The organism is Lachnoanaerobaculum gingivalis (genome assembly GCF_003862475.1).
GTDB lineage: Bacteria > Bacillota > Clostridia > Lachnospirales > Lachnospiraceae > Lachnoanaerobaculum > Lachnoanaerobaculum gingivalis.
Map to the genome: position 1 here is coordinate 576,714 of NZ_RRCO01000001.1, position 230,686 is coordinate 807,399.

The 230,686-nt window shown below is 35.0% G+C and carries 209 protein-coding genes, 2 tRNA genes and 9 pseudogenes (2 of these 220 only partly in view); 23 read left to right on the top strand and 197 right to left on the bottom strand.

The window, feature by feature from the left end; all coding sequences use genetic code 11:
* The 4 genes from EHV10_RS02640 to adhE form a co-directional block, all read right to left on the bottom strand.
* Positions 1-3,662: the 5' portion of a hemoblobin-interacting domain-containing protein gene (locus tag EHV10_RS02640; protein ID WP_128673289.1), read on the bottom strand. The gene continues 757 nt to the left of window position 1, outside the view; 3,662 of the gene's 4,419 nt are visible here — the first part of the coding sequence; it begins with the start codon at positions 3,660-3,662; its stop codon lies beyond the left edge, outside the window.
* A gap of 340 nt (positions 3,663-4,002) precedes the next feature.
* The gene (locus tag EHV10_RS02645; RefSeq protein WP_128673290.1) at positions 4,003-5,169 is read right to left on the bottom strand and encodes a cation diffusion facilitator family transporter; all 1,167 of its coding nucleotides are present in this window, start codon (positions 5,167-5,169) and stop codon (positions 4,003-4,005) included.
* 139 nt (positions 5,170-5,308) lie between these two features.
* Entirely contained in the window at positions 5,309-6,064 is a 756-nt protein-coding gene (locus EHV10_RS02650; RefSeq protein ID WP_128673584.1) for an aminoglycoside phosphotransferase family protein, read from the bottom strand.
* Positions 6,065-6,136: 72 nt separating this feature from the next.
* A complete protein-coding gene (gene adhE / locus EHV10_RS02655; protein WP_128673291.1) occupies positions 6,137-8,737 on the bottom strand; it encodes a bifunctional acetaldehyde-CoA/alcohol dehydrogenase in 2,601 nt (866 codons plus the stop codon).
* Between the two features lie 162 nt (positions 8,738-8,899).
* Here adhE and EHV10_RS02660 point away from each other — a divergent pair, with 162 nt between their 5' ends.
* A complete protein-coding gene (locus tag EHV10_RS02660) occupies positions 8,900-9,172 on the top strand; it encodes a type II toxin-antitoxin system Phd/YefM family antitoxin (RefSeq protein WP_128673292.1) in 273 nt (90 codons plus the stop codon).
* A gap of 269 nt (positions 9,173-9,441) precedes the next feature.
* Here EHV10_RS02660 and EHV10_RS02670 read toward each other — a convergent pair whose 3' ends face one another.
* The gene (locus tag EHV10_RS02670) at positions 9,442-9,960 is read right to left on the bottom strand and encodes a hypothetical protein (protein WP_009663826.1); all 519 of its coding nucleotides are present in this window, start codon (positions 9,958-9,960) and stop codon (positions 9,442-9,444) included.
* Positions 9,961-10,424: 464 nt separating this feature from the next.
* Between EHV10_RS02670 and EHV10_RS02675 the strand changes: the two genes are divergently transcribed.
* Positions 10,425-12,140 (top strand): IS1634 family transposase, encoded by a 1,716-nt coding sequence (locus EHV10_RS02675; protein WP_128673293.1) that lies wholly within the window; start codon positions 10,425-10,427, stop codon positions 12,138-12,140.
* A 167-nt stretch (positions 12,141-12,307) separates the two neighbouring features.
* Here the strand turns inward: EHV10_RS02675 and EHV10_RS02680 are convergent, their stop codons facing one another.
* The 4 genes from EHV10_RS02680 to tnpA (EHV10_RS15340) all read right to left on the bottom strand — a co-directional run bounded on the left by EHV10_RS02680 (position 12,308) and on the right by tnpA (EHV10_RS15340) (position 15,293).
* Positions 12,308-13,339, bottom strand: a complete 1,032-nt coding sequence (locus EHV10_RS02680) for a sugar kinase (protein ID WP_128673294.1) — start codon at positions 13,337-13,339, stop codon at positions 12,308-12,310.
* A gap of 24 nt (positions 13,340-13,363) precedes the next feature.
* Positions 13,364-14,014 carry a bifunctional 2-keto-4-hydroxyglutarate aldolase/2-keto-3-deoxy-6-phosphogluconate aldolase gene (locus EHV10_RS02685; RefSeq protein ID WP_128673295.1) on the bottom strand — a complete coding sequence of 217 codons (651 nt, stop codon included), beginning with the start codon at positions 14,012-14,014 and terminating at the stop codon, positions 13,364-13,366.
* A gap of 93 nt (positions 14,015-14,107) precedes the next feature.
* Positions 14,108-14,863 carry an IclR family transcriptional regulator gene (locus EHV10_RS02690; protein ID WP_128673296.1) on the bottom strand — a complete coding sequence of 252 codons (756 nt, stop codon included), beginning with the start codon at positions 14,861-14,863 and terminating at the stop codon, positions 14,108-14,110.
* A 79-nt stretch (positions 14,864-14,942) separates the two neighbouring features.
* Entirely contained in the window at positions 14,943-15,293 is a 351-nt protein-coding gene (tnpA, locus tag EHV10_RS15340) for an IS200/IS605 family transposase (RefSeq protein ID WP_128673585.1), read from the bottom strand.
* Here tnpA (EHV10_RS15340) and EHV10_RS02700 point away from each other — a divergent pair.
* Positions 15,292-16,116, top strand: a pseudogene (locus tag EHV10_RS02700) (RNA-guided endonuclease TnpB family protein); the annotation flags it as partial. The gene tnpA (EHV10_RS15340) and the pseudogene EHV10_RS02700 overlap by 2 nt on opposite strands.
* 149 nt (positions 16,117-16,265) lie before the next feature.
* Here the strand turns inward: EHV10_RS02700 and EHV10_RS02705 are convergent.
* Positions 16,266-17,744: a UxaA family hydrolase gene (locus tag EHV10_RS02705; protein WP_128673297.1), complete on the bottom strand. Its 1,479-nt coding sequence runs from the start codon at positions 17,742-17,744 to the stop codon at positions 16,266-16,268.
* A 185-nt stretch (positions 17,745-17,929) separates the two neighbouring features.
* On the opposite strand from EHV10_RS02705, the gene EHV10_RS02710 reads away from it, so the two are divergent.
* Positions 17,930-18,937: a LacI family DNA-binding transcriptional regulator gene (locus tag EHV10_RS02710; RefSeq protein WP_128673298.1), complete on the top strand. Its 1,008-nt coding sequence runs from the start codon at positions 17,930-17,932 to the stop codon at positions 18,935-18,937.
* A gap of 89 nt (positions 18,938-19,026) precedes the next feature.
* Positions 19,027-20,430: a glucuronate isomerase gene (gene uxaC, locus EHV10_RS02715; RefSeq protein WP_128673299.1), complete on the top strand. Its 1,404-nt coding sequence runs from the start codon at positions 19,027-19,029 to the stop codon at positions 20,428-20,430.
* A 156-nt stretch (positions 20,431-20,586) separates the two neighbouring features.
* Here the strand turns inward: uxaC and EHV10_RS02720 are convergent, their stop codons facing one another.
* The 35 genes and pseudogenes from EHV10_RS02720 to EHV10_RS02885 form a co-directional block, all read right to left on the bottom strand.
* On the bottom strand, positions 20,587-22,083 hold the full coding sequence (locus EHV10_RS02720) for a carboxylesterase family protein (RefSeq protein WP_128673300.1): 1,497 nt from the start codon (positions 22,081-22,083) through the stop codon (positions 20,587-20,589).
* Positions 22,084-22,683 (bottom strand): Type 1 glutamine amidotransferase-like domain-containing protein, encoded by a 600-nt coding sequence (locus EHV10_RS02725; RefSeq protein ID WP_128673301.1) that lies wholly within the window; start codon positions 22,681-22,683, stop codon positions 22,084-22,086.
* A gap of 152 nt (positions 22,684-22,835) precedes the next feature.
* Positions 22,836-22,909 (bottom strand) — tRNA-Met (locus EHV10_RS02730).
* 27 nt (positions 22,910-22,936) lie between these two features.
* Positions 22,937-23,009, bottom strand: a tRNA-Val gene (locus EHV10_RS02735).
* A 214-nt stretch (positions 23,010-23,223) separates the two neighbouring features.
* The gene (locus tag EHV10_RS02740; protein WP_128673302.1) at positions 23,224-24,960 is read right to left on the bottom strand and encodes an ABC transporter ATP-binding protein; all 1,737 of its coding nucleotides are present in this window, start codon (positions 24,958-24,960) and stop codon (positions 23,224-23,226) included.
* Between the two features lie 2 nt (positions 24,961-24,962).
* The gene (locus EHV10_RS02745) at positions 24,963-26,879 is read right to left on the bottom strand and encodes an ABC transporter ATP-binding protein (protein WP_128673303.1); all 1,917 of its coding nucleotides are present in this window, start codon (positions 26,877-26,879) and stop codon (positions 24,963-24,965) included.
* A gap of 384 nt (positions 26,880-27,263) precedes the next feature.
* On the bottom strand, positions 27,264-29,018 hold the full coding sequence (locus EHV10_RS02750) for an IS1182 family transposase (protein ID WP_128673304.1): 1,755 nt from the start codon (positions 29,016-29,018) through the stop codon (positions 27,264-27,266).
* A 193-nt stretch (positions 29,019-29,211) separates the two neighbouring features.
* Positions 29,212-29,628, bottom strand: a complete 417-nt coding sequence (locus tag EHV10_RS02755; RefSeq protein ID WP_128673305.1) for a hypothetical protein — start codon at positions 29,626-29,628, stop codon at positions 29,212-29,214.
* Positions 29,625-30,515, bottom strand: a complete 891-nt coding sequence (locus tag EHV10_RS02760) for a ParA family protein (protein WP_128673306.1) — start codon at positions 30,513-30,515, stop codon at positions 29,625-29,627. The genes EHV10_RS02755 and EHV10_RS02760 overlap by 4 nt, the downstream gene beginning before the upstream one ends.
* A 12-nt stretch (positions 30,516-30,527) precedes the next feature.
* The gene (locus EHV10_RS02765) at positions 30,528-31,547 is read right to left on the bottom strand and encodes a glycosyltransferase family 2 protein (RefSeq protein WP_128673307.1); all 1,020 of its coding nucleotides are present in this window, start codon (positions 31,545-31,547) and stop codon (positions 30,528-30,530) included.
* Entirely contained in the window at positions 31,547-32,335 is a 789-nt protein-coding gene (locus EHV10_RS02770) for a CPBP family intramembrane glutamic endopeptidase (protein WP_128673308.1), read from the bottom strand. Before EHV10_RS02770 ends, EHV10_RS02765 begins: the two co-directional genes overlap by 1 nt.
* 106 nt (positions 32,336-32,441) lie before the next feature.
* Positions 32,442-33,620 carry an ABC transporter permease gene (locus EHV10_RS02775; protein ID WP_007595870.1) on the bottom strand — a complete coding sequence of 393 codons (1,179 nt, stop codon included), beginning with the start codon at positions 33,618-33,620 and terminating at the stop codon, positions 32,442-32,444.
* Positions 33,604-34,308: an ABC transporter ATP-binding protein gene (locus EHV10_RS02780; protein ID WP_128673309.1), complete on the bottom strand. Its 705-nt coding sequence runs from the start codon at positions 34,306-34,308 to the stop codon at positions 33,604-33,606. Before EHV10_RS02780 ends, EHV10_RS02775 begins: the two co-directional genes overlap by 17 nt.
* Entirely contained in the window at positions 34,308-36,044 is a 1,737-nt protein-coding gene (locus EHV10_RS02785) for an efflux RND transporter periplasmic adaptor subunit (protein WP_128673310.1), read from the bottom strand. Before EHV10_RS02785 ends, EHV10_RS02780 begins: the two co-directional genes overlap by 1 nt.
* Positions 36,045-36,055: 11 nt before the next feature.
* Complete coding sequence (locus EHV10_RS02790) at positions 36,056-37,162, bottom strand: S-layer homology domain-containing protein (protein WP_128673311.1); 1,107 nt, start codon at positions 37,160-37,162, stop codon at positions 36,056-36,058.
* A gap of 303 nt (positions 37,163-37,465) precedes the next feature.
* Positions 37,466-39,001 (bottom strand): 2,3-bisphosphoglycerate-independent phosphoglycerate mutase, encoded by a 1,536-nt coding sequence (gene gpmI, locus EHV10_RS02795; protein ID WP_128673312.1) that lies wholly within the window; start codon positions 38,999-39,001, stop codon positions 37,466-37,468.
* A 229-nt stretch (positions 39,002-39,230) separates the two neighbouring features.
* Positions 39,231-40,061 carry a metal ABC transporter permease gene (locus tag EHV10_RS02800; RefSeq protein WP_128673313.1) on the bottom strand — a complete coding sequence of 277 codons (831 nt, stop codon included), beginning with the start codon at positions 40,059-40,061 and terminating at the stop codon, positions 39,231-39,233.
* Positions 40,058-40,729, bottom strand: coding sequence for a metal ABC transporter ATP-binding protein (locus EHV10_RS02805; RefSeq protein WP_128673314.1), 672 nt, complete (start codon positions 40,727-40,729; stop codon positions 40,058-40,060). The genes EHV10_RS02800 and EHV10_RS02805 overlap by 4 nt, the downstream gene beginning before the upstream one ends.
* 11 nt (positions 40,730-40,740) lie before the next feature.
* Positions 40,741-41,817, bottom strand: coding sequence for a metal ABC transporter substrate-binding protein (locus tag EHV10_RS02810; RefSeq protein ID WP_128673315.1), 1,077 nt, complete (start codon positions 41,815-41,817; stop codon positions 40,741-40,743).
* 9 nt (positions 41,818-41,826) lie between these two features.
* Positions 41,827-42,234 carry a Fur family transcriptional regulator gene (locus EHV10_RS02815; RefSeq protein ID WP_007595857.1) on the bottom strand — a complete coding sequence of 136 codons (408 nt, stop codon included), beginning with the start codon at positions 42,232-42,234 and terminating at the stop codon, positions 41,827-41,829.
* Between the two features lie 182 nt (positions 42,235-42,416).
* Complete coding sequence (locus EHV10_RS02820) at positions 42,417-43,631, bottom strand: iron-containing alcohol dehydrogenase (RefSeq protein WP_128673316.1); 1,215 nt, start codon at positions 43,629-43,631, stop codon at positions 42,417-42,419.
* Positions 43,632-43,763: 132 nt separating this feature from the next.
* Positions 43,764-44,561 carry a beta-carotene 15,15'-monooxygenase gene (locus EHV10_RS02825; RefSeq protein ID WP_128673317.1) on the bottom strand — a complete coding sequence of 266 codons (798 nt, stop codon included), beginning with the start codon at positions 44,559-44,561 and terminating at the stop codon, positions 43,764-43,766.
* The gene (locus tag EHV10_RS02830) at positions 44,548-45,027 is read right to left on the bottom strand and encodes a low molecular weight protein-tyrosine-phosphatase (RefSeq protein ID WP_128673318.1); all 480 of its coding nucleotides are present in this window, start codon (positions 45,025-45,027) and stop codon (positions 44,548-44,550) included. Before EHV10_RS02830 ends, EHV10_RS02825 begins: the two co-directional genes overlap by 14 nt.
* A gap of 161 nt (positions 45,028-45,188) precedes the next feature.
* Complete coding sequence (locus EHV10_RS02835) at positions 45,189-46,664, bottom strand: hypothetical protein (protein WP_128673319.1); 1,476 nt, start codon at positions 46,662-46,664, stop codon at positions 45,189-45,191.
* The gene (locus EHV10_RS02840; protein WP_128673320.1) at positions 46,658-47,668 is read right to left on the bottom strand and encodes a hypothetical protein; all 1,011 of its coding nucleotides are present in this window, start codon (positions 47,666-47,668) and stop codon (positions 46,658-46,660) included. The genes EHV10_RS02835 and EHV10_RS02840 overlap by 7 nt, the downstream gene beginning before the upstream one ends.
* Before the next feature lie 109 nt (positions 47,669-47,777).
* Positions 47,778-48,039: pseudogene (locus tag EHV10_RS02845) on the bottom strand (tyrosine-type recombinase/integrase); the annotation flags it as partial.
* Positions 48,002-48,421 carry an IS66 family transposase zinc-finger binding domain-containing protein gene (locus tag EHV10_RS02850; protein ID WP_128673321.1) on the bottom strand — a complete coding sequence of 140 codons (420 nt, stop codon included), beginning with the start codon at positions 48,419-48,421 and terminating at the stop codon, positions 48,002-48,004. The pseudogene EHV10_RS02845 and the gene EHV10_RS02850, both read right to left, overlap by 38 nt.
* 20 nt (positions 48,422-48,441) lie before the next feature.
* Positions 48,442-48,567, bottom strand: a complete 126-nt coding sequence (locus tag EHV10_RS15100; protein WP_279221788.1) for a hypothetical protein — start codon at positions 48,565-48,567, stop codon at positions 48,442-48,444.
* Positions 48,568-48,639: 72 nt separating this feature from the next.
* Positions 48,640-48,990, bottom strand: a complete 351-nt coding sequence (gene tnpB, locus EHV10_RS02855) for an IS66 family insertion sequence element accessory protein TnpB (RefSeq protein ID WP_128673322.1) — start codon at positions 48,988-48,990, stop codon at positions 48,640-48,642.
* Positions 48,983-49,285: an IS66 family insertion sequence element accessory protein TnpA gene (gene tnpA, locus EHV10_RS02860; protein ID WP_128673323.1), complete on the bottom strand. Its 303-nt coding sequence runs from the start codon at positions 49,283-49,285 to the stop codon at positions 48,983-48,985. Before tnpA (EHV10_RS02860) ends, tnpB begins: the two co-directional genes overlap by 8 nt.
* A 470-nt stretch (positions 49,286-49,755) precedes the next feature.
* The gene (gene drt2 / locus EHV10_RS02865) at positions 49,756-51,045 is read right to left on the bottom strand and encodes an antiviral reverse transcriptase Drt2 (protein ID WP_128673324.1); all 1,290 of its coding nucleotides are present in this window, start codon (positions 51,043-51,045) and stop codon (positions 49,756-49,758) included.
* A 619-nt stretch (positions 51,046-51,664) separates the two neighbouring features.
* The gene (locus EHV10_RS02870; RefSeq protein WP_128673325.1) at positions 51,665-51,937 is read right to left on the bottom strand and encodes a nucleotide pyrophosphohydrolase; all 273 of its coding nucleotides are present in this window, start codon (positions 51,935-51,937) and stop codon (positions 51,665-51,667) included.
* A gap of 198 nt (positions 51,938-52,135) precedes the next feature.
* A pseudogene (locus tag EHV10_RS02875) lies at positions 52,136-53,021 on the bottom strand (Fic family protein).
* Positions 53,022-53,119: 98 nt separating this feature from the next.
* On the bottom strand, positions 53,120-53,929 hold the full coding sequence (locus EHV10_RS02880) for a nucleotidyltransferase domain-containing protein (protein ID WP_128673326.1): 810 nt from the start codon (positions 53,927-53,929) through the stop codon (positions 53,120-53,122).
* Positions 53,919-54,941, bottom strand: a complete 1,023-nt coding sequence (locus EHV10_RS02885) for a nucleotidyltransferase domain-containing protein (protein ID WP_128673327.1) — start codon at positions 54,939-54,941, stop codon at positions 53,919-53,921. The genes EHV10_RS02880 and EHV10_RS02885 overlap by 11 nt, the downstream gene beginning before the upstream one ends.
* A gap of 368 nt (positions 54,942-55,309) precedes the next feature.
* Between EHV10_RS02885 and EHV10_RS02890 the strand changes: the two genes are divergently transcribed.
* Positions 55,310-57,172, top strand: coding sequence for an IS1634 family transposase (locus EHV10_RS02890; RefSeq protein ID WP_128673328.1), 1,863 nt, complete (start codon positions 55,310-55,312; stop codon positions 57,170-57,172).
* Between the two features lie 519 nt (positions 57,173-57,691).
* On the opposite strand, the gene EHV10_RS02895 is transcribed toward EHV10_RS02890, so the two are convergent.
* The 9 genes and pseudogenes from EHV10_RS02895 to EHV10_RS02935 form a co-directional block, all read right to left on the bottom strand.
* Positions 57,692-58,189: a hypothetical protein gene (locus EHV10_RS02895; RefSeq protein WP_128673329.1), complete on the bottom strand. Its 498-nt coding sequence runs from the start codon at positions 58,187-58,189 to the stop codon at positions 57,692-57,694.
* 488 nt (positions 58,190-58,677) lie between these two features.
* Positions 58,678-58,905, bottom strand: a pseudogene (locus EHV10_RS15345) (energy-coupling factor ABC transporter substrate-binding protein); the annotation flags it as partial.
* A 183-nt stretch (positions 58,906-59,088) separates the two neighbouring features.
* Complete coding sequence (locus tag EHV10_RS02905) at positions 59,089-59,598, bottom strand: hypothetical protein (protein WP_128673330.1); 510 nt, start codon at positions 59,596-59,598, stop codon at positions 59,089-59,091.
* A gap of 277 nt (positions 59,599-59,875) precedes the next feature.
* A complete protein-coding gene (locus EHV10_RS02910; protein ID WP_128673331.1) occupies positions 59,876-60,970 on the bottom strand; it encodes a glycerol dehydrogenase in 1,095 nt (364 codons plus the stop codon).
* 278 nt (positions 60,971-61,248) lie between these two features.
* Positions 61,249-62,097, bottom strand: coding sequence for a TIGR02452 family protein (locus tag EHV10_RS02915; RefSeq protein WP_128673332.1), 849 nt, complete (start codon positions 62,095-62,097; stop codon positions 61,249-61,251).
* 172 nt (positions 62,098-62,269) lie between these two features.
* Positions 62,270-62,494, bottom strand: a complete 225-nt coding sequence (locus tag EHV10_RS02920; protein WP_128673333.1) for a DUF6718 family protein — start codon at positions 62,492-62,494, stop codon at positions 62,270-62,272.
* A gap of 115 nt (positions 62,495-62,609) precedes the next feature.
* Entirely contained in the window at positions 62,610-63,254 is a 645-nt protein-coding gene (locus EHV10_RS02925; RefSeq protein ID WP_128673334.1) for a C39 family peptidase, read from the bottom strand.
* 98 nt (positions 63,255-63,352) lie between these two features.
* A complete protein-coding gene (locus EHV10_RS02930) occupies positions 63,353-64,393 on the bottom strand; it encodes a GNAT family N-acetyltransferase (protein WP_128673335.1) in 1,041 nt (346 codons plus the stop codon).
* Positions 64,394-64,397: 4 nt separating this feature from the next.
* Positions 64,398-65,333 (bottom strand): DUF2156 domain-containing protein, encoded by a 936-nt coding sequence (locus EHV10_RS02935; protein ID WP_128673336.1) that lies wholly within the window; start codon positions 65,331-65,333, stop codon positions 64,398-64,400.
* Positions 65,334-65,486: 153 nt separating this feature from the next.
* Between EHV10_RS02935 and EHV10_RS02940 the strand changes: the two genes are divergently transcribed.
* Positions 65,487-65,765, top strand: coding sequence for a chorismate mutase (locus EHV10_RS02940; protein WP_128673337.1), 279 nt, complete (start codon positions 65,487-65,489; stop codon positions 65,763-65,765).
* A gap of 42 nt (positions 65,766-65,807) precedes the next feature.
* Here EHV10_RS02940 and glpK read toward each other — a convergent pair whose 3' ends face one another.
* From glpK to EHV10_RS03055, 23 genes and pseudogenes are all read right to left on the bottom strand, one after another.
* Positions 65,808-67,304, bottom strand: a complete 1,497-nt coding sequence (gene glpK / locus EHV10_RS02945; RefSeq protein ID WP_128673338.1) for a glycerol kinase GlpK — start codon at positions 67,302-67,304, stop codon at positions 65,808-65,810.
* A 12-nt stretch (positions 67,305-67,316) separates the two neighbouring features.
* Positions 67,317-68,678 (bottom strand): hypothetical protein, encoded by a 1,362-nt coding sequence (locus EHV10_RS02950; RefSeq protein ID WP_128673339.1) that lies wholly within the window; start codon positions 68,676-68,678, stop codon positions 67,317-67,319.
* A 24-nt stretch (positions 68,679-68,702) separates the two neighbouring features.
* Entirely contained in the window at positions 68,703-69,161 is a 459-nt protein-coding gene (locus EHV10_RS02955) for a hypothetical protein (RefSeq protein WP_128673340.1), read from the bottom strand.
* Between the two features lie 174 nt (positions 69,162-69,335).
* A complete protein-coding gene (locus EHV10_RS02960; RefSeq protein ID WP_128673341.1) occupies positions 69,336-70,706 on the bottom strand; it encodes a hypothetical protein in 1,371 nt (456 codons plus the stop codon).
* A 60-nt stretch (positions 70,707-70,766) separates the two neighbouring features.
* Complete coding sequence (locus EHV10_RS02965) at positions 70,767-72,164, bottom strand: hypothetical protein (RefSeq protein WP_128673342.1); 1,398 nt, start codon at positions 72,162-72,164, stop codon at positions 70,767-70,769.
* A 24-nt stretch (positions 72,165-72,188) separates the two neighbouring features.
* Positions 72,189-72,647 carry a hypothetical protein gene (locus EHV10_RS02970; RefSeq protein ID WP_009220109.1) on the bottom strand — a complete coding sequence of 153 codons (459 nt, stop codon included), beginning with the start codon at positions 72,645-72,647 and terminating at the stop codon, positions 72,189-72,191.
* 67 nt (positions 72,648-72,714) lie between these two features.
* Positions 72,715-73,305, bottom strand: a complete 591-nt coding sequence (locus EHV10_RS02975; RefSeq protein WP_128673343.1) for a DUF5104 domain-containing protein — start codon at positions 73,303-73,305, stop codon at positions 72,715-72,717.
* A 23-nt stretch (positions 73,306-73,328) separates the two neighbouring features.
* Positions 73,329-73,904 (bottom strand): DUF5104 domain-containing protein, encoded by a 576-nt coding sequence (locus tag EHV10_RS02980; protein WP_128673344.1) that lies wholly within the window; start codon positions 73,902-73,904, stop codon positions 73,329-73,331.
* 292 nt (positions 73,905-74,196) lie between these two features.
* On the bottom strand, positions 74,197-74,778 hold the full coding sequence (locus EHV10_RS02985; protein WP_128673345.1) for a DUF5104 domain-containing protein: 582 nt from the start codon (positions 74,776-74,778) through the stop codon (positions 74,197-74,199).
* Positions 74,775-75,080, bottom strand: a complete 306-nt coding sequence (locus tag EHV10_RS02990; RefSeq protein WP_128673346.1) for a hypothetical protein — start codon at positions 75,078-75,080, stop codon at positions 74,775-74,777. The genes EHV10_RS02985 and EHV10_RS02990 overlap by 4 nt, the downstream gene beginning before the upstream one ends.
* A 17-nt stretch (positions 75,081-75,097) precedes the next feature.
* The gene (locus EHV10_RS02995; RefSeq protein ID WP_128673347.1) at positions 75,098-75,676 is read right to left on the bottom strand and encodes a DUF5104 domain-containing protein; all 579 of its coding nucleotides are present in this window, start codon (positions 75,674-75,676) and stop codon (positions 75,098-75,100) included.
* Positions 75,676-79,113, bottom strand: a pseudogene (locus tag EHV10_RS03000) (RHS repeat-associated core domain-containing protein); the annotation flags it as partial. The pseudogene EHV10_RS03000 and the gene EHV10_RS02995, both read right to left, overlap by 1 nt.
* 54 nt (positions 79,114-79,167) lie before the next feature.
* Complete coding sequence (locus EHV10_RS03005) at positions 79,168-79,914, bottom strand: hypothetical protein (protein WP_128673348.1); 747 nt, start codon at positions 79,912-79,914, stop codon at positions 79,168-79,170.
* Positions 79,915-80,009: 95 nt separating this feature from the next.
* Entirely contained in the window at positions 80,010-80,534 is a 525-nt protein-coding gene (locus EHV10_RS03010) for a putative periplasmic lipoprotein (RefSeq protein WP_128673349.1), read from the bottom strand.
* A gap of 93 nt (positions 80,535-80,627) precedes the next feature.
* A complete protein-coding gene (locus EHV10_RS03015; protein ID WP_128673350.1) occupies positions 80,628-82,097 on the bottom strand; it encodes a Y-family DNA polymerase in 1,470 nt (489 codons plus the stop codon).
* Between the two features lie 2 nt (positions 82,098-82,099).
* A complete protein-coding gene (locus tag EHV10_RS03020) occupies positions 82,100-82,642 on the bottom strand; it encodes a prolyl-tRNA synthetase associated domain-containing protein (RefSeq protein WP_128673351.1) in 543 nt (180 codons plus the stop codon).
* A gap of 15 nt (positions 82,643-82,657) precedes the next feature.
* A complete protein-coding gene (gene yaaA, locus EHV10_RS03025) occupies positions 82,658-83,401 on the bottom strand; it encodes a peroxide stress protein YaaA (protein WP_128673352.1) in 744 nt (247 codons plus the stop codon).
* Complete coding sequence (gene bcp / locus EHV10_RS03030; RefSeq protein WP_128673353.1) at positions 83,398-83,853, bottom strand: thioredoxin-dependent thiol peroxidase; 456 nt, start codon at positions 83,851-83,853, stop codon at positions 83,398-83,400. The genes yaaA and bcp overlap by 4 nt, the downstream gene beginning before the upstream one ends.
* A gap of 12 nt (positions 83,854-83,865) precedes the next feature.
* On the bottom strand, positions 83,866-85,332 hold the full coding sequence (xylB, locus tag EHV10_RS03035; RefSeq protein ID WP_128673354.1) for a xylulokinase: 1,467 nt from the start codon (positions 85,330-85,332) through the stop codon (positions 83,866-83,868).
* 110 nt (positions 85,333-85,442) lie between these two features.
* Positions 85,443-85,883, bottom strand: coding sequence for a threonine/serine exporter family protein (locus EHV10_RS03040; protein WP_128673355.1), 441 nt, complete (start codon positions 85,881-85,883; stop codon positions 85,443-85,445).
* Positions 85,884-85,890: 7 nt separating this feature from the next.
* Complete coding sequence (locus EHV10_RS03045; protein WP_128673356.1) at positions 85,891-86,664, bottom strand: threonine/serine exporter family protein; 774 nt, start codon at positions 86,662-86,664, stop codon at positions 85,891-85,893.
* A gap of 24 nt (positions 86,665-86,688) precedes the next feature.
* Positions 86,689-88,656 carry an excinuclease ABC subunit UvrB gene (gene uvrB / locus EHV10_RS03050; protein ID WP_128673357.1) on the bottom strand — a complete coding sequence of 656 codons (1,968 nt, stop codon included), beginning with the start codon at positions 88,654-88,656 and terminating at the stop codon, positions 86,689-86,691.
* Between the two features lie 140 nt (positions 88,657-88,796).
* Positions 88,797-89,717, bottom strand: a complete 921-nt coding sequence (locus EHV10_RS03055; protein WP_128673358.1) for a LysR family transcriptional regulator — start codon at positions 89,715-89,717, stop codon at positions 88,797-88,799.
* A gap of 206 nt (positions 89,718-89,923) precedes the next feature.
* Between EHV10_RS03055 and EHV10_RS03060 the strand changes: the two genes are divergently transcribed.
* The 3 genes from EHV10_RS03060 (at position 89,924) to EHV10_RS03070 (ending at position 93,905) form a co-directional block, all read left to right on the top strand.
* Positions 89,924-91,204, top strand: coding sequence for an L-cysteine desulfidase family protein (locus EHV10_RS03060; RefSeq protein WP_128673587.1), 1,281 nt, complete (start codon positions 89,924-89,926; stop codon positions 91,202-91,204).
* A 20-nt stretch (positions 91,205-91,224) separates the two neighbouring features.
* Positions 91,225-92,451 (top strand): dicarboxylate/amino acid:cation symporter, encoded by a 1,227-nt coding sequence (locus EHV10_RS03065; RefSeq protein ID WP_128673359.1) that lies wholly within the window; start codon positions 91,225-91,227, stop codon positions 92,449-92,451.
* Between the two features lie 221 nt (positions 92,452-92,672).
* The gene (locus tag EHV10_RS03070) at positions 92,673-93,905 is read left to right on the top strand and encodes a HEAT repeat domain-containing protein (RefSeq protein ID WP_128673360.1); all 1,233 of its coding nucleotides are present in this window, start codon (positions 92,673-92,675) and stop codon (positions 93,903-93,905) included.
* Positions 93,906-94,012: 107 nt separating this feature from the next.
* Here EHV10_RS03070 and EHV10_RS03075 read toward each other — a convergent pair whose 3' ends face one another.
* The 12 genes from EHV10_RS03075 to rpsF all read right to left on the bottom strand — a co-directional run bounded on the left by EHV10_RS03075 (position 94,013) and on the right by rpsF (position 102,849).
* Entirely contained in the window at positions 94,013-94,876 is an 864-nt protein-coding gene (locus tag EHV10_RS03075) for a DMT family transporter (RefSeq protein WP_128673361.1), read from the bottom strand.
* Positions 94,869-96,269 (bottom strand): MATE family efflux transporter, encoded by a 1,401-nt coding sequence (locus EHV10_RS03080; protein WP_128673362.1) that lies wholly within the window; start codon positions 96,267-96,269, stop codon positions 94,869-94,871. The genes EHV10_RS03075 and EHV10_RS03080 overlap by 8 nt, the downstream gene beginning before the upstream one ends.
* 19 nt (positions 96,270-96,288) lie before the next feature.
* Positions 96,289-97,014, bottom strand: coding sequence for a phosphatase (locus EHV10_RS03085; protein WP_128673363.1), 726 nt, complete (start codon positions 97,012-97,014; stop codon positions 96,289-96,291).
* 1 nt (position 97,015) lies between these two features.
* Positions 97,016-97,240: a hypothetical protein gene (locus tag EHV10_RS03090; RefSeq protein ID WP_128673364.1), complete on the bottom strand. Its 225-nt coding sequence runs from the start codon at positions 97,238-97,240 to the stop codon at positions 97,016-97,018.
* Between the two features lie 79 nt (positions 97,241-97,319).
* The gene (gene tsf / locus EHV10_RS03095) at positions 97,320-98,264 is read right to left on the bottom strand and encodes a translation elongation factor Ts (RefSeq protein ID WP_128673365.1); all 945 of its coding nucleotides are present in this window, start codon (positions 98,262-98,264) and stop codon (positions 97,320-97,322) included.
* Positions 98,265-98,353: 89 nt separating this feature from the next.
* Complete coding sequence (gene rpsB / locus EHV10_RS03100) at positions 98,354-99,130, bottom strand: 30S ribosomal protein S2 (protein WP_128673366.1); 777 nt, start codon at positions 99,128-99,130, stop codon at positions 98,354-98,356.
* 88 nt (positions 99,131-99,218) lie between these two features.
* Positions 99,219-99,848, bottom strand: coding sequence for a rhomboid family intramembrane serine protease (locus EHV10_RS03105; RefSeq protein WP_207667124.1), 630 nt, complete (start codon positions 99,846-99,848; stop codon positions 99,219-99,221).
* A complete protein-coding gene (locus EHV10_RS03110; protein ID WP_007595678.1) occupies positions 99,848-100,258 on the bottom strand; it encodes an HIT family protein in 411 nt (136 codons plus the stop codon). Before EHV10_RS03110 ends, EHV10_RS03105 begins: the two co-directional genes overlap by 1 nt.
* 12 nt (positions 100,259-100,270) lie before the next feature.
* The gene (locus EHV10_RS03115) at positions 100,271-101,617 is read right to left on the bottom strand and encodes an N-acetylmuramoyl-L-alanine amidase family protein (protein ID WP_128673367.1); all 1,347 of its coding nucleotides are present in this window, start codon (positions 101,615-101,617) and stop codon (positions 100,271-100,273) included.
* Between the two features lie 177 nt (positions 101,618-101,794).
* A complete protein-coding gene (rpsR, locus tag EHV10_RS03120; protein WP_128673368.1) occupies positions 101,795-102,064 on the bottom strand; it encodes a 30S ribosomal protein S18 in 270 nt (89 codons plus the stop codon).
* 27 nt (positions 102,065-102,091) lie between these two features.
* On the bottom strand, positions 102,092-102,538 hold the full coding sequence (locus EHV10_RS03125) for a single-stranded DNA-binding protein (protein ID WP_007595674.1): 447 nt from the start codon (positions 102,536-102,538) through the stop codon (positions 102,092-102,094).
* A gap of 23 nt (positions 102,539-102,561) precedes the next feature.
* Positions 102,562-102,849 (bottom strand): 30S ribosomal protein S6, encoded by a 288-nt coding sequence (gene rpsF, locus EHV10_RS03130; protein ID WP_007595672.1) that lies wholly within the window; start codon positions 102,847-102,849, stop codon positions 102,562-102,564.
* 250 nt (positions 102,850-103,099) lie between these two features.
* Here rpsF and EHV10_RS03135 point away from each other — a divergent pair, with 250 nt between their 5' ends.
* Positions 103,100-104,488, top strand: coding sequence for an ISNCY family transposase (locus EHV10_RS03135; RefSeq protein ID WP_128673369.1), 1,389 nt, complete (start codon positions 103,100-103,102; stop codon positions 104,486-104,488).
* A gap of 75 nt (positions 104,489-104,563) precedes the next feature.
* On the opposite strand, the gene EHV10_RS03140 is transcribed toward EHV10_RS03135, so the two are convergent.
* The 5 genes from EHV10_RS03140 to EHV10_RS03160 form a co-directional block, all read right to left on the bottom strand.
* Positions 104,564-105,358, bottom strand: coding sequence for a response regulator transcription factor (locus EHV10_RS03140; protein WP_128673370.1), 795 nt, complete (start codon positions 105,356-105,358; stop codon positions 104,564-104,566).
* A gap of 3 nt (positions 105,359-105,361) precedes the next feature.
* The gene (locus tag EHV10_RS03145; protein WP_128673371.1) at positions 105,362-107,065 is read right to left on the bottom strand and encodes a sensor histidine kinase; all 1,704 of its coding nucleotides are present in this window, start codon (positions 107,063-107,065) and stop codon (positions 105,362-105,364) included.
* Between the two features lie 34 nt (positions 107,066-107,099).
* Positions 107,100-108,755: an ABC transporter permease gene (locus EHV10_RS03150; protein WP_128673372.1), complete on the bottom strand. Its 1,656-nt coding sequence runs from the start codon at positions 108,753-108,755 to the stop codon at positions 107,100-107,102.
* On the bottom strand, positions 108,745-109,866 hold the full coding sequence (locus tag EHV10_RS03155) for an ABC transporter ATP-binding protein (protein WP_128673373.1): 1,122 nt from the start codon (positions 109,864-109,866) through the stop codon (positions 108,745-108,747). The genes EHV10_RS03150 and EHV10_RS03155 overlap by 11 nt, the downstream gene beginning before the upstream one ends.
* Positions 109,867-110,001: 135 nt before the next feature.
* Entirely contained in the window at positions 110,002-111,069 is a 1,068-nt protein-coding gene (locus tag EHV10_RS03160; RefSeq protein WP_128673374.1) for an ABC transporter substrate-binding protein, read from the bottom strand.
* 248 nt (positions 111,070-111,317) lie between these two features.
* Between EHV10_RS03160 and EHV10_RS03165 the strand changes: the two genes are divergently transcribed.
* Positions 111,318-111,848, top strand: a complete 531-nt coding sequence (locus tag EHV10_RS03165) for a hypothetical protein (RefSeq protein ID WP_128673375.1) — start codon at positions 111,318-111,320, stop codon at positions 111,846-111,848.
* 50 nt (positions 111,849-111,898) lie between these two features.
* Here the strand turns inward: EHV10_RS03165 and prfB are convergent.
* The 7 genes from prfB to EHV10_RS03200 all read right to left on the bottom strand — a co-directional run bounded on the left by prfB (position 111,899) and on the right by EHV10_RS03200 (position 122,398).
* Positions 111,899-113,033 (bottom strand): peptide chain release factor 2 gene (gene prfB / locus EHV10_RS03170; protein ID WP_128673376.1). Its coding sequence is split into 2 segments (ribosomal slippage): positions 111,899-112,957 and positions 112,959-113,033, totalling 1,134 coding nucleotides; the frame shifts between segments, so codons are not numbered across the junction.
* A 97-nt stretch (positions 113,034-113,130) separates the two neighbouring features.
* The gene (locus EHV10_RS03175) at positions 113,131-114,867 is read right to left on the bottom strand and encodes an ABC transporter ATP-binding protein (RefSeq protein ID WP_128673377.1); all 1,737 of its coding nucleotides are present in this window, start codon (positions 114,865-114,867) and stop codon (positions 113,131-113,133) included.
* A 9-nt stretch (positions 114,868-114,876) separates the two neighbouring features.
* The gene (locus tag EHV10_RS03180) at positions 114,877-116,613 is read right to left on the bottom strand and encodes an ABC transporter ATP-binding protein (protein WP_128673378.1); all 1,737 of its coding nucleotides are present in this window, start codon (positions 116,611-116,613) and stop codon (positions 114,877-114,879) included.
* A gap of 2 nt (positions 116,614-116,615) precedes the next feature.
* The gene (locus tag EHV10_RS03185) at positions 116,616-117,245 is read right to left on the bottom strand and encodes a TetR/AcrR family transcriptional regulator (protein ID WP_128673379.1); all 630 of its coding nucleotides are present in this window, start codon (positions 117,243-117,245) and stop codon (positions 116,616-116,618) included.
* 210 nt (positions 117,246-117,455) lie between these two features.
* Positions 117,456-119,267 (bottom strand): ATP-dependent zinc metalloprotease FtsH, encoded by a 1,812-nt coding sequence (ftsH, locus tag EHV10_RS03190; protein WP_128673380.1) that lies wholly within the window; start codon positions 119,265-119,267, stop codon positions 117,456-117,458.
* A 151-nt stretch (positions 119,268-119,418) separates the two neighbouring features.
* A complete protein-coding gene (locus EHV10_RS03195; RefSeq protein ID WP_128673589.1) occupies positions 119,419-121,701 on the bottom strand; it encodes a sensor histidine kinase in 2,283 nt (760 codons plus the stop codon).
* A 1-nt stretch (position 121,702) separates the two neighbouring features.
* The gene (locus EHV10_RS03200; protein ID WP_007595650.1) at positions 121,703-122,398 is read right to left on the bottom strand and encodes a response regulator transcription factor; all 696 of its coding nucleotides are present in this window, start codon (positions 122,396-122,398) and stop codon (positions 121,703-121,705) included.
* A gap of 171 nt (positions 122,399-122,569) precedes the next feature.
* On the opposite strand from EHV10_RS03200, the gene tadA reads away from it, so the two are divergent.
* The gene (gene tadA, locus EHV10_RS03205; RefSeq protein ID WP_128673381.1) at positions 122,570-123,037 is read left to right on the top strand and encodes a tRNA adenosine(34) deaminase TadA; all 468 of its coding nucleotides are present in this window, start codon (positions 122,570-122,572) and stop codon (positions 123,035-123,037) included.
* A 46-nt stretch (positions 123,038-123,083) separates the two neighbouring features.
* Here tadA and EHV10_RS03210 read toward each other — a convergent pair whose 3' ends face one another.
* Positions 123,084-123,599: a hypothetical protein gene (locus EHV10_RS03210; RefSeq protein WP_243116046.1), complete on the bottom strand. Its 516-nt coding sequence runs from the start codon at positions 123,597-123,599 to the stop codon at positions 123,084-123,086.
* A 302-nt stretch (positions 123,600-123,901) separates the two neighbouring features.
* On the opposite strand from EHV10_RS03210, the gene EHV10_RS03215 reads away from it, so the two are divergent.
* From EHV10_RS03215 to EHV10_RS03240, 6 genes are all read left to right on the top strand, one after another.
* Entirely contained in the window at positions 123,902-124,564 is a 663-nt protein-coding gene (locus EHV10_RS03215; RefSeq protein ID WP_128673382.1) for a helix-turn-helix transcriptional regulator, read from the top strand.
* Positions 124,565-124,603: 39 nt separating this feature from the next.
* Positions 124,604-125,797: a diaminopropionate ammonia-lyase gene (dpaL, locus tag EHV10_RS03220; protein WP_128673383.1), complete on the top strand. Its 1,194-nt coding sequence runs from the start codon at positions 124,604-124,606 to the stop codon at positions 125,795-125,797.
* Between the two features lie 31 nt (positions 125,798-125,828).
* The gene (locus EHV10_RS03225; protein WP_128673384.1) at positions 125,829-127,157 is read left to right on the top strand and encodes a YgeY family selenium metabolism-linked hydrolase; all 1,329 of its coding nucleotides are present in this window, start codon (positions 125,829-125,831) and stop codon (positions 127,155-127,157) included.
* Positions 127,158-127,277: 120 nt separating this feature from the next.
* Entirely contained in the window at positions 127,278-128,477 is a 1,200-nt protein-coding gene (gene ygeW, locus EHV10_RS03230) for a knotted carbamoyltransferase YgeW (protein WP_128673385.1), read from the top strand.
* A gap of 124 nt (positions 128,478-128,601) precedes the next feature.
* Entirely contained in the window at positions 128,602-129,543 is a 942-nt protein-coding gene (gene arcC, locus EHV10_RS03235; protein WP_007595641.1) for a carbamate kinase, read from the top strand.
* Between the two features lie 19 nt (positions 129,544-129,562).
* Positions 129,563-130,906 carry a uracil-xanthine permease family protein gene (locus EHV10_RS03240; protein ID WP_128673386.1) on the top strand — a complete coding sequence of 448 codons (1,344 nt, stop codon included), beginning with the start codon at positions 129,563-129,565 and terminating at the stop codon, positions 130,904-130,906.
* A 206-nt stretch (positions 130,907-131,112) separates the two neighbouring features.
* Here EHV10_RS03240 and EHV10_RS03245 read toward each other — a convergent pair whose 3' ends face one another.
* The 58 genes and pseudogenes from EHV10_RS03245 to EHV10_RS03530 form a co-directional block, all read right to left on the bottom strand.
* Positions 131,113-131,478: a hypothetical protein gene (locus EHV10_RS03245; protein ID WP_128673387.1), complete on the bottom strand. Its 366-nt coding sequence runs from the start codon at positions 131,476-131,478 to the stop codon at positions 131,113-131,115.
* A 79-nt stretch (positions 131,479-131,557) separates the two neighbouring features.
* Positions 131,558-132,565, bottom strand: coding sequence for a hypothetical protein (locus EHV10_RS03250; protein ID WP_128673388.1), 1,008 nt, complete (start codon positions 132,563-132,565; stop codon positions 131,558-131,560).
* Positions 132,566-132,633: 68 nt separating this feature from the next.
* Positions 132,634-133,002, bottom strand: coding sequence for a hypothetical protein (locus EHV10_RS03255; protein WP_128673389.1), 369 nt, complete (start codon positions 133,000-133,002; stop codon positions 132,634-132,636).
* A 63-nt stretch (positions 133,003-133,065) separates the two neighbouring features.
* Positions 133,066-134,082, bottom strand: coding sequence for a hypothetical protein (locus EHV10_RS03260; RefSeq protein ID WP_128673390.1), 1,017 nt, complete (start codon positions 134,080-134,082; stop codon positions 133,066-133,068).
* 140 nt (positions 134,083-134,222) lie between these two features.
* The gene (locus EHV10_RS03265) at positions 134,223-135,236 is read right to left on the bottom strand and encodes a hypothetical protein (RefSeq protein WP_128673391.1); all 1,014 of its coding nucleotides are present in this window, start codon (positions 135,234-135,236) and stop codon (positions 134,223-134,225) included.
* 213 nt (positions 135,237-135,449) lie between these two features.
* A complete protein-coding gene (locus EHV10_RS03270) occupies positions 135,450-135,929 on the bottom strand; it encodes a DUF5071 domain-containing protein (protein ID WP_128673392.1) in 480 nt (159 codons plus the stop codon).
* Complete coding sequence (locus EHV10_RS14850; protein WP_243116047.1) at positions 135,913-136,386, bottom strand: hypothetical protein; 474 nt, start codon at positions 136,384-136,386, stop codon at positions 135,913-135,915. Before EHV10_RS14850 ends, EHV10_RS03270 begins: the two co-directional genes overlap by 17 nt.
* Before the next feature lie 339 nt (positions 136,387-136,725).
* Positions 136,726-137,733 carry a hypothetical protein gene (locus EHV10_RS03285; RefSeq protein WP_128673393.1) on the bottom strand — a complete coding sequence of 336 codons (1,008 nt, stop codon included), beginning with the start codon at positions 137,731-137,733 and terminating at the stop codon, positions 136,726-136,728.
* A 10-nt stretch (positions 137,734-137,743) separates the two neighbouring features.
* A complete protein-coding gene (locus EHV10_RS03290) occupies positions 137,744-139,957 on the bottom strand; it encodes an RHS repeat-associated core domain-containing protein (RefSeq protein WP_243116048.1) in 2,214 nt (737 codons plus the stop codon).
* A gap of 65 nt (positions 139,958-140,022) precedes the next feature.
* Positions 140,023-140,805: a hypothetical protein gene (locus EHV10_RS03295; protein ID WP_128673394.1), complete on the bottom strand. Its 783-nt coding sequence runs from the start codon at positions 140,803-140,805 to the stop codon at positions 140,023-140,025.
* A 34-nt stretch (positions 140,806-140,839) separates the two neighbouring features.
* A complete protein-coding gene (locus EHV10_RS14855; protein WP_243116049.1) occupies positions 140,840-141,229 on the bottom strand; it encodes a hypothetical protein in 390 nt (129 codons plus the stop codon).
* Positions 141,230-141,776: 547 nt separating this feature from the next.
* Entirely contained in the window at positions 141,777-141,950 is a 174-nt protein-coding gene (locus tag EHV10_RS14865; protein WP_243116050.1) for a hypothetical protein, read from the bottom strand.
* A gap of 104 nt (positions 141,951-142,054) precedes the next feature.
* Positions 142,055-142,294 carry a hypothetical protein gene (locus EHV10_RS03310; protein WP_128673395.1) on the bottom strand — a complete coding sequence of 80 codons (240 nt, stop codon included), beginning with the start codon at positions 142,292-142,294 and terminating at the stop codon, positions 142,055-142,057.
* Positions 142,295-142,545: 251 nt separating this feature from the next.
* Positions 142,546-142,914, bottom strand: coding sequence for a hypothetical protein (locus EHV10_RS03315; protein ID WP_128673396.1), 369 nt, complete (start codon positions 142,912-142,914; stop codon positions 142,546-142,548).
* Between the two features lie 104 nt (positions 142,915-143,018).
* Positions 143,019-143,258 carry a hypothetical protein gene (locus tag EHV10_RS03320; RefSeq protein ID WP_128673395.1) on the bottom strand — a complete coding sequence of 80 codons (240 nt, stop codon included), beginning with the start codon at positions 143,256-143,258 and terminating at the stop codon, positions 143,019-143,021.
* Positions 143,259-143,509: 251 nt separating this feature from the next.
* Positions 143,510-143,878: a hypothetical protein gene (locus EHV10_RS03325; RefSeq protein WP_128673397.1), complete on the bottom strand. Its 369-nt coding sequence runs from the start codon at positions 143,876-143,878 to the stop codon at positions 143,510-143,512.
* A 9-nt stretch (positions 143,879-143,887) separates the two neighbouring features.
* Positions 143,888-149,035 carry a DUF6531 domain-containing protein gene (locus EHV10_RS03330; protein WP_243116051.1) on the bottom strand — a complete coding sequence of 1,716 codons (5,148 nt, stop codon included), beginning with the start codon at positions 149,033-149,035 and terminating at the stop codon, positions 143,888-143,890.
* A gap of 46 nt (positions 149,036-149,081) precedes the next feature.
* The gene (locus tag EHV10_RS03335) at positions 149,082-149,627 is read right to left on the bottom strand and encodes a hypothetical protein (protein WP_128673398.1); all 546 of its coding nucleotides are present in this window, start codon (positions 149,625-149,627) and stop codon (positions 149,082-149,084) included.
* Positions 149,620-150,207 carry a hypothetical protein gene (locus EHV10_RS03340; RefSeq protein WP_128673399.1) on the bottom strand — a complete coding sequence of 196 codons (588 nt, stop codon included), beginning with the start codon at positions 150,205-150,207 and terminating at the stop codon, positions 149,620-149,622. Before EHV10_RS03340 ends, EHV10_RS03335 begins: the two co-directional genes overlap by 8 nt.
* Positions 150,208-150,231: 24 nt before the next feature.
* Positions 150,232-150,951 (bottom strand): leucine-rich repeat domain-containing protein, encoded by a 720-nt coding sequence (locus EHV10_RS03345; RefSeq protein ID WP_128673400.1) that lies wholly within the window; start codon positions 150,949-150,951, stop codon positions 150,232-150,234.
* Between the two features lie 19 nt (positions 150,952-150,970).
* The gene (locus tag EHV10_RS03350) at positions 150,971-152,407 is read right to left on the bottom strand and encodes a DUF4280 domain-containing protein (RefSeq protein ID WP_128673401.1); all 1,437 of its coding nucleotides are present in this window, start codon (positions 152,405-152,407) and stop codon (positions 150,971-150,973) included.
* Positions 152,408-152,454: 47 nt separating this feature from the next.
* Positions 152,455-153,696, bottom strand: coding sequence for a hypothetical protein (locus tag EHV10_RS03355; protein WP_128673402.1), 1,242 nt, complete (start codon positions 153,694-153,696; stop codon positions 152,455-152,457).
* 37 nt (positions 153,697-153,733) lie between these two features.
* Positions 153,734-155,086 (bottom strand): hypothetical protein, encoded by a 1,353-nt coding sequence (locus EHV10_RS03360; protein ID WP_128673403.1) that lies wholly within the window; start codon positions 155,084-155,086, stop codon positions 153,734-153,736.
* Positions 155,083-155,559 carry a hypothetical protein gene (locus tag EHV10_RS03365; protein WP_128673404.1) on the bottom strand — a complete coding sequence of 159 codons (477 nt, stop codon included), beginning with the start codon at positions 155,557-155,559 and terminating at the stop codon, positions 155,083-155,085. The genes EHV10_RS03360 and EHV10_RS03365 overlap by 4 nt, the downstream gene beginning before the upstream one ends.
* Before the next feature lie 44 nt (positions 155,560-155,603).
* Complete coding sequence (locus EHV10_RS03370; RefSeq protein ID WP_128673405.1) at positions 155,604-156,569, bottom strand: FHA domain-containing protein; 966 nt, start codon at positions 156,567-156,569, stop codon at positions 155,604-155,606.
* A 19-nt stretch (positions 156,570-156,588) separates the two neighbouring features.
* Positions 156,589-157,365 carry a hypothetical protein gene (locus tag EHV10_RS03375; protein ID WP_128673406.1) on the bottom strand — a complete coding sequence of 259 codons (777 nt, stop codon included), beginning with the start codon at positions 157,363-157,365 and terminating at the stop codon, positions 156,589-156,591.
* An 18-nt stretch (positions 157,366-157,383) separates the two neighbouring features.
* Positions 157,384-159,984: an acetate and sugar kinases/Hsc70/actin family protein gene (locus tag EHV10_RS03380; protein WP_128673407.1), complete on the bottom strand. Its 2,601-nt coding sequence runs from the start codon at positions 159,982-159,984 to the stop codon at positions 157,384-157,386.
* Positions 159,985-160,023: 39 nt separating this feature from the next.
* Positions 160,024-160,716, bottom strand: coding sequence for a hypothetical protein (locus EHV10_RS03385; RefSeq protein ID WP_128673408.1), 693 nt, complete (start codon positions 160,714-160,716; stop codon positions 160,024-160,026).
* A 93-nt stretch (positions 160,717-160,809) separates the two neighbouring features.
* Positions 160,810-161,541 carry a leucine-rich repeat domain-containing protein gene (locus EHV10_RS03390; protein ID WP_128673409.1) on the bottom strand — a complete coding sequence of 244 codons (732 nt, stop codon included), beginning with the start codon at positions 161,539-161,541 and terminating at the stop codon, positions 160,810-160,812.
* Between the two features lie 95 nt (positions 161,542-161,636).
* A complete protein-coding gene (locus tag EHV10_RS03395) occupies positions 161,637-163,268 on the bottom strand; it encodes a leucine-rich repeat domain-containing protein (protein ID WP_128673410.1) in 1,632 nt (543 codons plus the stop codon).
* 16 nt (positions 163,269-163,284) lie between these two features.
* Positions 163,285-164,781, bottom strand: coding sequence for a DUF4280 domain-containing protein (locus tag EHV10_RS03400; protein ID WP_128673411.1), 1,497 nt, complete (start codon positions 164,779-164,781; stop codon positions 163,285-163,287).
* 26 nt (positions 164,782-164,807) lie between these two features.
* Positions 164,808-166,088, bottom strand: a complete 1,281-nt coding sequence (locus tag EHV10_RS03405; RefSeq protein WP_128673412.1) for a hypothetical protein — start codon at positions 166,086-166,088, stop codon at positions 164,808-164,810.
* 22 nt (positions 166,089-166,110) lie between these two features.
* Entirely contained in the window at positions 166,111-167,949 is a 1,839-nt protein-coding gene (locus tag EHV10_RS03410; RefSeq protein ID WP_128673413.1) for a PP2C family protein-serine/threonine phosphatase, read from the bottom strand.
* Positions 167,950-167,958: 9 nt separating this feature from the next.
* Complete coding sequence (locus EHV10_RS03415; RefSeq protein ID WP_128673414.1) at positions 167,959-168,774, bottom strand: protein phosphatase; 816 nt, start codon at positions 168,772-168,774, stop codon at positions 167,959-167,961.
* Positions 168,775-168,803: 29 nt separating this feature from the next.
* Complete coding sequence (locus EHV10_RS03420) at positions 168,804-169,295, bottom strand: FHA domain-containing protein (RefSeq protein WP_009220548.1); 492 nt, start codon at positions 169,293-169,295, stop codon at positions 168,804-168,806.
* A gap of 5 nt (positions 169,296-169,300) precedes the next feature.
* Complete coding sequence (locus tag EHV10_RS03425) at positions 169,301-169,828, bottom strand: FHA domain-containing protein (protein WP_128673415.1); 528 nt, start codon at positions 169,826-169,828, stop codon at positions 169,301-169,303.
* Between the two features lie 163 nt (positions 169,829-169,991).
* Positions 169,992-170,420 (bottom strand): hypothetical protein, encoded by a 429-nt coding sequence (locus EHV10_RS03430; protein ID WP_009220546.1) that lies wholly within the window; start codon positions 170,418-170,420, stop codon positions 169,992-169,994.
* A 19-nt stretch (positions 170,421-170,439) separates the two neighbouring features.
* The gene (locus EHV10_RS03435) at positions 170,440-170,865 is read right to left on the bottom strand and encodes a hypothetical protein (protein WP_007595584.1); all 426 of its coding nucleotides are present in this window, start codon (positions 170,863-170,865) and stop codon (positions 170,440-170,442) included.
* Between the two features lie 101 nt (positions 170,866-170,966).
* Positions 170,967-173,138 carry a transcriptional regulator gene (locus tag EHV10_RS03440; RefSeq protein ID WP_128673416.1) on the bottom strand — a complete coding sequence of 724 codons (2,172 nt, stop codon included), beginning with the start codon at positions 173,136-173,138 and terminating at the stop codon, positions 170,967-170,969.
* Positions 173,139-173,619: 481 nt separating this feature from the next.
* Positions 173,620-173,844 (bottom strand): annotated as a pseudogene (locus tag EHV10_RS03445) (hypothetical protein); the annotation flags it as partial.
* A gap of 112 nt (positions 173,845-173,956) precedes the next feature.
* Positions 173,957-174,628: a hypothetical protein gene (locus EHV10_RS03450; protein WP_128673417.1), complete on the bottom strand. Its 672-nt coding sequence runs from the start codon at positions 174,626-174,628 to the stop codon at positions 173,957-173,959.
* Positions 174,629-174,638: 10 nt separating this feature from the next.
* Positions 174,639-175,310 (bottom strand): hypothetical protein, encoded by a 672-nt coding sequence (locus EHV10_RS03455; RefSeq protein ID WP_128673418.1) that lies wholly within the window; start codon positions 175,308-175,310, stop codon positions 174,639-174,641.
* A gap of 5 nt (positions 175,311-175,315) precedes the next feature.
* Positions 175,316-175,984 (bottom strand): hypothetical protein, encoded by a 669-nt coding sequence (locus EHV10_RS03460; RefSeq protein WP_128673419.1) that lies wholly within the window; start codon positions 175,982-175,984, stop codon positions 175,316-175,318.
* Positions 175,985-175,996: 12 nt separating this feature from the next.
* Positions 175,997-176,206, bottom strand: coding sequence for a hypothetical protein (locus EHV10_RS03465; RefSeq protein WP_128673420.1), 210 nt, complete (start codon positions 176,204-176,206; stop codon positions 175,997-175,999).
* A 20-nt stretch (positions 176,207-176,226) separates the two neighbouring features.
* Complete coding sequence (locus EHV10_RS03470; RefSeq protein WP_128673421.1) at positions 176,227-177,762, bottom strand: hypothetical protein; 1,536 nt, start codon at positions 177,760-177,762, stop codon at positions 176,227-176,229.
* Positions 177,763-178,397: 635 nt separating this feature from the next.
* The gene (locus EHV10_RS14870; RefSeq protein WP_243116052.1) at positions 178,398-178,673 is read right to left on the bottom strand and encodes a hypothetical protein; all 276 of its coding nucleotides are present in this window, start codon (positions 178,671-178,673) and stop codon (positions 178,398-178,400) included.
* Between the two features lie 198 nt (positions 178,674-178,871).
* Entirely contained in the window at positions 178,872-179,393 is a 522-nt protein-coding gene (locus EHV10_RS03485; RefSeq protein WP_128673422.1) for a hypothetical protein, read from the bottom strand.
* 57 nt (positions 179,394-179,450) lie between these two features.
* Positions 179,451-179,632 (bottom strand): annotated as a pseudogene (locus EHV10_RS15355) (hypothetical protein); the annotation flags it as partial.
* A 42-nt stretch (positions 179,633-179,674) separates the two neighbouring features.
* Entirely contained in the window at positions 179,675-179,815 is a 141-nt protein-coding gene (locus EHV10_RS14880) for a hypothetical protein (RefSeq protein ID WP_243116053.1), read from the bottom strand.
* A 203-nt stretch (positions 179,816-180,018) separates the two neighbouring features.
* Positions 180,019-180,720 carry a hypothetical protein gene (locus EHV10_RS03495; RefSeq protein WP_128673423.1) on the bottom strand — a complete coding sequence of 234 codons (702 nt, stop codon included), beginning with the start codon at positions 180,718-180,720 and terminating at the stop codon, positions 180,019-180,021.
* A 24-nt stretch (positions 180,721-180,744) separates the two neighbouring features.
* Complete coding sequence (locus tag EHV10_RS03500) at positions 180,745-181,401, bottom strand: hypothetical protein (protein WP_128673424.1); 657 nt, start codon at positions 181,399-181,401, stop codon at positions 180,745-180,747.
* A gap of 24 nt (positions 181,402-181,425) precedes the next feature.
* The gene (locus tag EHV10_RS03505; RefSeq protein ID WP_128673425.1) at positions 181,426-182,082 is read right to left on the bottom strand and encodes a hypothetical protein; all 657 of its coding nucleotides are present in this window, start codon (positions 182,080-182,082) and stop codon (positions 181,426-181,428) included.
* Between the two features lie 24 nt (positions 182,083-182,106).
* Positions 182,107-182,259: a hypothetical protein gene (locus tag EHV10_RS14490; RefSeq protein WP_158609900.1), complete on the bottom strand. Its 153-nt coding sequence runs from the start codon at positions 182,257-182,259 to the stop codon at positions 182,107-182,109.
* A gap of 90 nt (positions 182,260-182,349) precedes the next feature.
* Entirely contained in the window at positions 182,350-183,033 is a 684-nt protein-coding gene (locus tag EHV10_RS03510; RefSeq protein ID WP_243116054.1) for a hypothetical protein, read from the bottom strand.
* Between the two features lie 496 nt (positions 183,034-183,529).
* Entirely contained in the window at positions 183,530-183,685 is a 156-nt protein-coding gene (locus EHV10_RS14885; protein WP_243116055.1) for a hypothetical protein, read from the bottom strand.
* Positions 183,686-183,781: 96 nt separating this feature from the next.
* On the bottom strand, positions 183,782-184,771 hold the full coding sequence (locus EHV10_RS03520; protein WP_128673426.1) for a YARHG domain-containing protein: 990 nt from the start codon (positions 184,769-184,771) through the stop codon (positions 183,782-183,784).
* 104 nt (positions 184,772-184,875) lie between these two features.
* Complete coding sequence (locus EHV10_RS03525; RefSeq protein ID WP_243116056.1) at positions 184,876-185,787, bottom strand: hypothetical protein; 912 nt, start codon at positions 185,785-185,787, stop codon at positions 184,876-184,878.
* Positions 185,788-186,174: 387 nt separating this feature from the next.
* Positions 186,175-187,440, bottom strand: coding sequence for a WG repeat-containing protein (locus tag EHV10_RS03530; RefSeq protein ID WP_243116057.1), 1,266 nt, complete (start codon positions 187,438-187,440; stop codon positions 186,175-186,177).
* 118 nt (positions 187,441-187,558) lie between these two features.
* On the opposite strand from EHV10_RS03530, the gene EHV10_RS03535 reads away from it, so the two are divergent.
* On the top strand, positions 187,559-187,858 hold the full coding sequence (locus EHV10_RS03535) for a transposase (RefSeq protein WP_128673427.1): 300 nt from the start codon (positions 187,559-187,561) through the stop codon (positions 187,856-187,858).
* 8 nt (positions 187,859-187,866) lie between these two features.
* Entirely contained in the window at positions 187,867-188,760 is an 894-nt protein-coding gene (locus tag EHV10_RS03540) for an IS3 family transposase (protein WP_128673428.1), read from the top strand.
* A 252-nt stretch (positions 188,761-189,012) separates the two neighbouring features.
* Here EHV10_RS03540 and EHV10_RS14495 read toward each other — a convergent pair whose 3' ends face one another.
* The 10 genes and pseudogenes from EHV10_RS14495 to EHV10_RS14890 form a co-directional block, all read right to left on the bottom strand.
* Positions 189,013-189,180, bottom strand: coding sequence for a hypothetical protein (locus EHV10_RS14495; protein ID WP_158609901.1), 168 nt, complete (start codon positions 189,178-189,180; stop codon positions 189,013-189,015).
* Positions 189,181-189,368: 188 nt separating this feature from the next.
* Positions 189,369-189,557, bottom strand: a pseudogene (locus EHV10_RS03545) (hypothetical protein); the annotation flags it as partial.
* Between the two features lie 51 nt (positions 189,558-189,608).
* Positions 189,609-191,021 carry a hypothetical protein gene (locus EHV10_RS03550; protein WP_243116059.1) on the bottom strand — a complete coding sequence of 471 codons (1,413 nt, stop codon included), beginning with the start codon at positions 191,019-191,021 and terminating at the stop codon, positions 189,609-189,611.
* Positions 191,022-191,111: 90 nt separating this feature from the next.
* Positions 191,112-192,506, bottom strand: coding sequence for a hypothetical protein (locus tag EHV10_RS03555; protein WP_128673430.1), 1,395 nt, complete (start codon positions 192,504-192,506; stop codon positions 191,112-191,114).
* Positions 192,507-192,510: 4 nt separating this feature from the next.
* Complete coding sequence (locus EHV10_RS03560) at positions 192,511-192,828, bottom strand: hypothetical protein (protein WP_128673431.1); 318 nt, start codon at positions 192,826-192,828, stop codon at positions 192,511-192,513.
* Positions 192,785-193,909 carry a hypothetical protein gene (locus EHV10_RS03565; RefSeq protein ID WP_128673432.1) on the bottom strand — a complete coding sequence of 375 codons (1,125 nt, stop codon included), beginning with the start codon at positions 193,907-193,909 and terminating at the stop codon, positions 192,785-192,787. Before EHV10_RS03565 ends, EHV10_RS03560 begins: the two co-directional genes overlap by 44 nt.
* Before the next feature lie 284 nt (positions 193,910-194,193).
* On the bottom strand, positions 194,194-195,612 hold the full coding sequence (locus EHV10_RS03570) for a hypothetical protein (protein WP_167456719.1): 1,419 nt from the start codon (positions 195,610-195,612) through the stop codon (positions 194,194-194,196).
* 89 nt (positions 195,613-195,701) lie between these two features.
* Positions 195,702-195,937 (bottom strand): annotated as a pseudogene (locus EHV10_RS15360) (hypothetical protein); the annotation flags it as partial.
* A 49-nt stretch (positions 195,938-195,986) separates the two neighbouring features.
* A complete protein-coding gene (locus EHV10_RS03580; protein ID WP_128673433.1) occupies positions 195,987-196,643 on the bottom strand; it encodes a hypothetical protein in 657 nt (218 codons plus the stop codon).
* A gap of 216 nt (positions 196,644-196,859) precedes the next feature.
* Positions 196,860-197,234, bottom strand: a complete 375-nt coding sequence (locus EHV10_RS14890) for a hypothetical protein (protein WP_243116060.1) — start codon at positions 197,232-197,234, stop codon at positions 196,860-196,862.
* Between the two features lie 590 nt (positions 197,235-197,824).
* On the opposite strand from EHV10_RS14890, the gene EHV10_RS03590 reads away from it, so the two are divergent.
* Positions 197,825-199,189, top strand: coding sequence for a TrpB-like pyridoxal phosphate-dependent enzyme (locus EHV10_RS03590; RefSeq protein ID WP_128673434.1), 1,365 nt, complete (start codon positions 197,825-197,827; stop codon positions 199,187-199,189).
* A gap of 50 nt (positions 199,190-199,239) precedes the next feature.
* On the opposite strand, the gene EHV10_RS03595 is transcribed toward EHV10_RS03590, so the two are convergent.
* The 6 genes from EHV10_RS03595 to EHV10_RS03620 all read right to left on the bottom strand — a co-directional run bounded on the left by EHV10_RS03595 (position 199,240) and on the right by EHV10_RS03620 (position 202,982).
* Entirely contained in the window at positions 199,240-200,190 is a 951-nt protein-coding gene (locus tag EHV10_RS03595; RefSeq protein WP_128673435.1) for an ROK family protein, read from the bottom strand.
* Positions 200,187-201,101: a dihydrodipicolinate synthase family protein gene (locus EHV10_RS03600; protein ID WP_128673436.1), complete on the bottom strand. Its 915-nt coding sequence runs from the start codon at positions 201,099-201,101 to the stop codon at positions 200,187-200,189. Before EHV10_RS03600 ends, EHV10_RS03595 begins: the two co-directional genes overlap by 4 nt.
* Positions 201,102-201,278: 177 nt before the next feature.
* Positions 201,279-201,629 carry an arsenate reductase family protein gene (locus tag EHV10_RS03605; protein WP_128673437.1) on the bottom strand — a complete coding sequence of 117 codons (351 nt, stop codon included), beginning with the start codon at positions 201,627-201,629 and terminating at the stop codon, positions 201,279-201,281.
* A gap of 133 nt (positions 201,630-201,762) precedes the next feature.
* Positions 201,763-202,140: a protein-export chaperone SecB gene (locus EHV10_RS03610; protein WP_128673438.1), complete on the bottom strand. Its 378-nt coding sequence runs from the start codon at positions 202,138-202,140 to the stop codon at positions 201,763-201,765.
* A gap of 10 nt (positions 202,141-202,150) precedes the next feature.
* Positions 202,151-202,405: a hypothetical protein gene (locus EHV10_RS03615; RefSeq protein WP_243116061.1), complete on the bottom strand. Its 255-nt coding sequence runs from the start codon at positions 202,403-202,405 to the stop codon at positions 202,151-202,153.
* 1 nt (position 202,406) lies between these two features.
* Entirely contained in the window at positions 202,407-202,982 is a 576-nt protein-coding gene (locus tag EHV10_RS03620) for a hypothetical protein (RefSeq protein WP_128673439.1), read from the bottom strand.
* Between the two features lie 278 nt (positions 202,983-203,260).
* Here EHV10_RS03620 and EHV10_RS03625 point away from each other — a divergent pair, with 278 nt between their 5' ends.
* Positions 203,261-205,123 (top strand): IS1634 family transposase, encoded by a 1,863-nt coding sequence (locus tag EHV10_RS03625; RefSeq protein ID WP_128673213.1) that lies wholly within the window; start codon positions 203,261-203,263, stop codon positions 205,121-205,123.
* Positions 205,124-205,288: 165 nt separating this feature from the next.
* Here the strand turns inward: EHV10_RS03625 and EHV10_RS03630 are convergent, their stop codons facing one another.
* From EHV10_RS03630 to EHV10_RS03730, 21 genes are all read right to left on the bottom strand, one after another.
* Complete coding sequence (locus EHV10_RS03630) at positions 205,289-207,670, bottom strand: glycoside hydrolase family 31 protein (protein WP_128673440.1); 2,382 nt, start codon at positions 207,668-207,670, stop codon at positions 205,289-205,291.
* 12 nt (positions 207,671-207,682) lie between these two features.
* Positions 207,683-208,327, bottom strand: coding sequence for a beta-phosphoglucomutase (gene pgmB, locus EHV10_RS03635; protein ID WP_128673441.1), 645 nt, complete (start codon positions 208,325-208,327; stop codon positions 207,683-207,685).
* Between the two features lie 19 nt (positions 208,328-208,346).
* Positions 208,347-210,635 carry a glycoside hydrolase family 65 protein gene (locus EHV10_RS03640; RefSeq protein WP_128673442.1) on the bottom strand — a complete coding sequence of 763 codons (2,289 nt, stop codon included), beginning with the start codon at positions 210,633-210,635 and terminating at the stop codon, positions 208,347-208,349.
* Positions 210,636-210,646: 11 nt separating this feature from the next.
* Positions 210,647-211,486, bottom strand: a complete 840-nt coding sequence (locus EHV10_RS03645; RefSeq protein ID WP_128673443.1) for a carbohydrate ABC transporter permease — start codon at positions 211,484-211,486, stop codon at positions 210,647-210,649.
* An 11-nt stretch (positions 211,487-211,497) separates the two neighbouring features.
* On the bottom strand, positions 211,498-212,397 hold the full coding sequence (locus EHV10_RS03650) for a carbohydrate ABC transporter permease (protein ID WP_128673444.1): 900 nt from the start codon (positions 212,395-212,397) through the stop codon (positions 211,498-211,500).
* Positions 212,398-212,465: 68 nt separating this feature from the next.
* Complete coding sequence (locus EHV10_RS03655; RefSeq protein WP_128673445.1) at positions 212,466-213,857, bottom strand: ABC transporter substrate-binding protein; 1,392 nt, start codon at positions 213,855-213,857, stop codon at positions 212,466-212,468.
* 23 nt (positions 213,858-213,880) lie between these two features.
* Complete coding sequence (locus EHV10_RS03660; RefSeq protein WP_128673446.1) at positions 213,881-214,882, bottom strand: LacI family DNA-binding transcriptional regulator; 1,002 nt, start codon at positions 214,880-214,882, stop codon at positions 213,881-213,883.
* 163 nt (positions 214,883-215,045) lie between these two features.
* Positions 215,046-215,732: a D-lyxose/D-mannose family sugar isomerase gene (locus EHV10_RS03665; protein WP_128673447.1), complete on the bottom strand. Its 687-nt coding sequence runs from the start codon at positions 215,730-215,732 to the stop codon at positions 215,046-215,048.
* A complete protein-coding gene (locus tag EHV10_RS03670) occupies positions 215,729-217,036 on the bottom strand; it encodes an ABC transporter substrate-binding protein (protein ID WP_128673448.1) in 1,308 nt (435 codons plus the stop codon). The genes EHV10_RS03665 and EHV10_RS03670 overlap by 4 nt, the downstream gene beginning before the upstream one ends.
* The gene (locus EHV10_RS03675) at positions 217,033-217,686 is read right to left on the bottom strand and encodes a response regulator transcription factor (protein WP_128673449.1); all 654 of its coding nucleotides are present in this window, start codon (positions 217,684-217,686) and stop codon (positions 217,033-217,035) included. The genes EHV10_RS03670 and EHV10_RS03675 overlap by 4 nt, the downstream gene beginning before the upstream one ends.
* Positions 217,679-219,010, bottom strand: a complete 1,332-nt coding sequence (locus tag EHV10_RS03680) for a sensor histidine kinase (RefSeq protein ID WP_128673450.1) — start codon at positions 219,008-219,010, stop codon at positions 217,679-217,681. Before EHV10_RS03680 ends, EHV10_RS03675 begins: the two co-directional genes overlap by 8 nt.
* Before the next feature lies 1 nt (position 219,011).
* A complete protein-coding gene (locus tag EHV10_RS03685) occupies positions 219,012-219,974 on the bottom strand; it encodes a sugar ABC transporter substrate-binding protein (RefSeq protein ID WP_128673451.1) in 963 nt (320 codons plus the stop codon).
* Positions 219,974-220,945, bottom strand: coding sequence for an ABC transporter permease (locus tag EHV10_RS03690; RefSeq protein ID WP_128673452.1), 972 nt, complete (start codon positions 220,943-220,945; stop codon positions 219,974-219,976). The genes EHV10_RS03685 and EHV10_RS03690 overlap by 1 nt, the downstream gene beginning before the upstream one ends.
* Before the next feature lie 12 nt (positions 220,946-220,957).
* Positions 220,958-222,442 carry a sugar ABC transporter ATP-binding protein gene (locus EHV10_RS03695; RefSeq protein ID WP_128673453.1) on the bottom strand — a complete coding sequence of 495 codons (1,485 nt, stop codon included), beginning with the start codon at positions 222,440-222,442 and terminating at the stop codon, positions 220,958-220,960.
* 93 nt (positions 222,443-222,535) lie between these two features.
* Positions 222,536-223,546 carry a sugar ABC transporter substrate-binding protein gene (locus EHV10_RS03700; protein WP_128673454.1) on the bottom strand — a complete coding sequence of 337 codons (1,011 nt, stop codon included), beginning with the start codon at positions 223,544-223,546 and terminating at the stop codon, positions 222,536-222,538.
* A 105-nt stretch (positions 223,547-223,651) separates the two neighbouring features.
* The gene (locus tag EHV10_RS03705; RefSeq protein ID WP_128673455.1) at positions 223,652-224,491 is read right to left on the bottom strand and encodes a class II fructose-bisphosphate aldolase; all 840 of its coding nucleotides are present in this window, start codon (positions 224,489-224,491) and stop codon (positions 223,652-223,654) included.
* 4 nt (positions 224,492-224,495) lie between these two features.
* Positions 224,496-225,611, bottom strand: coding sequence for a carbohydrate kinase family protein (locus EHV10_RS03710; RefSeq protein ID WP_128673456.1), 1,116 nt, complete (start codon positions 225,609-225,611; stop codon positions 224,496-224,498).
* Positions 225,612-225,703: 92 nt separating this feature from the next.
* Positions 225,704-226,600, bottom strand: a complete 897-nt coding sequence (locus tag EHV10_RS03715) for a magnesium transporter CorA family protein (RefSeq protein WP_128673457.1) — start codon at positions 226,598-226,600, stop codon at positions 225,704-225,706.
* 29 nt (positions 226,601-226,629) lie between these two features.
* Entirely contained in the window at positions 226,630-227,274 is a 645-nt protein-coding gene (locus EHV10_RS03720) for an IMPACT family protein (protein ID WP_128673458.1), read from the bottom strand.
* A gap of 253 nt (positions 227,275-227,527) precedes the next feature.
* Positions 227,528-228,871 (bottom strand): efflux RND transporter periplasmic adaptor subunit, encoded by a 1,344-nt coding sequence (locus EHV10_RS03725; RefSeq protein ID WP_128673459.1) that lies wholly within the window; start codon positions 228,869-228,871, stop codon positions 227,528-227,530.
* Positions 228,872-228,873: 2 nt separating this feature from the next.
* Positions 228,874-230,686, bottom strand: the 3' portion of a protein-coding gene (locus EHV10_RS03730; RefSeq protein WP_128673460.1) for an ABC transporter permease. The gene runs 533 nt beyond the window's last position; 1,813 of the gene's 2,346 nt are visible here — the last part of the coding sequence; the start codon falls outside the window, past its right edge — the gene reads right to left on this strand; its stop codon occupies positions 228,874-228,876.

The following is a 230,686-nucleotide window of genomic DNA, read 5'->3' on the forward strand; positions in this document are numbered from 1 at the left end:
GCTATAGTTCCGTCAGCATTCATTGTAAACGTAAGATCCTTATATCCCTCAGCCTTTACTACAAAATCGTACTTGGAAGAATTAAACTTACCGTTAGCACCCTTAACTGACAATTCACTTACCTTACGTCCACCGAAAGTAGCATTTGCATGTACTCTAAACTCAAGTTCTCTTCCCCATCCAAATCCCATTCTTCCGGCCTTTGTATATGCTTCTTCATTGACAGTTACTGATGTTATAGCATTAAGATACTTATCAAGCTCTTCACCTTCCATGCCTTCAAACTTTATTGTAAGTTGCTCATTAAAGACTGAATTTGTCTTTGCACCTGATTTTGCTCTAGGCGCCTGTGCATCCCCTGTTATCTCAGGAACTACCGGAGCAACAGTCTCCTCTTTTTGTGCTATATTTACCTTAATAGATTTTACAGGGTAATTTCTATCGCTTGACTGAAGGTAGATAGTATACTCACCTGCATTTTTAAACAACCCTCCGCGGAGTGTAACTTTTCCGTCCGCAACAGTATAAACTGAATTTGAAGTATAACCGCCTGCAGATGCGGATATTACATCTTTTAATGTACCGTCAGGACTTTGAACCATTACGCTGCCAAGCTTACTAAGGAAATCGCCCTTCTTGGCATCATCATCCTTAACAGCCTTTATAACTATTTCCGAATCCGTTTCATGCTTTTCACTTACATCACTAAGTTCCACTTCTTCCAAAGTATCTGTGATTGTAAGGTCAAGTTCTATCTTCTCAAAACCTATAGAATTAAGAGCAAGTTTATGTGTTCCTACAATAGGCGCAAGATATTTATTGAATGCACTCTTATAAAGTGTAATACTCTTATAGTCTGCACTTACTTCATATTGCTTTAGGTAATTGTCGCCTCTAAGAGGTGATGATCCGTCAAGTATAACAGACTCGAGATTTTTTAAGAAATCCGCATTGTCTGTAGTTATTGTAAAGCTGTCTGCATTTGCCTGTGTGAGACCTTCAAATGTAGGTGCCGCTTCTCCTACAAGATTACCGTAACGATAAATAGTACCAAGCTTACCGTTTTCAAGTACATTCTTTACATTTCCGACAATATTTCTTGTAGTTGCATTCTCAGACTTGATATAGTCCTCAAATGTAAGAACCTTTCCTTCAAGTTTTGCATCCTTATATGCATCCACAAAGTTGTTAAGAAGATATAATTTACTCTTATCTTCTCCAACAATCGCCTCAGGTGACTGCTCAAACCACCAGTTCATTACAGCATCGGATTGCTTAGTTCTAAGTCCGATTTCGTTCAAAATCATTGCATTAGTAAGCAGATCATAATCATACATAAGGTATGAATTTATCATCATGCTTCCGCTTGCTCCCGATGTAGCATCAGCCTTACCGCCTGTCTTACCTGTAGCACCTGATACCGAATCCGCCTTCTTTCCTGAACTTGAAGAAGATGAAGAACTTCCTCCACCTACAAGAACCTTTGTAATTGTTGAAGACTCTCTGTTTCCTGCATGATTTTTGCCTACTGTAGGGGCAGATATCGCATCCACAGTCTTAGACTCATCACTTACAGGTGTTGTTAACACAGATGAACCGTCACTCTTTAATACTTCAAACTTCTTTGTAAGAGTCTTATACCCCTTTGTGTATATTGTAGCTGTATAAACTCCGGCCACATCTGTATACACCTTACCTGAAGTACTGTCTGTTCCTGTAATCTGTACTATTTCTGAAATATTATGCCATCCTGAAATCTTCGGCAATTCAATAACAGTACCGTCAGGTTTTGTAAGTGTTACTCTGTACATTACCACACCTACATCATTTCCGAAGCTCTGATTGTTTTTCGGATCAACTATCTTAAATCTGATATTTTCTCCAATCTTCGGATTTGGTGTTGTGCTGTCACGCATTACCTTAAAGTTTGTACTGCTTACCAATGATATAGGAAGGCTTATTCTTTCATTGCCGTTTGAAGAACCTATACTTACATAGTAATCGCCTCTGCTTCTGGCATTGTTTTGAGGAAGCGGAATATTTATAACTCCCACCTTTGCATACTTTGTCTCTACAGACTTATTATATACAAGGTTTGAGTTTATAATATTGTGTTCTTCGCTAAGAAGCTTAATATTGTTAAGTCCTTCAAACCACTTCTCCTGCTCCTCATTTTCAAGCTGAAGCTTTATCTTTATGCTACCTGTTCCCACATTGTCTATCTCTGTTACAGGTATATAGTACTGTGAAGGAACCGCAGCTGCTGCCGAATCTACCTTCTTTGACTGTAATGTGAATGTAGTCTTTGAAGCATTCTTTCTTACTTTTCCGGCATTGTCATAGGTCTCAAGGAAATAGTCAAACTTTGTAATAGGACCGTTTGATAACACATACTTAGGTGCCTTTACATCAGTCTTTGTTATATTCTTTCTCTCTCCACCTGCAAGTGTGATGTCCTGAGTATCATTATCAGACTTTTTTACAATCTGTAATGCGGAAGGATTTGATACACTTGAAAGCCACTTAACAACATGTCCGTCATCATCTACTTTGGTCATGTTTGAAGTAACATCTACTCCGTCTACCAACACTTTATAATCATCAATAGTTCCATATTTGAATGCAACTACAACATACTCTCCGAAATCTGTATTTACATTTTTTGTATAATTTACATATGCAAATTTATCATTATTTGTTTCTTCAGTAGTTGCCGCTCCATTGTTTTCTGTATTACCTGCGTTATTTGAAGCCTCAGAGTTTGAGGTGTTTCCTGCATTGTTTGCAGCTTCACTACCTGTGTTGTTTCCTGTAGTTCCTGCGTTTTCATTATTTGAAGCCACATTATTGCCTGCGTTATTTTCTGTACCTGCCACATTATTACTTGCTGTATTATTTTCTACTGTATTGGCATTGTGCTCTACATCACCTAAAGAATATCCTCTATTTCCTGAATTTGTATCTGTACCTGCGTTTTGATTTTGTGATACGCTTGTTGAAGTGTTGTTATTTTCTGTGGTATTTCCACCTACAGATGCCGCATTTGAACCGTTTCCGCCTCTTGAACCGCCTCTACCGCTTCCGCCTCTTGAGCTTCCGCCGCCTGAGCCGCCTCTCGAACTGCCGCCTGAACTTCCTTTAGAGCTTGTTGTGCTCTTTTTTGCTGCTGACTGAACGCCATTATTTTCCGGCGCACCTGCTGTTGAAGAAAGTCCTTTACCCTGTGAGAATACAACTTTTCCGTCTTTTTCCCATTTACCGTCGGCATTGACCTTGTAACCGTCAGGAGTTGTAGTATTTACGAGAAGCTTACCCTGATCCGGTCCGCTTTGAGGATTGAAATAATAGCAATAACCGTCAATCCAATTCCATCCTGTAAGCATTATACCCTCGGCAGCTCCCTTGGCTGTATTAAGGAAATGCCAATGTCCGGCCGCATCCTTCTTCCAACCTGTCTGCATAATACCGCTGTCGGTATCAAGGTAATACCAGCCGCTTGGAGTCTGAGTCCAACCCAAAGCCTTGCTGCCGTTATCATTTATATAATTCCATCCGCTCTGTGTGCTCTTCCATGAACCCGCAAAAGCCGGTGTAACCTGTGTTGCAGCCATCAATATGCTTAATGCTCCAACACCTACATTTAAAAATAGCTTTCTTTTCATAAATCTCCTATTACATTTAGTTAGTGGCCACTAACTCATGAACCTAAATAAAGGGAATGTTGTACTACAAAAAAGCATCAAAATCAGAATGTAGTAATACGTTTTGACCAAATACTCTTGCAAAAACACTTCCCTTTGCATTTAAGTTCTATTATATTACACTCGTTAGCACTTGCTAACTCTTGTCAGTATACTAAAAGGTTTTATTTATTTCAAGCTGTTTTTATGTACTTTTTTTGTATTTCAAGTACTTTATTAGATACAATCTACAGAATAAAAAATTCACTTTTCAATTTAATGTATATTTATTGATCAGCTTTTGTATTAACTGATTGTTATCCTACTCTCCGGCAAATTCAGTATCTATATTTACATGTATTTTGTACTCCGGAAATTCCTCTTTCAAAATTCTGTTTACGTTTTCTATAACGGTTTCAGATTTGATATCAAAGTCTCTTGTTATATCACAATAAATAGTACTGTCTTTTTCATCTATAACTATTCCATGATAGTTAATGATATGTCTTTCATTTTCTTTATAGTTTTTGAGTATTGATTTTATCTTTTTATATTTTTCATCATTTACGTCTACAGAGTAAAATCCGAATACAAGAAATACATTATATTTCTCATAAATCTTTGTCTGGGCCTCATGCAAAATAGGATATATCTCTCCGATACTTCTGCTATCCTCTATTTCCACATTTATAGATCCTGTATAAAAATCGGGGCCATAGTCGTTTAGTATAAGGTCAAAGCAATTTATAACACCTTCGGTATTTCTTGCAATCTCCTTTATACCCCTTACCATATCACCGTCCACTCTTTCACCGAGTATTTTCTTTACGGTATCTGACAGTACTTCATATGCAGTCTTTAATATAAATGCCGAAATAATAACACCGGCAATACCGTCCACAGAAATTTTTGTAAACATATATATTAATGTAGATATCAGAGTTACCAAAGACACTATAGCATCATTTTTTGCATCAGCACCTGAGGCAATCAATGCACCGGAATTGTATTTTTTACCGCTGTTTTCAGTAAAAGTACCAAGAACAATTTTAGCAACAATTGTGGCAATAATTATTATTGCAGTAACAATACTCGTATTCATCTCTTCTCTATTGAAAATAGCCTTTAGCGAACCGATAAGAGATTGAAAACCTGTAATAAATACGATACCTCCAATCAGAAGACTTGTAAGATACTCCGTTCTTCCATGTCCGAAAGGGTGCTGCTTATCAGGTGCCTTACCTGCAAGCTTTGTACCTATTATAGTAATAAGTGATGATGAGGAGTCCGTGATATTATTTAAAGCATCACTTACAAGAGCAATTGAGCCTGAAAGTATTCCAAGTACCGCCTTTAACGCTCCCAACAACAGATTTGTTACTATACCTATTATGGATACACCTATAATTCTTTTTCTTCTTTCATTTGCATCCATTCTGAAATTGGATGAATTTATATCTTTGCTCATTTTTCTTAGATGTTTACACATCTTCTCCTTTCTTTATATGGATGTAGATTATACATTAAAAAAAGATTGTACGCAATTGTAAGTTGCATACAATCTCTTTTTATATTGAATTTGGAACATTCTGTTATTATAACAGAATGGGGTTTGCATTAATTTTTACCTAAACATAGTCTACAACATCAATGTATTGCATCAAGAGTTCCTTCTCCGCCTCTATATGCTTTGATAATCTCTGCGCAGCCACTATTGAAAGCCATCTTTGTACATACTGTTTTGCCGTATCCGACTTTTCACAGTATATATCCATGTACATATCTGCAAGTTCCTTATCTGTAAGAGCAAATAAGAGATAGGTATTTGCCGCATCTCCGGCAGCATTACCCTGAGTGGCATGAGACCAGTCAATTATTGAAACTTCACCGTTTTCTCCAACAAGCACATTACTTGGGTTGAAATCGCCATGGCATATTTTTGTATGCTTTTTCATGCCGTCAAGTCTTGTTAAAAGCTCATATCTGATGGTTGCATTAAGATCCTTTAACTCATTTATCTGTCTGCTGAACTTAAGATTCATTCTGTTAAGCAGCGGTGATGATTTTGAATGAATATCAAGCTGTATATCCACAAACATCTCCATATACTTTCTTGTATTTTCCTTGTCGGACTCCATAATCTCTTTTAATGTCTTACCGTTTTTCTTAAGCATTACTATTGCCCATCCGCCGTCCATTTCCTCTACGGCGAGCACCTTCGGAACATTAAGCCCTGTTTCTTCTATTCTTGCCTGATTCAGCGCCTCATTAAATACATCAGATTTCAGATGTTCACCACTGAATGCTTTAATAATGCAATCATCGGTTTCATATACTTTCTTATGCGGTCTCTCTAAAATAAGCTTTTTATTTGTCAAATCCATACTTTCTACAGATGTGTAATACATCCGTCTCCTTTCTAAAATTAAGTCTAATACAATACGCTCAAATTTATATTATCTACCGTAATAAGCGTCCATATACAGCTCTTTGATCTCACTTATAAGCGGATATCTCGGATTTGCCGGAGTACATTGATCATTAAATGCCTGCTCGCTCATCTCATCCAATGTGTCTAAGAAGTATTTTTCCTCTACACCATAAAGTGCTATAGTCTCTTTTACTCCGATGAACTTCTTTAATTCCTCTATTTTCTTTATGAAATTTTCAAATATCTCATCATCATTTTTTCCTGTTACACCACAGTATTTAGCAGCCTCTACATATCTGGCTTTTGCCTTAGGATACTCATACTGTGGGAATGTTCCCATCTTTGTAGGTACATCTACAGCATTATATCTCATTACTCTTGTAAGTATAATCGCATTTGCAAGACCATGTGCTATATGATGGAATGCACCAAGCTTATGTGCCATTGAGTGATTTACGCCAAGGAAGGCATTTGCAAAAGCCATACCTGCAAGGCATGAAGCATCCGCCATCTTCTCTCTTGCAATAGGATCCGCACTTCCGTTCTCATATGCTGAAGGAAGGTAATCAAACACAAGTTTCATTGCTCTTAGCGCAAGTCCGTCCGTATAATCTGTAGCCATTATGGATACATATGCTTCAAGAGCATGTGTAAGTACGTCAATTCCTGATGCGGCTGTAAGCCCCTTAGGCTGATCCATCATATTGTCGACATCCACTATTGCCATATTCGGAAGAATCTCATAGTCTGCTATAGGCCACTTTATTCCTGTATCCTTATCTGTAATGATAGCAAAAGGAGTAACCTCACTACCTGTACCTGATGATGTAGGTACCGCAACAAAGTATGCCTTCTCACCCATCTTAGGGAATTTATATACTCTCTTTCTGATATCCATAAAGTCCATTGCCATATCTTCAAAGTTAACTTCAGGATGCTCATACATAACCCACATTATCTTTGCGGCATCCATAGCCGAACCGCCGCCGAGTGCTATAATTACATCAGGCTCAAATGAAGCCATTGCCTTTACACCCTCTCTTGCACACTGAAGTGTAGGATCCGGTGTTACATCATAAAAGCAAGTATGTCTTATACCCATCTCATCAAGCTTCTTTGTAATAACATCTGTATATCCGTTCTTATAAAGGAATGTATCTGTTACTATAAACGCTCTCTTCTTATGCATTACATTTCCAAGCTCATCAAGCGCTACAGGCAGACAACCTCTCTTGAAGTATACCTTTTCAGGAGTTCTTAGCCACAACATGTTTTCTCTCCTTTGTGCTACAGTTTTTATATTAATAAGATGCTTCACGCCTACATTCTCTGAAACAGAGTTTCCGCCCCATGAACCGCAACCTAAAGTAAGTGAAGGTGCAAGCTTGAAGTTGTACAAATCACCTATACCGCCATGAGCAGCCGGAGTATTTACAAGTATTCTGCAAGTTTTCATTGCACTTTCATGTATAGTAAGTTTTTCCTTTTCATTTACATCTATATAAATAGCTGATGTATGTCCATAGCCACCGTCTGCAACAAGTCTTTCAGCCTTTGCTATAGCCTCATCAAATGTCTTTGCCTTGTACATTGCAAGTACAGGTGAAAGTTTTTCATGAGCAAATTCTTCGCTTATGTCAACAGACTCTACTTCACCGATAAGTATCTTTGTACTTTCCGGTACGCTTACACCTGCCATCTCCGCAATCTTAAATGCAGACTGTCCAACGATTTTTGCATTTAAAGAACCGCCTACAATAATTGTTTTTCTTACCTTATTAAGCTCGTCCTTCTTCAGAAAATAACATCCTCTGAATGCAAACTCTTTTTTTACTTCATTATATATACTCTCCATTACAGTTACAGACTGCTCTGAAGCACAAATCATTCCGTTATCAAAAGTCTTTGAGTGGATTATTGAGTTTACCGCCATCTTGATATCGGCTGTTTCATCAATAATTACCGGTGTATTTCCGGCACCTACACCTATTGCAGGCTTTCCCGATGAATACGCCGATTTAACCATTCCCGGACCACCTGTTGCAAGTATTATATCAGCCTCATGCATTACCTCATTGGTAAGTTCAAGTGAAGGTACATCTATCCAGCCTATTATTCCCTTTGGTGCACCTGCTTCCACCGCCTTTTCCAAAAGCATTTTTGCAGTATAGTTTGTACAATCCTTTGCTCTTGGGTGTGGGCTTATTATAATGGCATTTCTGGTTTTAAGTGCCAGAAGTATTTTAAATATAGCTGTAGATGTCGGATTGGTTGTTGGGATAACCGCAGCTATAACACCTATAGGCTCTGCAATTTTCTTTATTCCGAATATCTTATCCTCTTCAATCACTCCGCAAGTCTTAGTATCCTTATAAGCATTATAAATATACTCAGCCGCATAATGGTTCTTTATTACCTTATCCTCTAAAACTCCCATTCCGGTCTCTTCCACCGCCATCTTTGCAAGTGAGAATCTTGCTTTATTGGCTGCCATAGATACCTCATAGAATATTTTGTCTACCTGTTCCTGAGAGTAAGTTGCAAACTCTCTTTGAGCATCTCTCAGTTCTTTCATTCTGATGCTTAAGTTATCGATATTATCTACAATAAAATTCTTATCTGCCATATTTCCTCCGACATAATAAAATAAATATTTCGTTATTTTTTTAACATACTCGTATAATACAACATTGTTATTTTTTTGTCAATACTTTATTGTAAATTATTATTTTTTATTTATTGAGTTTCTAAAGAAATAATATTATGATTTCTTTAGAAAGGAGGTTTTATGCCGATAATTAAATCAAGCACAGACTTACGTAACAACTACAATGATATATCCACATTTTGTCATAACACAAATGAGCCTATATTTATTACCAAAAACGGTCGAGGTGACTTAGCCGTTATGAGCATTGACTTATATAATAAATTAACAAGTAAATATGAACTATACAAGCTTTTGGAACAAAGCGAAGATGACTTTTCAAAAGACTATACATTAAGTTTTGAGGAGTCCATGAAACGTCTTCGAGAGGGATTAAATAATGGAACAGTATAGACTTATTGTTTCAGAAAATTATCAACGTGATATAAAAAATATATTAGAAATAAAATGGTTGAAATACAATATGATGATTATTGAAAACCGTTAATGTCTTCTCATACTAAACTCAGTACACAATATATTCTTTTTATATCTACTCTTGCTAAAAAGAGCACTACACATTTGATATACAATCTTTATCTAACTTTATGCACAAAATATTATGTACCACAAATAAAAGTGGGCTAAAACAGCCCACAACAAAATCTAAAAACCTATAGCTTTTATTTATTTACAACAAGACTAAAGCACCTATTTATTAATTTCCCCCATGGTTCTTTTTTAAAATCCACCCCGTCCTCTTCTCTGTTTCCTAAATATACAACTACCCATTTTTCAGGTAATCTATAAGCATTAACACATCTATCTGAACGTGTGAAATCAAAAACTGTATGCCAAACCTCATCTGTACATGATGTAATATTATTTAACAATAGTATTCCCGACTCTCCATCTCTATCAATTTGTGGCAACAAATCACTATGTGAATATTTCAACTTTCTTTCGCCATCATCAAGCTTCTCTATTTTTAGTAGCATATTCATATCTGAATTATCAATTTGGTCAAGCTTTATCTCTTTAAATCCAATTCCCATATCTGTCGCCAAATCTTTTATTGCTTCTGCTTTTCCAATTCCAGGCTCTCCTAAAAACAATAAAGCAGAACCTTCATGACCTTCTTCAACGGACTCCTTTATTAAGGATATCATTCCTTCAATATTCACTGTACCCCAATTTTCCATATAATAGTTCTCCTTATAATATATTTATATTAAATACGCACAATATATATTAAATATTATGTATAAAATATTATAGTAATCATCATATATTACTACTATAGAATTCATACAATGCCAATATAACAAAAGTCTATAACCATAGAATACTATTTTTAAATCTTCAACCTTAATTATAAAATATATGTAACATTATTTTACTATATCAATAAAAATAGCATAGTCTGATTGTACTATGCTATTCATAATTTGTAAACACAAATCTTTATATAGGAAAATACATATTTTGTTTTTATCTCTGCACTCTACCCGGGTCTTTGACAGTTTGTTTACCTAAATAGGCATAAAAAAAGTCCTGTAACCCGCATATAGCCTACACTTCTCGCTTGAAATTTTTGTCAAAATGTTCGTTTTAATATATAGTATTTTCTAGTATTTTATGCTATAATAAGGTGTGGAGGTTATCTATGAAAGTTACTACATCAAAATCAAAAAATGCAGAGTCCTTCTATATTTCCAAAAGCTTTATAAATGACAAAGGGGTTAGCACCTCTGTAAATGTACGCAAACTTGGTACTCTCGCTGATTTATTAAAAGAGCATGGACCCACTAGAGATGACGTCATGAAATGGGCTCGTGCCGAGGCAAAACTTGAAACACAGAAGTACAAAGAAGATAAAATAGTAAATTTTTCTTTTAACTCAAGCAAACGACTACAGCCACAGCAACAAGTCTTCTATCGTGGAGGTTACCTGTTTTTGCAGTACTTTTATTATAAACTTGGCTTACATAAAGTTTGTAGAAAGATAAGGGATAAGTATAACTTCAAGTTTGATATCAACTCGATATTATCCGATTTGATTTACTCCAGAATACTCGAACCTTCCAGTAAACGCTCAAGTTACTCTTGTTCTATGGATTTTTTAGAGCCACCATCTTACCAATTACATGATGTATATCGCTCTTTAAATGTACTCGGTAAAGAATGTGACCTTATACAATCTGAAACTTATAGAAATAGTCATTTAGTCGGAAAACGCAATGATAAGCTTCTTTTTTATGATTGTACTAACTATTATTTTGAGATTGAGGATGAAGATGGCATTAAGAGATATGGCAAAAGCAAGGAACACAGACCAAACCCTATAATACAAATGGGTATGTTTATGGATGGTGACGGCATTCCACTTGCTTTTTCTCTATTTCCGGGAAATGCAAATGAACAAACCTCTATTAAACCACTTGAAGAAAAAATTTTAAAAGAGTTTGATTGTCAAAAGTTTATTTACTGTAGTGATGCCGGACTTGGTTCGGAAAAAATAAGAAAGTACAATCATATGGGTGAAAGAGCTTTTGTAGTTACTCAATCAATAAAAAAGCTTAATGCACAGGATAGGGAATGGGCTTTAGATACTAAAGGATTTAAACGTTTATCTGATGATAAAGTGGTAGATCTGGCTGAAATCTCAAAGGATGATGAGACTATATATTACAAAGATGCTCCCTATACACCGAAAGATTTATCTCAAAGACTTATAATCACATACTCACCAAAATATGCCAAATACCAAAAAGCTATTAGAGAGAAACAAGTTGAAAGAGCTAAGTTAATGCTTGAAAAAGGCAGTATCAAAAAAGAAAGAAGAAATCCTAATGATCCAGCCAGATTTCTTGGTAGTATTTCGGTAACTGATGATGGTGAAAAAGCAAATGTACATAACTTTCTTAATACAGAAAAAATAGATGAGGAGGCAAAGTATGATGGTATGTATGCCATCTCAACAGACCTACTTGACGATAATGTAAGTGAAATACTAAGTATAAGTGAAAAGCGTTGGCAAATAGAAGAATGCTTTAGAATTATGAAAACTGAGTTTGAAGCACGGCCGATATTTTTACAAAGAACTGATAGAATTACTTCTCACTTCTTAACCTGCTTTTTAGCCTTGATTATTTACAGATATCTTGAAAAATTTTTAGAACACAAGTATACATGCGAAGAGATTCTAAAGACCTTAAAAGATTTTAATTTTGCATATATAAAAGAGCAAGGTTTCATACCTCTATATAAACGAACAGAGCTCACAGATAAACTACATGAGATTTGTCATTTTAATACAGATTTTGAATTTATAACAAAAAGTCAAATGAGGACAATACAAAAACAAAGTAAAGGAAAATAAAATACTATTTTTTCAGTTTCAAAACGAAATAAAAATACCCTGAAAGCCGGTAAAACACTGGGTTTCAAGGGCACTTTAACTTTTAAAACTGTCAAAGACAGGATTGTACTATGCTATTCATAATTTGTAAACACAAATCTTTATATAGGAAAATACATATTTTGTTTTTATCTCTGCACTCTACCCGATCCATCTCCACCTGCAAGGCTCTCAACATCTTCTCTTGTTACAAGGTTGAAATCTCCCGGTATTGTGTGCTTAAGTGCTGATGCGGCTACCGCAAACTCAAGTGCGGACTTAAAGTCTTTCTTATCGCAAAGGCCACAGATAACACCTGCTGCAAATGAATCACCACCACCGACTCTGTCTATGATTGGAGTTACATGGTATTTCTTTGAGTGATAGAACTCTCTTGTGCTTCCGTCCATGATGCATGCTGACCAGTCATTGTTTGAAGCTGAGAAGCTCTCACGAAGTGAGCTGATAACATACTTAAACTTAAACTGATCGCACATCTGATTGAATATATCCACATATCCGTTAAGCTCAAGCTCTCCTGCCGTAACATCTGTATTGCCCGGCTTAAATCCGAGAACCTTCTCGGCATCCTCTTCATTACCAATACATACATCTACATACTGCATAAGATTTGTCATTATTTTCTTTGCCTTTTCTGATGACCAAAGTTTTTTTCTGAAGTTAAGGTCTACAGATACTGTTACTCCCGCTTTCTTGGCGGCCTTAAGAGCAGCCTCTGTAAGCTCTGCGGCAGAGTCTGAAACCGCAGGTGTAATACCGGTAAAATGGAACCAATCTGCATCTTTGAAGATCTCATCAAAGTCAAATTCATCAACCTTAGCTGTGGAAATGGAAGAATGAGCTCTGTCATATACTACATTTGAAGCTCTCATAGCTGAACCGGTCTCAAGGAAGTAGATACCTACTCTCTCTCCGCTTCTTGAGATATGTTTTGTTCCTACATTGTACTTGCGAAGAGTTGCAATAGCCGCATCACCTATAGGATTCTTTGGTAATGCACTTACAAAATCCGCTTCATGTCCATAGTTTGCAAGAGAAACGGCAACATTTGCCTCACCGCCGCCATAATTTATATCAAACTCATCAGCCTGTATAAACTTCTCATTGTTTGGAGTTGATAATCTGAGCATTATCTCTCCCATTGTAACTATCTTTGCCATATTTTCTCCATTCAAAATAAAATATTACTTTCTTGCCGCCGCTACCGCCTCAACAAATTCCTTTGCTTTTGCTGTTATAGCTGCGAAATCACCTGTAGCCGCACCCTTTGTAAGAGACGAACCTGTACCTACGGCACATGCTCCGGCCTTTAACCACTTATCTACATTGTCAACGTCCACACCACCGCTCGGCATGAAATCTCCCTGTGGAAGAGGTCCCTTAAATGAGCTGATTGCACCCGGTCCTACTACATTTCCCGGGAATACTTTTATGATATCGCATCCTGATTCAAGCGCTGTGATAGCCTCTGTAGGTGACATAACACCCGGAAGCATAGGAACTCTGTATCTGTTGCAAAGCTTGATTGTATCTACATTGAGTCCCGGACTTACAACATAGTTTGCACCTGCCAAAATTACCGCTCTTGCTGTCTCAGGATCAAGTACTGTACCTGCACCGATAACTACCTTTTCATTATTTCTGTACTTCTCTGACATAAACTGTATAAACTCTACAGGGTTTCCATCATCCATAGTCATAGTGATCTCAATAAAATTGATTCCTCCTGCAACAATAGCATCTATGACCTTCTCGCCCTGCTCTTTGTTCTTTGCACGAACAACGGCAACCAGACAATCTTCTTTCATTCTTGTAAGAACCTGTTCTTTTCTCATTTGAACCTCCATAAACAATATATAAATATTCGTATATACGAATAATAATTCATATTTGCGATATCTTGATTGTAATTAACTTTTTTATCATTGTCAAGGCATAAAACCTAAAGATTTTGATATTTCAAGTCCCCTTTTTTTTAATATCTCTCCAAGCGCAATATAATCCTCATCTTTTCTGTAAAGACTTGAAGCCGAGACAGCTCCTATGCACTCCCTCTTTTCATCAAATATAGGTACTCCGACACATTCCATATGCTCCTCAAGTTCTCTCTCATCCAGTGCAAATCCTCTTTTTTTTGAGAGCTTGATATTTTCTACAAGAGCATCCGCATCTGTAAGTGTAAATCTTGTTACAGGCTTGAAATCTATTTCCCCGGCTATACTTCTTATCTTGTCTTCACTCATAGTACTGAGTATGGCTTTTCCGAGAGAAGTATTGTATACCGGATTCTTAGTACCTATAGTCGCTGTGGTTATTATAGGGTTTTCCGGCTCACATTTTGATATGTATACTATTTTATTACCTTCCAGCACACCGAAAAAGCAGGTCTTTTGCAGTTCCTTTGAAAGCCCCTTCAGTGCAGGCGCTATGATTTCAGAAATATTTCTGTTATTGGTATAGCTCATACCGATTCTGTAAGCATTTATGCCTATCTTATAGCTTCTTTTAATACCGGTGTTTACTTCAAGCATTCCCATATGAACCAATGTAACCAGTATGTCATAACAACTGGTTCTTGGAATGGACAGCTTCTCACAAATCTCATCCATTTCAAGACCTTCTCCGGATTTAGCTATAAGTTGCATTATTTGTATACTTCTTTCAGTGGTTCGATTTATTTTCATAAATAAAATCCTTTCGGTTGTCATAGACGGAAACCCACTACCCTTGGGTGGTGGGAGGAGTCTTGTAATTTTTTAACCATTACCCTTGGCTTTCGATGTACTTTTGAATTGTAGATGACGATACTTCCCCAATACTACAAGCAAAATAACCATCAGACCAAAAGATGTGTTTCTTCAAATACTGTTTGGAAAGAAAACTGTTATATTTAACCCATAAACAATGAGTTGTTTCTTGCTTGATGGTTTTTACGATATCACAGATCTTATCGGTAGTGTCATAACTGACCGGAAAATGTATATGGTCTTTGTCAGTTTCCATAACAATTATTTCCCGATTATGAGATTTACAAATATCGAATATCTTTTGTTTTACATCGTCAGCAATGTTGCTTCCCGGTAGCTGTTTACGATATTTTGTCACTAATAGGATATGGGATTATTCTCTTACGAATCATTGCTTTTCCGTAAATACTTTAGATGGACGTGTAAAACTGCCATATTTTGATAAGGGTATGTCTAAATATTTTTACCATAGTATTTATAGTTTTGGTACAGCCAAACTTGTAAATAAGCACGGCAAGTATTTTTTACACATACCTGCAACTTATGAAGTGGAAGAATGTGAAGATGCTGAAATCTGCAACGTTGTTGGTATTGACAGAGGTATTAACTTTGTCATTGCAACCTACGACAGTAAACATAAATCAGGCTTTTTTAGTGGTAAAACCATTAAACAGAAACGTGCTCATTATTCTAAACTTCGCAAAGAATTACAGATGCGTAGGACTCCATCTGCCAGACGTAGAATAAAAGCGATTGGTTCACGAGAAAACCGTTGGATGCAGGATGTCAATCATCAGGTATCGAAGGCACTCGTGGCGTCTAATCCAAAGTATACTCTCTTCGTCTTAGAAGATTTAAGTGGAGTTCGTCCTGTTACTGAACGTGTACGAACAAAAGACCGTTATGTGTCTGTATCATGGTCGTTCTATGATTTAGAGCAAAAGCTAATTTACAAAACAAAACATAACCGGTCTCTCGTATTAAAAGTAGACCCTCGTTATACGAGTCAATGCTGCCCTGTTTGCGGACATATTGAAAAAGCCAATCGTAACAAGAAAATACATTTGTTTGCTTGTAAAAACTGTGGATATAAATCAAACGATGACCGCATTGGAGCTATGAATCTATACCGTATGGGAATCAACTATCTAACCGATAGCCAAGTACCTAGTATAGTTACAGCAGAGTAAATCTTTGTTGTAAAGGGTGTTGTCAACCACCCTACGATGTAACGCCACTTTAGATAGCAATATCTATTGGGGCCTAAAGGTCGGAGACGTAAGCCGTTACTACGACTGGGCAGTTACAAGCCCATTACCTTTAGGTGATGGGTAGTTGACTAAAGAGTTACTCCCTGTTTAAATATTGCAAAATCATGGAATCCCGCAATTTCAGACTTTACTTTCTTTCCGCTTGCCACATCCAGCACAAGTTTAAAAAGCTCGTTTGCAAGCTCTTCCTTTGTTTTATCCTCAACCATTCTTCCGGCATTAAAATCTATCCAATTCCCCTTGCTTTTTGCAAGTCTTGAGTTGGTAGCTATCTTTAATGTCGGAACCGGCGAGGCAAAAGGTGTTCCCCTTCCTGTGGTAAAGAGCACTATATGAGCTCCGCTCATTGCAAGTGCCGTAGCGGCTACCAGGTCGTTTCCCGGTGATGAAAGCAGATTAAGTCCTTTTGTTTTTACAGTATCTCCATAATCAAGTACATCTACCACTTTAGCACTTCCCGACTTCTGTGTACAGCCCAAAGACTTATCTTCCAGTGTGGATATACCGCCTGCCTTATTTCCCGGTGACGGATTCTCATAAATTGTCTGATTATGATTTTTAAAATACATTTTGAAATCATTGATAAGGGCTACCGTCTTTTCAAAAGTTTCCTTATCCTTACATCTTTCCATCAAAAGAGTTTCCGCTCCAAACATCTCGGGTACTTCAGTAAGTATTGTACTTCCTCCCTTTGAAATAAGGATATCTGAGAACTCTCCAACTATAGGATTTGCCGTTATTCCCGAAAGCCCGTCAGAGCCTCCGCATTTCATCCCGATTACAAGTTCGCTTGCATCTATTTTTTCTCTCTTTTCATCGACTATATTGTTTATAAGTTCTTCTATAAGAGAAAGTCCTGTTTCTATCTCATCCTCAACTTCCTGAGATACCAAAAATTTCACTCTGCTTTCATCTATATCACCAAGGTAGTCTTTAAGTAACGGAATATTTGAATTTTCACAACCAAGCCCCAGTACAAGTACACCTCCCGCATTGGGATGATTTATCATATCCGCAAGTATATTTCTGGTGTTTTCCTGATCATCACCCATCTGTGAGCAGCCATATGGATGTACAAAAGCTATTACATCTTCCACACTTCCCTTTATAAGAGACTTTGCTCTTCTCTCAATTGCCTGTGCCACATTGTTGACACAGCCTACAGTAGGAATAATCCATATTTCATTTCTTACTCCCACCTTTCCGTTTTTTCTCTTAAATCCAAGGAAGGTCTCATGGGCGGTTTCTTCTATTTCTTTAACCTTTGGAATATATTTATATTCAAGCAAATCACCAAGCGCTGTTTTTATATTATGAGTATGTATCCAGTCGCCTTTTCTTATATCCTCTTTTGCAATCCCTATCCTGTTTCCGTACTTTATAACATCCTCACCGGCTTTGATATCCTTAAGTGCCACCTTATGTCCGGCAGGGATTTCACTGTTTGTCTCTATACTGTCGCTTCCGATTGTAATTTTTTCTCCCTTTGGCAATGCATTCAATGCCACACATACATTATCTAAATCATTGATTTTGATATAATCCATTCCCTTTATCTCCTTGCCAAATACTCATATTGAGTTTATAATAAATGTAAGCGTTTACAATCGCATTATACATGGGATTTTTATCCGTTGTCAAGATAGATATGCTTTGTAAACATGAGATTTACATTTAACTTTTATACAGTGTATTTATATGCTGTATAATCCGGATACTAAAATGGTGAATTATGAATATATATGATATTGCAAACAGGGCAAATGTATCCATAGCTACAGTATCAAGAGTTATCAACGACAGCCCGAAGGTAAGCGAAAAGACCAGAAAAAAAGTTCATGATATTATGGAGGAGCTTGGCTATACTCCGAATGTATTTGCCAGAGGACTTGGGCTAAATACTATGAAAACTATAGGTATACTATGTTCGGATCCTTCCGATATCTATGTAGCAAGAGCTCTGTCCTATTTCGAGAAAATGCTCAGAGAAAATGGCTATGACTCGCTTTTATGCTGCAGCGGATATGATACAAAGAATCTCAAAAAATATTTAAATATACTTGTTTCAAAAAGTGTGGATGCCGTTATTATGATCGGTTCAAAATATATATCCGCTAAAGACAATAAAAATCTGATAAAAAATACAGCAAAATCTTTGCCTATATTTTTAATAAACGGATTTTTAGAGGGTGAGAATATATATTGTTCGTATTATGACGATTTTAATGCTACAAAAAAAAGTGTAAATATGCTATATAATACCGGCAACAGAAAGCTGCTCTTTCTTTACAACTCCACGTCACAATCCGCCAAAAGAAAGCTGGACGGGTTTATATCCGGATGTAAAGAGCTGAAAATCAAAAGTGAAAACTATGCGACTCTTTTATGTGAGGAAAATGAAATAGAAAGCATTAATCTCTCGCTTAAAAAGTTTACCAAAGAATTTTTTTTCCCGGACGGCATAATTGCCTCAGATGATTTTCTTGCGATGACAGCATTAAAATTTGCAAAACAAAATAAAATTTCGGTTCCTGATGAGCTTTCAATAATAGGATATGATAATTCGATCTTTTCAAAAATGTCATATCCCGAGCTTACCACTGTTGACTCAAGGCTTTTTGATTTGTGCAGTCGCAGTGTGAAGACTCTTTTGGAGGTATTTGACGGGCATTCTCCTGAAAATATCTACATACTTGAGCCGTCTATTATAGAAAGAGATACTTTTAAATCTAAGAATTGATACTCTCAAACTTAATATGTATATGACTACTGAAAATGTAGTTATTTATAAATTTTACTTTATACAGCCGTTTGGCTAAGGAGGTTAACATGAAAAATTTTATGGATCAGGATTTCTTACTTGATACACCAACAGCAAAGCATCTTTATCATGACTATGCTGAGAAGATGCCTATAGTTGACTATCACTGTCATATAAATCCACAGGAGATTTATGAAGATAAAAAATTTGATAATATCACTCAGGTATGGCTTGGAGGCGACCATTACAAATGGCGTCAGATCAGATCAAACGGTGTGGATGAAAAACTTATAACAGGCAGTGAATCATCGGACAGAGAAAAGTTTGATGCATGGGCCGCTACATTACCTAAGCTTATAGGTAATCCGCTTTATAATTGGTCACATCTTGAGCTTCAAAAGTATTTCGGCTTTGAAGGTCATCTAAACCCTGAAAGTGCGGATGAGGTTTGGAATCTCACAAAAGAAAAACTTGCTACAGATGAATTAAGTGTAAGAAATATTATCAGAAATTCAAATGTTAAAGTTATATGTACTACAGACGATCCTATAGATTCTCTTGAATGGCATATCAAACTTAAAGAAATCAAAGACCTTGGATTTAAAGTACTTCCGGCATGGAGACCTGATAAGGCTACAAATATTGAAAAGCCCGATTTTGCGGAATATATTGCAAAGCTCTCCGAGGTAAGCGGTGTATCTGTAAAAGACTTTGCATCTCTTAAGGAAGCATTGAAGAACAGATTGGAGTTTTTCCACGGCAACGGTTGCTCTGTATCAGATCATGGTGTTGACTTTGTATATTATGCTCCTGCAAGTGAGAATGAAGTTGATGCCATTTTAAAGAAAAAACTTGCAGGCGAGGATGTAAGCCTTACAGAGCAGTACAAGTTTAAAACCGCTCTCTTACTTGCACTCGGAAAAGAATATCACAGATTAAACTGGGTAATGCAGCTTCACTTCGGTTGCAAGAGAAACAATAATACAGCAATGTTTAATAAGCTCGGTCCCGATACAGGATTTGATGCTATAAGCGGATATGCTCCTGCAGATCAGCTTGCAGATTTTTTAAATGCTTTAAATATAACAGGTGAGCTTCCAAAAACAATACTCTATTCACTAAATCCTAATGATGATGCAGCCATCGGTACAATCATCGGATGCTTCCAGAATTCAAGCATTGCCGGAAAAGTTCAGCAGGGTTCTGCATGGTGGTTCAATGATCACTATGAGGGTATGAGAGCTCAGATGAAGTCTTTGGCCGCTCTCGGTTGCTTAGGAAACTTTAACGGTATGCTCACAGACTCACGTTCATTCCTTTCATATACAAGACATGAGTACTTCAGAAGAATACTTTGCCAGCTTATAGGAGAATGGGTTGAAAGCGGACAATATCCAAATGATGAAAAGGCATTAAAAGAGCTTGTTGAAAATATCTCCTACAATAATGCGGTAAAATATTTCGGATTTTAACTGTTAAGGATATAAAAAATTTTTATTTATTATAGCTTTTCCTTTTAAAATTTGAGTAATAAAAAAATAGTAAAATCTCTGATATATCCCGAACTTTTTGGTACATATCAGAGATTTACTTTTTCATTATATTGTATTGCTCTTATAATGTTTAAACTAGCTGCGGTTATTTATGTATTCTTTCCTTAATCTATCACCTATACCGCTGCTTTGAACCTGATGAATAAGTTTTGCATGTGGAAAAGGTATGGCTCTAATCTCTTTATCATACTCTATAATTTCTCCCTTTTCATTAAATAGCGGACGCCCGTCTATTTTGCCTGACCTTACAAATTCCAGCCAATCTTTTTGTATTAAAACAGTTGCTCTTTTGTTTTCATTAGTTATATATATATTCATTTTATCTATAGTTCCAAAGAAAAAAGCCAGTTCCGCACCACGGTATGAGCCACGAAGTCCGTTATATAAATTAGGTATATAGTTCATCCTGTATCCGTATACAGGCGATTTCTTTCCAATCGTTTCCATAAGAAATAATGCACTCGAATGAAATACAAGAAGTTCCATAATTTGAATCTGTAAATCTACAATGCCCTCCGCTTCCACTTTAAGTTCAGTTTCAAGATTTTTAGCAAACTCTCCATATCTTTTCATCAGATTTTCCTTTAAATCTTTCTTTTTCTTCGTTATCCCAAGAGCTTTATAGTACATCGGTAATTCTATCATAGAAAACTCATCTTTATTTGAGCCTATCAATACAGGCATACAAGGAAACTCGCCTTGTTCAAGCAATTTCATTGGATGTTCTGTAAAAAACTTTCCGTCAACAATGTCATTTTGCCCACCTTTCAGCTTTATCATTTCCTTAATTGAAAGTTTTTTCAAATCTTCAAGTCCGCTCAAATGATTTTTTGACAGCATATTTTTGTACGCATTTTTTGCATAATCAAGTTCTGACAGTATAGGAACATTACCGGCACACAAAATCAATTTATGAAATAATTTATTACTTACAGGATTCAGGTAATGGTAAAGAGCTGCAACAGCACCGCCACAATGTCCCATAAGTGTAATATTGGTATTATCTCCGCCAAATGAACCTATATTATCATAAATCCAACTTAAGGCTGTTTGCTGGTCAAGATATGCAAGAGAAGCCCTTGTTTCTTTACTGTCAAAAACAGGCATATATCCGAAATTCCCTACCCTATAGGTAATTGTAACTGCCACAACCTCTTTTTCACCGATATGTTCCATTGTGTATATGGGAACGGTTCCTGAACCTTCTCCTCCACCATGTAAAAAAACAATCACCGGTTTCTTGTTGTCAAAATCATCAGTTGCCCATATATTCACTACAAATGCACTTTCACTCTGAACATCTTTTATCGGTTGAAACTCAGGTCGTAACATATGATGTTTCATAAAAACATTTAAAAACAGAGGGTATTTTCTCTGTGGAAAGCATAATGTTTCTTCTCTGTTAACAACTTTTTCCGATGAATATTCATCTTTACCGATAATTTTTGCGTACTCCAATCTTTCCCCTCGTGCATAAGGTACGCTTGGTATAGCATATACCGCTCTACTATCTTCAGTCTTCCCCACTACCCTTGCATATACTTTCCCAATATCTGTCTGTAATATCTCCATTTATATCTCTACAATCCTCTTAGAGCCCTCCTCTATGATAACAGCCTGTGAATTATTGATAGGGCATATATCCAAGTTGTTAAATTGTTCTAAAATTTTTTCAGTTATTTTCTTAAAAGGAGCTGTAAGATAATGCGGTAAAACATAGAAATTTATTAAACTCAATCCTCCATCATCTGTAAGTGAATAATCACTCGGCTTTTCATCCATCATTTCAATATATTTTATATCCGGAGCACATACTATAGCTCCGGCAGATTCTCCAATAAATAATTTACCCTTATTCAACTCTTCTTTCAGCAGTTTATCCACTCCATTTTTCCTAAGCTGCTCTAAAAGGAAAAATGAATTTCCTCCTGTAAAATAAATTATATCAGCATCATTAAATTCCGCTTCTAAACTTGCATAATCCTCTTTTGAAATATCCATCTCTGTAAGTACCGCTCCAAGCTTTTTAAAAATCTTTCTTGCCGAACCTACATACCCCTTATATTCCTCATAAATAGAAGCTGTAGGTATAAATAATACCTTTTTCATCTCTATTTCTTCTTTTATCAAACTTCCAACGCTTGAAAAATGCGAACACAAAAATAATTTCATAGATTTACCTCATATTTTATTAATTTTCACTCAGATAAAGAGTATTTCACAAGGGCAAAACTCTTGTAAATTCTAATATTACCCTACTGACCATCTGCCTTATCTGTACTCTTTGATACAAAAAAAGTCTGACCACAGTCAGACTTTAAAAATAGCGACGGGGAGATTCGAACTCTCGACACTACGGGTATGAACCGTATGCTCTAGCCAACTGAGCTACATCGCCATATATGTTCATGCTTTGCATGAAAAATGGGACCTACAGGGCTCGAACCTGTGACCCTCTGCTTGTAAGGCAGATGCTCTCCCAGCTGAGCTAAGATCCCGTTGCGTTCAACGCTATGTAAGTATATAAAATAATGTCTTTATTGTCAAGTATTATTTAAAACTTTTCAAAGAAAATTTATAAGCCATGTTACAGTTCAGGTCATTTCTATACAGAACAATTTTTAAAGAATAATGCGACCTCAGTACTTTGGTTATTTAATCCCAAATATCAAAAAAGACCGAATCATACGAATACCGGTCTTCCTTAAAACTCTATAATTTCCAGTTTGCAGCCCTTTCTCTTGCCTTTATAAATGCAGAATAAATTCCCTCCTGATTTATCAAATCATCATGCTTACCCTCTTGAACCAGTCTACCGTCATCAATCACCAAAATCTGATCTGCTTTTCTTACGGTGGAAAGTCTATGTGCTATTGAAATCACCGTATGCCCTTTGGATAATTCCTCAATAGCCGCCAAAATCTCATATTCATTTTCAGGATCAACGGAGCTTGTGGCTTCATCTAAAAGAATAACAGGTGCATTTTTAAGTAATGCTCTGGCAATGGAAATTCTTTGTTTTTCTCCGCCTGAGAGAGAACTGCCTCCTTCACCTACCATTGTATTGTACCCTTTTGGAAGTTCCATAATAAAATCATGGCAATGAGCTCTTTTGGCGGCTTCCACTACTTCTTCATGACTTGCATGCGCTTTTGCAAATCGGATATTATTTTCTATAGTATCATGGAAAAGATATACCTGCTGGAAAACAAGTGAAAGATTTTTAAGTAAAGTTTCAACTTTGTAATCCCGTATATCCTTATTTCCCAGTTTTATTTTACCGCTTTCAACATCATAAAAACGAGATATCAAATTAATAATTGTAGTTTTTCCGGAGCCTGACGGCCCTACGATAGCTGTCTTTGAACCTTGCGCAATGGTAAATGAAAGATCCTTTAATACAGGATTTCTCTTATCATAACTAAAGCTTACTTTATCAAAGACAATATCTTGGTTTTCCACAACTTCCAAATTTCCGTCACTTATCTCAGGGATATCTAAGACATCATCTAAATACTTCATATTTGCAGGATTTTTAACCATCAAAATGGACGCATTTTCAAGTTGTTTTAATCCTCCAAAAATCATAAAACCGGCTGCTGAAACAGTGAGTGCCTGTGGTAATAAAATCTCACCCTTAGTATAAAGATAACAGGAAAACAGTGTAACAAGCAAACTTGAAAGATTGATAACCGTAGAAAAAATTCTGCTATAAATAACAAAAACAATCTCAAAATGCACTTGAGCAAGTCTGAGCTCCTCCGAAGAATTTTTTAATTTAGAATGAATTTCTTCCACAACTCCCTTATCTGCAAGAGGGAAGCTTCTAAGTACTGAAACTCCGCTGATACTGTCAATAAGGGCATCTCCCAATTTGGTAATAGCGGCGTGTTCACGCGCAATCTCTTTTTTTGCCTGATTTACCATCAGAAATACAAAAAGCCAAATAATAATCAAGCAAACTACTGTTAAGATTCCGATTTTAGTATTTACTCCAAACATTCCCATCAAAAGGAAAAATGATATTGAAATACCCGAAAAAGTAAAGTCTATGCTCATTGTAGAGTAATTTTCAAGGCTCTTCATAACATTGGTAAATGCCGACATAATTCTTGACAGGCTTTGTTCCGCAAAATATCCCATGGGAGCCTTTTTTAATTTTTCACCTACTGCAAGTCTGTAATCCTTAAAAATACCGAAGAAAACACCGTCGCTAAGCCCGCTTTTTGCCCAACCTGTCAGAAAATAGAAAAGAAAGGAAGCAAAAAGCACTACGAAAATCGCAAGAATATGCTTACCGGTAGTTTCATTCATCCATCCGAATGCAAGAAAGAGGGCAAAAAATCCGAATAACATTGAAGCATTTTGTAAAAAAACAAGCAATATTCCAACTTTTAGGCGGTCTTTATATTTTCCTGCCAGTTTAAATGATAATTTTATAAACTCCATATCTACTCCTCTCCCAAGTATTGTTTCCAAAGACTTGCATATAGCGGTTCTTTCATCAGCTCATCATGTTTGCCCTTAGCTTTAATTTTACCCTTATCAATCAGGATAATTTGATTTGCCTGTTTAATTGTATTTAATCTATGAGCAACTATCACAAGATTTTTCCCCTTTACGAGATTTGATATTGCTTCTTGAATAAGTGCTTCATTTTCTGGATCTGCGTAGGCAGTTGCCTCATCCAAAATAATTGTTGATGCCGGTTTTAGAATCGCTCTGGCAAGAGTTATCCTCTGCCTTTCACCTCCCGACATTGCACCTCCTGCCTCCCCCGCTTTAGTATTATACCCATCCGGCAGCTTACTTATAAACTCATGGCAATGTGCAGCTTTTGCCGCCGCAATAATTTCATCTTCAGTAGCGTCCGGTTTTCCGATACGAATATTATCCCTGATACTCACATCAAATAAGAAATTATCTTGTGAAACGAAAGAAATCTCTTCGGCAAGCTGCCTGAAAGAAATATTTTTTGTATCCACACCGCCTATAGAAATTCTACCTGATGACTGATCCCAAAAGCCTGCCAAAAGTTTTGCTATTGTGGATTTTCCACCACCTGAAGGTCCGACAATTGCAGTCACCTCTCCCGGTTTTGTTTTAAATGAAATATTATGTAATACCTCTGTTCCGTCATGATAAGAAAAACTTATATTATCAAATTCTATTCCCTTACTATTGTCTATAACAGCTTTATTTTTTTCATCAGGTCGTTTTTGTACAGGCATATCCAGCAATTCCTGTATGGATACCCATGTATTTGAAGCCATTTGGAAAAGTTCAAAACTCATTATTATTCCAAAAGCCTGTGGAAGAATGGCAATCGGCAAAATAAGCGCCAAAAGCAAAGTTTCAATACTTATTTGATTCCTGCCGTAAAGATAAAAAGCTAAAGGCATACTCGCTAACTGAGGAGTCATCATTGCCGCAGTCATCAACGCCTTACCGAACCAACTTTGCTTCCACCATTTCATTGTAGAGAAATGATAAAATTTTACCGCATCTGCAAATTTGCCATATGATGCCTTATCCTGTGCAAAAGCTTTAATTACCGGAATTCCATGCACATATTCCGCACTTCTGTCGGCAACATTTGCATAGCTTGATAACCACACAGCCATCCTGCTTCGATATTTGTACATCATCGTAATCATACCGATAAGAGCAATAGGTACAGGTACAAATATTGACAGTCCTATGCGCCAATCCAGGAAAAATAAAATAATCACACAAAGTATTGGATGCAACATTCTGCTTGGCAGCTCCGGCATAAGATGTGCCACCCAGTCTTCCATATCCGCAACCCTATCCATTATAATGACCTTAATTTTACCTACCGGATTATCCACCAGATACCCCATTGGAATTACCTTTAACTTCTCGAATAAAGTTTGCCTCAACTTTGCGAGTATATAAAATGATGTTTTATGTGAGATGGTTGTGCTAAATCCTGTGAAAATAAAGTAAAGAAACAATGAACCTATTGCCAAAAAAGCATATTTCATTAATATATCAAAGCCGACCACATTGCCGCCGGCATTTTTTATCAACCACCCGGCAGCAAAAGCACTGAAAAAATAAGTGGAAAAACTAAATAGCTCTCCTATACAGGCAAAAACAACGGAAAGTCGCATCCTCCCCTTATACTCGGGAGCTATACCCATAAGCGCTTTGTTTAGACCGCCCATGCTGATTTTAGGTTGTTTTTCACTTTTCTCAACATCACTTTCAATACGCTGCATTATTTCATCCGGAACATCAAGGTTTAAACTCTCCACCTCTTTTATCAGATCTTCATTTTGCTTTGTCTTCTTACTGTCTAAAGCAGAGTCAAGCACTTCATCATTATATCTTTTTTGTTTCATTAATTTATCCCTTCCGGTTAGTATATACTAACCCGCGGTTAAAACATTACATATACTCAATGCACAAAAGTTTCCAAAACTATTCGTATTTATTGTAACTCTATTTTTAGTTAGCGTCAACTAACTCTTTTGTTACTAGCTTTGTATTTCAAAATCAACCTTGCTTTATCAGGTTCGACTGAAAGAACTGTTTATTTAGTGCATGAAAAAAGGGGCTGTCGGGAAATACTGAATTTTAATCCCTACAGAACTAAATAGAAATATCCTGACAAATACAAGGCATTTTGGCTTTGTGACTTTGTCAGGATATTTTGTTTTTCTATTATACTGTCTATTTTTGGGCATAAAAACCCCTTGGCTGAAATTTTACTTTTGCATTTTTTACTATGCTGTTTTCTCCTGTGCTTTCCCTTCAAATTTCTTTAGTTTTGCGTAGAGAAAACGATGATATTTATTTATATTTCTTCCTATTGCAAAAAGCATAAATTCTTTATATACCTTATCTGAAGAACGATAGTTAAAGCGTCGGAAATCTTCATTTTCTTTAATATCTCCAAAATGACCTTCTGTTTGAATAGAGCGTGTCTGTCGTTTCAGAATACCTTTTTCACTCTGTATGTTAGCATGTGACTTCTCTCGAAGCTCTTCCCATACTTCATTGATCTTCATCACTTTGTTCTTATCAACATCTTTATCAGGATTATATTTGTATAAGCATTTAGACTTATGTTCACATCCACTACAGTCTGAACATCCATATACTTCATATGTTTGTGTATAACCATTCTGTTCTTTCTTTTCAGTGTTGATATGTCTCAGTTCACGACCGTCATGACAGATATAGACTTGTTCATCCTCAAATACCATTGTCTTCATGTTGTAGTATTTACCTATATCTTTACTGTATGCTCTTGTTTTTCTTTTCTCATGATCCTGCAGTTTTATATAACTGTCTATCTTATTTTCTTTTAGATATAAGAGATTTTTCTCACTACAATAACCGCTGTCTGCTGTCACTTCTTCAAGTACTTCTCCAAATGCTTCCTTATGCTTTTCAAGGACCGGAATTAATGTATTATAATCTGTACGATCATTACTTACATAACTATGTACAATAAAATAATTCTCTACTGCTATCTGTACATTGTATGCCGGCTTTAGCTGCCCATTCAGCATATGATCTTCCTTCATTCGCATAAAGGTTGCTTCCAAATCAGTTTTGGAATAGCTGTTTCTATCTTTCCCCATAATCTCAAAGCATTCTTTATAGTGCATTAATCGCTGTCCACAATGTTCAAGTTCTTCATAGAGTTGTTGAAGTTTTGGCTTTCTCTTGCCATTTCCGTTAACAAATGCAATACCTTCTCCGTCAGCAATTGTCATAAGATTTTTCTGGAGCTTAAGTATTTCAAGAGGAGAGCAGTTATCAATCTCTATAATACGGTTATTAGATAGCTTTTTATGTTTTGTAATCTTTCTTTTTCTGTTCTTTTCAATAATATCTCTAACTTTATCAATCCCATCAATCACAAACATTTGTGCATTTCCAAACTCGTACTTTTCACCAAATCCATTATCTTGTAAAAAAGAATTATAGTCTGAATAAAGCTTGTCTATAGAATCAAGCAGACCTGCAAGATGATAATTAATGCTTCCACGCCATACAAAAGTATAACGATTAGCATTAGCTTCTATTTTCGTTCCATCAATAAACAACTCTTTTAATGTTACAAATCCTTCTTTTTGTAATCGTCTCATAAACTGATAGTTTAAGTCATCCAGGATACCTGAAGTAAGTTTCTTACTTTTAAAATCATAAAAAGCATCTCTTTTAGGCTTCCTCCCTTGAGTAAGCCAGATAAAAGCAATATCTCTTTCACATAAATCCACAATACGATCAATAGAGCGTATTCCTCGCATATTTGCATAAGTAATAACTGCATACATCATGATCGGGTTGTACCCTGTTCTTCCCTTGTCCGAACAATTGGCTAACAGTCCGGAAAAATCTAAATCCTCCATAACTTTTTTTAGGGTATAGACTGGATCGTCATTGGGTAAACTCAATTCATATAAGCTAAAGTTGATTTTCTGTTGACCTATTTCAAAAAAGTCGTTATAATAATTAACTGTGAGCATAGTTACATTATAACATGTAACGGAGAAAGATGGTTGTCGTTAGCCATCTTTTTTTATGTAAAAATTTAGGGAGGAGTGACTCATCATGAGTTACTCCTCCCTCTTTTATGGCTGTCATTTCCCGACAGCCCCTTTTAAAACAATTATTTGAGGACATAATCATTTATGTTTAATAAACACTAAATCTAATATATTAATCATTTAATCCGAACGCACTTGCTCTGTCCATTTGATGAAAATACATTCTTATAGACTTTACTATATCATTCTTAGTTTGTCTTGAAGATATAGGATTCCTTCCATATATTGTCCTATACATATCCTTAAGCTCTGCCAGAGTATATTTCTTTTCAATTTCGGCATAATCTTCATCACTAAATAAAGCCTCTATGTCTTTGACCGTGTAAGTATTATTATTGTACTCTGTTGTTTTTTTTCTCTTTGATGCAAAGCATTTCTTAATATTCATTTTATTCACTTTTGATAATGCCTTTAATAAGGCATCCGGATCCTTGACTAATATTGATATATATCCCTTTTGAGGATTATCATTTTCATTCAAGTATGTTATTACCTTTTCCAAATCCTTTATTTGATCTGTATCTATCATGGAGCTACCTGCATTTTTTTAACTCTATTCAGCACATTCTTGGCTAAATCTTCAAAATCTTTTCTGACTTTTGATACTTCTCCCACTTCTGTAGATCTTGCAATATCTATAAAGTTATTAACTTCTGTCTCAAATATAGTTGTCTCTATATTTTCTCTTAATAATGCCTCCCTAAATTCTTTATCCGCAGAATCATAATTGACCTGCTTCCTTATCAAATTATAGAATATTCCAATCAATTCAGGTTCTTTACCAAAATAATGTTTGAACAATATACTGTCATCATTTGAATTACCACAATACTTTTTATAAGTTTCCTTAACTGTCTTTATATAATGTATTACACCATTTGTACTTATGCTATCAAGCACTGTAGGTATTAAATAATAATCAGACATTAAAAATGCCGATTGAGTTATAAGATTGCTTGATGGCGGGCAATCTATCAATATATAATCAAAGTCGTTCTTTAATGTATCTATATAGTCTTTAAGTATTGATAAATATTCAATTCTATCTTCCATATCAATAGCAAGAACATCCAAACCTATGCCTTTTCTATAGAAAAGACTTGTAGGTATAAAACTGTAGTTGTTAGCTTTCTTCACTACTGTATCAGTAAATTTTAAATTCAAACTTGGATACCTTTTAATTCTCTTTATTGATAAATCAAATATATAATTAAGTGTTTCACAATCCGGTATCCTATCCAAACTCTCTAAAGTGGAATGGCGTAAAACTTGAATTTCACTTAAAGAGCTTTGTGGATCTAAATCTATAGTTAGAACTCTTTCATCAAAATCTGCAAAATATTTTGCTAAGTTTAAAGTAGTTGTGGTTTTCCCCACCCCTCCCTTATAATTTCCAATAAAAATTATCTTGCACATATTATTTACCTCCTAATTAAACCCATACAGCTTATTTGCAATCTTATATCCCGCTACGGCAATACCTTTTCCCACTTTGCCCGGCAGATTCATAGTCTGACCGAGAACACCATATCGTATTCTCCTATAAAGTCTTGGATTGTGATCCTTCAGATAATCCCAAAGTTCTTTCTTCTTTTGCATATTCTCCTCACTCTTTGAGCGAATAGCAAGTATGGAAGATATTACCATCATTATCTCAAGATAGCTTATAAGATACTTTCTAAGCTTTTTATTTGCAACATCATAAGGATCGAATGAATCAAGCATGATTTTAGTAACTCTTATCTGCTGATCTATTCTTCCGATCATTATCTGCTCATTTACAGATTGATCCTCTCTTCCGATATAGTATCTGTAAAGATTTACATCCATATAATAAATATCCTTTACCGCCTTCAAAGGCTGATATACAAAGATATTATCCACATAGAATGTATGCTTAGGAAGGTCAAGTTTATTCTCTATAAGAAGCTCTCTTTTGTATATTACGGAGTGCATAAGAATATACTGCCCTGTATGGAAAGGCTTGATATCCTCCCATTCAAACTTCTTGTTTATAGGTAAGTTTCTCTTATAAGTCATTACCTTTTTCTTCTTTGCACCGTCCTTATCATAAACAAAGTTGCAAAGAAGCATATCAATATTTTCCTTATCTCTTATAAACTCTTTAAGCTTATTGAGTACTTCCAAAAATGACTTTTCATCCAAATAATCATCTGAATCCACCACTTTAAAAAACTCGCCTGTAGCGGCTCTAAGTCCAAACATCACGGCATCACCATGACCTCCGTTTTCCTTGTGGATTGCTTTGCAGATATTAGGATATTTTTTCTCATACTCATCCGCTATTTCAGCTGTATTGTCCTTAGATGAGCCGTCATTTACTATCAATATCTCTACATCTTCCTTACCTACCAGCAAAGAATCAATGCACTTTCTCATATATGCCGCCGAATTAAAGCATGGCACCGCTATACTCAAAACTTTCATTACTCAACCTTTCTGTTTATAAAATATATTGTACCTATTAAAGCAAATATTATACTGATTGCCACAGTTATCAACAAAATTCCTATATTTTCTTCATTCTCACCCAACTTGGCATAAATTGAAACAATTGTATTTCCACTCATATGTATGAATATAGGAATTAAAATACTCTTTGTTTTGTGATAGGCAAATCCGAGGAATATACCCAGAAGTGTAGCATATATACCCTGAACTATATTTCCATGGTAAATACCGAATAACAAAGATGATATAAGTAAACCTGCCACGAAATTATATTGATGCTTAATTCTGTTAAAAATCAAACCTCTGAATATTATTTCCTCAACTATCGGTATCAATATTCCGGCACATATTATTGTGACAATAAGCGGATTACTTGTAATCGTATCGCTGACTTCCACAAATGCCGTATCCTTACCTGCCATATTTGTCAATGCTATAACGATATTTAATGCAATTGAAACGCCTGCACCGCCTACAATGGCCATAACAAAATCCATTGCTTTAATTTGACCGCGCTTTTCAATTCTGCCGTTCTTAACATCAATATTGAAAAAGAGACTTAGAACTACAGAAGTAACCACTGCACATATCGCAGTAATAACAAGTGCATTTGCCTTTAAAACATCCATCATCGCATTAAAATCGCGAGCTCCCTCAAGGAAACCAAACAGTACTGCAAGAAACATTCCCAAAGAAGACTGAATGGCCGTATAAATAAGTATAGGATAAAAACTTATCCCAAATGTATAAAAAAATTTCTTCATTCTCTTAGTATATCCTATATCAATTAATAAGCCAATAAAAATTGTATTAAAATTAATTTATCACTAAAAAATGTCCGATATTACCGGACATTTTAAAACAAAAATTTTATTCACTTCTTAGTGCATCTATCGGATTTAGGCTTGCAGCTCTCATAGCCGGCATATATCCGAATATAAGTCCAATTGCTACAGATACGCTGAATGAAATTATAACTGCATTTAAATTGGCAGGTGATGAAATATTCATAAATCTGCCTATAGTAGGGCTGGCAATACAACCCAATACAATTCCCAGCGAACCTCCCAGTGTACTCGTAACCAAAGCCTCTATGACAAACTGTTGCAGTATAACACCTCTTCTGGCTCCAAGCGCTTTTCTGATACCTATTTCTCTCGTTCTCTCAGTAACGGATACCAACATGATATTCATAACTCCCACACCTGCAACAAGAAGTGAAATACCGGCAATAGCTCCTATAATAGTACTCATAAGTGCAAGCTGTGTATTAATTTCCCCAAGCATCTGACTCATAGATTGAACAAAATATGTTTCTTTTTGAGTATAGATAGTTTTTAGAAAATCCTTTAAAAGCTCCACCGCCTGATTGCTCACCTGAGTATTTACCGTAGCAAAAATATAATAATCAGGTACTGAAGTTCCGTTTAACTGTCCTGCTGTGGAATAAGGCATAAATGCAAAGTCATCACTTCCCCTTGCCGACAACTGTGTTTTATCCTGTCTTTGTACCACACCTACGACAGTAAATGCCGAACCGTTTATCTTTACAGTCTCTCCTATTGCCGCCTTTGGCGAACCGAAAAGCTTACTTGCCACATAGTAACCTATTACAACCACCTTTTGTCTGGATACCATATCCGCATAAGATAAAAATCTTCCTTTTTCCAATTTATAATTCTTTAGTTTACCATAGTACTCACTTACACCTGTAACTGTGGTGGTGGTGGTTTTTTCACTTCCCACCTTTATAGTTCCGCTAACGCTGACCTGTGGAGTCATTTCCGAAAATACATCCCTATGCTCATTGAAAAAATCATACATCTGATCGACGGATGCCTGTCTTGAAGGCATATTTACCAAATTCACAGTGATAGTATTTGCTCCCATATCCATAAAGGATTTAATCATATTATTCATATATCCCATCATTACACTGACAAGTATAACAACTGCCGATACACCGATAATAAGTCCCAGCATTGTAAGGAACGATCTCATTTTATTTGCAATAATACTTTTTATTGCCAGTTTAAACGATTGCAGCATACTCCTCACTACTTCCATCAAAATTTATTTTGCCATCAGCTATTCTGATAACTCTCTTCGCCTCCAGCGCAATTGCATTATCATGGGTAATCATAATAACGGTATTTCCCTCTTCATGGATTTTCTTAAAAAAATCCAAAACCTGACGGCTGGTCTTTGAATCCAGGGCACCTGTAGGCTCATCTGCCAAAATCAGTGAAGGATTTGCAGCCAGAGCTCTTGCAATACTCACTCTTTGCTGCTGTCCTCCTGAAAGCTGATTGGGCATCTGCTTTGCCTTTTCGGCAAGTCCCACCTTTTCAAGTGCCTCCATTGCCCTCTTTTCTCTTTCATGATTTGAAACATGCGCATATAAAAGCGGCAGTTCCACATTTTCCAAGAGATTCATTCTGGGCAAAAGATTGTATTGCTGAAAAACAAATCCTATCATCTTATTTCTGATATCGGCAAGTTGATTGTCACTAAGCTTTCCGACATCTTTTCCGCCCAAAAGATATTTACCTGATGTAGGCACGTCCAAAGCCCCTATAATATTCATAAGAGTGGATTTACCGGATCCCGACTTACCCACAATTGCAACAAACTCTCCCTTGTCTATATCAAGAGTTACACCGTCATTGGCACAAACAATCTCATCGCCCATTTTATATTCTTTTCGAATATCTGTCATTTGGATAAGTTTTTCCATTACTCTCCTCCGGCTCCTGCATCGGCACCGCCGGCATCGGCTCCGCCACCGTTCGCTCCTCCGGCTGTATCGGCTCCGCCTCCTTCTGCAGGTGCGCCTTCTCCGCCCATGCCGTCCATTCCGTTTGTTCCCGTATCCATACTTGCGCTATCGTCCACATAGACCTCATCACCTTCATTAAGTCCTGATGTGATCTGTACAAAATCCGCATTTATAACTCCGGTAGTTACTGTAACCTCTTTAAAACCTGCGGGGATAAGACCGTCTCCGCTTGAAGCCGCACCACTTGCATCTGCACTTGCACTCTGTGTTGCTGATGTATCTCTTACATAGACCTTATTTCCTCTCATAAGAGCACCTGAAGGTATTGTAAGTGCATCCTTTGCAGACTCAAGTGTAATATATCCGTCCACATTCATTCCCGGTAAAAGATTATAAGTCTCATCAAGTGTTATTGTAACAGGATAGGTTGATACACCGTTTTGGCTTGTACTCTCAAGGCTGATATTGGTAACCGTTCCCGAATATTCCTGATCCGGGAAAGCATCCGACTTTATTCTTACCTTCTGTCCGTTTTGAACCTTTGTAATATCCTTCTCATCCACACTCATTTTAAATGTATATGAGCTCATATCGTAAATAACAGCCATATTGGTAGCCTTGTTGTTTCCGCTTGAGCCCACCTTATCTCCAACCTTATAGTTCTTTGATATAACTTTTCCGGAAATAGGTGATTTAATAGTATACTCGTCATAGGTTTTCTTTGCAGTGTCAACACCCTTTTGTGCCGCATCCACATTTCCCTGTGCGGTATCTACAGCATCCTTATAAGTTTTTAAAAGTTTCTCTGCGGACTCTGCAGTCATCTTAAAAATAGGTGTTCCGACTTCTACATAATCACCTACATTCACCAATACACTTTCTATCTGTACACCTTCAGCCAGGTCTGCACTCATATCAACATTTGTTGTAGCCTCAAAAGTACCGTCTCCTGTAGAAGTAATATTTCCGACTGTAGCATTTGCAGTTGTCTTATCTGTAAGTCCTCCAGGATTACTTACTTCGAACGTAACATTACGAACAAGTCTTCCTCCGTCCATTGTCTGATCCATACTTGATATGGAAATTACTTTTCCCTCTATCTGCTCTCCTGTTTCCGTAAGAGTCAAAGTTCCTGTCATTCCCGCCTGAATATTCTGTGCCTCCATACTTAGGAAAGGAATACGAATATTCATCACAGTATCATTATATATGGTGGCAAGCTTTGTACCTCCGCTTATCTTATCTCCTGCCTGAATACTCAACTCCTTGATATAGCCCTTTCTTGTAGAGCGATACAGATTACCGGAAAAATCCGCCTTTGCTTTTGCAAGGTCTTTGTTGGCCGTAGCATATCCGGTATTTGCTTTACTAAGAGAATTATTTGAGGAATTTATATCAGATTCAAGACTTGACTTATCTATTTGATAGAGTACCTGGTCCTTATTAACCATATCACCTATCTCAAAGTCCGCCGAGATAATATCTCCAGATACAAGCGCAGTTATATTATAAGTGTCCTTAGGTGTTATAGTACCTGAAGAGGATATCTCTGAAGAGATATCCTGCTTTGATGCTATTGCTGTAGATACAAATGTACTCTTGTCAATATTTACAGCCTGCCTTGATTTCATAAAGAAAAATCCACCTACGCCAATGGCTATAATTGCAGGTATAATAATAAATTTTTTCTTCATTTTTCCCCTCACTAATCTGCTATATAATCAACTACCGTGTAGCTTACAGATCCATCTTCAGAATTATTTATATCTACGACTAAAGTAACATCATCATTAACCTTGATACTTCCGTAGATAGAGAATGCAAATTGCATATCGCTGTTTGCAATTTTGTATGTTTCTCCGTCTATAGTCACAGATGTAGGTGTAAGTGTAGATGTTGACTCATAGTATATACTCTCAACAGTACCATGTACCGCCTTCTTACCGTTTGTAGCATCCGTATTCTCATCATATGCCCAGATAGTCTTTGCAGCTGCCGAATAGTATATTACAAGACCTACATCTGATGATACCATCAGACTCTTGAATCTGTCCGCACCTACGCTGCTTCCGTCAACAAAGAGATTCGCATCCTTATAGTCAAAAGGAACCGCCTGTATCAATTGATTTACAGACTTTACCACCTTAGGTCCCTTAAGCGAATTGTCGGCAAGCTTTAAAGGATTTACCTCCTTATCGCTGTTTAACTCACCGCCGAATACGGTTGCAATATATGCTCCGCCGTCTTTCATATTTGTTTTTAACATATTATAAAAGAGATTTATACAATCTCTTACCTTAAGATTTGAAGTAGGTGTAAGTGATGTAAGGTTCTCATTTAACTCAAGGAAACCGTACTTTGCCATTCTCTTATTGTTTGCATCACCTGCAAAATCACTTGCCTGATATCCGAGTAAAGCAAGTACTCCTCTTACAGCATCATTCAATGTTACATTATCATTAGGCTTGAAGTTTCCGCCTAGATATCCTGTCATATATCCCTGCTCCACAGCCATCTTTATAGCGGAAGCGTTCTCATTATCTTTCGGAACATCATTAAATACCGACACATTGCTTGTCTTTGTAAGTACGGAACGATATGATGAAGCCTGTACAAGCATCTTTGCAAACTCACCTCTTGTGACAAATCTGTCTATATTTCCGCTTACAAAGGTTATACCCGTAAGACCTATTACTTTTTTTCTTAAATCAAAATTTGAACTTTGTGCAAAAGTAGTACCTGCACCAATACTCTGTGTAGCCAATACAGAAGCCAATCCCAATGCTCCCATTTTCATTAATTTACTTCTCATATAACCTCCGTTATCTGCATATTAACGTGCTTAGTATTATATCGCAATCACTCCCATATTCAATAATAATCACGAAATCTTTATATATTTTTTTGCTAATCTTTATCAAGCCCATTGTATCAGCTTAATAATACACATAATACGCTATTTGTTTTTCAAAGTCAATTAACGCTATATGAATTATCTTTGTATATTATTTACGGTTTATTTAATAATGTTGAGAATGATTAGACATCTTATCAGTATTTCTTAAAATTATAAAAAATGCCCAAGGCAAAAACCTTGAGCATTAATAAGACCTATTTACTTTTCAACCAATAAACTCTTTCCTGTCATTGCAGCCGGTTTTTGTAATCCCATAAGCTCAATCAGTGTAGGAACTATATCACAAAGTCTTCCGCCCTCTGCCAGAGTGTACTTAGGATCTGCATTTACCAGAATGAAAGGTACAGGATTTGTAGTATGAGCTGTATGTGGTTCACCTGTCTCTTCATCAACCAAAGTCTCACAGTTTCCGTGGTCCGCACAGATAAACATAACTCCGTTAACTTCCTTGATAGCCTCTACAGCCTTTCCTATACACTCATCAACTGTCTCTACAGCCTTTATAGCCGCATTTTCCACAGCTGTATGACCTACCATGTCAGGGTTTGCAAAGTTGATTATAATAACATCATACTTACCGCTCTTTATAGCGTCTACAAGCTTATCACATACCTCATATGCGCTCATCTGCGGCTTCAAATCATATGTAGCAACATCCTTTGGCGAGTTTACAAGAATTCTGTCTTCACCCTCATTAGGCTCTTCCTTGCCTCCGTTAAAGAAGAATGTGACATGAGCATATTTCTCAGTCTCGGCAATTCTTACCTGCTTCATACCGTGCTCCGCTATGAACTCTCCGAATGTATCCTTTATCTCTTCCTTCTCAAAAGCAACAAGCTTGTTACCTATGCTCTCATCATAATCTGTAAAGCATACAAATGTGGTATCAAGTCTCTTTCCTCTGTTAAAGCCGTCAAAATCGTCTACACAGAATACTCTTGTCATTTCTCTTGCTCTGTCAGGTCTGAAGTTAAAGAAGATAACCGAATCTTTATCCTTAATAGTCTTTGCACCGTCATTATCTACAGAGAAAGGTACCACAAACTCATCATTCTTACCTTCATCATATGACTCCTGTATTCCCTCTGTAGCACTCTTTTTTAAGTTTCCACCCTTAGTCATAATAGAATAAGCGGCTTCAACTCTGTCCCATCTGTTATCTCTATCCATTGCGTAGAAACGTCCCATTACGGAAGCTACCTTTCCTACACCGATTTTAGCCATCTCTTTTTCAAGCTCGGCTACAAATTCCTTTCCTGATGTAGGAGGTGTATCTCTACCGTCAAGGAAGGCATGAACATAAACTTCTTTTAATCCGTTTCTCTTTGCAAGCTCCAACAATCCGTAAATATGTGTATTATGGCTGTGAACACCACCGCTTGAAACAAGTCCCATTAAATGAAGTGCGCTGTTATTCTTCTTTGCATTGTCAACTGCGGCAAGAAGCGCCTTGTTCTCAAAGAAATCCCCATCCTCTATAGCCTTTGATATTCTTGTAAGCTCCTGATATATAATTCTTCCTGCACCCATATTCATATGGCCTACCTCAGAGTTGCCCATCTGACCGTCAGGAAGACCTACAAAAAGTCCGCTTGCCTGTCCTTCTACAAAAGGATACTCCTTCATAAGACTGCACAGATTGGGTGTATTTGCCTCAAACACCGCATTGTGATCATGTCCTTTTCTAAGTCCTAAACCGTCCATTATACATAATACTACAGGTCTTTTTTCCATATATACCTCGTTTTCTATCAAACAGTCTATAGCTGTTTGAATAAATGTTATTAGTCAGCAGCCCGGCACCATACCGAAACTGCGTATTATTTTCAAATTCGATTTGATTTTACATTAATTCCAAAACATAATCAAGACAAAAAAATAACAAAGCTTACTAAAAATAAAATCCGTGTCCTAATTCGGGTAACAAACTTTACCGTTACCTAAACTATAACACAGATTTTAATTAATGTCCCGTTTTACCTATCAGATAAAATATAAAAAATGCAACTATATCAATGCATACAATAGTTGCGCCCACAGGTGAACCGCCAAGTATTGAAATGAAAAGTCCTAAAGCGGTACAAACCACTGAAAATATCGCCGAAGATACGGTCACTGAGAGGAAACTCTTAAACACACACATGGATGCCAATGCAGGGAATACCACAAGTGCCGAAATAAGGAGTGACCCGACTAAATTCATAGCCAATACTACAATTATTGCAATGATTATAGCTATCAAGAGATTATATTTTTGTGTGTCTATACCTGTAGCACTTGCAAAATTCTCATCAAATGTTACTGCAAAAATTTTATTATAAAACAGTACAAATGCAGATATTACAAATATTGACAGTATAACACAAAGAATCACTTTTTCCTTTGTTAAAGTAAGTATTGAAGTGGATCCGAACAGGGTGGTACATACATCTCCGGCAAGATTTGATCCGCTTGAAAACACATTCATAACAAGATATCCGAAAGCCATCGCCCCGACAGACATCATCGTTATCGACGCATCTCCCTTTATCTTTCCGTTACTTCCGCCCTTTAAAAGCAGAATTGCGGCAATTATGGTCACAGGTAATACAAGCACCATATTGTCTGTAAGATTAAATACCGTAGATACCGCAACTGCACCGAATGCCACATGTGAAAGTCCGTCTCCAATAAATGAAAATCGTTTCAATACCAGAATAACACCAAGCAGTGAGGAGCACAGTGCTATAAGTATGCCTACTACTATTGCATACCTTACAAAAGGATAGCTTAAATATATATGTATGTCTTTCATGCCATCCCCCTGCTCTTTTTATATTCCGGAGTTGTACCGAAAAATATATGTTCTCCAATATATAAAACCTTGGTAGCATATTCAAGTGCCACTTTTATATCATGAGATATCATAATAATGGTCATATTGCTTTTATTCAGCTCATTGATAATATCATACATATTCCTACTCGCCTCAGGATCAAGACCTGTAACAGGCTCATCAAGTATCATAAGTCTTTGTCCCGCCATCAACGCTCTGGCTAAAAGCACCCTTTGTTGCTGACCGCCGGAGAGTTCACTGAAGCTTCTTGTCATAAGATCCAGAAGTCCCAGTTTTTCTATCTTCTCCTTTGCGGTCTGCTTTTCTTCTTTTTTATAAAATGGTCTGATTCCCACCTTAGACTGACATCCTGACAGCACAATTTCAAAAACCGATGCCGGAAAGTCTTTTAATAATTGTTGCTGCTGTGATAAATATCCTATCTCCGTAGGCAACAAATTTTCATTATATATAACCTCTCCTGAGATTGGTTTTATAAGTTTTAAAAGCGTCTTTATAAGTGTAGACTTTCCCACACCGTTTTCCCCAATTACACATAGATAATCTCCGTCCGAAACTTCAAAATCAAGATTATCCACTATGGCTTTTCCATCATATCCAAGTGACAATTTTTCACATTTTATCATAAAACTCCAGTCTATAATACCTCTTTAAGCACTTCCAAATTCTTCTTCATTATATCCAGATAGCTTGCATTATCACTGCTCTTTGTAGACTGCATAGAGTCAAGCACCAAAACCTTGGCATTTTTATCCTTGGTATTATCAACTATTGTTTTTGCCAAATCCCCTTTTGAACCGTCAATTATAAAAATATCCGACATATTAAGTTCATCCATCTTATTTGCCAAAAACTTTACAGTCTCAAAAGATGCTTCACTTCCCGCATCACAGCCCTTAAATGCTGCATAATACTTTATTCCGTATTCATTTACCAGATATCTGAACGGGAATCTGTCTCCGACTATTATAGTTTTGTTTTGAATGCTTGAAAGTGTATCCTTATACTCTTTATCAAGTTCATCAAGCTTAGCTAAATAGTCATTTGCGTTTTTCTCATATTCAGCCTTATTGTCAGGGTCAATTTCAGCCAACTTTGCTTCTATAGCACTTACTATAGTTTCAGCATTCTTAATTGAGAGCCATACATGCTCATCTATCTCTTCCTCTCCGTCTTCATGCTCACCTTCTTCATGTGCATGCTCGCCCTCTTCATTTGCATGTTCTTCGCCTTCATGGTCATGCTCTTCTTCATCCTGCATACCCTCTACAAGTTCCTCTGCTAATGCAGCTTCACCGATACTGTCTACCATATTGATATACTTCAAATTAGGATTCTCTTTTATAATATCCTCGGCCCAACCGTCAGAATCTCCGCCTACATAAACAAACAGATCACTGTCTGTGATTTTTGCAATATCTGCCGCAGATGCCTGATAGCTGTGTAAATCCACACCCTTATCTATAAGGAAGGAAATCTCTACATTCTTATTATCACCTACTATCTGTTTTACCCAGTCATAGGCAGGGAAAATGGTAGTAACAATGTTCAGCTTCTTAGTTTCCTCACTTTTACTTTCAGCTACACTGCTGCTCTCCGTAACACTGCTGCCGCTCTCAGCCTCACTGCTGCCGGTACTTTCCTTTTTTGCACAGCCCAAAACCATCATAATAGCCACAAGGATACTTAGTCCTATTCCAATATACTTCTTCATAGTCTCCCTCTATTCTCTACATTCATTACAAGTTCCATAAAAAACTGTTCTGGCATGATCTATAGAAAAGCCGTGTTCTTCTCTCAAGTGTTCGCCGATTAAAGATAATTCAGTACACTCCAAATGTATAAGCTTTCCGCATTTTTCGCATTTACAATGAAAACATACCGGATGAACGTCTTCACCCTCTACATATTCAAAGCAGGCACTGTCTCCTGTTTCCAACATATATTTATGTACTGTCCCATCGCTTACCATTCTGTCCAAATGTCTGTAAACAGTAGCTTTCCCGATATTCTTTCCCTGCTGTTTGAAAAAGAGAATAATATCATTCACGGTGACATGCTTATTCTCATTGTTTTTCAGGAAATCCTCTATTTCAAGCAATTGTCTTGTTTTGTACTGAGCTTTCTTCAAACCACACCTCCAATTTGATTACTGAGATTTAAACTCAATTTGAAACTCGATATCATATTACAACTTTTTATTTCATTTTTCAAGCAAATTTGATAACGAGTTTTAATTTTTTTATCAAAAAAACACATCAACAATCTAAAAATAAATCAGATGTTGATGTGTTCATTTATACTATAAAATTTTTAGAAATCTACTTCCGTATCATAGTAGCAACATTTTAAGAGCTTCTCCATCTCTTCAACACTTGGCTGTCTTGGGTTTGAACCTGTACATGCATCTCCAACGGCATTTACAGCTATATCATGAAGTCTTTCCAAGAAAACTTTCTCAGGTACAAATCCGTTCTCTGTAGGATATGAATCCGCACCGTAGTTCTTGATACAATGTGGAATATTTAAAGCATCATTTAAACCTCTAAGGTACTTGATAAGCTCTTTTATCTTCTCATCTTCGCTACTGCCCGGCAATCCAAGCACATCAGCTATCTTAGCATATCTCTTTGCAGCTTCCTTATCCTTAGCATTGAAAGCGATAACCTTTGGAAGGTACATAGCATTTGCCGCACCGTGAATAATGTGAGCACCCAAATCTCCAAATACGGCACCTGTCTTATGCGCCATAGAATGTACTATTCCAAGTAAAGCATTTGAGAATGCCATACCTGCAAGACATTGTGCATTGTGCATTGCATCTCTGGCCGTCTTATCTTCATTGTATGACTTTACAAGATACTTGTCGATCATTTCTATAGAGTGAAGTGCAAGCGGATCTGTAAAATCACAGTTGGCTGTTGATACATATGCCTCTATAGCATGTGTCATAGCATCCATACCTGTATGTGCAACTAGCTTCTTTGGCATTGTCTGTGCAAGTGCAGGATCTACAATTGCAACATCAGGTGTTATCTCAAAGTCGGCTATAGGATATTTGATACCCTTTTCATAGTCTGTTATAATTGAAAAAGCTGTTACTTCCGTAGCTGTTCCCGATGTGGAAGAAATAGCACAGAATTTTGCTTTTTTTCTAAGTGTAGGAATACCGAATACCTTACACATATCCTCAAAAGTACAATCAGGATACTCATACTTGATCCACATAGCCTTTGCCGCATCGATAGGTGAACCTCCACCGATAGCAACTATCCAGTCCGGTCCGAACTCAAGCATCTCCTTAGCACCACGCATTACGGTGTCTACAGAAGGATCAGACTCAATTCCCTCAAAAAGTCTTACTTCCATACCTGCTTCTTCCAAATAAGCAATGGTCTTGTCTAAGAATCCGAATCTTTTCATTGATCCACCGCCTACACAGACAAAAGCCTTCTTTCCTGTGAAACTCTTTAAAGCCTCAAGTGAATCTTTTCCATGATAAATGTCTCTTGGTAATGTAAATCTCATATACAGCCTCCATTTTTTGAGCATCAGTTCTTAACTATTAAGAACCTAAGTGTTACTAAAATTACATGCTTATATATTATAACTTAATATTACCATTGTCAATATTATAACGATATTTTTTTAACAATTTGTTCATTCTCTTCTGATAAAGCTGAAATTATTTACATCTATTGAGAAAACAAGCTTCACCAGCCATAAGAAAAATAAAAGTACTCCTATAGGTATAAGGCATGATGTTACAATAAGTACAGCAATAGCCTCTATAAATGAACTGAGAGTATTCTCAAACTTCTTTAAAAGATCATTCACATTCCCTGTAATATTATTTACTATCTTCTCAATGGCGTTACTGTTTTTGTTCTCCTCCTCGGCACTCTTTGTTACCGTATCCGTATTTTCCTTGGCATTATTAAGAGTCGTCTCTATCGAGGCGGCATAATTACTCTCAATCATTCGCGCAATATTTACACTCACGGGGATGGTAAATGATATAACCAGGCTGAATAAAAACAGCTTTGTGGCGATTTTTGCAAATATCTTCTCGTTTGAAGCGATAAAAACGATGAAAAGCACACATGCCACAGGAATAACATACTTAAATGCCACAAAGCCTGTTACGGTGAGCAAGAACTTCTCAAGGTAGATTGCGCAAAGCACAATCAGAAAATACTTGCTCATATCCGCAAGTTCCTGTGCAATAGGTGTTCCTACATCTCCCGGCAAGAGTGTAATAGCCGATGAAGATGCCACAGCTGCAGCCGCAAGCTCCATGACTTTACTTCTGCTCTTGTCAAGAGCATTTATCGTATCCGCATGAAAATCCACATTCCCCAGCTTATCGGCTATCAGAAAGAATGATACCACTCCTACCGCAATACAAAAGATTGCGGCAATTACCTTTATTATCAATACCTTTTTAATTGATGACATTTTTCTCCTCCAAATACTTCAAAAATCCATCTATACCTCTGTTTATATCCTCAAAGGCAACATCAAATCTGTCGGTGTACCATGGGTCCGATACCGAATCATCGCTTCCTGCAAAGCTTAAAAGTTTGAATATCTTATCTCCGTCACCGAACAAATTTTTCATATTTCTTATATTGGCATCGTCCATACCTATAAGATAGTCATATTCTTCATAGTCGGACTTTACCATCTGCCTTGCCTTCTTACCTGCACAGGATATTCCATGTTTCTGAAGTTCGTCTTTTGCAGACGGAAACATAGGATTTCCCACGCCGTTCCATATCTCTTCCGAGCTTGTTGCGGCTGAGGCTATCTCAAACATATCCTCCAACCCAAGCTTTTTCACTTTGTCTTTCATTATAAACTCTGCCATAGGCGAACGGCAGATATTGCCGTGGCAAACCATGAGAACACGAATTGGTGTCATAATATCCCTCCTGTTGCCAAGAAATGCCCTATTTTGCTGGGTTTCTTGGGTATTTCATGAAATGCTCTGAAAATGCGGATTGTGGCAAATCAGAGCAAGATTTAGCATGTTATTACTACCGCTTAGTATTAGAATTGGTAGTGAAACTGGATTGATTACTACTAAGAATTTTCATCCACTTTATCAACCACAATTACCTGATCAAGCAATTGGTCTTTCAATTCAATTTTGTTAACTTTTGAAAAAGAATAATCATATATAGATGCAATAATAATCTGGTTATCTTTAAAATCCCTCTTTAAAATATTCATTATTAAATTAATATTTTCTTGATCAACTTCTTTTCCACTTGGAGAATCAAGAATTATTGGCAATTTAACATTTAAGTGTTTCTCCAGTTCTAAGATATATGCCATTTTAAATGCAAATACTGTTTTGTGAAGAACTGCACCTGTCAACTCCTTTAAATTGGATGTGAATAAATATTTTTTCGTAATACTTTCTGAATCACCAATCCCTAACTCAGTAGCATACTTAACTATGGTATTATACAAAGAAAGTACCACATCATTATCACTTCTAGATATTTTAGCAATCTGTGCTCTTAGCTGCTTTAGTTCTTTTTCCAATTTATCTATTTCTTTTTTTATTGCTACCTGATTCATTGGTATAGCAACAATTTTCTTATCAAACGCTTCTACCAATGAATCAGATTTGAAAAAAGTGAGTTGTCCATTTTCTTTCTCTTGCTCCTTTACAATTTTATCAATTTTAGAAACAATTTCAGCCAATTCAGATGATAATATTTTTTTCTTTGCCACCAGTAATTCAATAGAATCATTTAGTCCAACAATATTATCCTTCGTCACAGTAATGCATTGACCATCTTCTGTTTTTACCAATAATTTCATTTCGGCAACAAACTCTTGAAATTTTTTATTGCCTGTAACACTCTGATTAATTCTACGAATTTCACGTTCTACGGCAGATTGCCTCATTCTCAATTGCTCAAGCTCAACATTATTTTTTTCTTGATAAGTTTCTTCTGTCAAACTGTTTCCACTCACACTATCCCTATACTGTGCGATGCTAAACATCTGCCTATATTTAGATAAATCCGAACTTATTTGTTTTTCTTTTACTATTAGCTCTGAACAATCTTTACCCGAAATTCCTCTTACCAGTTCATCAATATTAAAATGTATACTACCTATAACCACGCCTCGATTTAATAGCGTCCAGCCTTTTTCTTGATCGAAATAGAATGCCCCAAGTACATTATTAAGAATATCGATGTTGTCTGTTCCAAACAATCTTGAATGTAACAAACATATCTGTTCAGGTAGTATATATATTTCCTCTTCACCATCACAAATCATAGAAATTGTATAACTATTTTCTCTAGTCAGATACACAACATTTCCCGTCTCAAGAATAAGTTCTATCTTGGTAAAACATTTTTCAAATTTTATCTTTTTTGTGCTTGGCACAGAATACCCCAATGCATATAGTATCAATCTAACTAATGTTGTCTTCCCACGGCTATTTCTCTTACTAAATATCAAATTAACCCCATCCTCTAAGATTATATCTCTTTCAAACAGCCCATCTCTTATATATAGAGATTTAATTAGCACATATTCACCTCCTTCTTAATTCTATCAATCGTGAATCTTCTTTTTATGACATTAAATATTATAATTTTAATAATAGCTTCCCGAATTTCCTCATCAATACCATCAAAATCAAAATCAGCTATATAATCTGTCCACTTTAATTCTATAAATTGATTTAGTTTCTCATTTCCCCTTTTTGGACTTTCAAATCCACTATAATCACTGAGAATTTTTATAAAGAATTCGCATTGTTCACAATGAGAATTAATTATATCCGCATACCGATTTATAACTTCTTCATACACTCCTGAGTCAAACTGTTCTAAAAAAGAATCTTCACATTGCTCTATTTCTGTTATTTTAACAAGTATCGGCCAAATAATATCCTTCTTACTCAATTTTATGGACACATCTTTTTTTCCGCCATTATCAAAGACTTGCCAATGCCATGTTTCCAATAATTTTTGTCCTATTCCTGAGATATTTGTATTCAAACTTCCTGCAAAAGCGTTAATACTTTCCATAATCACTTTATATCGTTCAGCTTCATCATCCGTTTCAAATGGCAGAACCTGTATTTTAAATTTATCTGTATCAAGCTTTTTATCCATCTTTGATAAGTAGTCATCGACTATTTTTTTTGCAGAAGGTGGAAGTGTATCATATTTTCTGTGCGCATGTCCATAAAATGCACTTATCGACTTATCATCATTAAAGGGATTAGGCGAATTTGTAATCATAATTAGTTCTCTGGCATTCACCTTTTCTTCCCCCTCCGCTAATGATATAAGTGACTTTTGTATATTTTTACGTACATTTGCAAAGTCAGAACTCGCTTTTTCCACGGCCTTTGCCTGAGCCAATACCATTTCTCCAGAAGAGAGTTCTAATTCTATATCTTCACAATTCCCTTCCAAGCACAAAGTTTCTACTTCTTTTATATTTTCTAAAAAAAGAACTATTGCCGAATTAACTTGAAAATCAAATCCAAATACTACAGCATCTGCTCTTCGACTCCTTGCCATCTTACTCCTCCCTTCAATCTACTAGCTTTTATTATATCGCCAAACAATCTTTTTTTCCACAAAAATAACGCCCCAGTCCTTGCGACCAGAACGTCATTATATTCTATTATTAAATTGCCTTAAATATCCTCTGTGACACAGGCTTTTCCCTCTGCTTCTCAAGCTCAGCCTGCGTTTCTGAACTCTTCCATTCGTTTCAATTCTTCCTCTGCATCATCAAATCCGATATGCGTGTACGCATTCATCGTAACACTAATATCTGAATGCCCCATAAGATATTGCAGTATCTTTGGATTCATACCTGCTTTAGCTTGGTTGCTACAATAGGTGTGTCTACATACGCGTGGCGTAATATTCGGCATCTGCACTCTCTCCATTCTTGTCACAGTTTCTGCAACTATAAACATAAGTCACATGCTCTATAACCTTAATCTCAGCAGGGACTGCCACCAGTTCTTTTCTTATCTCTTTCTTCATAACTGTAAGTGGCCTGTGGCAGTTATCACATACCTGTTCACTTTCATCTAATTTATATTCAACTACCTCAACAGGAATGTCATTAAACTTACTTCCCTTTTTAGCTTTTCTTCTTTCATGCTCAGGTATAATACTTTCCTGTGGTGGCTCACTTTGAATTGGCTCTCTAAATGTCTCAGCCTCATTGAAGACATCAAAAAGAGAAAGTTGTCCATCAATAGCTTTTTCGCCTGATTTGCCAAATTTCTCTTTTGCTTTTAATTTCAGTTGCTCCATATACCAATTATTTAATTTATTTAACTTAGCAATCCGTTCACTCTTTCCTTTTTTATCTTTTCTAAAGCCTCAATCTCTTTGTCTTTATCCTGTAAGATAGCCTTAAGTCCGGCAATTTCTGCTTGCAATTCATCTATAGTTTTCATTTTACCGAACTTCCAAATCTCAAATATTTATGTAAAGATTATACTATAAAAACTATGATGAATCCACTAAAATCAACACTTTTTGAAGACTTCACTACGCTTGATTTTTTGTTTTGTTCCCAGTGCCATGATTATATTTTTCAAATCGTCTATTAATAAATCCATAGTGATTTCTGTATCACTTTGTGACGGCCAAACCACATGTCCTTTTTCAATTCTTTTAAAATGAATCCAAAATCCATTATCTTCCCATACAAGAAGCTTTACTCTATCCCTCGCATTGTTACAAAAAGCAAATATTACCTTATCTCTTGGATCAAGGTTGAAATTGCTATAAACAATTTCAGCTAATACGTTTATATTTTCCCTCATATCAGTAGCACCACAAGAAAGAATTACACGATAGTTGTCATAGTTAAACATTTATTTCATTCACCACCTTGATTACCTTTGCAAGTAGTTTAAGATCAGTATATCTATCCACTACGATGTTGACAGCACCTATCTCCATCTTTAGAGTCTTGCCGGCTTGTGTTGTCTTGATTTCAATAAATTTAACATCCTTAGAGTGCTTTGATTTCTTATCATGTTTACTCACCCATCTTGTGACTGTTGAAATAGGTAATCCATTCTTCCTAGCCCAGCTTGCGATACTTAATCCACTATTTTTAAACGCCTCAATAAATTGCTCTTTTTCTTCTTTAGAATATTTAGCCATAGGCACCTCCACATATTTAGTATAAGATTATTTTATAGTGGAAGTTTATTTATGGGGAGGCGTACTTGAATTGACGCTTACATTTCAATACAAAAAATATACACATCGACAGACCGCAACAAATATAAAAATCGTTGTAATCCGCTATACATAAGGGTTTACAACGATTTTTGTTTATATAAGTGTCAAAGATGGGATTATACCATAGATTGCGGACTCTTCGAAGTCCATTTTCTGTTTTTAAGCATTAAAAAGGGAGCATATCAGATGATTACTCATCTATTTTGCAACAGCCCCTTAATTTTTAATCGTACTAGCTATTAAGCGTTTACGATTTTTCGCCTAACCCATTTTAATCACTTTACAAAACACTGGATAGTTTCCTCTCAGAAAACCATCCAGTATTTATACTGTCACAGCAAAATTCGTATCTATGTAAATCAATATCACTCAATAATATTATAATAAAACTATTTTTTACTATTATTAAGTGCTCTTCGAATTTTAGGAATATGATTTTTCAAATCACGATATATTAATTCATCTTCACCAAAAGCATCTTCTGCATGCATAATATAAGTAAAAAAGTTACCCACCTTAGCGGTTGCTCCATGCACAGAATATTTTTTGTATAAGTTAGCCTTTCCTTCTAAATGAGGATTTTTTGATATTGATTTTGCTTTTCTGTACATTCTATAATAATATTTACCAATCGTTTTAGATCTAACCATAATGTTTTTACCATCAAATGTAAATCCCAGAAAATTTATTACCTTTTTACTATTATCTGCATCAGACAGCAATTTATCCCCTACATTTTCAATTATTTGTTCTTGAATTTCAAATATCTGTGTCTTATTAGGTTCTAACTGTAGTCTTGGCGTTTTCCTCAAAATATTTATTACTTGTTCCATTACAAATATTGTATTATCTTTTTTAGGAATGACCACGATAAAATCATCGCTATATCTCCTATATATCCCACCTAATGACGTAACGTATTCGTTAACATACTTATCTGCATCGATCATATATATATTAGCCAATACCGCACTAATTGGAGAACCTTGTGGAATTTGATAAGACTTTGTATTTTTTGAAATATGTTTTCTGTTTTTTCTATATTCTGTTTTATCTAAAGCAATCCTTCTCTTATTGAATTCTTTTAAATTTAAGCTTGTAATCTTAAGCAGATCTTCCAATTCCCAAGTGCTATATTTTGTAACATTTTTAAATACAGCATAATGATCCTCTGGTAAAGTGTCAAATCTCATTACCGTACACCATTGTCTCTTTAAATATTCATGATCTAAATTATCAAAAAAACCTGTAAAATCTCCTATCATTACATATGCATCACCAAGTTCTCGTATGTAATCAAAAGCTTCTCTTGCGATATGAATATTACTTTTTTGCAAATTTGTCCGATATGCAACAGAAACCGAATCTATACCTTCTTTATCTAAATATAGGTTATAGCTCTCATTTAAAATTGCACTATAAAACTGATAAATACACCTATCAATGTGCGCAGCATAACAGATCTCCCTTTCCTTTGATTTTTTCCCCTTCTGTTTATTATATTTATTTATTTTCATCACATAATGAATAAACGGATAGAATCCATGATGAGCAACTTTATCTGGATTCGTAACATATCCGGCCGCTTTGGATATATCCATCCTCAAATCAAAATGTGCATATCCTTTTTTACTCTTTTCAATAACCTTTGGATCAGAAATCCAGTCTTTGGCATTCATATTTTCTCCTAAATTTGCAATACCCATCAGCATGGAGGATAGCGTTCCTTAGCTGATGGGTATACACTTAATCTTAGTAATCTTTATGATTGACTAATGTCAATATTTGATTGCTAGCTATCCTGTTGATGCAATACTTAATTATGTTATAATCAAGCAGGAGGACAACATTATGTTCTTAACTATCTTATTATTAGTCCTGACCGAATTGGTCATCTGTACTAACAGACAGGCTCCGACCTTCTCTTATGAGTTGGTTACAGAACTGTTGACAACAATCTCCATCCCTTACAACTACTTGTAAGGCATTAACATAATACCACATTTTTTTGTTTTTTTCAATTTGTAAAAAACACCAGATAATCTCCCTTTCAGGAAACCATCCGGCATATATATCATCATATCATGACTCTTCTCCATCTACGTAACTCTACGTCATTGTGGTGTCAAATTAGTGTCAAAACCACACTCAACGAAGCCTGCAATCTTCTTCGTGAAAAAATAATAAACTATCCCCGTTTCAAAACAACAAGGCCATTTCTTTCAACTCACACCTTTGATACTAAGCAGACTACAGCTCCGTATATTTCGCTGCATTTCCTTTTGCTTTATCCACCGGCTACTTTGCTTCATTCTGTTTCATCTTCATGTTCACAATTTCATCAGCATCCAGTTCTAATTTATCTAGAAGATTTTGTGAATAAACAAGTATATCTGCCAGTTCTTCTTTTATATGCTGCAAATCATACTCTGTATCACTCCACTGAAAACACTCCAACAACTCTGCAGCCTCAATCACAATCGATTTTGCAAGATTTGCTTGACTATGAAATTGATTCCACTTCCGGTCTTCTGTAAATTTGCGGATACGCTCTATTGTTTTTTCCTTCACAAACTTTTATCCCTTTATCATTTTTGTTTTAAGGACTTCTTAAAATATTGCGCCAAGGCAACATCCGTGCAATAATTTTATATTTTCATATAATCTTGTTTCCAAACAATCATTTTCTGTATCAATCATAAATCCACTTTTTGTACCTGCATAAATAATCATGTATTCACCCCACACACCATATTGTTTTGTTCAATTTCAGTAGGCAATCCTAAAATAATACAAATATGCTTTATATTTATCTTGTGCTGTCAGACAGGTGTCGGTCAAATAACCTTTTTCGTTGTCCCATTCCTTCAATCCACGGTAATAGAACATTTTCAGATTGTCATCAATAATAAATGGAACAATATTGTATTTCAGACACTCCTTAAACATAATCAATCCTCCCACACTACCGTTACCGTCCTTGAACGGATAGATTCGCTCAAACTTCACATGGAAGTCCAGAATATCTTCAAATGTCTTTTCTTCCTTATCGTTATATTCCGTCAGCAGGATCTTCATTTTATCGGCAACTTCTTCCGGAATGGCTGTATCCATACCACCAACTTCATTCGGGAGTTTCTTATAATTGCCAACAGCAAACCAATCTTTTCTGGAATCGCTGGTGCCATTCTTCAAAACCAAGTGAAGTTCTTTGATGAACTTCTCGGTCAGAGACGCTTTTGCGTGATCAATAATCATATCAATGCAACGGAAGTGATTTGCTATTTCAATCACGTCATCCACATTCAGCACTTCTTTTTCTACACCGATGGTGTTGGTTTCAAAAATATACCTAGTTTGATTGTATGTCAAGCGGCTTCCTTCCATATAGTTAGAATTATAGGTCAAATCAATCTGTGTCTTATGATAACACCGAAGTATTTACTTGCCTTTTGCTCTTTCAGAATATCCAACAGAGTAATCGGTTCTTCTTTTCTTTTGTTGGTGCGCTCCGGTTTCTCTGCGTTTTCCGGAATGTTCCATGTCTTACCGGTAAGAAACGCACCGTTCACACGCCCTTGGCACAGTAGTTTCTGACACTACGCTCTGACATATTCCATTTTTTTGCTATTTTAGCAACTAAAAGGTATTTCATATGCCATCCTCTATCCAACATAAATTAAATCCAAAACATGCTAATCTACTGATTAGTATGTCACACTATCGGCAAAAACACTATCTATTTTATCTATTTCACTTTTTTTCAGCCGATACATCAAATACATCTATCACCCCTCTAAACTCCTCTTCCAACGCATACCAATCAGTATTCCTGTCATCCTCCATTGTTTCCACAATTGCCTTATAATAGTCCAACTTCTCTTCTATATAATTATTTATCACCTCAACCCTTGGGCCTTTTTGGGCTTCAGACATTCTTACCTTCTTTGCAAGCAAATCTTCTACTGCCGCCTTCATATCTTCCTCAAGAACAGCATTAACTAATTCATAAAAAAGTACCGGTGGCGGGCATTTCTTTTCATCAATCCATTTGCAGGCAAGAATAGGTCTAAGTACATAAAAATACTTTTTGTAATTTACCATATCAGCACATAGATAATCGTAGTAATTCTTTTTTGCCGTACCGTAGTAATGGTAAAGTGCCGATTTGCATGCAAAGTATTTGGATGCCGTTTTGTCGTAAAGCTCCTTCCATTCATCCGTAGTATAATACACAATAGGAGAATTGCTCCACTCAAATAATGTGGCATTGGACTTGTGAAAATGCTTCAATGCCTTTTTTATATCCCAACCGTTGATATCAAGCACCTCGTTTAATTCCCAATCGATAAAATCCTTATTCTCACGAAGGGATAAATAAAAGTCTTTATTTCTTACATAGATAAATCTTACATCATAGTCACTGTCAGGTGAAGCAAATCCCCATGCTCTGCTGCCGGATTCAATCGCATGTAACACTTTTATATTCTCTTTTTCTTCTATCTCTCTGAGCTTCATTCGAATCAATTCTTCTATATTTCCTTCAAAATTCTCATATCTCATCTCGAATCACCCTTTCATTTATTGTCATTACAAGTTCCTGAACTCTCTTAAAATCCGGCTCAGCCGGAAGATCTGTGTGCTCAGCCGCATAATGTAAACGTCTTTCATACTCTCTCATCATATCATAGAAGCTGTCCGAAAAAGTTCCCTCATCTGTTTGATATTTTCCAAAGCGGATATCCATCAGCAGATTATGTTCCTTTTCTCTGTATGTATTGATTTCTCCCTTTTCCAGTATATCAATGGCCATCATAAATAATCTGATAAGATGCATGGCGTGCTTATTCAGATGAAGATCATCTTTCTTTTTATTTCTCTTACCTATTTTATCATAGTCTTTTACAACATTTGACATTGTATTCCACATACTTGCATAATCTCTTAGCGGATAATGATTCAAATTCGCATTGATAAATATCTCTGTTTCAAGCTCAGGATTAATCGCCTTGTCAATAAAAATTTCCAGACTTCCGTTTTCAAAGCTCTTATAGCTTGAGTTAAAACTGTACATTGCATTCTTTACAGAATTAAAAATATGCTGCTCTTTTTCACTTTGCGGAAATGTGTCTCTGGCAAGTGCATTCTGTAATCTTCTTAGCTGTGCATCCGCATATCCTCCAAATGATTGAATAGCCCTTTTAGATAAAAACAATCTTTTATTATCCAGAAGCATCTGTCCTATATCATTAAGATAGAGATAATTATCCGGTGCAAGGCCAAGCAACTCTATTGTATTCGGATTGCAACTTAAAAGTAAATTCACCATTTTATTGAATGCATAGATAACGGTATCCGTATTATCATCCACATACTGTTCAAACTGCGTAAGTCCTATAAGATCGGACTTTTGGTTTAGAGTAATTCCTCTTATATCTATATCACTGCCTTCTATATTTGTCCCATATGCATAGCTTCCTGCCAGTCCAAGAAGTATCACATGCTTCCCAAGATGTTCATTAGTATTTATAAAATCATATTCCGGTTTATTTAAAATCGCTTTGTAGTCGGTCATAATACCTCCATTCCTTATCAAAAGCCATCAGAATCATTTAATTATAAAATCAGATTTTACATTGAAAGCTTATCTACTTTAAAAATTATCTATTTGACTTTAAAATTCTTTGTACATATTAACAGTTAAAAAAAAGAACCCGACGCATCAGATTCTTCTAGGTGTAATCCAAATATGTCCACCGCAATTCTTCATCCCACTATACTAGCTTTTTATAACATATGCAAGGGATTCATGATTTACTAACGGGTCTTCAACAGTTTGTTACATGCAAACAGCCTCTAAAGCCTTATAAATAAAGGGTTTTCTGTGTCAAATTTCTTTTATTTTATTGTTGTATTTTGTTGTATTATATGATATAATGAAGTATGAAACTTTGGTATGACAAAAAATCGAAGGATCCTACTTATTTTATTCAAAGAGGAATCCGAAACGGAAAAAAGACTACTACTAAAAATGTGGTTCGCATAGGAAAACATTCCGAACTTCTAAAAACTACCGCTGACCCTCTGGCTTACGCTCTTGATGAGGTCAAAAGATATAATGAGGAGTTAAAAAACAATAAATCGGTAGCTTTAGATTTTAAGTTTGACTTTAATGAAAAAATCACCTATCAAGATGATTTAGTATCTAAGTCTAAACTTTTAAACATAGGATATTTTTTCCTTCAGCAAATTTACCATGATCTTAAGATTGGTGCCTTCTTCAAAAATATAATAAAAGATACTAGAATACAGTTTGACCCAAATCTGGTAAATAGATTCCTAACTTATTCTCGTATACTTAATCCTGACTCCAAGCTAGGTACTCATCAGAATCTTGTTAGCTTTTATGAGCAACCCACATTTGGTTACGAACACATTCTTCGTACACTTGACATCATGTATGATCATTACGATGAGTATATTTCTCATCTATATGATGCAAGTACGAAATTAATAAAGAGAGATACCTCGGTATGTTTTTTTGACTGCTCAAACTATTACTTTGAAATAGAATCAAATGACGAAGATTATATTGATCCGGTAACCGGTGAAGTGACTAAAGGTCTACGAAAATATGGTGTGAGTAAAGAACATAGACCAAATCCTATTGTACAAATGGGACTATTTATGGACAAAGATGGAATACCACTATCTATGTGCATTACTTCCGGTTCTGATAATGAGCAAACTACTGCTATTCCTTTAGAACAAAAGCTAATAACTATGTTTAAGGGCAAAAAGTTTATTTATTGTGCTGATGCCGGTCTTGGGTCTTTAAATATCAGAAATTTTAATTCTATGGGTGGCAGAGCTTTTATTGTTACTCAATCCATAAAGATGCTTTCTAATACGTTAAAAGAAGCTATTTTTAGTGATATTGATTATCGCCTATTATCTAATGATAAACCTGCAACTATTCAGCAAATGAAAGATTTTGATATGTTTGATAAAGTTAATGCAGAACTGTACGATGATAGGATATACAAGATAATCCCTGCTGATAAGGCATTTGACCTTGGACTTTATGAAGAAAAGGCATGTAAGAATGGTACTATTAAGAAAGTTAAGTCAAAGGCCGTAGTTCCACAAAAAATCATTGTCTCATTCTCAAGAAAAATGATGGAATATCAAAGATTTATACGAAATCGCCAGATAGAAAGGGCTAAGAAGCTCCTTACTAAGCTGGATCCCGAAACCTATAAAAAAGGGGCAAATGATATAACTCGTTTTATAAAACGAACCACATCAACATCCTCCGGTGAAACAGCTGTAGATACCTACGAACTTAACCAAGAAGCCATAAATGAAGAAGAAAAGTATGATGGATTCTATGCAGTGGCAACAAATCTTGAAGATTCAGTTAAGTATATCTTAGAGATTAGCTCAAACAGATACAAGATAGAAGATTGCTTTAGAATAATGAAAACCAATTTTTCAGCCAGACCTGTATCTCATCAAAATAGAGAGCGAATAGTAGCACACTTTATGGTCTGTTACACAGTTCTTTTAATATATAGGATTCTGGAAAAGAAGCTGGATATGTATGGAACGCATTTCACTGTAGAGAATGTTATAGAGACTTTGAACAATATGCAGGTAGCTAATTTAGAAGATGTATGCTATATGTCAACATATGATAATTCACAAGTACTAACATCATTAAATGCTATCTTTAATCTAGAATTGGACAAGAAATACTATCAGCCAAAAGATTTAAATAAAAAAATAAAAAAGATTTCAACTTGAACTTTCCATACAACATTTTTTAGATACTTAAAAAAGTGGCTAAAGCCTTGTAAATACAGGGTTTTAAGCCACTTTTCTATTCTCAAACTGTTGAAGATGGGATATTAACATAGTGAAAATATCCACTTCTTGCCTCATTCCATACTACATGTTTATTGGAAAATGCATGTTTTTAGCTTTTTGTATTGTAAGTAATTAAAAAAGTCAAAAATGAATAACCCATTTCTGACTTTCTTAATGCTATATTGATTTTACACACACCTATTTTTTCAGACATAGTGCCCTTCTACAGAGAATCTAATAAGAAAGCAAACCTTTCAGTACCGTAGCACATCCGTCAATTACAGGAGTCGAACTATCTAACATAATATTATAATTATTGTAATCATTCCATTTTCGTGCAATATTGGCATAGTAATACCCAGCTCTTCTCTTATCGAACCGTTTTTGAACGCATTCCACCACCTCTAATTCTTACTTTCTTATACCCCTATACAATAATCACATGCTTTACTTGTACTAATCTTGCCGTCTTCTTTTATCTATCTCCAATGCTACCTTGGCAGCTACATAAAAATCATCTTTCCGGAGAATATTTCTTTTATCCAATTCATAAAACAACCTCTCATATCCAAAATAATTTCTCGGTATTTTTAATATTCTCTTTCCTCCTGAATAGATTTCACACGGATATTCAGAGGCTTCACCTATAATCTTTGCGTGGCTTATCTCACTCCATAAATACTCACTTCTTTTAAACGGAAACTGATTTATTAGTATCTTTTTATCGCTTACTTCTGTTTTTGTAAATAAAACAAATAATAAAAAATATATTCCGAGACTTGAACTTAATAATAGTATCGGCAACACACCCGACCCCTTCGTCTCCAGAATTTCTGATGGGCCTACTTTACATAAAACCCAAATCATCATAAGAGTAATGTATATACACAAAAATATTGAAGTCAGATATTTTTTACCCGGTCTTATCACTATTTTACTATCCTTCGTTTTCATCTTCCGCCCCCTTCATTAAACACTTTTTAGCAGTAAAATCCACATACTTTCAGTTTTATTCGGCCACCCGGCTCAAAGCTAAAGCTTAGTTGTATAAATCCGCCAACATACTTTATAGCATTGACCTCTTTATTACAACAACCGACAAGGCTATATAATGTAAATTATATTTTAATAATACTGCCTTGATACTTATATTTTATCAAATCTTTTATTAATATTCATCACGATTTTTCTGAAAATTATCAGCTTTATTGAACAAAGTGATTTTTTAATAAACTACAATATAATTTTAAATTATCTTCTTAAAACTCTATGTGTACTGCATATCTTCTCTTGCATACATATACTTACACAATCTCAAAATATGCCTATTCTCCTCTTTCACATTCATTAACATAAAAAATTTAAAACAAAAATTTGAAAAAAATCCATACCGGCTTATTCCGTTACTTTATAATAAAAGCTGCTGCCTTGCAATCCATCTTACAAAGCAGCAGACTTTCAACTTCTCCCGGAAGTTCCTTTCCTAAGACGGTTTCTATAACCGGATTAAACCACGGCTCATATTCTCCGCCCTATATTTCTGAAACCACTTCACTTCCGGCATCATCAGAACCGCCAAATTCGGCATTCTTAAGCATAAATAAAGGCACTATTGCCATCAGTACAACTATTACAAGTAAGCTTATAACAAGTTTTTTATTCTTTGACATTATTTAGCACCTCCTCTTTATTTATAAAATCATATTCAGGTTTATTTAGAATATTTTTATAGCCGGTCACTATGCTCCTCCTCTAATAATATCTATTTTTATATACTATTAGTTTCTTTTTTGTTATCATTCATTTTATGCTATTCTCATATCTATTTTTATTATACTTTAACCTTATTCCCACTACCTTCTAAAGAGATCTCTAAGCTTTAGCTTATCAAATGCCAACATTCCTCTGGCTTCCAGGTACAAATCATCTTCCTCAATAATTTTTCTTTTGCTTAGCTCATTTAGAAGCTTTTCATAGCCTATATATGCCCTTGGTACTTTTGCTATTCTTTTTTCTGCTGTATATATCACACATGGGTAAGCCAATGCCTCATTTATAATCTTTGCAGTAGTTATATCAAACCAAAAATATTCCTTTCTTTTTAGAGGAAACCTTGTTATTTCTATTTTTTCATTATCAATTTTTATCTTGGTAAGCAACACATATAATCCCGATACTATTCCGACAGTCAAAAAAAATAATAGCAATATCCACCTTGCCATCTTGTCCACCTCCGGATTATCTGACGGTAAAGCTTTGCCTAACCCCCAAAATGTTGTAACCCCTAAACCTATGGTCATAAAACTGAAAAACAAATACACTAAACCCGGTCTTATTACTATTACATCATGTTTTGATTTCATTTTACCTCCCGCCACCGGATTCTCACCGGTTTCATATATATTTTCTCTTTACCGCTTACTTTAATATTTATTTTAAAGCATTGTAAGCTGTAAATCAAAGGCATTTGTTTATTTTGCCAATGCTAAAATAACAAATGCAATTACAATTTTTCATTTGGCATAAAAAAATGGATTTAAAATCCATCCACCCCAATATTTGACAAAGAACATAAAAAAGCCGCCACCAAACAGACTAAATATCTATTTGGTGACAGCCCATTTACTCATTGTATATAAATTACTTTCCAAGTCTTGCCTTACCTAAAGCATCTGTAGCTATAATAGCCGCATACAACTCATCAGGTGTTACGTCTCCTGCAAGGTTATGTATTGTTTCTCCCTTTACGCAGGCATTCTTTGCTATAGTATGAAGATCCTCATCTGAAAAATCTCCAAGCTCTGCAAGTGTAATAGGCAGTCCTACTTCAAGGCAGAAATTCTGTATATCCTCAAACTCGGCCTTATCCGCACACTCAAGTGTAAGCTGTATCAAAGTACCGAATGCCACACAATTACCATGATATGCCTCATGTCCGCCAAGTGAAGTAACTCCGTTGTAGAATGAGTGAGGAGCCGCACAGTTTACATTATCTGCTCCTACACCTGATAGGTAAACTGTAGCCTCAATGATTGCATCCAAAGCCGGAGTAACAACATTATTCTCACAGGCGGTTATAGCCGCTTTTCCGTATTTTCTTAAGGTATCATAGCAAGCCTTTGCAATCGCCATACCTGCTCTTGTAATACCGCCACTCTCCAAACTTGGTGACTCTGTACGAAGTGAAGCTCTTCCTTCAAAGTATGTTCCGAGAGCGTCTCCCATTCCTGCAATCAAAAACTTTACAGGTGCTTTAGCTATAACACTGCTGTCTACAAGTACCGCATCAGGGTTTTGCGGATAGAATAAATATTTATTAAAGCTTCCGTCATCATTATATATAACCGAAAGTCCTGTACAAGGTGCATCTGTAGCTGCAACTGTAGGTATTATAACTATTCTCTTACCCATGTAGTATGCTGTTGCCTTAGCTGCATCCACTGCCGAACCGCCGCCTACCGCAACAACAACATCAATCTTATCAGCCTCAACAATGTCCTGCATTTTCTTTATCTCGCTGATACTTGACATTCCTCCAAAGACTTCATATCTGCGATAATCATCTTCTCCTTCAAAGCTCTTTTCCAAATCTTCATGGCAGCTGTTGTAACCGCTGTTTGAACAGACAAACAACCATCTCTTTCCCATATACTCCATTTCCTTACGGAACTGAAGCAAAGCTCCTTTTCCCTGTACATACTTGAGTGGTGCACGCATCATTCTTAAACGTTTCATAACAAAACCTCCATTAAAACCGTAAAGCTTTGAAACTGTGTCAAAACTTTAACATATATTGCTAAGGACTATTGTAGCACAAAGATTTTATTTTTCAATTACATGGATTTAATTTATTAGATAAGTAGATTTTTATTACTACTTATTATATCATTTTATACAAATATTATTTTATCACTTAGTATTGTGTCCACATATGTGCCACTTTTACTAGAATACTCTCTACCATACCCGGTATTGATTCGACTTTGCCCTTGTTATACTAATTGCAGGTATTTTTATTCATTATAAGCTTTACCGCCCTCATACTCTCCCAATATTTCTTTAAACATTCTATAATTATACTCGCTGTTTCCTCTTCCATAAACAGCAAATATAATTTTATCAAAAAGCTTCCACATATTCTCTTCTATCAGTAAATCTTTAAAGTATCCCGCCACATCTTTGGCATCATGTCCGAATGCTCCGCATCCCCATGCTCCCAATGTAATGGTTCTATATCCAAATCTTGCCGCACAGTACATATATTGTCTAAGCCTTTTCTTCATCACCTTATCAAGAGCATCTTTTGACTGTCCGTATGCTCTGTCAAACAGATTCGGTGCAGGAATAGTCATAACAGCTGTGGTATAAGGTTTAGAAATAAATTCTAAATCTATATTTCTAAATACATCTACCACAGGTGACAGAAGCATATAATCGGAATCAAATGCCGTTCCAAATTTAAAATTAAACTTATACATCTTAGAAGCCTTGGGTGAACTTATAGATTCGTACAAAGTACTCTGCCTGCATAGACACTCTTCCTGTGCTAAAGCTCCACTTTTATATCCACCTCCCGGATGATATGCATTGGCAAAATTCATTACCAAATCTGAGAGATATTCAAAGCTGTCTGCGTTTACAACAGAGATTTCACATTTTGAAGAGTATTTAAACTTCCCGGCAAAAAATTTGTCCTTATCCTCCACAATATCTTTAATAACATTAGGTGAGAGTACCACTACATTCCTATGTTTTTCCAAATCATGCGGCAATTTTATAAACTTACCGTCATTATAAAATCCGTTGTTCTTTAAAATCCCCTTATTCTCTTCATATACCACAATATTAGCTAATCTGGACATAATTACCTCCGTTAATATATTTACTGTAATTATCATATCAGACATGCTGTACATCTTTTCGGACTTTGGTGGTGATTTTAAAGAATTTAAAAAAGACAGCTAATCATTAGATCAGCTGCCTTTAAATTATATTATATATACTATTAAAATAGTATTCTACACATTTTATATGCTAAAGTAATTTTAAATTCTCTTCAAATTCCTGCTCTGTATTAACAAATCTATATGGTTCATACTCTCCATAAGCTGACGGTCTGCTTATAGTAACCAGTTGTATATTCTCAACACCTATCTCTTTTATTATCTTTTTTTTGAAATCAACCAAATGTTGTCCATGAGAAGTCTGTAGCGCTATACTTCCTATACCGTCAGCCTTCTTTGCAACAAGATAGCACATATTCTAAAGCCTCACTAAATTCACTTTCTGTTCTGATTTTACCGTTTTCATATTCTTTTCTCAATATAAAACCTGTATTGTGTCTTATAATAAACTATAATATTTGTGTTGACTTTTATATAAAGTACTCTATCGTCTTCTCCGGGGTCTTTTCGGTCTTTTCGTTATAAAGTATTACCGCCTCACGGTTTTCGAACTTTCCAAGGGCATAGAGTACGTCATCCTCCCTATTAAAATATCCGAAAGGCACAATACGATTATATTTCAGAGGCTGATCAAGTACCAGCTCCACATCGCCCTCAGGTATGAACTGTGACCAGTGCTCATCCGTAAACTCATCCTCATAATAAGGATCAAACATGTAAATATTCTTATCATCTGCACCGGTAAGAAGGGCATAATGCTGTACATCATAAAAAAGCCTTACTACCACCGCACCGCCTCTGTTAAGTGCATCATTTATACGGCTTGTTTCACCTATAAAAACCTGTTCACCTGTAATATATTCACATATGACATTGAGCTGTCTTATCTCCCTGAATCTGTTCAGCCAATTACTGAGAAACATCATTGCCATATGAGAAGTTCCGCTCTTACCGGGATGTCCCTCATTACTGTAACAGTCAAGCGTATACAGCATAATATTTCTGATAACCTCAGGCGGAATGTCTTCTCTTTCAAATAGAAAGCTCAGTGCATTAAGCATTGAAGTAGGCCCGCAATCATATTCAGATAATTGATAATGTAATGGATTTTTCATTTTACACCCTTCTTTCTATCTGCATATAGTATAAAGCTCCAATATATTACAAGTAAAATTATAATTTCCTCTTACAAGCTTTTATGCATCAACGCTTATTATACAAGTTCATTTATAAATATTCCACTGATTTTATTTATATAATTCAATGTTTTTTTTGCAATACTTTTATCAGAAAAATTCACAAAATCACATTTCACATCACTTACATACCCAAATATCCAAGATGTAAAGTCCGCTATATCAAACTCTATAAAGCCTCTATCACCTATATCGGCAAGTTTACAAATACTTGAATGACTGCTATCCATCTCCACTTTAAAGTATCCGTTTTGAGTTTTTATTATATTATCATTTATTTTAACAATGATATCTACAGGCTCCTTTGCTCTGAAATTTGACAAAAGCTCTGCTATATCGGTGATCCTGACCATGATATTTTCCTTGCCGAATTCCCTTTTGGAAAGTTCTCCTGATACTATTCTCTCCTTTAGCTCAAGATTTTCCCTGCCCCAAAAAGATTCATACGCCACTATATCATTCTCATCACTGTATACATTTATAAATCCGTCCTCAGATGCGATCTCCTTTAAATCCCTTATAAAATAGTTTTCATCTCTATAAGTATATACATCATTATCCTTTGAAACTTCATTATTTATAAAATCCAAAATCCTACAAATAAGCTCCTTATCAGGCTCTTCTTTAATCACCTGCTTTTTTAGCCCTGAAAGATTTGCATTATACTCATTCTTATCCGCCACAAAGGCAAAATCAAAAGGCAGATAATAATCCTTATTCGCAGGAATCAGATATGTAAACGGAACATGTTCTGCATTCATATCGCAAAGTGCCTTATTTAAGAGCCTTCTCATATAGCCCTGTCGCTTAAATTCCTTTCCGGTAGCTACAGCAACTATATAATCCAGATTATAAACTTTATTAAAGACTGATATTTTATAAGGATTCAGCATCATCATAGACCTTATACTCTCACCCTCTATATCAGCCAAAATCCTGTTATCTTTAAGCTTTTCCTCATAATAATAATTTACAAAGCTGTCGGAATCTTCAAAAAAAGCCTCCTGATACAGAGGCTTTGTAAGTGCTTTTTCTTTTTGATTCAAATATTTTATCATAGTATTACCTTTTTTGCTCAACATAGTATTTCAAAGCATAATCCACCGGATAATAACTTTGCTTTGCATGTCTGAGTCCCTCAAGCCCAAGATCGTCTTCACGATTGACAAGACTTACATTCGGAAATTCATGTACCAAAAACTCCTTATTGATTGCCTGATAAAGACCTGTTATCTCAGGATTTGCCTTTTCAATATGTATTACAGCCATGTCCTCAAGTGGATTGTAGCTGCCTATGGAAAAAGCCTCCATTTTGCCGTCAATATATATCGCACCCATTCTTATATTCAGTCTGGTACAATTAAGCAAAATATCATGTATTCCCTCTACCTCAGGATCCAGGTGCTTTTCAACCTCTTCTCCCTTCTGCTCTCTCCATTTATCCAAAAACTTGAACACATCATCTCTATCTGTAGGATTGCAACCAAGGGCTCTGTATTCATATCTGTCGCCATAATTTTTTATAAAATTATTGTAGTGGTTTTTCTTTTTGTGAAGCTTCTTTCCTGAAAGAGTTCTAAGCTTCTCACCTTCATAGAGATAGTCCTTAGCATCCTCCTCAAGCCTTACGATAAACTTATCCTCCGGCAAATTCAATACTTTTATTCCTTCCTCATCTGCCAGATGAATCTTTAAAGGTAAGTTCAATACTTCATTAAAATACTCCACCATTAAGCCGAAGCAATATTCAAGGTCCTCTTTCTTACAGAGTGGCATAGCGGAGAAAGGTCTGTCCTCATCCCCCATAAGCCAAAGAAGTCCAACCTCCTCATCATCTCTCACTGCAATGGCCGCTCTTACATTATAATATTCTTTCCATATAAAGCTCTCAAGCTCTACACTGTCACAAGTTCTGTTATGCCTAAGTCCGTAAAACTTAGCATACTTTGGTATATCATTCGCTTCTAATTGTTTAAAATTTAATTTTTTATAGTCCATATTTTAATTATATTTATTTTTCCCCTTTTGTCAAATTAAAAATACATACATCAATTATTTTATCTGTAAAATCAAATATAGTCTTTACTTTTGCCATAATATAATATTATGATAAAGTAGTTACAAGGTTACAAGTCATTATAAGGAGTACTTATGAACGAATTAGAAAATCTGCGTGAAAAAATTGATACTATAGACAAGGAAATGATAGCCCTCTTTGAAAAAAGAATGGATATAGTAGCCGATATTGCAGCCTACAAAATAAAAAATAATCTCCCTGTTCTAAATCAAAACAGAGAGGATATCGTTGTATCAAAAGTAAAATCTACCGTAAAAAATAAGGACTACGCAGACAGTGCTGCCGATCTCATCAAAGATATCATGGAAATCAGCAAAAAATTCCAGCAAAAGCTTATCTCAAAACAACAATAAAATTTAAAGGCATTGACCTGTTTTAAAATCAATGCCTTTTTTCTAATCTTCCTTTGCCCATCCGAAGGCATACTTCACAGCCTTTTTCCACATTCTTATCTTTTCTTTTCTGACTTCTTCACAAAGATTTGGTGTAAATACTCTGTCAATACTTCTGCTACCCTTTATATCCTCTATACTGTTCCAAAATCCGACAGCAAGTCCTGCCAGATATGCAACACCAAGCGCTGTAGTCTCCACACATTTTGGACGCTCCACACGTACATTACAAAAATCCGCTTGAGTCTGCATCAAAAAGTCATTGGTACTTGCACCACCGTCCACATTCAATAAACTTAAAACTATACCCGAATCCTTCTCCATCACATCAAGTACATCTCTCACCTGATAAGCCATAGACTCCAATGTAGCCCTGATTATATGATATTTATTAACGCCTCTGGTAATACCGACAATAGTACCTCTGGCATATTGATCCCAATAGGGTGCACCAAGTCCTGTAAAAGCCGGCACAACATAGCAACCGTTTGTATCCTCAACCTTCATTGCCATATATTCTGAATCTTCGGATGAATCTATCAGACGCATCTCATCCCTAAGCCACTGTATAGAAGCACCTGCTACAAATACAGAACCCTCAAGGGCGTAGTTCACCTTTCCGCCAAGTCCCCATGCAATAGTCGTCACCAGCCCGTTATCGGATTTAACAGGCTTTTCACCTGTGTTCATAAGCAGAAAACAACCTGTGCCATAAGTACTCTTTGCCTCTCCCATCTCAAAACAAGTCTGTCCGAAGAGCGCCGCCTGCTGGTCACCTGCCACACCTGCAATATGAATGCTATGTCCAAAAAATGATGAATCCGCCTCACCGTAAATACATGAAGATTCCTTTACCTGTGGCAGCATTGACTTTGGAATATCAAGTAAATCAAGTATCTCCTCATCCCATTCCAAGGTATGTATATTAAAAAGCATGGTTCTTGAGGCATTTGAGTAATCTGTAACATGTACTTTTCCGTTTGTAAGCTTCCAGATAAGCCAAGTATCTACCGTACCGAACAACAATTTGCCTTCTTTTGCCTTTTGTCTTGCACCTTCCACATTGTCAAGTATCCACTTTATCTTTGTTCCCGAAAAGTATGCATCAAGCATCAAACCGGTTTTTTCACGAATCATATCTGAATATCCGCTATTCTTTAACTCATTACAATAATCCGCAGTCCTTCTGCATTGCCAGACTATTGCCCTATACACAGGAATACCCGTTTCCTTATCCCATACTATTGTAGTTTCTCTTTGATTTGTGATACCGATACCTGCAATATCCGAGGCACTTATTCCAAGCTTTGCCATAGCTTCCACAGCTACACTAAGCTGTGTAGACCATATAGCATCAGCATTGTGCTCTACCCAACCGGCCTTTGGATAATGCTGTGTCAGCTCCTTTTGTGCCACCTCACATATCTCACCTTTTCGATTGAATATGATACATCTGCTGCTTGTAGTGCCTGCATCAAAGGCCATAATATACTCTGCCATATTCTTCTTCCTTTACTCTTTTCTTTTTAACGGTTCTTTATCACTCAAGTCTTTTACAATCATTTCCATACTGATATTGTAGTCTTTTCCCAATACTTTTAAAGTTTTCTTATTCATATCCCATATTTCATCCATTCTATCACCAAAGTTTTCTAAAGTAAGCGGATCATTCTCATCATATCCCACTTCATTTGCAAACTCACCAAAATAACCGCCTTTTGAAAAATTTGAGTTGAAATTTTTTATAGCCTCAGGAGTGTCTGTATTGGTTTCATTAAAAAGAGCAAATCCCGGATAAATACCATAGCTGAACCCCTCTATTGTATTCATATCCGTATCATATATAAGCACATATGTGCTGCGTAATCTAAAATGATCTGACATAATATCTAATTCGAATAACTTATCATATACTTTTCTAATTGCAATACTTCTAAACGCTATATTCTCTTCAATATCTCGATAATCCAAATAACCGAAACTTGTATATTGCACAATCATATTCAAATTTTTATATTTACCATATATACTGATATTTCCAAGATTTATGAATGATTTATACTTCTTGTATGATAAGACAATATCATAATTTTCTTTTATAGTTGCCCTGACAATATATTTCCGATTATCACTATGCGGATACGACCTTTCCAATAAAAGATCATCACCAAAATATGACATACTCGAAAATGTCTGAAACAGTTGTATCATACCATGATAATATCCCGTTTCTACCGCACCTTCATCCTCATCTTTTGCTTCAGGAATCGCAATTGCACGGTCTATCGTATATTTACTTAAAATTTCAAACGCCTTAATAATCTCTTCCAACTTTTCATTTTTTCTGTACAGCTTATTTCCGATATCGATATATCTCTTATACCCCAAAAATCCATAGTCACGGTCAAAGCAGTATTCAAGCACAGTATTCAGCAGTTTCTCATCCTCTCTTAAGCTTGATATCAAAATACCGTCTACTATCAGATACTCCATAACAGTCTTTTTATTGTTGCCTAATTCTTGGGATAAAATATTTTCTACAGTAGCCGTCTTCCCCTCGGTATCATATATTTTTTCAAGTTCTTTTAATCTCGCATCACACTCGACATCATCCTTTGCATAATAACTTGCCACTGCCCATATATCTTTTACATCGCAATCTTTTGGAATTTCTACTATATTTTCAAGATTATCTATTCTTTTATATCCGTTTTCATCCCTGTTATATCTTGCTCCGTTCCATATTATTTGATTCGCTGTCACATTATAGTCTGAAGACATTAGTTCGTACATGCCTGTCAATACATTAATTATACATACAACAAGTATCAATATTAAGGCAATATATATTCTGTTTCTGTACTTTAACTTCACGCAAATCCCTCCTTAATGCTAAAACTAGTCTATAAATACTTTTGCATTTGGGCATACAGATTTTACATCACAATTTATCTTTAGATGGTATAACTGTACTCTTCTCAAGTTCTTAAAATTTTTTACAAAATGCAAATTATCAAGTACATTCTCTTCTTCATATGTGCCTATATCCTCCTCATTATCACCCATATATGTCAGTATTATAGTTTCAACATTCTTAAAATATCCCAAATCAGTAATATCTTTCACATGATAGTCTTTAAAATTTATAGACAGAAATTTTATTTTCCTCAAAGAACTCTTCCGGATAATACCCTTTATTGGCTTTTCTCGTCTTTTTGCCAAAGACATACGATCTTTACCCATAGTATCTCTCACAGCCCTCAAAAATTCTTCGTCCTTAAAAAATGCTATTCTCTCCATTAAAAATATTAGAATAATTATAAATATGCCTAAATAAAATGTTATTGTGTAGTTCATATTTAATTCTTCCTCCTGTTTAAAATCACGTACATTTCACTTGTTATTATATGTTTATTCTATAAATAGTATTACTTTTCACTTTCTGTGGTCATAACATCATCAGGATCTCCATCATCCTCGGCAACAACTTGAAGGTACATAAAATCCATGCCTCCACCATCTGTCTCTACATTAATCTTCTCTTTTTAACGGTTCTTTCCCACTCAAGTCTAATGTAATACAGTCAATATCATAACCATATTCTTCACCTAAAACTTCATAACATCTGTATCGCATATCAAATATTTCAACTAATCTTTCACCAAAATTTTCTTCAGTAATAGGATTGTTTTCATCATATCCCACTTCATTTGCAAACTCACCAAAATATCCGCCTTTTGAAAAATTTGCGTTGAAATTTCTTATAGCGTCTTTTGTATCAACCATATCTTTATAACCAATGTAATCAAATATTTTATATGTCGGGTAAATAGCATAAGCTGTTCCTTCTATCAAATGTATATCTGTATCATATACAAGTGTATATGCGGCACAAAGTTCAAAAATATCAGAAGTAGCTTCTAAATGATTAAGTCTTCTAATGAATGTCAGCGTTGACAAATATTTCAGAGAAATATAATCTGTTACATCACGATCATCCAGGCTTCCAATCATTAACCCATATACCCGCATATTTAAATTCTTATATCTGCCGTATATATTCACATTCCCTAACTTTATAAATGGTTTATACATTGTATAGTACAATGAAATATCTTTACCATCTCCTCTAACCGCTCGTATAATATATCTCTTATTAGATCCGATATATGATTTTTCCGATATAAGATTATTATCAAAGTATTCTATACCTGAAAATATTTGAAACAGCTGTATCATGCTGAAATAGTGCCTTATATATGTATCTCTACGGTCTTTATCCAATATCTTTTCAGCACTTGACATATAATCAACCGTATATTTACTTAAAATTTCAAACGCTTTAATTATCTCTTCTACTTTTTCATTTTTTCTGTACAGCTTGTCTCCAATATCAATGTATCTTTTATAACCAAGCACTCCAAAGTCCCTATCAAAACAATAGTCTAATGCAGTATTCAATAATTCTGTGCCTTTATCTAAATCTTTTGTCAGGATTCCTGCTACTATAAGATATTCCATTCTTGTTTTCTTATCATCGCCTAAATCATGCTCAAGAATATTTTCTATGACTTTCTTTTCACCTTGGTCATTATACATCTTTTCAAGCTCTCTAAGCCTTGACTCACACTCGGCATCATCCTTTGCATAACAACTTGCTACCTCCCAAATATCCCTTATATCACAATCTTTTGGAAGTTCGGATAAGTTTTCAAGCTCATCTATCTTGCGGTATCTGTTTTCATCCCAATTGTATCTTGCACCTCTCCATATTATTTGGTTTGCTGTCACATTATAGTTGGAAGTAAATACTTCATACATACCGGTCAGCACATTGACTACACATACAATCAGTATAAACCTAAGCAACCAATATATCCGCTTTTTATACTCTAATTTCATCTATGTCTCTCCTAACCGTAAAACCGGTTTGTAAACACCATTGCTCTCGGAAATTCCCTTTTAATCTTTCTTATGCAACGGTTCTCTTCCGGTAAAATCATTTACAATACTACTTATATCAATATTATATCCTACATACAAAAATCTATAAATTTTCTCTTCCATATTGCAAAGTTCGTCTATCTTCTCACCGAAATTTCCCAATGTCAGTTGATTATTTCCATCATAGCCGACATCATTTGCAAACTCTTCCAAATAACCACCTTTTGAAAAATTTGTATTAAAATTATTTATGGCTTCTATTGTATCTATATAGTGACTGTCAGGAGATTCAACTAAATTGTATACATCAAAGTAACTATACACCGGAAGTACCGGATAAAATCCGTAGCTTAACCCCTCAAGTGTATGTATATCCGAATCATATACAATTACATAGGTACCACAAAGTCTAAAAATTTTAGATATAATTTTTAAATCAATTAATTTATCCTCCACCATATAAGTTGCAGGACTTTTTAATGATATATAATTTGTAATATCAAAATCATCCAAATCTCTAATTGATACACGCTTTATTATCATATTCAGATTCTTATATCTTCCGTATATACTGATATGTCCAAGATCTATAAATGATCTGTATTTTTTGTAGGATAATACAATATCATAATTTTCTTTTATAGATGCCCTAACAATATATTTCTTATTATCCATCCCGGGATATGATTTTGCCGCTAAAAGATTATCGTCAAAATATAATAAACTTGAGAATGTCTGGAATAGTTGTATCATACGATGATAGTATACCGTTTCAGTTGCACTTTCATCCCCATCTTCTGATTTGGGCATCACAATTGCACGATCAATTGTATACTTGCTTAAAGTTTCAAAAGCTTCAATAATTCTTTCAAGCTTACCGTTCTTTTTATAGAGCTTATTTCCGATATCAATATATCTTTTGTATCCAAGTAATCCATAGTCTCTGTCATAGCAATATTCAAGGACATTATTAAGCAGTTCCGTATCGTTACCAAGACTTCTTATTAGGCAACCGTCAACTATCAGGTACTCCATCATAGTCTTTTTATCATCTCCTACATCTTTAGACATGATATCATCTACGACAGCCTTTTCTCCCCCTTCATCATATATATTCTTAAGTTCCTTCAGTCTTGTATCACACTCACTGTCATCCTTTGCATAATAACTTGCCACCGCCCAAATATCTTTTATATCACAATCTGTCGGTATATCCACCAAATATTTAATCTCATCTATACTGTGATATCCGGTCTCGTCCTTATTATATCTCTTGCCTTTCCATATGATTTGGTTTGCATTTGCGTTTTTGATTGTACTACACATCTCATAGAATCCTGTCAGCACATTGACTACGCATACAATCAGTATAAATCTTAGCAACCAATATATCCGCTTTTTATACTCTAATTTCATCCATGTCTCTCCTAACCGTAAAAACTAGTCTATAAACACTATTGCCCTCGGACATTCGTTCTTCACGCTCTTATCTGCGTTAAGATGATATAACTGTACCCTTCTAAGCTTATTAAAATCCCTTACTTTATTTAGATTATCCAGGACATGTTCCTCATTATACATACCGATATCTTCCTCATTATCGCCCATATATGTCAAGATAATTGTCTCAACATTCTTGAAATATTCAAGGTCACTCACATCCTTAACATGGTAGTCCTTAAAATTGATTGATAAGAAGTTCATCTTCTTTAAATCCTTTTTCCAAATGATACCCTTGATAGGCTTCTCTCTTTTATGTGCCAAAGACATGCGGTTTTTCCCCATAGTATCTCTTACCGCTCTAAGAAACTCCGCATCCTTAAAAAAAGCTATTCTGCTCACCACAATCATACATATTATTGTAAATATTCCCAAGTAAAATGATAATGTATAATTCATTTCCATATTTCCTTTCCGTTAAACTGAAGATTCCATCATATCTGCGTTTGATTTGATTTCCATATATCTACCTCCCACTATTGTATCCAAATGCATAAATATCATATCCATCTTTTTCTAAATCTAATTTATCACCTAAAAAATGTAAATTTAAACTATCTATGGCAAATTTTGATATTCCTACATTATTCTCATGAAAATCATCGACCGGTCTAATCAAGAAATAGATTTGTATTGGAAAATTGTACTCTCCACCATCATCTGCAAATTCTATAGTTGTTGACGCATACACCTTCTTTTGAAGTTTTCCTTTATCTGAGCTTGATTCATAGTCATTATCTTCATCAAGTTTATATCGTATAATTTTACCTGAAAACTTATTATTATTGTAACCCCTAAATATATTATCTATCTTTTCATCAAAATTATCTATTTTACTCCTTGCATACTCCGGAAACAAGCTTACTAAAAGCTCCCTATCATTAGTATTTAAAGCCTGTACTATCTTTTCGATATATTCATTCGCCACTTTTGCATCACCATATATATAATTATCTATTTTACCGGAGTCATGTATATATTTTACAGTTTCAACTACCGATGTACATCCTGTAAGCAAACTTAATATTAAAATTCCCATTAAAACTTTAATTTTCACCAGTTTTTATTTCCTTCCTATTCTTAGTGTCCAAACGCATATATATCATACCCATCTTTCTCTTTATCTACACCATCTGTACTGAAATCCCCATAATCTATAGCAAATATAGATATTCCAACATTATTCTCGTGAAAATCATCTACAGGTACTATTACCATGGCAATCTTTAAGCTTGATCTATATAATTCTCCCTCCTTAGGATCTGCAAACTCTATAGTAGTATTAGCATATACCTCTTTATAGATTTTACCCCTATCAGATCTTGATTGATAATTGTTATCTTCATTAAGCTTATACCTTATTATAGAAGGCCATGGCCATGTCTCATTTTCACTAATAATTTCATCTATCTTTTCATCAAAATTATCTATCTTACTCCTTGCATGCTCAGGAAATAAACTCGCTAAAAGTTCTCTATCATTAGTATTCAATGCTTCTACTATTTTTTCTATATACTTATTTACAACTACAGCTTCACTATATATATAATCATCTATTTTATCAGAATCGTGTATATACCTTGCAATCTCAACTACTGAGGTACATCCTGTAAGCAAACATACTATTAAACAAAATATAATAATTTTAATTCTCATTAATTCCTATTACCTCCTCAATACTAAAACCCGTATATAAAAACTCTTGCATGTCACTTTTACATCACTATTTATCTTTAGATGATATAACTGTACTCTTCTCAAGTTCACATTTAATTCTCCTGTTTAAAATCACGTACATTTCAGTTGTTATTATATGTTTATTCTATAAATATTTTTGCCATATTTCAATATTTTTATTAAAATCAGGTATCGAATATTACTTGTTATATTATTTTTTATATTAAAAGAACCCCCATGCCTTTTCACATAGGGGCTCTAAACAATAGTATTACTTTTCACTTTCTGTGGTCATAAGCTCATCAGGATCTACATAATCAGCCCAAAAAGGATTATCTACCCAAAGATAGTATCCCCTATTGCTGTCATCCATAGTAATCTGCCAAATCTCAGGCGAATACATCATAGAGCTGATACCTATCTCATCAGGATCCTCATCATCCTTGGCAACAACCTGAAGGTACATAAAATCTATATTACCACCATCTGTCTTTACAACATAATAAGTCTCAATCCTTTTTATTCCCTTTTCTTTGTCTTCTGTAACTACCGGAAAATTTCTGTCATACTTTACACTCTTTGACTTTCCCTTATACCTCTTAAGCATTAATGCAATTTTAAAGTCCATATCCTCTATACTCTCTCTCGCATTCTTTGAAAACAGTGCTTTCAGTTCATCAGCATTTTGATTATCCAACGCAGCAATCACTTTGTCTTTATATTCTTTTTCCTCGGGTGGTTGATTATCATTTTTGGTAACTTCACTCTTTGCACCGTCAACTGTATTTTTAACACTTGAGCAGGCTGATATTAAAAAGACTGATGCAATAATAAGGAATATTATTTTTTTCATACTTTTACATGCTCCTTACTTTGTATCTGATTTGAAAGATTATAGTCGTTATCATGTATATATTTCTTTGATTCAACAATTTCCATTCGTAATCTAACCAATTCTTCATATCCTGTATTCATCAAAATATTTAAATACCAACAAATGTATTTAAAACTATCTCCACTTCTTCCACTCCAGTAATCGTCGATATCTGTTATAATATTTACTAAATCCTCCCTACTTTTATTTAATCTATACTTAAATAGATCATAATTATTCTCTGCATTTACCATGCCGGCAATATTTGATTTAATTTCCATATTCTTATCTCCCATTATTAGTGTCCAAACGCATAGATATCATATCCGTCCTTTTCTTTATCCACATCATCTTTAATAAACTCCCCTTCTCCAATTGCAAATATAGAAATTCCAACATTATTTTCATGAAAATCATCTACAGGTACTATTACCATAGCAATCTTTAAACTCGGTCTATGTACTTCTCCCTCCTTAGGGTCTGCGAACTCTATAGTGGTATTAGCATATACCTCTTTATAGATTTTACCTCTATCTGCTCTTGATTGATAATTATTATCTTCATTAAGCTTATACCTTATTATGGAAGACGGCCATGGCCATGACTCATTTTCTCTGATAATTCTGTCTATCTTTTCATCAAAATTGTCTATCTTACTCCTTGCATGCTCGGGAAATAAACTCGCTAATAGTTCTCTATCATTAGTGTTCAATGCTCTTATTATCTTTTCTATATACTCGTTTACTACTACAGCCTCGCCATATATGTAGTTATCTAATTTATCAGAGTCATGTACATATCTCGCAACCTTAACTACCGAGGTACACCCTATGAGCATGCATGCTATTAAAAAACATATAATGAATTTAATTTTCATTAATTTATATTACCCCTTTCCCATTTTATAACTGCATTTCTATGAACTAAGTCTAAACACCAGTTATCATTTATTTTATCTTCGTTTTGATCATCAAATTCTGCTGTATGTACGAATTCCTTCCACATAGCCCTTTCCTCATCAAAGTCAACCATCCCTGTCATTACTAAATCTTCAGCTTTTACATCTTGAAATCTTTTATCCGGATTAAACCCTGTTATCCACCACTGATGTAAGTCATTAGCATCCCAATCTATTACTTGAGTACCATCTTTTAACCTTATATCCAAATTCATTTTAAGTTTACTCTGAGTATAGCAATCTACATGCCAGTCTTTACCTTTATATATACCTATCTCTCCGCCTGCACCAAGATTAAAATAATCCCCCTTCCACATCCAAAGTGTAAATTTATCATCTCCTCTTCCAAATTTAAATTTACCCCTATTCATAGATGTAAAAGAATCAAATGCAAAATCATAAAAATTATTATAACCTCCACCGGCCTGCCAGCATCTTCTTGTAACATGAAATACACCATTATTATCCTTATGGAAATCTACTAAGTCGAACACTGGTGTACTTATCGGACTTCTTGCAAACATATTAGATATATCTGAAATACTTCCAATCTTCACCTGTCTAACATTTCCGGAACAATCGACATATGAATTAATAACAAGATCAACCTCCATTGCATTTCTTGATGCTCTAATTAAACTCCGTGTAACCTTGGTAGTAACATCCTGAACTTCACTTGGTAAAACTTCTACCCATAGTTTATAAGAACTATTAAACAACTTATCTAAAAATAGATCTATCCCTTCAAACAAATCAATACCATCATAAACCTGTATGGATTCCAATGTATTAACAATTGGTGATTCTCCAGTACTGTCAACAAATAGCAGTGGTGAATTATAGCAGTAAGTATACTCGTTTTGGGTAAATCCATATCTTATATCTCCCTTGATTTTATCCTTTCCAAGAAATCTTCCCATATTTTCATCGTACATTCTTGTAGCTGAAAGATAGTTTCCACTTATATCATCTACCATGAGACCGGCAAATCCGAAGTTCTTTGGTTTGCTTCCAAACACTTCTCCAAACTCTGAGTACTCAAAAAGCTCATCCCCTTCAAGTATTACACTTCCAAGTTCATCACATATGATATTGGTGCTGTTATCATCCTCCACCTCTGATATCAGTTGAATATCCCATACAAAACTTCTCTCATTTCCATCACTGTTTTGCCATAGTATATTATCAATCTTTTTTCTGATATCAATTACATAGCTTGTAGTGTGTGACTCGTTCCCATTGCTCTCTGTCTTACCGATTCTGTGACCAAGTCCGTCATATTCATAAGTAACAATATTTTTACCGGATATGACACTTATAAGTTGTCCCAATCCGTTGTATTTGTACTCTGTTTCAAGCTCACCATCGGAAAACTTCTTGATAAGATTTCCTCTCTTATCATACTCATACCTTTTTTGAATCAAACTGTTATTCTTAGCTATACGCTCTTCTGCGAGTTTTCCACCCTTATAGATGTATTTTGTGGTAATCACTTCATCTTTGAAATATTCTACTTTATCGGTTCTGTTTCCAAAGATATCATAGCTATATTCTCTTAGCACTTTACCGTCCAATACAACTTTTGTGATTCTTCCCACCTCATCATAAGAATAACTGTAATCCTTTACACTGCCATTCCTATTGATACTTATACCTGTCTTATTTCCTACCAAATCATATGCATAAGTATATTCCATATTGATTTTTTCATCACTGATATGAGTTATTTTTGTCGGACTTCCGATATCATTGTATTCATAGCATGTTTTGCTTCCATCACTATACTCTCTTGATTCAAGTCTGCCCAAACAGTCATAGGTCAACCTGATATGTTCATTTCCTGAAACAGTTTCTATAAGTCTACCTTTATTATCATAGTAATAGCCTACCTTTTTGCCGTCAGGATATACTATAGCCACAGTTCTTCCAAACTTATCATATTCGTAAGTAATACTGTGTCCGTCTGTAGTTAAAGCCTTTTTCACCAAGCCTTTCTTATCTCTTTCAAAGCTCATAGTTCCGAAGCTTCCTGATACGGCTTTCAAAAATCTGTTGCCGTCATACTCATAGTTTACATAATTTCCGTCAGAACATTTCATCGAAGTTAAAAGGCCTGCTTCATTGTACTTTAACTCTGTTTTAAAACTGTCTTCATCAATATTTTTCACCACTTGTCCAAGACTGTTGTAATCCATAGTTTTATAAGTACTGTCGGCATTTTCTATTTTAAATATTCTGCCCATATTGTTTCTATGATAGCATCTTGTCATACAGTCATTTTCATTATCTTTTTTGTACTGTCTTATTCCTACAAGATTGTACATTTTATCATAACTGTACTCACTTACCAGACCGTCACTGTCAACCACTTTTTCAAGTGTATTTCCTACACCATATTTAAAATAGTTTGTATTTCCGATGCTGTCTTTAATAGATGTTATATTTCCTTCATTATCATAGCTATAAGTATTTTCTCTACCGGTATCAGTCCTTATTCCGGATACTCTTCCCAAGTCGTCATAAGCATAATAAATCTTATTTTCCGTATTGCCCGCCAGTCGGCTTTCTTCTGTAGGTCTTCCAAGCTTATCATAATTATATATGTATTTTACATCATCACCTAAATTAACCGCTTTTACTCTGCCGTTCTGATTATATTCATAGCCTGATACATTGCCAAATATATCGGTATACTCCAATACCCTGTTCATAGAATCATATACAAAGCTTTCGCTGATATTATCATCCAAGGTTTGCTTTAGCACTCTTCCATATTCATCATATTCATATCTGATACTTCCGCTTGGCAGTGCTATCTCAACAAGTCTGTCTCCATCATAAACAAAATCAGACTTCACTCCGTCAGAAAATTCCTTACTGATGCACCTGTTTAACTTATCATATTTATAATTCTCACTTAGACCTGTTGGGTAAGTAACACTGACAATATTTCTATTGTCATCATAGGAAAATCTCTTCATACTTCCGTCAGGAGCAATCATTTTAGTCATATTGCCCCTCTTGTCATATTCAAATTTTTCCACTCCACCGGCTCGCTTTATCTGAGATATTCTTCTAATATTATCATATACATACTCTGTAGTATTTCCGTTTTTATCTTTTAGCCTTACTGGTAAATTTATATTATTGTACTCTACTTCATAGGTTTTCCCGTCAAAATCCTTTAATTTTGACACCTGCCTGTTTGCTGTATACTTATATGTTCTCTTCTCCCCAAAAGAATTTGTTACCTCTGTGATATCTCCAAGCTCATTATACTTATAAAGTCTTTTCCCTCCATTATTGTCTTCAATACTTACAACTCGATTCAACTCATCATATTTATATCCGACCAATACTGCACAATGTCATATAATGCCTTTTCCTGTAAGTCTTTATCTGTAGGTCTATCACTTGCCATAATCCTTATCCCCTTCCAATATGTCCATATTATCTAACCATGTTTTATCCACTTTATCATAAATACCTGAAATTCTATAGTAAAGCCTAAGCCTATTAAATGTATAATCTATCAATTTTTCTTCAAAGCCATCCAAGTCTTCTTTTGTGATATATGTTACCAGCAGACTATTTGTCTGCAAATCCTTTTCAACAAATATATCACATGTTTCTTTAAAATCCTTTTCTATATTGCCAGCATCTTTATCTGTGAATATACATGTAGTATAGTCACTATTACTTACATATGTAATTATATCTGTATCTTTATTAAAGCTGTCATCCAGTGAAAAACCCCATGGTTGTGTGTACACCTTACACTCTCCATATATAGGTTTTACCAGCTCATATATATACTTCTCAAGTTCAGCTTTCTTTAGGTATCCTACATAATTGTCACCAAAGTAAGTCAACCCATTTTCACTATAAAAGTCCACTACCACATGCCACTCCGGTTTTGACTTTGGGTGTACATAAACGCTATCTTCATATACATATTCTCCTTCAAATTTCTCTCCATATTTTTTCTGCATATAATATTCTGCTGCATTTATATAATCTAACTCTGTTAACATAGTAATACTCACTCCCCTTTTTACCAGTATATCTCTAAGGAATACCAGTCCCACTATAAATGCTATTATTATCAGAATACCTCTTATTGCTTCTTCATTTTGGCTTATTTTTCTCTTTTCCATTCTATCTCTCCAATCAAAAAGCCCGCGCATTTATATCCTGACAAAGTAATACTTTAACTTATCAGTAACATAAATGCGTGGGCTGTATAAATTTTCTATTCTTCTTTAATAAATCCGTAGTAAGATCCGGTCTTCATATTTGCAATATCCAGTATCGTTTCATCTTCCAAAAGAAATCCCATGTAGGGTATCATATTCGGCTTAGATATCTGCTCCTTACCCTCTAACATAAATGTCGTATTCTTTGTATAAATACATATAAAATCTTCTACTGTATATTCGTCCGATCTGTTTATAACTTCCATCAGCTCGGCCTTGGTCACACCATAGGAGGAAAGCTTCGTTTCTATAAAATCCATTGCCTTCTCACCTCTGTACAATTTATATGTTCCGCCATAATAATTGTCATCGGTAATCCCCTTCTCCTGATACCAGAAAAAGCTGTGGTACTCATTGAACACCCAATATGATCCGTCATCATATGAAATCCATGATGTTTTTGTCAGAGCATCCGGCTCGATATTTGGCTCGATATTTTCGGCTTTGTCTGAACTAAAACATCCGCTAAGCAGAAATACCGCAAGTAGCATTGTCACAAAAATCGTCTTAAATTTTCTCATAAGATGTCTCCTTATTTGATTTTTACGAACTGAAGTAATAAACTGTTATCTACAGTATATATCATTTTCGATATTTTTCAATGTATTTCCACTTTATTCCCTATGTCCGCCTATTTGCCTGTTTCTGTCAAGTGCAGTTCCCTCTTCTTTGAGATTAAGCCCTTTAAATATGGCATTGTTTCCAAATTTTCTTTTTACTTTAAGTACGGCTTTCATTCTGCTGCTTTCTTTTTCTTCCGAAATGCTGTTTGCTTCCAAGAGATTTCCCGTACAGCCTGCGCTGTTTTTATGGCTTATCTCACTCGCAACTATTGTTATCCTTCTAAACAGCAATATGGGATTTGCAAGTTTCTCAAATAGCTCCTCACTTTTCTTGCAGATCTCTTTTGTGGAATTGGTATATGATAAAAGATTTATCGAGCCATGCGCTCCCTCAGGTACGCTCCTTCCGTAAAAATCTTTTATAATATTTCCTGTATATTTTTTAGCTGTCTCAGGATCTGCCAAGCTGTCTATATCATATCCTATACTTAAAGTTATCTGCCTTGTGGCTGTATCTTTTTCAAGCAATGAAAATGAGAGTCTTTCAGCCATCTCTATAACAATCGTTCTTACCTCTTCATAGCTGTATGCTCTAAGCAATACCTGACCTTCGCTTATACTTTTCTTCTCCGGTGTATATGCTTTTATATCTTTGATTTCCGTATTGTCGATTCCCCATGCATGTTCTATTAAGAAACTTGCATTTTTTCCGAACAGCTTATATAAAAGATTCATTCCCTCATTGGCACGATTCTTTTTTAAGCTCTCCCTTGCTATATCTCCCATTGTATATATTCCGTATTTTGCAAGATTTTTACTGTAGCCTCTTCCTATTCTCCAAAAATCTGTAATAGGTGTATGGCTCCAAAGCTTTTCTCTGTAGGATTTGACACTCAGTTCTCCTATTCTTGCCCCGTGTTCATTAGGTTTTGCTCTTTTTGCCATGATGTCCATAGCCACTTTTGCAAGGTACATGTTTTCACCTATACCTGCACTTGCCGTTATTCCTGTGGTATCAAGGACATCTTTTACCATTTTTTCCACAAATCCTGTTGCATCATCACCTGCATATCCCGTAATATCTATAAAGACTTCATCCACCGAATATACATATATATCCTCAGGTGATACATACTTTAGATATACGCTGATTATCCTTGCACTGTACTCCATATATTTTTTCATTCTCGGTACAGCCACCACCATATCAACTTCAAGTTTTACATTTTTCTTGAGTTCTTCAAGAGAATATGATTTTCCTTCAGGCTTGCCTACAAGCTTTTCTCTTCTGTAGTTTATTTCCTGCAGTCTTTTTATTACTTCAAAAAGTCTCGGTCTTCCAGGTATTCCGAAAGTCTTAAGTGCGGGACTTACCGCCAGACAGATAGTCTTTGAGGTTCTGCTCTCATCCGCCACCACCAGATTTATATCCATGGGATCCAGATTTCTTTCTCTGCACTCTACCGAGGCATAGAAGGATTTTAAGTCTATTGCCGCAAATATCCTTTTTTTATTATTCATTTTCAATTATCTATTATTTTAGCTTCTTTTCCCAATGCAGGTATTATTTTGTTTAAAAAATCTTCAGTGCTTATTTTTAAGGTTGAGGTATTCTCACAGGGATGGCATCTGATAAAATCAGCCTGTATTACATCTTTGTCTATTACAAGTTCAACTCTGTTGTCTTTGTCATTTAAAAGTCCCAGTACACTTACAGATCCCGGTGTTACATCCAAAAATTCCTTCAAATAGTTCTCTTTTGCAAAGGAGAGTCTGGACATATTTAGCTTCTTTGAGATATCTTTTGTAACATACTTCTTATCTCCCGGCATCATAAAGAGGAAAAACTTTGTTTCCTGCCTGTTGCAAAGGACTATATTTTTGCATATCTTAACTCCAAGCGCACCCTCTATCTCCTTGCATTTTTCCATATCTGAAGCCTCGTCATGGTCTACAACTTCGTATTCCACTCCCAGACTGTCCAAAAAATCATAACATCTTTTCTCTTTATCCTGTCTGTTTTCTATATCAACAGGTCTTCCCTTATATGGTTTTGAAATATACATAATAACCTTCCGAAATTACTCCAATATAAATACATATTTTTTCTCATTTGAAAGCTCTTTATCAAAGTTGAATCCGAGTCTGTCAAACTTTTTGATTTTCTCTTCATTTTGGATATTTCCGGATGCAATGAAGTTTACCATCTCACCTCTTGCCATCTTTGCCATTGTGGCTTTTTGTACTACCTTGCCGTCTTTTTTCTCGGCAAACACACAGGTGATGAATTTATTTTCTTTTGAAAGATAGCTTTCTATAGTTTTTGAATATTCTTTTGAGGCAAGATTTATTACTACTTCTCCGGTTTCAAAGAGTTTTCTATATATTTTATCGCCCCAAAACTCATACAGATTTTTGTGCTCTCCTATCTCCATCTTTGCCTGCATCTCAAGTCTGTATGGACTTACGCCGTCAAATGCTCTAAGTATTCCGAAAAATCCCGAAAGTATATATAAATTCTCTTTTATATACTCTATTGCGGAAGCTTCCATTACATTTACCGCCATATACTGATACTGTATACCTTGATAAGAAAATATTGCAGGGGTAAGACTCCCCTGCAAATTCATGTTTTTAAATCTGTCAAAATTTTCATTTGCAATTTTTTCATTGCATTTCCAGATCTCTTTCAGCTCTTCATAAGATTTTTGTCTTATCTCTTCTAAAAGGATCTTACTCTTATCAATATATGTAGGTACACTGCTTCCGATATAACAGTCCGTATTTTCTATCATTGTCTTGGCAGGTGATACTACTATTTTCATTCCAAAATCTCCAACATCTCAGCGGGATTCTTGGCGGCTTTTACCTTATCCATAGCCTCTATGATAATACCCTTTTCATCTATAAGATATGTGGTTCTTACCACTCCCATAGATACTTTTCCATAGAGTTTTTTCTCATGCCATACATCATAAGCCTGTATCACGTCAAGCTCAGGATTTGAAAGCAATGTAAACGGCAGTGAATATTTATCTTTAAACTTCTTATGTGATGCCACACTGTCCTTACTGATGCCTACAACCTCTACTCCTTTTTCCGTAAACTGCGGATACAACTCTCCGAAGCCGCAAGCCTGCGCACTGCATCCCGGTGTATTGTCCTTTGGATAAAAGTACAATATAAGTTTCTTACCTTCATAATCTGAAAGATTTCTTACTGTTCCGTTCTCATCCGGAAGTGAAAACTCCGGTGCTTTTGTTCCTATCTGTAACATAAATTTCCTTCCTTATAAAATCTCTTTAAATATACCCTTTAGTGCCGGATATATCTTTCTAAACTTCTCATATCTTTCCTCGTATTTTGCCACGAGTTCAGGATCCGGTTGTATTCTTTCTTTTATTTTTATTATGGACTTTGCAGCCGCTTCCACACTTTCGTATTCTTTGCAGCCTACTGCCGCAAGTATGGCAGCTCCAAATCCCGGACCTTCTTCACTTACAGGTACTTCCACTTCTACATTCATGATATTTGCCACAAGTTTTTTCCAAAGTGCACTCTTTGCGCCTCCGCCGCATATCATGGTCTTCTTTATCTCTATGCCTAGGCTTCTTGCCACTTCCAGAGAATCTCTGAGACCGAAAGTAACACCCTCCAGTATTGCAAGTGTCATATCTTCTCTTCTTGTGTCCATGCTCATTCCTATAAATGTACCTCTTGCAGCCGGATCATTGTGAGGTGAGCGCTCTCCCATAAGATATGGTAAAAAGAACACCTTATTTTCTCCAAGATTATCTATATTTTCCTGTTCTTTTGAAAAATCCTTTGTCTTTAGTATATCTTCCATCCACCATTTATTGCATGAAGCCGCACTGAGCATACATCCCATAAGGTGGTATTTTCCATCCGAATGAGCGAATGAATGAAGCGCATTATACTTATCCACTCCGAAGTTTTGACTGGATATAAATATGGTTCCTGAAGTTCCCAAAGAAATATTGCAGGCTCCTTCTCCCACAGTACCTGTTCCTATAGCCGCAGCCGCATTATCTCCGGCTCCGGCTATTATTTTTATATCTTCATTCAGTCCAAGTTCCTTTGCAAGTTCAGGTTTTATATTTCCTACCACCTCAAAGCTCTCGAAAAGTTTTGGAAGTATATTTTCTGAAATACCGCATATTTCAATCATTTCGGATGACCATTTTTTGTTTTTCACATCCAAAAGCAACATACCGGAAGCATCCGAATAGTCTGTAGCAAAGCTTCCGCTAAGCATATAGCTGATATAATCCTTTGGAAGCATTATTTTTGAAATTTTTTCAAAAATCTCAGGCTCATTATTCTTCACCCAAAGTATCTTAGGTGCGGTAAATCCTGCAAATGCGATATTTGCAGTGAGCTTGGAAAGTTTTTCCTTCCCGATAACATTGTTTAAATAGTCTGTTTCCTCAGTACTTCTGCCGTCATTCCAGAGTATTGCAGGCCTTAGCACATTGTCATCCTTATCAAGAATAACAAGTCCATGCATCTGTCCTCCGAAACTGATACCGCCTATCTTATCGTCTAAGCCTGCAGCTATCTCCTTTAAGCCTTCTTTTACCGCTATAAACCAGTCTTCGGGCTTTTGCTCACTCCATCCGGAATGCGGAAAGTATAGAGGATACTCCTTTGATACAGACTTTACAAGTTCACCCTTACTGTTCATCATTACAAGCTTCAGAGCTGAGGTTCCCAAATCAACACCAATATAATACATACACGTCTCCATAAATTAAAAATTTATTCTATTATCTATTACATTAAGATTCTACTCTTACCTTGTCAATTGTATTCTTGCTCTTTTTACTGATAAAGTTGCTATCATTTTTATGTCTGTTTTGATCTTTTAAATCTCTTCGGTAAATGCAACTTAAATACCGAGTCCACAAAGAATATGGCAAGGGCTATGGATCCCGCAATTTTTAATGCTTCATTCATATAGGTACTCAGATATGACGACTCTCTTATAAAGGCGTAAGCACATCTGTATATTGAACCTCCGGGTACTATCGGCAATATTCCCGGTATAAGGAAATTACTTACCGGTGCTTTTAAAACTCTGGCAAGTATATGTGACATTGTTGCAATACAAAGTGCTGAAAAAAGGGCGGCAATCTCCACCCTACTTGCTACCATCTCCATCAAAAGATATACAGCCCAGCCCACCATTCCGGTCATCCCGGCCTGTACCATGTATTTTTTCGGCAGCTCTATCATGATACAAAAAGCCACCACTGCAATAAATGCACCAATTATCTTAAATAACATACTCGCCTCACAAAATCACATATGCCAGTGCCACGCCTACGGCAACCGCAAAGGCCACAACTCCTGTCTCCAGTCCTCTGCTGACACCTGCTGTATAATCTCCGTTTAATGTATCTCTCATAGCTGTGGTAAAGATAACTCCCGGTACTATCGGCATTATTCCGCCTATTATTACCAAATCTATATTCATATTTGCAAATACAAATCTTTGAAATCCCACTGCTGTCAAAGCCATTGACAGTGTGGAGATCATATTCAGGAAAAATGAGTTAAATCCGAAAGGAACCAGTGCCCACTGTGTAATTGCCATCGCAAGTCCCGCAACTCCCGCCACCATGCAGTCGGTAAAATCTCCTCCAAGCATCATGGTGAAAAAAAGTGCCACTCCTACAAAGGAAAGTCCGTAAAGCACACCTCTAAACTGCCTTACATCCTTTATCCTCTTTATCTCATCATATGCCGTATATATATCTATAGTTCCTGCACTCAGGGCTCTTGATACATTGTTTATCAGATATATTCTGTTGATATTTGTAGTTCTTTCAGGTACTCTTTTTGACATAGTAATAAGCCCTTCATCACTGTCCAAAGTCAAGGTAATACCTGTTGCCAGAACAAATGCAGTATGTGATTCACATTTTGAATAGTCAAGTATCCTGTTCATAGTATCTTCCACTCTGCTGATCTCCGCTCCGGCTATGAGCATAGTCTCACCTGCAAGCATGGCTGTCTCCGCAACCACTCTTTCGAGGCTTTTTGACACATTTTTTTTGTCTGCCACTTCCTCTTCTCCAATTTATTATTTTTATAAGTTTGCTCTGAGCTCGCTTATCTTATCTCGCAATAGTGCCGCATTTTCAAAATCCAGCTCCGCAGCGGCTCTAAACATCTTCTTTTCAAGCTCTTTTATAAGCTTGTTTATCTCCGCTTTATCCATGGATTCCACATCCTTATCAATAGTTGACACACTCTCGGCAGCCTTTGATATTGCTATAAGATCTCTTACCGCCTTTTTTATTGTGGTAGGTGTGATACCGTGCTCTTTATTGTAGGCTTCCTGTATGCCTCTTCTTCTGTAGGTCTCATCTATTGCCGCCTTCATTGAATCGGTCATATTGTCGGCATACATTATTACATGTCCGTCCGCATTTCTTGCAGCTCTTCCTATGGTCTGAATAAGTGAGGTCTCACTTCTTAAAAATCCCTCTTTATCCGCATCAAGTATTGCCACCAAGGTAATCTCCGGTATATCAAGTCCCTCACGCAAAAGATTGATACCTACAAGTACGTCAAATTTATCAAGTCTCATATCCCTGATAATCTCCGCTCTCTCTAATGTATCAATATCTGAATGCAGGTATCTTACTCTGATACCGACTTCCTTCATATATTCGGTAAGATCCTCCGCCATTCTCTTTGTGAGAGTGGTGATAAGTATCTTGTTCTTTTTCTCGATTTCTTTGTTTACCTCGGAAATCAAATCATCTATCTGACCTTCTACAGGTCTTACACTTATAGGCGGATCCAAAAGTCCTGTAGGTCTTATGATCTGCTCCGTTCTAAACATTTCATGCTCTTTTTCATATACACTTGGTGTAGCTGATACGAAAAGCATTTGATCTATCTTTGATTCAAACTCCGAAAATTCCAAAGGTCTGTTATCAAGTGCCGATGGCAGTCTGAAACCGTAGTTTACCAGTGTGGTTTTTCTGGACCTGTCACCTGCATACATTCCTCTGACCTGTGGAATGGTAATATGAGACTCGTCTACGATTATAAGAAATTCATCCTTAAAGTAATCTATCAATGTATATGGCGGTTCACCGGGTGCTGAACCTGTAAGATGTCTTGAGTAGTTTTCTATTCCCGAGCAAAATCCGGTCTCTCTCATCATCTCCACGTCAAAATGAGTTCGTTCGTCTATTCTCTGAGCTTCTATAAGCTTATCCTCCGATTTGAAGAACTTTACTCTCTCTTCACACTCTTCCAAAATATTTTGTGTGGCAATCATCATCTTTTCAGGCGCCACCACATAATGAGATGCCGGGAAAATGACCGCATGTGAAAGTTCGGCCAGGATATTTCCTGTCAGTGTATCTATCTCAAGTATTCTGTCCACCTCATCACCGAAGAACTCAAATCTTAATGCTGTGGATGTGGATGCCGCCGGAAATACTTCAAGCACATCTCCACGCACACGAAAAGTACCACGGTGAAAGTCCATATCATTTCTGTCATACTGCATATCTATGAGCTTTCTTATGACATCATCTCTGTCTCTTTCCATTCCCGGTCTTAAGGATACTACCATCTCCTGATAGTCTATGGGGCTACCAAGTCCATATATACATGACACTGAAGCCACTATTATCACATCTTTTCTTTCTGAAAGCGATGCTGTGGCCGAGTGTCTGAGTTTATCTATCTCGTCATTTATTGCAGAGTCTTTTTCGATATATGTGTCTGTGGAAGGCACATATGCCTCAGGCTGATAATAATCGTAATAAGAAACGAAGTATTCCACCGCATTTTCAGGAAAGAACTCTTTGAACTCTCCATAGAGCTGGGCTGCCAATGTCTTATTATGCGCTATTATAAGTGTAGGCTTTTGTAATTTTTGAATAACATTTGCCATGGTAAATGTCTTACCGGAACCTGTCGCACCGAGCAAGGTTTGAAAATGGTTTCCCTCTTTAAATCCTTTTACCAGCGCTTCTATTGCTTGAGGCTGATCTCCTGTAGGCAAAAACTCTGAATGTAATTTAAATTCCATTATTTTTAACCTTTCTATTCTGTCGGCATTGCCAACCTAGAAAAATTATAGCATGTGAGAATATAAAAGTACAGTAAAAAGAACGTTTGTTCGAAATATTTTGATCTGTTTTTATGGCTCTGATATATTATAAATCAGTTTTACGGATTGCTTACCTGCAGTATTCCTGCCTGCTTTTCCAACATATTTATAAAGCTTTCCATTTGTCTGTTCACAAACTTATCTTTCTTATGCAGTACCTGATAATTCACCTTTATATGAAAATCCTTTATAGGCAATACAGCCAATGTGTTATCTCTTAGTTTCGGCTCAATCAGAAATCTCGGTAACAAAGAATAACCCATATTGTTGCATAAGAGTTTGATAATCAGATTGGTATTCTGTGATTCAATGCTTGGCTTTATACCAAGACCAAGCTCCGAGAGTTTACTCTCAAGAATATATCTGTAGCTTGCATTTTTCTCAGTAAGTATACAGGGATAACTTAAGATCTCTGAAAGTTCTATTTCGTTTTTGCATGCCAACGGGTGATTTCTTGAAGCACAAAATACTACTTCGGTCTCCATCTGTATATCCGCAACAAAATCCTTTGAAACACTCGGTTTGTCAAGCAGGAGCATTATATCTATATTATTGTGTTTTATCCCTTCAAATAGCTCTGACGGAGTGCATACCCTTACTTCAACATTTACATTCGGATTTTTCTCATAAAACTCCGCCAAAACCTGTGGAAATAATGTGTCGCAAATAGAATCTATGGTTCCTATTCGAAGTTCTCCTGTCAGCATATCATCAGTTCTGATAAGTGACTCTTTTGCCTCTTCATTGAGCATAAGTATCTTCTCGGCATATGGATAAAACTGTTTTCCGTGATCTGTAAGTCGCACCTGCTTACCGAGTCTGTCAAAAAGTCTCATCCCAAGGTCAACCTCGAGTTGTTGTATCTGTATCGATACAGCTGCCGGTGAATACCCAAGCATCATTGAGGCTTTGTAAAAACTCCCCGATTCCGCTATTTTCACGAAGGTATTCAGCTTCTTTAAATCTAAAAAATTTTCCATAACTTCCCCTTTATATGGTTGGTAAATGTTTTTGTAGTCCCACAGCATATTAAATATATTTAACTAATTATGTTTATTTTTTTTGAATTATATATTTAATTTTTTAAGATTTACAATTTACACATAGACCTACTATACTATATATACATAATATTTACCATAATAATATTTAGTAAAACAAGCTGTTTGGGGGTGTGTTTAGTTTAATGGAAAAGGATGATATCAGGTACAGGACTTATGTCCGAATATTAAAGGACGAGCTTGTACCGGCTATGGGATGTACGGAACCCATAGCGCTGGCTTATGCGGCTGCAAAGGCAAGGGAAGTGCTTGGCAAATTGCCTAAAAAAGTGCTTGTGGAGGCCAGCGGAAGTATAATCAAAAATGTAAAGAGCGTGATAGTTCCAAATACCGGACATCTGAAAGGTATACCTGCGGCGGTGGCGGCCGGTATAGTTGCAGGTGATGCCGACAGAAAACTTGAAGTTATTTCAGATGTGGATGATAGCCAAAAATGTGAAATTGCAAATTTTATGGATAATATAGAAATTGATGTAATTCCTCTTGATATAGGTTATGTATTTGATCTTATTATTACACTTTTTGCTGATGATGAGTATGTAAAGATTCGTATTACAAATCAACATACAAATATAGTGCTTATTGAAAAGAATAATGATATAATCTTTAAAGCTGAGATAGAAAATAACGCTACATCCAAAAGTGCAGATAAAGATCTGCTCACTATGGATGATATCTGGGATTTTATAAACTCACTGGATATATCGGACGTGAAAGACACTCTCGACAGGCAGATATATTATAATACTTCGATATCTGAAGAAGGTCTTTTGGGAAATTACGGTGCAAATATAGGTTCTGTGTTGCTTGATACCTATGGCAATGATATAAAGGTAAGAGCAAAGGCAAAAGCCGCCGCAGGCTCGGATGCCAGAATGAACGGTTGTGAGCTTCCTGTTATTATAAACTCCGGAAGCGGTAATCAAGGTATCACCTGTTCAATTCCTGTTATCGAGTATGCCAAAGAATTAAAAGCATCAAAGGAAAAGCTTTATCGTGCACTTGCACTTTCAAATCTTACTTCCATACATCAAAAACATGGAATAGGTACACTATCCGCCTACTGCGGTGCTGTAAGTGCAGGAGCAGGTGCAGGTGCAGGTATCGCCTATCTTACGGAAGGCAGTCTTGAAGCTGTGGAACACACCGTTGTAAATACTTTGGCTATAGTATCGGGTATTATGTGTGACGGAGCAAAGGCATCATGTGCGGCCAAGATAGCCTCTTCAGTGGATGCGGCTATTATGGGACTTAGCATGTATAGAGACGGCCAGGCTTTCCATGGCGGTGACGGTATTGTAATGAACAATATTGAAGAGACTATCAAGGGAATTTCAAAGATAGGCAAGGACGGAATGAGAGAAACAAACAATGAGATTATAAAACTTATGGTGGAAAACCATTAAATCTTTAGGAGGATTTTGATATGAAAAAGAATAGTATTTTAAACAGTCTGCCTTTCAGGCTGTTGCTTGCACTTGTAATAGGTATTGCTGTAGGGCTTTTCCTCAACAAAAATGATACAGGTGCCGTTTCTGTAGCACTGCTTAATATAATTGTGACTGTTAAGTATATTGTAGGGCAATTTATAGGATTTTGTATTCCGCTTATTATTATAGGTTTTATTGCCCCTTCAATTACAAGACTTGGCAGCAATGCGTCAAGAATACTTATAGTTGCTCTTATAATAGCCTATGTTTCTTCAATCGGTGCGGCATTCTTTGCTACAGCCTCAGGATTTTTGATCCTTCCTCATATGAGTCTGGCACCTGAAGTTGAAGGTCTTAAGGAATTACCTCAGCTTGTATTCCAGCTTTCCATACCGGCTATAATGCCTGTTATGAGTGCTCTTTTCTTCTCTGTAATGGTTGGATTGGCTGCAGCATGGAACAGAAGCGAACTTATTACCGGTGTTTTGGAGGAATTCCAAAAGGTTGTACTCAGCATAGTAACAAGATTTGTTATTCCTGTTCTTCCTGTTCTTATCGGTACTACTTTTGCAACTCTCGCATATGAGGGAAGTATAACAAAACAATTGCCTGTGTTCCTTGTTATTATCATTATGGTAATGATAGGTCATTATATCTGGCTTGCACTCCTTTATCTGATTGCCGGAGCTTATGCAGGAGCAAATCCTTTGGATATTTTAAAGCATTACGGACCTGCATATATGACTGCGGTAGGTACCATGTCAAGTGCCGCTACACTTTCAGTTGCTCTGGAATGTGCTAAGAAATCAGAACCTACACTTCGTGATGATATGGTAAATTTCGGTATTCCGCTGTTTGCAAATATCCACCTTTGCGGCTCTGTTATGACTGAGACATTCTTTGTTATGGTAGTTTCAAAAATGCTTTACGGAGAATTCCCTTCTCCTGCAAAGATGATTCTGTTCTGCCTTCTTCTTGGTGTATTTGCAATAGGTGCACCGGGAGTTCCGGGAGGTACCGTAATGGCTTCCCTCGGTCTTATAACCGGAGTTCTTATGTTTGATGAGACCGGAACAGCTCTTATGCTTACAATCTTTGCACTTCAGGATTCATTCGGTACAGCTTGTAATGTAACAGGTGACGGTGCTCTGACACTTATACTTACCGGATATGCAAAAAAGAATAAGATAGAACCCCAAAAGCTTGGAAATATATTGGAGTAAAATATTTGAGTAAAATAAAAAATGGCTGTCACTTATAGAACCGGATTCATAAAGTGATAACCATTTTTTTATATATTTCATACGAACCTATTGCCTATACTTTATTATTATAGTATATATTAAGTGTATCAAAACGATTATTAATTATATGAACTGTAACCCGGTAAATTTACTTTTTACGGACATCATATAACTTTCTTATGCACGAAAGGAAAAATGTTATGAGAAAAAATAAATACTTGCTGCATATTATAATTGCACTTACCATTACAGCCTCTGTAGGTATTACAGCCTGTAAAAGTTCAACTGATGAGACAAAGATAAGTGCCGATGATTCAACTTCCTCTGTAGTAGAAGAAAATAAAGAATTGGAATCCCAAAAAAACACAAGTGATCTTGACTATAAGAGTTTGACGGTAGAAGATCTGACAAAAAACTTAATCGGTAAGAATGAGCTTACAGATGAAGAGTTTTTAGATTTGGTATCAACTTACAGATATGTCCCCATTACTGAAGATTTAAATCTTGAAGACGGAAGTGTTACACAACAGGCATTTTCATTGCTGGACGATAAGAACATTAAGTATACTGTAAGCCAAAATGTACTAAAAACCTTGATAAAAAGTGAATATCCTCAACTTAGGGGTATTGCATGTGAGCTGATGGATGAATTTAACGGAGCAAAAGAAGAAAATATAGATTTAGTAAAAGAAATCCTAAAGACAGAAACAGAGCCATATGTACTTAGAAGAGCTGTCAGTGTAGTAGCATATAAAGCCGGAGAGGATCCCGAAATTGCAAAGTTCCTTCTTGATATGGCTAAAAATGAGAATCCCGGAGTAAGAGAAAGAGCAGCCTATTGGTTATGCATCGGTTCTAATAAGGACATAGAAGGAGCGCAAGATCTGGTTTTTGAACTTATGCAGGATGAGAATAAAGAAGTTATGAGAACTGCATGTGAAAAAAGCGGAGTATTTAGAGATAATACAAAAATCACGGAGTATTTAAAAACAATACTTCTTGATGACAGTAAATATGAACTTCATGGTATCTGTGGAAAAGCTCTTATAGACATGTGGCTTAATCCTACTTATATGAACGGTCATAATGAAACTGCTTATAATGCGACTGTTGAGTATATTGAAAAGACATCAAGAAATGAAAATATACCTGAGTTTACAGTGCTTAATTATTTGAGTGATATATCTGATACGGGTTTTGAAGAATGGAAAGTACAAAATCCGTACTACAATAAGGATAAAATAATAGCTGCAATGATTGAAATTATTAAGGATCCTAATGCAAACAGTTTGGCACGTGCTTCTGCTATTGAAGTAATACATGCCCATGGAAAAAAAGAAGCCCTGGCATCTATAAAATCTGTAATTGAAGCTTTGACGGACAAAGATGCCTCATTTATAAAGGATGTTTTTTCTAAAGAGCTTGCAAAATAAATCATAAAATGCGACAAGGGTAAATAAAACTCAAGTCGCATTTTTTAACTTTATATTTCAACAGCTTTACCAAAATAAGTAAAAATATCTTAGTGTAATATAAATCTCTAATTCCCTTTATTATTGTACATCCACTTCAGTACTGCCATAGATATAATAATTGTATATCCTATAAAGCTTAATCTGTCCGGAATCTGACCTACAAATATAAATCCTAAAAGTGCTGAATATATAACCTGTGTATAGTCATATACCGAGATTTCTTTTGCAGGAGCATAAGTATAGGCTTTTGTGATGCAAATCTGTCCCAACATTGCAGAACATCCCGAACCCATAAGCATTATAAACTGTATATGGCTTGGAATGATAAAATCTATAGCCATAAGCGGTATACAGCATATGCTTGAAAAAACCGAGAATGAAAATACTATGAACATTCCCTTCACACCGTTACCGGTCATCTTTCTCACTAAAGCATATGCAATGCCTGCCATAAGTCCGCCCATGACTCCTATCATAGCTACTACAAAGGCAAAATTTGCACTTGGCTTTACTACAAATATCGCACCTATAAATGCTACTGCAGTAGTTAGAATATCCATCATAACCGGTTTTTCTTGTAAAATTATAAAACTTATCAGTATTGCAAAAAAAGGACTAAGTTTATTCAATATAGAAGCATCTGCAATATTCATATGGTCAATTGCATAGAAGTTACATATAACACCGATAAATCCACAAGTTGACCTGATAAATAATAAAATCCAATTTTTTCTTCCTATATTTTCCCACTTATAACCGTTTTTTATAAGCATAAAGAGTGCTACAAAGGCTGCAATCAAATTTCTGAAAAACACCTTTTCAAATGTGGGCAGTTCTCCCGCCATTCGCACAAAGAGTCCCATTAGGGAAAAACCGAATGCAGCTCCAAGTATGTACAATATTCCTATTTTTTTATTATTTTTATTCATAATGAAATTTTTCTCTTATCTCTTTTTCTCTAAATACTCCTCTTAATACATTTATGCAATATAAAAATCCGGGTATAAGAAACATATCCGCAACTATCCATGCCAGAGGTGATGCCATACATGCCGCCACAAAACCAAGATGTGGAACTGCCACAAAACCTATAAATCCTCTTGCAAACATCTCACATACTCCCGACAATATAGCAAACATAGGAAATCCCATACCTTGAATGGAGTTTCTCCATACATTAACAAAGATAAGTGCAAAATAAAAGCCCGAATTCCACAAAAGGAATATCCTTGCTTTTTCTATTACATCCGTCTTTGTTGCATCAATGAAAAACTTTGGCAATTCTCCACCGATAAATATCATTAAAACAAATACTATTGCAGAATATATTATTCCTATTATTGTAGCTACTCTTACGCCTTCCTTTACTCTTTCAAGCTTTCCGGCACCTACATTCTGTCCGCAATAAGTAGCCATGGTCGCTCCAAGAGCATCCGTTACAGCCACACAGAAGCTGCTTATCTTACTGCCTGCCGTTACCGCAGCTACAACCACTGCTCCCAGTCCGTTTACTGCCGTCTGCAATATTACAGAGCCTATGGCGGTGATTGAATACTGCAATCCCATAGGGATGCCCATGGACAATAATATCTTTATATGCCTTGCAGATACTCCGCCCTCTCCCGATTTAAGCTTTAATATATGAAACCTTTTAACCATAAATATTACACATAGTATCCCGGATACCAGCTGTGATATAACTGTTGCATAGGCAGGTCCTGCCACTCCAAGTCCCATAAACTGTATTGATACAATATCCAGCACTATATTAAGCAATGCCGCCACTATAAGAAAATACAGCGGAGTCTTTGAATCTCCCAATGCTCTTATAATACCTGCCGTCAAATTATAAAGATACATTACAGGAATGCCTGCAAATATAACAATAATATATATATATGCTTCATCCAGAATTTCTGCGGGTGTATTTGTCACTACAAGTATTAACCTTGTAAGCAGACAGACTATTGCAGTAAGAACTACGGAAAAAAATATTCCCATATATACCGCATTCATAGTAAATCTTCTCATCTCACTATAGTCTTTTGCACCGAATTTTTGTGCTATAGGTATGGAAAATCCTGCCGTATTTCCAATAACAAAGCCGTTTACCATGAAAAAGATGGCACCTGTGGAACCCACAGCTGCCAATGAATTAACACCCAGATACTTACCTACCATTACCGCATCCACCATACTGTAGAACTGCTGGAATAATGTTCCTATAAGCATGGGTATAGCAAATGCCAATATAAGTTTTAAAGGTTTTCCACAGGTCATATCTGTGATTCCCTGTGATTTCTTTTGTATATTTTCTTCCATAATTACCTCAAAACAGCATTTACATTTCGTCAATACTTTTATTTAAAACCATCCTAAGATTATCTATACTGTCATTCAGTATAAGTTCTTTTGGGAAATCCATTTCAGTCAACAATGTAGCACAGTTTCTGAAATCACCCACATCATCCGCATAATGGCTGTCTGTATTACATATTATATATGTACCGTATTTTCTTGCAGCCTCAAGCATCTTTATGGCATTCTCTCTTCCATGCAGTCTTGCGGACTTAGGATTCAATGATGAATTGTTAAGTTCAAGGACAATGCCCTTTTTTTGGGCTTCCTTTGCCAGTTCATCATGATCCATAGGATATCTTCCGTCATCCGGATGCCCTATAATCTTTACATATGGATTTGACATGGCACCAAAATATGCATCCATATTTTCCTGCAGGCTTCCTGGCTCTATACAGATGGTATGCATACTGGCTATAACATAATCAAGTCGATTCAAAATATTATTATCAATATCTAAATTTCCCTTGAAATCAATTATATTTGCCTCTACACCTCTAAGTATCAATACCCCTTTATATCTTCTGGGTATTACCTTAAAATTCATGAAATATATATTTTTGCATGAACCGGGTACCGCTTCACTATGATCTGAAAATCCATATGCTAAAAGCCCTTTTTCCACCGCTTCTTCCATGTTTTCTTTCAATGTGGAATATGCATGACCGCTGGCGATTGTATGCGTATGCAAATCAAATAAAAAATCCATATCAGTTCTTAAAAAGATCTCCCAACTTATCCATAGCGTTTGAAATGCCGACCTTAGCTATCTGTGTCTTTACACCTGCAACAACTGAATCGAGCTGACCGTCAGGTATATCAATACCTGTAAGGCTTTCTATTATTTTCTCAGGATCCTTAGCCAAATTTGCTAAAAGTTCAGGATCTGCCTTTGCCTTATTTATTATATCTGTTACTATTTTTGTGATATCCATATTTTCTCCTTTTTTGTACAACTAAAGCCAAGATTATATAAAGTATCTTGGCTCCGGTTAAATATATTATTGATTTATATTAGTTTCCTGACATCTGTTTTGCAACTTCTTCTGCAAAGTTCTCGCTCTTCTTCTCAAGGCCTTCACCTGTCTCGAATCTAACGAATCCCTTGATAGAAATGTTTGCATTGTTTGCCTTAGCAACCTCTGCTACATAAGCAGCTACTGACTGCTTACCGTCTGCCGCCTTAACATACTGCTGGTCAAGAAGACAAATCTCTTTAAGTTCCTTCTTAATTCTACCCTCAATCATTCCCATGATCACCTTCTCAGGCTTTGAAGCTTCCTTAGGATCGTTCTTAATCTGAGCTAAGAGAATCTCTCTCTCCTTTGCAAGGTACTCTGCATCAACTTCCTTGTCTGAAGTATACTTCGGATGAAGTGCTGCAACCTGCATTGCAACATTTTTAGCCATCTCTTTGATTTCATCGTTTACAACATCAGTTGTAACATCTACAAGAACACCGATCTTTCCACCGGCATGAATATATGAAACTACACAACCGGCATTCTCTTCTACCTTCTCGAATCTTCTGATTGACATATTCTCACCGATGATTGAGATCATGCTTGAAAGCTTCTCGCCTACTGTAAGGCCCTCATCAAGCTCCCACTTCTCGTTCAAGAACTCTTCTGTATTGTTTGCAGTTGTCTTTAATGCCTGTGCTGCAACCTCTGCAACATAAGTTCTGAACTTCTCATTCTTTGCAACGAAGTCTGTCTCGGCATTAACCTCAAGTACAACCGCTTTCTTTGCATCATCGCTTACACAAACATCTACGATACCTTCAGCTGCTATACGACCTGCCTTCTTCTGTGCTCCTGCAAGTCCCTTCTCACGAAGGAAATCAACTGCCGCATCCATATCTCCATCAGTTGCAGCGAGGGCCTTCTTACAGTCCATCATTCCTGCGCCTGTCATCTCTCTTAATTCTTTTACCATTGCTGCTGTTACTGCTGCCATTGTAAAACCTCCTAAACATTTATAATATGACAAGTTGCAAAGCGGTAAACCCTCTTTGCAACCTGCCTGTAAGTCAATTATTTTTAATATTAAAACTGTCTGTCGTCCAATGCTTCCTTATCAGGAGCGAATGTCTCACCCTCAAGTGAATCATCAGCAACATCCTCTGATGTTGAAAGGATCTCACCCTGATTTGCCTCGATAACGGCGTCTGCCATCTTAGCTACGATAAGCTTTACAGCACGGATAGCATCATCATTTCCCGGGATAAGATAATCTAGCTCATCAGGATCACAGTTTGTATCACAGATACCGATAAGTGGAATACCTAAAGTATGAGCCTCCTGAACACAGATTCTCTCCTTCTTTGGATCTATAATAAATATAGCGTCAGGAATGTTCTTCATATCCTTGATACCGCCGAGGTTCTTCTCAAGCTTCTCCCATTCCTTCTTTAACTGAATAACTTCCTTCTTTGGAAGTAAATCAAATGTACCGTCTTCGCTCATCTCTTCCAACTGACGAAGTCTCTTGATTCTTGACTGGATTGTCTTAAAGTTTGTAAGCATTCCACCAAGCCATCTCTCGTTAACATAGTACATTCCGCAACGCTCAGCCTCTTCCTTGATAGCATCCTGTGCCTGCTTCTTTGTTCCTACGAAAAGGATCTTTCCACCATCCTTAGCTATGTCTGACATAGCATTGTATGCTGTATCAACCATACCTACACTCTGCTGAAGATCGATAATGTGAATACCGTTTCTCTCTGTGTAGATATATGGAGCCATCTTAGGGTTCCATCTTCTTGTCTGATGTCCGAAGTGAACACCTGCCTCAAGTAACTGCTTCATTGAAATAACACTCATTGTTTTTCTCCTTTGGTTTTTCTTCCATCAAGCTTAAGAAAAGGACCTATGGCACCTCTTTCCCTATTCACTTGATGTGCTTATTTAGCTATAGAATTCTATCATAATATTCATCAGATTGCAACTCTTCTTTTTTATTACCATGATACAAAATAAGACATAATATAAATCCCGCCGCAGCGCCTGCAACATGTGCGGCATTATCCACGCCTGTAGTCCTGAATCCTGTATAAAGCATAAGTGCAAGAGAGATTGCTATCTGTTGTATACTCAAATCCTTTATTCTTCCTCTGTTTACAAGTAAAGCATATAAAAGCGCTCCCACTATACCGAATATCGCACCTGAAGCACCGGCACTTACAGCCACATCACCTGTATAAGTCTGAAACCAATCCGAACCTATATTTGCAAGTATACCTGAGAGTATATATATAATGAAGAATCTCACATGTCCCAGTATATCTTCAAGTTTTCCTCCAAGCAGTACTAAAATAAGCATATTGTTGACTATATGTTCTATTCCGAAATGCATAAACATGGAAGTTACAAGTCTGTAATACTCACCGTTTTTAATGTTCTCGGGAAAAGCCGCACCGTATTTCAGCATTACCATAGTATTTTCGGAGCCGCCATGGGTTTCAAGGAAGATAAAGTATATAATATTTACAACTATAATACTGATTGCAACATAATTTTTCTTACCTATTCCAAGTTCCATTATCTGATACACTCTGCTATTTTCTTTGCTGTTTCTTTTTGCACTTCTTTATCCGACTGTCCCGGCACCCAACTTACAATACTTGAAGCATCATCATATCTCGGTATTACATGTATATGGCAGTGGAAAACCGTCTGTCCTGCACTCTCTCCTGTATTTGCCAGAGTATTAAATCCGGTAGCTCCAAGAGCCGCCATAGATGCCTTACCGAGTTTCGCAGCCAAAACAATTGCCTTTCCGGCTATATCCTCACCAAGTTCCGTGATATCTCTTGCATGTGTCTTCGGTAATATAAGCATATGTCCCTTGCTTGCAGGTGATAAATCAAGTATTACCTTAAAATTGTCGTCTTCAAAAACTGTATCTGAAGGAATCTCTCCATTTGCTATTTTACAAAAAATACAATCCATATTTACCTCGCTTTAATCATTATTAGTCCACTCAGGTTCCTGCGGTGTTTCAAAAGTTCCCTTTATATTTGTATCACCGTCTATTGCCACAAGCACTCCTGCCGAATTGGTCTTATACTCCACCTTATCGGCATCTTTTACTTTGCCGTTTGATACTATCTTACCTGATGAGTTCACCACATAGTATGTATTACCGCTTCCACTCTCATTCGGAACCGCAAAAACCTGATACTTTAAAGACTCATTTGCTTTTACAAGTCTTCCCTTGTAGTAAAGCTTGTGATCTTTTGTGCCTGTCAGCCCCTTACCTGTTGAAGTCTGGAAAAAATACTCCTCCGACTTACCGGTTCCGTCCTTTATTGTTTGCTTACCCTTCATAAGATAGCATTGTGACTCATTCCCGAAGTAGTATGCCGAGTATGTATTCCCCTGATAAACCTTTTGAATACCGTATACAGGTGTTCCATTTTTATTAAAGAGATACTGATTTCCCTTTATTTTCTGCAAATCACTTGCATTCAGTTTTTCATTCTTTGATGCAACAGGTTCTCCTGTGGATGAGAAGTAGAACCATTCAACCGTATGATTGTACTCTCCTAGGAGCTCCTCAGGCGGCTCTGTGGAATACCATCCTGTTCTTAGAGTTCCGTCCTCATTCATATACTTAAAATTTTTGATAGTAGGATTTGAACCTCCGGAAATCTGTACCCAGCCTGTAACAAGTTCTCCGTTTTCATTAAAAGCATATCTTACACCGTCTATCTTCTTCTCGCCGTATTTTGATCCGTTTGTAAGTACGGGTTTAAACTTCTTTCCTGTATTTGTAAAGTAGAACCACTTCTCTTCTGAAGATGAATTTGGACCTGTTCTTCTTTCCCCTTCATCATTTGGCGGCATAAGTTTATACCAGCCTGTCACCATGGTTCCGTCACTTTTTATATAGTAGTTATCATCTAGTATCCACCCGGTAAGCATCTTTCCGTCTTCATCAAAGTAATAATATTGGTTGTTTATGCTCTTCCAATTTCCTTTGACAGCCTTACCTCCGACCTGAAAATAAGCCCAGTAATCTTCACCTCTGTCCTTTAATTTTCTCCAGCCTTCCACTATAAGTCCCTGATCATCGACATAATATTTGTCATCGTCTACCCAGCTGTTGGTAGCCATAACACCGGCATCGTTTAGATAACGCCATTTGTCATCTGCGCCTTTTCTCCACTCATTTGTTATTTTATTATTGTTTCTGTCCAAGTAAGTCCAGTCTGAACCCGATTTTACCCAGCCTTCTGCATATGCGCTTAAAGGTGTTACCAAAAGTAAACCGAAAGTCAAAATCGGTAACAGTATTTTCTTTTTCATATCCTACTCCATTATCGTTTATACTCGTTAAAGATTTTAATGTTTATGCTATACACTCTTTTGTACCATATATTATACACTACAAGGTTGTATTTTTCATTACATTTACCTTAACTAACGCAAAAAACCCGTCTCTGTCTTAGACAAAAACGGGTTTTGTTATATTTTTTGTAAATTTTATTCTACAACGTAAGGAAGAAGAGCTATATGTCTAGCCTTCTTGATAGCTACTGTGATTTCTCTCTGATGCTTAGCGCAGCTTCCTGAAATTCTTCTTGGAAGGATTTTTCCTCTCTCTGAAATATATTTTCTAAGAGTTGCCACATCTTTATAATCAATAGCCTTTTCCTTATCACTACAGAATGCACAAACTTTCTTTCTCCTGCGTAATCCGTTAGCAGGTCTTTTTCTAGAGCCTTCTGCTCTGTCAGCCTTGTTAAATGCCATGATAAAGTCCCCTTTCTTAATTTTAACCTAGTTAAATGGTAGACCCTCGTCATCAACTCCGTCCGGAATATTCATAAATCCGTCTGTACTCGCTGATGCCGGTGACGGTCTTGTAGAAGCCTGATAGCTGCTTGAGCCATCACTTGCTCCCTTACTGTCTGCAAATTCCTGAGTATCTATAATGACCTCAGTTGTATAAACTTTTTGACCTTCTTTGTTGGTATAACTTCCTGTCTGAATACGACCTGAAACCAATACTCTCATTCCCTGTCTAAAATATCTCTCTGCAAACTCGCCGGCTTTATCAAATGCAACACATGGTATAAAGTCTGCGTTCTGTTCAGATGAGTCTCCACGTTTGAAACCTCTATCTACCGCAAGAGTATATCTTGCAATTGCCATAGATCTCTCACCACTTGAATATCTTACTTCCGGGTCTCTTGTTAGTCTGCCCATTAATATGGCTCTGTTCATACAATCTCTCCTTTATATTAAGCTTACTGCTTAACGACTAGGTATCTCACAACTGATTCCATGATACGAACATTTGCCTCTAACTCGTTAGGACAATTGTTATCCTCTGACTGGAACTTAATGAAATAGTAGAATCCTTCTTTTTGTTTGTTAATGTCATAGGCAAATCTCTTCTTACCCCAATCATCGACATTTACAACGCTTCCACCAAATCTTGTGATGTAGTTTTGAACTTTCTCCAGAGCTTCCGCTCTTGCATCATCTTCAAGCTTACCATTAAGCACTAATGCTAATTCATATGTACTTGTCATTTCTTACCTCCTCTTGGTCTCTGGCCTTTGATATTGATATCAAAAGCAAGGATTATGTGTCACAGTACTTAATAATATCATAGTTTATTTTCTATTGCAAGCGATAAATCATTATCTTTTTGCTTTGTATAAGCCATAAATGATAAAGTCCTGGTATACCACAAATAAAAATGTCCCACTTATGGTAGAATAGTATTTTGTATATTCTAACACTAGGAGGGACTGACTTATCAGAAAGGTTATTTTATCAATGAATGAACAAAGAAAATATGAGGTTATTAAAGGGCTGGTAGATCACTCGGATACAGCTAATAAGGATAGAGCTGCTCTTATCCTAGGATGCACCAAGAGGCATATAAACCGTATGATACAAGGTTATATTAAAGATGGTAAGGCATTCTTTATCCATGGTAACAGAGGTAAGAAGCCTGCCACCACTATACGTCCTGATGTCAGAAGTCAGGTTATTGATCTATACAGAACTAAATACTACGAGGCTAACTTTGAACACTATACGGAGCTTCTTAAAAAGCATGAGGGTATAAGCATCTCTTCTTCCTCTGTAATGAGTATTTTGGAGTCAGAGTACATTCTATCTCCAAAGGCTACAAAAGCTAAACGTAGACGCATTAAGCAGGCTCTCAGAGCCAAGAAGCAAGCTGCAACATCAAAAAAAGAATTATCACAGATACAAGCTAACTTAGTAGCAGTTGAAGATGCTCACAGTCGTCGTCCAAGATGTGCTTATTTCGGTGAATTGCTTCAAATGGATGCTACCCCTTATGAATGGGTGCCCGGACAGATATGGCATCTACATTTGGCCATTGATGATGCCTCAGGTGTTGTTACGGGTGCATGGTTTGATACTCAAGAGACTCTTAACGGCTACTACCATGTGTTTGAACAGATTCTTACTGATTATGGTATTCCCTATAAGTTTCTTACTGATAAACGAACTGTATTTACATACAAGAAAAAAGGTGCCTTATCTGACGACAAAGACACCTATACACAGTTCGCTTACGCCTGCAAGCAACTTGGTATACAACTTGAATCAAGCAGCGTACCACAGGCTAAAGGACGCATAGAACGATTGAATCAAACCTTACAGTCACGCCTGCCTATTGAGTTTAGACTCGCAGGCGTAACCGACATCAATAATGCCAATGAATTCCTTTACCACTACATAAAAGAATTCAATGAGAAGTTCTCACTTCCATGTAATGGTATCAAATCTGTCTTTGAAAAGCAACCGTCTAAAGAAAAAATAAATCTTACTTTGGCGGTTTTAACCGAGAGAACTGTTGATGCCGGACATGCGATTCAATTCGAGAAGAAATTTTATAAGATGGTAGATAATAAAGGAATGCAGACCCATTACCGAAAAGGTACCAAGGTTATGCTTATCAAAGCATTTGATAGGTCTCTGTTTGCGTGCGTAAATGACAAAGATATTTACGCTCTGGAAGAAATACCGCCCCATGAGCATAAATCTAAGGACTTGGATTCTGATTACAAACAACCCGAGCCTAGAAAACCTTATATTCCACCAATGAACCATCCTTGGAGATTAGGTGCCTTTTATAAATTCGTACACTCACAGCCACACAGAATTGAAGAAGACATAAAAAGTGCATGATAAAAGCCCCTTTTATGGGGCTTATAAATTAATTTTTTTGGGACATAATCATTTATGCTTGACAGCGATAAATCATTATCTTTTTGCTTTGTTTTTTTGATATTCCGAAGGACTTAATGAAGTGTATTTTTTAAATACGGTACAAAAATACTTGTAATCACTGAATCCGACTTTACATGATATTTCATATATCATAAGATCCGACTTTTCCAGATAGGAAATGGCCTTTTTTATCCTGTATTGACTCAACAAATCCACAAAACTTGTATTAAGCTTTGTCTTTAACTTCCTGCTGATATAACTGTTGCTTACCTTAAGCTCATCCGCCACATCATTTATGCTCAGCCTCTCCGTATATTTACTTTGTATAATATCATAAACAGATCTTATAATAGAATCCGAGCTTTCTCCGGCTTTTAAAAATATTTTCCAGTCGTCTTCCTTTTCTATTATCTTATCCTTTACACTTTCCTCTATCTTTTTTTGCCTGTTGTTTTTATTTATTTTCTCGGTTATTGATTTTAACAGTTCTGTAAGCTCATCCTCGTCTACAGGTTTTAGCAAATATCCCGATGCACCAAACTCTATAGCACTTTTGGCATAATTAAATTCCGCATAACTGGTGAGTATTATACTGAAAAAATCCTTGCCTTGAAGCTTGGCATTTTGTATCATTTCTATTCCGGTCATCTTCGGCATCTTGATATCGCTGATAACTATATCCGGATTTAGCTTCAGTATCATATCAAGCCCTTCTTTGCCGTCCTTTGCCAGTCCAACTATGTTGCATCCGTAATCCATCCACTCAAAGGAAATAGCCAGACCGTTTCTTATAATCTCCTCATCTTCAACTATAATAATCTTATGCATATCTCATTCTCCCTGTCTGAAAATTTGAGGTAATACCAAAACAACTTCGGTACCTTTATTCATTTCACTGTTTATTTCAACTCCGTATTCAGTACCGTATAGAAGTTCTATTCTCTTATGTACATTATAAAGTCCTATATGATCTGAAAGGTTATACTTCTCCTTCAAATTTACAACCAACTCTTTTAAAAGTTCCCTCTCTATACCCACTCCATCATCTCTTACTGTTATATATACTTTTCCGGATTCTGTATAAGCTGATATTTCAACATTCAGTACTTCCACATCTTCTCCAAATCCATATTTAACGGCATTCTCCACAATGGGCTGAATTATCATCTTCGGTACGCTTACCACCTTGACTTCATCCGGAATATTGTCATTAAACTCAAGCCTTTCCCCGAATCTCACCTTCATGATTTCTATATATCTTTTGACAAAATCAAACTCTTCCTTAAATCTGACCGTATCAACTGTGTTTTGGATACTATATCTTAAAAGCTTTGACAAGTTTACGACAGTCTTGTCGGCGACCTTCGGATTGAATTTTACCAGATATCTTATAGACTCAAGTGTATTGAACAAAAAATGTGGGTTGAACTGCGACTCCATCATTTGAACTATTGCCATATTATTTTCCAGAGCCATTTTATCATGCCTTTCTATAAGATGTCTTATACTCCCAAGCATCATATTAAAAGAATGTCCTATAGATTTAAACTCATCATCGGATTCTATATTCAAATTTATATCAAGCTTTCCATCCTCCACCTGCTTTAGAGCATCTATAAGCTGATATATTATGGCGGTCTTTTTTGCCGAGAACTTACCTGCACTCGAAGAAATTGCTGCCGCCATTATAATTGCTACAGCAATTATCAACAGCAGCATTATTATGCTTATATTAAGATAAGTGCTGCAATCTGTAATCACATATATCCATGTATCTGCATAATCAACCCTATTCCTTGAAATATAGATTAGTTCTCCATCATTAAAGATCAGACCTCTTCTATCTCTGAAATTTTTAATAATCTTATTCCTATCATCGACAAAACGCTTTGAATTACTGAATATCACTCTATGAAATTTATTTACAAGCAAAACTGTACTATTTGTATTGTTAAAAATAGCGTCAAGATTTTTAAGCTCCAGCTCATATGTACAAAGTCCTACAAATTCATTGTCTCTCACAATAGGCTTTACTATAAGATATGATGATGTTGGAGAATTTTCTGTTCCGTTACCACCGTAAATATATATTATACCGGAGCCCTCTTCCCAAAAGTTTGATTTACTTCCGGCTATCTGATATTTTATAAGGTCCTTTTTATTGTCACTTCTTTCCGTACTGAATAACATATCTAACTTTTTATCGAAAATATAAAATTGTGCCTTTATATCCTTTTGATTTATGAAGTTATATACACCTTCAATTATCTCAACTTTGTATTGCTTGTTGTTTTTAAAAAGCTCTATATCAATCTCATTTGCAACATAATTTGTGTTTTCAATGTATCTGTTTAAAACAAACTCAAGCTTTTCTTTTGAATTTAGAGCATATATATTATTATTCCTATAGATATTTACAAATGCAATTAAAATAAATCCAAGTACGCATATTATGCATAAAATAAAACAGGGTGTAAGCGCATGAACTATAAGACTTCTTTTCAACTCTTCTTTAAAACTTATCTTTTTATTCATAGCTTACACCCTTTATATTCCATATTATATTTTATTACATTGTAACATCCTTGCTTCCGGATACTTTGAAGAATACCAGAAGTGATATTACCGTTGTCAATGTCAATATACTTGCAAGAGCCGCCGCCGGTCCGTAGCTTGCTCTTATTACTTCATTATAAATGGCTACAGACATTGTCTTGGTCTTTGAAGTATATAACATAACTGAAGAACTCAACTCATTTATTATTGTTATCCAACTCAAAATAGCGCCTGATGCCACTCCCGGAAGCATCATCTTTGCTGTAACCTTTACAAAGGATTTTGCAGGAGTATCTCCAAGACTTACAGCGGCCTCTTCCATACTTGGGCTTATCTGATAGAGTATAGCAGAGCTTGAGCGTAATGTATATGCCAATCTTCTTATCACCAAAGATATAATTATTATAAATGCCGTACCTGCAAGCATCAAAGGCTGATGATTAAATGCTATCAAAAGAGTTATACCCAGAACAGATCCCGGTACTATATACGGGAACATTGCTATACTGTCTATAGCTGATGTGAGAACACTTCTTCTTCTGACTGTAAGATATGCTATCAACATTCCCAAAGTTATAATGATTACAATTGCAAAAAAGCAGAATAAATATGTATTTGTTACTGCCGCCAATGCCTTATCAGCAACTTTTTTGTAACTTCCCAATGAAAAGCCGTCCACAAACACCTGCATCTTTGTTGCCTTAAATGATGTATATACCACCATAGCCTGCGGAATTATAGAAAGACCGGCAAGTAGATATATGTACACATAAATAAGTACTTTAAAGATTCCCTTCGGCTCCTTCGGCTGTATAGGTCTTATTGAGCTCATTGTAAATGATTTTGTATTTATATACCACTTTTGTAAGAAGAACACCAAGGCGGTTATAATTATCATTATGGTGGCCATACAAGCCGCAAAGTTTGCAGATCCTCCCGACTCACCTACGAACTCCGAATAAACAAGAGTAGGCATAACTCTGTATCCCTCACCTATAAGAGCCGGTGTTCCAAAATCCGCCATACAGTTCATAAAAACCAAAAGTGCCGCCGCAACAAGTGTTGGGGTTATAAGAGGCATAATAACCGTAAATACCTTTTTAAGTCCACCGCAACCCAGGCTCTCTGCAGCCTCTGAAAGTGCTACGTCTATCTTTTTTAATGCACCCGATACATAGATATAGATAAACGGATATAGTTTAAGTGAAAATACCAAAAGCATTCCGGCAAATCCGTATATTGAGGGCATACTTATTCCAAGTGATTTTTCCAAAAACTTTGTAACACTTCCGTTTCTTCCAAGCAAAAGTATCCATGAATACGCACCGATAAAGTTCGGGCTCATCATTGATATAATAAACAATACCTCCAAGATACCCTTTCCCTTTATCTTATAAAAAGACATAAAATATGCTAAGGGAACTCCTATCAAAACAGCTATTACAGTTACACTAATTGTAAGTTTAAAAGAATTTACAAGTGCACTTGTATAATATTTCTTTGAGAAGAACTGAATATAGTTCATCAAAGACCATACACCGCTTTTACTGTCTTTAAAACCGTCTAAGAACAGGCTTAGTAAAGGATAAATAAGGAAAATCGCAAAAACTATAATTATTAATATCGTAACTATATTCCAAAAATCTAATTTAATCTTCTTACTCAGCATACTTTACCACATCCTTTATAAGACTCTTTTCCATATCCTTTGTAAATATATTGATCTTCTTCTTGTTCGGAAGCAGTTTTATACTTTCTTCCTCATCAAATATTCTGTCCGCCTGACCGAGGTCTTGAGAGTATTCAATACTTGGCTGATCATCAAGTACCATACCGGGTGCAAACTCAAGGAAATAGTTGGTATATTTTCCAAGGAAAACTCTGCTTAGAATCTTACAATCAATTCCGGTTTCAGAAATAGAAAACTCCTCAGGTCTTACAGATATTACTACTTCTTCTCCATCCTTGGCTTCACTTGATATATTGTCCATAAATATACTGTATCCGTCATTAAATACTACTTTGTAGCCTCCATCCGCACTCTTTAGAGTTCCGTGGAAAAGATTTGAATGTCCGATAAATGTTGAAACAAATGCATCATAAGGTCTGGCATAGATATCCTGCGGACTGCCTATCTGTCTGATAATACCGTCTTTCATTACAGCTATTCTGTCCGATATCGCAAGCGCCTCTTCCTGATCATGAGTTACATATACTGTAGTTATTCCTATCTGCTTTTGTACATCTCTTATGGCACTTCTCATTTCTATTCTAAGCTTTGCATCAAGATTTGAGAGCGGCTCATCCATTAAAAGTACCTGCGGATGTATAACAATCGCTCTTGCAAGTGCAACTCTTTGTTGCTGTCCGCCTGACAACCTCTCAGGCAGCCTGTCCTGATACTCTTCTATCTTTACTATCTTGAGTATCTCATCCACTCTTTGTTTCATCTCTGCCTTAGGTACTTTTCTTATCTTAAGCCCGTACTCTACATTCTGTCTTACTGTAAGATGCGGGAAGATCGCATAACTTTGAAAAACCATTCCTATATTTCTGTTTTGTGCCGGCGTATCATTTATAATTTTATCATCAAATGCTATTGTACCGCCCTCTATTGAGTTAAATCCCGCTATCATTCTCAGTAATGTTGTCTTTCCGCAGCCTGAAGGTCCAAGCAGTGTAAAAAACTCTCCGTTTTTTATAGTGGTGGACAGATCCGGTATTATTGTTATATCACCATATTTTTTTACAACATCTTTTACATTTATACTAACGCTCATCTTTTTCTCCTGATATATAGTTATTCTTTCCGGTTAAAGAAAGAGCTGCCGCCAACACAACTCTTACAAGCTATATCTAAGTCTCTTTAGCTTTTACTTGTACTGTCCTGTATTATGCAGCAGCTTTTCCATAATTTATTTTGTAAATATTTCTTTGAACTTATCCAACCACTCGGACTTATGCTCAGCTGTATTGGTCTCGTCGTCAGTGATAACCTTGATTTCACTCATAGGCTTCATAGCATCGCCTGCTTCAACGTCTTTTCTGATACTTCTACGATACTGTGTATTATTCATAAATTCCTGTGTCTCTTTACTTGTCAACCAGTCAAGGAAGATCTGAGCACTTCTCTCATTGGCACAGTTCTTTATTATATATGCACCGTCTCCTCTAAAGATAACACCTTCATTCATGTATACCACTTTTACAGGCGAACCTGCTCCTACATACTGTGCAGCACCCTGCTCAAATGTAAGTCCTACCGTATACTCACCGTCCGCTACTCCCTTATAAACTGCTGATGAACCTCCAAGAAGCTTTCCGTCCAGCTGGTCTACAAGCTTATCTACATAGTCCCATCCCTTATCAGGATCACCGTTACCCATAGCATACAACATATTAACAAGGTGCTCAAATGATGAAGATGACGCTGACGGTTCTGCAAAAGCTATCTTTCCCTTAAGCTCAGGATTTAATAAATCCTCATAGCCTTCAACCTTTATATCTCCTATCAAATCTGTGTTTACCATGATTACAGAAGGTATTGTATCAAATCTTGTAAGATTGCCCTCTTTATTCTTGTACTCATCATAGAATGCATCTTCATTTGCACATTTGTAATCTGCAAAATACTCACTCTTATTCTTTACTGTACCGATTGTTCCCGACCACAGTACATCAGCCTGTGGGTTATCAGCCTCTGTCTCGATTCTTTTAAGAGCATCTCCTGTTCCCATTGCAAGGCACTCCGCCTCTATTCCGGTTTCCTCTTCAAACTTTGTGATCATCTCGTCGATCATAGACTCGGTCAAAGGACTGTATATAACAAGCTTTCCTGTTTCTTTAAGATCACCGTCCTTTGTATCCTTGCTTTCAACCTTAGCATCGGAACTTGCAGTTCCCTCACTCTTTTGACCTGAACAAGCCATAAGACTAAAAGCAGTCATAGCTGCCAAAGATATTGCAATTACTTGCTTTTTCATAAATATTCCTCCATTACGCAAAACTTATATAGTGATTATATCTGTATAAAATAGTAAAATAAACCCAATAATAAGTCGATATATCCAAAATTCTGAACAAGATAAAAAGAATAACTTATTAAGGAATTTAGGTGATGAAAATGAGAGAAGAATATGATATAAGTATCTTGAAATATCCCGTACTCAAATTAGATACAATATTAAAAAGCTGCAAAGGGGTGATTTTGATTAAAAGTAAGGAGAACTTTATGGATCAATACATTTGTAATTATCGAACTATCGGAGAAATATCTACTACAGATATCAGTTTTTTACCGTCAGTCTATAATTTTTATAAAGATGATATTATTATGCCGAAGAAATCACTTGATGATATGATCTTACTTCTTTCCAAAGATTATGGTCTGACTAAAGTATTATATAGTGAACTTGACAGGATGACAGCAGAGTCAGCCATATCATTGATTAATTATAATACCCACGAAAACAATCTGAATATTCCTACTAATGATATTTGGCAACTTCCACAAAATTTGTCAACTTCCCACTTTTATAAGGATTTTTATGAGAGATTTGTAAAAATCGGAGATTCTCCTAAGATTATATTGATTTATATACCGGATAAAGATTACTTTATGTCCAATTCGTCTTTTTTTGAAACTGCAATTTATGTTTATAGAGGAATAAACGAAGATGATTTTAATAAAAAAGGGCCGCAATATAAGCATTATCTCAACAGTATGTTTTTATTGAGTGAATCTCTAAAAATGCAATATTAAAAACCGACCGTGAAAACTTTTTTTCACAGTCGGTTTCTTTATTTTCTACATTATTCATCGCCCGCATTTCTTGCAGGGCAACCGAGACTCTGCCATGTAAGATATGCAATAATAAACTTATCAATATCTCCGTCCATTACGGCACTTACATTTCCGCTTTCCGCTCCGGTTCTGTGATCCTTTACCATTGTATATGGCTGCATTACATAGGAACGAATCTGATTTCCCCAGCCTATATCCTTTACATCACCTCTGATATCCGAAAGCTTCTCGACATTTGCCTGCTGCTTTAGCATAAAGAGCTTTGCTTTAAGCATCTGCATAGCCTTGTCCTTGTTTTGGAACTGGCTTCTTTCATTCTGGCACTGTACTACCACACCTGTAGGGATATGTGTGATTCTTATAGCTGAAGAAGTCTTGTTGATATGCTGACCTCCGGCACCTGATGAACGATAAGTATCTATTCTCAAATCATCCGGGTTGATATCCACGTCAAGGTCTTCCTCTATATCAGGCATAATGTCACAGGACACAAATGATGTCTGACGCTTTCCTGCCGCATTAAAAGGCGAGATACGCACAAGTCTGTGCACACCATGCTCACTTCTAAGATAACCGTAGGCATTTAAACCGTTTATCTGTAATGTTACAGACTTTATACCTGCCTCATCACCTTCAAGCATATCAAGAACTTCTACACTGTAGCCTTCCCCGGCGGCCCATCTTGTATACATTCTATAAAGCATTGAACACCAGTCACAGGACTCGGTTCCGCCTGCACCTGCATTAAGTTTCATGATGGCATTTGAAGAGTCATATTCACCTGTAAGAAGTGTAGCTATCTTCAGTTCGTCTATCTCTTTTGTAAAGGCTTCAAGCATACCTTCTATCTCAGGTATAAGGCTCTCATCATTTTCCTCATAGCCCATCTCTATAAGGACTCCGATATCTTCGTATTCAGACTTTAACTTATTATATTTTTCGACAGTATCTTTGAGCTGTTTTGCCTCTCTTACTATCTTGGTACTCTCCTTCGGATCATCCCAAAATGTAGGCTCTTCCATAGCACGATCAAGCTCAATTATCTTTTTTTCCTTACTGTCCAAGTCAAAGTGAATCCCTCACTTCCAGCAATATTTTTTCGTAGGATTGTAGTGTGGTTTTAAAACCGTCTAATTCTACCATTTGCTCACCCACTTTCATTATTTTCTAAATATCCAAATGAATATCAACGACATTATATTAAAGTTTGGGGATTCTGTAAACAGGGAGCTTCCATCTGCTACGCTATCTTCCAGCTTACCGCCAATTCTCTGGCATTTATAAATGTTTTGTAGATTCCTTCCTGCTTTATCAGCTCTTCATGCTTTCCTTCCTGTACTATTTTGCCCTTATCTATAACCACTATCTTATCCGCATTTCTGACGGTCTTTAATCTGTGGGCTATCATTATTACCGTCTTTTTTCTGGTAAGTTCCTCTATAGCCTGCACAAGTTCCTTCTCATTCTCCGGGTCTACATTTGCGGTGGCTTCATCAAGTATTATAATAGGCGCCGATTTCATCATAGCTCTGGCTATTGAAATTCTTTGCTTTTCTCCACCTGAAAGAGAGGCTCCTCCCTCTCCTATCACAGTGTCATAACCCTTATCAAGCTTCATTATAAAATCATGGCAACATGCCTTCTTTGCCACTTTTATTACCTCATCCATACTTGCATCCGGATTTCCGAACCTTATATTATTTGCAACAGTGTCCTCAAACAGATAAACACTTTGAAAAACAAAGCTGAAGTTTTTCATCAGAGAGTCCATACTGTAATCACGCACATCCTTGCCTCCAAGCTTTATACTTCCGCTGTTGACATCCCAAAATCTTGCCATAAGCCTACATAATGTGGTCTTTCCGCTTCCGCTAGGTCCTACTATCGCAGTAGTGGTTCCCTCCTCTATATGCAAAGATATATTATTTATAATCTTTCTTTTATCGTATGAAAAATCAACATCTTCCAAATCTATATTACAGTTTTCAGGAACTATATCATCTCCGTTTATATCCATAGGATTTATTTTTAAGATGGAATTAGCCTTTTCTATAGCTATATTTACACTTCTTATAAGAGCCGAGAAACTTCCGGCACTGTCAAGTGCCGAATACATCATAAAGGCACATATAAGCATCATAATACAGTCTTCAAGACTCATGCTGTTATTTATATAAAAATATATGGAAACCGCCACCAGACATACACCTGTAGCCTTTGTAATAATTATCTGCAATGCCATAAACGGAAGCAGCCTTTTTTCCATTTGAAAGTTTACATTTGAGGCATTTTCTATAGCCTCTGTCAATTTTTTATTTTCTCCTCCATACAGTGAATATGATTTTATCTCAGACATACCCTGCACATACTCCAACACTGAGGAAACCATAGTTCTGTCCGCATTGTCCTTGCTTTCAGATACACTTAGTGCTCTGTACTGCAGATATCTGTTTGTAGCCAAAAATATAAGTAAACCGGTAACGGCTATAAGAGCAAGACGATAATCAAAGGTAAACATCATGCAGATTATAAGTAAAGTTGTAAGAAGTCCTTGAGTGGTCATCATAACTACCTTGGTCGCAACATCCGCCAAAGCCTCCATTGTATTTGTAGTAACTGAGGTAATATATCCCAGACTGTTTTCATTAAAATACCCCATAGGAATATATCTCATATGTTCCGCAATCTCTATACGCTTATTTGCACAGGTACCATATCCGGCCTCTGTCTGCAACATTGTGGTTTTTGCTTTTACTATTATGGTAAAAACTATACTTATAAGTAAAATCCCCAAACTTATATAGCCTGTATTTGTATTTACACTTCCCCCTACTATCGCCTTTATCACCACATAGGTTGCAGGTATACGCAAAGCCTCAAGGAAAGCCATCATTACTCCCAGCACTATAGATATATAAAATTTCTTTTTATTTACATTTCCGCAAAAATCAAAAAACTTTTTTAATACTTCTATCATACTCTTCTCCTATGCCCTGTCTTTTACTTCTATATGTGCTTCCCACATATCTTTGTAAAGTTTACTGCTCTTTAATAATTCTTCATGAGTATTTGCAGCTTCCACTTTTCCGTCATTTATCACATATATTTTATCCACATCCTTTATAGTACTTAATCTGTGAGCTATCACAATCATTGTTTTATTCTGTGACAGCTTTGCCACAGCTGATTGTATCAATGCCTCATTTTCAGGATCGGTATATGCGGTAGCTTCATCCAGGATTATAAGCTTTGCATCCTTTAACATCGCCCTTGCTATGGAAATTCTCTGCCTTTCACCACCTGATAGATGTCCTCCGGCACCTCCTACAACAGTTTCATATCCGTCACTCAGATTCATTATAAAATCATGACATCCGCTTTTTTTAGCAATCTCTTCCACCTCTTTATCACTTGCTTTCGGATTTCCAAGCCTTATATTCTCTCTTATACTCAAATCAAATAAATAATTGTCCTGTGATACATAGGCTATAAATTTGTTTTGCACATCTAAGGGTATTTCCTTTGTATTTACTCCACCTATTAAAATATTTCCCTCTCCGGTATCCCACAGACCCGCTATAAGCTTTGCTATTGTAGACTTTCCGCTTCCGCTTGGACCTACAAGTGCCACAACATTTCCGTCATCTATTTTCATATCGATACCATGCAAAACTTCTTTTTTATGATAGCCGAAGCGAACAGCCCTAAGCTCTACATTAGCATTCACTAACTTGCGTTCGAAATTTTTAGGCCTTTCCATATCTTTTTCTTCCATCACACTGCTGATTTCAGACATAATAGTGCCTACCTTGGCAAGATCCTCGGCAAAAGCCGAACATGTAATAAGTGGTGCTACGATTCCAAAAGACAGTATGATAATAAGTACAAATACCGAACCTAAAAGACTTCCCTTATTATAAAGATATACTCCTATCGGCAAAATTCCTACCAAGGTTGCAGGCAGCAAAGACATTGCCGTAGCCGAATACCGGATACATTCCCTCATCCATTCTATAAAGCAATCCGCTCCCTCCTTGGCAGCCAGCACAAATTTATCGTAGGAACTCTGCGCTTTTCCAAATACCTTTATTACCTCGATACCGTTGATATATTCCACTGCGGTATCATTTAGCACCTTTGTTTTTACTATAGTATTATTATATCTTTCATCCATATTTTTAAACATTCCCATATAGGCAATTATACCCACGGGAACAGTTATAAGGGATGCCAATGCCATTCTCCAATCCAGAAAAAACAAATAAATCACTATACATACAGGTCCTAAAATATTGGCTGTAAGCTCAGGTATCATATGTGCGAGGGTAATTTCCATGCTGTCAACTCTTTCAACTATGATATTTTTTAGTGAGCCTGAAGGAATATCCTTTACATAGCCCAAGGGAAGTTTATAAAGTTTTTCACAGAGATTTTTTCTTATATCGGCAAGCATTTCAAAAGTTATTTTATGCGAAATAAATGTTGATATATTATGAAATAATATTCTAGAAAGCCAGGCAATCATTATAACCAGGCATAAATTAAGATATATGGAATAATCCTTTACTCCCTCCAAGAGATTTACCATTATATTGCCTATTATAAAATAAGGTGCCATCGCAAAAAATACTCCAAGTATTGCCGCACTTACAGATATAATATACCATCCCCTCTTTTGTTTAATGATATTTTTTAACCATGTAAAATCATATCTTTTCTTCATACTCAATTCTCCTTATCATATTTTAATCCAAGTAATCTGTCCCAACCGGCTGCATAAAAATCCTGCAGACTGTTTACATATTCTATGGCATCATCCTTGCCAAAATCATGTGCAACGGTCTCAAAGATTCCGTTTAATAAAGAGCTTGCCAGCATATGACACAAATCCACTCTTATATTTCGGACAATGTAGCCCTCTTCCCTAAGCACATCCATAAATTTAATGCTGCTTTCCACCTCCATATCTACAAGATTGTCTACATAATGTTCATAACTTGAACCGAACCCATAACATACTATCAGCTTAAAGCTGTCAAAGTATTCATATATTATGTCCATTATTTCCTCCATTCCCTGCTCCGAAAAACTATGCATGGAGGATATCTGTTCTTTAGGGGTGGAATTTCCGAACAAATCCAGCTTATTTTTAAAGCCGTTTAGAAGTTTATCCGCCCCCTCTTTTACCAGAATACTGAAAATCTTATTCTTATCGGCAAATCTGCTATAAAGCATTCCCGTAGTACATCCTGATTTTTCAGCAATAACCCTCATGGAAGCATTCATATATCCCTGCTCCATAAACTCTTTTTTTGCAATTTCAAGTATTTTTAATTCAATATCTGTATCTTTCATAAGCCTCTCCATTTCTTATAACACTGTTATTATAACGCTGTTACAGAAAAATGTGAACTAAAAATAAGCCACATTTTTAAAATTAATGTAGGTTTTTATAGCAATCAACAAAAAAGAGATATGACTTTTCAGCCATACCTCTCTTTATTCATAAACTGTCTAATACAAAGTATTTTTAGACAAATCAAATCTCTTTTGATTTTCCATATATTATCTGTTTAATATCTCCATAAACTCATCACCTGTAATAGTTTCCTTCTCATACAGGAAATGTGCTATTTCTTCCAGCTTTTCCCTGTTTTCCATAAGTATCTGAGCAGCTTTCTCATGCTGTTCCTTTACTAATGCCACCACCTGCCTATCTATTATAGCCGCAGTTTCCGCCGAAGCCGCCAAAGAAGTATCACCTCCAAGGTACCTATTGTTAACAGTCTCCAGCGCAACCATATCAAAGTCCTTACTCATTCCGTATCTGGTAATCATAGCTCTTGCAAGTTTGGTAGCCTGCTCTATATCATTTGAAGCTCCGGTGGAAACATCACCGAACACCACTTCCTCTGCCGCTCTTCCACCGGTAAGCGTGGCTATTTTATTTTCAAGTTCCGATTTTGTCATCAGATAATGATTGCCCTCATCCACCTGCATAGTATATCCAAGTGCTCCTGAAGTTCTTGGAATAATGGTTATCTTTGTAACCGGTGCCGAATTTGTCTGCTTTGCGGCTACAAGTGCATGTCCTACTTCATGGTATGACACTCTCCACTTCTCGGCATCAGTCAATATGGAATTTTTCTTTTGATAGCCTGCAATAACCACCTCAATACTTTCTTCAAGATCCGACTGATTTACAAACTTTCTGTTATCTCTAACCGCCCTAAGCGCAGCCTCATTTATAATGTTTGCAAGCTCCGCACCCGAGGCACCTGAAGCCATTCTTGCAATCAGCTTAAAGTCAACATCATCTGCAATCTTTATCTTCTTAGCATGAACTTTGAGTATTTCCTCTCTACCCTTTAAATCAGGAAGTTCCACAGGTACTCTTCTGTCAAACCTGCCCGGTCTTGTAAGCGCCGGGTCAAGTGCGTCAGGTCTGTTGGTAGCCGCCAAAATCATAACACCTGAATTTCCCTCAAAGCCGTCCATCTCTGTTAAAAGCTGGTTGAGAGTCTGTTCTCTCTCATCATTTCCGCCTATCTGACCGTCTCTTTTCTTACCTATAGCGTCTATCTCATCAATAAAAACGATACATGGTGCTTTTTCCTTTGCCTGTTTGAAAAGGTCTCTTACCTTTGAAGCACCCATACCTACAAACATCTCAACAAACTCAGAACCTGACATTGAGAAAAAAGGAACATTTGCTTCACCTGCTACAGCCTTTGCAAGCATTGTCTTACCTGTTCCCGGAGGTCCTACAAGAAGTATGCCCTTTGGCATTGAAGCACCTATATCCTTGTATTTACTCGGATCATGTAGGTAATCCACTATCTCGGTAAGATTTTCCTTAGCTTCATCCTCACCTGCCACATCTCCAAATTTAATTCCTTCTGAAGACTTAACATATACTTTGGCACCGGATTTGCCCATATTCCCAAACATCAAAGAGTTTGCACTGTTTTTATCAAACATTCTTTTTGAAATTCTGTTCCAAAGAAAATAGAATAATGCCAGCGGAATAATCCAGCTCAAAAGCGCATCCACAAAAGGTGAATCTTTTCTGACTATTTCACTTGAAAACTGTACTCCTGCATTATGCAGTCTGTCTGTAAGTCCCGGATCATTCATAAGTCCCGTCTTATATACCGTCTTATCATTGGTTCCTGTAAAAAGAATTTGATTTGTCTGTATATCAACTTTCGAAATCTCTTTATTCTCAGTCATGGTCATAAATGTACCATAGTCTACCTGCTTTATCTGCCCTTCCTTTATAAACGGAAGTACCATAAAGTTTATTGCCGTCATTATTATCAAGACTATAAAATAATAATACAAAAACGGCCTTCTGTTTTTGGGATCATCTATCATATTACCTCCTTTTTTTGATAATGTAATCAACCTTGTTTACTTTTATCCAACCGGTTTTAAGGGGTTGTTGTTAGCACTATATCACCTTGAGTGCTAAATGTCAACGTAAATATATGATTAGATTGTATACAATCTAACCATATACCAATCTTTATGCTACTTTTTCAAATTTTATTTGAACTTTGAAAAGATCACCATCTATAATTATATCAAACTTTCCGCCTTGTAGTATTGTCAAAGACTTTGCTATAGAAAGCCCAAGTCCGCTGCCTTCAGTGGTTCTTGATACATCACCTCTTACAAATCTTTCTGTAAGCTCATCAGGTCTTATATTTAGCGGATTTTCAGATATGTTTTTTATAACGAATGTTGCTCCGGTATTATCTGAAATAATATCAATATAAATTCTTGAATTCTTAGCCGCATACTTGAAAGCGTTATTATAAAGATTTTCCAAAACTCTCCAAAGATGTCTTCCGTCGGCCTTTATCATCACTCCACCTGAAGGAGTATTTGAAATAATAGACAGTCCTTTTTCACTGAACTTTTCTTCAAACTCTCCGTTTGTCTGGTTTATCATCTCTACCAAATCAATATCTCTTAAATCTACCGATATATTTCCGCTTGAGACCTTACTTGCCTCCACCAAATCTTCAGTCAGATTTTTCAAATGCTGTGATTTAACTGAAAGTATGTCCAGATATTCCTGTATTTTGGCATTTTCAGGTTTTTCTCTCTTTATAAGATCGACGTAATTTATGATAGAAGTGAGCGGTGTTTTAATATCATGTGACACATTGGTTATCAAATCGGCTTTTAATCTTTCACTCTTTACCTGATCGTTGATAGCCCCCTGGAATCCCTTACTTATATTATTGAGATCCTTTACAACACTTGCCTCTCTTCCGGCAAACTCGTCCTCATTGAGTCTGTATCTTGTATCTCCGCTTGCAATCTCTTTTATAGCTTCGGCAATACTGTCAAAAGCTATAGCCGTCTTGTAAATCTTATTAAATATAATAAAATTTACAACTAAAAATATAATAAAGCAGATGAATATCATCAATCTTCCAAGAAGTCTCTTTTCATTTATTGTTGTTACAAGGAAAAATGTAACCGCAATAAAATCCACAAGCATCAAAGCAAGAAAGTTTGATCCCCATTTTTTCTTAAAGCTTCTTTTTAACATATATACGGAAAAACTTTCCTTAATCACTTTTGTGTATGAGTTTTTCCATAAAAGTCCGGCCTTATACTCTCTTACAATTGAGAATACGATGGGTAATGCAACAATATAAACAGAAGCGTAATTCAGCATCTGATTTGCAAAATTCCAATATTTTTTTTCTATATAAATATGTAATACTTTCTGTCCTATAAAATTGTTTGCGGCAAAAACTAAAACTATTCCGAAGGTCAGTAACAGTATTTTTACTTCAACCGGTATAATATCAAAAAGCTTATTTATTTTTATGCCCTTTCTACCCTCACTGTGACCGCTGAAAACAAGAAGATAAGCCATACTTAAAGCCATCAAAATAAGCCCTACCGTAGCAGATACCAATCCTATAGAATATGCTCTCCTCTGCCTCAAATAATCCACATTGGCTAAAGCATATGTATCTGTAGCGGTATATAAGGTATTCACGGCGATATATACTTTATAAGGCTTAGGCAGTTTATCTGTAAGTTTTTCCGCCTGATAAGACAACTCTTTGGGTATCTCACTCAAGTTCGTTTCCACCATCATTCCCTGTGAAGACGTTATGGCGTACTTTCCGTATTCATAAACACTTTTAATATTAAGTGTTCTGTCATTTGTGTATACAACATCACCATACTCAAGTCTGTACCTGAAATTTGAAGGGGTAAGAATAAATCTTTCATAGGCATTGTAATATTTTGAAAGCAAAACAAGACTCTCTGTTATAATAGTCTTCATACTTATATATGCATCACCGGGTTCAACAAGACCTGAAGTATCCGCATATATTCTGTAATTAACAAAATATGATGTATCTTCTATCTGATTTACCAGACTTTGGTCTACAATACTGACCTGAAAATGCTCATCTATATAAAATCCATGTCGCTTGGCATACTCTATTATTGCACCTACAGTAAAATCCACATCATTGCTTGGACCCATATTCAAACCGAATATATCTTTATTTATGTCAAATTTCCCGTCCGTTTCAAAGATATTCTTTAAATTTGCATATGAAAAAAGCAATGAAATATCGGAGTCAAACTGTGTTCTGAATGCAGGAGAGTCATCATACTTCTCCGCATTTATCCACAGCAGACCCCTATTGAAATTTTCATTACAATAAATAATTGAAATACCTATAACAAAAACTATGAAAGCCGCTATATGTAATATGGTTACCCATACTTTCATCCTGCTTTTTGATAAAAATGTATTCTTATCCATATCAGCTTTGTTTTTCAATCTTGTATCCTACTCCCCAGACAACTTTCAAATATCTTGGCTCCTTAGGATTTAACTCTATTTTCTCTCTTATATGTCTTATATGTACAGCCACGGTATTATCTGCTCCGATAGCCTCTTCATTCCAAATCTGCTCATATATTTCGTCAATGGAGAACACCTTTCCGGCATTCTTTGCAAGAAGCAAGAGTATATTATACTCTATAGGTGTAAGCTTTATCAGCTCTCCCGCAATTGTAACTTCCTTAGTCTCATCGTCAATTTCAAGGTCACCTACAACAACCTTTTGTGACTCAGGCACAGACATATTTCCAAGTTTTTTATATCTTCTAAGCTGACTCTTTACTCTTGCAACAAGCTCAAGAGGATTAAAAGGCTTTGTAAGATAATCATCCGCACCGATATTCAGTCCTAAAATCTTATCCGCATCCTCAGATTTTGCCGAAAGCATTATAATAGGCACAGTACTGTTCTCTCTTATCTTCATCGTAGCCCTTATTCCGTCCAGTACAGGCATCATAATATCTATTATAAGCAAATCAACTCTGTGTTTTGCCATCAATTTTACCGCTTCTTCACCATCATAGGCTGTAAGTACTTCAAAGCCCTCCCCAGAAAGATAGATTTTTATTGCATCTACTATCTCTCTGTCGTCATCACATACCAATATTAATTCCATCGTTCCACCTTTATATCTTGATTTGATTTTTATTTTAATTTAGTTTAAATTATAACTGTTTACATTATACCATTTGTTTTAATATAAAAAAATGAATATTTTCTAACAGTTTTGTAGTTTTATAATTATAAACCAAAAGTGTTAATTTTTTGTGTCTTGTAAAGGAAATATATGAATAGAGATGAATATTTTTTAAAAGAAGCCATAAAGCAGGCAAAAAAAGCCGGAGCTATAGGTGATGTTCCTATAGGTTGTGTGATTGTTTTTGAAGATAAGATAATAGCAAGAGGATATAATAGAAGAAACAAGGACAAGAGTACACTCTCTCATGCTGAAATTATTGCAATAAAAAAGGCCTGTAAAAAGCTTGGCGATTGGAGGCTTGAAGATTGTACCATGTATATCACGCTCGAACCCTGTCCTATGTGTGCAGGTGCAATAGTCCAGTCCAGAATCAAAAAGACAGTTCTCGGCGCCATGAATCCGAAAGCCGGATGTGCCGGTTCCATTATAAATATTTTACAAACAAACGGCTTCAACCACAAAACGGAAGTAGAACTTATATCAGGTCCCCTTCAAAATGAATGTTCCGGTATGCTTACCGCTTTTTTTAAATCCTTAAGGCAGAGCAAATCATAAAAATAGCCGGGACTGTCAAAATGTATGGTCAGTCCCGGCTTTATACTTACTCTTCCACTATCTTCGCATCTTTTATTCTTCCATATGTATTAGGGCCTTCTTCATAAGTCTCAAATACACCTTCCACAGTAACAAGAGTATCTTCTTCAGGACAGTTTTCATGTCTGTTCATTTTTTCATCCGCCCAAAGAATTTCCAATCCCTGTGCACAACATGCCGCCGCATCTTTTATCATACAGAAATGATAGTATACATCTTTATCATTGCTGTATGAAGAATAATAGTTTCCTCTTATTTTAAAGCTCTTGCCTATATATGACTTGGGGTCTATCATCATCTGATATACTGTGGCATATACCATATCTGCACCCATAACGGTCAAATCATAGTCTACATCTCCATCTTTTTTTACAGATTCACTCTCTGCCTCTGTACTGTTCTCATTTATATTACTCTCATTTGCTATTTTGCTTTCAGCAACCGTCTTTTCATTATAGGCTTTACCGGCACTGCCGCATCCTGCCAGGAGAAGGCAGGAAAGCACTATTATAAACCTCTTCAAAAGTATTTCCTCCTTTGTTTATTATGTCTATTATTATATTTTCTTCACCTAAATATGTACAGTTAAAATTTATATACTTTTTTTAAAATAATTGTTGCTTATTTTTCGTCAATTGATTATCAACCCCCTTTTACTGTATAAATTCAACTAAATACCTTGTTTTATGTGTATTCTTACAATGTTTTTGTTGACCTAAATTTTTTTTAGTTTGCTATTGATTTGCTTTGTTAAAGGTGCTATATTATAGATACCTAAAAAAAATTTAGGTATTCAAATAATAAAGGAATGGCAATAGTGATTTTATGAATAGAGATGATTTAACTTTAGAATCTTTGGTAATGATTGCACATGGTATAGCCAGACATTTTGGCAGTGATTGTGAAGTCTGTATTCATGATTTACAAGCTGACGATCTAGAGCACACTATCTGCTATATCATCAATGGTCATGTATCGGGAAGAAAAATTGGTGACGGTGCTTCAAAGATAGTTCTCGGAACTCTTGAAGCCTTAAAAAAAGGGGAAAACGTAAGTGATCACCTCGGATATAAGACTCATACAACCGACGGCAGGATATTAAAATCTTCCTCCGTATTCTTAAAGGATGAAACCGGTAAATACAGATTTATTCTTGGTATAAACCATGATATGACAAATTTCATAAATGCTCAGGCAACTCTCTCAAGTATAGTTGAGAATTTTGAAGCTGCCGAGGAAGACGTTTATGGACAAATCCCACTTAGTGTAAATGATTTACTTGAAAATCTGATAGAACAAAGCGTAAGGATTGTAGGAAAGACACCTGCCCTTATGACAAAGGATGAAAAGATTAAGGCCATTAAATTTTTACAGGATGCCGGTGCTTTTCTCATCACTAAGTCAGGGGACAAGATTTCCCAATTTTTTGGAATCAGTAAATTCACGCTGTATAGCTACATTGAACAGGCTAAGACAGTTAATGAATAATAGCATTTTTGCTAAACAATTTAGGAGGTTTAAAATTTCATGTCACAACTAAAATGGGTCTTAAATAATATGCCCAAAACAGAGGATGCCAATCTTCCGATAATGTCTGTGGAAGAAGTAACAAAAGCGAAAGCATTCCATGAGAGCTTTCCTCAGTATACTCAAACACCATTGGCTGATTTAAAGGAAATGGCTAAATTCCTTGGATTAGGAACAGTAAAGGTAAAGGATGAGTCCTACAGATTCGGTTTGAATGCATTTAAGGTTCTTGGCGGCTCATATGCTATCGCTAAGTACATAGCTGATGAGATGAATGTAGATGTATCGGAACTACCTTATTCAGTTCTTACATCCGATGAGTTTGCAAAGAAATTCAAACCTGCTACATTCTTCTCTGCTACAGATGGTAACCATGGTCGTGGAGTAGCTTGGGCAGCAAATAAGTTACATCAAAAATCAGTAATCATTATGCCAAAGGGTTCTACAGAAACCAGATTAAACAATATCAAGGCTGAAGGTGCTGATGCTTGGATTTCCGATGTAAACTATGATGAGTGCGTTCGTGAGGCTGCAAAGCTTGCTGCCGGTGTTGAGCACGGTGTTGTGGTTCAGGATACAGCTTGGGAAGGCTACGAGAAGATTCCTGCATGGATCATGCAAGGATACGGTACTATGGCTCTTGAGGCTGATGCTCAGTTTGCTGAAAGACCTACTCATGTATTTGTTCAGGCAGGTGTCGGTTCACTTGCAGGTGCAATGGTTGGTTACTTTGCAAATAAATACAAAGAGAACCCACCTGTTATGGTAGTTGTTGAGGCTGAGGCTGCAGCTTGTCTTTACAAGGGTGCAAAGGCTGCTGACGGTAATATAAGAATAGTAGATGGAGATATGGATACAATCATGGCAGGTCTTGCTTGCGGTGAGCCGAATATCACATCTTGGGATATTTTAAAGAATCATGTGACATGCTTTATAGCTGCAGATGATATAGTAGCTGCCAGAGGTATGCGTATGTTGAACGCTCCGTTAAAGGGAGATCCTCAGGTACTTTCAGGTGAGTCCGGAGCCGCTCCGTTCGGTGCTCTCGCTACTATTATGATGGATGATGAGTACAAGGAGCTTAGAGAGAAACTAAACTTAACTAAAGATTCTAAGGTATTACTTTTCTCAACTGAGGGTGACACAGATCCACAGCGTTGGAGAAATATTATCTGGGAAGCTAAGGAAAGATAAGATAGTTATATATTGAAGGAGGAACAATACAATGGGTAAATTATCAAAAGAAGAGTTGGATAAGATTAAGTCTTTAGCCGAAGGATACAAGGCTGATATGACAGCTTTCCTTCGTGCTATAGTTGCAAACCCGGGCGAGTCATCTGATGAGGCTGCTCACGTTGCTACTATCAAGGCTGAGATGGAAAAGGTAGGCTTTGACGAGGTTAAGGTGGATCCACAGGGTAATGTTATGGGATTCATGGGAAGCGGAAAGACTCTCATCGCATTTGACGGACATATCGATACAGTAGGTATCGGAAACAGAGATAACTGGAACTTCGATCCTTATGAGGGATTTGAGGACGAGGAAGAGATCGGCGGTCGTGGTGTTTCAGATCAGCTTGGCGGTACAGTTTCTGCAGTATATGCTGCAAAGATTATGAAGGATCTCGGACTTCTTAACGATAAGTATCGTGTAATGGTTGTAGGTACAGTTCAGGAAGAGGACTGTGACGGTCTTTGCTGGGAGTACATCTACCATGAGGATAAGATCAGACCTGAGTTCGTTGTATCTTCAGAGCCTACAGACGGTGGACTTTACAGAGGACAAAGAGGACGTATGGAGATCAGAATCGATGTTAAGGGTGTTTCTTGCCACGGTTCAGCTCCTGACAGAGGTGACAACGCTATCTACAAGATGGCTGATATCTTAAGAGATGTTCGTGCACTTAACAACAACGGTGACGCTGAGTCTACAGAGATCAGAGGTCTTGTAAAGATGCTCAATCCTAAGTACAACGATCAGTGGAAAGAGGCCAGATTCCTTGGTAGAGGAACTGTTACAGCTTCACAGATCTTCTTCACATCACCTTCTCGTTGCGCAGTAGCAGACTCATGTGCAGTATCTCTTGACAGAAGAATGACTGTAGGTGAGACTTGGGAGTCATGTCTTGAGGAAATCAGACAGCTTCCTGCAGTTAAGAAGTATGGCGATGATGTAGTTGTAAGCATGTACAACTATGACAGACCTTCATTTACAGGAGTTGTATATCCTATCGAGTGCTACTTCCCTACTTGGGTACTTCCTGAGGATCACAAGGTTTGTACAAGTGCTGTTGCAGCTTACAAGGATCTCTTCGGTGACAAGAGAATCGGTAATGCAAAGACTACACCTGAGCGTGAGGTAAGACCGCTTCTTGACAAGTGGACATTCTCTACAAACGGTGTTTCTATCATGGGTAGAAACGGTATCCCTGTAATCGGATTCGGTCCCGGTGCAGAGGCTCAGGCTCATGCTCCAAATGAGATCACATGGAAGAAAGACTTGGTAACTTGTGCAGCATTCTATGCAGCACTTCCTGCTTACTACTGTGACTAATCTTTACAAATTGTATTTTGATAAATTTTAATCCCGGATACACAGTTTAATCCGGGATTGTAAAAAAATGTATATTATAAAAACTAAAGCATTGCTTTTAAAAATAAGGAGTTTAAAAAAATGTCAAATTTCAAGAATTTAGTTGAAAAGTTAAAAGGCCTGAAGACACAGGATATGTTCATGAACGATTTCTTCCTTACATGGGAGAAGACAGACGACGAGCTTAACGCTGTATGGACAGTTGCTGATGCACTTCGTGATTTAAGACAGAGAAACATCTCTACAAAGGTATTTGATTCAGGTCTTGGAATATCACTCTTCCGTGATAACTCAACAAGAACAAGATTCTCTTTCGCTTCAGCTTGTAACCTTTTAGGTCTTGAGGTTCAGGATCTTGATGAGGGTAAGTCACAGATCGCTCACGGTGAGACAGTTCGTGAGACAGCTAACATGATCTCATTCATGGCTGACGTTATCGGTATCAGAGATGATATGTACATCGGTAAGGGTAATGCATATATGCATGAAGTTGCAGACTCTGTTGAGGCAGGATACAAGGACGGTGTTCTTGAGCAGAGACCTACACTTGTAAACCTTCAGTGTGATATCGATCACCCAACACAGTGTATGGCTGATGCTCTTCATGTAATCCATGAGTTTGGCGGTATTGAGAACCTTAAGGGTAAGAAGATCGCTATGAGCTGGGCTTATTCACCATCTTACGGTAAGCCTCTTTCAGTTCCACAGGGTGTTATCGGTCTTTTCACAAGACTTGGTATGGACGTTGTTTTAGCTCATCCGGAAGGTTATGAGGTAATGCCTGAGGTTGCTGAGGTTGCTAAGAAGCAGGCAGCAGAGTGTGGCGGTAAGTTCACAGTTACAAACGATATGAAGGAAGCATTCAAGGATGCAGATATCGTTTATCCTAAGTCATGGGCACCGTTTGCTGCAATGGAGAAGAGAACAAATCTTTATGCAGAGGGTGATTCAGAAGGTATCAAGGCTTTAGAGAAGGAGCTTTTAGCTCAGAACGCTAACCACAAGGATTGGGCATGTACAGAGGAAATGATGAAGCTTACAAAGGACGGTAAGGCTCTTTATCTTCACTGCTTACCTGCTGATATCACAGGTGTTTCTTGCAAGGAAGGTGAGGTTGATGCTTCAGTATTTGACAGATACAGAGATCCTCTTTACAAGGAAGCAAGCTTCAAGCCATATGTAATCGCAGCTATGATCTTACTTGAGAAGTTCAAAGATCCGGCTAAGGTTTTAGAGCAGCTTGAGGCACGTGGACAGGACAGAATCTTTTCAGAAAAATAAAGAGGCCAGTGAGTCTTAGTAAATCCGGCGGTAGATAATCTATCGCCTATACAAAGGGGGGCGGCTATTTTAGGCTGCCCCTTTATCTTTATAAACTATATCCTAACATTAAGGGGAAATTTATATGAAATTCAAAAGCAAGATTGTTATAGCTCTTGGTGGTAATGCCCTAGGTAATAATTTAAAAGAGCAGATGGTAGCTGTAAAAACTACTGCAAAGGCTATCGTAGATTTGATCGAAGATGGCCATGAGGTTCTTATCGTTCATGGAAACGGTCCACAGGTTGGTGTAATAAACAATGCCATGACAGAGTATGCGCATAATACCGACTCCGATTCAACTCCACTTTCAGTATGTGTGGCAATGAGCCAGGCTTATATCGGATATGATATACAGAACGCTCTTCGTGAGGAATTTTTAAACAGAAATCTTGAAGTTCCTCCAATAGCTACAGTTGTTACTCAGATCAGAGTAGATGAGAATGATAAAGCATTTGAAAATCCTACAAAGCCTATCGGTAAGTTCATGGGCAAGGATGAAGCTCTTGAAGCTGCAGGAAACAGAGGCTGGATCGTAAAAGAGGATGCCGGAAGAGGTTACAGAAGAGTTGTTGCTTCTCCTGCTCCACAGGAAATTATTGAGTTATCTGCTATTAAGTCAATGGCTGACAACGGACAGGTTGTAATCTGCTGCGGTGGTGGCGGAATCCCTGTAATATCAAACGGAAAGCATCTTTCAGGTGCTCCTGCAGTAATCGATAAGGATGCCGCTGCCGCTCTTCTCGCAAAGAATGTAGGCGCAGATACACTTATTATCCTTACTGCTGTAGAAAAGGTTGCCATCGGATATGGCACAGAAAATGAAAAATGGTTGGATAAGCTCAGCACAGCTGAAGCTTTAAAGTATGCTGATGACGGAGAGTTCGCTCCGGGATCAATGCTTCCAAAAGTACTTGCTGCAGTAGATTTTGCTGCTTCAGGCGAGAACAAAACAGCAATGATAACATTGCTTGAAAAAGCTAAAGATGCAATTAACGGCAAGACAGGTACAAGAATTGTAGATTGATCAGGGAGGTATTGATAATATGAGTAATTCAGCAAATGCAGGCCAGAAGCAGTATGCTTCTATATTTGAATTGGACGGTTTCCCAAAGTTTTCAGAAGCTCTTCCACTTGCACTTCAACACGTGGTTGCAATGATTGTAGGATGTATAACACCTGCTATCATCGTATCAAATGTTGCTGAGCTTTCAGGTCCGGACAGAGTGCTTATGGTTCAGGCGGCTTTGGTAGTTGCCGCATTGTCTACACTTTTACAGCTTTTCGGTATAGGTACCAAGACATTTAGAATCGGTGCAAAACTTCCTGTTATTATGGGTATAAGCTTTGCATACGTTCCTACTATGCAGGATATTGCGAAAACTTCGGGTGTAGCTTCCATACTTGGAGCTCAGATAGTCGGTGGTATTGTTGCTATATTGGTAGGTTTCTCTGTTAAGAAAATTCAGAAGCTTTTCCCACCGCTTGTAACAGGTACTGTAGTATTTACTATCGGTCTTTCACTTTACTCAGTTGCTGTAAACTATATGGCAGGCGGTCTTGGAAAAGATGACTACGGCTCTTTAAAGAACTGGGGTGTAGCAATTTTTACACTTATTATTGTTATAGTACTCAACAACTTTGCTACAGGTATCTTAAAGCTTGCTTCCATATTGGTGGCAATGATTTGCGGTTATATTCTTGCATTGGTGCTTGGTATGGTCAACTTCTCATCTGTCGCAAGTGCAGGTGTATTCTCACTGCCTCAGATACTTCACTTCGGTATAAAGTTTGACCTGGCAGCTTGTATAGCAATCGGACTTTTGTTTGCTATAAACTCTATTCAGGCTATCGGAGATTTATCAGCTACAACAAGCGGTTCTATGGACAGACTTCCTACAGGTGATGAGCTTAGAAGCGGTATCATCGGTTATGGTATCTCAAATATACTCGGTGCCGCACTTGGCGGACTTCCTACAGCTACATTCTCACAGAATGTAGGTATTGTAACAACAACAAAGGTTATAAACAGAGCAGTACTTGGACTTGCAGGTATTATAATACTTATAGCAGGTCTTATACCTAAGTTCTCTGCATTGCTTACTACTATCCCTGTTTGTGTACTCGGTGGTGCTACAATATCAGTATTTGCTTCAATAGCAATGACAGGTATCAAGCTTATCTTCACAGAGAAGATGGACTTTAGAAACACATCTATTGTCGGACTTTCAGTAGCTCTCGGTGTAGGTATATCACAGGCACAAGGTTCACTTGCCGCTTTCCCACCGGAATTTACTACTATCTTCGGAAAGAGCCCTGTAGTTGTTGCAACTATCATGGCTGTTCTATTGAATGTATTCCTTCCAAAGTCAAAGGAAGGAACAAAATAATAGCTATATTGTAATCATAGCAAAGTGAAGTTGTCTAGAAATAGATAACTTCAAAATAGGGAGTGTGAGGCTCGTTTTAGTCTCACACTCCCTAAATTTTATCTTTAGCAAGTAACTTAAACCAAGCCTACCTGTGTAGTGTCATATTCGTAGGCTCTAGTTTTTCTTTCCTCTATCTGTTGCTTTGACAAAATCTTCTATTTTAGCTACTTTTTGCCACTTATAAAATCCTTCACTCTTTTCTTTAAAACCTTTATCACAAGAATCAGTCCTCCTAGTAAATAAATGTATATATACATTTTGAATAATATTTTAAAAATATACTCAGTATTAGTTATATATGATATCCACAATAATATAAATACTATACTTTCACTAATTATAAGTATATATACTAACCAATATACTTTTTCATTCCTTGGCCATAAAAAAAATAATATGTTTGTATACTTATTAAGCTTTATTTTTTTCTTATGTTTTTCTATATCTGTTTTATCTATACTCCAACAAGCTCCATAAAGTAATATATACAATGCAAAAGTCCCTAATAATAAAGTCAATATATCCGGCATAAATTTCTCCTACTCTGTAAATCATTTGCTCTTTTTGGCTTCTTGCTTTCCACAAATTTGAGTAACTTAAGCTTCATCCCTACCAATCAATTCCATAAAACATATCTGTTGTCTTCCATTTAACCAGCTTTGTTTTGTTTCCTGATTCTATATCAACCAGATAAAAAGTTCTTCTATAAAAACTCCCACCAAAAAACGGATTGTCACCTACTGTATAAAGCATATATTTTCCATCAGGTGAGAATTTCAATTCCATAATGTTTTGATTAAATAAGCATTGATTTGCTACATGTTTCTTTTTTCTTGTATGTAAATCGTAAATGTATATTTCCGGTTCCTCATAATATGCAATCTTACTTATGTCAACCAGCATATCCATAAGTCCATCTGAATCAATAGCGTCTGTTAAATCTATGTCCAATATTCCCTTTTCTTCACTACTACCAACTTTTTTTTCGATAATAGTTCCTCTACCGGTTTTCTGATGGAATAACTTTTTACTTGTTTCTAAAAAAAGTATATCTGATTCTTCATTTATAAAATATGCATAGCATCTAAAATCACTTTTGTTAACTATTTTCATATTCCAAATATTATTTTCTTTTTCTATATAGCAAATATCTCTTTCTATATCATTCCAAAAAAATGTGTAACCTCCTTTATAATACCTAGGTATATGAATATATGTAACACCGGGCAGACTATAACTTATTTCATCCAATCCCAACTCACTGGCACATCTATTTAAATTTTCCAACTCTATAATAGGCTTAAATGTATTATCTCTCATATCAAGTTCTGCAATCCCCTGAAATCTGTCCTCCCATATTACGCCTATAATCTTTTCATAATCATCACTATAGGATAATTCCTGAAATATATAGTCGGAAATTTTTTCATATTCTCCGGTTTTAATATTGTACTTAAAAGTTCCTTTATTCCCGTCTTCAAATTCTGCTGCAAATACTATCGGTGTACTATCATCTATTTCTTTCAACATCCTATACTTGTTGTATTTATTATAAAGGCAGTATATACTACCGATTATTATCAAAAATATAAATACTTTTATTATATTTTTCTTCATAACACTCCCCTTTAGTAGTACAATCTTTACTCTTATGAATTTTGACTTCATATGGCACTAAAATATATTTATCTATTCTTACTTATAATATAATCCCTTACTCTTTTCATCAAAATTTTTATTACAAGTATCGTATCGTATATTGAACATATTCCTACATATATATTTAAAAATTTTCTAAAAATATTTATATCACCTAGGAAATAAAGAACCCAAACCACAATAAAAAGTATACTTTCACTTATAATTATGATATATACCAACCAATATAATTTTTCATTCCTATTCCATAGAAAAAACAATTTTTCAGTATATTTATTAAGTTTTATCTTTTTTTCATATTTTTCTATTTCTCTCTTATCTACTACAAAGCAAAAAATATACTGCATTATATAACATAAAAATGTAGTCAAAATTACAATAGTTAAACTTGGCATTCTTGTCTCCTCCCAAGATAGTCTTAATCCCATTTCTAATTTTGAGTAACTTAAGATTCCTCTCTACCAATCAACTCCATAAAATGTATCTCCATTTTTCCACTTATCCAATTGGATTTTATTTCCTGTCTTGCTATCTACTATGTAAAAAATTAATCTATACCCATCAGCCCAGAAAAACGGAATGTTTCCTACCGCATAAAATACATACCTCTCATTCTGTGAAAACTTTATATATACAATATCCTGCCAAAATAAGTATTGACTATTTATATTTATCTTACTATTTTTATCTATATCATAAATAGATATATTAGGTTTTTGATAGTATACAATCCTATTTGTATCATTAGATACATCCATGTTTCCGGTTGAGTTGCTAAAGTTCTTTCTTGAAGTAATTAATAATTCTTCATCTCCTAATGTTTCTAAATTGTTTTTATTTATGTTTGTTCTTTCAATCTTTTGGTTATAAATTTCATGGCGTGATTCTACAAATAACAAGTCTTTATCATTTCCTTCTTTAATAAAGTAACTATAATTTCCATGATCGGTTTTATATAACACCTCCATTTCCGGAGCATCGTTTTCTTTATAAAAATAGCAAATCACATCTCTACTATCTTTCCAAAAAAAAGTATATCCACCTTTATAAAATTTAGGCATATGGATATCAGTTACCCCTTGCATTTGATATTTGATGTCATCTAATCCTATACTTTTAGCACATTTATTTAATTCTTCTAAATCTACAATAGGCCTAAATAAATAGTGTCTAATATCCAACTCAGCTATTCCCTGAAATCTATCTTCCCATATCACACCTATAATCTTTTCATAATCGTCACTATACGATAATTCATGAAATATATAATCAGAAATTTTTTCAGCTTTACTCGTCTTTACATTATATTTAAAAGTTCCTTTATCTCCACTATTAAAATCAGCTGCAAATATTATTGGTGGTTGATTAGAGGCATTTAGAATTATCTTATAGCCGTTATATTTTTTATATCCCAAAAATACACATATAAAAGCAAAAAAACATACCACTATCTTTATTAATTTTATTCTTTTCATACTATCCCCTTAATTCGATGTTTCCAAGCCCGTCATAGCTGTAGCTTCTTGCTTTTCCCAAATTTGAGTAACTTAAACCAAGCCTACATGTGATATCATATTCATAGGCTCTTACTTTTCTCTATCTTACACATTACCAACTACCAATCAATCCCATAAAACATATCTCCAGTCCTCCATTTAACCAGCTTTGTTTTATTTCCTGATTCTATATCAACCAGATAAAAAGTTCTTCTATAAAAACTACCACCAAAAAATGGATTGTCACCTACTGTATAAAGCATATATTTTCTATCAGGTGAGAATTTCAATTCTATAATGTTTTGATTAAATAAGCATTGATTTGTTACATGTTTCTTTTTTCTTGTATTTAAATCGTAAATGTATATTTCCGGTTCCTCATAATATGCAATCTTGCTCATATCAACCGGCATATCCATAAGTCCATCTGAGTCAAGAAGATCCGGTAACTCTATATCTAATATCCCTACTTTATTATCTTCTCCTATATTTCTTTCAATAATAGTCCCTCTATCTTCATTCTTACTCATCAACGTTTCATCTGTTTCTAAAAACAATTTATTCTCCATATATTCTTCCTTTATGAAATATGAATAACATAAGAATTTACCACTATTAACAATACTAATATCCCAAGTATTTTTTACAGGTTTTATATAACATATATGTGTTGAATAATAACCCCAAAAGAATGTATATCCATCTTTATAGTATTTAGGCATACGAAGCTCTGCCTCTCCTGGAATATCATACTTAATCTCCTCCAATCCTAATTGTTTAACATACTTATTTAAATCACTAATGTTTATAATAGTCGTGAATGTGTAATCCCTCATATCAAGTTCTGCTATGCCCTGAAACCTATCTTCCCATATCACACCGATAATCTTTTCATAATCATCACTATAGGATAATTCCTGAAATATATAATCTGAAATTTTTTCATATTCTCCGGTTTTTATGTTGTACTTAAAAGTTCCTTTATTTCCGTCTTCAAATTCTGCTGCAAATACTATCGGTACACTATCATCTATTTCTTTCAACATCTGATACTTGTTATACTTATTATAAAGGCAATATATACTTCCAATTATTATCAAAAATATAAATACTTTTATTATATTTTTCTTCATAACAATTCCCCTTAATCTACTGTGATACAATCCTTGCTCTTATGTATTTCATCCCAAACTTCTTTGAAATCACCATACTTTTCATATTCCAAATATTATTTTCTTTTTCTATATAGCAAATATCTCTTTCTATATCATTCCAAAAAAATGTGTAACTTTTGTGAGGAAAACACTTTTTCTTCTATAAAATATATATTACATCCTTTTATTTTATTAAGTTCTATAAAAATCTCTATACTTTAACAAATCATAAGTTTTTGGATTTTCAAAATCGCTTTTTTTAATATTCTTATCCTCAATAAGTATAGCTATTCCAGATATCCACATTTCATCATCATCTTCATATGCTCTCCACAGTAGTCTTTCTACATAGGGTAACAAATCATTTTTATTGTAAGACACCAATAATGAAACAGTATACTCAAATGTAGGCCAATTTGCATCTTGTAATAGTTCTATTAAAAATGGTATATACTCTAATTTTCCAGTGTAACTCATCCTTTCTATAATATATAGAATATTGAACCATGAAAACTTACTTTTGTATCTCAAAGGATTAAAATAAGTTTCTGTATTATTTTCTTCTTTTTCTAATAATAATGCTAATTTGTCTAGTTTTTCCCCAGATATATTCTCATTAATGTAAATATTATATTCATATTTTTTAATTAAGTTATCAATCAATTTTGACATTACATGGTCCTCTATTATCTCTTATAGATATTGATATTGATGCTAATGTTTTTGTTAAGTAGTATGGATTCTCTTTTGCTGTTGGCCTGCTATTAATCCATTCCATCATATCCAAAGGATTTACAGGTCTTACAGAAACATGATTTGGTTTATCTATAACTGCCATTAATACTCCTGTTGCATTTCCATTTTCACGTCTATATATAACTGTTTCATTAGGTCTTTTTGTTGTTACTTGTTCTAATGCAATTACCCTAGCCTTTTCTTTCTCCTTTGCCGTACTATTTATATATGTACCAACTGCTACTCCTCCGGATACAACTAATGTTATACCTAGTATGCCTAATGCAACTAAATCCATTGGTCCAGGTGCAGGACTATCAGCTAAGGCAGCTGCTCCTGCCATTTCAGTTCCTGTTTTCAGTATATCAAATACTTGTGAATAGTTACTAGCCATTTCCGGTGTTTTTCCGTCCCTATCATATCTGTAACCTGTATAGCCGAATGGCTGTATCTGTCCCCGTGTGTTATAAGCATATTCTCCAAACTCATCATAACCATATATAACTTGACTTACTCCACCCTGCTCAAGAAGGCGAATTGTACTTCCAGGATGGTCTTAAGCCAGTCTTCACCATAGCCTATCTTTCTTTCATACTCTTTTATTCTCATCTTGTTTCCAAGCCCATCATTGCTGTAGCTTCTTGCTTTTTCTAATTTTGAGTAACCTAAACCAAGCCTACATGTAGTGTCGTATTCGTAGGCTCTTACTTCTCTCTATCTTACACATTACCAACTACCAATCAATCCCATAAAACATATCTCCGGTCTTCCATTTAACCAATTTTGTTTTATTTCCTGATTCTATATCAACCAGATAAAAGGTTCTTCTATAAAAACCACCTCCAAAGAATGGATTGTCACCTACTGTATACAGCATATATTTCCCATCAGGTGAGAATTTCAATTCCATAATTTTTTGATTAAATAAATATTGATTTGTCAAGTGTTTCTTTTTCTCAGTATTCAAATCATAAATATATATTTCCGGTTCTTCATAATATGTAATTTTGCTCATATCAACCGGCATATCCATAAGTCCACTTGGATAAGCGGCATCTTTTAAATCTATATCCAATATTCCCTTTTCTTCACTACTACCAATTTTTTTTTCGATAATAGTTCCACGCCCTATCTTTTTACTAAACAACCTTTTTTCAGTTTCCAAAAATAGTAAATCTTCTTCTTTTTTTATAAAATATGTATATCCTTGAAACCTACTGCTATTTACTATGTCCACCTTCCATTTATTATTCTCTTTTTTTATGTAAATAATATCCCCCGAATTATTCCCCCAATAACATGTATATCCATCATTGTAATATCTTGGTACATTAAGATGCACCACTCCTGGACCATCATATTTAATCTCATCCAACCCTTTTGATTTTACTAACACATTTAAGTTACTCATATCTATAATAGGTGTAAATGTATTATCCCTCATATCAAGTTCTGCTATGCCCTGAAACCTGTCCTCCCATATCACACCTATAATCTTTTCATAATCATCACTATAGGATAATTCCTGAAATATATAGTCCGAAATTTTTTCATATTCTCCGGTTATTATATTGTACTTAAAAGTTCCTTTATTCCCGTCTTCAAATTCTGCTGCAAAAATTATTGGCGTACTTACATCTATTCCTTTTAACATCTGATAATTATTATATTTATTATAAAGGCAATATATACTTCCGATTATTATCAAAAATACAAGTGCTTTTATTGCTTTTTTCTTCATAGCCATCCCCTTAATCTACTGTAGTACAATCCTTGCTCTTATGGATTTCATCCCAAACTTCTTTTAAATCACCATACTTTGCGTTTGAATATATCCACACCTTTGCATCTATTTTCCTTGTCATGTACATATATATCATATTCGGTGCTATATGACCTCCGGTATCTATTGTTATTCCTCCTGCTTGTATCCATCTTCTGGCATTCTGATCACAATTATTTAAAAATAATTTATAATCTTTTCTATCATGTCCGTCTCCATTTGTGTTTAAGATTGTTTCTTTTGCAGCAGCGGCTATTGCTTTTCCTGAATCATCTGTTATTGGAAAGTAAACACCTCTGTTGTATGTATCTATCTTATTAATATTTCTTTCTTTAATATCAAAATCATACTCCCTACTGTACTCACCCGCATTCACAATACTTCCCACATCTACTCCGTATGCATAATTCACATTTGCATCATTATAGCCCAATATGACAGTATGTACCTTATCGTAACTACCCACAAAACTATATAAATCCCCTGTGTCGTCACTCCTAAGCAACATCATTGCTGCATGTCCAAAGCCATTGGCACCTGATTCGATGTTTAAATAAAATACTCCCACATATGGAGCTCCACTCTCATTTTGTAAAGCATCGTTTTCTGCATATTTCCTTGGTTTTGGCGGATTGGCATTTGACGGATTAGCCAATGGAACTCTAGGCTTCTTTCCATCATAATCCACCAATCCAAACGGATTCCCATAACAGTACCCATACTGATCCAGGCTAAATGGCTGTTCTATACTTCCCTTTATCCAATCCTCTCCGGCAAACCTGCCAACTCCCGGTACATATTCTCTTGCCTGTGCAAAGTAGGTATCGGCTACATTATCATATCTATAGCCTGTATAACCGAATGGCTGTATCTGTCCCTGTGTGTTATAAGTATCTTCTCCAAACTCATCATAACCATATACAGCTTGACTTTCTCCACCCTGCTCAAGAAGGCGAATTGTGCTTCCAATCTCATCCTGTAGATAGGTAAACTCTTTTTCCCCTTCTTTCATATATGCAACATTAAAGTCCCAAATATAGCTTTGTATTGCCTGACTGCCTCTTTTTATGGTTTTATTTTGCAAAAGATTGTGATATGCCCTTGTTCTGTCAAGTATATAACTTTCTTCATATGACGGTGTCAGTTCTGACAAGTTTTCTTCCAGGATGGCCTTAAGCCCGTCTTCCCCATAGCCTATATTTCTTTCATACTCTTTTATTCCCATCCTGTTTCCAAGCCCGTCATAGCTGTAGCTTCTTGCTTTTCCTGATTTCGAGTAACTTAAACCAAGCCTACCTGTAGTGTCGTATTCGTAGGCTCTTACTCTCTTCCCTCTATCTGTTATTCCGATAAGATTTCCTCTTTTATCGTATTCGTATGTCTTATTTCCCTGTAATCCTCCCTCTTTTATAAGTCTGTCCAAGGCATCATAAGTATATCTTATCTCTAAATCATTACCACTTTTTAGTGATTCCCTGTTTCCATAGGCATCATAGGTATACTTACTTACAAGTCTGTCTCCTCTTTTTACTTCTATAAGTCTGCTTAGGGCATCATAACTGTAATAAAAGGTGGCTGAATCATCCCATAGTTTATGTATTATCTTTTCTTTATTATCATTTTCCTTTATTCCCTTCGAGTTTACATCCCTATGTCTTGCAATCTTTGTTTTATTCCCTAAAAGATCATAATCATAGGCATACTCTTCAAGCTTTACATTATTCTTTAAATGACAAAGACCGCTTAATAGTCCTCTTTCATTATATTCATAGATACTGCTTACTTCCTCAGACATATCCTTTCTGATAAGTCTTCCCTCTTTATCATAAGTATAATCCACTCTTTTATTTCCTGAGGTAAGGCTTGTCAGTCTTAAATATTTATCATATTCATATGATACACTGCTTCCGTCAGGATATAATGTCTTTAATCTCTCACCATTCTTTCCGTATCTATAGCTGACTTCTTCACCGTTATAATCCACTACCTTTGTGGTTCTGCCAAACTTATCACTCTCTATATTTATAAAACCGAGTGCATCCTTTACCTGGCTTAACTCTCTTAGGCTGTTATAGGCGTAATCTACACTTTTCCCGTCATTATATATAATACTTTTGATATCTCCGGCTTCTGTGTAGGAATAGGCGGTATTATAACCTTCTCTATCTTTCTTTTCTGTCACTCTTCCTAAAAGTTTATATGAAAATATAATGAATACCCACATCAATTCAAATATTCTTAAATGCTCTACTTCACCTTCATATTTGATGTCCAAAAATACAGTGGTTTTCCATTCTTATCTACTATGATATATGCCCTTTTATTACCATGTAATGAATATATGTTACTTCTATACCACCCCTTTTCACTAATATAATATGAGTAGATTTCCCAACTTTCTTTATCTAAGTAATCTTGTTCATCACTTGTGTTTTTTAAATAACTCATAACGTATCTGTACGCCAGATCATCTACTGTATCATATCTAACATGCTGTATTCCACTATATCCAAACTTACATAATGTACTGTTTTTAACAAAGGCATCTTTTCCAATAGGTTCGTCACTTAGCACCTCAAAAGAAATTATATAATGTGAATTTTTTAAATATTCATATTCAAACTCCATATTTTCTTTCATATTCCCAATATTTGGTGCAACGTAGTAATGTGTATTTCCTATTACAACCGCATTAACACCTTTTTCATATGAATACATTTTATCTACAATACCTATAGATTTTATTACTGACATTTCTTTCAAATCTTTTTTTAAATCAACTGTCCGTTTTAAGTGCTTTATCATCGGCATAATAATTGATAGACATATAATAGCAGACATACCTATAGAAAATAAAAAGGACATCGTTAACCTGATTTTCTTTATATATTCTTTTTCTTTCAATTTTTGTCTTCTAACCACACAAATACATGCCACTATTATCAATGCAATAACTACAACAATATCACAAAAAAAATTTGTATTTAATATACTATTTCTCTCTATTAAAAAATTTATATTTTCTTTCATTATAAAACACCTACAAAAAATATTATAGCCTTACTTAATATACCTGTGTACAATAAGGATTACTTTTTTGCGGAACATCTCCTGTATCATGGAAATAACTACCATGAATCCAATTTTGAGTATCTAACTCATAATAAGTTTTGCTATATCCCAAACTCATCTGAAACTTTGAAATAGCTAACTTCGAAACAGATGTAACCTTTTCTCCTGTTCTTGCACTAACTCCTGTTGCTGTAATTTTTCCACCTTTTAATATATTATATGTATATAGTGCATCGAATTCTCCTTTAAAATCTACAGGTTCATAAACATTACGTACAACCCCAAGTGATATAGTCGTATCAACTACCGGATTTCCATAGCTAATATTAGCTGCAAATCCCCCATAATCATATCTGTAACCGGTATACCCGAATGGCTGCAAATGTCCCTGTGTGCCATAGGTATCCTCTTCATATTCTTTAAAGCCTATCCTGTTTCCAAGCCCGTCATAGCTGTAGCTTCTTGCTTTTCCTGATTTTGAGTAAATTAAGCCAAGCCTACCTGTGATATCATATTTTTAGGCTCTTACTCTCTTTCCTCTATCGCTTATGCCGATAAGATTTCCTCTTTTATCGTATTCATATGCCCAATTTCTCCAAATACCATAGGCATACTTCTCAAGCTTTACACCTTCCTTTAAATTGCAAAGTCCGATTAATAGTACTCTTTTATTATATCAATAGATATTACATACCTCATTGAAATATACTATCTATACTACATTATCCTTAGGTTTATCTACTCTTACCACTTATAAAATCTTTTATTCTTTTTTTTAGAATTATTATACAAAGAATAACCATTCCGGATAAATATATTCGTATGTATAAATTAATTAATATTTTATATAAAAACACTATATTTAAGAGGTATGCTATCCACACTAATATAAATGCGACACTTTCTATAATTAATATTATATATATTAGTCAATATACTTTTTCATTCCTTGGCCACAAAAAAAATAATATGCTTGTATACTTATTAAGCTTTATTTTTTTCTTATATTTTTCTATATCAGTTTTATCTGTTCCCCAACAGACACCATACATTAGTATATACAATGCAAAAGTCCCTAATAATAAAGTCAATATATCCAGCATAAATTTCTCCTATTCTGTAAAGCATTTACCTTTTTAGTGGCTGAATTTATATATTTTTTAAGCTTATCTTTCAGTTCTTCATCCGAAATATTTCTGTTTTGTTTTTATAAATTTTTTTTTATTTCTTTCATTGATATATCTGAAAACCATGATAGCATTGTAGTTAACAAATTCGTTCTTATGCTTGCAACGGTCATTTCCCAAATAAATTCTGTATACTGCCACTTATCTACATCAACCATATTCTCTCCCACTGCTTCACCCATATATGCACCTCCTTGTACAGCCTTTGCCAAAGCAATATTATATAATCCGTTATCAATTATTTTACTAATTTCTTTCAATTCTTGTACTTCTTTTTGCACCACTGGCTACCGCAGAAATACCCCATACAGCACTTGAGATTACTCCAGCTACTATAATATATCCTATTCCTACACCTACTGTACGTCCTGATATAGTTGTATCTACAATTGCATTATTCCAATTAATGCTCCTTTTTGTGCCTTCCTTTAAATTGCCAAGTCCGCTCTTATTATAACCATAGATATTACATACCTCATTGATATTTACTGCATTTTACTACTTTTTAGGTTTATCTACTTTTACCACTTATAAAATCTTTTATTCTTTTTTTTAGAATTATTATACCAAGAATAACAATTCCGGATAAATATATTCGTATGTATAAATTAATTAATATTTTATATAAAAACACTATATTTAAGAGGTATGCTATCCACACTAATATAAATGCTACACTTTCAGTAATTATTATTATATATACTAGCCAATATACTTTTTCATTCCTTGGCCACAAAAAAAATAATATGCTTGTATACTTATTAAGCTTTATTTTTTTCTTATATTTTTCTATATCAGTTTTATCTGTTCCCCAACAGACACCATAAATTAGTATATACAATGCAAAAGTCCCTAATAATAAAGTCAATATATCCAGCATAAATTTCTCCTATTCTGTAAAGCATTTACCTTTTTAGTGGCTGAATTTATATATTTTTTAAGCTTATCTTTCAGTTCTTCATCCGAAATATTTCTGTTTTGTTTTTATAAATTTTTTTTTATTTCTTTCATTGATATATCTGAAAACCATGATAGCATTGTAGTTAACAAATTCGTTCTTATGCTTGCAACGGTCATTTCCCAAATAAATTCTGTATACTGCCACTTATCTACATCAACCATATTCTCTCCCACTGCTTCACCCATATATGCACCTCCTTGTACAGCCTTTGCCAAAGCAATATTATATAATCCGTTATCAATTATTTTACTAATTTCTTTCAATTCTTGTACTTCTTTTTGCACCACTGGCTACCGCAGAAATACCCCATACAGCACTTGAGATTACTCCAGCTACTATAATATATCCTATTCCTACACCTACTGTACGTCCTGATATAGTTGTATCTACAATTGCATTATTCCAATTAATGCTCCTTTTTGTGCCTTCCTTTAAATTGCCAAGTCCGCTCTTATTATAACCATAGATATTACATACCTCATTGATATTTACTGCATTTTACTACTTTTTAGGTTTATCTACTTTTACCACTTATAAAATCTTTTATTCTTTTTTTTAGAATTATTATACCAAGAATAACAATTCCGGATAAATATATTCGTATGTATAAATTAATTAATATTTTATATAAAAACACTATATTTAAGAGGTATGCTATCCACACTAATATAAATGCTACACTTTCAGTAATTATTATTATATATACTAGCCAATATACTTTTTCATTCCTTGGCCACAAAAAAAATAATATGCTTGTATACTTATTAAGCTTTATTTTTTTCTTATATTTTTCTATATCAGTTTTATCTGTTCCCCAACAGACACCATAAAGTAGTATATATCCTAAAAAAGTCACTATTGCTGTAGTACAGACATTCGACATAATATCCTCCTATTCTGCAAAGCATTTTCCAACTTTGGTCGATCTATTTATATATCTTTCAAATTTTTCCCTCAATTCCTCATCAGACATATTATTGTTTTGTTTTTTATAAATTTTATCTTTGGCAAATTTCATTACTATATCTGATAATATAGATTTAGCTGTCGCTAAGACATTTGTTTTTAAGCTTGCTAATGTCATCTTCTGTACAAAATCTGTATACTGCCACTTGCCTACATCAACCATATTCTCTCCCGGTGCATCACCCATATATGCACTTCCTTGTACAGCCTTTGCCAAAGCAATATTATATAATCCATTATCAATTATTTTACTAATTTCTTTCAATTCTTGTACTTCTTTTTGCATTGTTCCACCGGCTGCCGCAGAAATACCCCAAACAACACTTGAGATTGCTCCATCAACGAAATGCTCCTGCAAGCTTTTACTTTTAAATTCACCATTAGCAGCAACCTTTGTAACATAATTACCTGCTCCAACGGACATTCCTCCGGCTACTAAATATCCTATTCCTACACCTGTACCTGCTATTGCTCCTACTGCAAGTCCTGATGTAGTATCTACAATTACATTATTCCAATTAATATTCTTTTGGTTACCTTTTGCTATTTCTATTTCTTCTGAAATGAGTCCACCGGCAAATCCAAATACTGCTCCTATACCTGCACCAATAAGTATAGTCGGTGTTTTTCCATCTAAATCAACAAACTTCTCAGGGTTCCCCAAGCAATACCCATACTGATTCAATGAAGTGGGATAATAAATCTCTCCCTTTATCCAATCCTCTCCTGCAAACCTGCCAACTCCAGGCACGTACTCTCTCGCCTGTGCAAAGTAGGTATCAGCTACATTATCATATCTATAGCCTGTATACCCGAATGGCTGTATCTGTCCCTGTGTATTATAAGTATCTTCTCCAAAATCATCATAGCCATATACAGCTTGACTTTCTCCACCCTGCTCAAGAAGGCGAATTGTACTTCCAAGCTCATCCTGTAGATAGGTAAACTCTTTTTCCCCTTCTTCCATATATGCAACATTAAAGTCCCATATATAGCTTTGTATTGCCTGACTGCCTCTTTTTATCGTTTTATTTTGCAAAAGGTTATGATATGCCCTTGTTCTGTCAAGTATATAGCTTTCTTCATATGACGGTGTCAGTTCTGACAAGTTTTCTTCCAGAATGCTCTTAAGCCCGTCTTCACCATAGCCTATCTCCCTTTCATACTCTTTTATTCCCATCCTGTTTCCAAGCCCGTCATAGCTGTAGCTTCTTGCTTTTCCTGATTTCGAGTAACTTAAACCAAGCCTACCTGTAGTGTCGTATTCGTAGACTCTTACTCTCTTCCCTCTATCTGTTATTCCGATAAGATTTCCTCTTTTATCGTATTCGTATGTCTTATTTCCCTGTAATCCTCCCTCTTTTATAAGTCTGTCCAAGGCGTCATAAGTATATCTTATCTCTAAATCATTACCACTTTTTAGTGATTCCCTGTTTCCATAGGCATCATAGGTATACTTACTTACAAGTCTGTCTCCTCTTTTTACTTCTATAAGTCTGCTTAGGGCATCATAACTGTAATAAAAGGTGGATGAATCATCCCATAGTTTATGTATTATCTTTTCTTTATTATCATTTTCCTTTATTCCCTTCGAGTTTACATCCCTATGTCTTACAATCTTTGTTTTATTCCCTAAAAGATCATAATCATAGGCATACTCTTCAAGCTTTACATTATTCTTTAAATGACAAAGACCGCTTAAGAGTCCTCTTTCATTATATTCATAGATACTGCTTATATCATCAGACATATCCTTTCTGATAAGTCTTCCTTCTTTGTCATAAGTATAATCCACCCTTTTATTTCCTGAGGTAAGGCTTGTCAGTCTTAAATATTTATCGTATTCATATGATACACTGCTTCCGTCAGGATATAATGTCTTTAATCTCTCACCATACCTTCCGTATCTATAACTTACTTCTTCACCGTTATAATCCACTACCTTTGTAGTTCTACCAAACTTATCACTATCTATATTTATAGTACCGATTACATCCTTTACCTGACTTAACTGTCTTAAGCTGTTGTAGGTGTACTCTACACTTTTTCCGTCATTGTATATAATACTTTTGATATCTCCGGCTTCCGTGTAGGAATAGGCGGTATTATAACCTTCTCTGTCTTTCTTTTCTGTCACTCTTCCTAAAAGATCATATGAAAATGTCTCTTCATATCCAAGTGCATTTATAACAGACACTATATTTCCCATAAGATCTCTTTTGTATCTTGTAACCCTTGGGATACTTACTGCATCTATAGGTTCTTTTAGGGAAGTATTTGCCGATTCAACACCTGATATAAGTTCTTTATCACCTTCATGTCTATATACGGTAATTAACCTGCCCACCTTATCATAATTGTATTCCGTTCTGTTTCCCATGGCATCTATTACTGATATCAGTTTTCCTCCAAGAGAATAATTGTATTTTGTCATATGTCCCATGGCATCCGTTTCTTTTATTACATTTCCCATGGCATCATATTCAAAGCTTTGTTTTTGTGAAAAGTTATTCTTTGCCTCTATAAGTCTGTTCAGCTTGTCATAGGTAAATAAAACATAATCTCCCTTTTCATTCTCCCTTTTTACTACATTCAAATTTTTATCATATGTGAATATTTCATATCTTTTATCAGGATATGTTTTTCTTTGTAGAAGACCACCTTTATAATAGTCATAAAGAGTTTCCAATTCCCCCGACTTTATCTTTTTTATTTTTCCAAGTTCATTGTATTCATATTCTCTTGTAAAACCGTACACATCTGTTTCAAGTATTATCCTTCCCAAAATATCATACTTTATTTTATGTGTTCCAAGATTATTTGTTATATTCAGGCTATGTTTTCCATACTCATACTCTGTTTCCTCTCCGGATTTATCTCTGTAAGATATAAGTCTGTTTCTTTCATCATATGAATACTCTTCAATATTTCCCAAAGGATCGATTATCTTTATCAGATTTCCGTTTGCATCATAGTGATACTTATACTCACCCTTATTTTGCAAAGTCTTTTTTTCTACCAGATTTATTGCATTATAACTATACTCTACCTCTCCTCCGTCAGGATATACTTCCTTTATAAGGTTTTGGCAAAGATCATACTCCATTCTGTAAATCTCACCGTCAGGCAGGGTAAAATCATTTATATTATTTAACTCATTATAGTTTATCTTTGTTATACCGCCTCTAAAGTCTTCAAATAAAGACAGTTTCCCATTCTCTGTATAGCTATATCTACAGGTATTTCCTAAGGCATCCTTTACAGCGGTCAATAAGTCTCTCTCATCATAGTAAAACCCTGTTTTATTACCTTCTCCGTCAATGCTTGCAATCACACGATTAAGGTTATCATACTCATAAGTGGTTACTTTACCGTTTTCTTCTTCGATACCGGATATATTCCCTCTGTTATCATAGTAAACTTTTCTTTTGGAATTGTCAGGCAAAGTTATTATAAGGCTTTCTGTGTTGCCAGCTTTGCTGTAATCAAGCTTTGTACCTTCTCCTAAAGCATTTTTACTTTCTATGATTCTTCCTTTATCATCATAGAAATACTTTTCAATCTCTTCACCGTTTATATAATGGACTGCTGCATTCCCTTCTCTGTCATAGTCTATACCTTCGCTTTGATTGTCAGGAAAAGTAACCTTTGTAAGTTTTCCTTCCTTATCATACTCATAGGATGTTATATTTCCTTTTTTATCCTTATATGAGGTCAACAGATTTCTTGTATCATAAGTAAAGCTTTCCGACTCACCTGCGTACTCACTTTCTATATTTCTGAAATTCTCATCATGTATATGTACCTCTGCGTTTCCATTCTGATTTATGACAAAGGTCTTACTTTCCTCACTTTTATACTCATATCTTATTATTCCTCCGTCGGCAAATTTTTGTATCTTTACCCTGTTTTCACCGTCGTAAAGGTTTTTAAGGACATAGATTCCCCTTGGATTTTTTATCTTTTCCAAAAGTTCATCTTTATAGTAATAGCTGTATGTAAGTTTTCCCTCATGGTATACTTTTCCAAGTTGATTTCCTTCATACCTGTACTCTACTTTTCTTCCGGTATGATCTTTTATCTCACTTAATTTTCCGAAGTCATTGTAGTAAAGGGCTATTTTACTTCCACTTTTTTCGGATACTTCTATCAGTCTGCCTTTTGCATCATAAGAAAGATAGACCTCCTCGCCATCCTTTCTTTCTATACGCAAAAGCTTCCCCTCTTTATCAAAAAGGTATATAAGTCCGCTTTCAGCATTGTAAATAAATCCTGTTTGCGTTTGCTTTAAACGATTGAAATCATCAAAAACAGAATGTATTCGTTCTTCTTCATCCACAAAATATGCTTCATCCTGTCCGTCGGATAAATGTAATATATATCCGTTTGCTTCACGACTTATAGATATTTCATAGCTGTGTCTCCAACCTTTTCCCAGTACTCCCGTTCTTTTTTCACTACTGTTATAAGACCTTATAAAACCTACAGGAAATTTTGATCTGAGCACAATATCTTCTTTACTATATGTAAAGTTTCCGGTATTTGCATTTACCGGATCTCCCGTCATGGCACATAATGCACCCCTTGCCCCCTTTAAAAAATCTTCCATACTGTTGTTTTTCATAAGATCTTTTAAAAGTTCATTCCATGAGGCAAAGGCAGGACCGTTCTTTTCAAGCATCTTTGAAATGATTTTATAGATTTCTTCCTTTAGCTGTACATCACTAAGTTCTAAAACCGCCGGCACTGCATTATTTCTTACACGATTTAACGCACCCGTATAAACCGCACTGTAACTTCCATCCTGATTTTTGATTATCTTTACTCCTGCACAGGCTGCCAAACTTCCCATAAGTTTTAACATAAGCTTGTCTTTCTCACTTGGCACTCCTGCCGTGACAGGCATTGCACCAAGCATCATTGGAAGCAGTCTTTCAAAGTCCTTTGACATATCCTTATAAGGCTCTTTTAATTCTTCATATGTCCTTGATTTTTTCCCCTTAAGCAATACTTTATCAGCTGATATATTTACATCACTTTTTAACTTTATGGAACTTCCCTTTACTTTTTTCATTAGACACTACCTCCTCCTATGGATGATTACTTTTTTAGTGCTTTACTTAGTGCATATTTGGATTTACCTGCTTTAGTTCTCCCATATATTCACCAAAGAGAAATAATAACTCTTTAGATGTATCTTTAAAGATATCCGTATCGATTACCGACTCTAAGGCTTTTTTCCAAAGAATTGAAATGATATCTTCATATCCCTTTAAAACAAACCTTATTCCTTCTTCTATCTCCGGCTCACTTAACAAATGTTTTCCTATACCCTCCATCATTTCTTCACGAATTTTAAAGGAATCTTTTTTCATAAAATCCGGAATCCAATACCTGATACCTAAAGGTTTATCTATATACAAGCCCTCATCTGAGGCATATAGCATAATTTTATAGCTTTTTGTATAAATACTTGTATTAAGGAAAAATAATATAAGATACTTAAGCTTATATATCCACTTTTCCTCTATCACATTTGACAGTATGCTTTTTATTTCTTCAGATAAATCCTGTATATTATAATCTCTATACTCCCGAATTTTTTCGCTGAGCCACCTGTATCTGAAACTTTTAAAATATTCCTTTTTTTGTTTTTCCCTATTCATTTGTCTTCTTTCTTACCGGTTTTATATTTTGAAGTATGTCATTCACAGCTTTTTTCCATGCCCATGATAATGGCTCCCTACAATTAAACATAATCTGCACTGTTTCTCTACCTATCTTCCCCAGACCTGTTTTATGATATATTCTCTCATCTATTCCGGGTATAATAAAATCAAAGCAATACATTTTTACACATCCTTCTTTCTCCAATTCATCATATTCTAAAAACTTTATCCCGGTATGTGCTTTTGAAAGCAGATTTTTAAAATCAGTTACCAAAGTTTTTACTTCTGTATCTTCACTGACTTTAATAAGGCTAATACTTAGATTTACATCTCCGGCAAGATTTGTTTTTATTATCTCAGGTCTAAAATTGGTAGGATATTTTATTTCTCTTATCTCTTTTGGCATATCTATAAAAGATGAAGGGGTGTATATGGATATGACATCATTAAAGTATGAAGCTTTTATAAAAATCTCAAGCTTACCGTCTATAAAATACCCTTCTTTTAGAGACATATCTTCATTCCCACAGTATTCTAATTTAAGTGGAATAATTTTTTCGTCGATATAGTTGCTCATAGTAGCCCTCTCAATAAATTCAACTTAATAATACTCTATAATAACTCCAGACTCATATTTAATATCCAAATGGAAGCTTTCAGGTAACTTGATTTTATTTAATTTTATACATTCATCAAAAAGATAACCTTCTGCATCTATATACCGTAGCGATTTTGGGAATTTTACTTCTTCTAAATCCATCGCTCCCATAAAAACTTCACCACCTAAATATATTAAACCCTCCGGTAATTCTACATTTTTTAGACCTGTATAGCAAAATGCCAGTTCTCCTATTTTTTTTATGCTTTCAGGAAATTCTATGTACTGCAAATTACTGCATCCTGCAAAAGCAGCTATCCCAATATTTTCTAGTTTTTTATTTAAATGTACTGTTCTTAAGTTTTCACAACTTTCAAAACAAAATAGTGGGATTTCCACCAAATTTTCCGACAACTCTACTTCTGTTAAATTTTTACATCCCGAAAATGCAGCTGAATTAATTTTAACTACACTGTTAGATATAATAATTTTTTTGAGTTCAGAACAATTTTTAAAAGCACTCTCTCCAATTTCCATTACCCCATCAGGAATTTTAATTTCCTTCTTTGGCATTATATATGCTGAAATACCCATTTTGTATTTAATTAAAACATTATTTTCAATTAGAAATTTAGATTGAAAATTTAAAATGATATAGCATAAGATAACACATATAAACAGAGTAATTAAAACATTATTATACTTTTTACTATTATATACCATTGCAATCTCCTATTTTGGTCTAATTAATACCTTCCATATCGTCACATATTCTTTTTATTTCATTATTGATTACATCGTTTACACTTATACTTGTATCAAATTTATATAATAACTTAAAGCTTCCTTTTTCATACTTTACTCCCTCTAATTGTCTGCCTATACATAGTTCAGAACTCCCTGAAAAATTATAGTGATAATAATTATACACTATTACTGGTCTATCCCGTTCATAAATCCAGTCTCCAGGATATCTGTTACTCTTCACTTCAATTATTATATAGTCGTTATTTGAACTTACTTTTTTAAGGTTATCTCTGAATTTTTTTAGATTAGCATCATATATATTATCAAATCCTAATAATAAGACCGAAAGAGCCACTCCTGCACTTGTACTATCCATACCTACTTTGATGGCAGTAACATTTAGGATATTACTTACCCACCTTGGTATTGACCTCGAATCTATAATATTATCAATTAGCTTTTCTAATAGCAAAGCGTACCATGAGTTAAGATAGTATATACTTCTTGTAGCTCCATGATGATTCTCTTTTACCATTTTTTCATAATTCGTAGGGTATATGTCTTCATGCTCTTTATTAATAACCCAAACCCCTGATACTTCCTCCCTTTCACCATTTTCAGTTTTCACCTTTTTTAATATATGTTGGTCCAAATTCCCCTTGAGTACATAATCAAACTGGTACATGTTGGGAGCATCTATCTCAATATAATATTCTATTCCGCTATTTAAAATTATTTCAGCATAGATACATATCTCACCACTTCCCTTCACTTTTTCAATTAGTTCGTATGCACCTATATATTTAATAGATCCCAACATATTTTTCCAATAGATAAAAATTGAACCCAGATCTGTGATTGACTTACGAATATTATAGTCTATATATATACAAAAATTATAAATTCCTGAGTTTTTAACCTTTACATGACCTATAAAGTCTTTTTTGTCACTTTTGCGACTCCAATTTTTCTTTTCATCTTCAACTATTTCTACAGCATATTTTATTTTCACATTATCATAGCTTGGTAAAGTTTGCCCTGATGTCTTAAATGAAACTAAACCACCCTTATTACATGTGGCTAAAGAGTCCTCCATAACGGCATAACTTTCCTCACCAACTGCGGTATCAAATATTTTCATGTTTGAATTATCGGTAGCCCACCACTTTCCAAGTTTAGGGTCACATTCACAAGGTTTACTCCTGTTTTTATTGCACATTCCAAAGCCTTTTATATTGTCAGTAGTACTGTCATTTTCTGTAATTAAAGGCCTTCCATCTGAAGTGTGCACTCCATGATCATCTTTCAAGTTTAATACGCATGTTTTGCTTCCATAGCTGCAGGAAACCTCTGCACCTCTTACCACATATTCATATCCTCCATATCCCTTCATTTCCTGATGCTCATACATTTTCTGTATACCGTCTGCCACTTTGCACCCCTTTCTTCGGATTTGTACTCCATTACTGCTACAGAATTTTACTCACTTATATACACTATCTCTTCTTTACTGCTTAGTCTTATATTTCTTGCCTTTATAGTCAATTTATCAGCTGCACTTATGCTCAAATCTCTACCGCCTGTAAGCTTGAATCTTCTATCATTTAATGTCAGTATATCATCTGCAATGAAACTTATTCCCTCCTTTGAGAAATTAAGACTTTTCTTTCCAACTTCAAATTGCTTTTTATTTTCATCACTACCTTTACTGCCGAAGGTTCGTACTACATACATATCTCCTGTTCCCATACCTGATATATAAAGTTGTGCTTTTTCTCCTACATCAGGTACCGCATATAATGCATTTCCGGTCTCAGGATACCACTCAAATCCATAATCCGGCTCTTTTTTGTCTATATCAAGTCTTAAGTATACTTTCCCATCCTTATATTTCTTAATTTTTCCCATAAGGCTCAAACCTATTATATTTTCATTTCCAAGCGGATATATCATATCGTCTATATATGACCTTTCAACTCCTTGAAAATTAAATATCAGTTCACCCTTTGTAAACTCCACCTCTTTTTTATATAAAGTTAAAATCTTATTATCTAATGCTATGTTATCACCTATATCATAAGAGTTATATGTCCTTAGTCTATACTCTATCCGACTTGTATTCTCCTTTTTCTTGATCAGATCTCTGCTCTCACTTATAATACCTCCGGGCTCAATCATATTCCCTGTATGTATGCCCATATGAATATGTGGCCTATCATATTCCATACCCGGATACAGAAATGTTTTTATGTGGGATGCCATCCTAACTGCAAATGCCCAGGCACTCTCCTTATAGCAAAGTACAGGCCTTTCAATTTCCTTATCCTTTATATTGTAGTTGCCGATATTTCCTGAGTATCTTCTAACCACATCACATGCAAGGTCACTATAAGTTTTTTCTATATTTTGAAATAATTCTGTATGCTCTTTATTGTCTAATTTTTTACTGTATGAATATGCTTTAAGGTCAAAATAATGTACATCGGCGGATGAATGAATGCTTATTTCTTCCACAAATCCTCTAAATACAGTGTTTCCTTTGTATTTTATATGGATATCCATATCCTTTTTGTCTGTAAGAATTGTTTCTCCGGGTTTTTCCTCCAACACCCCGTTAATATTACAGCAGGTATGCATGTTTGGAACAGTTTTTATAACAAAATTTTCAACCAGATAAATAGGTAATGCTATTTCTATTTCTAAATTTTCTATAATCAGCATAAAAAATCCCTTTCTGCTCACACCAAAAACACATTTTTCAACTTATATGAATACCTTCACCACTCACAGTTATTCCGTCTTTTAATATTATTTGTGTATCATCTTGTAAAAGCATAATCCTTTTACCTGCCACCATGGATATATTTGAATCCTCACTGCTTATCTCAACAGTGTCCTTTGCTTTTATCAAAATACTTCCACTGCTTACTATCTTGACTCCTGTACTGTCATTTAGTTCAATATAATCTCCCGTATCGCTTTTTATGGTTATACCGTCCGGTGTCAGTCTTATTTCCTTTCCGTATTTATTTCTCCAAATCTTATTTTCAGGATCGGTTCGTATTCCATCGCCCTCATTTTCATGTACCGCACTGCAAACATAGGCTTTTTCTTCATTTTCTGTGGGAAAATACAGTCTTACGCTGTCTCCCTCTTCCGGCATACAATACCACCCCGCTCCGTCACTTGAAGAATATACAGTGGAAAAATCAAACCATCTTTCTATTTCTTCATCCTTATTTTCTATATCCTCTATTGCTATCTTAACCTTTTCTTTTTCTACATTTGTAACTTTAGCGTAAAGTGATGCTCCTATTATTTTTAAATCATACTTGCTTTCTTTTTTTACTATATAGTCTATATCCTGTGTTAAATAATATGTATGGTAAAGTTCACTTCCCTCTGTTTTAGATAAAATTTTCACTATACGGTAGTCCCTTCTGTTAAAGCTTACTCTATCTCCTAAACAATGGATTTCCCTTGATTTGACTTCATAAACTGTATATTCTTTATTTACAACAATACGCACATCACCAGAAGTTAAAACCTTGCTTTCTCTTTTTGGCATACCGAAAAAATACTTTACCCCCTCACTCTGATAATCCGGCATTACCACTGTCTGCTTTAAAGCTGCAATCCTTTTTATAAAGTTCCAGTCATTTTCTTCATACTGTACCAAAAATCCGGGCAATACTCCCTTTCCGTCTTCTCCTGTTATATAGTATGACTCTTCATATCCTTCTTTTAATGCATTAAGTATATCAGCATATTCTCCGGTACCCTTAGAAAATCCTCTTGTATGTACTTTTTCTTCCATTAAAGAACTTCCTGTGATCAATTCCAATTCAACAAGGAAACTTCCACTTTCTTTAAAAAAACATATCTTTTCTAGCAGTCCATAAAATATCGTACTCTCTTTATCTGTTTCATCAAGGGCATTAACCCTTACCCATCTTGTATTTTGGGCAGTATTAATATACTCTTCTTCTCTTTTTTCTTCTATTATGGCTCTTATTATTGCCCTACCATGCTTGCCCACCTCATGTTTTGCTTCATATCCCGTTACCGCAAGTACATCAAAAATATCAAGTTTTATAAGGTTTTCTCTCATACACTCTCCTCCACTTCCACAAACTCTATTCCCTTAACATCTCTTCTTATTAAACTTTCTGCAAAATCAAGATTTACAATAAATCTTATCTTTTTATTCTCTTCCCTGACAGCTTTAAAGAAATTATTGAAATCAGTGTTTAGCAGATTTTCGGTATAAAGCAAATAATAGCTTTGCATCTCTCTACTCTCTTTATCTATCAGCATAACTCTTTTTACAAAGATTTCTATATCAAAAAGAAGCAATACCTCTCTAAATCTTTCTGAAATAAGAGGATATACATTCATCATCAAATCAGGAAATATAAAATTCTTTGTTTTTTCTATTTCAAGAACAAGCTCTCTTGGCATTTCATAAAATCTTTCATTAAGAGCATCTATATTACTTGGAATATTCTCTAAAGTATATATTCGTATCCCTCTTGTATTTTCAAGATTTTCTTTTATATAAAAATATGGCAAGTTTCCTTTCATAGTTTCTCCATAATTATTCTCTTTATATTTATTGTTCCATGTTTCTACCACTGATGGTATTCTTTTGCAAAGTCAAAGTAGAAAAACTTACTCTTGCCAACCTCCAAGATGTCTCCTTCTTTTAAATCTTTCGATGTATATGTTGCCGATTCATTTAGCCTTACAAATCCCATTGACTCTTCTCCAAGAAGTGTTCCTTGCAAATTTCTTGTATCATAGGCTATAACAGCATGATTCTTATCTCTTATATCTTCATCTCCTATAATCTGTATGCTCATAATATCATGACTTCCTATATAGTTTTTTCCTTCCACTACATTGTAAGACTTTCCTTGACGCTTTCCTTCTATACATACAAGCCATGCATAAATCGGCTTTTCTTCTTCAAAAGAAAGATTTTTACCTACCCTTTTATCTCTGTATTTTTCTTCCTCCGTTGGTTTTTCTCTTTTAAGCTTCCTATACTTTCTCTCTTTTTTTATCAGTTTTTCTTTATCCTCATTATCTATCTCTTCATATTCAAATCCCGGAAAATATTTGATGATTGCGGATAAAAGCTCCACATACATGAACTTACTCTCACCTATTTCCAAGATATCTTTATTTTTAAGAACATATTTATCATATACAGGCTTATTATCCATATATACAATTCCGTCAGCTCTTGCAGGAATCAGGTTTGCTTCTCTTGTCTCTTTATCAAAAAACACCAATGTAAACTTACCCGGCATCTTCTCATCCCCAAGTATCTGTATCTCATTGTCTCTGTCCGTACCTATAAAGTTTTCTCCAAAGCTTATTACATAACTCTTTCCTCGTCTTACACCCTCTATACATACAAGCCATGCACATACCGGTCTCTCTTCCTTTAGGGAAAGTCCACATTCTTTTCTTAAATTTACATAGACTTTTTCAGGAGTGTCCAGATCAAAACCGCAGTGCGGACATATTGTTCCATATCTTGTTTTTGAAAACCTGTGTCCGTAAGGGCAGTCCATTATGTTTGACATCTTTTCCTCCTAACTGCTGCTAATCCACCAAGATCTTTCTTTGCATAAAGCCTGTGTTTTTTTGTCCGTCCGGATCTTTTGCACTGTTTAATATATCCAAAAGTCCGGTATAAATTTCTTTATTGCTTAAGTGGGTTCCCTTTAGCTTCCCTTCTTTAAATGCAATATAGTTTTCTATAATACTTCTATCTATTCCTTCCATACTGTTTATGACCATATAACAAAAGATTCTGTCAGTTTCTTCACATTTTTTTGTATTAAGGTATTCTTTAGCATATGCTTTTAATACATCTATATTAAATGACTTCTCACCATAACCTGCATAATCTGCATTCATCAGATGTATAGTATCATACTCAGATCTCATGTCGGCAAAGTCAAGATAAGTATCCCTTAATATAAACCCCGACTTGAGCAAAAAGTCGCAAAGCAAAATCTCTCCATCACTATTTTCTTCCTCTTCAGACAGAAAAGCCTCTATTTCGCTTATTATAAAGTCTTTATCCCTTACCTCTTTACGCTTTAACTTTAAATACTCCCTTTTCTCGGCATTCGTGTAGGCTACTTTTATTTCTTTATGTATCTGATATACCTCTCCTTTTAGCTTTACAATTCCCTTTCCTATGATAATACATTTATTTTCATGGTCTGAGCTTAATCTTAGGCCTCTTATAACTCCGTTTGTATATCCATCATAAAGAATTGAGAGCAGATCCCTTGGGTAGTCTCTTATTATTTCAAGTGCTTCTTTTTTTAAGATTCTTCCGTTCTCAAACAAAGGGTATCTGTTTTCCATTAGCTTCTCCTTCTATATTTAGTGTTCTCCATCAAAAAAGTCACAAATCCACTCGTCGGTTTCAAACTTATACTCCTGCCCCTCTCCTGCATATAATATATCTTTCAACCTATATACCGGTACTATCTGAAATCCCCATTTTTTATAGTCTACAAAGGCAAATATCTTCAGTTCTCCATTTTGTATATCATCAGTGTCTTCCTGCTTAATATATCCGCTATATCTTCCGGCAAGTTCCATCCTGTCAGTCTCTCTTGCCTCATCTTTTTTAAAGTGAAACAGATATTCGTATCTTATATTCTCCGAAGCATCATACAGATACATTCTAAGTAATATATCCTCCAAACTTCTTAACAAACTACCGGTCATTTTATTACTTTCAAAACCGTCAATTAGTACTTCCTCTTTGCCTGAATAGGACAATGCCTTAATCTTATATGGTATCAGTGCTTCTTCTTCTCGAATATCAAAACCTGCATATCCTGTACGCTTATCATACAGATACCTCATAAGTCCATCGACACATGCAAGTTTAAGTTCTTCTTTTTTAACACTTCCCCCACTTTGCATCATATTACCGGGTACAAATTCTTTCAGTGCATCTCTAAAAAGACCGATCTTGCAGGACTGCCCTGTAAGTCTTATCATATCAAAGTTATAAAGTTCCCCATTTATATAAAGTCTTTCCATAAATGCTTTCATAACCGCATATATTTCACCGGCAATAAGCTTTTCCACTTCATAACGGTTAAAATTTATCTTTGGCATTTCCTCCAGTATCTCAAGCTTATCTTCTTTAAATACAGAAATCTTATAACGATCCGCCTCAAGCCTTAGAAGTCCCGACTTTATATTCTTATCCTCCGGTACCTCTATAGCGATATCATTTCCCGAAAAAAGTCCTTGTTTTATTTCATCTGCCAGGGTGAATAAAAAGAAGTAATTATTTCTTACCCTGTAATACCCTTCCTTTCCATAGGTCTCAAAGTTCTTAAAAGCAGTAGGTAAAATTTCTTCCACACTTTCATAAGCTTTTTGCAAACCCTCGTAGAAGCTTTCCACACTTTCCTCATCAATATATCTGTAAGGATCTCCTGAGAGTTCATCAATCACTTCACTTCCAAGATCTTTCTCAAGTCCAAGAAGTTTGGATACAATTTTCAGTTTTAGAAGTTGCATTATTCTGTAGGTAATATTATTACCTCCAAAATCCGTATTACCGTTTTTGTAGCTGTTTTCCATGATATAGGTCTGTATATCACCCTTTGCATGTACCTTAAACTTACAGGCACTAAGATCCGTGGTTCCTCCTCCACAGTCCATTATCAGTGCCTTATAGCTTTCACCGTCTTTTAAGCGATTTTTCTCCCTCATCTTACTTATAAAACTATAAAGTACTGCCGTGCTTTCATCCAAAGTAACCTTTATTTCTACCGATAGCATTTCCGACAGAATACTAAGCATTTGCTCATACACATGCTTTTGCTTTACCGGTACTGTAATATACACCTCTTTTATACGGCATTTAAAACTGTCCCTTGTAATGTCCAGTACATGCCTTAGGTATGCCCCTATAATCTCTATTCTTTGTACGTATCTGTACCTTCCCTTTGAGTCTGTGAGTTCTTCCTTCCTCTCAAAATCTCCTACCCATCTTTTGATATCATAAAATACTGAAAATCCTTTATCCGTATAGCTTAGATTGGCATACCACAAAGCTTTTCTCCCGAAAGCGTACTCTATACTACCTTCTTTAACCTCTGTTACCGCCACAACTGTTGGAATCATCATCTCTGTAAAATTTTCTCCACCAACAGATTCAAAAAACAGTGTATGGCAGATAGTATTTTCCTTTATACCTCTTTGCTTTGCAGTATTTATCTGTCTGTAATAGCTGCTGTCCGCATACATGGCAACAGTTGTATTGGTAGAGCCCAAATCCAGAGCTATCGGCATATGTAAATCTATAAGTGGAAGTACTTCAAAGTCCATTATAGGAAGTTTATAGGCTTTATATCTTAGAAGTGTCGTATTTCCTTCTTCATTTCCCATATATGTATGATAAATAAATCCGGAAGCCTCTCTTTCCATAAGATAAAGGCTGTAATCCTTGATTTCTGTAGCAACACCTGGCAGATCCGCCTCTTTTACCAAATATAAAGAATCCTTTTTATCTCCCATTGCTACAACATTAAAGACGGCACACACCTTTTTATCTCCACTTACAATCAGAGCATTTGTATTTAAGAATTTATCTTTGTACTCAATTTTATAATCATCTAAAAAATTTAATGCAGCACCTTCATAAATACTGATCTTTCCGGATATGCGAAGTTCTTCTTTCTCCGGCTCTCTTATGCTGAATTTATCAAGAACTTGCTCTATACGTTCCCTTCCACCGGGTATCTCTTTTCTTATCAACTCATCTTCAAAGCTTTGGCAATATGAAAGAATCATCTCTATAAGCTCTTCATTTGTCAGGTTCTTATCAAGTCCCTTTACTATATGCTCCCTACGACAAACCTCCCTTAGTCTGTATTCACTCATTAACTCAAGCTCGCTTCTTGAATACAGTGCAGCCTGTTCCACTTTTATTTCTCTGTTAAGCTTATAGCCCATAGCATTCCTACCGTCCTATACCTTTATTTTTATAATAGCCTAATATATTGCTATCTCTCCGATTCTCATACTCTCACCTACTCCTATGACACCAAAATGATGTTTCCAAAAGACATCCATTTCATAAGACAATGACAAGAACATATCTTTAAGCATTTCTATTGTTTCAATATCTTTTTTTGTCTTATCCACCCCTGTAAAAAGAATAAGTTTTTTAACATCCTCACTATGAATGTAAAGATTGGAGTTTGGATAAAGCTCTCTCAATGCTTTTTTAAAAATGGTGATATAATCACCGCAGCTATATAAATCAAGCAGACAAAATATAATTCTTTTCGCCTTTTCAAAGCCAAGATAAAATAGTGTCTCTCTAAATCTCTTCAAAAATGCTCCCGACTCTATCTCTTTTAAGATATACATCGCCCTAAGCTCCTTTTTATCCGTTCCGCTCCTAAGATCCCATACTGCAATATAATGCATCATCACATCCAGAAATAGTTCTCGTATATGTTCATATCCTACTATATCCGGCAAAAATATATCACCCAGTTCATTTGAAAAACGATACAAAGGATTCACTTCCAATTCCGTATCTTCAACTGTATCATAATTTAAAAAATCAAAAGAACTTTCCGTATACGGGCTGGGACTTTTACTGTTTATAAATCTAAGTTCCTCCAATTTATATCCGTTTTTCTTTGCTTTTAATACAATTTCCCATATACAGTTCATACTTTGCTCCTACTTTTAATAATGAATGTTTTATTGTTTATAAAGTACTTTAACATTCCTCCACTTAACAATATCCGCTACTTTATCTTATTCCTATTCATAATACTCCACATTTACAGCATCATCATACTTCAAATCTAAAGAAAACCCTTTTGGTAATATTATTTTTTTTAAGCTTGGGCACTCATCAAAAAGATATCCTTTTGCATCTATTATTTCCAGTGATTTTGGAAACTTTATCTCTTCTAATTTCTCAGCACCCATAAATACCTCTCCACCTATATATTCCAAGCCTTCCGGAAGTTCTACTTTTCTTAAACCGGTATAACAAAATGAAAATTCATCTATTTTCCTAATACTGTTTGGGAAGTCTATATACTCCAAATCCTTGCAATTAGCAAAAGCAAACATGTCAATATTATCTAATTTTTCATTTAGTACTACCGTTCTCAAATGTTTGCAACCTTCAAAGCAAGCAAATGAGATTTCTGTTACATTCTCGGGTAACTTAACCTCTATTAAATTTTTACAACCTAAAAAAGCACAAGAATTAATTTTTACTACACTATCAGGTATAACTACTTTTTTTAACTCTGAACAATTTTTAAAAGCTTTTTCTCCAATCTCTGTCACACCATACGGAATCTCAATTTCCTTTTTGGGCATAATATCTGCTAAAATCCCTCTTTTATATTCCAGTAGAACGTTGTCTTCGATTATAAACTTGTGTTGAAAGTTTAACCCAATATATATTACAACGGATATAATTATGAATAATACTAAAAATGTGATTTTCTTTTTACTGCATCTATTGCAACTTCTCATTAAGCCACCTTATCTTTATGTCTTTTAATTCAATTTGTATATAAGTAAATCAAAACTATATAGCAAGTTTTTCCAATAGTAATGACTTCTACATCCTACTCTATATATATCAGCTTAACATTTTCATTAAATTCAATACTGTCGGCTATCGCCTTACTTACAGCAACTTCTTTTAATTTTTTACAATTTAAAAATATTTCGCTTCCAACATTCTCCATAGACTTCGGCATATAAACTTTTTTTAAATTTTTACAATCAAAAAAGCATCTGTAGCCTATATAAGTTACCCCCTCCGGAAACTCTACATTTTTTAAATTTTCACATTCGCCAAAAACCATTGAACCAATTACTCTTAATTCTTTTGGAAATACCACACTTTCTATTTTAGAATTGTAAAAGGCATGATCTGCTATGCTGACTGTTCCCTCTTTTATAACAACCTCCTGCGTTTCTTTATCCAAGGCTTCTATAAGATGATTACTCACATATTTGCAGCCATACTCATCCTCTCTAATATTATTGTAGAATTTTGTATCTTGAAATGCATACCCTATATATTCAGGACACCCTTCAAACTTCACATCTTCTAAGTTTATACAACCTGAAAAAGTTCCCCATTCTACTTGTTCAACCTTATTTGGAATTAATATGTTTTTTAATTCAATGCAATCACCAAATGCTTCTTTACCAATGTATTTAAGATTTTTAGGCAATACTATCCTACTCAGTTTCTCACAACCTTTAAATGCCCAACTATGTATATCAATTACTAAATCCGGTATTGATATGTCAGTCAGACTTTTACAATTATAAAATGCTGAAAATCCTATATGTTCAACACTCTCAGGTATAAAAATATCTTCAAGATTTATACATTCTTCAAAAGTACTGTTCTCTATATATTTTAAACCTTCCGGTAAAGAAATACTTTTTAGGTTCTTTGAATACCTAAATGCCCCACTTGCAATCACTGTAATATCATTCGGTATTATAATATCTTCTTCACTATCGATCGATTTAAACAAAATATGCCTATAACATTTTAATCCGTAGGGGCTTGTAGGCAAGCTTTTAAGCCACTTCGTTTCTTCAAAAGCATATTCGCCAATTTGAGTAATACTATTTGGTATATTTATTTCTATAAGGTTATAACATCCGCTAAAAGCACTGCCTTCTATGACCTCAACATTTCCTAATTGTATGATTTCAAGATTTTTACATTCAGAAAATGTCGCCTGCCTTATAATATTTAAATTTTCAGGTAATATCACTTTTTTCAGGTTTGTGCAGCCAAAAAATGCTTCTTCACCAATATTAGTTACAGAAGATGGTAACTCCACAAACTCAAGCGTGGAACAATTACTAAAAGCACCATACTCAATTGTTTCTAAAGATTTACCAAAATCTATATTACTCAAATTAATGCAGTTTTTAAAAGCATATTCGTGTATTATTTTTACACTCTCAGGCATATGTACTTCTTTAATAAAAATACAATTTGCAAAAGCACCATACATTATCTCTGTCGTACCTTCAGGTATGGTTATAATCACATCCCTTTTTACTTTTTCCACTATACCCCATTTGTAACCAATAACTTTGTTATTTTTTATAACTATATGTCCTCTAAAATTTAATACTGTGTAGAGAATACAAATAATAATTATACTGAAAATAACTATGCATAAAAAACTACATTCGAATTTCTTATTTGATTTCTTCAACATATAATCACCTATATACTCATTCCGAAAAATTGTATAATTTAATTATATCTTTCATATTCTTTGTGCCAATCTTGCAATCATTAACCGAGGCTTTTAATTCAATATTTGGTTTATTCTTGAGCTTTTTTATCTCCCCCCACATATACTTTTCACCATATAGTGTATAGACATCGCCCTCTTTGTTATTCTTGTCGTACCATGAAACTTCTGTTCTTCTTCCCTCCACATCATAAATATTACTTGTACTTGTATATCTATTATCTTCATATATGTCTATCTTTATAAGTTTTCCTCCCCACTCTATCACATTATTATAAACAGACATTTGCTTAAGCAATATATCTATTTCTGACTCAAAAAAATTTGTTGCTAAAAAGTCTATTGCAGTAGCGTAAACCCCTACTGCTGCATTATATAATCCTGCTGTAGTAATAACTGTTGTTTTTATTCCTCCCAATATAGTATCTTTCAACTTATCTTTAGATTCCTTTATAAATTGTTCATCTTCTAATGCCTTTTGAAAAAAATAGGAATTCACTTCATCTAAGTAAACAATATATCTTTTTACAGTAACTAAACCAGTATTTGTTGCAAACCAGTTTTCACATGTATGAGGTAACATCCATTGCACTAAACCTATATCATTAGAAATTATCTTATCCTGATTACCAATCAGTTTATAATCAAATGCATTTTCTCTCTTACAATCTATCTCGAAATAATAATCTCTATTCGCATAAAGTTTAATATCTATCCAATATTTCCAGTGGTATGCAACTGTTTTACTCTCATGAGAATCTATATCAATATATAATATTTCTTCCGGAAACCTGTCTTCTCTAATTATATCATGCTTTTTTATCTCGTACTCACCTATACAACAAGCTTTACCACGTATATGTTCATAAACAAATATAAACCCAGGTACCTCTATAATTGTATTATTATAAAACTCTATGCCAAAATTATATAAACCCGAATTTCTAACCCTTACATGACCGATAAAATCCTTTCTATCTCTCCCTCGCCTCCAACTTCCTTTTTCATCCTCAACTATTTCTACAGCACCTTTTATATACTCATTTTTATAGCTTGGTGTATTTTGACCTGATGTTTGAAATGAAACTATTCCCCCTTTTGAACATATTGTTGTTGCATTCTGTGTAACTGCTCTACCAGGTTTTTTAGCATCTTCATTTGATATTATTAAATTAATATTTACAACATCTGACCACTCTCTCAATTCCGGCTTACATTTACACCAATTGTTTTTATTTTTCTTACACATACCAAAACCTTTTACATTGTCAGACTTATAATCATTTGATGTAATTAGTTGCTTTTCATCTGCTGTATAAATTCCATTTCTATTTATCAAGTTTAACACACATGAGCTACTTCCATAGTTGCAAACTACTTTAGCCCCCCTTACAACATAATCATAATATCCTTTCCCTACCACTTCCTGATAATCATACATTTTCTGTAAATTGGTTTTACCGTTTTCAGCCATACTTATTCACCCTTACTTGATTACAATTATAAATTATAACTATTTTCCAAAACACCTACACAACTATACTCATCAAAACCAAGATCAACCTGTGAAACAGCGTATCTTACCATCCCCTCACAAAGATTGCTGTCACTGTTTCTTAGGAACCTTAAAATTAATTTGGGGCTGTCTTTCTTTATCGCAATCTCTCCCTCAAAAAAACTATTCATATCAGGTAAGATTTTATCTTCTTCTTTTAAAAATTGTTCCTCTACAGCTTCAAACCTTTCACAGGATTTTAAAGATATATACTCTGAAATATCCAGTTCTTCAATTATCCTTTCTATTTCTGCCTTGGTATGTATTTTTACATTTCTATTTTTCTCCCATCTTCCAATCATGTTTTCTTTTCTTTTATTACTTATTAAATCTATGGGTAATTCTTCTTTTGTATAACGAATATCAAAGATATTATAGCCGGTAAGGTCACTGTAGCTTTCCTCATAGGACTTTATAAAAATTCTTTCATCTTCATGTCTTATGCTGACCATTCCTTCTGTTTTTGCTATCAGTCTTAATGCTACTTCTTTATCTTTTGATAATACCATCTCCCTCTCATAGTACAATCCGTCGTTACTTGGACTCAAAAAAGTGCTGCTTTTAAATATAGTTTTTTCTATATTCCATACCGGATATATATCTTCTTTGATCATATCAGAGTATTTCCCATAGTCCACTTCCACTCCTCTTGCATCATCCGGAATATCTGACAAGTCAATATCAAAAAAACGATCAATATATACTGTATTTACAGTATCCCATATAAGCCCGTTGTGTGAGAAAGTTTCATGTAAATTAGCTACTTCTCTCCTGTATCGAAAAGCTTTCTTAGGCTTTACAAAAATCTCCACTTGTTCTCTTTCTTTTGTGAAAGTAACTCTCAATTTATCCTTTGAAAAATTTTTGCAAATACTGTCCGTTGCATTTAAATATACAGCTTTCACATTGTTTTCTCTTTGTTTTTCTTCTATTGCATCATTCTCCTCTAATACATCTTCCTCAGATATAGGATAAAATCGTTTTAAAAATACCTTTTCTTTTTTTGAAAGCAACATTATCGCAATTTCATAACTTTCTTTCCTATCTTCCAGTTCATCATATACTTTCTGATATAATGTTTTGAATCTTTCTTCAAATACTTCACTCATCTTATACAGGCCTTCATATAAAACACTTTTAGCCAGAGCATATTCATCTTCATCCTTTATCTCGGAAAGTCTGTCCTTCACATATTTTTTTACATCAAATTCGTCTAAATATCCCATATCCGTATCAACTCCTATAATATCAGTTGGAAGAAGACTCCGACTCGCTTGTTTGCTGTACCGTAGATTCATTAGTCGCTGTGGAGGGTACTGCTTCTTTCTGTTTTTTCTCATCAATCCTTTTTTGTACATCATTAAGCTTTTTATCCATCTCTATGGTGTTTATCTCATCATTAAGCTTGACATAAAGTCTTCTTGCATACTCATAGTTTTCCCTTGCTGTTTCAAAATCACCTCTTAAAAAAGCCTCATCTCCTGTAATTGCATAGCCGTTTGCAGATTTTTTCTCCTCCTCACTTTCATTGATTTTCTTATCTGCTGTAGAAATTTTTTCTTCGATTTCAGCAAGTCCGGCACTTTCGCCTGATTTTTCCAATAAATCCTTTGCTGTATTATAATTTGCTCTTGCTGACAAAAAATCCCCCTTACTTAATGCCTCGTCTCCTGCACTTAACATATCATTTGCCGATTGAAAGTTCTTTGACTGTTTATCCGCTTCAGCTTGTTTTCCCTCCTGATCCTTTGCAATAGCTTGATCCACTGCTAAGAGTTTTGCCTCTGCCTTTAACTTTCCCTCTTCATAGCCAATCTTTCTTGCCTCATTTTTTGCATCAAGGTATCTTTCTCTTGCCCTATCATATATTTCGGAATCCAAAAGAATATCTCCATTATCCAGGCTCAGATTTACGCTTTCATATCCTGATATAAAATTAAGTTTTCCTTTTACATAAGAAATCCCGGCATTATCCGCATATGGAATTTCATCCAGTACCAGCTCATACAGGGATTTTGCTTCACTATAACTTTTCCCATCATATTTTTCATCTACCTCAAGTATTCCCTCTATAACTTGTTCATAGTGATAAAGCAAGTCTTTCATTTCCTTATCTCTTAGGCTTTCCGCCTTCTTTATAGACTCTTCACATTCTGTATCCGCTTTTTTATAATTTTCCATTTCAATAAATTTAAGCATCTTATCATAATGTGTATCCATATCTTCTTTCAATTCTCTTCTATACCGACTATAAAAATAAAAAGCAATAAATGTCGCCAAAATTAAAACTACAGCAACAATCGAACCGATTAAAATAAGCCTTCTTCTTTTTTTCTTCTTTGTGTCCGACTCAATAAATACTTTATCAATATAAATTCCTGCAATGGTATAATTGTCAATATATTTTCTGTTTTTATCAAGTAGAGCAGTTTCCACTTCTCCGAGACATTCGCTTGGATCTTTTCCACTGTTTTCAAAAATCTTATCAATTTCTCCCTCGGACACATTTTCCCAAATGCCCTTTGTATAGAGAATTAAAATATCTGTATCAAAAAGCTTTATTTTCCCTGATATCACAGGTGAAAAATTCTTCTGCCCCAAGTATGCATATAGATTACTTCTTTGTTCATGCCTTGATAGGGCATCTTCACTAAGTAACTCCTTTGATACCATCTCAGTACTTAGAGATGTATCGGTACTTTTGTAAAAAACCTTATTATTTCTGTATAACCTTATTCTTGCATTTCCGGCATAGGCTAAACGTAAACTTTCATAATCAGTTATTGCAACTACTATTGACGCTTTCAATCTCATGTACTTTTCAGCCTTTAAAAGTACTTCATTGGCATATTTTAGGTACTTATGTATACTCGTCTTTGACATTGACGGTTTTTCCTGAAATTTTGCAATTATACTTTCAACCGCTTCCTTTGCAGACTCGGTATCTGCTATATCCTCAATACCGTCTGCCAATACATAACAGGCAAAATTATCAAGCTCTGCATAAGCAAAATAATCACTGTTTTTAAGTGCACTGCCCTCTTCTGAAATAAAGTTTGTATTAAATCTGCTGTTTTGCTTACGCATTGTCCCCTCCTATATTCCAATAAGTATCAGTCCCAGATTAGCCGTTTCTTCATCTTTATTCTTGATAACTTCTATAATCTCTCTCGCTTTTTCTTTGCATCCATTCTTTTTTACAAGAACCTCTTCAATTTCCCTAACTGAAATACTGTTTTGTACACTTTCAGTTATCATAACAACTATATCTTTTTTCTTTAATTTTATCTCGCTACTACTTACAAGAGGAGACATATAATCATCTCTTCCTACAAAGTTATATGCCCTGTTTATATCTGAAATTCTAAGTGCCGCCTCTTTACTTAAAAGTCCCTTATTTACTTTTTCTTTTATAAGTTCCTCCATAATCTGTCCCCTACTAAGAAGTATCAGTTCCTTACCACGAAATACATAAACATTCATATGTCCGACAATACCATACTTTAGTATATTTCTATTAAGTATAAGACAACCTGCATATGCTTTTCCTGTCTCCAGTGTATTTAAAACATTTGTATTAGCTAATTTAAATGCCTTTTCAAAGAAATTATCCGGACTTTGTGTACTGTCATATTGATTATATAATTTAGTAAAAGTTCTGACTGTTGTCAGTGCTGCAACTTTTCCGACATAATCTCTTCCTTCTCCTGCTGTAAGAATCGCCATCATACCGGTATTCATTCTTTTAAGTCCATATGCATTTGCCTGAATCTGTCTTTTTCCTATATCAAGCACAGCCTCTGCATCAAATATCCGTTTTTTTTCTTCCGTAATTTTTATACATATTCTCATGATTAAAATTCCAAAAGCAATTGTAATGCAGATTACATCTGCCCAAAAAGCAGTTCCCATATTTATTTACCTCTTATTGTTCTTAGTTTCTACCATGAAAACTGCTTACCACATAAAGCAATATATAAAAACTCGCTCTCACCCATGGTAATTACATCATATGTTTCCAAAACCTGAGGTGTATACACAGCTTTTCCATTTAAATAGGTAATCCCTCCTCCTTCGGTACATATCAAAGTTCCTTCAAGGTCTCTTTCATCAAAGGATAAAATAGCATGATTTTCCTGTTTTATTGCATTATCACCTATAATTTGAATATCCATAGCATCTGTTCTTCCTATATAGTTTTTCCCAAATACTACTCTATAATCCTTTCCATACCTCGGTCCTTTAATGCATACCAACCATGCACACACAGGCTTTGTTTTTATTCTGATTAGACTTTCTTCAAGTTCCTCGTCATCAAAAGATTCCTCAATTTCTTTTCTTTCAGTCATATCCATGTTACAGTATGGACATATATTTCCATATCTTCTCTTTGAAAACATATGTCCATTTTTGCATCGTATTAAATTTCCCATAACTCTTACCTTATCTGTAATTTATTCAGTCCAATAAAAATATAGTCGTTTTTTACAAGTCTACTTTGTCCGTCTCTTATATTATAAAGTTTATCCTCTAAAAAACCTTTAATCTGTGTTCCGTTCTTACTCTGCATATCTTCTATATACCAGAGCCCCTCCACATAATTAAGTACTGCATGAATATCACTTACCGTTCCACCAAAAGCAGTATCGCACAGGTCTATATCTATATCTTCCTCACTATTTTTCTTTCCTATTACAACCGAATTCTTCCCTAATATACTCCAACTTCTTATAACTGTATTTTCCTCGCTTAAAAGTACAAGTTCTGACAAAAATGTATCTTGTATCTTTTCTCTTTTTAAAGAAAAGTCCTTTATCAAAAAATAAATCAAAGAACCTGAAACTAAAAAAGAAAACATATAAAATATATATCCGCCATTCCATGCTCTTCCAAAGATCCCTGTAATTATGGCGCACAATATAGCCATAGTTATACCTAAAATATCAATTAAACATCTTTTATTCATATATCTCTCCCCTACTTTTATTCAAGTAGGGGTGATTTATTCTCCCTACTCGTCTACATGACGGTATTTGCTGCAAGGCGATAATTCCCTGACGCCAACACTATAAAAAAACAAGGCTGCATGACAAGTCATACAGCCTACATTTCTAACGGCTGATTATCTGTTATTCGGCTGCATAACCGCCTTCCACTATCAGACCTGCCATTTTATCTTTTTTCTGTTTTATTACAAGAGTAAAGTTTCCAACGCCTTCCTCATCTCCATGCCTCTCTGTATAAGCAACTACAAATGCATTAGGAAATACATATTTTCTTTTTGTAATTCCTGCTACAATCTGCTCTACAGTAACCTTTCTGTAGCAATCTTTGCTCTGTGCAGGAACCATTGACCAAAGTGCCATGTTTTTTGTAGAATCAAAAGGATCTCCATCTACCGCAGTCAGAATCTTTCCTGTGATTTCCATGGTAGCACCGGCATCATTGGTACGTGCATTTGAATCAATCGGAATATCAGTAGATAAAAACACACTGTTTACGCATTCCTTTGCCAGTTCAAAACTTTCATTACCCTCAATTTTTACTTTATATGCCATGCTTAAACCCTCCTATTCCTTATTCTCCGGCATATCCGCCTTCTACAGTCACTTTCGCATTATTATCCTTCTTTTGACGGATATGAATGTAAAACTCTCCTGTTCCGTTCACATCATCTGCCCTCTCAGAATACTCTACAACAAAAGCATTTGGAATGACATACTTCCTTACAACAGCTCCTGCTGAAACTACTGTAACCTCTGCCACTCTGTAACAATCTGCATTTTCAGATGGTATTTGAGACCATTTTGCCAACTTTAATACGTCATCACTGTCAGCTCCGACATTGTACAAAACTCGTCCCCATACCTTGACTCCTAAGCCATAATCTGTCGCCTTAGCATTGGAATCTTTCGGTGACTCTGATAAAAATTCAGCATTTACAATACTTCTCTCATCAAAGTCCGCTACTTCTGAACCGGTTACTCTGAATCTAATTCCCATTGTGCTACCTCCTATAAAAGTATTATTATAGTAAAACCTCTTAAAATATTATAAAAATATTTTTCGACTAACAAAGTTGCAGGTATATTACTTTATGTAATTTATTCTCCTGCACGGTTTAACGGTACTTCAAGTCTCTTTATTGCATTACCGAAGCTTATTTCTATTGTGCATACACCTGCTGTTTCATCCGCTTCATAGGTAATATCATCACCTGCACCAAGTATAGCATTAATATTTGACCTCTTTGAAAGCCAAACACTCTTTTGACTTGAAGGATTATTAGAGAAAAACTTACCTATATTCTCTGATTTGAAGTCACCTGTTGCATGTCTTAAAATTCTTTCAATATAATTAGCTGTTTGTGTTTTATAAATCGGCTCATAACTTCCACCCGACAGTTTTAAATTTCTTGCTTTGTAAACCATTATATGGCTGATATTTTCTCCATCTAATACCGCATTCTCAGAAGAAAATACAAATCCGAATCCTCTTTTGTTAATATCATCTTTAACACTATTAGTAAACCCGGTTATCTCTTTAGACATTGTAGTATGTACCTTAAGTGAATTGTTCTTAGCCTCAATATCAAATCTCACTCCCGGTAAATCAGTATCAACATCTTTTTTAAAGTACTCTTTTAAATACTCCGGAGACTGATAACTTGCCACAAATCCGGCCGCCACATAAGCTGCGCCTATATATACTCCATCTATCCAGAGTTTCATAATATCTTCTTTCGCCTTAGAAAGTTCTGCCGCCTCGTTTTCATTGATTATCATCTTGCTTTCAAGCTTTACCCCCGACTTATCCTTTGGAATAATGGTAAAGTTAGGCACACATGGAATCAAATATTCTGAATAAGGCTTTCCGCTAAGACCTGAACATCTATCATCAAAAAATCCTACACCGGTCATTGCCATACTGTTAAATGTTGTCTTATCTCCGGTTTCATATGAATAAAAACACTGTACACCATAGTCCTTTAGTGCATCCGCAATCCTTGCCAATGATTCAACGCTTATATTCTCTGATTTTACACTGTCTTTATTACCTTTAAACCTCTCTCTTGTTACATTCATCTTTGATTTTTCATCTAAAGACACACCTGCAACAATTGCATACCATACAGTATTACTGTAATCATTTTTTTCATTCACTGTATTCAGATATGCACAAAGTTTTGGTACATTTAAACTGTTTGCCATAACTTCATTTTTTACATTTGCAATAAGCAGTGTCGGTTTCATACCTTTTACCTGCTTTGGATACTGCTCAAAAAATGCCCATACACCTAAAATTTTTTCAACTAAAGGTTTTACAACTTTTATAAAATCATCCTTTGCATTCTTATAAAATTCAAGATATGTATTATAGTTTGCCACTTCTTTTTTGACATCTATCTGACTTTGCATAGTTGAATTTAAAGGACAAAATGTTCTTACTACCAGCTGCTTTACATAGCTGTTACCCTCAGCATTAAGTGCATCATAATCCTCCTCAAGGGCTTCTATCAAGCCGGCATTTGAGTTATCATCTGCAAGAACAAGTCTGCTCTCTTCCACTTTCGGTGCTTCAATTACTGTAAGTTCTCCCTCAGAAGACATTGTTAGAAGCCCTAATGTTAATGCGTCATTACTCTTTGACTCTTCTGATTCCCCCAATAAAAGTCTTGTTTTTATATCGGAAATTGCCAACGGAATCATAGCCATAAGGTTTTGATAATTTGCACTTGCCTCTTCAAACATTGAATTAAGTTTATCCCCGAGATCAAGCTTATGAGGGTCTCCGTCTTCAAGCTTTGCATACTCTGCATATGTATACTGAAGTTCTTTTCTAACCTGCTTGATATCATCCATTACTTTTGACGGTGAAATCATCTCTGTAAGCTTTTCAAATTTAAAATCTGCATTTATAATTCCCTGACTTCTTTTTGTCTCCACCAAGGTCATAAGCATTTTCAAAAAATCATTATGTGCATTTAGATGAACTATGCTTAGCATATTCTCCGGAACACCTGCAGGTTTCTCTTTTGAATATACAATTTTCCCCGTTGATGCATTAAAAAAAGAGTATACTGTAGGGTCAAACTTTTCTAAAAACTCATCAAAATCTTTAACCAAAAGTGCTTCATTGATTTCCTTTACTTTATCATCACTTAGACTATCCAACCCTCTTACATCACCTACTAAAGTGAGTAAGTTCAGTTTCTCCGGATTAATCTCTTCAATCAATAAAGTACGATTCGTTTGCCTTATAATACTCTCTGCCATCCTTGCGTCTCCTTTAAAAAATATTAAGTTTTTTACTTGCACCTAATACTACCTTCTTAAAAATGCACAAAAATACCCCTCATTTTCTCCTATAATATCACATCAAGCGCAAGACTTTACGTCCACATTTTCTAATATTTGCATTTTATATATTTTTCTTCACACTTTTCTTACTGGTTTAATATTATCATATGAAAACTATATTTTCAATACTAATAATATAAAATTTATTTTCCGGAGTTAAAAATATCCTGACAAAGCGGCAAGGCCAAAACACCTTGTATTGTCGGTTGTATAATTAATGTTGGGGTTTGGCATTTGCCAATCTCAACATTTTTTATTACTATAAATAAAAAACCTCCAAGTTCCCGGTTCATGACAATTACACTTGGAGGAGGTGTTCATATGAACTACTTAGCTAAAATTTTAGGCATATATGATGCTTATTATATCTTTAATTTGATTAAAAAAATATGACCTATATTTGAAAGGAGCCAAGGGTAGGTAAATCACCTAAAATATAGGGCTTTGTAACTTCATCATATATATCCAGCAGTATCGGTTCAGTTTCTATTATTCTGATATTTCCTTTACTATCTGTATACTCCATATTTGCACCGGCATACAACATCATTCTGTATTTTTTCCAGCCATCTTCCGTAAATTCGACTGCTTCTGTCCTTCTCATGTCTTCCAATTTTTTTATTCTTTCTTTAAGTAGATGATTTCCTTATATCAATAATACCAAGGAAAGTATTACTAGGCATAAAATCCACCTAAACTTTAGTCTACTCCTTATCTGAACCATAAGCTTCTCCTTATGACCAATCTTTATACTTATCCTTAAATAATTCAAATAAAGTAATCACATTCTCTGATATTTCTTTACTCTCTCCATTACCATAATCATATATAAACTTTCCGGGTTGACCTGTTCTGTCATGTCCAACTATATCAAGTTCATTTATATATTTAACTCCTTCATCATTTCGCTTATTCATATATTCCCACAGTTCTTCAAAACTATTTATATCTTTAAACTCTTCCAATCCCTCATTCTCAGAAATAGTCATATATCTGCCCTCACGATTATTCCATATCTTTAAGTGCGACATATTATCATTGAAGTTTTGTATAAATTCTGATGTTCTTTTACCTTCAGTTATCCGAAAGTAGCCGAGGGAAGGTGTCTTACCTAAAATATATGGATCTATAGCTTCATCAAATACATCTAAAAGCACAGGTTCTGTTTCTATTACTTTGATATTTCCTTTACTATCGGTATACTCCATATTTGCACCTGCATACTTCATCATTCTGTATTTCTTCCAGCCATCTTCCATAAAATCGAATGCCTCTATCATTCTCATGTCTTCCAATTTTTTAGCTCTTTCTTTAAGTAAATGATTTCCATATATCAATAATACTATGAAAAATATTATGAAGCATAAAATCCACCTGAACTTCAGCCTACTCTTTATTCTAACCACAAGCTTCTCCTTATGACCAATCTTTATACTTTTCTCTAAATAAACTTAATAAACTAACTATATTAATTGAAAGTTTTTTGATTTTCCCATCTCCATAATCATATATAAACCTTGCATCTTGTGCTGTTCTGTCATACCCAACTATGTCAAGTTCATTTATATATATAACTCCTTCATCATTTCGCTTATTCATATACTCCCACAGTTCTTCAAAACTATTTATATCCTCAAATTCTTCAAACCCCTCATTCTCAGCAATCGTTATATATCTATTCTCATGTGCACTCCTTATCTTTATATGTTCCATATTATCATTAAAATTTCGTATCAGTTCTGGTGTTTCTTCACCCTCAGTTATTTGGAAGGAGCCAAGTGTAGATAAATCACCTAAAATATAAGGTTTTATAACTTCATCATATATATCTAAAAGCACGGGTTCAGTTTCTATTATTCTGATATTTCCTTCACTATCTGTATACTCCATGTTTGCACCGGCATACAACATCATTCTGTATTTTTTCCAGCCATCTTCCATAAATTCTAATGATTCTTTTTTTCTCATATCTTCCAATTTTTTAGCTCTTTCTTTAAGTAAATAATTTCCATATATTAATAATGCTAAGGAAAATATTATGAAGCATAAAATCCACCTAAACTTCAACCCTCTCTTTATTCTAACCATATCATCTACCTCAAGGAGTTATCTTTAAACAAGTCTAATATTCCCATTACATCATTTTCTTCTAAAATCTTCTCTTCTCCATTTCCATAATCATATATAATCTTTGCCGGTTGTTCAGTCCCATCATATCCTATCGTATCTAATACTCCCATATTAGATAACCCCTCAACCTTTTCATGACTTAAATATTCCCACAATTCATTTATATTTTTCACCTCAGTGAACTCCATTATTCTTTCAGTTTCAGCTATTGTTTTATATTTTTCTTCAGCATAATTCCATAACTTAATATGTTTCATATTGTCATTAAAATTCTTTATTCTTTCCTGTGTGTATTCTCCTTCTATAAAACGATAGCTACCAAATTTATCCGTTTTCCCGGCAATATATTCTTCCTCATCTGCATCTATACGTTTCATATCATTGTCCTCTTCTATTATAAATACCTCACCTTTATGATTTGTAAACTCTAATTTTGCATACACGAATTTTGAAAGTCTATATCGTAAAAGACCTTCACTACTAAAATTATAAGCCTTTTGTTCTCTATCAAATCTCACTTGTTCAATATATGCTTTTAATTTCTGCACTCCCAATATCAAAATACCTGCAAGAATAAAAAATAAATATATACATATTATATTTCTTAATTTTCTTTTTGCCTCACTACTCATTTTTATTCCCCTTTAAAAAGTTCCTAAAATAATGCATTTACTGATATAGTACCATTGTCCTAATTTTTGTTTAACCATATTTCTATCTTTAAATATTGTATCCGGGGTTGAATACCCTTCCTTTTTTGCTTTTGTATCTGTTTTTCCATTATAATTATTTTTATAAGTGTCCCCTGCATCCATTTTATCTTCCGTTTGTTCAATGTATTTATCTTTTACCAAAAATTTCTTCTTTTTTCACCTTATTGTATGTTCAAAACTTCAGGTTCATCATTTGAACTGTCTTCCATACGAACTACTTTAATTTTAATATTATTGTTATCATCTATACATAAAGTAAAATCCTTGCCGTATTCTATATATCCTATAATCTCTTCTTGCTCACCCTTCTTTACCCATATTATATTCATATCTTTAGTCCAGCCGACCTTATCAAGGCTCTTTACTTGCACATACAGAGGCTCATCATACATAGAAAGTTTGTAGGAAATATCTCGCTCAAGTTCAGTATTTCCCTTTCCCGTAAGGTTTACTTCACCCTTTACATCTGTGGCAATTTCATTTAATCGTTCTATTCTGTCCATGTATTTGGGAGCATACGTCATAGTAAAACCTTCTATTGTTTTATCACTACATGTGCCTGTATAGACACCAATCCCAGCTTCTAAATATAGGGGATCCCTAAATCCATATATTCCATGAACTCCATATCCATAAGCATAGTCTCCTCTCTTACGATTTCCAAAAAGTTCAAAATCAACATCAGAAATCTCTTCTCCAAAACCTGTCTTTAAGCTTACAACATACCATTTGGGATCATCTCTTATTTGGCAATACCATACAATACAATATATTTCCTTGCCTCCCTTCTTAAGGGTGATTTCATCCCTTTCTTCATCCTTTTTCAAATTTTCAGTATATTCCCATCCTTTTGATGTGAGTTCATCTAACGGAAAAGGCATTTGATATAAAGAACCATCCAGTCTGAAAATATAATCGTCTATAGAATCTCCCATAGTAAGAGGCTTTCTGTACTCACCCCAAGTATTTCCTTGAAAAAACTCCTCTTTTTCATAAGCTGTTTCTTCAAGCTCTATAGGAGTAGCCATCATGTAGTCTGCACTATACCCACCAAATACACTTTTCTCATCCTTATGAAGCCTAACCTCCACATACTCTATATCCCTATGAAAAATGGGTTTATATATTTTATATCTTACTGTAAGTTTTCCATCTTCTCCCCCTATAAATTTCCAGTCTCTAAATTCTATAAAGTAATCACTTCCTTCTCTTCTATACATTGGCATTGTAAATATATCTTCAGATTTCATATCATAGCTGTAATTTTGAGAGAGATACTGCCATACATCCTTAGTTCTGGAAGCTCCCGCCATTTTCAGTATAATCTCTGCATTCTTACGGTCTATAAGTTTTTTATCATTTTCAAAAATAACATATCCTCCCAAACTATCTTTAAAGATATGTTCATATTCTATTTCGTTTAAAGTATAAAGAAACTCTGCCTGCTTTTCCTTAGTGTCTAGCACACCTCCCTTTCCTATAATGTTTGATGCACCTTTATGAGATACATACAGAGTCTGCATCAGCCATTTAAGCTCTTCAAAATCTAATTCAGACAATTCCTCCACCTTATTACCACACTCTTCATATTGGCTTTTTGCAAATACAGAAGTTTGTTCTATAACTTTTTTCCTATTTATAAAACCACAAGATAATAAAACACTTGTGAATGCTATTACTATAAATATTTTTTTCATTTTTCTATTCTCCAATATCCTGATATCCTGCCATATAACTCAGATTTTGTTCTTAGTGCCGGCAATGATTTATAAACTTTACCCCATGACCAAACTTTATCCTCTTTCCCATCATATGAATCCACTATCTCAACATGTTTAACATTCTCTTTTCCATAATGTTCATGCTGTACTAATATGTCTCCTCTCTTTGGAATATACTTAGCATCTTTTGTATGCCAAACAAAACCGGCTTTTTCTAAAATACTTTAATGTGTTTTACCGACATTGTCTGGATTTAGTTCACCATACTACAGACCTCTCATTTATCTCCCGTCATTTTGCCGCTTTAAGAAACTTTTATTTATACACTCTACTTCTTATTTTATAAATATTTTTACACGCTCATAATATTATCTTAATTATATCAAATCATATTTTATTTTTCATTTGTTTTTTGTTCTTTTTTATAATATATATATTCAAACAAACCTTGTATAAGGCTGTTATAATTCATAAACTTTTATATGCTAAAAAGACGATAAAGTTACAAGTTTTCTCTATCGCCTTCTTTTTTATATTTAATTTTTAAATCACTTATTAGATATTAAATTGATATATAATTTTATACTACCACGATTCAAGCTATCATTTCTTTATTCTAACTTTATTGACTTTATTATTTCAAGAGCTGCTCTTTTCCACTCATCCATATCATTATACTTACAGTTAAATGCTCCCTGAATAATATATTTATCTATGCTGACTAGATATATTATGTTATAAGCAGCTTCATCAATTCCATAGCTTTTAAATTGTATTAAACTTATACTGTTACCTGCAGCACTTTCAATTGTTTTATCTTCAAAAAAGATATATGCCGGATTCATATTTTTTATCATTGTTTTTAACATATTTATGGCATAACTCATATCCTTTTCACCCGATGAAGTTACTAATAAATTAAATGAAAAATTTACGCTTCCATCAAGACTTGTATATATAATATCCGGTTTTTTTCAGATATGTACTTAGTCCCTATAAGTTCAGGTAACATAATTACAAATTCATTTGTCTTCTATATTACCGTACTCTTCCCTCCTCTTTACATGCATTGCACTTTTCTCACCTCACTCACCTGTTGCTTCATTTATCTCCTGTAATGATGTATAAGGTATTTTTATATCTTCTATATTTTTTTTAATAAATTCTCCATTTACAAGCTCATAAATCATGCCATCATAAATAACTGCCTCATCAAATGTTCTGTACATTATATCTATCGGCCTATTATATGAATAATATATAGGATATGTATAGTATTCTTTTAATGTCGTTACATATATATAACCATCTATAAAATAATATTCTGAAGTCGATTTTTCATTTTCTCCGTAAATTATTACAGTACATCTTGACACCTTATTATTTGCATCAATATATTCTACTACTTCCCCATCCCGGCCTATTATATCTTTATTAACAACTGTTATCTCTTCATCTAAATAATCAGCCGAAAACTTTTGATAAAATCCACTTATATCACTATTTATATTATCGATATTTATTTTTTTTAATGAGGAGTCCATACATCCTGTTATTAATATACATAATACAAAAAATAAACTTAGAACTTTAATATTACTCTTCATGCCAATCTCTATCCTCTATTAATTCCAGGTTTTTTCAAATTCATCCGGTGTTCCATAGTACAGATAATATTCTTTATTTGTAGTTAATTTGTTCATATAGGCTATTAGCTCCTCTAAATTCTTTATTTCTTGTAACTTTTCCATTCCTCTCCCTCAGACATATTCTTTGGTGGTATAGGAATTCCAGCTCCGCTCTCTCCACTTATTCTTATATGCATCATATTGTCGTTAAAGTTCTTCAATCTCTGAATAGTATCCTTGGCATCAATAACACTTATACTTTAGCTGTAACTTTCACCCCATTTTCGTTTCACCACATCTTCACCCTTCGATGTGGTATCCTGTGTTGCATATCCCTCTTTTCTTGCTTTTACATCTGTTTTTCCTTTATAATTCTTTTTATAGTTATCACATGCATCCATTTTATCTTCCGGTTGATAATATTGTTACTGCATTCCAAATCCATTTCCATATCTACCAAAATGACTGTGGTAGATATTTCTTTATAGTATTTAAGTGCTCTTTCTCTTCTTTTATTACAATACTCTAAGTTAACGATTACTATGAAGAGTAATGTCAATATTTATGTTACAGAGATAATTGCTATTAACTTTTTTCAAAATTTTCATTCACCTCCAACTTTTACATCTCTCTGATATTCATAGGTTCTATATGTCATAGTAAATAATTCTCTAATACCTATTGTTCCACTCTCATGTATAACATTTTCTGTTCCATCACCCATATCAAATGTTATCCTCCCATTTAAGCCTGAACCATCTAATCCTATTACTGAAAGAGCATACAGATAATATTCACCATTTTTTGTTAGTTTGTGCATGTATGCTATGAGTTCCTCCAAATTCTTTATCTCTTTAAACTCCTCCATTCCCTCTCCCTCAGATATAGTCTTTGGTGGGATAGGAATTCCTGCTCCGTTCTCTCCACTTATCCTTATATGTTTCATATTGTCATTAAAATTATCTATATATTTCTGCATATTTTCATTTTCTATGATTTTGTAGTTATAAAGGCTACGTTTCTTCCCTGATATATATTCTGCAATATCTTGGCTGACTATATCGGTAAAGCTTTCATTCTGATTCGTAATTATCCAACTTTTCCCTGTATTATCACTGCATTCCAATTCCATTTCCAGCATATCTGCCAAAGTTACTGTAATAGCTATTTCTTCATAGTATTTAAGTGCTCTATCTCTTCTTTTTTCATCCAAATACTCTATGCCAACTATCACTATAAACACTAAAGTCAATATACTTGTAATTACTAGGATTACCTTAAGTTTATTTTTCTCAACCACATTCATATATTCTCCTTAGCCAAAACTGCTTTAATACTTTTGGAATAGATCTCCTAAATACAATACACCATATTCATCTATGATTTTTTCTTCTCCATTATCTGATTCATATGTTATTCTACCACTAAATCCCGTTCCGTCTAATCCAACCACATAAAGAGCATACAGATAATATTCACCATTTTTTGTTAATTTGTGCATATATGTTGTCAGTTCATCTAAACTCTTTATTTCTTGAAACTCCTCCATTCCCTCTCCCTCAGATATAGTCTTTGGTGGGATAGGAATTCCTGCTCCGTTCTCTCCACTTATTCTTATATGCTTCATATTGTCATTAAAATTATCTATATATTTCTGTATATATTCATTTTTTATAATTTTGTAGTTGTAAAGACTCTGCTTCTCCCCTGATATATAATCTGTAATATCCTTAGTAACTATGTCAAGTAAACTTATATCACTCCCATTTATAACCCAAGTATTCCCTTTATTATCACTGCATTCCAAGTCCATTCCCAGTGTACCTGCCAAAATTACTGTAGTAGATATTTCATTATAGTATTTAAGTGCTCTATCTCTTCTTTTTTCATCCAAATACTCTATGCCAACTATCACTATAAACACTAAAGTCAATATACTTGTAATTACTAGGATTACCTTAAGTTTATTTTTCTCAACCACATTCATATATTCTCCTTAGCCAAAACTGCTTTAATACTTTTTGAATAGATCTCCTAAATACAATACACCATATTCATCTATGATTTTTTCTTCTCCATTATCTGATTCATATGTTATTCTACCACTAAATCCCGTTCCGTCTAATCCAACCACATAAAGAGCATACAGATAATATTCACCATTTTTTGTTAATTTGTGCATATATGTTGTCAGTTCATCTAAACTCTTTATTTCTTGAAACTCCTCCATTCCCTCTCCCTCAGATATAGTCTTTGGTGGGATAGGAATTCCTGCTCCGTTCTCTCCACTTATTCTTATATGTTTCATATTGTCATTAAAATTATCTATATATTTCTGTATATATTCATTTTTTATAATTTTGTAGTTGTAAAGACTCTGCTTCTCCCCTGATATATAATCTGTAATATCCTTAGTAACTATGTCAAGTAAACTTATATCACTCCCATTTATAACCCAAGTATTCCCTTTATTATCACTGCATTCCAAGTCCATTCCCAGTGTACCTGCCAAAATTACTGTAGTAGATATTTCATTATAGTATTTAAGTGCTCTATCTCTTCTTTTTTCATCCAAATACTCTATGCCAACTATCACTATAAACACTAAAGTCAATATACTTGTAATTACTAGGATTACCTTAAGTTTATTTTTCTCAACCACATTCATATATTCTCCTTAGCCAAAACTGCTTTAATACTTTTTGAATAGATCTCCCAAATACAATACCTCATATTCATCTATGATTTTTTCTTCTCCATTGATTGCCATTTTAGTGGTCAAATCCACTACCGACTTATCTCCTTGTTTCCCATAAAGATTACCTGCTGTAACCATCGTTTCCAATATCTTTACATGCTTGCAAACATAGAGTCATATAGTTAACATCACCTTTACTTTTTATATTACAGGATGTAACAATACCACAAAATATCACTATATATCTTTAAGATAATTCTCAAATAATATCCCAAGTGATAAAGTACCTGACTCTGTTATAATATGACTCTCCCCATTTCCATAATCATATATAATCTTTGTAGGCTGATTGGTTCCGTCATAACCAATTATGTCCAGCTTCCCTATATTTGATATCCCATCAGGAGCTTCAGTAATCATATATTCATATAATTCATCTATATTTTTCACTTCAATGAACTCTTCCATTTTCTCATTCTCGGTTATTGTTACATATTTTTTTTCAGAATAATCCCATAACCTAATATGTTTCATATTGTCATTAAAATTCTTTATTCTTTCCTGTGTGTATTCTCCTTCTATAAAACGATAGCTACCAAATTTATCCGTTTTCCCGGCAATATATTCTTCCTCCTCTGCATCTATACGTTTCATATCATTTTCGTCTTCTATTATAAATGCCTCTCCTTTATGGTTTGTAAACTCTAATTTTGTATACACGAATTTTGAAAGTCTATATCGTAAAAGACCTTCACTACTAAAATTATAAGCCTTTTGTTCTCTATCAAATCTCACTTGTTCAATATATGCTTTTAATTTCTGCACTCCCAATATCAAAATACCTGAAAGAATAAAAAATACATATATACATATTATATTTTTTAATTTTCTTTTTGCCTCACTACTCATTTTTATTCCCATTTAAAAAGTTCCTAAAATAATACATTTACTGATATAGTACCTGGTTCTAAAATAGTTTTAAACTTTCCATTTCCATAATCATATATTATCTTGCCGGTTGCTCAGTTCCGGCATACCCTACTTTTTTATTTTTTGTCCTTTCATTGATTCTGAAATAAAGAGTTTCATGTTTATCCCAAATGCAAGATTTACATTTATAAATCTTTTATTTTCAATTTTACTTACATGCTTTAAATCATCAATATATAACTTTAGTTTCTGTATTTCAAAAAAACAAAAAAGCTATATTTATTGTCATTAGAATTACCTTAAGTTTCTTTTTCTCAACCACATTCATATCTTATCCTTAGCTAAAATATATTAATTATATCTTAACAAAAATCACTCTAATACTTTTTAAACAATTCCATCAAATACAATACGCCATCTTCATCTATAACTTTCTCTTCACCGTTATCTGATACATATGTTATTCTGCCATTAAATCCCGATCCATCTAATTTTCCACTTGGCTTACCTTTGTAAATAATGCCGCACCTATAAGTTTTTCATTCTGATACGCTCTAGTCTTTACATCACTTTCTTTCATTAACATATACTCATTAATCACTTCTCTATGCTCAAGTCTGCTGACTCTTGCTACAACAGCCAATTTCTCATCAAGAAATGTCAGTCTTCCCCTATATCATAATATTCCCTTACAGCAATCTTATACTATACTTTACCTGAATCAACTTCTAAATACCTGCTAAAAACTTTCAATATACTCAGACAATATCTTTAAATTTTCTTTTTCAATGTCATTTAAATTATTCTCACTGAAATTTTCATTTTCTTCATACCATATTTTTTTTATAAAGTAGTTAAATTCTATACTAAACTTGGGGTATATCTTTCCATGTCTTGCATATATCTCTTCACGAGCCATACATGCTGCCAGCTTAGAAAGTTTTTTCAACTTTTCTAAATTCGATGCTTCACTAATAAGCTCAGTATCACTTCCCTGAAATATCTCATCATTATCATCTGTACTTATATACATACTTATTCTATTTCCCTTTGAGTCATACCCATATTTTTCTATAAATCTTTCATAGTCCGACAGCAAACTATATTCCGGGTCAAAGAATGTCTTCATCATATATCCCAAATCATAGTATGCCAAATCATCATACCATTGAGAAACTTTAGATATTCTCCACTTATTATCCTCACACAGTTCTAAATACACCTCACCATCGCTGATTTCCGGCATATCCTCAGCCAATATTACCTTTTTTACAAATTGAATTTGAACACATATACTCTTTTTACTTCTACTCTTTACACTAAACTCACCATCTGTATAAATTTTATAGTATAAGCAGCTACTTAAACTGCTCCTTGATGTTCTTGACTGTGTACATCTCCCTCTATAAAACCTTATATCATACATTTCACACAGATAATCATAGGCTGCATCTTTAATATAATCTCTATGGTATTTATATAGTTTTTCTTCATCCTCCTTATTTTTAAAGTAATAATCATTATATCCATCCGACTCTCTGCAAGATATCTCATCACCAATCTTTTCTCCTGAATCCATAAAATCGGCAATCTCTTTTATAATCTCTATAGCTCTTTCATCAGTCATTTCAGGATTGTTATCTTTATTTTCAATGGCAACAGTTTTAACATTGAATAACAGAAGTAATATAAAACTTATGCTAATTACACTTAATAATTTATGTTTCATACTCTTTTCTCCTAAAACTCTTCCAAATGTGACTTTATAATCTCTAAATTATGCCTTTCAATATCACTTAAATCATCCTCACTGAATTTTTTATTCTCTTTATATCAGCTCAATCCATTGAAATAATTATATTCTATAGAATATTTCGGATACATTTTCCCATGCCTGGCATATATCTCTTCATAAGCAATATAGGTTGCAAGTTTAGAAAGATGTTTCAATATATAACTGTCATCTAAATTCTCCAACACATCAAAACTGCTGCTCGCTAAAATCGCGTCCTTTAAAGAATATCTTAACATCTGCATAGGTATTCTATTCCCATTTTTATCGTACCCATAATCCCTAATAAAAGTATCATAATCCTCTTTTACATTATTTTGACTGTCAAAAAATTCATCTATATATTCTTCCAATTCATAAAACACTAAATCATCATACCATTGAGAGATCTTAGAAATTCTCCATTTATTGTCATCACAAAGAGTGAGAAATATCTGACCCTTATCTGTATCCGGCATCCCGTCTCCAAGACTGCTGTCTTTATTAAAAACAGCTTCAATACATATTTCATTATTTCTTCTCGACAGAATGTTGTAATCTTCTTCAGCTTCCAATTTATACCTGATGGTTCCACCGTCAAATCCTGTTTTCGCCTTTCCCATGCCGGAATTAAACCTTGTGATTCTATACATTGCAGTCAAATAATTATAAGCACTATCTTTTATATAATTTCTATGATAGATTTCTAATCTACCTTCATCTTCTTTGTTCTTAAAATAGGCAAAGTTTTCCCCATTAATACCTTCGACAGCTTCACCCGTTTCTATACCTGTATCCATAAAAGATACTATTTCTTTTACAAGCTTTATTGCATCTTCATCTGAAAGATTTTCTACACCATAATTATAATCAATGAATTTTTCTGTTTTTGAATATGTATTTATCCCGCATCCATAAATAAAACACATCAGCAAGAGTATTATTGTGAATATATGTATTTTTTTATCTATCACTTTCTTCTCCTCTCAATAACGGTCTATCCGGTTCATAAATAAAATATCTTCTAACTTTGCTTATTTATGACTTCGTCAATTCCCCCATAAACTCTTGGTTTTTCAAGATTTTCTTTTATATAAAAATATGGCAAGTTTCCTTTCATAGTTTCTCCATAATTACATACATAGTATCAATTTCCAACTATATGTTCAGTATGGTAATTATAATTTATAAATTCATGATAATCATTTCCATCTTTAAAGGTATCATTCCAATAAAACACATCACCATAATTCCTATGTGTTTTTATACCCTTAATAGCCCTCTCAATGATTAACTATTTTTTATGTTTTGAAATATCAAATGATATAACTTTGGTCTTTTTTACATAGCCATAATATATTTCATTTTATTCTAACTATGCCATAGTTCATATCTGTTCCATTCTTTATGTCAGCAACTATCATATATCTTCCATATATGTCTTTTATGTAATCAAATATTGGTTTTAATACTTCCTCTCCCTCTAAATTTAAAAGACCGTACTTTCTAATCTTCATACTTGAATCTGAATAAATGTAGCCAATCATTGCTGAATGTTCTTTATAATATTTCGCTTTTGAAACAAAAAACAATGAATTACCTCGAAAAATATTTTCTCCATTCTTCCCTATAACAGATACTAAATCTTTTGTTACAAAGGCTTTCCCATCATGAAATTCACCAATAATTAAAGGAACTCCACTTATAGCACTGTATGAGTAAAAAGGAATCACAATGTCTCCCTTAGTATCTATGTAAGCCCATGCAATATAACCGTCACCCAAATAATTATTAATTGCAACAGCAGCAAGACCTTCACTAAAATTATGTGCATCATCATATTTACATTCTATGACCTCTTTACCATTTTTGTCTATATAGCCCCATTTATCTTGCCTTTTTACAGCGGCAAAACCTTCATATAAATCACTAATTTCATCATAAAAAGTATTTGTTACTACAATTCCTTTCTTGTTTATAAAAGTCCATTTATCCCCCTGCCTAACAGCTGCCAAACCTTCATGAAAATTCATTACTTCATCATATTGAAAGTCTATTACTACATTTTCATTTATATCTATAAACCCCCACTTATTATCCTTATCCATAACCGCAGCATAATTTTCATAAAATAAATGTACATCATAAAAATTAAAATCAATAACCTGATTGAAGTTTTTATCTATGAATCCCCACAAACCCTTAAATTTAACTGCTGATAAACCATCTTTAAAAGAATATATGTTTTCATAAGTTTTATCCGATAACTTGTTGCCTGATTTATCAACATAGAAAAAAGAAGAATTTTTATTTGCAATAAATACATTTTCTCTATCAAAATCAATATCATCAAAAAGCGGATACTCATAGATATCTTTGGTACTTGCATCAATAATACAAACTTCTCCACTGTTCTTATAAAATTTAAATAAGTTCCCCTCTAAAAAACTTATATCTTTATATAAACTTGGTTTGATTACCCACTCCCATTGAGTATTTGTTTTATTAATCAAATTTGATACCATAGTACTAGAAAATATTAGAAACAAAGCAAATATTAAAAGTGAGATTTTTTTTCTATTTAGTAAATAATTGTGCCTCTCCTTCCCTTCTGTCCTTATAATCATATTTAATATTACCCCCTTTGCTATTTATAAATAACTCTGGTGTTAGAATATAATTAGTACAAAACAAAATGAGATATTTCCTTATTTGTTATATAATAAACCTTAGGAGGAACTCATTATGTCAAGTAAAAGAAACCATCACTCAAAACAGTTTAAGCTGGATGCTATCAACTATCGAAATGAACATCCTGATCTTACTCAAGTTGAATGTGCCAAGAATCTTGGTATCGGTGTTAGCACACTTGCCAAATGGGAAAGTCAATTTCGTGATAATAACGGTGACATTCCCGTTCGTGGCTCAGGTAACTATCAGTCTGATGATGCAAAAGAAATAGCTCGTCTTAAACGTGAGCTTCGTGATGCTCAGGATGCTCTTGATGTACTAAAAAAAGCCATAAGCATTCTGGGGAAAAGCTAACTATTGCTATCTATACAGAGGTTTCTGCAAAGGTAGAGGCAGCTAAAGTAAATGGACACCGTGTCTCTACTTCCGGAATGCTTAAATTTTTAGGTGTGTCTCGATCCGGATATCATTCTTTTCTTAATAGAAAACTATCTTCTACTATTCAGAGGAAGGAAGCTATTAAGAAGAATATCCGGCTTATTTATGATGCTTCAAAACAAAACTATGGTGCTCCTAAAATAACCAAAGAACTTCGTAAGTCAGGTGAAACTATTGCTGAGCGCACTGTAGGAAAATATATGCGTGAAATGGGTATTAAAGCCCAATGGATTAAGCCTTTTACTACCACCACCAGAGACTCTGATTTTAGTACTGAACTTACAAACATACTTGATGAACAATTTAACCCGGAACGCCCTAATGCCGTATGGTGTACAGATATTACCTATATATGGACTCAAAACGGCTTTGTTTACCTTAATTGTGTTATGGACTTATTTGCTAGGAAAATAATAGCCTGGACACTTTCTGATACTATGGAAGTATCAACAGTTGTAGCAACCATTAATAAAGCAAAGACTTATCGTAACACCGAATCGCCTTTAATAATACATTCTGATCGTGGCAGCCAGTATGTATCAAATGCTTGGCGTGAAGCCACTAAAACTATGCAACGAAGCTATTCTCGTTGTGCCTATCCATATGACAATGCGTGCATTGAATCATTTCATTCATTGATTAAAAGAGAATGGCTAAACAGATTCAGTATTCAAGACCACAGCCACGCATATAGGCTTGTATTTGAGTACATTGAAGCCTTTTATAACACGGTAAGGATTCATAGTCATTGTGATTATATGTCTCCTGACGAGTTTGAAAAGCTATATAATAAGGCACTTGTTCTTACAGCATCTTAGCCGGTAGAACCTCTCATTTTAATTTGTACTAAATCTTGACATAGGACCACTCTTTTATTTTTTTCGGATCATATTTTCCATTGTTATTTATAATATAATCTCTAAGTTCTTTCCTCGCCTCTTACTTGTACTTGTATATCTATTATCTTTATATATATCTATCTTTATAAGTTTTCCTCCCCAATCTATCATTATTATAAACAGACATTTGTTTAAGCAATATATCAATTTCTGACTCAAAAAAATTTGTTGCTAAAAGCCTATTGCAGTAGCGTAAACCCCTACTGCTGCATTATATAATCCTGCTGTAGTAATAACTGTTGTTTTTACTCCTCCCACTATAATATCTTTCAACTTATCTTTAGATTCCTTTATAAATTGTTCATCTTCTAATGCCTTTTGAAAAAAATAGGCATTCACTTCATCTAAGCAAACAATATATCCTACATTTTTTCTTCCAAAAGCTCCTCTAAATCCTTAAAAATCCATTGTTCATACTCATCTTTTTTGTATTAAAATCTTTTAAAAACTCTTCTCTCAGAAAATAACTGATTTTGCATGTTTTCGATATCCATTATTACCTTACTCTCCATAAAAATATAGTATTTTTACTCCAACTTCTCAAATAGATCAAACAAGCTAAGTCTTCCTGAATCTCTCAGTATTTTTTCATATCCATTATCTAATACATATGTTATTTTACCGTTAGATCCGGATCCATCTAAGCCAACCACCGAAAGAGCATACAAATAATATTCACCATTTTTTGTTACTTTATGCGTATAAGTTACCAGCTCCATTTTCTCCACTTATTAAAATATTAGTTTAAAAATAAAAATTCTATATACTTATTGAATGGGTTTCATAACAACTTCACCGTTTTCATCCATTACTAATATAGGATTGCTTCCATCCTTATCAAGTCTAATTATACGCAATGTAGTGCTTTCCTCTATTTTATATTGATATAAGAAAACGTAATCATCACTGCAATATATCCCCGGTGTATATATGTCATCACTCAATTCCCGACAATCATAAATATTTCTGGTAGTACCTTTTTCTATATCTGTAACCAAAACCTTTATTTCTTTCGTTGTAGCATTATTCACATTTGAAATACTATATATATAATTATCATTTACTTCAAATACTTCTATCTCGTCATCAGTGTCTATTGGGTACATCGGCACATCTAGTATTTCATACTCAAGTTGAGAAGTATCCCCTGCATTTTCTATATTTTCAATATCAACTCTAAACATTACATAAACATAAGCTTTAAATTCTACTCTGGTTTTTTCTTTTTCATCAAAATTACCTGTACTGTCAAATGAAATTTTATTTTTGTAGTTTTTATCTCTATAACATAATTCCAATGCATGATAAAAATATATATATCCATCTACTGCTCGATAGTAATCCGGATTTTGTTTGGATAAACCTATACTGACCAGTTCATAATCTTCCATATTTCTGTTTTTAGTATTTCTTAATTTATTTTTATTTTCTCTTATTTTGTTATCCCAGCCTTCTGCCCATTCATCATATTGTTCCAAATTTCTGAAATTATTATTATAATCCCATATTGACGGCACCTTATAATAATGCACTGTATATAAAACTTTTGGCATATACTTAACTCTATTCCAATCAAATATATAATGGTATGGCACATCCACTCCCATCCCATAATTTGAAAGTTCCTCCCTTAGCATACGCATATTGTAATCATTGAATATAATACCACCAACACCTCCGGCCATTAACTGACCATAATACATCTTTGAAGAATAGATTTTTTTACCGTCTAAGTTATATTTACTTATTGTATTATTATCATATACATAATTATATATATATCTACCATCTATATAAATTCTATCTCCACTTCTCTTAATTATTGGCTTTGTTTCATTATTTTGGTTGACTTTATATATATCATATACACTATTATCCAAAAAGAATATATTCGAATTATCAGGTATAATCCATGCTATTTGTTTTAAACCTACTTCTTTCACCTCTGTACCAACACTATTCATATACATAAGTCTGCCCCTATACAAAAAATATATACCTTCTTTTGTTTGGCAAACCCTTCCTATGCTTCTTACAGTTACTTTTTCATTATCATGAAAGAACATTTTTCTGATAATATTCGGATACTTATGTGCAGGAATATACATAAAATCACATAATGACAGTACAAAATATGCTATAGCAATTATACTTATACATATAATCCATTTCTTTTTCATATTAAAAGCCTCCATTCCACAGGATTCTGTTGTTAATATAAATTGTGATGAAAAATATTTTTCAAAAAATAAATAAAAATTTCCATATATTTATGGAACAGGTTTCATAACAACTTCACCGTTTTCATCCATTACTAATACAGGGTTGCTTCCGTCGCGATTTATCCTTGTAATACATTGTTTTTCACCATAATCACCATACTCATATATGAATATGTATTTATCTGTAGCAAATATTTCAGATGAGTCATTCCCAAGGAAAAACCTCTTCTTTTTATAAACTTCCTTATTCAATCCGGTGTCAACATCTATATAATAAATATATAGATTTCTATATGATTCTTTATCTGTATATTCATCCTCATTTATTACATATACATTTTTATTATTAACAATGAATCTACTCCAATCTCCCAGTATGTTCGGGCTTTTACTTACTCTTTCATAGTTTACATAAGTTTCATTAGAGCTGTTTTTTATTTCATCTATACTGATTCTAAATACCGCTTTTACATTAATTTGGTAGGTGAACTTCTCTCTGTTATCATCACTGTATTCTTCTTCCAAAGTCATCTCTTCCGACTTTCTTTTATATTCCTTGTCCAAATAAGTGATTTTCTGATTTCCATAAAGATAAATATACCCGTCTACTTCATCTGAAAAATTCCAAACAGATAATTCTATACTCTGTAAGTCGTAATTATCCGGATCTTTCCCATTTACTTGTTCATACATTCCTCCGCTTCTTACTTCTTTATCCACTTCTTTTGCCAAATCATCATATTCTATAACATTTTCTCTATTATATGAGTCCCATTCCTCCGGTTCTAAATAGTACCTTGAAAACTTTACCTCATGTAGAAGATACTTTATCTTATTTACATCAAGTCTGTAATATTGTGGAACACTAAGAGCTATACGTTCATTTTGATACCATTTATAAAAAATGTAATCATCAAATATAGTATGACTTGTCGTAAAATCTAATGCCTCTTTATTGCTAAAAATCATCTTTCCACTAAAATCATATTTTCTTAACCCATGTTTTCCACTTAATGTATATATATTTTCACCTTCCATATACATCTTACCTGAATCATTGGCAATTTTTACTATTTCTCCATTTGCATTCACCTTATAAATACTCGCAACATTATCACATTCACGCAAAAAAACAGTATTATCTTTTGCTAAAACACCCACAATTTCACTTGGTATTTTGCAGATTTCATTTATATTTCCATCAGAGTTTTCCATATACATAAGTCTGCCTTTATATACAAAATATATACCGTTTTCTGCCTGCTCCACTTTACTGATTACTTTTACACCAGTTTTTCCATCCTGATTTGATTTATTTTTCCGGTTATATGTATCTGATGAGATATACATGGAGTTGATTTTAGGCAATGTGTAAAATATTAAAGCAAATATAGGCAATACTATAGCAACCACTACTACCCATGTGAATATTATTTTTCTCATAATTCTATTTCTCCAACGCTTGCATTACTACTTCTCCGTTTTCATCCATTACCAGTACAGGGTTACTGCCGTCACGATTAACTCGAGTAATACACAGTTTCCCATAATTATCAATATATCTGTAAATAAATATATAATTATCTGTTGCAAAGATTTCTATCATACGTTCATCTGCAGATAGCCCCTTCATTGTGTAAACTTCTTTTGATATGCCGGTTTCAGCATCTATCTCATATATTTTCAATTCTCTATATTCCTGATTATTCTCTACATAATCTTCAATATACGATATATATCTTTTTGTCTCTAATAGTAAAGTCATTCCTATTACGACTATTACTTAACGGCCTATCTATAACATCATAGCTGATAACATCACTGTCTAATATATTTTTTATATCATCCACTTTAACTCTGCATATAGGATATAGTTTTATCTCATACTTTATTTCGTCTATATACTCTTCATTTTCATATGTATTTATATATTCGTTTATCTTTCCTGATAACTTGTCTTTATAATTTTTATCTCTATAAGTAAGTTTCTGCTCTCCAAGAAAATAGATGTATCCATCTGAAACCTCTGAAAAATCCCCAATTGATAATTCAATACTTTGGAGTTCATAGTTATCCAAATTTCTATCAATTGTTTCTCCTTTTCTTACCTTTTTATCCATCTCTTTTGCAAACGAATCATAAGGTATAACTTCTTCTTTCCAATAAGAATCCCACATTTCAGGTGGTAAATAGTATTTTGAAAAATGCAAGGTATATTCTTTATATTTTATTTTATTAATATCAAATAAATAATATTTTGGCGCATAAACTTCTGCTTTTAAAAAATCTATGTTAAAAACATAGTTATTAAATATAGTATTATCCCTATCAAACCCATTATATCCTAAATCATTTTTAAAAATTCTTTTCCCGTTAAAGTCATATTTTTCAAACTCAGTACCTCCACTTAATGTATATATATTATTACCTTCAAGGTACATGATGCCCGAGGCATAAATAATGCTTATTATATCTCCATCTGTGTTCAGTTTGTAAATACTGTTACCGCTTTCCTCTCGTAGAAAAATATTTTTATCCTTTACTAAAATACCGGAAATATTCCCTTGCATTTTACAAATCTCTCTTATTTCTGCATTTTCATTTTCCATATACATCAGCCTGTTTTCATAAACAAAATATGTACCATCTACCCCTTGAACAACTTTATTAAGTTCTTTTCCACCTTCACCGGCATCATTATCTGCTATCTTTTCTTTTTGCCAATGCTTATCTGCAGATACATACATAAAATCAAATTTGGGCAGTATAGCATAAATTGAAAGTAATATTAAAAATATTAAGACTGCTAAAACCGGTACTATAACTTGTATCCTTTTCATTTTCACAACTTATCCTTTATATTCTGCAAAGCTTAAATCTATTGATTTTACCGGCTTTGACGACTTTTATTTACAGTAAAACAAAAGCCCAAAGTTACAGATATTGTAGTTTATCTGTATAGTTCACTATTTCACCTACTCTACTATAACCTTGACCTCTTCGTTTTGCTTCACACCGGATATTTTTTACTCCTTCTACTCTCAGTTATTTTATATCAGATGATATAACTGATACTTTCAATACTTCCAGTGTGAATGCACAATTTTTAAGATTACGATATATGTGTAAACTATTTCCCACTCTTTTCTTCACTTTTAGATTCCAGCGGCTTCATAACTACTTCACCATTTTCATCCATTACCAATACAGGGTTGCTGCCGTCATGATTAATCCTTGTAATACATTCCTTTACGCCATATTCACTACCTTCATAAATGAATATATATTTATCTGTCACAAATATTTTACTGGAATAATTTCCATTAAAAAATCTTTTTTTTCTATAAATCTCCTTATATAAACCTGTGTCAACCTCCATAGAATACACATATATATTTCTATCCTCTTTGCTACTGTCAAAATATTCGTCTTCTTTTAATACATATGCATTCTTATTGTTAATAATAAAACCTCCCCATTTTTTATTCAGATCATAACATACTATTTCATAATTAATGTAAGTATCCTCAGAAGTATCTTTTATATCCTCTATATTAATTCTACATAGTACTCTTGCTATGGTTGTATACGTTACTTTTTTTGTTTTTTCACTTTCCCATTCTTCTTTAATAACCGACATTTTTTCTTTATAATTCTTATCTCTATACGTAACTTTCTGTTCTCCATAAAGATAAATATATCCGTCTTGTACTTCTGAAAAAGACCAAGGAAGCAGCTCTACACTTTGCAGTTCATAATCATCCAAATTTTTCTCAGCTGTATCATCAAATATTTTCCCTTCCCTTACTGTTTTATCCACTTCCTTAGCAAAAGAATCATAAGGTATAACGTCTTCTTTCCAATATATATCTCCAGCTTCAGGTTGTAGATAATATTTTGAAAGTTTTAATTTCCTTGTCTTATAATTTATTTTGTTGGCATCAAAAAAATAATACTTAGGTATGCTGACTTCTACATCATCATCTCCATCATAGCCTCTGTAGAAGATATAGTTATCAAACACAGTATTAATTGAGGCAACATCAAATTTTACTTTATTACTAGAAATTCTATTTCCATTAAAATCATATTTTCTTAAACCGTATTTACTGTTTAATGTATATATATTTTCCCCTTCAATATAAGATTTTCCTGAATCAAAAATAAATCTTACTATCTTTCCGCTTGAGTCCACTTTATTGATCCAATCAATATCATCATTTTTATACAAAAAAATGGTATCGCCCTCTACTAAGCCACCTTGAATCATTCCTATATCCTTACATACTTCCTTTATATTCTCATATTTATCATCAATATACATCAACCTATTTTTGTATATAAAATATACACCGTTTTCTCCTTGTGCTACATAGCTAACCCCTTTTCCACCTGTCTTTTCATCCCGGTCCCCAATCTTTTCCTTCTGCCAGTGCTTTTCTGCGGATATATACATAAAATCAAATCTAGGCAATATAGCGCATATTACTACAATAAATACTAATGTCACAGAAATTAATATAAAAATTGTTATTCTTTTTTTTGACAAGATACAACCTCCCACTATGTATTATTATATAACTCCTTCAAACAACTGACTAACATTCACCTTGTGGTCTTCATCTATAATCTTTACTGGCTTGTATTATTACCATTCATGACCCAAGTATTCCCTTTATTATCACTGCATTCCAATTCCATTTCCAGCATATCTGCCAAAGTTACTGTAATAGCTATTTCTTCATAGTATTTAAGTGCTCTATCTTTTCTTTTTTATCCAAATACTCTACAACAACTATTGCTGTAAACACTAAAGCTAATATACTTGTAATTACTAGGATTACCTTAAGTTTATTCTTCTCAATCACATTCATATATTCCCCTTAGTCAAAATATTTCCATAATACTTTAATCGAAATTATTTTAATACTTTTCGAATAAATCTCCTAAATACAATACCCCATATTCATATATGATTTTTTCTTCTCCATCATCTGATTTATATGTTATTCTGCCACTAAATCCCGATCCATCTAATCCAACCACAGAAAGAGCATACAAATAATATTCTCTGTCTTTTGTTAATTTATGCATATATGCTATCAACTCATCCAAGTTCATTATTTCATGAAACTCATCCATTCCCTCTCCCTCTGATACCGTCTTCGGTGGGATAGGAATTCCTGCTCCGTTCTCTCCACTTATTCTTATATGCTTCATATTGTCATTAAAATTATCTATATATTTCTGCATATATTCATTTTTTATAATTTTGTAGTTGTAAAGACTCTGCTTATCCCATGATATATAATCTGTAATATCCCTAGTAACCATGTCAAGTAAACTTGTATCACTCCCATTCATGACCCAGGTATTCCCTTTATTATCACTGCATTCCAAGTCCATTCCCAGTGTATCTGCCAGAATTACTGTAGTAGATATCTCATTATAGTATTTAAGTGCTCTATCTCTTCTTTTTTCATTCAAATACTCTATGCCAACTATCACTATAAACACTAAAGTCAATATACTTGTAATTATTAGGATTATCTTAAGTTTATTTTTCTCAACCACATTCATATATCCTCCTTAGCCAAAACTGCTTTAATACTTTTTGAATAGATCCCCCAAATACAATACCCCATATTCATCTATGATTTTTTCTGCTCCATTTTCTCCACTTATCCTTATATGCTTGGAAATCCTATAAAAAACTTGACTCCTTCATTTTGAAAGGTTCTTATATACTCTTATCTTCATAGGTTTTAGCAATTATTTGTGTCAACTTTCTTATTATTAACCTGCCCATGATATTTCTTCTCCATCAAAATAATCAACTAATCTCTCTTCCTCTATATAAAATTCACCTGTAGTACTTTCATAATCATCTTTTGTTGCATCAATATATCCCTTATCTCCATTCTCCGTTTTAAAATATATTAAGTTTTGCATATCTGTTTCGTATAAATACAAAGCCTCCCCTTTCTGATATGTAGTTATTTCATAAACAGCTGTTTTATCATTATACTTATATGCTTTAAGCTCTTTCACTAATGTATGCTTAGAATCATTTATAATATAATTACCTTCTAAACTAAGCTTCAAATCAGAATTTATTAAATATATGCCTGTTGTATTTTGAAAACCTATAATATATTTTCTATCTTCCACATATAAACCCAAATTTTGATATGCAGATTTTATATATTTACCTCTACTGATGTATAGCCATCCGTATCAATAAATACCTTTACTAAATCTGTCTCGCCATCATTATCAATATCAATTTCGTATTTCTTATCATATTCTATAAAATTTACAGCATATCCTTATTTATTAATTTCATTTGCAATATCTTTTTTATATATACTACAGCTGCCTATTATAAATAAAAGCAATATGCTTATTTTCCACTTTTTATAATTCACCATTTATTACCTCATATTTATAATATCTGATGCTATCTCTTTTAATTCCTCTATACATATTTAATAGTATCTTATTATATTTAATAACATTTATGCCATAGCATTCTCCTATCACATAAATATTTTTTACACGCTCATAATATCACCTTAATTATATCAAATCCTATTCTATTTTTCATTTGTTTTTGTTCTATTTTTATAATATATATTCAAATAAAAGTATCTCTCTATCACAATAATTCTTCACTGGACTTAAATCTGCTATCCATGTATACTTTAGGATATAATATTTGCCGGTACTTCGGCAGATATACACATGAAAGGAGAGAGTGTATGGAGATACCTTATAAGATTTATTTAGAAGAAAATGAGATGCCGAAATATTGGTACAATGTAAGAGCTGATATGAAGAATAAACCGGCTCCGCTTTTAAATCCCGGAACACATAAACCTGTGACGTATGAAGAGCTGTCACATGTATTCTGTGACGAACTTGTTAAACAGGAGCTTGATGATACTACCGCTTATTTTGAGATACCTGAGGCAATCAGATCTTTTTACAGAATGTACAGACCTGCTCCACTTGTAAGAGCATACTGTCTGGAAGAAAAGCTTGGCACACCTGCAAAGATTTATTACAAATTTGAGGGAAATAATACCAGTGGAAGCCATAAGTTAAACTCAGCTATAGCTCAAGCCTACTATGCTAAAGAGCAGGGACTTAAAGGTGTTACTACAGAAACCGGTGCAGGACAATGGGGTACAGCACTTTCTATGGCATGTGCATACTTCGGACTTGACTGTAAGGTATATATGGTTAAGGTATCCTATGAGCAGAAGCCTTTCAGACGTGAGGTTATGAGAACATACGGTGCTACCGTCACACCTTCACCATCCATGGAAACAGAGGTGGGAAGAAGAATCTTAGAAAGGCATCCCGGCACCACAGGAAGTCTTGGATGTGCTATATCTGAGGCTGTAGAAAAGGCCACAACCACTGAAGGATACAGATATGTTCTCGGTAGCGTATTAAACCAGGTTTTATTACATCAATCAATTATCGGTCTTGAGACTAAGGCTGCACTTGATAAATATAATATCAAACCTGATATTATTATAGGATGTGCAGGTGGCGGTTCAAACCTTGGAGGTCTTATATCTCCTTTCATGGGTGAGAAGCTTAAGGGTGAAAGTGATGTAAGAATCATTGCTATAGAGCCTGCATCATGTCCAAGCTTTACAAGAGGTACATTTGCCTATGACTTCTGTGATACTGGTATGATGACTCCGCTTGCAAAGATGTACACATTGGGAAGTGAGTTCATTCCTTCACCAAGTCATGCCGGCGGTCTCAGATATCATGGAATGAGTTCTACTCTCTCTCAGCTTTATCATGACGGTTATATGGAGGCAGCTTCAGTAAACCAGACAGATGTATTTAAGGCTGCAGAGTATTTTGCAAGAACTGAGGGTATACTCCCTGCTCCTGAGAGCTCACATGCTATATATGCGGCTATTGAAGAAGCTAAGAAATGTAAAGAGAGCGGTGAAGAAAAGACTATTGTATTCGGACTTACAGGTACAGGCTATTTTGATATGGTTGCTTATGAGAAATTCCATGACGGAAAGATGGATGACACTGTTCCGACAGATGAGGAACTTAAAAAATATGCAGATATGCTGCCGAAGGTAGAGTAAAGAATAAGAGCTTTATTTCATAGTACGAAATTATGAAATAAAGCTCTATTTTATTTATTCTCTATCAAATAATATATTGCACCGACAAGGCCGGCATCATTCCCAAGTTTTGCAGGAACTATTTCAAGGCCTTCCAAAAATCTTGGCATTACCTTTTCATGTACCTTTTTACTAAGATTTTCTATAAACTCTTTTCTGCCGCTTACTCCACCGCCTATAATAACCTGTTCAGGATTAAAGATATGAACAAGTGAAATGATACCAAGTGAAATATCATCCACCCAATTATCAACCACCTGACTTAACAGACTGTTTTCATGTAAGGCATCAAATATCTTTCTGCCATTGATATTTTCTTCAAAGTCTTTCGGAAAAGCTGTCGGATTTTCCTTTTGCAGTTTTGAGACACTCCTTACAAGTGCTGTTGTAGACGCATATCTTTCGAGGCAGCCTACATTACCACATGAACAACTCTCTCCGCTTCCATATATCACAATATGTCCTATCTCTCCTGCCAGTCCTCTTTTACCAAGCAGGATTTTGTCATCAACTATAATACCTCCACCGACTCCGGTGCCGATGGTTATAGCAACGATATTTTTATATCCTCTTCCTGCTCCTATCCATTTTTCACCGAGGGCTGCACTGTTTGCATCATTTATAACTATAGTTTTGACAGAATATTTCTTTTCAAAGCTTTCCTTTATCTTTGATCCTACCCAGTTTTTTATATGTCCCGCACTTCCGATAACTTCACCTTTTTCAGAATCTATCTGACCTGTAGCGGATACACCTATTCCTGATATTTCACTGAAAGCAAGTCCGCTTGAAGCCACAAAATACTCAGTCTTTTCCAAAACAGTCTTAAGTATTGGCGTTTCATATCCGTCAAATGAAACCGAGAACTCATCCTTGTGAAGTATGTTGCCGTTTTCATCAACAAGTCCGAACTTTGCTGCGGTTCCTCCTATATCAATTCCCAAATACACTTTATTCATCATAGGAATTTCTTTTTAGCATCAGCTATCATCTTAGCCGCTGATTTTGCAATCTCTTTATCAGCATCTGTCAATGCCACCAAAGGTTTTCTTACGCTACCGATATCAAGTCCCTCATTAATTCTAAGAACTTCCTTTATCATAGCATACATATTTCCATATCCTGAAGTAAGAGCCGCTATAATATCATTTACACAGTACTGTATCTCATTTGCGCTTTTCATATCTCCTGAATTTATACACTCATCCATTGCAAGGAAAAGCTCAGGCATTGCTCCATATGTTCCACCGATACCTGCCTTAGCACCTATTACTCTGCCTGAAACAAACTGCTCATCCGGACCGTTAAATACGATATAATCATCACCACCGTCTCTTACGAAGCCTTGAATGTCAAATACAGGCATGGAAGAATTCTTTACACCTATAACATTCTTATTCTCTCTCATCTTTGCATAAAGACCTCTGCTTAAAGCCACTCCGGCAAGCTGTGGAATATTGTATATAATAAAATCTGTATTCGGTGCGGCACTGCTGTAATCATTCCAATACTGTGCAATGGCATACTCGGGAAGCTTAAAATAAATAGGCGGAATTGCCGCAATAGCATCTACTTTAAGACTCTCGGCATGGGCTGCAAGCTCCATACCGTCCTTGGTATTGTTACATGCTATATGGTTAATTATTGTAAGATCACCCTTAACCTTCATTACATTCTCAAGAACAACTTTTCTGTCTTCAACGCTCTGGTAAATACATTCACCTGAAGAACCGTTTACATATACTCCTCTGACCTTTTTATCCACAAAGTACTCTGTAAGAGCTCTTACTCTCTCAGGACTGATCTCCCCATTATCATCATAACATGCATAAAATGCCGGAATGACTCCCTTGTACTTATCTAAATTTCTCATGATTCCTCCTTATTGTCGGGATAATACCAAGAGGGTCAAATATCTTTGACCCCCTATCATATAATTATAAGCTTAGAATATCACTCATTGAATAGTTTTTCAATAAAAATAATCATTTTGAAATTATTTTCTAAACTTTCTATGCTTTATTATTTTTATAAATTCAATCCGATACCTTTACTGCCATTTATTTCCCCACTCGCTCTCTTTAAAACCTACAAAAGCAAAATCGTCTCCCAAAACTATAGGTCTTTTTATCAGCATTCCGTTTTCTGAAAGCAACTTAAGCTTTTCGTCATCACTCATTGCATCCATTTTTTCTTTTATATTAAGCTCTCTGTATAGCATACCGCTTGTATTAAAAAGCTTCTTTATAGGAAGTCCCGAATAATCTAACACCTTCCTTAACTCTTCTACACTTGGAGTCTCCTCCACAATATTCTTTTCCGTGAACTCCACATTTTTATCTCTTAACCACTTTCTTGCCTTCACACATGTGGAACATTTGGGATAATGAAATACTTTCATAAAGCCTCCTTTAAAAACTTAATCTTTAACTGTTATTATAATTCAAATTACAGGTAAAATAACAATCTAAAAATAGTCCAGCTTAAAATAAAGCTAAACTATTTTTAAAATTGCTGATTTTAGGTATACCATATCACTTTAACTTCTTAGTATTAATTGCCGGCAATATAATCGGAATCATACCTGGCTGTGATGTCAATAACGTGACTTGACTTCTAATGAATGGAAACATTATTGCAACTGTATTTGTATTTATTATTGACTCTTCTCTCGAATAATCATCCGACTCATATAAAAACTGTGCTTCTGCTACCAATTCTATATTCATGTCATCCTTTTCAATTGTAGTTGTCAATATAATATTATATTCATGGTCTCCTTTAGAGATAATATTCTTTTGCAGATCCACATTAAGCTCACCATCTTTAATAACCTTGTCCCTTACGAATGAAAATCTGCTAAAATAAAAGTCTTTCATTTGCAAGTTTGATCTCATATCCTTAATATCCATTCATACCTCACTAAGCAGCTAAGCTGATATCTGATTGTACATAACTCTCATCTGTATATACTGTATTCATATTCGCTACTATGCCTGACTCATTTTTATATATCAACTTCTCATCATAGGATACTGCCACATTTCCTTCTTGTGTAATAAAACTTGCTCCGAATAATGATTCAAATGTATCCGGAGTATCAGCCTCTATTAATGAAATATCATATCCAAACTGTTCTTTTGCATACTTTATAAACTTGTCCATCAAACTATCCACACTACTTACCTCCTATTCGAATATTACTAATTATGCCGGTATCTTTTACACAATATATTGTTTCAATTCCAAAAACCATATCCAATGAATTTGCAAACTCAATTGCATGTTCATATAGTGGCTGTGGACGCTGCCTAAAGCTATCTATTACCAATTTACACTGTGTTTCTTTAGCATAAAATGAAATCAATGCAGACCTTAACCTTATCTTTCTCTCAGCATCATCAATCTCAGAAATAATAATTTTCTTCTTCTTAGGCAAGATTAAATTGACAAACTCTTCGAATTTCTCTAAATCTTTTTTCACCCTCAAGTCAAATGTATCATCTTTGTATATATTTTCTATATCAGCTAAAATAACAGCCGGTTTCACACCGCTAAAGCCCTTCTGTTTTAATTCATTGCATTTTCTATCAGCTGCCCACCATGCCTTTGCCTTTATATCATAGAAGTATACACCCTCTCCACACCAACTTGTCTCATCTCCACTTAAAACAAAGCCCTTGGTTTTAATATTTTCTGCAGATATCTTATCTGTCCCATGGCTTAAATTATAATAGCTTTCAGTATATCTCATTATTTCTCCATGTGACCAATATTTTCTAAGTAATATATAGTATATTCTAACATTTTTCTATGTCATTATCTACACAATTAAAAAATTATATCTTTAAGTTCTATTTTGCAGATAAAAGCTCTATTATAGCCCCCCTTACATATTCATTATCACATACGGGTCTTCAACAGTTTGTTACATGCAAACAGCCTCTAAAGCCTTATAAATAAAGGGTTTTCTGTGTCAAATTTCTTTTATTTTATTGTTGTATTTTGTTGTATTATATGATATAATGAAGTATGAAACTTTGGTATGACAAAAAATCGAAGGATCCTACTTATTTTATTCAAAGAGGAATCCGAAACGGAAAAAAGACTACTACTAAAAATGTGGTTCGCATAGGAAAACATTCCGAACTTCTAAAAACTACCGCTGACCCTCTGGCTTACGCTCTTGATGAGGTCAAAAGATATAATGAGGAGTTAAAAAACAATAAATCGGTAGCTTTAGATTTTAAGTTTGACTTTAATGAAAAAATCACCTATCAAGATGATTTAGTATCTAAGTCTAAACTTTTAAACATAGGATATTTTTTCCTTCAGCAAATTTACCATGATCTCAAGATTGGAGCCTTCTTCAAAAATATAATAAAAGATACTAGAATACAGTTTGACCCAAATCTGGTAAATAGATTCCTCACTTATTCTCGTATACTTAATCCTGACTCCAAGCTAGGTACTCATCAGAATCTTGTTAGCTTTTATGAGCAACCCACATTTGGTTACGAACACATTCTTCGTACACTTGACATTATGTATGATCATTATGATGAGTATATTTCTCATCTATATGATGCAAGTACGAAATTAATAAAGAGAGATACCTCGGTATGTTTTTTTGACTGCTCAAACTATTACTTTGAAATAGAATCAAATGACGAAGATTATATTGATCCTGTAACCGGTGAAGTGACTAAAGGTCTACGAAAATATGGTGTGAGTAAAGAACATAGACCAAATCCTATTGTACAAATGGGACTATTTATGGACAAAGACGGTATACCACTATCTATGTGCATTACTTCCGGTTCTGATAATGAGCAAACTACTGCTATTCCTTTAGAACAAAAGCTAATAACTATGTTTAAGGGCAAAAAGTTTATTTATTGTGCTGATGCCGGTCTTGGGTCTTTAAATATCAGAAATTTTAATTCTATGGGTGGCAGAGCTTTTATTGTTACTCAATCCATAAAGATGCTTTCTAATACGTTAAAAGAAGCTATTTTTAGTGATATTGATTATCGCCTATTATCTAATGATAAACCTGCAACTATTCAGCAAATGAAAGATTTTGATAGGTTTGATAAAGTTAATGCAGAACTGTACGATGATAGGATATACAAGATAATCCCTGCTGATAAGGCATTTGACCTTGGACTTTATGAAGAAAAGGCATGTAAGAATGGTACTATTAAGAAAGTTAAGTCAAAGGCCGTAGTTCCACAAAAAATCATTGTCTCATTCTCAAGAAAAATGATGGAATATCAAAGATTTATACGAAATCGCCAGATAGAAAGGGCTAAGAAGCTCCTTACTAAGCTGGACCCCGAAACCTATAAAAAAGGGGCAAATGATATAACTCGTTTTATAAAACGAACCACATCAACATCCTCCGGTGAAAAAGCTGTAGATACCTACGAACTTAACCAAGAAGCCATAAATGAAGAAGAAAAGTATGATGGATTCTATGCAGTGGCAACAAATCTTGAAGATTCAGCTAAGTATATCTTAGAAATTAGCTCAAACAGATACAAGATAGAAGATTGCTTTAGAATAATGAAAACCAATTTTTCAGCCAGACCTGTATTTCATCAAAATAGAGAGCGAATAGTAGCACACTTTATGGTCTGTTACACAGCTCTTTTAATATATAGGATTCTGGAAAAGAAGCTGGATATGTATGGAACGCATTTCACTGTAGAGAATGTTATAGAAACTTTGAATAACATGCAGGTAGCTAATTTAGAAGATGTATGCTATATGTCAACATATGATAATTCACAAGTACTAACGTCATTAAATGCTATCTTTAATCTTGAATTGGACAAGAAATACTATCAGCCAAAAGATTTAAATAAAAAAATAAAAAAGATTTCAACTTGAACTTTCCATACAACATTTTTTAGATACTTAAAAAAGTGGCTAAAGCCTTGTAAATACAGGGTTTCAAGCCACTTTTCTATTCCCAAACTGTTGAAGATGGGATAGTATATTCTAACATTTTTCTATGTCATTATCTACACAATTAAAAAATTATATCTTTAAGTTCTATTTTGCAGATAAAAGCTCTATTATAGCCCCCCTTACATATTCATTATCACATACACTGTAGATTTCACCGATTACCTTACCTGAGTTTGTAGAATCGTACTTTCGTACCGCCTCCATTACTTTTGTCTTTAAATCATATTCTATTTGTGCATTGTTAAGAATATTAAATATCCTACCCTGTATACTCTTATATGAGTAACTGTTCGTTGCGGCAATTTCCACCTCTAAAACAGATACTGTGGAAATTTCGGGCAGTCTAATAATTAAAGCATTTTTTATTTCATCAAATTCAGTACTTATTGGATCTATTTTCTTTTTATCAAGTAAAATATTAAACTCGCTTTCACTTCCTGCACCGTAGAAATACAAATTATATTTTCTTTTTTCTCTTGTTGCATTTTTATTTCCGGAAACCGGGTGAATCTTAAATATCTGCTTATCATCCTCATCAATCAGCTCATACTTTGTATAAGCCCAATCGGACTCTACATAGGTCTTATACTCCTTTTCGTCCTCTGCAAGTATAAACCCTCCCGACTTACCTGTAAAAATATTCAAATCAAGCTCTGTCGGGCTTTTAATATCATTTGTACTTATATTTACATCAAGAGGCAAGATACTTCCCTCTCTTGCAAATACGGCGATATCTTCCAGATTTCTGTATATTTCCAGCTCACGACTTCCACTGTATCTAACTCCGCTAAATATATCAAACCACTCACCATCAGGAAGCCATATCTTAGTCTTTGCCAATCCGCTCTCTGTATCAATTTTTCCTGTCACAGGACATACTATCAGATTCTCTCCGAAATAATACTCATTTTTATAATTATAAACCTTATCATTTGCAGGTTCATAGTAATAAAGCAGCAATATTAAAGGAAGCTTATCCACATGAGCTCTCCTATTCATAGTATAAAGATATGGTATCAATCTGTGGCGAAGTCTCAAATATCTTTTAACTATTCTTTCCGCAATCTGATTGTACTTCCAAGGTTCTTTTCCCGAAAATTCATTGCAGGTACTGTGCAATCTCATTATAGGTGAGAATACACCAAACTGTACCCATCTTACAAACATCTCATCGTCTCGTACTCCATTCATATGTCCGCCGATATCATGGCTCCACCATGCATAGCCGATATTTGATGCGGTAGCTGTAAAATAAGGCTGAAAATCAAGACTTTCCCATGTGATAATGGTATCTCCCGAAAAACCTATAGGATATTTATGGCTTCCCACTCCTGCATATCGTGAAAGTATAAGGCCTCTTCCACGGTCTTCTCTCTCTGAATCCTTATAATGAAAGTGGTTTAAGAGCCATAGAGGATCAAGTCCCTTATGTCCTGAATTTTCCCCCTGCTGCCAGTCTATCCACCAGTAATCGACTCCCTGTTTTTCAAGCGGATGATGAACATGTTTAAAGTATCCTTCTCTGAATTTATTATCGGCAATATCAAAAATTACAGGTTCTTCCTTTTTAATATCTACACCCATAAATTCTCCAATATCCTTATAGCAATCTTCATATGCCCTTATACCGTCTGCCGGATGTACATTCAGTAAGACCTTATATCCTCTTGTATGCAATTCACTTAAAAAATCTCCCGGACTTGGGAAAAGCTCCTTATTCCATGTATAACCTGTCCAGCCTGTACCGAATCTTCCTTCCACATCTGTAATATGCCAGTCCATATCGATAACCGCCACACTGAACGGAATATCTTCGCTGTCAAATCTGTCCATCAAATCAAGATATGACTTTTGAGTGTATTTATAATATCTGCTCCACCAGTTACCAAGAGTGAATCTTGGAAGTAGCGGAAGTTCTCCGCTGAGGGTGTAAAAGTCTTTAAGCGCTGTCAAATAGTCAAGTCCGTAACCAAAGAAATACAGATCGAGCGCTTCCTCATCTTCTCTCAGCTTAAATCCGTCCTTTGTTATAAGCATGGAACTGCTGTCATCCACCACAGACCACATCTGCCTTGATATGATTCCCTCACCAAGTTTTGTCTCACCGTCAATATTATCAAGTGTTCTTGTAGTGCCTTTTAGGCTCTCATTCTTATCTCCGTAATGCCATACACTTGAAGTTGTTCCGTAGTTTCCGCTTACATTTATCCTTAAGCCTTCACCTGAGAATTCTTTTTTATCATATATTACTCTTAGATAATCTGTAACTATAACCAGTTTGTCTTCACCGTCTAAAACATCAAACTTTACTTTCGGGAACCTTCTGTTTGTAACAGCCGCCGTCTCTTCATCTACAAATACATTTTTTTTACTGTATTCAAATCTTATAAGCCTGTCCGTAAGTATACTTATACGATAATTATTTCCTTTAATTATTGAAGCCTCTGCCGCCTTTGTATTAACCATTTTATCCTCTTTCTATATACAATACTTTTGCAAATCTTCAAAGCTTTCCAAACTGTAACTCACATCCTCAATCCCCTTTGCATCACCAATTCCGGCAACATCCATTCCGGCTCTTTTTGCCCCTTCTACCCCGGAAGCCGCATCCTCGACTACCAGACAATCATTTGGTAAAAGTTTCAGACCTATACCCGCTTTTTCAAACACTTCTTTGTCAGGCTTTGAATGTGTAATATCATTACCGTCCACTATAATATCAAAAAAATCTATAAGATTTAATTTTGAGAGTATCAGTCTTGCATTTTTACTTGATGAGGCTATAGCTGTTTTATAACCTCTTTCTTTTAAAATATCCAAGGTATCTTTTACCTTTTTATCGAGGTCTTTCTCACTCATCTCATTTAAAAGTTCTTTATACAGTTCATTTTTTTTATTTGCAAACTCTTCTTTTTCTTTATCGCTGTATGCCTTATCGGATCTTTCAAGTATAATCTCCAGACTCTCCATACGGCTTACTCCTCTGAGTCTGTTATTTATTTCTTCATCAAAATATATACCCAAGCCGTCTGCCATGTTTTTCCATGCCATATAGTGATACCTGTCTGTGTGACATATTACTCCGTCAAGGTCGAATATTATACCTTTATATTTTCTTTCCATTACTACTCCTAAACCGATATTATTGAATAATCAGTTTCTCTCCTTTTACATAAATTTCTATGCTTTTACCGTCAAGTTTTTTAACTCTTACCTGATTGTCCTTTTCTACTCTGACTCTTAATCTCGCGCCCTGATATACCAGTGGAAATTCTAAGAAATCCCAGTCTTTCGGCAGGCACGGTTCTATACTTAAGCCCTTACTCTCAACAGTCACACCGCCAAATCCGAATACATATGCGGCCCATATTCCACCTATTGAAGCACTGTGTATTCCCTCATCCGATGACTTCATATTTGATCCCAAATCAACACTTATCGCACCCTTAAAGAGCTTATATGACATTTCCTCAAAGTCAAATTCATTTGCCAAAATAGCATGTGTTGACTTACTCAGTGAAGAGTCATGTAAGGTCTTATCCTCATAGAAAATAAAATTCTTTTTTCTTGTTTCATGGTCAAATAAATCTCTGAACAAATACAAAAGCATAACCGTATCAGACTGTTTTGAAACCATGTACTCATTTAGCTGTTTTGTATTATAGTCATTGTAGATTCCCAATACTTCATCAGAGTTTTTATATTTACTTATATCAAGCTTTTTTAATCCTAAGAATGTGTCCGACTGTGGAATTATACCTTCTTCATTTGGTAGAGGTAAGTAAAGTTTCGGCAATTTCTTTTCTATGCAATCCTTTATATATTTTAAATCAAGTTTGGAATCTAAAATATCAAAAAGTTTCTTATTCTCAGTTTTTAGATATTCAGACTTTTCGATTGCAAGTCTCATGGTGTAAGCCGCCATATAATTGGTGTAAGCATTATTATCTACATGTTCCTTATACTCATCAGGTCCTATGACATTTCTTATCTCATATCTGTCTTTGTCTGCAATATATTCAAGTCTGCTTGCCCAAAAAAGTGCGGCTTCAAATATTATCTCATATCCGTACTTTTCCATATAATCATTATCATTTGTAACTCTGTAATAATTATCTATCGCATACACTATATCGGCTGTTATATGATGCTCTATAATTCCGGTCCAAACCTTTGTTATTTCACCTGTCACTATATCGGCTCCCATATAAAGAGGAGTCACCTCTCCGTCATCTACCCATGCACACTCCCATGGATACATTGCTCCTTCATAGCCGTTTTCTTTGGCTTTCAGTCTTGCACCGTAAAGATTATGATATCTGTATTCCAGAAGTGTCCTTGCAATTTCAGGATGTGTATATGTAAAATAAGGCAGTATGAAAAGCTCGGTATCCCAGAAAGAATGTCCCTTATATCCTTCACCGCTCAGAGCCTTTGCACCTATTCCAACCCTGTTATCATCCGCTTTTACCATAATCCTTAAATGATATAGAGCAAAATTTATTGAAGTTTTTACATATATATCATCTGTACCTATATCTATTTTGCTTTTTTCAAAGTAATCTTGCCATTTTGCTCCGCTTCTTTTAAAAAGCTCATTATAACTTTGAACTTCCAGCTCTCTTATAAGCTTTGCAGACTCTTTTTTTATTTCATCAAGCCTTTTTTCGATTTTTAAATGTGCATATTCCTTATCTCTTTCAGAAAAGAATACTGATTTTTTCTCAAACTCAAGCTTTTCATTTGCTTTAATTTTTAAACTGTATTTATTTGCAAGAGTTCTTCTTCCCATAACAGGTATTATCAAAGCTTCTTTATTAAGGCTGCAAACAGCACCTTGAATGACCTTTACATGTGACTGAGTTGTTTTTGCAATATATTCCATATACTTACCGTCATACACTCGTCTTTGTATATCCTCAAAATGCATAGCCCCGCTATTTGTTACAGAACCGTCTATTCCGCTCTCAATAATAATATTTGCATCTTGATCACAGAGCAGTTCGACTTTTTGTACAAAGATATGCTCATTATCAAGAGACACAAAACGCCTGAACATAAGATCAAGCTTTATTCCCTTTGGACTTTCCCATTTAACGATTCTTGTACTCTCGCCTGTAGTTAAGTCGAGGCTTCTCTCATAAGAAGATATCTTTCCCTCTGTAAGGCTGAACTCTTCTTCGTTTACAATGATTTTAACGGCACTTGCATCCGCAATATTCGGAAGTTCCGTTACTTCCTCCTTTGATGCCTTATTAAATGTACCTGTTATAAAAGTATCTCTTATTTCGCCTACATAGTGCTCTTCGAGTGCATTTCTGATTCCCAGATACCCGTTTCCCTGTGTAAATATTGCTTCAAATTTATTTATGTTTTTTCTCTCAAAAAAACATTCTTTGATTACTGTGCCCTTATATTCCAACTGCTGCATAATTATCCTCTCTAACCCTTTATTCCTGAACTTGCTACAGACGCCTGCACCTGCTCTTGTGCCAAAATATACAGTACTATTCCCGGAAGTATAACTACTGTTAAAGCCGCAAAAAGCCTTGGATAGTTATATGAAAATGCCTCAGTAAAAAACTGCAGTGCCAGCGGTAAAGTCCTTGTAGCGTCTGATGATGTAAGTATGGAAGCATAGAAGTATTCATTCCAGTTTCCTAAAAACATTAAAATCCCTGCTGTTGCAAGTCCACCCTTTGCAAGCGGTAAATTAATCTTCCAGAATACCGTAAAAAAGTTTGCACCTTCTATTACTGCGGCTTCATCCAAAGATTTGGGAACAGCCATAAATGCAGGTTTTAATATAAAAGTTGATATTGCAAGTCCCATGGAAATATATACCAGCGCTACTCCCCATATATTGTCATAAAGTCCAAGCTTCATGATAAGGGAAAAGATCGGTTGCGCCTTTGATTGCGCAGGCACAAGTAAAGTAACCGTATACAGTATGAAAACCAAATTTTTTCCCGGAAAATCATACTTTGCCAGTACATAGCTTCCCATAGCAAAAATTATAAGCGCTACTAAAGTTGAACTTACAGATATCAAAAATGAGTTTACAAAGTATCTCGCAAAATCATATTTTGAAAAGATATACACAAAAGGTTCAAAACTTATCTGTTTCGGTAGTGAAAAAGGATCCGATAAAATCATGGCATTATCTTTAAATGCCGACATAACCACCCATATAATCGGAAAAATAGAAATTATCACTGTGAATAAAAGTAAAATATAAGTGAATACTTTTGATAAAATTTTTCCGCTATTTTTAAAATTCATAAAAGCCCTCCTTAATATACACTTTCATTCATTTTGAATAATTTGTTTATAAGCCAGAGTATGAAAAGTCCCAGAATAAACATTATCACGCCATTTGCATTTGCATAACCGTACTTTAAATCCATTATAGATTTTACCAGTATTACCGGTAAATTCATTGTATCATCTCCCGGTCCGCCTGCCGTAGTAAGTGCTATCTGCTCATACATTGCCACTCTTGCAGTAATTGAAGCTATAATGGATGTTCCTATCGCATTTCTACAAAGTGGAAGCTGTATATATTTTATAAGCTGAAAGTCGGAAGCACCGTCAACTCTTGCCGCTTCAAACAAATCGCTCGGTATTGCAAACAAATCATTTAATACTATCAAGGTTACAATTACCGCATAAAAAAGCCATGTCAGAGTTACAGCTATAAAGGCAAATGGCGACTGGTAAAACCACTGTATATGAAAATCCGGGTTGAACTTTCTTATAAGATTATTTATCATACCCATGTCGTCATGAAACATAAATCTGTAGATCATAGCCCATGCGGCCGCACTTATTACATTCGGTATCATAAAAACAGCTCTGGTAAATTTCCATCCGTATGGCTTTTTAAAGATGGCAAAAGCCACTAATACTCCAAAACCCACATGAAACACCGCCGCTATAATTGACCATAGCAATAAGTTTTTCAAAGAATATCTGAATGCTGTATTGCCGAACATATTTATATAGTTTGTAAAACCGATAAATTTCGGCTTATTAAATCCGTCCCATTTTGTAAATGAAGTGTAAAAAACCGTAAATATCGGCTGTATATAAAATGTTACAAACACAATGAAAGAGGGAAGTAAAAATAAATATATCCATTTATAATTTTTACGTTCAAGTTTGCTTGGCGCTATTTTCCTCTTTGAACTCATCAAAGTCCTCCTTTATTTTAAAATATGGGACTGCCGTAATAAATAAAACGACAGCCCCATACAAATATTTATTGCTTAGCTTCTTGTGCTTTCTTTGTCAGCTCGGCACAGAATTGTTCCGGTGTCAAAGAGTTATCAATCAACTTAGGAAGAAGTTTTCCAAACTCTGTATCAGCTACAGAAGCCGGTAATATATCTCCAAGAGTAGCTACGAACTTTGTATCCTTGTTCATACTCTGATCAAGTTGATATAATATATTGTTTTCTTTAAGTTTATTTAAGAAATCATCGCTGTATTCAATATTAGGCGCATTTCCACCCTCTGCCAAAATATAGGCCTCAATCTCCTCTTTTGAACCTCTAAATGCAAGGAATGCCTTTGCGGCTTCTTTTTGCTCATCGCTTGCCGCATTTGATATCCAGAAGTCTCCATATGCCTTAGGATTTGCAAGTGCAACATTTCCCGGATATATAGTTGTCTTTACATCTTTTCCGTCAAAGCCGTTACTCCACTTATCCTTTGCATCTTCATTAAACTCTGATGCCATCCAAGAACCGTTACAAATTAAAGCCGCATTATTGCTCATAAATGCATTTGCGGCATCAGCATAAGCCGCTCCTACAGTATTGCTTGATGCATTGTTTTGTAAAAGCTTTTGTAGCTTGCCTACGGCACTTACCATTACAGGTGTATTATAATCCCAAAGCTTCTCACTTGTATTATTATTTAAAAGGTCTACTCCACCTTCTTCATTTGCAATAAGAGCAGCAAGCATAAGTGATGAAGTCCATGCATTTTCAGATGTCATAAATGCAAACTTATTGTCTCCAAGACCTGAAATAAACTCATCCATACTCATATCTCTTATGTCTTTCTCAGGCTTATAAAGAGACTCATTGTAATATAATCCTATAGGTCTTAGTACTATAAGCGGATTACAAATAATCTTTCCGTCAACTGTACAAAACTCTTTTGAGCCTTCTATCCATGAAGCTGACACATCAGGATATTCCTTTGCAAATTCTGTCAAATCATATGCCATATCATTGTCAAGAATAACCTGCTTAAACCACTGTGTATCTATACCGCCCGAACCCGGTGAATGTACCAAGGTAGGAAGCTTATTCTGTCCTGCAAGCTGCTTGATTTTCTCCGCATATGAATCTTGAACAACTTCTTCAACAACTACTTTATATTTACCTGCATATTTTTCATTAAATCTTTCCACCTGCGGTAAGAAGAAAGTAGCACCTACATTCTCTCCTGCTAAATATGTAGGAATCTTAAGCTCGATTTCCTTTCCGTCAGATTCAGCCTTTGTCTCCTGTGAATTCCCTGACTCTGCAGCCTTTGAGGAGTCACCTGATGTGTTTGATGAAGCTCCTCCTCCCGAACATGCTGCAAGTCCAAAACAAAGTCCAAGTGCAAGACCTGACTTTAAAAGTTTTGTCAATCTCATTATATTTACCTCCTAAATAAAAATTATTCACCTTCTATAAGTTTATGCTTCACATATATTGTTCTTGGTTTATCTTCACCCTTTATTATTCTCATAAGTAAACGCATACCCTCATAGCCTTTTTTTACTATATTTTGATCTATTGTAGCTATTCTCGGCCTAATATAATTTAAAAGCTGTATACCGTCAAATCCTGTAACAATAAAATCCACATTTACACTGTAACCCAGATCCTCTATTGCTTTTGCAGCCGCAACAGCCATCAGATCACTCATACATACAAAAGCTCTCCCTTTGTTTTTCTTGTGCTTTTCTATATATGCCTTCACTTTTTTATAAGCCAGATTTTCATCAAATCTACAATCCAGAACATCTACCGAATTATCGGAAATACCATTATCCTTAAGCGCCTTCTTAAAACCCGAATATCTCTCATGTGTAACCGAAGCCTCGTTCTTTCCCTTTACGAGTACAAGCTGTGAAAATCCTTTTTCTATAGTATAGTTTGTAATTTCTCTGAAAGCTTCAATATCATTTGTAAGTACGGATGCTCCCATCTTTCCCTCAAGCTTTATATCTATACCTACACATGGTATATCTGTATGTTTTATTTCTTCAATATAAGGATCCCCAAGTTTTAATCCTGCAAGTATAACCCCTGACAGACTGTATTCTCTGCAAAACTCCGATAATTTCTGATTTGCCTGCATTTCGGAAGAAATACCATACATAGCTATAATCATATTCTTACCTTGTATGTATGAATTCAGACCTTTCAAAACATTACCCGTAAACTCATCCACAGGGCTGTTACTTCCTAAACCGGAGATAAGTATAGCGACATTCTCTTTTCTTTTTGATGAAAGATTTCTTGCACTTTGGCTTGGCCTGTAACCAAGCTCCTGCGCAATATCCATTATCTTCTTTCTTGTATCTTCTCTTACATCAGTATAACCGTTTAGGGCTCGCGATACTGTGCTCACGGAAACACCTGCAGCCACGGCTACTTCTTTTATAGATGCCACGCCAAAATATTCTCCAAAATTTCAAACTACAAAAACGTTTTTGGTATTTTTTATGATACTACTTATCCATAAAATAGTCAATATAATGTTAATTAATATAATTATTTTTATCATAAATTTAAAAAAGAAAAATCCCGACTGTTTGGTCGAGATCTTCTTTATATTATATATTTTTAGCCACCGGATACTCATTGCAAAGCAGTCTGTAAGGCTCTTCATCCTCTTCTATCTCAGGGAATCTGCCTATATCTTCATAGAATCTGTTATCTATATTGTCATCATTACATTGGGAAACTTCACCTATAAGCACACTTCCGCTTCCCGGCTCCACATGGAACTCATGATATTGATGCGGCCATATGGTGATGCTCTCTCCCGGCAAAAGTTTTACAAGGCTTCCCGCCTTTACATAGTATGATCTTCCGTCTGAGTTTATAAGTACATCCGAGTCGGCAAGTCCGCCTTTACCGTCATCATTATATACTTTTATAAGAAGTGTACCTCCACCTCTGTTTATGATATCCTCCGATTTAAACCAGTGGAAGTGCATAGGTGCCATCATGTCGTCTCTTAAGAACAAAAGCTTCTCTGCATATACTTTTTTATACTTCTCATTGTTTCTGTTTCCGTTTCTGAGTGTAATAAGCCCAAAACCTATCTTATCAAAATCTCCGAGTCCGAAGTCTGTGATATCCCATCCGAGCATATTATCTCTTATTTCATCATATTCATGACCCTTGTTGTCCCAATCTTTCGGTGTCCAGTTGCAAAATGGCGGCAGATGGAATCCGTTCTCCCTTATAAGCTCCTCCATCTCTCTTATGATGCTGTTAATTTGTGATCTTTTCATGTCTTTCCCCTTTCTTGTATCAAATATTTGCTCATTTGTCTTTGCAATATTCTAAGCGCATTTTCTATATCATCTCCCAGATTCAGCTTTGAAATTTTTGAATCCACCAGAGATATCGCTCCTTCATAACCGCTAAATTTCGGTTTTGCAATACCGTTTTCAAGTATATGGCATATCAGTTTTGAATCTATGATATCTTCATCTTCTTTAAATATATTCTCCGACTCCTTACTTTCCATTACTTCCTTAAGCACCGATGCTACAGGCATCTCATTATACAATGTCTGCTGTATTTCAGTATCATAGGTGAGTGTTTTTAAGAATTCCCATGCCAGCTTCTTCTTATTTGACCTTGAACTTATTGCAATATCAAGACTGTCTATCATGCTTACATTATTACCCGAATTACCTGCCGGCATAGGTATGCAATCCCATGCAAAGCCGGTGTATTTTTTTATCTTATAAGGATATGACTTATAAGTCCTATATTCGGCAAGTGACATCTGACTGAAAGCTACCTTTCCGCTGTCAAACTGCTCCTTGGTTATATTCTTATTTCCGTTTAATGATTCCAGGCTCTTTACAAATCTTATTGACTCGGCAAACTTATCTTGATTAAAATATGATTTCTTGCCGTCCTTTGAAAAAATTTCGACATCATTTGAAAGTGCCGCATTTATCCAGTCATATTTGTATATTCCAAAGTAATCCGGACTTCCGTCCAAGTCTCTGTCCAAAGTTATCATTCTGCATATTCTGTAAAAATCATCAAATGTATAGTCATTGCTTGGTATATCAACATGCAGTTTTTCAAGGAGTGTACGGTTTACAAACATAAGAGTAGGCATGGCTTCATACGGTAGTGCATATCTATGACCCGAAAAAACTCCCGAATTTGCAATCTCAGTGTAGTATTTGTTTATATCAAAACTTCTGTCTTCCATGACATATCTGTCCAGATTTTCTATAAGCCCAAGATTTATATAATTTTCAAAATCCTCATCCAGTACCATAAATATGTCCGGCATTTTGTCTTTCAATATTCTCTCAGACATCCACTCGCTATAGTCTTCCTTTTGTATTCCTCCGGAGTATTTTATTTTTACACCCTTATGCTCTTTTTCAAACTTCTCTATTGCTTTGTCTATAACTGAATAGCTTTCCTGCACCGCAACATCCCAATTGCTTCCGTTAAACATTGCAAATTCTATTACCGTGTCTTTGGGTCTGCATATATAAAAAAATATACCAATTACCGCTATAAAAAGAATTGCTGTCAAAAAAACTTTTCTATTCTTTCTCACAGTTCACCTCTGCCTATTGCCCATATAGCAAGCTGTGTCCTGTCACGAAGTTCAAGTTTATCAAGTATCGTTGATAAATAATTTCTTACCGTACCTTCGGAAAAACTCAAATCCTTTGCGATTTCTTTATTGCTCTTTCCCTTTGCCACCTCTTCTATTATGACCCATTCATTCTTTGTAAGAGTTTTTACATTCTCAGATTCTACATGTATGGCTTCATTATTTACAGCCAGTTTTGAGAAAAACTTTAAGACCTTTGAAGCGATATCGGGATTTATCATCGCCTGCCCCTGATATACCGTATTTATCGCCTCTACAAGACTGTCCATACTTATACCTTTTAAAAGATAACCGCTGGCACCGTATTTTAAAGCATTAAAAACATATTCATCATCATCAAATGTGGTGAGTATAATTATTTTTATATCCGGATAACCTTCTTTTATAATCTTTGTGCAGGACACTCCGTCAAGTCTGGGCATTCTTATATCCAGAAGTATTATGTCGGGTTTATTTTCCCTGACACTCCTTATTACCTCAAGTCCGTCGGACACGGCATCCGTTACCTCTATATCAGGTTTACTGTCAAGGATTATCTTTAAGCTTTCTCTTATCAGTTCCTGATCATCTGCAATTAAAACTTTAATCATATTCCTCTCCCCATCTTATCGGTATCATAGCTTCCACTTTAAAGCCCTCGTCACTGCCAAAATTCACCTGTCCTTTTAACATATTTACTCTTTCTCTGATATGTCTGAGTCCGAATCCCGCCTCTATTTTTTCACAACCTATTCCGTCATCACATATCAAAAGATTGATACTTCCATAGTTTTTCTTAATGGATACATCTATATTTTTTGCTTTTCCATGTCTTATGGCATTTGTAAGACTTTCCTGTACTATCCTGTATATTGCCATCTCTTCGTCTTCATCAAACTTTAAATTAATAGTATCACAGTCAAGGTTTATATTTACACCGGCAACCCTTTTTGTATTCTCTACAAGCTCTTCTATAGCATTTTTTAAATTCAGTCTTTCAGGTGCATCCGGTCTTAATGAGCTGACACTCATTCTGATATCTTTTATACCGTTTCTGCTTACCTTTGAAAGTAGATCCAGCTGATTTCTTAGAGCCGGTTTGTCATCTCCCGCCAATGCTATACAGGCATCTATACCGGCCGCAAGACCTGTAAGAGTATGACCTAAAGTATCGTGAATTTCTCTGGCAATACGGTTTCTCTCTCTGATTTCGGCAAGTCTTGCATTGTCCATCAAAGACTTCTCAAGTTCTTCATTTGTCCTTTGTAAATCTGTATTTGCTATCTCAAGTCTTTTATTCAACTCTAAATTTTTTTCTATTATCTCTTCCTTGCTTACTATTATAATAATACAGCATAATATAAAACATACAACAGTCATAAGATTTAGTGCATTGTAGATAAAGTATATTAATGTCTGTATACTCTGACTGCATACCTCTATGTAAGATGAAATATCAAAAACATTTATAAAGAGTTTTACCAGCTCATGAGTTGTTAAAAGATAGCTTATCATTGCTATAACAACCACTATCGGCATGTACTTATTTCTTTTCATATATATAAGTGCATTTGCAAAAGTCCAAAGCAATATTCCGTTATAATTAAAGTTTAACAGTATAATGCATATAAGTCCCAATACAAATTCCAAAGCAAAGGTCGCAAATATAATCCTTGTATCATTTGTAATATTGCTGTTTCTTATACAAAATGTCAGTATAAAGCATATTGATGATATAACTGTAAATATAAATATATGCAGAGTATTGCCGGGCACGTTTACCGCATTTGATAAAAACAGTTTAGCCTCATGTATACTTACAACACTTTGTGTAACTATCCATATAAAACCTGAAATCAAAATAATGGCGGCGAGAGATATTACCAGCATTGTCTCCAGCACTGTATTTATTTTTAAATTTCCTATACTTTTCATTTTATTGCCACTTCGATATATCAAATCTGGTTAAATTACCTGCATTTATCAAGTCAACATTTATATGTATATCCGATTCTATTTCCTTACCCTCCAGATAGTCATATGCCACTTTTGCGGCTTCCTTCCCCATGTATATAGGGTGCTGTGCAACCGTAGCGGTAAAAAGTCCCTGTCTTATCAGTTCTTTTGCATCCGGAGATCCGTCAACTCCGTAAATCAGAAATTTTTTCTCGCTCTTTTCTCTGAGTGCGGCAATAGCTCCTATCGCTGTAGGATCATTCAGTCCGAATATAACATCAAACTCCTTATCGCTTTTTCCCAGATATTGGCTGATTGCCTGATTTACCGTCTCTATCTCGCTTACTCCGTCTATTTCATCCACTATTTCATATTCGGGGTTGTTTGCTATGGTATCCATAAATCCCTGTCTTCTTTGTACCATGGATGAAGCTATAAGGTTTTCAACGATAAGTATCTTTGCACCTTCAGGCTTTTTTCTTATCAAATCCTGTGCCAGGAGTACTCCGGCTTCGTAATTATCCGATTGTATTGCGCTTATTACACCGATTCTGTTGTCAACATCAGTATCAATCAATATTACCGGAACTCCTCTTTTCTGACATTCAAGCAATGCACTTTCTATACCGCTCTTGTCCACGGCATTTACAAACAGAAAATCAATTCCTTCATTTAACATATCTATAATTTGAGCATTCTGTCTTTCCTGGCTTTGTGCCGGATCTCTTGTTATAAGTATATCACCGTTTGCTTCAATAGTGTCTCTTATATTCTCATTTAGCACATTAAAGTAAGGATTGTTCATTGTCATAAATGTCGATCCGAAAACAATTTTCTTGTCTTCAATTTTTAATTTAAGCAAAACTACCGATAAACACAATAAAAAAACATATGCTAAGAGCATATAAAATGCCCTTAGCCTGTTTTTGTCAATTTTTTTCATTATTTACTCTTTTTTAAATTTCTAATATAGTCGATAAATACTGCAAGTAATATTACAACACCCTTTACAACAGTTTGCCAGAAAGAGTTTACATTCATAAGGTTAAGTCCGTTACTTAAAATTCCTATGATAAGGGCACCTACCAATGTACCACCAAGCTTTCCGTATCCACCTGACATTGATGTTCCGCCGACTACTACCGCAGCTATGGCATCCATCTCGGCACCGTCACCTGCTGTAGGCTGTCCGGAATACATACGTGAAGCCAAGATAACTCCTGCAAGGCCTGCCATAAGTCCTGAATAAGTATACACCATGAATTTTACTTTTGAAACACTTATACCTGAAAACTTTGCCGCAAGTGTGTTTCCACCGACTGCGTATATATATCTACCGATTTTTGTTCTGTTCATTATAAGAACCGATATTATAAATATAATGATCATTATAATAACAGGTACAGGGAAAATACCGATGTATCCGGCACCAAGCCACTGCCATTCTTTGGATACAACTCTTACCGGTGAACCTCCTGTATAAACACCTGCAAGACCTCTTGCAATATTCATTGTTGCCAGAGTCACGATAAATGGCGGTATTGTTGTTCTTGAAATAACAATACCGTTAAATGCACCTATTACAATTCCTATGATTACTCCGATAATCATGGCAAGGTAAATATTCATGCCGTATCTGGATACACATCCTGCTGCAAATACACCTGAAAGTGCTATTACGGAACCTACCGACAAGTCAATACCACCAAGTATGATTACCATAGTCATTCCACATGCAAGAAGCATATTTGTGGATATCTGTCTAAGTACATTGAAGACATTCTTTGCTGTAGGGAATGAACTGCTTGTAGCAGGAAATACCGTAAGGAATATTGCCAGCACCAGCAATGCGATTATGATTCCCATATTCTCTTTGAAAAAATTTAACGCCTTTAAATTATTCGCTTTTTTCACTTTCTACCTCCATCATATAGCTGCCAATGCCATAATACTCTCTTGTGATATTTCTTCATGATCTATACAGCCTCTTATTGTTCCTGCCGCCATAACATATACTCTGTCGCTCATATTAATTATTTCCGGCAGTTCCGAGGATATCATAATGATTGAAACTCCACTTTTTACCAGTTCATTCATTATTTTATATATCTCTGATTTTGCTCCTACATCTATTCCTCTTGTAGGCTCATCCAAAATAAGGATTTTAGGATTTGTAGCCAGCCACCTTCCTATCATTACCTTTTGCTGATTTCCACCTGAGAGATTACCGATCACCTGCTCCTGTGAAGGTGTCTTGGTCGCCATCATGTCTATATATTTTTGGGTTATCTCAGACTCTTTTTTTGAGTTTACATTCAGATTTTTTATAAACTCATCAAGTACTTCAATAGTGGTATTGTATTTTATATCCTGTAGTAAATAAAGTCCCTGCTCTTTTCTGCTCTCAGGCACAAGTGCAAGACCGTTTTTTATCGCATCTGTCGGATTTTTTATATTTACCTTTTTTCCCTCAATGTATATATCTCCGGAAACATCCTTTGACAGTCCGAATATTGCCTGCATAGCCTCGCTTCTGCCGGCTCCTACAAGCCCTGCAAAACCTATTATCTCGCCTTTCTTTAACTCAAAGCTGACATTTTTTACCCTATCGCCATCTTTTAAATTCTCTACTTTAAGTATAACTTCCTTAGACGGCATAAAATCCCTTACATAGTAGTTTGTCAAAGTTCTTCCAACCATCATGGCTATAAGTTCGTCCTTGTTGGTCTCCTTTACAACCTTTGTTCCTACATACTCGCCGTCTCTCATTACCGTTACTCTGTCACATATTTCTTCAAGCTCGCTCATCTTATGTGATATGTAGATAATTCCGACACCCTTCTTTGTAAGATCTCTCATGATGTTAAAGAGATTTTCAACCTCTCTGTCACTTATGGAAGAGGTAGGCTCATCCATAACCAGTATCTTTGCATTTACCGATACCGCCTTTGTTATTTCCACCATCTGCTGCTTCGCTATAGGAAGATTCATAACAAGTTCTCTTGCATCTATATCCATGCCCAAATCGTCAAGTATCTTTTGAGCATCTTTTTCCATTTTTGAAATATTTACAGTAAATCCTTTCCCGGATTCTCTACCCAAATATATATTTTCCGCCACTGTCATATATGGCACCAAAACAAGTTCCTGATGTATTATCGCAATATTGTTTTTTGAGGCATCATGAACCGACTCTATCGATACTTTCTTGCCTTCGATCTCTATCTCTCCCTCATCAAGACTGTATATTCCACCAAGCACTTTTATAAGAGTTGATTTGCCGGCACCATTTTCACCCAACAGTGCATGCACTTCCCCGGACTTTAATTCGAGGTTTACTTTATCTAATGCCTTAACTCCCGGAAAGCTCTTAGATATATTTTTCATTTTCAATAAAATATTGTCTGCCACTGTTTCACCTGCTCTTATTTTCTAAATAAGGCATCCCTTGGGATGCCTTAAATTGTGTTATTTAATAATAGTTTCGCTAAATACCGCTAAAGCTTACTGCCAGCCGTCTGTTCCGTACTGTGCTACATTGTCTGCTGTGATAAGGAATGTTTCTACAGGGTATCTCTCTTCAACCTGCTTTCCTTCTACATAATCATACATAATCTTAACTGCCTTCTCTGCGATAGAAACAGGAGACTGAGCACCGGTACCCTCTATTAAAGAATTACCTGATGCAAGCTCTGACTTGATGTCAGGTGAACCGTCAACACCGTAAATCATACAATTCTTGATGCCTGCCGCATTTGCAGCCGCCAAAGCTCCTAAAGCTGTAGGATCGTTTCCACCGAAAATTGCTACTACATCAGGATTTGACTGTAAAAGGTCCTCTGCAATACCCATTGCTACCTGAAGGTTTCCCTTTGCATCCTGCTGTGCTACAACTTCAAATCCATGATCTTTTATAGCATCCATAAAACCGTTTGTTCTGTCTACAACAGACTGCATAGTAGGTGAGTCAAGAACTATAATCTTTCCCCCGTTAGGTGCCTTCTTAACAAGGTCCTCTCCAACTACTTTTCCCGCATTGTAGTTATCTGATCCTGTGTATGATACAAGATATGACATATCTCCTACTTCAGTATCAAATCCCACCATAGGAACTCCTGCATCCTTTGCAAGATCGAGTGCAGGTATGATACCCTGTGCATCAACCGGATTCATAAACAATCCGTCAAGATTCTGTGAAAGCATATCTTCAACTTGTGATATCTGCTTTGTAACATCATTTCCCGGATCTGTTACTATAAGTTCGTCACCGTTTGCCTCTACCAATTCCTTGATTTTATCCTGAATGGTAACGAAGAACGGGTTTGTTCCGTCCATACATGTGTATCCGAACTTATAATGCTTCTTCTCACCGCTTTTGCTTTCACCACTCTGTGCTGTTGTAGCAGCTTCTTTGCTTTCTCCCTCCGATGCGGCCTTTTTTTCTCCGCCTCCACAAGCTACCAAGCTACCTGCCATTACAAATGCCAATGCACCTGCCATTAATTTTCTTCTCATAAGACCTCCTCATATTACCTTTCGGTTGATATGCTAATAATATCAATAAAAGTTTTTTCACATAATTGTTTTTTGTAACGGGTATCATATGACAATTGTCATATTCTATTTTTCGTTCTTAAATACTCTTATAGCATCCCCATAAGTCTGCTTCATGCTCTCTCTTGCAGTCACAAATACATCATGTGAATACAGATTTCCGCTTGTCTCCTCAGCCATTTTTCTTATCGCATCTCCTGCAAATTTTGCCGCATATGTATAGAAGTTTATCTTTCTTACTCCACGATCAATACATCTTCTGAAGTCTTCATCACTTATGCCGGATCCTCCATGCATTACAACCGGAACTCCTGTCAGTTCTCTGATATTTTCTATTCTTTCAAAGTCAAGCTTGGGTTCACTCTTGTATATTCCGTGAACAGTTCCGAATGAAGCCGCCAGCGCATCAATGCCTGTTTCCTCTACAAAGATTTTTGCAAGCTCTGGATCCGTATATGCTCCCATAATATTATCCTCTACACCCTCGGCTCCCATAGCACCAAGCTCAGCCTCTATACTTGCGCCGTATTCGTCTGCAAGAGCCGCCGCATATCTTGTATTTGCCACATTTTCTTTAAAAGGCAATGCGGATCCGTCATACATTATTCCTGTAAATCCAAGATCCAGTGCAGTCTTTATCTCAAAAAAATTATTGCCATGATCCATATGTACACATACAGGCACCTTTGCCTCATCGGCAAGCATTACCATTATTTTTCCAATCTTTTCAAGCGGCACATATTTTCCATGTGCGGCATTGGCAAACTGTAATATTACAGGTGCATTTTCCTCCTCTGCGGCTTCTATTACAGCCATTATCCCCTCCAGTGAGGTTGCATTAAATGCAGCCACTGCCATATTTTTACTCTCTGCTATATCCAAAATATTCTTTAGTGTTATTAACATAATCTTACTCCTTTATAAAATCATGAGTTTCCCAGTTGTTTTTTATCTTTTCTTCAAGTTCCTTTATATCAATTAAGCCGCTATATGTATCATATTCCGTAATACACATCGCACCTGTACCTGCCGCTATCTCCATAGCGGATTTTGGTAAGTAGTCATTTACTATTCCGTAAATAAATGCCGCAATAGCAGTATCCCCTGCTCCTATTGCCGATTTTATCCTGTCAGGTTTAAAGCTCTTTTGAAAACATTTAAAGCTGTCCCATTCTCTGCCAAGTCCGAGCTTTTTTGAAACATCATCCGCTGTACAAAGATACATACCTGCCGCACCGCATTTTATAAGCAGTATTGAAACTCCAAATTTCATTACTTCTTTTGCAAGCGGCAACACATCATTTTCAAGGCTTAAGCACATGCAAATATCTTCTTCTCCCGCTCTTTCCAAAAGATCTTCATATGCTTCTTTATCCATCATACATAAAAGTTCTTCAATACTCGGCTCAAATACATCCACAAACGGAAGTACCTGCTTTAGAATTTCTTTCCAGTCAAGTTTTCCGGCATCACCCTCAGGGTCTATGGCTGCCACATCAAGACTTGTTATCAGTCCGGCTTCCTTTATGCTCTTATACATTTCTATAAGGTCTTTAGCATTGTTTTTATAAAATCCGGCCATTAATGTAGGATAACCGAAATGGAATAGATATCCGCTCTTTATATCTTCCATATTTAAATCCGAAAATTTAAAGGTATCGTTTGTTCCGGGGAAATGTAAGAAGCTTCTGTCAAATCCCGGTGGTGATAATACTATGGTGTACGAAGTGTCCTCACCCACAGCCTTTATAAAATTTGTCTTTGCGCCCTTTTCTTCACATTTTTCTATTATCTGACGACCGAACTCATCATCTCCGACCTTGGCAATAAGATCGACATTTGCACCGAATTTATGCAATGCCATACCTGTATTATTTACAGCTCCGCCATTTGCCACTGTTGCCCTGCCCACATTTATAAGTTTTCCGGGTTTTAAAAGCTTGCCGAAGCTTTTCCATTTTGTATCATATATTTGAGGTGTAATATCATAGGATATATGGCCTGCAACTATTATTTTTCTGTCCATATTGCCCCCTTTCAAAAATAATTTACTAAAATTCGCAAAAAAATAATAGTTACATTAGTCATTCTTTTTGACTGATATAACTATTATCTTTATTAAAGTTTATTCCATATAAATTTCCACATCGCCCATAACAAAACTGCGGTAATTACACTTATAATTATCCATCCGCCTTGCACTTTTGCCAGAGGCAAATCAACATTCATACCGAAAAATCCCGATATAACTGTAGGTATTGTCATAAGAAGTGACCATATGGTCATAATACGCATTGTTTCATTCAACTTTATATTTATCAGGTTATTGTACATACCGCTCATCTGTTCCACTATACTTGCCGACATATCAGCCATTTCACTTGCCTGCTTGGCCTCTATGTATGCATCTTCCAGCTCTTCTTTTTCTGCTTCATTACATTTTTTAATTGCCGAGGTTATCCTCATCTGCCTTATTGCAACAACATTCTGTCTTGTTGCCGCACCGAGGTATATAAGACCGACCTCAAGGTCTGAGAGATCCCAAATTCCCTGATTATTTGTGTTCATTCTAAGTCTTCTGTTAAGATGTAATCTCTCTTCATTCAACTTATCAAGTATCGGTAAAAATGAATCCGCTATAACAAAAAGACTCAAGAAAAGAAGCATCATCGGACTGTTCGCCTCCTCAGCCTGTATATACTTTTCTATCTTTGGCACGATATAGTTCGTATCATAGGTAACGAACATAAATATGCTCTCTGAATTTACAAAAAACTTTATTGACCTTGTCTCATAATGTCCGTTGCTTTGTGTAAATGCCGGCACATGTATTACCACAAGCAGATTTTTTCCGTCATATTCCACTCTTGCTCTTTCATTTGAGTCAAGAACATACTTTGCCATTTCCTCCGTCAAATCAAATTTTGTTTCTAAAGTCTGCACATCGGTAATATTACTGACATCTACGACTCTCCAATAATACTTTTTTCCCTCTTCTCCCAGATACATCTGCATTTAATTATCCTCAAAGCTCTTAGCTGTTTCTATCTATATTCTTTATACCATTTATCTTCAACCGTGATATACTTTATTTTTTCCAAAAATAATTGTTCTATATTTGCATTGGTCTCTTCCACCAGCTTTTTTTGTAATCTCTCATACCTACTGTCTTCAAATATAAAGCTTATATTTACCATCTCGTCAAATACGGTATCCTCTATAACTATATTTTCGCTCTCTGCAATATATTTTATTTTTCCGTAAAAATCATATCCGAATCTGTACTTTGCTCTGAAACCGCTTCTAATCTCTCCACTTTTACTTTTATTAAGCCCTTCTATCACTGCTCCCTGATAAGCACGGATAAGTCCGCCCACTCCAAGCAAAGTTCCGCCAAAATATCTTGTTACCACTGCAACTATATCAAAATATCCCTGATTTTCCAATACCTCCATCATGGGCATTCCTGCGCTTCTTTGCGGTTCTCCGTCATCAGAGCATTTTTTCTTATTTCCATCCTCTCCTATAATATAGGCATAGCAATTATGCCTTGCATCATAGTATTTTTTCTTTATCTTATCTATAAATTCCAAAGCCTCTTCCTCAGAACCCACCGCCGCTATATTGGCTATAAATCTTGATTTCTTCTCAACAATCTCCGCTTCTTTGCTTTCCAGAATGATTTTCATAGATTTCTCCCCTGTTTTTTAATATAATCATATATCATTCTATTCACCTCATATTTTTGAACAAGGTATTTTCTCTTTTATAATATAATAAAATCTCAAAAAATCAAATACAGGATACAATTCTGAAATTTCTTAAAGAATCAAATTGTGTCTTACCTGATCTGTAACAATAATCCTATTTTCAAAAAAATTAACCGGTCACAATTGTAACCGATTAAAAATATTAAATACTTATCATAAAATAACTATGCTTTTACTTCTTTTCTCTGACCTTACTGCCGTCATTAAGCTTTTCTTCATCCGCATTTATGATTACTTTGTCATCTTCTTTCAGACCTTCGCTTATAACTGCCTGTGTTGATGATTTATAAACTATACTTACAGGGGTTTTCTTTGCAGTTTTATTCTCTATTTTAAATACATAGTCCAACTCATCCTCAGCAAAAACAGCACCTATCGGTACGGCAATCGCATTATCATTTTTATAAAGTGTAAATATCGCATCCACTCCGTATCCGTTTTTTAAAATATCATCCCCTGCATTATCTAAAACTGCTACAAGCTTTACCCTATACTCCTTTAACCCAAGAGGTGACTTCTCTTCAGTAGCAAAATCATATATTTCACTTATCTTTCCGTCAAAGCTTTTCTTTACTCCTCTAAGGTTAAACTCAGCCTTCATTTCATCCCCTGTTTTTATATAGGGTATAACATCCGTTAAAACACTGCACTCCAGTCTGTACTCATTATTATTTGTATCAATTACCGCAAGTTCCTGACCTGCTACAGCCATTGATATATCCTTTGCCGGTATCTTAGAGATAATTCCGTCATATTCCGCTTTTACTTCACAATCTTCTATTTGATGTTCCAGCTGTGCTATGGCTGTTTTTTCCGACTCTATCGCCGCCTCAATCTGCTTTTTTGTACTTTCATAAAACTTCTCACTGATATCCTTTTCGCTTAGACCTTCCGCCTTTAGTGATTGCAGATATTTATTGCTTTCATCAAGCCTTTTTGATGCAGTTTCATAATTGGATTTTGCATTTTCAAAATTTGCTCTGGATGTTTCAAGCTCAATCAATGATACACTCTGTGCTTCAAAAAGTGCCTGTTTTGCCGAGTAATCGGTCTGTGCCGCTTCATAGGCGGCTTTTGCAGTATCAAGGCTTGATTTTAATCCGCTTATATACTCCATAGGAGATGTTGCCATAAGCTTACCTATATCACTTTCTTCCTTTTTGGCTATATATGAATCCAAGCTGCTCTGTCTTAACTGCTTTTGATATTCAAGATCTCTGCTTGATATTTTTATAAGCACATCTCCCTTTTTTACCGGTGAGTTTTCATTTACCAAAACCTCTTCAATACTTCCGTTCACCTTTGAAAGAATATGGTACTCCTTTCCAAGACTTATAACCGCATTTTCCTTATATGTATCATTTACCTCTTCTTGCTTTACAGTATAGACCTCCACATCTATAGCCTTATTAAGATTATTTATAATAAAGACTGATATAATCACTAAAATAATAATAGAAATCAGTATATATTTTTTTCTTACTTCAAAAAGCTGTGCTAAACTATTTTTTTTCATAGTTAACCTCTTTCTTTTAAACTGTCATTCGGATTTATTTTATCAATTGTTTTAAGTATAGCCATTCCTGATATATATAGCATCAATATACAAAATATAAGTGAGGATATATACATCGACATCCCTATATTTAATTTCAGAGTAAAGGATTCTGAGACCAGCAAACTCTCAAGCAACCATTTGAATAATTTTAAAAGCGGAATACTTAAAATAAGTCCGCAGATAAGATATACCAGCTGTTCCATAAAAATCATCTGTTTAAGTTCCTTATCCAACACCCCCATAATCTTCATAGTGGCAAATTCCTTTTTTCTCTCCCTTATACTTATCAAAGAAATATTGTATATAAGTACCACACCTGAAAATAATGCCAGATATATAAACATTCTGAGCATAAATTTGGAGCTTTTCATTCTATCCTGATAAATCCTCAAAGTATCTCTCTTACTTGAAAATGAGGTGATCTCTGCACTGTTTTCTGTAAGCTTTTTTTTGATATTATCTTCCATTCCTCTTTGTGTGTTAAAAAGCAATGTATTTGAAAAGCTTTGTAATGAAAGATATTTATTTATGTTTTGGATATCTACATAGCAACCGCTTCCAAAGGCTTCAAAAATCACCTTACTTACCGGCAGTACGGTCTTTTGTCTCGGGGCATATCCCGTACTTATTTCAATACTGTCACCTTTCTTTACATTCAAATCCTTTGCAATCCTTGAATTTAAAATGATTCCCTCCCTTGGAGGTTCATAAAATACATCATCCACATCAGATATCCTATAAAGCTTTGATCCTCTGCCTATGCCTGTGAGTAATGTAGGCTTTGTATGATTTTGAGATTTCAATGTTACAGGTATCTCACAAATAATCTCTCTCTCACCCACTCCTTCTATACCGTCAAGTGAATTAAACATCCTGTTAAAAGAGGCATAATTTTCCGTAGTTATTTTTACATCATACTTTGCAATATCTTCAAAATATCCTACAAACATCTTATTGACCGCGTTTTCTGATGCCAGCAAGGCACATGAAAGTGCAAATGGAAAGGCAATCGCAAAGGCAATAAAAAATGTTCTGAACGGACTTCTTAAAATGGAGCGTATACCCATTTTATGCATAACATTAAAATGCCTTATTATACTCGGTGAAAAATTATTTCCGACACTCGGTGCGGCTGCCCTCATAGCCTCCGCAGCCTGTATTTTTGTTATACCGCCCACTCCCAAAATCACAGCTGCAATGCTTGAGGTAGCAGCTATTAAAAATCCTTTAAGCTTTGTGGAAAGCGGATCGATATAGCTTGGCGACGGCAATGAAAAAAACTCCGCATACTGATTAAACATATACATTCCGAAAGGTCTTGCAAGTATGCAGCCGATAAAAGCACCCATAAAACTTATCATAATCGCCTGTACCAGATATGCGCCTAAAAGCTCACTGTTTCTAAGCCCCATCGCCTTCATTGTTCCAATCAGGCTTCTGTCATTATCAATCATTTTTTTCAGCACCGTATAGAGCATAAATACCGACATTGACATAAATACAATCGGCAATATGGTACCTGTACCTGTAAGTTCTGTAATCTCACCATCTACCATATTGTAGCTGCTTTGTTTTTCCTTGTTTGAAAATCCCTGCAATCCGTACTCTGATAGATGCTCCCTTAAACTGTATCTGACTTCCTCATAGGAATAACCGCTTTCCAATTCAAAACTTATTTCATTTACTATATTCTCTCTTCCCAGTATCTTTTCAAGCTTATCCGAATTTACAATTGCAATATCATAATCTCTTCCGTCAGATATTACCGCACCG

Coding starts and splice junctions, on each gene's coding strand:
- adhE (WP_128673291.1), bottom strand. CDS start 8,737: ATGGCAGATAAGAATTTTATTGTAGATAATATCGATAACTTAAGCATC.
- EHV10_RS02645 (WP_128673290.1), bottom strand. CDS start 5,169: ATGTGTAAACATCTAAGAAAAATGAGCAAAGATATAAATTCATCCAAT.
- EHV10_RS03085 (WP_128673363.1), bottom strand. CDS start 97,014: ATGGATTTTTTATTTGATTTGCATACGCATACAATCGCCAGCGGTCAT.
- EHV10_RS03435 (WP_007595584.1), bottom strand. CDS start 170,865: ATGGGAATTAGATTCAGAGTAACCGGTTCAGAAGTAGCGGACTTTGAT.
- EHV10_RS03165 (WP_128673375.1), top strand. CDS start 111,318: ATGGATCAATACATTTGTAATTATCGAACTATCGGAGAAATATCTACT.
- EHV10_RS14850 (WP_243116047.1), bottom strand. CDS start 136,386: ATGGCTAGTAACTATTCACAAGTATTTGATATACTGAAAACAGGAACT.
- EHV10_RS03550 (WP_243116059.1), bottom strand. CDS start 191,021: ATGAAAAAGAAATGGATTATATGTATAAGTATAATTGCTATAGCATAT.
- EHV10_RS03590 (WP_128673434.1), top strand. CDS start 197,825: ATGGAGATACCTTATAAGATTTATTTAGAAGAAAATGAGATGCCGAAA.
- EHV10_RS03510 (WP_243116054.1), bottom strand. CDS start 183,033: ATGGGAATAAAAATGAGTAGTGAGGCAAAAAGAAAATTAAAAAATATA.
- EHV10_RS02790 (WP_128673311.1), bottom strand. CDS start 37,162: ATGAGAAGTAAATTAATGAAAATGGGAGCATTGGGATTGGCTTCTGTA.
- EHV10_RS02710 (WP_128673298.1), top strand. CDS start 17,930: ATGAATATATATGATATTGCAAACAGGGCAAATGTATCCATAGCTACA.
- EHV10_RS03655 (WP_128673445.1), bottom strand. CDS start 213,857: ATGAGATTGACAAAACTTTTAAAGTCAGGTCTTGCACTTGGACTTTGT.
- EHV10_RS03250 (WP_128673388.1), bottom strand. CDS start 132,565: ATGAAGAAAAATATAATAAAAGTATTTATATTTTTGATAATAATCGGT.
- EHV10_RS03680 (WP_128673450.1), bottom strand. CDS start 219,010: ATGAAAAGTATAGGAAATTTAAAAATAAATACAGTGCTGGAGACAATG.
- EHV10_RS03360 (WP_128673403.1), bottom strand. CDS start 155,086: ATGAGAGAAAACCTTATAAAACTTGATATTTTTGATGTACTTGCGGTA.
- EHV10_RS03155 (WP_128673373.1), bottom strand. CDS start 109,866: ATGAGCGTTAGTATAAATGTAAAAGATGTTGTAAAAAAATATGGTGAT.
- EHV10_RS03700 (WP_128673454.1), bottom strand. CDS start 223,546: ATGAGAAGAAAATTAATGGCAGGTGCATTGGCATTTGTAATGGCAGGT.
- EHV10_RS02915 (WP_128673332.1), bottom strand. CDS start 62,097: ATGTCCAGATTAGCTAATATTGTGGTATATGAAGAGAATAAGGGGATT.
- EHV10_RS02760 (WP_128673306.1), bottom strand. CDS start 30,515: ATGTGCAAGATAATTTTTATTGGAAATTATAAGGGAGGGGTGGGGAAA.
- EHV10_RS03595 (WP_128673435.1), bottom strand. CDS start 200,190: ATGATGAATAAAGTGTATTTGGGAATTGATATAGGAGGAACCGCAGCA.
- EHV10_RS03330 (WP_243116051.1), bottom strand. CDS start 149,035: ATGAAAAAAGTAAAGGGAAGTTCCATAAAGTTAAAAAGTGATGTAAAT.
- EHV10_RS03285 (WP_128673393.1), bottom strand. CDS start 137,733: ATGAAGAAAAAAGCAATAAAAGCACTTGTATTTTTGATAATAATCGGA.
- EHV10_RS03295 (WP_128673394.1), bottom strand. CDS start 140,805: ATGAAAGAAAATATAAATTTTTTAATAGAGAGAAATAGTATATTAAAT.
- EHV10_RS02965 (WP_128673342.1), bottom strand. CDS start 72,164: ATGAAATTAGAGTATAAAAAGCGGATATATTGGTTGCTAAGATTTATA.
- EHV10_RS03385 (WP_128673408.1), bottom strand. CDS start 160,716: ATGAACTGTATATGGGAAATTGTATTAAAAGCAAAGAAAAACGGATAT.
- EHV10_RS02995 (WP_128673347.1), bottom strand. CDS start 75,676: ATGAAAATTAAATTCATTATATGTTTTTTAATAGCATGCATGCTCATA.
- EHV10_RS02660 (WP_128673292.1), top strand. CDS start 8,900: ATGCCGATAATTAAATCAAGCACAGACTTACGTAACAACTACAATGAT.
- EHV10_RS03405 (WP_128673412.1), bottom strand. CDS start 166,088: ATGGGATATTTAGACGAATTTGATGTAAAAAAATATGTGAAGGACAGA.
- rpsR (WP_128673368.1), bottom strand. CDS start 102,064: ATGGCATTTAACAAGGCTGACAGAGCAGAAGGCTCTAGAAAAAGACCT.
- EHV10_RS02955 (WP_128673340.1), bottom strand. CDS start 69,161: ATGAACTACACAATAACATTTTATTTAGGCATATTTATAATTATTCTA.
- EHV10_RS03645 (WP_128673443.1), bottom strand. CDS start 211,486: ATGAATTTTAAAAATAGCGGAAAAATTTTATCAAAAGTATTCACTTAT.
- EHV10_RS02880 (WP_128673326.1), bottom strand. CDS start 53,929: ATGAGATATGAGAATTTTGAAGGAAATATAGAAGAATTGATTCGAATG.
- EHV10_RS03460 (WP_128673419.1), bottom strand. CDS start 175,984: ATGAGTAGTGAGGCAAAAAGAAAATTAAGAAATATAATATGTATATAT.
- EHV10_RS02670 (WP_009663826.1), bottom strand. CDS start 9,960: ATGGAAAATTGGGGTACAGTGAATATTGAAGGAATGATATCCTTAATA.
- EHV10_RS02775 (WP_007595870.1), bottom strand. CDS start 33,620: ATGCTGCAATCGTTTAAACTGGCAATAAAAAGTATTATTGCAAATAAA.
- EHV10_RS03315 (WP_128673396.1), bottom strand. CDS start 142,914: ATGCTGGATATATTGACTTTATTATTAGGGACTTTTGCATTGTATATA.
- EHV10_RS03080 (WP_128673362.1), bottom strand. CDS start 96,269: ATGGAAGAAAATATACAAAAGAAATCACAGGGAATCACAGATATGACC.
- EHV10_RS02905 (WP_128673330.1), bottom strand. CDS start 59,598: ATGAAATCAAAACATGATGTAATAGTAATAAGACCGGGTTTAGTGTAT.
- EHV10_RS03715 (WP_128673457.1), bottom strand. CDS start 226,600: ATGCAGATGTATCTGGGAGAAGAGGGAAAAAAGTATTATTGGAGAGTC.
- EHV10_RS03260 (WP_128673390.1), bottom strand. CDS start 134,082: ATGAAAAGAATAAAATTAATAAAGATAGTGGTATGTTTTTTTGCTTTT.
- EHV10_RS03500 (WP_128673424.1), bottom strand. CDS start 181,401: ATGAATGTGGTTGAGAAAAATAAACTTAAGGTAATCCTAGTAATTACA.
- EHV10_RS03400 (WP_128673411.1), bottom strand. CDS start 164,781: ATGGCTGAAAACGGTAAAACCAATTTACAGAAAATGTATGATTATCAG.
- EHV10_RS02785 (WP_128673310.1), bottom strand. CDS start 36,044: ATGAAGAAAAAATTTATTATTATACCTGCAATTATAGCCATTGGCGTA.
- EHV10_RS03395 (WP_128673410.1), bottom strand. CDS start 163,268: ATGTTGAAGAAATCAAATAAGAAATTCGAATGTAGTTTTTTATGCATA.
- EHV10_RS03420 (WP_009220548.1), bottom strand. CDS start 169,295: ATGGGAAATTTAATACGATGCAAAAATGGACATATGTTTTCAAAGAGA.
- tnpB (WP_128673322.1), bottom strand. CDS start 48,990: ATGTTTAACTATGACAACTATCGTGTAATTCTTTCTTGTGGTGCTACT.
- EHV10_RS03010 (WP_128673349.1), bottom strand. CDS start 80,534: ATGAGAAAATTTAAGACGATTTTTGTGACAATGCTACTTGCGGTATTT.
- EHV10_RS02985 (WP_128673345.1), bottom strand. CDS start 74,778: ATGAAAAAAATAATATTCCTTATTATTGCATCAGTCTTTTTAATATCA.
- EHV10_RS03610 (WP_128673438.1), bottom strand. CDS start 202,140: ATGGATATTAAGGATATGAGATCAAACTTGCAAATGAAAGACTTTTAT.
- EHV10_RS03245 (WP_128673387.1), bottom strand. CDS start 131,478: ATGCCGGATATATTGACTTTATTATTAGGGACTTTTGCATTGTATATA.
- EHV10_RS02800 (WP_128673313.1), bottom strand. CDS start 40,061: ATGAAAGACATACATATATATTTAAGCTATCCTTTTGTAAGGTATGCA.
- EHV10_RS03485 (WP_128673422.1), bottom strand. CDS start 179,393: ATGAAGAGTAATATTAAAGTTCTAAGTTTATTTTTTGTATTATGTATA.
- EHV10_RS03705 (WP_128673455.1), bottom strand. CDS start 224,491: ATGTTAATAACACTAAAGAATATTTTGGATATAGCAGAGAGTAAAAAT.
- EHV10_RS03270 (WP_128673392.1), bottom strand. CDS start 135,929: ATGTCAAAATTGATTGATAACTTAATTAAAAAATATGAATATAATATT.
- EHV10_RS02960 (WP_128673341.1), bottom strand. CDS start 70,706: ATGAAATTAGAGTATAAAAAGCGGATATATTGGTTGCTTAGGTTTATA.
- tnpA (WP_128673323.1), bottom strand. CDS start 49,285: ATGGCTAAATATTCTAAAGAAGAAAAAGAGCAATTTATTGAGGCGTTT.
- EHV10_RS03215 (WP_128673382.1), top strand. CDS start 123,902: ATGAATAGAGATGATTTAACTTTAGAATCTTTGGTAATGATTGCACAT.
- EHV10_RS02930 (WP_128673335.1), bottom strand. CDS start 64,393: ATGATAAAATATTTGAATCAAAAAGAAAAAGCACTTACAAAGCCTCTG.
- EHV10_RS02720 (WP_128673300.1), bottom strand. CDS start 22,083: ATGGAGATATTACAGACAGATATTGGGAAAGTATATGCAAGGGTAGTG.
- EHV10_RS03140 (WP_128673370.1), bottom strand. CDS start 105,358: ATGCATAAGATTATTATAGTTGAAGATGAGGAGATTATAAGAAACGGT.
- EHV10_RS03145 (WP_128673371.1), bottom strand. CDS start 107,065: ATGAATAAAAAGATAAGTTTTAAAGAAGAGTTGAAAAGAAGTCTTATA.
- EHV10_RS02830 (WP_128673318.1), bottom strand. CDS start 45,027: ATGACACCAATTCGTGTTCTCATGGTTTGCCACGGCAATATCTGCCGT.
- EHV10_RS03710 (WP_128673456.1), bottom strand. CDS start 225,611: ATGGACAGAAAAATAATAGTTGCAGGCCATATATCCTATGATATTACA.
- EHV10_RS14870 (WP_243116052.1), bottom strand. CDS start 178,673: ATGAGTTATGCCATAAATATGTTAAAAACAATGATAAAAAATATGAAT.
- ftsH (WP_128673380.1), bottom strand. CDS start 119,267: ATGATAGATGATCCCAAAAACAGAAGGCCGTTTTTGTATTATTATTTT.
- ygeW (WP_128673385.1), top strand. CDS start 127,278: ATGTCAAATTTCAAGAATTTAGTTGAAAAGTTAAAAGGCCTGAAGACA.
- EHV10_RS03015 (WP_128673350.1), bottom strand. CDS start 82,097: ATGAATAATAAAAAAAGGATATTTGCGGCAATAGACTTAAAATCCTTC.
- EHV10_RS03075 (WP_128673361.1), bottom strand. CDS start 94,876: ATGAATAAAAATAATAAAAAAATAGGAATATTGTACATACTTGGAGCT.
- EHV10_RS02890 (WP_128673328.1), top strand. CDS start 55,310: ATGAAACTTTGGTATGACAAAAAATCGAAGGATCCTACTTATTTTATT.
- EHV10_RS03390 (WP_128673409.1), bottom strand. CDS start 161,541: ATGAGAAGTTGCAATAGATGCAGTAAAAAGAAAATCACATTTTTAGTA.
- EHV10_RS03125 (WP_007595674.1), bottom strand. CDS start 102,538: ATGAACAGAGCCATATTAATGGGCAGACTAACAAGAGACCCGGAAGTA.
- EHV10_RS03105 (WP_207667124.1), bottom strand. CDS start 99,848: ATGGAACTTGGAATAGGTAAGAAAAATTATGTTGCAATCAGTATTATA.
- EHV10_RS03115 (WP_128673367.1), bottom strand. CDS start 101,617: ATGAAAAAGAAAATACTGTTACCGATTTTGACTTTCGGTTTACTTTTG.
- EHV10_RS03440 (WP_128673416.1), bottom strand. CDS start 173,138: ATGGCAGAGAGTATTATAAGGCAAACGAATCGTACTTTATTGATTGAA.
- EHV10_RS03415 (WP_128673414.1), bottom strand. CDS start 168,774: ATGGGAACTGCTTTTTGGGCAGATGTAATCTGCATTACAATTGCTTTT.
- tadA (WP_128673381.1), top strand. CDS start 122,570: ATGAATAGAGATGAATATTTTTTAAAAGAAGCCATAAAGCAGGCAAAA.
- EHV10_RS03200 (WP_007595650.1), bottom strand. CDS start 122,398: ATGGAATTAATATTGGTATGTGATGACGACAGAGAGATAGTAGATGCA.
- EHV10_RS03495 (WP_128673423.1), bottom strand. CDS start 180,720: ATGAATGTGGTTGAGAAAAATAAACTTAAGGTAATCCTAGTAATTACA.
- EHV10_RS03265 (WP_128673391.1), bottom strand. CDS start 135,236: ATGAAGAAAAATATAATAAAAGTATTTATATTTTTGATAATAATTGGA.
- EHV10_RS03255 (WP_128673389.1), bottom strand. CDS start 133,002: ATGCCAAGTTTAACTATTGTAATTTTGACTACATTTTTATGTTATATA.
- EHV10_RS02940 (WP_128673337.1), top strand. CDS start 65,487: ATGAACGAATTAGAAAATCTGCGTGAAAAAATTGATACTATAGACAAG.
- EHV10_RS14880 (WP_243116053.1), bottom strand. CDS start 179,815: ATGGATGCATGTGATAACTATAAAAAGAATTATAAAGGAAAAACAGAT.
- EHV10_RS03160 (WP_128673374.1), bottom strand. CDS start 111,069: ATGAAAAAGCAAGTAATTGCAATATCTTTGGCAGCTATGACTGCTTTT.
- EHV10_RS03725 (WP_128673459.1), bottom strand. CDS start 228,871: ATGAAAAAAAATAGTTTAGCACAGCTTTTTGAAGTAAGAAAAAAATAT.
- EHV10_RS03720 (WP_128673458.1), bottom strand. CDS start 227,274: ATGAAAATCATTCTGGAAAGCAAAGAAGCGGAGATTGTTGAGAAGAAA.
- EHV10_RS03175 (WP_128673377.1), bottom strand. CDS start 114,867: ATGATAGAAGTATTAAAAAAGTTTTTTGATTTTTGCGGAAATGTAAAT.
- EHV10_RS02740 (WP_128673302.1), bottom strand. CDS start 24,960: ATGGAGTTTATAAAATTATCATTTAAACTGGCAGGAAAATATAAAGAC.
- EHV10_RS03055 (WP_128673358.1), bottom strand. CDS start 89,717: ATGGAAAATTTTTTAGATTTAAAGAAGCTGAATACCTTCGTGAAAATA.
- EHV10_RS15100 (WP_279221788.1), bottom strand. CDS start 48,567: ATGAAAACTATAGATGAATTGCAAGCAGAAATTGCCGGACTTAAGGCT.
- EHV10_RS03620 (WP_128673439.1), bottom strand. CDS start 202,982: ATGAGATATACTGAAAGCTATTATAATTTAAGCCATGGGACAGATAAG.
- EHV10_RS02675 (WP_128673293.1), top strand. CDS start 10,425: ATGAAAGTTACTACATCAAAATCAAAAAATGCAGAGTCCTTCTATATT.
- EHV10_RS03650 (WP_128673444.1), bottom strand. CDS start 212,397: ATGAGTTCAAAGAGGAAAATAGCGCCAAGCAAACTTGAACGTAAAAAT.
- EHV10_RS03195 (WP_128673589.1), bottom strand. CDS start 121,701: ATGGATAAGAATACATTTTTATCAAAAAGCAGGATGAAAGTATGGGTA.
- EHV10_RS03470 (WP_128673421.1), bottom strand. CDS start 177,762: ATGAAAAAAATATTTATAGTAATAGCATTCACAAGTGTTTTATTATCT.
- EHV10_RS02895 (WP_128673329.1), bottom strand. CDS start 58,189: ATGAAAACGAAGGATAGTAAAATAGTGATAAGACCGGGTAAAAAATAT.
- drt2 (WP_128673324.1), bottom strand. CDS start 51,045: ATGAATGCCAAAGACTGGATTTCTGATCCAAAGGTTATTGAAAAGAGT.
- EHV10_RS02935 (WP_128673336.1), bottom strand. CDS start 65,333: ATGGACTATAAAAAATTAAATTTTAAACAATTAGAAGCGAATGATATA.
- EHV10_RS02910 (WP_128673331.1), bottom strand. CDS start 60,970: ATGAAACGTTTAAGAATGATGCGTGCACCACTCAAGTATGTACAGGGA.
- EHV10_RS02980 (WP_128673344.1), bottom strand. CDS start 73,904: ATGAGAATTAAAATTATTATATTTTGTTTAATAGTATGTTTGCTTACA.
- EHV10_RS03370 (WP_128673405.1), bottom strand. CDS start 156,569: ATGTCAAACATAATGGACTGCCCTTACGGACACAGGTTTTCAAAAACA.
- EHV10_RS03685 (WP_128673451.1), bottom strand. CDS start 219,974: ATGAAAAAAATTGACAAAAACAGGCTAAGGGCATTTTATATGCTCTTA.
- EHV10_RS02820 (WP_128673316.1), bottom strand. CDS start 43,631: ATGAGATTTACATTACCAAGAGACATTTATCATGGAAAAGATTCACTT.
- EHV10_RS03070 (WP_128673360.1), top strand. CDS start 92,673: ATGAGAAAAAATAAATACTTGCTGCATATTATAATTGCACTTACCATT.
- dpaL (WP_128673383.1), top strand. CDS start 124,604: ATGTCACAACTAAAATGGGTCTTAAATAATATGCCCAAAACAGAGGAT.
- EHV10_RS03110 (WP_007595678.1), bottom strand. CDS start 100,258: ATGGATTGTATTTTTTGTAAAATAGCAAATGGAGAGATTCCTTCAGAT.
- glpK (WP_128673338.1), bottom strand. CDS start 67,304: ATGGCAGAGTATATTATGGCCTTTGATGCAGGCACTACAAGCAGCAGA.
- EHV10_RS03580 (WP_128673433.1), bottom strand. CDS start 196,643: ATGAATGTGGTTGAGAAAAATAAACTTAAGATAATCCTAATAATTACA.
- EHV10_RS03640 (WP_128673442.1), bottom strand. CDS start 210,635: ATGCAGCAGTTGGAATATAAGGGCACAGTAATCAAAGAATGTTTTTTT.
- EHV10_RS03425 (WP_128673415.1), bottom strand. CDS start 169,828: ATGAATAAAAGATGTTTAATTGATATTTTAGGTATAACTATGGCTATA.
- EHV10_RS03410 (WP_128673413.1), bottom strand. CDS start 167,949: ATGCGTAAGCAAAACAGCAGATTTAATACAAACTTTATTTCAGAAGAG.
- EHV10_RS03340 (WP_128673399.1), bottom strand. CDS start 150,207: ATGAGCAACTATATCGACGAAAAAATTATTCCACTTAAATTAGAATAC.
- EHV10_RS02920 (WP_128673333.1), bottom strand. CDS start 62,494: ATGTGCTATCTTGTTGCAAAGAAGGCTGACGGTATAGGAAGTATAGCG.
- EHV10_RS03135 (WP_128673369.1), top strand. CDS start 103,100: ATGAATGAACAAAGAAAATATGAGGTTATTAAAGGGCTGGTAGATCAC.
- EHV10_RS03325 (WP_128673397.1), bottom strand. CDS start 143,878: ATGTCGAATGTCTGTACTACAGCAATAGTGACTTTTTTAGGATATATA.
- EHV10_RS03150 (WP_128673372.1), bottom strand. CDS start 108,755: ATGCTGAGTAAGAAGATTAAATTAGATTTTTGGAATATAGTTACGATA.
- EHV10_RS03355 (WP_128673402.1), bottom strand. CDS start 153,696: ATGCTGATTATAGAAAATTTAGAAATAGAAATAGCATTACCTATTTAT.
- bcp (WP_128673353.1), bottom strand. CDS start 83,853: ATGTTACAGATAGGAACAAAAGCACCGGAGTTTTCACTTCCGGATGAG.
- EHV10_RS02725 (WP_128673301.1), bottom strand. CDS start 22,683: ATGAAATTATTTTTGTGTTCGCATTTTTCAAGCGTTGGAAGTTTGATA.
- EHV10_RS03225 (WP_128673384.1), top strand. CDS start 125,829: ATGGGTAAATTATCAAAAGAAGAGTTGGATAAGATTAAGTCTTTAGCC.
- EHV10_RS02780 (WP_128673309.1), bottom strand. CDS start 34,308: ATGGAAAAACTTATCCAAATGACAGATATTCGAAAAGAATATAAAATG.
- EHV10_RS03625 (WP_128673213.1), top strand. CDS start 203,261: ATGAAACTTTGGTATGACAAAAAATCGAAGGATCCTACTTATTTTATT.
- EHV10_RS03675 (WP_128673449.1), bottom strand. CDS start 217,686: ATGATTAAAGTTTTAATTGCAGATGATCAGGAACTGATAAGAGAAAGC.
- EHV10_RS03005 (WP_128673348.1), bottom strand. CDS start 79,914: ATGGAAAAGAGAAAAATAAGCCAAAATGAAGAAGCAATAAGAGGTATT.
- uxaC (WP_128673299.1), top strand. CDS start 19,027: ATGAAAAATTTTATGGATCAGGATTTCTTACTTGATACACCAACAGCA.
- EHV10_RS02925 (WP_128673334.1), bottom strand. CDS start 63,254: ATGAAAAATCCATTACATTATCAATTATCTGAATATGATTGCGGGCCT.
- EHV10_RS02805 (WP_128673314.1), bottom strand. CDS start 40,729: ATGATAAAATGTGAAAAATTGTCACTTGGATATGATGGAAAAGCCATA.
- EHV10_RS03630 (WP_128673440.1), bottom strand. CDS start 207,670: ATGGTTAATACAAAGGCGGCAGAGGCTTCAATAATTAAAGGAAATAAT.
- EHV10_RS02755 (WP_128673305.1), bottom strand. CDS start 29,628: ATGATAGATACAGATCAAATAAAGGATTTGGAAAAGGTAATAACATAC.
- rpsB (WP_128673366.1), bottom strand. CDS start 99,130: ATGAGTGTTATTTCAATGAAGCAGTTACTTGAGGCAGGTGTTCACTTC.
- EHV10_RS03530 (WP_243116057.1), bottom strand. CDS start 187,440: ATGATTATAAGGACAGAAGGGAAGGAGAGGCACAATTATTTACTAAAT.
- EHV10_RS03380 (WP_128673407.1), bottom strand. CDS start 159,984: ATGGGCTATAAGCTTAACAGAGAAATAAAAGTGGAACAGGCTGCACTG.
- xylB (WP_128673354.1), bottom strand. CDS start 85,332: ATGTATTATATTGGTGTTGATTTGGGAACCTCAGCTCTGAAGCTTGTA.
- EHV10_RS02825 (WP_128673317.1), bottom strand. CDS start 44,561: ATGTCATCAATTAAAAAGGTATTGATAATAAAGGTAATTGCCGCAATC.
- EHV10_RS03600 (WP_128673436.1), bottom strand. CDS start 201,101: ATGAGAAATTTAGATAAGTACAAGGGAGTCATTCCGGCATTTTATGCA.
- EHV10_RS03665 (WP_128673447.1), bottom strand. CDS start 215,732: ATGAAAAGATCACAAATTAACAGCATCATAAGAGAGATGGAGGAGCTT.
- EHV10_RS02750 (WP_128673304.1), bottom strand. CDS start 29,018: ATGCTCACAGTTAATTATTATAACGACTTTTTTGAAATAGGTCAACAG.
- EHV10_RS02650 (WP_128673584.1), bottom strand. CDS start 6,064: ATGGATTTGACAAATAAAAAGCTTATTTTAGAGAGACCGCATAAGAAA.
- EHV10_RS14865 (WP_243116050.1), bottom strand. CDS start 141,950: ATGCTGGATATATTGACTTTATTATTAGGGACTTTTGCATTGTATATA.
- EHV10_RS03560 (WP_128673431.1), bottom strand. CDS start 192,828: ATGACTTTACTATTAGAGACAAAAAGATATATATCGTATATTGAAGAT.
- EHV10_RS02765 (WP_128673307.1), bottom strand. CDS start 31,547: ATGAAAGTTTTGAGTATAGCGGTGCCATGCTTTAATTCGGCGGCATAT.
- EHV10_RS03020 (WP_128673351.1), bottom strand. CDS start 82,642: ATGTATATTTCAAAACCATATAAGGGAAGACCTGTTGATATAGAAAAC.
- EHV10_RS02850 (WP_128673321.1), bottom strand. CDS start 48,421: ATGGAGCAACTGAAATTAAAAGCAAAAGAGAAATTTGGCAAATCAGGC.
- EHV10_RS03375 (WP_128673406.1), bottom strand. CDS start 157,365: ATGGAAAACAGATACCCTTTGTTTGAGAACGGAAGAATCTTAAAAAAA.
- EHV10_RS03240 (WP_128673386.1), top strand. CDS start 129,563: ATGAGTAATTCAGCAAATGCAGGCCAGAAGCAGTATGCTTCTATATTT.
- EHV10_RS02990 (WP_128673346.1), bottom strand. CDS start 75,080: ATGGAAATTAAATCAAATATTGCCGGCATGGTAAATGCAGAGAATAAT.
- uvrB (WP_128673357.1), bottom strand. CDS start 88,656: ATGGAATTTAAATTACATTCAGAGTTTTTGCCTACAGGAGATCAGCCT.
- EHV10_RS03040 (WP_128673355.1), bottom strand. CDS start 85,883: ATGTTATTTAAGATAATTGGTGCATTTATTGCAGTGGTGGCTTTTTGT.
- EHV10_RS03520 (WP_128673426.1), bottom strand. CDS start 184,771: ATGAAACATAAATTATTAAGTGTAATTAGCATAAGTTTTATATTACTT.
- EHV10_RS03090 (WP_128673364.1), bottom strand. CDS start 97,240: ATGGATATCACAAAAATAGTAACAGATATAATAAATAAGGCAAAGGCA.
- arcC (WP_007595641.1), top strand. CDS start 128,602: ATGAAATTCAAAAGCAAGATTGTTATAGCTCTTGGTGGTAATGCCCTA.
- EHV10_RS03345 (WP_128673400.1), bottom strand. CDS start 150,951: ATGGTATATAATAGTAAAAAGTATAATAATGTTTTAATTACTCTGTTT.
- EHV10_RS02885 (WP_128673327.1), bottom strand. CDS start 54,941: ATGACCGACTACAAAGCGATTTTAAATAAACCGGAATATGATTTTATA.
- yaaA (WP_128673352.1), bottom strand. CDS start 83,401: ATGAAAATAGTAGTATCACCTGCCAAGACAATGATAGAAAATACGGAC.
- EHV10_RS03455 (WP_128673418.1), bottom strand. CDS start 175,310: ATGGTTAGAATAAAGAGAGGGTTGAAGTTTAGGTGGATTTTATGCTTC.
- EHV10_RS02745 (WP_128673303.1), bottom strand. CDS start 26,879: ATGAAACAAAAAAGATATAATGATGAAGTGCTTGACTCTGCTTTAGAC.
- EHV10_RS03505 (WP_128673425.1), bottom strand. CDS start 182,082: ATGAATGTGGTTGAGAAAAATAAACTTAAGGTAATCCTAGTAATTACA.
- EHV10_RS03605 (WP_128673437.1), bottom strand. CDS start 201,629: ATGAAAGTATTTCATTATCCCAAATGTTCCACATGTGTGAAGGCAAGA.
- EHV10_RS03060 (WP_128673587.1), top strand. CDS start 89,924: ATGGAAAAGGATGATATCAGGTACAGGACTTATGTCCGAATATTAAAG.
- tsf (WP_128673365.1), bottom strand. CDS start 98,264: ATGGCAGCAGTAACAGCAGCAATGGTAAAAGAATTAAGAGAGATGACA.
- EHV10_RS02685 (WP_128673295.1), bottom strand. CDS start 14,014: ATGAGAAAAGAACAGGTTCTTACAAGAATGAAAGAAGATTGTCTGGTT.
- EHV10_RS03555 (WP_128673430.1), bottom strand. CDS start 192,506: ATGAGAAAAATAATATTCACATGGGTAGTAGTGGTTGCTATAGTATTG.
- EHV10_RS03365 (WP_128673404.1), bottom strand. CDS start 155,559: ATGAAAGGAAACTTGCCATATTTTTATATAAAAGAAAATCTTGAAAAT.
- EHV10_RS03065 (WP_128673359.1), top strand. CDS start 91,225: ATGAAAAAGAATAGTATTTTAAACAGTCTGCCTTTCAGGCTGTTGCTT.
- pgmB (WP_128673441.1), bottom strand. CDS start 208,327: ATGGAAAGAAAATATAAAGGTATAATATTCGACCTTGACGGAGTAATA.
- EHV10_RS02810 (WP_128673315.1), bottom strand. CDS start 41,817: ATGAAGAAGTATATTGGAATAGGACTAAGTATCCTTGTGGCTATTATG.
- EHV10_RS03180 (WP_128673378.1), bottom strand. CDS start 116,613: ATGAAGAAAAGATATGATTTTACATGGTTAAAAAATATCATTAAACAA.
- EHV10_RS02840 (WP_128673320.1), bottom strand. CDS start 47,668: ATGGCAAGGAGTCGAAGAGCAGATGCTGTAGTATTTGGATTTGATTTT.
- EHV10_RS03535 (WP_128673427.1), top strand. CDS start 187,559: ATGTCAAGTAAAAGAAACCATCACTCAAAACAGTTTAAGCTGGATGCT.
- EHV10_RS03430 (WP_009220546.1), bottom strand. CDS start 170,420: ATGGCATATAAAGTAAAAATTGAGGGTAATGAAAGTTTTGAACTGGCA.
- EHV10_RS02690 (WP_128673296.1), bottom strand. CDS start 14,863: ATGAAAATAAATCGAACCACTGAAAGAAGTATACAAATAATGCAACTT.
- EHV10_RS02970 (WP_009220109.1), bottom strand. CDS start 72,647: ATGAATTATACATTATCATTTTACTTGGGAATATTTACAATAATATGT.
- EHV10_RS02705 (WP_128673297.1), bottom strand. CDS start 17,744: ATGGATTATATCAAAATCAATGATTTAGATAATGTATGTGTGGCATTG.
- EHV10_RS03335 (WP_128673398.1), bottom strand. CDS start 149,627: ATGAATAGGGAAAAACAAAAAAAGGAATATTTTAAAAGTTTCAGATAC.
- rpsF (WP_007595672.1), bottom strand. CDS start 102,849: ATGACAAGTACATATGAATTAGCATTAGTGCTTAATGGTAAGCTTGAA.
- gpmI (WP_128673312.1), bottom strand. CDS start 39,001: ATGGAAAAAAGACCTGTAGTATTATGTATAATGGACGGTTTAGGACTT.
- EHV10_RS03185 (WP_128673379.1), bottom strand. CDS start 117,245: ATGAAAGATACAGATATTGAATTAAAAATACTTGAAATTGCAAAAAAA.
- EHV10_RS02770 (WP_128673308.1), bottom strand. CDS start 32,335: ATGAAGAAATTTTTTTATACATTTGGGATAAGTTTTTATCCTATACTT.
- EHV10_RS02680 (WP_128673294.1), bottom strand. CDS start 13,339: ATGGCAAAGATAGTTACAATGGGAGAGATAATGCTCAGATTATCAACT.